197 protein-coding genes, 2 pseudogenes, 1 riboswitch and 1 other annotated feature (1 of these 201 cut by a window edge) are annotated in these 230686 nt (G+C 44.6%); of the genes and pseudogenes, 38 read left to right on the top strand and 161 right to left on the bottom strand.

Translation table 11 applies throughout. The features are described from left to right. The 5 genes from AC787_RS00995 to AC787_RS00975 all read right to left on the bottom strand — a co-directional run. Positions 1–41, bottom strand: the 5' end (the start) of a protein-coding gene (locus AC787_RS00995; RefSeq protein WP_054023082.1) for an NHL repeat-containing protein. Its footprint begins 1459 nt before the window's first position; only the first 41 of its 1500 coding nucleotides appear in the window; it begins with the start codon at positions 39–41; its stop codon lies off the left edge, out of view. A 13-nt stretch (positions 42–54) separates the two neighbouring features. Beyond that, positions 55–915, bottom strand: coding sequence for a carbohydrate ABC transporter permease (locus tag AC787_RS00990; protein ID WP_054023081.1), 861 nt, complete (start codon positions 913–915; stop codon positions 55–57). Between the two features lie 6 nt (positions 916–921). Then, the gene (locus tag AC787_RS00985) at positions 922–1881 is read right to left on the bottom strand and encodes a carbohydrate ABC transporter permease (RefSeq protein WP_054026827.1); all 960 of its coding nucleotides are present in this window, start codon (positions 1879–1881) and stop codon (positions 922–924) included. 2 nt (positions 1882–1883) lie between these two features. Beyond that, positions 1884–4889: an extracellular solute-binding protein gene (locus AC787_RS00980; RefSeq protein WP_054023080.1), complete on the bottom strand. Its 3006-nt coding sequence runs from the start codon at positions 4887–4889 to the stop codon at positions 1884–1886. Between the two features lie 158 nt (positions 4890–5047). Next, complete coding sequence (locus AC787_RS00975) at positions 5048–6469, bottom strand: ABC transporter substrate-binding protein (protein ID WP_054023079.1); 1422 nt, start codon at positions 6467–6469, stop codon at positions 5048–5050. A gap of 686 nt (positions 6470–7155) precedes the next feature. Between AC787_RS00975 and AC787_RS00970 the strand changes: the two genes are divergently transcribed. After that, entirely contained in the window at positions 7156–7653 is a 498-nt protein-coding gene (locus tag AC787_RS00970) for a DinB family protein (protein WP_054023078.1), read from the top strand. 138 nt (positions 7654–7791) lie between these two features. Here AC787_RS00970 and AC787_RS00965 read toward each other — a convergent pair whose 3' ends face one another. Both AC787_RS00965 and AC787_RS00960 read right to left on the bottom strand, forming a co-directional pair. Beyond that, on the bottom strand, positions 7792–7992 hold the full coding sequence (locus AC787_RS00965) for a copper ion binding protein (RefSeq protein WP_054023077.1): 201 nt from the start codon (positions 7990–7992) through the stop codon (positions 7792–7794). A gap of 20 nt (positions 7993–8012) precedes the next feature. Beyond that, positions 8013–8366, bottom strand: a complete 354-nt coding sequence (locus AC787_RS00960; RefSeq protein ID WP_054023076.1) for a metal-sensitive transcriptional regulator — start codon at positions 8364–8366, stop codon at positions 8013–8015. Positions 8367–8644: 278 nt separating this feature from the next. Between AC787_RS00960 and AC787_RS00955 the strand changes: the two genes are divergently transcribed. Together AC787_RS00955 and AC787_RS00950 are read left to right on the top strand one after the other, a co-directional pair. Beyond that, positions 8645–9391, top strand: a complete 747-nt coding sequence (locus AC787_RS00955; RefSeq protein ID WP_054023075.1) for a glycerophosphodiester phosphodiesterase — start codon at positions 8645–8647, stop codon at positions 9389–9391. Continuing rightward, the gene (locus AC787_RS00950; RefSeq protein ID WP_054023074.1) at positions 9388–10590 is read left to right on the top strand and encodes an SLC45 family MFS transporter; all 1203 of its coding nucleotides are present in this window, start codon (positions 9388–9390) and stop codon (positions 10588–10590) included. The genes AC787_RS00955 and AC787_RS00950 overlap by 4 nt, the downstream gene beginning before the upstream one ends. Before the next feature lie 61 nt (positions 10591–10651). Here the strand turns inward: AC787_RS00950 and AC787_RS00945 are convergent, their stop codons facing one another. The 4 genes from AC787_RS00945 to AC787_RS00930 all read right to left on the bottom strand — a co-directional run bounded on the left by AC787_RS00945 (position 10652) and on the right by AC787_RS00930 (position 15663). Beyond that, positions 10652–11518 (bottom strand): YitT family protein, encoded by an 867-nt coding sequence (locus AC787_RS00945; protein WP_054023073.1) that lies wholly within the window; start codon positions 11516–11518, stop codon positions 10652–10654. A 323-nt stretch (positions 11519–11841) separates the two neighbouring features. Continuing rightward, on the bottom strand, positions 11842–12120 hold the full coding sequence (locus AC787_RS00940) for a hypothetical protein (RefSeq protein WP_054023072.1): 279 nt from the start codon (positions 12118–12120) through the stop codon (positions 11842–11844). 72 nt (positions 12121–12192) lie between these two features. Then, positions 12193–13932, bottom strand: a complete 1740-nt coding sequence (locus AC787_RS00935; RefSeq protein ID WP_054023071.1) for an ABC transporter ATP-binding protein — start codon at positions 13930–13932, stop codon at positions 12193–12195. Positions 13933–13935: 3 nt separating this feature from the next. Beyond that, positions 13936–15663, bottom strand: a complete 1728-nt coding sequence (locus AC787_RS00930) for an ABC transporter ATP-binding protein (protein ID WP_054023070.1) — start codon at positions 15661–15663, stop codon at positions 13936–13938. A 190-nt stretch (positions 15664–15853) separates the two neighbouring features. Next, positions 15854–15932: riboswitch (ZMP/ZTP riboswitch) on the top strand. 64 nt (positions 15933–15996) lie between these two features. On the opposite strand from AC787_RS00930, the gene AC787_RS00925 reads away from it, so the two are divergent. Beyond that, complete coding sequence (locus AC787_RS00925) at positions 15997–16842, top strand: bifunctional 5,10-methylenetetrahydrofolate dehydrogenase/5,10-methenyltetrahydrofolate cyclohydrolase (RefSeq protein WP_054023069.1); 846 nt, start codon at positions 15997–15999, stop codon at positions 16840–16842. Between the two features lie 78 nt (positions 16843–16920). On the opposite strand, the gene AC787_RS00920 is transcribed toward AC787_RS00925, so the two are convergent. The 6 genes from AC787_RS00920 to AC787_RS00895 all read right to left on the bottom strand — a co-directional run bounded on the left by AC787_RS00920 (position 16921) and on the right by AC787_RS00895 (position 29518). Beyond that, positions 16921–17877 carry a sugar-binding transcriptional regulator gene (locus AC787_RS00920; RefSeq protein ID WP_235560870.1) on the bottom strand — a complete coding sequence of 319 codons (957 nt, stop codon included), beginning with the start codon at positions 17875–17877 and terminating at the stop codon, positions 16921–16923. Between the two features lie 170 nt (positions 17878–18047). Then, a complete protein-coding gene (locus AC787_RS00915) occupies positions 18048–23678 on the bottom strand; it encodes a 5'-nucleotidase C-terminal domain-containing protein (protein WP_054023068.1) in 5631 nt (1876 codons plus the stop codon). A gap of 891 nt (positions 23679–24569) precedes the next feature. Further along, positions 24570–26351 carry an ABC transporter ATP-binding protein gene (locus AC787_RS00910; RefSeq protein WP_054023067.1) on the bottom strand — a complete coding sequence of 594 codons (1782 nt, stop codon included), beginning with the start codon at positions 26349–26351 and terminating at the stop codon, positions 24570–24572. 12 nt (positions 26352–26363) lie between these two features. Further along, positions 26364–28106, bottom strand: coding sequence for an ABC transporter ATP-binding protein (locus tag AC787_RS00905; RefSeq protein ID WP_054023066.1), 1743 nt, complete (start codon positions 28104–28106; stop codon positions 26364–26366). Positions 28107–28123: 17 nt separating this feature from the next. After that, positions 28124–28699 carry a hypothetical protein gene (locus AC787_RS00900; RefSeq protein ID WP_054023065.1) on the bottom strand — a complete coding sequence of 192 codons (576 nt, stop codon included), beginning with the start codon at positions 28697–28699 and terminating at the stop codon, positions 28124–28126. A 6-nt stretch (positions 28700–28705) separates the two neighbouring features. Next, a complete protein-coding gene (locus tag AC787_RS00895; RefSeq protein ID WP_054023064.1) occupies positions 28706–29518 on the bottom strand; it encodes a hypothetical protein in 813 nt (270 codons plus the stop codon). A 152-nt stretch (positions 29519–29670) separates the two neighbouring features. On the opposite strand from AC787_RS00895, the gene AC787_RS00890 reads away from it, so the two are divergent. Further along, positions 29671–30723, top strand: coding sequence for a glycosyltransferase family 2 protein (locus AC787_RS00890; protein ID WP_063847469.1), 1053 nt, complete (start codon positions 29671–29673; stop codon positions 30721–30723). A gap of 108 nt (positions 30724–30831) precedes the next feature. Here AC787_RS00890 and AC787_RS00885 read toward each other — a convergent pair whose 3' ends face one another. Together AC787_RS00885 and AC787_RS00880 are read right to left on the bottom strand one after the other, a co-directional pair. Beyond that, the gene (locus AC787_RS00885) at positions 30832–31875 is read right to left on the bottom strand and encodes an anthranilate phosphoribosyltransferase (protein WP_414730961.1); all 1044 of its coding nucleotides are present in this window, start codon (positions 31873–31875) and stop codon (positions 30832–30834) included. Between the two features lie 15 nt (positions 31876–31890). Continuing rightward, a complete protein-coding gene (locus tag AC787_RS00880) occupies positions 31891–32508 on the bottom strand; it encodes an ANTAR domain-containing response regulator (protein ID WP_054023062.1) in 618 nt (205 codons plus the stop codon). Between the two features lie 321 nt (positions 32509–32829). Here AC787_RS00880 and nirB point away from each other — a divergent pair, with 321 nt between their 5' ends. From nirB to AC787_RS00860, 4 genes are all read left to right on the top strand, one after another. Beyond that, positions 32830–35271, top strand: a complete 2442-nt coding sequence (nirB, locus tag AC787_RS00875) for a nitrite reductase large subunit NirB (protein ID WP_054023061.1) — start codon at positions 32830–32832, stop codon at positions 35269–35271. A 59-nt stretch (positions 35272–35330) separates the two neighbouring features. Next, the gene (gene nirD, locus AC787_RS00870; RefSeq protein ID WP_054023060.1) at positions 35331–35645 is read left to right on the top strand and encodes a nitrite reductase small subunit NirD; all 315 of its coding nucleotides are present in this window, start codon (positions 35331–35333) and stop codon (positions 35643–35645) included. 78 nt (positions 35646–35723) lie between these two features. Beyond that, positions 35724–36488, top strand: coding sequence for a uroporphyrinogen-III C-methyltransferase (gene cobA, locus AC787_RS00865; protein ID WP_054026825.1), 765 nt, complete (start codon positions 35724–35726; stop codon positions 36486–36488). 111 nt (positions 36489–36599) lie between these two features. Continuing rightward, a complete protein-coding gene (locus AC787_RS00860) occupies positions 36600–37553 on the top strand; it encodes a TRM11 family SAM-dependent methyltransferase (protein WP_054023059.1) in 954 nt (317 codons plus the stop codon). Positions 37554–37566: 13 nt separating this feature from the next. Here AC787_RS00860 and AC787_RS00855 read toward each other — a convergent pair whose 3' ends face one another. The 18 genes from AC787_RS00855 to AC787_RS00770 all read right to left on the bottom strand — a co-directional run bounded on the left by AC787_RS00855 (position 37567) and on the right by AC787_RS00770 (position 57953). Next, entirely contained in the window at positions 37567–38340 is a 774-nt protein-coding gene (locus tag AC787_RS00855; protein ID WP_054026824.1) for an alpha/beta hydrolase, read from the bottom strand. Between the two features lie 179 nt (positions 38341–38519). Beyond that, a complete protein-coding gene (locus AC787_RS00850) occupies positions 38520–38984 on the bottom strand; it encodes a divergent PAP2 family protein (protein ID WP_054023058.1) in 465 nt (154 codons plus the stop codon). Positions 38985–39038: 54 nt separating this feature from the next. Then, positions 39039–39893: an MBL fold metallo-hydrolase gene (locus tag AC787_RS00845; protein ID WP_054023057.1), complete on the bottom strand. Its 855-nt coding sequence runs from the start codon at positions 39891–39893 to the stop codon at positions 39039–39041. Further along, positions 39890–40651: an ABC transporter permease gene (locus tag AC787_RS00840; protein WP_054023056.1), complete on the bottom strand. Its 762-nt coding sequence runs from the start codon at positions 40649–40651 to the stop codon at positions 39890–39892. The genes AC787_RS00845 and AC787_RS00840 overlap by 4 nt, the downstream gene beginning before the upstream one ends. Further along, on the bottom strand, positions 40639–41391 hold the full coding sequence (locus AC787_RS00835) for an ATP-binding cassette domain-containing protein (protein WP_054023055.1): 753 nt from the start codon (positions 41389–41391) through the stop codon (positions 40639–40641). Before AC787_RS00835 ends, AC787_RS00840 begins: the two co-directional genes overlap by 13 nt. Before the next feature lie 230 nt (positions 41392–41621). Continuing rightward, positions 41622–43040: a sulfatase gene (locus tag AC787_RS00830; RefSeq protein ID WP_054023054.1), complete on the bottom strand. Its 1419-nt coding sequence runs from the start codon at positions 43038–43040 to the stop codon at positions 41622–41624. Between the two features lie 127 nt (positions 43041–43167). Continuing rightward, positions 43168–44145, bottom strand: coding sequence for a formylglycine-generating enzyme family protein (locus AC787_RS00825; protein WP_082360575.1), 978 nt, complete (start codon positions 44143–44145; stop codon positions 43168–43170). Positions 44146–44319: 174 nt separating this feature from the next. Beyond that, positions 44320–45288 (bottom strand): siderophore ABC transporter substrate-binding protein, encoded by a 969-nt coding sequence (locus AC787_RS00820; protein ID WP_054023053.1) that lies wholly within the window; start codon positions 45286–45288, stop codon positions 44320–44322. A 68-nt stretch (positions 45289–45356) separates the two neighbouring features. Continuing rightward, entirely contained in the window at positions 45357–46115 is a 759-nt protein-coding gene (locus AC787_RS00815) for an ABC transporter ATP-binding protein (protein ID WP_054023052.1), read from the bottom strand. Next, positions 46112–47053: an iron chelate uptake ABC transporter family permease subunit gene (locus AC787_RS00810; RefSeq protein WP_054023051.1), complete on the bottom strand. Its 942-nt coding sequence runs from the start codon at positions 47051–47053 to the stop codon at positions 46112–46114. Before AC787_RS00810 ends, AC787_RS00815 begins: the two co-directional genes overlap by 4 nt. After that, positions 47043–47996 carry an ABC transporter permease gene (locus tag AC787_RS00805; RefSeq protein ID WP_054023050.1) on the bottom strand — a complete coding sequence of 318 codons (954 nt, stop codon included), beginning with the start codon at positions 47994–47996 and terminating at the stop codon, positions 47043–47045. Before AC787_RS00805 ends, AC787_RS00810 begins: the two co-directional genes overlap by 11 nt. A 317-nt stretch (positions 47997–48313) precedes the next feature. After that, entirely contained in the window at positions 48314–50023 is a 1710-nt protein-coding gene (locus AC787_RS00800) for an ABC transporter ATP-binding protein (RefSeq protein WP_054023049.1), read from the bottom strand. Further along, positions 50010–51872: an ABC transporter ATP-binding protein gene (locus tag AC787_RS00795; RefSeq protein ID WP_054023048.1), complete on the bottom strand. Its 1863-nt coding sequence runs from the start codon at positions 51870–51872 to the stop codon at positions 50010–50012. The genes AC787_RS00800 and AC787_RS00795 overlap by 14 nt, the downstream gene beginning before the upstream one ends. A gap of 223 nt (positions 51873–52095) precedes the next feature. Further along, positions 52096–53109, bottom strand: coding sequence for a zinc-binding alcohol dehydrogenase family protein (locus AC787_RS00790; RefSeq protein ID WP_054023047.1), 1014 nt, complete (start codon positions 53107–53109; stop codon positions 52096–52098). 14 nt (positions 53110–53123) lie between these two features. Further along, a complete protein-coding gene (locus AC787_RS00785; RefSeq protein WP_054023046.1) occupies positions 53124–54068 on the bottom strand; it encodes an aldo/keto reductase in 945 nt (314 codons plus the stop codon). 66 nt (positions 54069–54134) lie between these two features. Further along, positions 54135–55637 carry a UxaA family hydrolase gene (locus AC787_RS00780; RefSeq protein ID WP_054023045.1) on the bottom strand — a complete coding sequence of 501 codons (1503 nt, stop codon included), beginning with the start codon at positions 55635–55637 and terminating at the stop codon, positions 54135–54137. Next, positions 55630–57126, bottom strand: coding sequence for a tagaturonate reductase (locus AC787_RS00775; protein ID WP_054023044.1), 1497 nt, complete (start codon positions 57124–57126; stop codon positions 55630–55632). The genes AC787_RS00780 and AC787_RS00775 overlap by 8 nt, the downstream gene beginning before the upstream one ends. Beyond that, positions 57123–57953, bottom strand: a complete 831-nt coding sequence (locus AC787_RS00770; RefSeq protein WP_054023043.1) for an amidohydrolase family protein — start codon at positions 57951–57953, stop codon at positions 57123–57125. Before AC787_RS00770 ends, AC787_RS00775 begins: the two co-directional genes overlap by 4 nt. 174 nt (positions 57954–58127) lie before the next feature. Between AC787_RS00770 and AC787_RS00765 the strand changes: the two genes are divergently transcribed. Next, positions 58128–58988, top strand: coding sequence for an AraC family transcriptional regulator (locus tag AC787_RS00765; RefSeq protein ID WP_054023042.1), 861 nt, complete (start codon positions 58128–58130; stop codon positions 58986–58988). A gap of 101 nt (positions 58989–59089) precedes the next feature. Here the strand turns inward: AC787_RS00765 and AC787_RS00760 are convergent, their stop codons facing one another. The 11 genes from AC787_RS00760 to AC787_RS00710 all read right to left on the bottom strand — a co-directional run bounded on the left by AC787_RS00760 (position 59090) and on the right by AC787_RS00710 (position 70831). After that, positions 59090–59884, bottom strand: a complete 795-nt coding sequence (locus AC787_RS00760) for an ABC transporter permease (protein WP_054023041.1) — start codon at positions 59882–59884, stop codon at positions 59090–59092. Then, positions 59881–60846 carry an ABC transporter ATP-binding protein gene (locus AC787_RS00755; RefSeq protein ID WP_054023040.1) on the bottom strand — a complete coding sequence of 322 codons (966 nt, stop codon included), beginning with the start codon at positions 60844–60846 and terminating at the stop codon, positions 59881–59883. Before AC787_RS00755 ends, AC787_RS00760 begins: the two co-directional genes overlap by 4 nt. Positions 60847–60861: 15 nt before the next feature. Continuing rightward, positions 60862–61971 carry an ArsR/SmtB family transcription factor gene (locus tag AC787_RS00750; protein WP_152970558.1) on the bottom strand — a complete coding sequence of 370 codons (1110 nt, stop codon included), beginning with the start codon at positions 61969–61971 and terminating at the stop codon, positions 60862–60864. 172 nt (positions 61972–62143) lie between these two features. Beyond that, on the bottom strand, positions 62144–63088 hold the full coding sequence (locus AC787_RS00745) for an EamA family transporter (protein ID WP_054023038.1): 945 nt from the start codon (positions 63086–63088) through the stop codon (positions 62144–62146). A 137-nt stretch (positions 63089–63225) separates the two neighbouring features. Then, entirely contained in the window at positions 63226–64110 is an 885-nt protein-coding gene (bioC, locus tag AC787_RS00740; RefSeq protein WP_054023037.1) for a malonyl-ACP O-methyltransferase BioC, read from the bottom strand. Beyond that, positions 64070–64858 (bottom strand): alpha/beta fold hydrolase, encoded by a 789-nt coding sequence (locus tag AC787_RS00735; RefSeq protein ID WP_054023036.1) that lies wholly within the window; start codon positions 64856–64858, stop codon positions 64070–64072. The genes bioC and AC787_RS00735 overlap by 41 nt, the downstream gene beginning before the upstream one ends. Then, complete coding sequence (bioF, locus tag AC787_RS00730; protein ID WP_054023035.1) at positions 64855–66033, bottom strand: 8-amino-7-oxononanoate synthase; 1179 nt, start codon at positions 66031–66033, stop codon at positions 64855–64857. Before bioF ends, AC787_RS00735 begins: the two co-directional genes overlap by 4 nt. A 35-nt stretch (positions 66034–66068) precedes the next feature. Further along, entirely contained in the window at positions 66069–67067 is a 999-nt protein-coding gene (gene bioB / locus AC787_RS00725; RefSeq protein WP_054026822.1) for a biotin synthase BioB, read from the bottom strand. 8 nt (positions 67068–67075) lie between these two features. Next, entirely contained in the window at positions 67076–67807 is a 732-nt protein-coding gene (gene bioD / locus AC787_RS00720) for a dethiobiotin synthase (RefSeq protein WP_063847468.1), read from the bottom strand. Further along, a complete protein-coding gene (gene bioA / locus AC787_RS00715; protein WP_414730960.1) occupies positions 67804–69099 on the bottom strand; it encodes an adenosylmethionine--8-amino-7-oxononanoate transaminase in 1296 nt (431 codons plus the stop codon). The genes bioD and bioA overlap by 4 nt, the downstream gene beginning before the upstream one ends. 301 nt (positions 69100–69400) lie before the next feature. Beyond that, on the bottom strand, positions 69401–70831 hold the full coding sequence (locus tag AC787_RS00710) for a PLP-dependent aminotransferase family protein (RefSeq protein WP_054023033.1): 1431 nt from the start codon (positions 70829–70831) through the stop codon (positions 69401–69403). Between the two features lie 175 nt (positions 70832–71006). On the opposite strand from AC787_RS00710, the gene AC787_RS00705 reads away from it, so the two are divergent. Together AC787_RS00705 and AC787_RS00700 are read left to right on the top strand one after the other, a co-directional pair. Continuing rightward, positions 71007–71555 (top strand): pyridoxamine 5'-phosphate oxidase family protein, encoded by a 549-nt coding sequence (locus AC787_RS00705; protein ID WP_054023032.1) that lies wholly within the window; start codon positions 71007–71009, stop codon positions 71553–71555. A gap of 189 nt (positions 71556–71744) precedes the next feature. Continuing rightward, positions 71745–72929, top strand: a complete 1185-nt coding sequence (locus tag AC787_RS00700) for an acyltransferase (protein ID WP_054023031.1) — start codon at positions 71745–71747, stop codon at positions 72927–72929. A gap of 66 nt (positions 72930–72995) precedes the next feature. Here the strand turns inward: AC787_RS00700 and AC787_RS00695 are convergent, their stop codons facing one another. Further along, positions 72996–73613 carry a hypothetical protein gene (locus tag AC787_RS00695; RefSeq protein WP_054023030.1) on the bottom strand — a complete coding sequence of 206 codons (618 nt, stop codon included), beginning with the start codon at positions 73611–73613 and terminating at the stop codon, positions 72996–72998. Continuing rightward, positions 73613–74080, bottom strand: a complete 468-nt coding sequence (locus AC787_RS00690; protein ID WP_054023029.1) for a hypothetical protein — start codon at positions 74078–74080, stop codon at positions 73613–73615. The genes AC787_RS00695 and AC787_RS00690 overlap by 1 nt, the downstream gene beginning before the upstream one ends. A gap of 248 nt (positions 74081–74328) precedes the next feature. Between AC787_RS00690 and AC787_RS00685 the strand changes: the two genes are divergently transcribed. Continuing rightward, positions 74329–75201: a VOC family protein gene (locus tag AC787_RS00685; protein ID WP_054023028.1), complete on the top strand. Its 873-nt coding sequence runs from the start codon at positions 74329–74331 to the stop codon at positions 75199–75201. 109 nt (positions 75202–75310) lie between these two features. Here AC787_RS00685 and AC787_RS00680 read toward each other — a convergent pair whose 3' ends face one another. The 20 genes and pseudogenes from AC787_RS00680 to AC787_RS00585 all read right to left on the bottom strand — a co-directional run bounded on the left by AC787_RS00680 (position 75311) and on the right by AC787_RS00585 (position 94205). Further along, positions 75311–76075 carry a sugar phosphate isomerase/epimerase family protein gene (locus AC787_RS00680; RefSeq protein ID WP_054023027.1) on the bottom strand — a complete coding sequence of 255 codons (765 nt, stop codon included), beginning with the start codon at positions 76073–76075 and terminating at the stop codon, positions 75311–75313. Between the two features lie 2 nt (positions 76076–76077). Beyond that, the gene (locus tag AC787_RS00675; protein WP_161807501.1) at positions 76078–77139 is read right to left on the bottom strand and encodes a Gfo/Idh/MocA family protein; all 1062 of its coding nucleotides are present in this window, start codon (positions 77137–77139) and stop codon (positions 76078–76080) included. Positions 77140–77198: 59 nt separating this feature from the next. Next, on the bottom strand, positions 77199–78194 hold the full coding sequence (locus AC787_RS00670) for a LacI family DNA-binding transcriptional regulator (protein WP_054023025.1): 996 nt from the start codon (positions 78192–78194) through the stop codon (positions 77199–77201). 152 nt (positions 78195–78346) lie between these two features. Further along, a complete protein-coding gene (locus AC787_RS00665; RefSeq protein WP_054023024.1) occupies positions 78347–79909 on the bottom strand; it encodes a DUF3502 domain-containing protein in 1563 nt (520 codons plus the stop codon). A 69-nt stretch (positions 79910–79978) separates the two neighbouring features. Next, positions 79979–80878, bottom strand: a complete 900-nt coding sequence (locus AC787_RS00660; RefSeq protein ID WP_054023023.1) for a carbohydrate ABC transporter permease — start codon at positions 80876–80878, stop codon at positions 79979–79981. 17 nt (positions 80879–80895) lie between these two features. Further along, the gene (locus AC787_RS00655; protein WP_200930687.1) at positions 80896–81840 is read right to left on the bottom strand and encodes an ABC transporter permease; all 945 of its coding nucleotides are present in this window, start codon (positions 81838–81840) and stop codon (positions 80896–80898) included. A 574-nt stretch (positions 81841–82414) separates the two neighbouring features. Beyond that, entirely contained in the window at positions 82415–83461 is a 1047-nt protein-coding gene (locus tag AC787_RS00650; RefSeq protein ID WP_054023022.1) for a DUF4179 domain-containing protein, read from the bottom strand. After that, a complete protein-coding gene (locus AC787_RS00645) occupies positions 83427–83954 on the bottom strand; it encodes an RNA polymerase sigma factor (RefSeq protein ID WP_054023021.1) in 528 nt (175 codons plus the stop codon). The genes AC787_RS00650 and AC787_RS00645 overlap by 35 nt, the downstream gene beginning before the upstream one ends. A 402-nt stretch (positions 83955–84356) precedes the next feature. Continuing rightward, positions 84357–84479, bottom strand: a complete 123-nt coding sequence (gene rsgA / locus AC787_RS34615; protein WP_235561040.1) for a GTPase RsgA — start codon at positions 84477–84479, stop codon at positions 84357–84359. A 190-nt stretch (positions 84480–84669) separates the two neighbouring features. Next, positions 84670–85245, bottom strand: a complete 576-nt coding sequence (locus AC787_RS00640) for a dihydrofolate reductase family protein (RefSeq protein ID WP_054023020.1) — start codon at positions 85243–85245, stop codon at positions 84670–84672. 342 nt (positions 85246–85587) lie between these two features. Then, positions 85588–86217 (bottom strand): type 1 glutamine amidotransferase family protein, encoded by a 630-nt coding sequence (locus AC787_RS00635; protein WP_054023019.1) that lies wholly within the window; start codon positions 86215–86217, stop codon positions 85588–85590. An 82-nt stretch (positions 86218–86299) separates the two neighbouring features. Continuing rightward, a complete protein-coding gene (locus tag AC787_RS00630) occupies positions 86300–87262 on the bottom strand; it encodes a helix-turn-helix transcriptional regulator (RefSeq protein WP_054023018.1) in 963 nt (320 codons plus the stop codon). Between the two features lie 148 nt (positions 87263–87410). After that, positions 87411–88259: a TIGR02452 family protein gene (locus AC787_RS00625; protein ID WP_054023017.1), complete on the bottom strand. Its 849-nt coding sequence runs from the start codon at positions 88257–88259 to the stop codon at positions 87411–87413. A gap of 45 nt (positions 88260–88304) precedes the next feature. Then, positions 88305–88836, bottom strand: a pseudogene (locus AC787_RS00620) (NADAR family protein). Continuing rightward, positions 88833–89726, bottom strand: coding sequence for an NUDIX hydrolase (locus tag AC787_RS00615; RefSeq protein ID WP_054023016.1), 894 nt, complete (start codon positions 89724–89726; stop codon positions 88833–88835). Before AC787_RS00615 ends, AC787_RS00620 begins: the two are co-directional and overlap by 4 nt. Before the next feature lie 933 nt (positions 89727–90659). Beyond that, entirely contained in the window at positions 90660–91394 is a 735-nt protein-coding gene (locus AC787_RS00605) for an ABC transporter ATP-binding protein (protein WP_054023014.1), read from the bottom strand. Continuing rightward, positions 91394–92515 carry an ABC transporter permease gene (locus AC787_RS00600; RefSeq protein WP_054023013.1) on the bottom strand — a complete coding sequence of 374 codons (1122 nt, stop codon included), beginning with the start codon at positions 92513–92515 and terminating at the stop codon, positions 91394–91396. The genes AC787_RS00605 and AC787_RS00600 overlap by 1 nt, the downstream gene beginning before the upstream one ends. Before the next feature lie 124 nt (positions 92516–92639). Then, positions 92640–93206 carry a TetR/AcrR family transcriptional regulator gene (locus AC787_RS00595; protein ID WP_054023012.1) on the bottom strand — a complete coding sequence of 189 codons (567 nt, stop codon included), beginning with the start codon at positions 93204–93206 and terminating at the stop codon, positions 92640–92642. 533 nt (positions 93207–93739) lie between these two features. Beyond that, positions 93740–94024 carry a hypothetical protein gene (locus tag AC787_RS34610; RefSeq protein ID WP_235560869.1) on the bottom strand — a complete coding sequence of 95 codons (285 nt, stop codon included), beginning with the start codon at positions 94022–94024 and terminating at the stop codon, positions 93740–93742. Further along, complete coding sequence (locus tag AC787_RS00585) at positions 93990–94205, bottom strand: hypothetical protein (RefSeq protein WP_054023010.1); 216 nt, start codon at positions 94203–94205, stop codon at positions 93990–93992. Before AC787_RS00585 ends, AC787_RS34610 begins: the two co-directional genes overlap by 35 nt. Positions 94206–94586: 381 nt before the next feature. Here AC787_RS00585 and AC787_RS00580 point away from each other — a divergent pair, with 381 nt between their 5' ends. From AC787_RS00580 to AC787_RS00550, 6 genes are all read left to right on the top strand, one after another. Further along, positions 94587–96452, top strand: a complete 1866-nt coding sequence (locus tag AC787_RS00580; RefSeq protein WP_054023009.1) for an ABC transporter substrate-binding protein — start codon at positions 94587–94589, stop codon at positions 96450–96452. 141 nt (positions 96453–96593) lie between these two features. Further along, entirely contained in the window at positions 96594–97592 is a 999-nt protein-coding gene (locus AC787_RS00575; RefSeq protein WP_200930686.1) for an ABC transporter permease, read from the top strand. A 7-nt stretch (positions 97593–97599) separates the two neighbouring features. Continuing rightward, the gene (locus AC787_RS00570; RefSeq protein WP_054023008.1) at positions 97600–98451 is read left to right on the top strand and encodes an ABC transporter permease; all 852 of its coding nucleotides are present in this window, start codon (positions 97600–97602) and stop codon (positions 98449–98451) included. A 12-nt stretch (positions 98452–98463) separates the two neighbouring features. Beyond that, positions 98464–99447, top strand: a complete 984-nt coding sequence (locus tag AC787_RS00565) for an ABC transporter ATP-binding protein (RefSeq protein ID WP_054023007.1) — start codon at positions 98464–98466, stop codon at positions 99445–99447. Then, entirely contained in the window at positions 99444–100460 is a 1017-nt protein-coding gene (locus AC787_RS00560; RefSeq protein ID WP_200930685.1) for an ABC transporter ATP-binding protein, read from the top strand. The genes AC787_RS00565 and AC787_RS00560 overlap by 4 nt, the downstream gene beginning before the upstream one ends. A gap of 218 nt (positions 100461–100678) precedes the next feature. Beyond that, positions 100679–101413, top strand: a complete 735-nt coding sequence (locus tag AC787_RS00550) for a phytanoyl-CoA dioxygenase family protein (protein WP_152970557.1) — start codon at positions 100679–100681, stop codon at positions 101411–101413. Between the two features lie 66 nt (positions 101414–101479). On the opposite strand, the gene AC787_RS00545 is transcribed toward AC787_RS00550, so the two are convergent. The 3 genes from AC787_RS00545 to AC787_RS00535 form a co-directional block, all read right to left on the bottom strand. After that, positions 101480–102406, bottom strand: coding sequence for a phosphotransferase (locus tag AC787_RS00545; RefSeq protein ID WP_054023005.1), 927 nt, complete (start codon positions 102404–102406; stop codon positions 101480–101482). Positions 102407–102757: 351 nt separating this feature from the next. Continuing rightward, the gene (locus tag AC787_RS00540) at positions 102758–103090 is read right to left on the bottom strand and encodes a hypothetical protein (protein ID WP_054023004.1); all 333 of its coding nucleotides are present in this window, start codon (positions 103088–103090) and stop codon (positions 102758–102760) included. Positions 103091–103187: 97 nt separating this feature from the next. Further along, complete coding sequence (locus AC787_RS00535) at positions 103188–103697, bottom strand: GNAT family N-acetyltransferase (protein ID WP_054023003.1); 510 nt, start codon at positions 103695–103697, stop codon at positions 103188–103190. A gap of 242 nt (positions 103698–103939) precedes the next feature. On the opposite strand from AC787_RS00535, the gene AC787_RS33995 reads away from it, so the two are divergent. Next, positions 103940–104113: a hypothetical protein gene (locus AC787_RS33995; protein ID WP_161807500.1), complete on the top strand. Its 174-nt coding sequence runs from the start codon at positions 103940–103942 to the stop codon at positions 104111–104113. Positions 104114–104404: 291 nt separating this feature from the next. Here AC787_RS33995 and AC787_RS00525 read toward each other — a convergent pair whose 3' ends face one another. The 3 genes from AC787_RS00525 to AC787_RS00515 all read right to left on the bottom strand — a co-directional run bounded on the left by AC787_RS00525 (position 104405) and on the right by AC787_RS00515 (position 108037). Further along, positions 104405–105283: a carbohydrate ABC transporter permease gene (locus AC787_RS00525; RefSeq protein ID WP_321166092.1), complete on the bottom strand. Its 879-nt coding sequence runs from the start codon at positions 105281–105283 to the stop codon at positions 104405–104407. Between the two features lie 17 nt (positions 105284–105300). Beyond that, positions 105301–106200, bottom strand: a complete 900-nt coding sequence (locus AC787_RS00520) for an ABC transporter permease (RefSeq protein ID WP_054023000.1) — start codon at positions 106198–106200, stop codon at positions 105301–105303. 79 nt (positions 106201–106279) lie between these two features. After that, positions 106280–108037, bottom strand: coding sequence for an extracellular solute-binding protein (locus AC787_RS00515; protein ID WP_054022999.1), 1758 nt, complete (start codon positions 108035–108037; stop codon positions 106280–106282). Between the two features lie 365 nt (positions 108038–108402). Here AC787_RS00515 and AC787_RS00510 point away from each other — a divergent pair. Next, positions 108403–108768, top strand: a pseudogene (locus AC787_RS00510) (IS5/IS1182 family transposase); the annotation flags it as partial. Positions 108769–108942: 174 nt separating this feature from the next. Here AC787_RS00510 and AC787_RS00505 read toward each other — a convergent pair. Next, positions 108943–109803 (bottom strand): AraC family transcriptional regulator, encoded by an 861-nt coding sequence (locus tag AC787_RS00505; RefSeq protein WP_054022997.1) that lies wholly within the window; start codon positions 109801–109803, stop codon positions 108943–108945. After that, complete coding sequence (locus AC787_RS00500) at positions 109790–110404, bottom strand: formylglycine-generating enzyme family protein (protein WP_054022996.1); 615 nt, start codon at positions 110402–110404, stop codon at positions 109790–109792. Before AC787_RS00500 ends, AC787_RS00505 begins: the two co-directional genes overlap by 14 nt. A gap of 630 nt (positions 110405–111034) precedes the next feature. On the opposite strand from AC787_RS00500, the gene AC787_RS00495 reads away from it, so the two are divergent. Both AC787_RS00495 and AC787_RS00490 read left to right on the top strand, forming a co-directional pair. Then, positions 111035–111964 carry an ABC transporter ATP-binding protein gene (locus AC787_RS00495; RefSeq protein ID WP_054022995.1) on the top strand — a complete coding sequence of 310 codons (930 nt, stop codon included), beginning with the start codon at positions 111035–111037 and terminating at the stop codon, positions 111962–111964. After that, positions 111965–113086, top strand: a complete 1122-nt coding sequence (locus tag AC787_RS00490) for an ABC transporter permease (RefSeq protein WP_054022994.1) — start codon at positions 111965–111967, stop codon at positions 113084–113086. Between the two features lie 85 nt (positions 113087–113171). Here the strand turns inward: AC787_RS00490 and AC787_RS00485 are convergent, their stop codons facing one another. The 7 genes from AC787_RS00485 to AC787_RS00455 form a co-directional block, all read right to left on the bottom strand. After that, positions 113172–114248, bottom strand: coding sequence for a cation diffusion facilitator family transporter (locus tag AC787_RS00485; protein WP_082360572.1), 1077 nt, complete (start codon positions 114246–114248; stop codon positions 113172–113174). A gap of 220 nt (positions 114249–114468) precedes the next feature. Beyond that, positions 114469–116151, bottom strand: coding sequence for a glycerol-3-phosphate dehydrogenase/oxidase (locus AC787_RS00480; RefSeq protein WP_054022993.1), 1683 nt, complete (start codon positions 116149–116151; stop codon positions 114469–114471). 285 nt (positions 116152–116436) lie between these two features. Then, complete coding sequence (gene glpK, locus AC787_RS00475) at positions 116437–117927, bottom strand: glycerol kinase GlpK (protein WP_054022992.1); 1491 nt, start codon at positions 117925–117927, stop codon at positions 116437–116439. A gap of 31 nt (positions 117928–117958) precedes the next feature. Next, entirely contained in the window at positions 117959–118513 is a 555-nt protein-coding gene (locus AC787_RS00470; RefSeq protein WP_054026815.1) for a glycerol-3-phosphate responsive antiterminator, read from the bottom strand. A gap of 56 nt (positions 118514–118569) precedes the next feature. After that, positions 118570–119589 (bottom strand): LacI family DNA-binding transcriptional regulator, encoded by a 1020-nt coding sequence (locus AC787_RS00465; RefSeq protein ID WP_054022991.1) that lies wholly within the window; start codon positions 119587–119589, stop codon positions 118570–118572. Positions 119590–119728: 139 nt separating this feature from the next. Beyond that, a complete protein-coding gene (locus AC787_RS00460; protein WP_414730959.1) occupies positions 119729–120097 on the bottom strand; it encodes an ArsR/SmtB family transcription factor in 369 nt (122 codons plus the stop codon). 95 nt (positions 120098–120192) lie between these two features. Then, positions 120193–122853, bottom strand: coding sequence for a glycoside hydrolase family 78 protein (locus AC787_RS00455; protein WP_054022989.1), 2661 nt, complete (start codon positions 122851–122853; stop codon positions 120193–120195). Between the two features lie 213 nt (positions 122854–123066). On the opposite strand from AC787_RS00455, the gene AC787_RS00450 reads away from it, so the two are divergent. From AC787_RS00450 to AC787_RS00445, 3 genes are read left to right on the top strand one after another with little or no spacing between them, the layout of a single operon-like run. Beyond that, the gene (locus AC787_RS00450; RefSeq protein WP_054022988.1) at positions 123067–123933 is read left to right on the top strand and encodes an AraC family transcriptional regulator; all 867 of its coding nucleotides are present in this window, start codon (positions 123067–123069) and stop codon (positions 123931–123933) included. A gap of 42 nt (positions 123934–123975) precedes the next feature. After that, the gene (locus AC787_RS33990) at positions 123976–124137 is read left to right on the top strand and encodes a hypothetical protein (RefSeq protein ID WP_161807499.1); all 162 of its coding nucleotides are present in this window, start codon (positions 123976–123978) and stop codon (positions 124135–124137) included. A 48-nt stretch (positions 124138–124185) separates the two neighbouring features. Beyond that, complete coding sequence (locus tag AC787_RS00445; RefSeq protein ID WP_054022987.1) at positions 124186–124830, top strand: metal-dependent hydrolase; 645 nt, start codon at positions 124186–124188, stop codon at positions 124828–124830. Positions 124831–124957: 127 nt separating this feature from the next. Here the strand turns inward: AC787_RS00445 and AC787_RS00440 are convergent, their stop codons facing one another. The 14 genes from AC787_RS00440 to AC787_RS00375 form a co-directional block, all read right to left on the bottom strand. After that, positions 124958–125947, bottom strand: a complete 990-nt coding sequence (locus AC787_RS00440; protein ID WP_054022986.1) for an alpha/beta fold hydrolase — start codon at positions 125945–125947, stop codon at positions 124958–124960. A gap of 241 nt (positions 125948–126188) precedes the next feature. Then, the gene (locus AC787_RS00435; protein WP_054022985.1) at positions 126189–127556 is read right to left on the bottom strand and encodes a sensor histidine kinase; all 1368 of its coding nucleotides are present in this window, start codon (positions 127554–127556) and stop codon (positions 126189–126191) included. Then, positions 127553–128227: a response regulator transcription factor gene (locus AC787_RS00430; protein ID WP_054022984.1), complete on the bottom strand. Its 675-nt coding sequence runs from the start codon at positions 128225–128227 to the stop codon at positions 127553–127555. The genes AC787_RS00435 and AC787_RS00430 overlap by 4 nt, the downstream gene beginning before the upstream one ends. 156 nt (positions 128228–128383) lie before the next feature. Beyond that, positions 128384–129859, bottom strand: coding sequence for a protein adenylyltransferase SelO (locus AC787_RS00425; RefSeq protein WP_054022983.1), 1476 nt, complete (start codon positions 129857–129859; stop codon positions 128384–128386). Between the two features lie 290 nt (positions 129860–130149). Continuing rightward, positions 130150–132357, bottom strand: coding sequence for an S-layer homology domain-containing protein (locus AC787_RS00420; RefSeq protein ID WP_054022982.1), 2208 nt, complete (start codon positions 132355–132357; stop codon positions 130150–130152). A 423-nt stretch (positions 132358–132780) separates the two neighbouring features. Beyond that, entirely contained in the window at positions 132781–135069 is a 2289-nt protein-coding gene (metE, locus tag AC787_RS00415; RefSeq protein WP_054022981.1) for a 5-methyltetrahydropteroyltriglutamate--homocysteine S-methyltransferase, read from the bottom strand. A gap of 110 nt (positions 135070–135179) precedes the next feature. Continuing rightward, the gene (locus AC787_RS00410) at positions 135180–136082 is read right to left on the bottom strand and encodes a LysR family transcriptional regulator (protein WP_054022980.1); all 903 of its coding nucleotides are present in this window, start codon (positions 136080–136082) and stop codon (positions 135180–135182) included. Between the two features lie 69 nt (positions 136083–136151). Continuing rightward, entirely contained in the window at positions 136152–136391 is a 240-nt protein-coding gene (locus tag AC787_RS00405; RefSeq protein ID WP_152970666.1) for a helix-turn-helix domain-containing protein, read from the bottom strand. Between the two features lie 86 nt (positions 136392–136477). After that, positions 136478–137476, bottom strand: coding sequence for a phosphotransferase (locus AC787_RS00400; protein WP_054022978.1), 999 nt, complete (start codon positions 137474–137476; stop codon positions 136478–136480). A 56-nt stretch (positions 137477–137532) separates the two neighbouring features. Then, the gene (locus tag AC787_RS00395; RefSeq protein ID WP_054022977.1) at positions 137533–137856 is read right to left on the bottom strand and encodes a hypothetical protein; all 324 of its coding nucleotides are present in this window, start codon (positions 137854–137856) and stop codon (positions 137533–137535) included. Between the two features lie 169 nt (positions 137857–138025). Next, positions 138026–139111 carry an aspartate-semialdehyde dehydrogenase gene (gene asd, locus AC787_RS00390; RefSeq protein WP_082360570.1) on the bottom strand — a complete coding sequence of 362 codons (1086 nt, stop codon included), beginning with the start codon at positions 139109–139111 and terminating at the stop codon, positions 138026–138028. Positions 139112–139250: 139 nt separating this feature from the next. Further along, positions 139251–139513: a binding site (T-box leader), on the bottom strand. A gap of 140 nt (positions 139514–139653) precedes the next feature. Continuing rightward, entirely contained in the window at positions 139654–140268 is a 615-nt protein-coding gene (locus AC787_RS00385) for a hypothetical protein (RefSeq protein ID WP_054022976.1), read from the bottom strand. Between the two features lie 11 nt (positions 140269–140279). Continuing rightward, positions 140280–140516, bottom strand: coding sequence for a class I SAM-dependent methyltransferase (locus tag AC787_RS00380; protein WP_054022975.1), 237 nt, complete (start codon positions 140514–140516; stop codon positions 140280–140282). Positions 140517–140702: 186 nt separating this feature from the next. Next, on the bottom strand, positions 140703–141623 hold the full coding sequence (locus AC787_RS00375; RefSeq protein ID WP_054022974.1) for a beta-propeller fold lactonase family protein: 921 nt from the start codon (positions 141621–141623) through the stop codon (positions 140703–140705). A 359-nt stretch (positions 141624–141982) separates the two neighbouring features. Here AC787_RS00375 and AC787_RS00370 point away from each other — a divergent pair, with 359 nt between their 5' ends. Next, positions 141983–142870, top strand: coding sequence for a YheC/YheD family protein (locus tag AC787_RS00370; protein WP_161807498.1), 888 nt, complete (start codon positions 141983–141985; stop codon positions 142868–142870). A 241-nt stretch (positions 142871–143111) separates the two neighbouring features. Here the strand turns inward: AC787_RS00370 and AC787_RS00365 are convergent, their stop codons facing one another. The 9 genes from AC787_RS00365 to AC787_RS00325 form a co-directional block, all read right to left on the bottom strand. Beyond that, positions 143112–144866 carry a DUF5107 domain-containing protein gene (locus tag AC787_RS00365; protein WP_054022972.1) on the bottom strand — a complete coding sequence of 585 codons (1755 nt, stop codon included), beginning with the start codon at positions 144864–144866 and terminating at the stop codon, positions 143112–143114. A gap of 11 nt (positions 144867–144877) precedes the next feature. Beyond that, positions 144878–146533: a DUF4091 domain-containing protein gene (locus tag AC787_RS00360; RefSeq protein WP_054022971.1), complete on the bottom strand. Its 1656-nt coding sequence runs from the start codon at positions 146531–146533 to the stop codon at positions 144878–144880. 8 nt (positions 146534–146541) lie between these two features. After that, positions 146542–148125 (bottom strand): DUF4091 domain-containing protein, encoded by a 1584-nt coding sequence (locus AC787_RS00355; RefSeq protein WP_054022970.1) that lies wholly within the window; start codon positions 148123–148125, stop codon positions 146542–146544. A 100-nt stretch (positions 148126–148225) separates the two neighbouring features. Continuing rightward, a complete protein-coding gene (locus AC787_RS00350; RefSeq protein ID WP_054022969.1) occupies positions 148226–149860 on the bottom strand; it encodes an extracellular solute-binding protein in 1635 nt (544 codons plus the stop codon). 52 nt (positions 149861–149912) lie between these two features. Next, positions 149913–150809 (bottom strand): carbohydrate ABC transporter permease, encoded by an 897-nt coding sequence (locus tag AC787_RS00345; RefSeq protein WP_054022968.1) that lies wholly within the window; start codon positions 150807–150809, stop codon positions 149913–149915. An 18-nt stretch (positions 150810–150827) separates the two neighbouring features. After that, the gene (locus AC787_RS00340; protein ID WP_063847466.1) at positions 150828–151808 is read right to left on the bottom strand and encodes an ABC transporter permease; all 981 of its coding nucleotides are present in this window, start codon (positions 151806–151808) and stop codon (positions 150828–150830) included. Positions 151809–152059: 251 nt separating this feature from the next. Continuing rightward, positions 152060–154321: a helix-turn-helix domain-containing protein gene (locus AC787_RS00335; protein ID WP_054022967.1), complete on the bottom strand. Its 2262-nt coding sequence runs from the start codon at positions 154319–154321 to the stop codon at positions 152060–152062. 303 nt (positions 154322–154624) lie between these two features. Further along, complete coding sequence (locus tag AC787_RS35010) at positions 154625–157321, bottom strand: collagen-like protein (protein WP_054022966.1); 2697 nt, start codon at positions 157319–157321, stop codon at positions 154625–154627. 310 nt (positions 157322–157631) lie between these two features. After that, a complete protein-coding gene (locus AC787_RS00325; RefSeq protein ID WP_054022965.1) occupies positions 157632–158765 on the bottom strand; it encodes a hypothetical protein in 1134 nt (377 codons plus the stop codon). Between the two features lie 201 nt (positions 158766–158966). On the opposite strand from AC787_RS00325, the gene AC787_RS00320 reads away from it, so the two are divergent. Together AC787_RS00320 and AC787_RS00315 are read left to right on the top strand one after the other, a co-directional pair. Then, entirely contained in the window at positions 158967–159644 is a 678-nt protein-coding gene (locus AC787_RS00320; RefSeq protein WP_054022964.1) for a helix-turn-helix domain-containing protein, read from the top strand. Further along, complete coding sequence (locus AC787_RS00315) at positions 159602–160522, top strand: IS3 family transposase (protein ID WP_152970554.1); 921 nt, start codon at positions 159602–159604, stop codon at positions 160520–160522. The genes AC787_RS00320 and AC787_RS00315 overlap by 43 nt, the downstream gene beginning before the upstream one ends. Before the next feature lie 86 nt (positions 160523–160608). On the opposite strand, the gene AC787_RS00310 is transcribed toward AC787_RS00315, so the two are convergent. The 9 genes from AC787_RS00310 to AC787_RS00270 all read right to left on the bottom strand — a co-directional run bounded on the left by AC787_RS00310 (position 160609) and on the right by AC787_RS00270 (position 172960). Then, complete coding sequence (locus AC787_RS00310) at positions 160609–165549, bottom strand: S-layer homology domain-containing protein (protein ID WP_054022963.1); 4941 nt, start codon at positions 165547–165549, stop codon at positions 160609–160611. 350 nt (positions 165550–165899) lie between these two features. Further along, on the bottom strand, positions 165900–166430 hold the full coding sequence (locus AC787_RS00305; RefSeq protein ID WP_054022962.1) for a GNAT family N-acetyltransferase: 531 nt from the start codon (positions 166428–166430) through the stop codon (positions 165900–165902). A 160-nt stretch (positions 166431–166590) separates the two neighbouring features. Continuing rightward, on the bottom strand, positions 166591–166950 hold the full coding sequence (locus AC787_RS00300; RefSeq protein ID WP_054022961.1) for an MmcQ/YjbR family DNA-binding protein: 360 nt from the start codon (positions 166948–166950) through the stop codon (positions 166591–166593). Positions 166951–167421: 471 nt separating this feature from the next. After that, on the bottom strand, positions 167422–167979 hold the full coding sequence (locus tag AC787_RS00295) for a GNAT family N-acetyltransferase (RefSeq protein WP_054026811.1): 558 nt from the start codon (positions 167977–167979) through the stop codon (positions 167422–167424). Positions 167980–168073: 94 nt separating this feature from the next. Beyond that, positions 168074–168631: a hypothetical protein gene (locus AC787_RS00290; protein WP_054022960.1), complete on the bottom strand. Its 558-nt coding sequence runs from the start codon at positions 168629–168631 to the stop codon at positions 168074–168076. Positions 168632–168671: 40 nt separating this feature from the next. Then, positions 168672–169166, bottom strand: a complete 495-nt coding sequence (locus AC787_RS00285; RefSeq protein WP_054022959.1) for a hypothetical protein — start codon at positions 169164–169166, stop codon at positions 168672–168674. Positions 169167–169366: 200 nt separating this feature from the next. Next, entirely contained in the window at positions 169367–170203 is an 837-nt protein-coding gene (locus tag AC787_RS00280; RefSeq protein WP_063847465.1) for a sugar nucleotide-binding protein, read from the bottom strand. A gap of 164 nt (positions 170204–170367) precedes the next feature. Next, complete coding sequence (locus tag AC787_RS00275) at positions 170368–171804, bottom strand: amidase family protein (protein WP_054026810.1); 1437 nt, start codon at positions 171802–171804, stop codon at positions 170368–170370. A 187-nt stretch (positions 171805–171991) separates the two neighbouring features. Then, positions 171992–172960 (bottom strand): DMT family transporter, encoded by a 969-nt coding sequence (locus tag AC787_RS00270; RefSeq protein WP_054022957.1) that lies wholly within the window; start codon positions 172958–172960, stop codon positions 171992–171994. 116 nt (positions 172961–173076) lie between these two features. Here AC787_RS00270 and AC787_RS00265 point away from each other — a divergent pair, with 116 nt between their 5' ends. Continuing rightward, positions 173077–174429: a PLP-dependent aminotransferase family protein gene (locus AC787_RS00265; protein WP_054022956.1), complete on the top strand. Its 1353-nt coding sequence runs from the start codon at positions 173077–173079 to the stop codon at positions 174427–174429. A 3-nt stretch (positions 174430–174432) separates the two neighbouring features. Here AC787_RS00265 and pruA read toward each other — a convergent pair whose 3' ends face one another. The 3 genes from pruA to AC787_RS00250 are packed head-to-tail and all read right to left on the bottom strand — an operon-like array spanning position 174433 to position 178156. Beyond that, positions 174433–175980: an L-glutamate gamma-semialdehyde dehydrogenase gene (pruA, locus tag AC787_RS00260; RefSeq protein WP_054022955.1), complete on the bottom strand. Its 1548-nt coding sequence runs from the start codon at positions 175978–175980 to the stop codon at positions 174433–174435. A 56-nt stretch (positions 175981–176036) separates the two neighbouring features. Next, complete coding sequence (rocF, locus tag AC787_RS00255; RefSeq protein WP_054022954.1) at positions 176037–176939, bottom strand: arginase; 903 nt, start codon at positions 176937–176939, stop codon at positions 176037–176039. A gap of 5 nt (positions 176940–176944) precedes the next feature. Then, positions 176945–178156, bottom strand: a complete 1212-nt coding sequence (locus AC787_RS00250) for an ornithine--oxo-acid transaminase (RefSeq protein WP_054022953.1) — start codon at positions 178154–178156, stop codon at positions 176945–176947. A gap of 167 nt (positions 178157–178323) precedes the next feature. Here AC787_RS00250 and AC787_RS00245 point away from each other — a divergent pair, with 167 nt between their 5' ends. Next, positions 178324–178635, top strand: coding sequence for a hypothetical protein (locus tag AC787_RS00245; RefSeq protein ID WP_054022952.1), 312 nt, complete (start codon positions 178324–178326; stop codon positions 178633–178635). 4 nt (positions 178636–178639) lie between these two features. On the opposite strand, the gene AC787_RS00240 is transcribed toward AC787_RS00245, so the two are convergent. The 3 genes from AC787_RS00240 to AC787_RS00230 form a co-directional block, all read right to left on the bottom strand. Continuing rightward, positions 178640–178936, bottom strand: coding sequence for a DUF6509 family protein (locus AC787_RS00240; RefSeq protein WP_054022951.1), 297 nt, complete (start codon positions 178934–178936; stop codon positions 178640–178642). Between the two features lie 110 nt (positions 178937–179046). Next, positions 179047–179979 carry a manganese-dependent inorganic pyrophosphatase gene (locus tag AC787_RS00235; protein WP_054022950.1) on the bottom strand — a complete coding sequence of 311 codons (933 nt, stop codon included), beginning with the start codon at positions 179977–179979 and terminating at the stop codon, positions 179047–179049. 150 nt (positions 179980–180129) lie between these two features. Beyond that, positions 180130–180705 (bottom strand): GNAT family N-acetyltransferase, encoded by a 576-nt coding sequence (locus AC787_RS00230; protein WP_054022949.1) that lies wholly within the window; start codon positions 180703–180705, stop codon positions 180130–180132. 322 nt (positions 180706–181027) lie between these two features. Here AC787_RS00230 and AC787_RS00225 point away from each other — a divergent pair, with 322 nt between their 5' ends. The 4 genes from AC787_RS00225 to AC787_RS00210 all read left to right on the top strand — a co-directional run bounded on the left by AC787_RS00225 (position 181028) and on the right by AC787_RS00210 (position 183614). Next, positions 181028–181471 carry a hypothetical protein gene (locus AC787_RS00225; RefSeq protein WP_152970552.1) on the top strand — a complete coding sequence of 148 codons (444 nt, stop codon included), beginning with the start codon at positions 181028–181030 and terminating at the stop codon, positions 181469–181471. Between the two features lie 308 nt (positions 181472–181779). After that, a complete protein-coding gene (locus AC787_RS00220; protein WP_235560868.1) occupies positions 181780–182211 on the top strand; it encodes a MarR family winged helix-turn-helix transcriptional regulator in 432 nt (143 codons plus the stop codon). 91 nt (positions 182212–182302) lie between these two features. Continuing rightward, the gene (locus AC787_RS00215; protein ID WP_054022946.1) at positions 182303–183136 is read left to right on the top strand and encodes an NAD(P)H-binding protein; all 834 of its coding nucleotides are present in this window, start codon (positions 182303–182305) and stop codon (positions 183134–183136) included. Beyond that, the gene (locus AC787_RS00210; RefSeq protein WP_054022945.1) at positions 183129–183614 is read left to right on the top strand and encodes a DUF1772 domain-containing protein; all 486 of its coding nucleotides are present in this window, start codon (positions 183129–183131) and stop codon (positions 183612–183614) included. The genes AC787_RS00215 and AC787_RS00210 overlap by 8 nt, the downstream gene beginning before the upstream one ends. Before the next feature lie 9 nt (positions 183615–183623). Here AC787_RS00210 and AC787_RS00205 read toward each other — a convergent pair whose 3' ends face one another. The 4 genes from AC787_RS00205 to AC787_RS00190 all read right to left on the bottom strand — a co-directional run bounded on the left by AC787_RS00205 (position 183624) and on the right by AC787_RS00190 (position 187232). Further along, positions 183624–184079 (bottom strand): GNAT family N-acetyltransferase, encoded by a 456-nt coding sequence (locus AC787_RS00205; RefSeq protein ID WP_054022944.1) that lies wholly within the window; start codon positions 184077–184079, stop codon positions 183624–183626. Positions 184080–184406: 327 nt separating this feature from the next. Then, a complete protein-coding gene (locus tag AC787_RS00200) occupies positions 184407–185300 on the bottom strand; it encodes a sugar phosphate isomerase/epimerase family protein (RefSeq protein ID WP_054022943.1) in 894 nt (297 codons plus the stop codon). 19 nt (positions 185301–185319) lie between these two features. Next, positions 185320–186177, bottom strand: a complete 858-nt coding sequence (locus AC787_RS00195) for a sugar phosphate isomerase/epimerase family protein (RefSeq protein WP_054022942.1) — start codon at positions 186175–186177, stop codon at positions 185320–185322. Next, positions 186174–187232, bottom strand: coding sequence for a Gfo/Idh/MocA family protein (locus AC787_RS00190; protein ID WP_054022941.1), 1059 nt, complete (start codon positions 187230–187232; stop codon positions 186174–186176). The genes AC787_RS00195 and AC787_RS00190 overlap by 4 nt, the downstream gene beginning before the upstream one ends. Before the next feature lie 144 nt (positions 187233–187376). On the opposite strand from AC787_RS00190, the gene AC787_RS00185 reads away from it, so the two are divergent. Then, entirely contained in the window at positions 187377–188243 is an 867-nt protein-coding gene (locus tag AC787_RS00185) for an AraC family transcriptional regulator (RefSeq protein ID WP_414730922.1), read from the top strand. Positions 188244–188276: 33 nt separating this feature from the next. Here AC787_RS00185 and rnhA read toward each other — a convergent pair whose 3' ends face one another. The 8 genes from rnhA to AC787_RS00145 all read right to left on the bottom strand — a co-directional run bounded on the left by rnhA (position 188277) and on the right by AC787_RS00145 (position 196593). Next, on the bottom strand, positions 188277–188942 hold the full coding sequence (rnhA, locus tag AC787_RS00180) for a ribonuclease H (RefSeq protein ID WP_054022940.1): 666 nt from the start codon (positions 188940–188942) through the stop codon (positions 188277–188279). Positions 188943–189082: 140 nt separating this feature from the next. Continuing rightward, positions 189083–190315 (bottom strand): glycosyltransferase family 39 protein, encoded by a 1233-nt coding sequence (locus AC787_RS00175; protein WP_054022939.1) that lies wholly within the window; start codon positions 190313–190315, stop codon positions 189083–189085. A 201-nt stretch (positions 190316–190516) separates the two neighbouring features. Further along, positions 190517–191269, bottom strand: coding sequence for a methylenetetrahydrofolate reductase (locus AC787_RS00170; RefSeq protein ID WP_054022938.1), 753 nt, complete (start codon positions 191267–191269; stop codon positions 190517–190519). 166 nt (positions 191270–191435) lie between these two features. Then, positions 191436–191966 (bottom strand): orotate phosphoribosyltransferase, encoded by a 531-nt coding sequence (gene pyrE, locus AC787_RS00165; protein WP_054022937.1) that lies wholly within the window; start codon positions 191964–191966, stop codon positions 191436–191438. 213 nt (positions 191967–192179) lie between these two features. Next, entirely contained in the window at positions 192180–192851 is a 672-nt protein-coding gene (locus AC787_RS00160) for an HAD family hydrolase (RefSeq protein ID WP_054022936.1), read from the bottom strand. Further along, positions 192848–194179, bottom strand: a complete 1332-nt coding sequence (locus tag AC787_RS00155) for a serine hydrolase domain-containing protein (RefSeq protein ID WP_054022935.1) — start codon at positions 194177–194179, stop codon at positions 192848–192850. The genes AC787_RS00160 and AC787_RS00155 overlap by 4 nt, the downstream gene beginning before the upstream one ends. A 140-nt stretch (positions 194180–194319) precedes the next feature. After that, the gene (locus AC787_RS00150; RefSeq protein WP_235560867.1) at positions 194320–195681 is read right to left on the bottom strand and encodes a UDPGP type 1 family protein; all 1362 of its coding nucleotides are present in this window, start codon (positions 195679–195681) and stop codon (positions 194320–194322) included. A gap of 15 nt (positions 195682–195696) precedes the next feature. Continuing rightward, positions 195697–196593, bottom strand: coding sequence for a LysR family transcriptional regulator (locus tag AC787_RS00145; RefSeq protein WP_054022934.1), 897 nt, complete (start codon positions 196591–196593; stop codon positions 195697–195699). 121 nt (positions 196594–196714) lie between these two features. On the opposite strand from AC787_RS00145, the gene AC787_RS00140 reads away from it, so the two are divergent. After that, positions 196715–197797 (top strand): branched-chain amino acid aminotransferase, encoded by a 1083-nt coding sequence (locus tag AC787_RS00140; RefSeq protein WP_152970551.1) that lies wholly within the window; start codon positions 196715–196717, stop codon positions 197795–197797. 66 nt (positions 197798–197863) lie between these two features. Here AC787_RS00140 and AC787_RS00135 read toward each other — a convergent pair whose 3' ends face one another. The 20 genes from AC787_RS00135 to AC787_RS00040 form a co-directional block, all read right to left on the bottom strand. Next, complete coding sequence (locus AC787_RS00135; protein WP_054022932.1) at positions 197864–198265, bottom strand: VOC family protein; 402 nt, start codon at positions 198263–198265, stop codon at positions 197864–197866. A 99-nt stretch (positions 198266–198364) separates the two neighbouring features. Then, entirely contained in the window at positions 198365–199564 is a 1200-nt protein-coding gene (locus tag AC787_RS00130; RefSeq protein WP_054022931.1) for an MFS transporter, read from the bottom strand. Positions 199565–199674: 110 nt separating this feature from the next. Then, positions 199675–200199, bottom strand: a complete 525-nt coding sequence (locus AC787_RS00125; RefSeq protein WP_054022930.1) for a YfiT family bacillithiol transferase — start codon at positions 200197–200199, stop codon at positions 199675–199677. A gap of 117 nt (positions 200200–200316) precedes the next feature. Further along, on the bottom strand, positions 200317–201072 hold the full coding sequence (locus AC787_RS00120; RefSeq protein WP_054022929.1) for a class I SAM-dependent methyltransferase: 756 nt from the start codon (positions 201070–201072) through the stop codon (positions 200317–200319). Positions 201073–201426: 354 nt separating this feature from the next. Continuing rightward, positions 201427–203781, bottom strand: coding sequence for an S-layer homology domain-containing protein (locus AC787_RS00115; protein ID WP_054022928.1), 2355 nt, complete (start codon positions 203779–203781; stop codon positions 201427–201429). Between the two features lie 45 nt (positions 203782–203826). Next, complete coding sequence (locus AC787_RS00110) at positions 203827–205452, bottom strand: extracellular solute-binding protein (RefSeq protein WP_054022927.1); 1626 nt, start codon at positions 205450–205452, stop codon at positions 203827–203829. Positions 205453–205484: 32 nt separating this feature from the next. Continuing rightward, positions 205485–206375, bottom strand: a complete 891-nt coding sequence (locus AC787_RS00105) for a carbohydrate ABC transporter permease (RefSeq protein ID WP_054022926.1) — start codon at positions 206373–206375, stop codon at positions 205485–205487. Positions 206376–206407: 32 nt separating this feature from the next. Next, positions 206408–207334 carry an ABC transporter permease gene (locus AC787_RS00100; RefSeq protein ID WP_054022925.1) on the bottom strand — a complete coding sequence of 309 codons (927 nt, stop codon included), beginning with the start codon at positions 207332–207334 and terminating at the stop codon, positions 206408–206410. Continuing rightward, entirely contained in the window at positions 207331–208662 is a 1332-nt protein-coding gene (locus AC787_RS00095) for a 6-phospho-beta-glucosidase (protein WP_054022924.1), read from the bottom strand. The genes AC787_RS00100 and AC787_RS00095 overlap by 4 nt, the downstream gene beginning before the upstream one ends. A 13-nt stretch (positions 208663–208675) precedes the next feature. Then, positions 208676–209680 carry an N-acetylglucosamine kinase gene (locus tag AC787_RS00090; RefSeq protein WP_054022923.1) on the bottom strand — a complete coding sequence of 335 codons (1005 nt, stop codon included), beginning with the start codon at positions 209678–209680 and terminating at the stop codon, positions 208676–208678. Positions 209681–209708: 28 nt separating this feature from the next. Then, positions 209709–210809 carry a LacI family DNA-binding transcriptional regulator gene (locus tag AC787_RS00085; RefSeq protein WP_321166091.1) on the bottom strand — a complete coding sequence of 367 codons (1101 nt, stop codon included), beginning with the start codon at positions 210807–210809 and terminating at the stop codon, positions 209709–209711. Between the two features lie 25 nt (positions 210810–210834). After that, positions 210835–213060, bottom strand: a complete 2226-nt coding sequence (locus AC787_RS00080; protein ID WP_054022922.1) for a family 10 glycosylhydrolase — start codon at positions 213058–213060, stop codon at positions 210835–210837. Positions 213061–213585: 525 nt separating this feature from the next. Then, positions 213586–214293: a DNA alkylation repair protein gene (locus AC787_RS00075; RefSeq protein ID WP_054022921.1), complete on the bottom strand. Its 708-nt coding sequence runs from the start codon at positions 214291–214293 to the stop codon at positions 213586–213588. An 82-nt stretch (positions 214294–214375) separates the two neighbouring features. Next, positions 214376–215524, bottom strand: coding sequence for an ABC transporter permease (locus AC787_RS00070; RefSeq protein ID WP_054022920.1), 1149 nt, complete (start codon positions 215522–215524; stop codon positions 214376–214378). Between the two features lies 1 nt (position 215525). Further along, entirely contained in the window at positions 215526–216644 is a 1119-nt protein-coding gene (locus tag AC787_RS00065) for an ABC transporter permease (protein ID WP_054022919.1), read from the bottom strand. A 32-nt stretch (positions 216645–216676) separates the two neighbouring features. Continuing rightward, complete coding sequence (locus AC787_RS00060; protein WP_054022918.1) at positions 216677–217612, bottom strand: ATP-binding cassette domain-containing protein; 936 nt, start codon at positions 217610–217612, stop codon at positions 216677–216679. A gap of 125 nt (positions 217613–217737) precedes the next feature. Further along, positions 217738–218871, bottom strand: a complete 1134-nt coding sequence (locus AC787_RS00055; protein ID WP_054022917.1) for a histidine kinase — start codon at positions 218869–218871, stop codon at positions 217738–217740. Beyond that, the gene (locus AC787_RS00050; RefSeq protein WP_054022916.1) at positions 218872–219528 is read right to left on the bottom strand and encodes a response regulator transcription factor; all 657 of its coding nucleotides are present in this window, start codon (positions 219526–219528) and stop codon (positions 218872–218874) included. 344 nt (positions 219529–219872) lie between these two features. After that, positions 219873–220769, bottom strand: coding sequence for an RCC1 domain-containing protein (locus AC787_RS00045; protein ID WP_054022915.1), 897 nt, complete (start codon positions 220767–220769; stop codon positions 219873–219875). A gap of 185 nt (positions 220770–220954) precedes the next feature. Then, positions 220955–221797 carry a tyrosine-type recombinase/integrase gene (locus AC787_RS00040; RefSeq protein ID WP_054022914.1) on the bottom strand — a complete coding sequence of 281 codons (843 nt, stop codon included), beginning with the start codon at positions 221795–221797 and terminating at the stop codon, positions 220955–220957. Between the two features lie 492 nt (positions 221798–222289). On the opposite strand from AC787_RS00040, the gene AC787_RS00035 reads away from it, so the two are divergent. Beyond that, the gene (locus AC787_RS00035) at positions 222290–223936 is read left to right on the top strand and encodes an RNA polymerase sigma factor (RefSeq protein ID WP_054022913.1); all 1647 of its coding nucleotides are present in this window, start codon (positions 222290–222292) and stop codon (positions 223934–223936) included. Positions 223937–224322: 386 nt separating this feature from the next. On the opposite strand, the gene AC787_RS00030 is transcribed toward AC787_RS00035, so the two are convergent. From AC787_RS00030 to AC787_RS35250, 6 genes are all read right to left on the bottom strand, one after another. Beyond that, positions 224323–224763 carry a hypothetical protein gene (locus AC787_RS00030; protein WP_152970550.1) on the bottom strand — a complete coding sequence of 147 codons (441 nt, stop codon included), beginning with the start codon at positions 224761–224763 and terminating at the stop codon, positions 224323–224325. Positions 224764–224970: 207 nt separating this feature from the next. After that, positions 224971–225423: a hypothetical protein gene (locus AC787_RS00025; RefSeq protein WP_054022911.1), complete on the bottom strand. Its 453-nt coding sequence runs from the start codon at positions 225421–225423 to the stop codon at positions 224971–224973. Between the two features lie 456 nt (positions 225424–225879). Continuing rightward, positions 225880–228081 (bottom strand): hypothetical protein, encoded by a 2202-nt coding sequence (locus AC787_RS00020; RefSeq protein ID WP_054022910.1) that lies wholly within the window; start codon positions 228079–228081, stop codon positions 225880–225882. 4 nt (positions 228082–228085) lie between these two features. Beyond that, entirely contained in the window at positions 228086–228859 is a 774-nt protein-coding gene (locus AC787_RS00015; protein WP_054022909.1) for a hypothetical protein, read from the bottom strand. A 10-nt stretch (positions 228860–228869) separates the two neighbouring features. Further along, positions 228870–229700, bottom strand: coding sequence for a vWA domain-containing protein (locus tag AC787_RS00010; protein WP_054022908.1), 831 nt, complete (start codon positions 229698–229700; stop codon positions 228870–228872). A gap of 267 nt (positions 229701–229967) precedes the next feature. Next, entirely contained in the window at positions 229968–230465 is a 498-nt protein-coding gene (locus tag AC787_RS35250; protein ID WP_054022907.1) for an SMI1/KNR4 family protein, read from the bottom strand. Positions 230466–230686: the final 221 nt, after the last annotated feature.

Below are 230686 nucleotides of genomic sequence, written 5' to 3'. Positions count from 1 at the left end.
GCTGTACTGACAACGAATCGGAATATCGTAACCTGCTTCATCCCGGTTGTCCTCCTACTCTTTCAGACCTGAATGCGCCATCGTTTGCAGCACCAAGCGCTGCGTTACGATAAAGACGATTATCGTCGGCACAATCATCAATAAACTTGCCGCCGCGAGTGTGCCGACACGCGCGACGACCCCATATCCGCCGCTTAACGTCTGGATTGCCAGCGGCAGCGATTTCATATCCTGATCGGTCGTATAGACCATCGCAGGGTAGGGATCATTCCAGGCAGATATAAAGCTGAATAAGGCAAAAGTCGCGATGGCTGGCTTCAGCATTGGTATGACGACAACCCAGAACACCTTCCATTCGGAAGCGCCGTCCATGCGCGCTGCCTCAAGCAAGGCATCCGGGATTTGGCGCAAAAACTGCGTCATGAGAAACATCCCTATCGGAGCCGCCAAATAAGGTAAAATCATAGCCCAATACGTATTGATAAGACCGATTTTGCTAATGAGCAAATACTGTGGAATCTGCACAACCATCGGTGAGAACATGATGGCAAGCACGACCATGTTGAAAATTGCGCTGCGGAATGGCATATTGTGCTTCGCAAGCGGATAGGCAGCCATTGCCGATACGAGAATTCCAAAGCCAACAATACATGAGCTGATCAGCAAGCTGTTAAAAATAAACCTTGAGAACGGAACGCTTGTTGTTCCGGTTATGAGCAATAGATCGCGAAAATTGACTAACGTCGGATTGTTCACGAAAAATCGCGGCGGAAACAGGAACAGCTCACTTGTTGGTTTAAAGGCTGTAGATACCATATAAACCAGAGGGGCAAGCATCAAGAGACCGAACAACGTAAGAAATAGATAAAGGAAAAAGCCTCCCCAATCCTTCCTGCCTTTCACTGCGCCAGTCATATCGGTTCAGTCCTTTCCTAGCCATTTGAATATGAGACGGTTTAGCCCGATCATCATGACGAACAGCACGACTGCGATCGCCGCAGCGTAACCCATCTCAAACTTGATAAAGGCGTAATCGAATAAATGTGTCAAAATCGTATGACCTGCATAAAGCGGACTCGGCAGTCCAACGAGCTGCACACTGACATCAAACACGGTCAGTGAACTAACGACCTGAAGCACCGCGCCAAACAGCAATTGCGGTTTCACCGATGGAACCGTTATATAAATGAGCTGCTGCCATCTATACTTAATTCCGTCAATTTCCCCTGCCTCATAAAGATCCTTCGGTACGTTCTGAAGTCCAGCTAGGAAAGCCAAGAACCCTACCCCCATCGACATCCATAGCGAGACGATAATGATAACGGGCACGATCGAATTAATATTTTGCAAAAATAAATAAGGCTCGTCGATAATGCCCAGCTTCGAAGCAAAGTAGTTAAGCAAGCCTTTGCGGTCTCCCGCGAACAGGTAGAGCCATACGACTGACATTGCTGTTGCGCTCGTAATAGAAGGCGTATAATAACAAAGCGTATAGAAAAAGCGGTATTTTTGCGGAATTTGGCTAATTAGCCAGGCCAGCAAGAACGCCATAACATAGCCGACCGGCCCTGTAATGAACGCGAATTTCAACGTAATGCCAATCGCCTTAAGGAAGATGTCGTCATCGACAAACAAAAGCTTGTAATTGGAGAGGCCGATAAACTTTGGCGCTTCCAAGATGTTGTAATACGTAAAGCTAAGTACAACCGATGTTACGACCGGTACGATTGTGAACAAGGTGAACAGGATAAGAAACGGAGCGAGAAACAGGTATGAAACCCTGTTTCTCTTCATTTCATGCCACAGCAAGGACAGTTTACTCGGTTTGCGGAGGCGTTCCGCAGCCGGAGTAACTACGGTTGCCGCTGAATCTGCGTTCATTTTCACGGGCTGTCGCCTCCTTTGGTAGTTGTTTGTTTGGCAGATGCAGGTTCATCGTTTAAACCAAATTCCTCGCGCTTCTTGCGCAATTCCTTATCGATTTCCTTAACGCCTTCCTCCACCGCCTCACGCGGTATTTTGCCGTTCAATACGATTTGGTTCCAAATGTTCGCGATATGTCTGGTCGTGTAGTAACCGCCAATGACAACCTCGCGCTCCTTAAACCATTCCCACTGCTCGAGAATCGCGTTAATATCAGAGGATTGCCACGGCATACGCTTCAGCGCCTCGATATTAGCGGTATTCCATCTCGCTTCAACGCCAAGCAGCGCTTCAAGCTCGGAGCCGAATCTTTCCTGCGTATCCGCGCTCGTCCACCATTTCAGGAACTCCCATGATTGCTCTTTCATGTCAGTGTCTTTGAAGATCATGCCCGTTTGCGCGAGGCCCCCGGTTGAACGGTTAATTTGTCCGTCCTCTTGCTTGATGCCCGGCATCGGTTTCATCCCCCACCAGCCGGTAAGCTCCGGCGCTGCTGTTGATAGCAGCACGTAGGTCGAATAATCGGCTACGCCGATCGGCATTTCGCCGGAACGGAAACGGTTATAGAAATCAGCTTGTTTAGAAATTTTAAAATTCGTGAATAACCCTGTCCAAAGCTTAAAAGCCTTCATCGCTTCAGGCGAATCAAGATTCGAGTATTTACCGCCTTCACGGTAGAACTCGCTGTTTTGCTGGAACAGGAATGGTGCAAATTCATTAATGGCAAGCGCTGGATTATTCGGAGCATGCGGGTAGAAGAAGTCCATGCCGTTTTGCTGCAGGATTGGAATGAGATCCATCACTTCCTGCCACGTATCAGGAATTTGATCCTCCGTTATACCTAGCTGCTGCATAATATCCTTGCGATAGAACAGCATGTTGAAGTTCTGATTTTCCGGCAAAGCATAGCTGCCGTCGTTATATTTGTAAGGAATAAGTGCTCCTGGTCTGAAGCGAGCGGCTACTTCATCGTAATCGTCGTATTCCTCCAAGTTGACCAGTCCGCTCCGGACTGCATAATCGATTGGAATTTCACCCTCTACACCCAGCGCAACGTCTGGTGCTAGACCAGCCGTGCTGGCAAGCAAGAGCACCTGCATTTGCTGAGCCGGAATGACGTTGACGTTTACTTTGATGCCTGTTTCTGTCGTGAAATCCTCATCAATCATTTGCTTAATAATGTCGACCCAGTCGCGCCCTCTCGCTACCCAAACGTCCAGCACCTTCTCCTCTTCATACACGTTGCCGATACCGCCGTAATTTTTCGTGAAAGAGCTCGTAAAGTCGTAAAGCATCGTACCGGTTCTAGCCAGCCAGCCTGCATCAGGCTTCGGCCATGCTGTATCTGGCGATTTAATGATGAGATAGTCTAGCAGCAAGCTTTGCTTGCTCAGCCCGTTCACCCATGTGCCAAGTGATGCCTGCAAATCATTGAATTGCAGCATACGTCCTGGAATAGAGGTTGAATCGTTAGACATGCTGAGCAGCACGTCGCGCGCTTCGTATAGCGGACTTACTTCAGAGCTGCCTTCATCAACGCCAAGCGCATACAGCCCTTTGATCGTATCGTCGAAGCTCTTCGCCATAAGCTGCAGACGCGGCACGAGGTTCGCAATATTTTGCTCCAAACGCCAGTCGCCATTTGGATCGGGATTCGTACCCGTTACTTGAATAACCTCACGACCGAGCAGAGACATTTTGCGTGTCGTATCCGTTACGGTCTCGAGCATACGCCCAAGTGCGCCGACCTGAACTTCCATGCGAATCGTATGCTTGCCCTTCTCTAAATAATAGAGATAAGGCTCTTTACTCTCGTTGTCGCTGCCAAACTTCGCAACTTGGAACTCCGCTTTATAAGGAAAGGAAATTTCATTCATTTCTTTGAATGGCAGCTTGCCGTCAATCATTACCGTCCGCTGTGTCGGCATTCCGTTAAGAAACCATTGACCATAGCGTGCTCCGATTTCGTACAAACCGCTTTCAGGCACCTCAATTTCCCATTCCGCCCACTGTCCGCCCGTTCGCCAGCTAGCGCCGCCGAACGTATTAAGTACGATTGAATCTTTTTTGAACGGCTCGGTTAACGGCTCACGATCCTCGATACGCTTCAGTGTCGGATCGGACTTTAAGGTCGACAGCTCGGCCTGCGCCTTAATGAGCTGACCCGTTGTTTTCATGTAGCCTTTCTGTTCGTATGTGCTGGCAATCTCGGCATAAGTCGGTACCTTTGCCGGGGAGTAAATGTCAATTTTCCCGATTGCCGCAGGCTCCCTGACCGCTTGAAGACGCAATGTATGTTTGCCCTTCGTCAGATAGAAACGAAACGGCTCGTACGTTTTGCCTTCTGCATCACGAAATTCTCGGTATTGCCAACCGAATGTCTCTTCCCTGCGCGGATTGAATTCATTATTCTGATTATCAAACCAAGTTTTCCCCGCTTCCTTCCACATTCTTTGGAATTCCAGCTTCTTCGCTTGGAAAAAAGGATATTTCCCATCGATTTGCAAGCTGCGAACGACGGACGAGCGTTTGCCCTCCATCGCAAAATAGCTCATTCCCATTTGGTAATAACCAGCCTGCGGCACTTCAAAGGAATAATCCACCCAGCTATCCTCATCAATAAGCGCCAAAGCTTGACCAGCTTGGTCTCCTAAGCCCGAGACGATCCTTGTTCCTGACTCGCTGATTCCCGCATAATCAGTAGATGACAGCGTAACGCTGAAATCCGTCGTATCTGCCGCCCCCTGCTCACTCCAGCTGTCTACATATTTATTAAAAGACGGCTCCAGCTTGCTGCTGGCGTCTTCACCTTCCAAAATTGACGATTGATCGATTTCCGCATCCAACGCAATTCCAGCCATTGCATCATCGTTGTAGCCCCTTGAATTATTCCACCACAAAAAGAAGCAGACTAATGCGGCAATGACAACCAATGTTACCTTATACTTACTTAGCCAACGAATCACCAAGGAGCACCCCCTTGCCATACTAGCGTAAACGGCTTACGTCATCATAAGGCGGCGCAGCTATCGTTTCGCGATAATAGTTAAAATACTTGGTCGTGTTATCATGCCGAATCATCCTTCAGTGAAGGATGATTCGGTTTTGTGGGAAGTAAGCAGCGTTACTGTGCGAGCTCTTTCATCAATTTTTCCTTCTCAGCCTTTAGCTTGTTCTCCACATTTTCTTGTGTTTGCTGAATAGCTGTTTTTGAATCGATATTCTTATCAAGCGCGGCTAGTACGCCTTCAACCCATAAAGGCCAAGCTAAGCCGTCAAGACGGGTAAAACGTCTAATAGGAATGAGGCTGGCAAGTTCATTGTAAAACTTGTAATCCTCTTGGTCGCCGAGGTAAGGATTCGTATGAGATAAGTACCATTCTTGTCCTGTAATATGTTTGTAATCCGGTTGAACCGATTGTTCAATCCATAGCTTCCATGCTGCTTCGGACGTTGTAATAAATTCTACAAATGCCCATGCTGCATCCTTATTGCTGCTTTGCGAAGGAATAACGAATGTCGATCCGCCCATGCCTACGTTAAGACCAAAAGGCATCGTTGTTGCTCTCCATTTGCCTTTTTGATCCGGGAAGTTGATTTCCAGATCACGTGCGCCATAAGTTCCCGCAACGTACATTGGGGACTCGCCTTTTTTCACGCGTTGCTTGCCTTTATCACTGTAGATGCCGTCATGCGGAGCAATTTTCAATTGGTTAACTTGTTTCGAAATATCGAGGAATTTTACGAACTCATCCGTGTTGCGAACCCAGTTCATTTCGCTGTCATAGTATCCAAGTGAATCGCCTAACCAGTGAACCGGTGAATCACGCCATTCCATGGAGTACTTTCCGTTTGCTTTCAACGTTTGAGCTAGTGTGAAGAAGTTGTCTGGATCTTGAATATATTCGCCAAGCTCGGCTGGATCAGATGGCAAGCCTAGCTCTTCAAAAATGTCTGCACGGTAGTAAGTTACGGCAGGTGTAACATCCCACGGCATGCCTAGTAATTTGCTGCCGTCAATGGACGACCAACGGTTCCAGTTATACTCAGATACAAGGCTTTGATATTTGCCGGCATCATATTGCGGTTGAAGCAAATCCTCCAGCACGTTTCCTGTGCTATAGCGTGTGAATTGACCTTGCTCAACAAGCGCAACATCCGGAGCTCCTTTGCCAGCAGCCAAAGTCGTTTGCAGTTTATCATGCAGATCTCCGAACGGTACAAAAATCGTTTTCAACTTGATGTTCGGATAAACTTCGTTAAATGCCTTTTGAAGTGCAGCATCCTTCTCTTTATTGTCGAGGAACGTCCAGAACGTTACTTCACCAGCAATCGATGGATCAACAGAGGACTTAGCAGCCCCTCCATCAGGCTCAGAATCATTAGCAGCTGTCTCATTTGTAGACGCTTCCTTATTTCCTTCAGCATTCGTAGGCGTATTTTCTTTACCGTTATTAACGGTGTTTTTCCCCGCACCGCTGGAGCATGCAGTTACGAGCATAATAAGAGCCAACATAAAAATGAAAGTGCTTGCAAACTTTTTCATTTAAAAATTCCTCCTCCGCAATTTTGGATAAAGCGTTTACATTTAAATCCTTAAACGATATAGTCATTAGTACTCGCATGACTAGGTTCATGGATAAAAATATGTTTAACACATTTGTTAACCAGGAAGATTGTTTTGTATGCAGCAAGGATTATTTCTTTTTTTATTACTCATGCTGTTATGACTCCCTTTAATAATCAGCATTATGAAGAATACACCGTAAAGCGCGAATCCATATTAAGCACTAAAACACCCGAAAATTGACTCGGTTCACGCTTCACCTCCACAAGGAGTAACTATTTTATTAATCGATTAATAACTATATTACATGATTTAGTTTAACACGTATTTTTACGTTTTCAAGTACTAAAATCTAATTCAAGAAAAAATTTCCGTACAATTTTCTTCTAACCAAAACGACGTATATCGATATACTTCGTATAACGGTAGGTTTCTCAGCACCTTTTCCTATGCTTAAACACAAAAAAAACCACTCATTTCTGAGTGATTAGCATTTTTATAAATGTTTACTGTTCTTTGTTACTTTACTCAGCTTCAATACTACCAACAGACGACCAAGTATGCGTTTTAGCTGATCATAGAATATGGTAATAAATAGTACCAAGTCATAGTACCTTGTTATATGATAATGGATGTAATTACCATTCACTTAAGGAGGAGATCGTATGGATGACTTTGATGAACACTTATATACAACTAGGGAACGATTGTTAAATGAGATTTCATCCCTAAATGACGAAGAATTCAATCGTACAATTGAGATTACAAAGTGGAGTATAGCTCAGATTTGTCATCATTTATTGAAAACGGAGAATTTGTTCAGAAAAGCAATTCTATTGGGGCTTGATCAAAAGATTCTATCCAAAACGGAACGAAAACCTATTCAAATTGTGTTAGATAAGTCTGTGAAGTTTCAGGCACCTAAGATTTCAGAACCTAGTTCGGAACCTTTTCAAGTGCCACAGATCATTCAACTATTAAGCGACTCAAGAAATAAATTAATGGATGTTCTTGTTAAGATTGAGGATATATCTATTTTGAAGGAAATAGCCGTGAATCATCCTAGGTTTGGTAACTTGCCATTAGATCAATGGATCGAACTGCTATATTTACACGAACAGCGACATATCGAGCAAATAAAAGATCTAAAAGCACTTCGTTAATACGACTTTAGATTTATCGCCTTTCAATGGGCAATTTTCTTTTATTCAATAATTAACAATAACGATATCAGAGACCAAAAAAAAGAGGGGCTGCATTTAGCCCCTTACTTGCCATTGATTCATTGCCATCATTTTATTTTATACAATGTCGTAGCCTTGATCCTCGATTGCTGCTTTCACAGCTTCAATCGTTACTTTCGATTCGTCAAAATCGACCGTTACTTTCTTATTTGCCAAATCAACTTTGCCTACTGCTCCTACATTTGCAACTGCCTTCTCAACCGAACTGACACAATGTCCACATGTCATGCCCTCTACCTTCAATACTGCGTTTGCCATAGTTAAAATCCCCTCTCCATCTATTTCATTAACTTGTTAACGGTAATCAGCAATTCATCGATAACTTCACTCTCGCCTGCTTGAATACGTTCAATAACACAGCTTCTCATATGCCCCTCAAGGAGCAGCTTACCCACACTGTTTAGAGCGGATTGTGCAGCAGCAATCTGATTGAGCACGTCATCACAGTACGTATCCTTCTCAATCATCGCCTTTATGCCTCTAATTTGTCCTTCAATTCGATTCAGACGTTTTGTTAAATTGTCCTTCATCTGCGATGAATGATGACTCTTCCGCGGACCATTCGGATCACAGCAGTCATCCGGTGGATGGGAATGCTCATGACTCCCATCGAGTATTGTATCTTTATCCATTTCGCATACCTCCATGGGGTATCTCTTTATGAACTTAATATATCATACCCCTAAGGGGTATGTAAATATCCTTTTTAATAATGTGAATTTATCCCTTATCTCCAATTGGTGAGCTTGTGCTGCTAGTTCTATTTATGGATGCAGGCATTGAATCCGGATTGTTTCATATACATACATTCCAATCCAACAGCCCACAATCTTTTTTTGTTTGACACAGCCATAATATTACTTCTATATAGTTACTAAGAGACCATATCGTGCAGAAAGGATGAATCGTTATCAAAACCATTATTAATTTCGCCCATCGTGGAGCAAGCGGCTATTGTCCGGAAAATACGCTGGCTGCATTCAAGAAAGCAATAGAACTAGGTGCTACAGGCATCGAAATTGATGTTCAACTGACGAAGGACGGCCGAATCGTTATCATTCATGATGAATCACTAAAACGGACGACCGGCTTCAACAGGCTTGTAAAGGATATAGAGTACGAGGAGCTTGCGTCACTCGACGCCGGCAGCTGGTTCGACCCAGCCTTTCATTCCGAGCGAATTCCACTCTTGGAACAGCTGCTGGAGCTTTTGCGCCAAACAAATATCATTCTCAATATTGAACTCAAAAACGGTATCGTCCAATATCCCGGCATGGAGCAAAAAGTCATCGACATGGTTAAAGCTTACGATATGTCTGATCGCATCATCCTATCCAGCTTCAATCATTATTCACTCTTGCTCTGCAAACAGCTCGCGCCCGAAATTCGTACCGGCGTTTTGTACATGGAAGGTCTTTATCGTCCTTGGGATTATGCGGCTGCGCTTCAGGCAGATGCACTGCATCCCGTCAAATACGCTGTAACACCAGAGTGGACAGCTTCGGCCGCCGCTCATGGCATCGCTTACCATCCATTTACCGTTAATGAAACGGAAGAAATGGAGCGCCTTATTGACGCAGGCGTTGCCGGCATCATTACTGATTATCCCGATCGTTTGGCTGAGGTGCTGTTAAGGAGAGGAGCACAAGCGGAATGAAAAAGACATGGCTGCTCGGGTTCGGTTTTTTTAGCATCAGCATTACATGGGCGCTTTACAACGCATTCGTCCCTTTTTTCCTTGATAAGTTTTTGACGAGTACGGCGCTAATTGGATTCATGATGACGATCGATAATTACTTTGCTCTATTTTTGCAGCCATGGATCGGAAGCCGCAGCGATCGCACAAACACACGTCTTGGCAAAAGAATGCCCTATTTGCTCATCGGCATGCCGCTTGCAGCCTTATTCGGAGCACTCATCCCTTGGCATACGAGCTTGCTCACGCTCGTATTGTTCATGGTACTTATGAACCTGTCCATGAGCTTATACCGATCCCCGACCGTCGCGCTTATGCCCGACATCACTCATGACAACAAGCGGACAAAGGCAAATGGCGTTATTAACTTCATGGGCGGAATCGGCTCTATAATCGCCTTCGCGGGAGGCTCGTTTCTATATGAGAAACATTCCTCGCTCCCTTTTCTATCCGCATCCATATTGACCTTAATCTGTTTAGTTATTTTGTTGAATAACATAAAAGAAAAACGAGACGCCATCTCTTACTCGCCTGCTGAGGAGAAAATAAAAGTATCGTTCAAAGAACAATGGAACCGTCCTACGATCTTCCTGCTAGGAGCGATCTTCTTCTGGTTTCTATCCTATCAAGGCGTCGAAGCCTTTTTCACACTGTATGGTACGAAGCACTTACAGTTGACGGAAGGCCAGTCATCATTTTCGCTTGCTTTCTTTTCTCTGGCTTTTGTAGCAGCCGCCATTCCAAGCGGACTACTCGGCAACCGCTTTGGCAAAAAACTCATCATCTCTCTAGGTGTTATTGGCCTCATCGTGATTTTTGCAGCAATCTCATTCGCGGATGCGCTGCTGCCGCTTCGTACATTGCTTATTCTAGGCGGTATCTGCTGGGCGATGATTAACATCAACTCCTATCCCTTCATTGTTTCGCTTGGCAAAGAGCAAAGCATAGGTACACGGACAGGCATATATTACTTGATTTCTTCACTCGCTGCGATAGCATCACCGCCGCTCATGGGCGGCTTGATTGATCTTCTTGGTTACTCGGTACTTTTCTATTTCTCATCAGGAGGAATGGTTATCGCTCTTTTGTTCCTTCTTTGCGTGAAGGATAAGGGACTCGCTAGAGCCTCAAGCGATCCTGCTGTTACGACAAGCCTATAATCAAAAAAAAAACCGGCACAGCGTCTACTGACGCCGCTGCCGGATTTTTTTGGTTATATCATTAATGGATGCTGCCTTTGCTGAATCCGCCGCCCATGACGTCAGATACATGCTCAATAGCAATAAAGGCATTCTCATCAATGGATTGCACGATGGCTTTGAGCTTCGCTAGTTCTAGGCGGGATACGACACAATAGATCATTTGCGTCTCATCCTTCGAATAGCCGCCGCGTGCTTGAATCAAGGTCGTCGTACGTCCCAATCGATCAATAATCGCTTGCGATACCTCTTCATACTCTGAAGAAATAATCGTTACCGATTTTGATTCATCGAGACCTTCCACAACGATATCAATTATTTTAATCGCTATATAATATGTAAACATCGAGTACATGGCTGAATCCCATTCAAACACGAAACCCGCAATTACAAAAATGATAACGTTAAATATCATGATAATTTGTCCGACTGGCATACGCATCTTTTTCGAAATCAGGATTGATACAATTTCTACGCCATCGAGCGAGCCGCCAAACCGAATCGCAAGACCAACGCCTGCACCCAAAATAAGACCGCCGAACAAAACTGCTAACAGCTTCTCTTCGGTAAATGCTTCAACATGATGAAGCATTGATGTGGTAACCGACATGACGATAATGCCATAAAGGGTCGAGATCGCAAACGTTTTCCCAATCTGTTTATAACCAAGAATAAGGAAAGGTACGTTCACTACAAACAAGTACACGCCGAGTGGAAGTGACGTTAAATGCGCCAACATAATCGATATACCGGCAATGCCTCCATCGATAACATTATTCGGAACAAGAAACAATTCCAAAGCAACGCCCATTAAAATCGATCCAATCGTAATAAAAACAAACCTCTTAAAAATTTCTAAAGATGATAACCCCTTATGCGTTTTTGCCAACTGCCCAGCCTCCGTTTTCCCGATTTCATCCTATAACTTTAGCATAAAAAAGCATTTTTTTCAAAAATGCATGTACCTCGTTTAGATCATATGCTGCATACTCATGTCCTTATTCCCCTGTAATAACCATTTGTGCAACACGAATTAAACACGAAGTATCGGTATCACGTTTCGAATCCATTGGAGTATTCCCGTATTAATTGGGAGTATACACCTCAACCATTTCCATCCAGTGTTTACAAAAATATAATAAGCATTTCAACAGAAGAAGGACTGCTTAAGCCAACATGCGCTTGAAGCAGTCCTTATTAAAAACTCTCAGACTAGTCTACGTAACCTGCTAGGCCTTTGTCCATCAAGTAATCCATTTCAGCATCCAAAATCGATTCCACGATCAGCTCGTTAGACTTCACGTCAGGGCGGCTTAATACGTAATCTACCAGCTCGTCTCCGTCAATATCTACCTCGCCATTTTTATCTTCCTTCGCGTTGTTGATGAAAGCATGCTCATGCTTTAATACCAGCTTAATCAACTGCTCATCCGCGTTTGTTTCGTTTGCTATATACTGCAAAAGTTCTTGCTCGTTCAATTGTTCACTCATCGTTTGTCATCTCCTAATTGTATCGCTCATCTCATTGTACCACATTCATATCGACTTTATGAGAGAGCCTAACTATACTTCCTGTAAAAATTGGCTTCCATGCAGCTGATTGTACAATCCATTTTTAGCGAGCAATTCATCATGTGTACCGCGCTCAGCGATTTCACCATCCTTAATGAACAAAATGGTATCCGCATTCCGTATAGTGCTGAGACGGTGAGCAATAACAAAACTCGTTCTTCCACTTAGCAGCTTCTTCATCGCTTCTTGAATTTGGAGCTCAGCAAGCGTATCTACACTGCTCGTTGCTTCATCCAATATGAGCAGCGCAGGGTCTCCAAGAATTGCCCGGGCAATTGTGATAAGCTGGCGCTGCCCATGGCTGATGTTCCCGCCTTCCGCCGTCAGTTCGGTCTCGTATCCCAGCGGCAGCTTTGCAATGAAGCTATTTGCATTCGCTTGAACAGCTGCCTCCTCAACCTCTTCGTCTGTAGCATCCAGCTTACCGTAGCGGATATTCTCGCGAATTGTACCCGAGAACAAATGGGCGTCCTGCAGCACAATCCCAAGCTGTTTACGCAAACTGTTTTTGTCTATGGTGCGAATATCTTCGTCATCAATTAAAATTTGGCCGTCCTTGATCTCGTAGAAACGTCCAATCAGATTAATAATCGTCGTCTTGCCCGCTCCTGTTGGACCAACTAATGCAACGGTCTCTCCCGGCTTAGCAGTAAAGGAGATGTCATTAAGGGCTGCGGTTCCGTCCTTATATTCAAACCTCACATCACGAAACTCCACCTTGCCGCCAATCGATTCCATCTCTTTCACAGCCTCGGCTGCTTCATACTCTGACGGAATATCCATCATTTCGAACACCCGCTCCGCGCCTGCTACACCAGACTGAATCATATTATATTGATTCGCAACTTCATTTAATGGACCACTAAATTGTTTTGAATAGCCAAGAAAGCTTATGATAACGCCGACAGTCGCATGATCATGAATCGCCAGCCAGCCGCCAACTCCTGCAATGATCAAATAGCTGATATGACCAAACATATTCATGAATGGGCCCATCGTACCCGAATAAATTTGAGCTTTTGTTCCAACTTTCTTCAGCTTGGCATTTGCAGCGCTGAATTGCTCAGCCATTCGCTCCTCTTGATGAAACAGAGCCACGACCTTCTGCCCAGATACCGTCTCCTCAATAAATCCATTAAGCCCGCCCAGCTCCTGCTGTTGACCTTTGAACTGGCGCTGTGTAATCTTCGCTATCCGTTTCGTAACAAAAACGATGACCGGAATGATTATGAGTGCAACGAGCGTGAGCCACACGTTTAAGAAAAGCATCATCGCGAACGAGCCTATGAGCATTATGATACTCGATTTAATTTGAATCAAGCTTTGGTTCAGCGTATTGGTAACATTATCGATGTCATTCGTCGTACGGCTCATGAGCTCGCCGTGATTTTTACTCGCAAAAAACGGGATGGGCAGCTTTTGCAAATGATTAAATAATTCCTTGCGAAGACTCCATACGGTTCGCTGCGACACTTCAGCTAAGAAAATCGCTTGAAGCCAACTGACTACGCTGCCAGCCGCGTATATTCCAAGCATAAGCAAACAAATAGAAAGCAGTCCATCATATTGTTTGGCAATAATATTATCATCCAAAGCTTTGCCTAAAAAATAAGGACCTGCAAGCGTAAGTCCTGCTGCAGCTATCGTTAGTGCAATGACTGCAATAAGTCTAGCGCGACCATGAAGTAAATAAGTTCCGACTCTTTTTAATGTCGCTATTGTATGATTCATCTATCAAGCTCCTTGCTGGGAAAAGGCCATTTGCTGGTATAGCTTGCTTTGTTCTAGAAGCTCTTGATGCGTGCCAATCGCTGTCACTTGACCGTCCTCAAGCACGATAATCCGATTCGCCTGCTGTACGGACGCAATTCGCTGCCCGATAATAAAACAAGTACTGGTCTTCATAATCTCTTGCAGCGATTTGCGTATAAGTAAATCCGTTCTCAGATCGACCGCGCTTGTGCAGTCATCGAGAATGACAATTTTTGGTTTAAGCAATAAAGTCCGAGCAATAGACAATCGCTGCTTTTGACCGCCTGACAGGTTGACCCCCCGCTGACCAAGCAATGTATCATAACCATTCTCCAGCTTCATAATGAACGCATGTGCCTCAGCCGCTTTCGCTGCTGCCACTATTTCATCCTGACTCGCATCCGGTTTGCCGTAGCTGATATTGTCTCGAATAGTTCCACTGAACAAATGCGCTTGCTGAAGCACCATGCCGATTTGGCTATGCAGCTCGACTGCAGCAATCTCGTTAATGGGATGGGAATCTATACGAATCATCCCCTCAGTGACTTCATAGAACCTTGGAATGAGGCTGACCAGCGTTGATTTCCCTGAGCCGTTCACCCCTACGATCCCAATCGTCTCACCCGGCTCTATATCCAAATGAATGTCGCGAAGCACCGCCTTCTCTGAATCGCCTTCATAGTTAAAACTTACATGGTCAAAAGTAATTCTACCCGCTTGAATATGCTTTGACTGCTCGTTAGCTTTACCTTCAGCTGTCCATTTATCTGCTGGCACCTCCAATATCTCGTTGATGCGGTCAGCGGAAGCCTTGGCCCGAGAAATCGCAATCAATTGATTTCCTAGCCCTAATGTAGAGAATAGAAGCTGTGTAATATAAGTTAAAAATGCTGCAAGACTGCCCACCGACAGAGCGCCATACTCAGAGAGCATTCCTCCGTACCATAATGCAGCTACAATACTGAAATTAAGAATGATCGACACAAGCGGCGTATTAAGTGCGACGATCTTGGCCGCTTTAAGACTAGCATGCAGTAAATTTGAGTTCGTCTCATTAAAACGTTCTTCCTCGTAATCCGACCGAACAAAGGCCTTAACAACACGGATACCGGACAAATTTTCTTGCATAACGGTATTCACTTGATCAAGCCGCTGCTGCATCATCGCAAACAGAGGAACGGTAATCCGAGTTGTAATGATGAGGAATATAGCTAGTAAAGGTATCATTGCGAGCAAAATAATAGACAGGCGCGGGCTGATTACAAAGGCCATAATCAGGCTGCCAATAATAATGAATGAACTGCGTGCGAATACTCGGAGCAGCAGCAACACTAAGTTCTGAATTTGTGTAACATCACCCGTCAGTCTCGTCACAATGGAGCCCGAACCAAAGCGGTCAAGCGATCGCAGCGACAGCGACTGTATTTTTTGAAACAGCTCCTGCCTTAGATCAGCCCCAAAGTTTTGCGAAGCTATCGTTGAGAACACCGTGCAGCCTACACCTGCAATTAGTCCGATCAACGCAGCGATCAGCATTTTGGGCGCGGTACTCGCGATAGCTGTTAGATCACCCGCAATAATGCCATCATTCACAATGCTGGCCATGAATCGCGGCTGCAGCAAGTCCATGAACACCTCTAGCAGCATAAACAGCGGCGCCAGCAAAGCGGACAGCCAATATTTTTTCAAAAATCTAGTGAGCTTTAACAACTTACCACCTCAATCTCCCATCATTTTGCGTAAATTGCAAATTAAGAGGGCAGCGCGGCTCGCTCCCTCTTGTTAAAGCAATTATAGCATTCATCACCTGCGTTTCCACACCTATATACCCATAAAATAACGAAGATTAAAATCCGCTCGCTTTTGCACCATCCAACTGTTAAAATCAACATACCATTAAAAAGCTGTGCGTGACTGGCGGAACATGGGCAACCATGAGGGAGCGCGCAGATCATTAGCCGTACGCCTGGGCAAAGGTAAGGGGACATACCCCTTGCCTTTTTATGTTTTTTGACATCTATTCATAAGGGGCTGAGGTAGAAGATGACGGAGAAACTGATTTTGGACGGAGCAATTGTGGCGAATGCGATTAAAGAGCAGTTGAAGGCAAGAGTTGAAACGTTAGTCAAACGGGGGATCATCCCATGTTTAGCGACGATATTGGTGGGAGATGACCCTGCCTCTGAAACGTATGTTCGAATGAAAGGCAATGCATGCAAGAAGCTAGGCATCGATTCCAAACGTATTCATTTGAACAAAAGCATTTCAACGGACGATTTGATTGACGTTATTTTGCAGCTTAACGAAGACCCTCTTATTCACGGTATCCTCTTGCAGCACCCCGTACCGCATCAGATTGATGAGCGTGCGGCATTTGAAGCGATTAGTATTCATAAGGATGTAGATGGTGTAACTGCGCTATCTTTCGCCCAAAATGCATTTGGTTACGCTCAGTATCCATCGTGTACCCCTGCTGCTATTATGGCTATTCTTGATTATTATGACATCAAGGTTGAAGGCAAACATGCTGTCGTAGTTGGACGGAGCCCTATTCTAGGCAAGCCTGTTTCGCAGATGCTGCTGAATCGCAATGCAACCGTTACAACCTGTCATTCCAAAACAGAAAATTTAGCGGATATGCTGCGCCATGCCGATATCGTCGTTGCTGCAGTCGGCAAGCCAAACTTTATTCAAGGAGAATGGATCCAGGGTGGCGCTGTCGTGCTTGATGCAGGGTACAATGAAGGGAATATTGGGGACGTTGATTACGAGGCTTGTTTAGCAAAAGCCAGCGCCATCACCCCCGTACCTGCAGGCGTAGGCCCTGTCACGATTGCCACGCTTCTGAAGCATACGGTTGACTCGGCTGAGCGATTTGCGCTTCATTAAGATATACGGGAAGTAGAACGCGGGGATCTTATTTGCTGTCTGGCAGCTAAGATCCCCTCGTTTGTTCCATAAGCTGATCTACACATTCCGTTCCAATAAATACCTTGCTGTAAACTGGTCAGTTATGAGCACATTGGTGTAGCCGCCGCGCAGCGCGCCATAAATGCCGTCCACCTTCTTCGCACCGCCTGCCACAAGAATCGACTGATCCTTGCGCTTCAGCTCATCGAGACTAATGCCGATCGTGCGCTGATTCATCTCTGTTGAACAAATATCACCTGCGATATCAATATAGCGTGAGCATATATCGCCTGCTGCCTTCTCGCGAATGATGTCTAGATCTGCATCTGTAAAATAGTTCGCTCTAATTAATACGGAGTCATCTGTTGGAGCACCTACAGTTACAACGGCGATATTAGACAGCTTTCCCAGCTCCAAAATATTTCGAATATGGCGGTCCGATTCAATCGTTCGTTTCACTACCTCGTGGTCAACAAGCGCCGGCAGCGGAATAAAGTAGGGTATCGTATGAAAAGCCTTGCCGAATAAATGAACAATTTCATAGGCGTATGTATTGGTCTCCGAGTGGCTGACCCCGCCGTTAAGCTGCACGACCTTAACATCTCGAACCGGCTTATCCTTCAACTGAGAAGCCATTTGAAAGAGCGTCGTTCCCCAAGTCGTCGCAATGATGTCGCCATCTTTTACCGTATCATATAAATAGTTCGCTGCTGCTTCGCCAATATACCTTTTCACGATGCTGTCCTCGTACTGCGGCACAGAAACGATAACTGCTTTTTTCAGACCAAACTTTGCTTCTAGACGGTTTGCTAGAACAAAATTGTTTTCATTAGGGTGCACGATTTTAATTTGAACGTAACCCTCATCCTTCGCCTGCTGTAGAAACCTTGATATCGTGGGGCGCGATACACCCAGTTTCTGTGCGATTTCCTCCTGATTATAATCTAGTTCATAATATAATCTTGCTACATCAATCATTTTACTGAGCTTATCGTCCATTCGATCATCAGCCATCCAAGTTTCACTCTTTCTATTTATGTCTAGAAACACAAACGGTATCTACTCCCTCTAATTTAACATAGGTTACAAATGAAGTGTCGCCTTCTTTAGATGAAAACAACAAATCTCAGCAAAAAAACGTCCCACCCCACTCATTGCAAGTGGAATGGGACGCCTTTACTTCATTAAATCCCTTGTTTTCCCTCATACTCTAGTGCCGCCAAGATCAGTGTAACCACATCTGCTCTTGTTGCATTTTTCTTAGGAGCAAATCGATTGCCACCCATTCCTTCAACTAGTCCTTCTGTTTGAGCCGCCGCGATATAAGGACGTGCCCATACCGGTATGTCACTTACATCAGCGAACGTTGGCTTCGCATTCGGATCAATCTTAATGCCAAGTGCCCTAACGAGAATAACGGTCATTTCCGTTCTTGTTAATTCACTTGATGGTCTAAGCGTATTATCCTCGTAACCCGCTATGATCTTATCCTCGATAAGCTGTGCAAAGAAGGAGCGTGCCCATGCAGGAACTTGACCCGCATCTGCAAAGTCCAGATTGCTCGTCGACGATTCAAGCTTCAGCGCTCTGCCTACCATCGTAACAAACTGTGCTCTTGTAGCCGTGTTTCCAGGACGGAACGTACCGTCTCCATACCCGTTAACAAAACCGATTTCCACTGCCTCTGCAATAGCCTCTGCCGCCCAATGGCTTCCTACATCACTAAATTTAATTGCAGGACCTTCTGGTGTCGGCGTCGGTGTTACCGGTGGTGTCGTTGGTGTCGGCGTTGGTGTTGGCGTCGTTACCGGCGGTGTTGTTGGTGTCGGCGTTGGTGTTACCACGCTAACATCTACAATCCGACCCTCAACAGCAGATGTTGCCGCCGTAATTGTTCCAATCTGCTGAATGTAGTTCGTAAACACTTCATAATCCGGCAAATACAATAAGTTTACGCGACCTTCCTTATAGGCCTTCTCAAGTGAAGTATAGAAATCTCCGCCTTTGGCCGTAAAAGCATTTGTCGCAACTTCATATTTTGCTTTCAAATCAATCGGAACGTAGCTATTTCCGTCTTTCACTTGAATGCGTACTACTCGCTCGTTCACTGGTTTAGTCGAGTCATAGTCGAAACGCATTCCAGCGATATGCGGGAAGCGACCGTCCTTAGTCGTTGTAATCGTAGACACGCCGTTTTCCATTGCGTCCTTGATTTCTTGTCCCGTTAAAGTGATCGTAACCAAATCATTATTGAATGGTAGTACGCCCAGTACTCCTCCTTGGTTGATTGCTCCCGCACTAATCGATGCACGGATACCCCCACCATTTTGCAAAGCAATCACAGCATTTGTCCCTGCTGCTTTCGCCGCTGCCAACATACCGTCAGCGATCAAATTGCCAAGGTTTGTTTCTTTCGAGCGCACATCAGCACGAAGCCCGTTTAACTCAACGTTCGTATTGCCGACTACCGTCTGTGACATCTCTAGAACGCCCGGCTTGTATTTCGTTTCAAAGATTATTTTTGCCTCGGCGTCCTCAGCAAAGTTAAAGGCTGTACCCGTCTTCCCATCGATAGATATCAGTTTACCGTTCCAATTAGTCAAAACGCCTGCTTTGTTAAAGCTGACTTCCAATTTACCTAGGAACTGTCCTTTTTCACCTGTTTGTACAATGAGCTTTGGTGCGTTCGCATCCGTATTGTCCACAACCGCTGTATCCAATTGTGTATGGCTATGACCGCCAACTATAATATCGATACCTTGCACTGCTTTAGCTAGCTCCAAATCCGCTTCATAGCCAATGTGTGATAGGACAATAATTTTGTTAATGCCTTTTGCTTGCAACGTGGCAACAGTCTCTTTGGCCTTTACAACAGCATTGTCGAATGTTACATCACCCGGTGAAGCGATATTCGCGGTATCTTCCGTTGTGAGTCCAATCAACCCAACCCTTGTACCATCTATCACTTTGACAAGTGCTGGATAAATGGACGCACTATTACCACCATATCCGATTTCATTATTGAATAATTTATTTAAAACATCATCTTTCGAGAAATTCACGTTTGACGATACAAATGGAAACTCTGCTTTGTTAATAAAATCAGCAAGCACATTTGAATTTTTGTCAAATTCATGATTACCAAAAGTCATCGCATCATATATAACCAGATTCATAAATTCAAGGTCCGCTTGTCCCAAGTATTTATTAAAATACAGCGTGCCTGAGAACACATCTCCTGCGTCGACCAGAATCGGATTTTTCGAACTTTTTTTCGTTTCCTTAATCGCCGTTACACGGCGTAGAACATTGTTTGGTGCGTTGGTCGTATCCAAATTCGCATGCGTATCATTCGTATGCAAAATCGTCATATCTAATTCCTTATCGTTCACAGATAAATCCAATTGCGCGAGAAGCGGATCATGATCGCTTACTCTGCCCTGTTCTGTTGAGAAATCAGCATTGACATGAACCACGTCGATTTGTGCATTTGTCCCATTTGCTTTATCAACAAGAATGTGATCAAGCGTTTGCGAGTTACCGTCATAGATATACGAGTAACGCTCTGAAACCGGCAGCGTATCTACAAGGTTCGTCAATTCATTGCCTTTAATCTTGTTCAGCGTGCCGGAGAATTGGAAGTCGTTAAAATCGCCCAGCACAACTACGCTTGCTTCAGTGTCTTTTGTTGTCAGTTCCTTCACGAAGCTGTTAACGGCTTCGGCTTGCTTCGCGCGCTGCACCTCGCTGCTGCGAACTACCGGCTGAACTTCACCCCAAGGCTTACCGTCTCCACCCTTCGAATTCAGATGGTTCGCAATCGCAACAACACGTTTTCCTTGGAACATAAATTCTGCTACAAGCGGTTTACGAGATGACGCAAATGTCGAAGCATCATCAGAGCCAATGCGACCAGGATTTTGCGTCAAGCCGCCCATTTCATCTACCTTAATCGACGTATTGAAGTCGCCTTTCGTTCCTTCCGCAAGAGTTACCCGATCAGGATTGTACAAGAAACCGACACGGATATTACCTCCAGGAGCGCCGCCATCTTTATTTTTCTCAGGAGCGATGTCGGCATAAGCATACGTAGGTCCACCTTTTGCTTTAATCGCATCAATCAACGTTTGGAAGCTTTGGGAAGCATCCGTATTATCTGTATCCTTCTCTCCATCGTTGTCTTGCACTTCCATTAAACCGATAATATCCGGCTGCTTCATATTCGTCACGATAATCGAAGCGATTTTCGCAGCTTTTGCTGTTTGTGCTGCGCTGAAGTTTTCAACATTAAATGTTGCAATAGTCAGCTTGTCTGCCTTCGGTTCAATAGTCGTTACCTTCTGAACATTTGCACTGCGTACAATTGCTGGCAAAGCTTCTGTCGGCATGAGTTTAAATAGATCGCCTGCGTATTGAATAACGCCAATGATATTGCCGTTAAAAGCATCGCCTGTTTTAATCTCTTCACTAGTTGGCTTTGAGCCGCCTACATACAGCTTCTGTGGATTCAAGCTGCTATCAATAGCCGATAAACCATTTCCTTGAAGTACAATTCCGCCCACAGCGGTTTTTACTGGATTGTTAGCACCGTTATCAAAGGTAATTGGAGTTACCGTATTGGCGTAAGGTCCTGTAATCGTTGGGTTTTTCACTTCAACGAGCATACTCTCCAAACTCTCGAAGAAGTCAATGGCATCGATCTCTGGGTTGAACTTGCTAAAGCTATCCGAATCGATCAAGTTTGGAATAATCCGGCCGCCTGTTCCCAGCAATGTTGCCTTAGGAAGCTGATTGTTGCTCGATACTTTATTAATTGTTGTTGCATTGATTTGAGTTACAGTCAAAGATGGACTGTTCCCAAATTCCTGTACAGTGCCTGACACCGTTACTTCATCCTTAACTGCTGAGCCATGTGCCTTCTTGTAAACCTGAATGGCTTCAGAAGTATTCGGATTGTTGTCCTGTTGATCATCAGTTGCCTGCATGAAGAAGGAATCCGTGCTTACGGAAGTAATAATGCCCTTTACATTTGAAACCTGTACATTATTATAGAGCGATTTATGCGTTTCACCTTGAATTGTATGGATGGCAATACCGTCCGTATTCTCTAACACTTTATACGTAAACGTCGATACATCGCTTGTCACTCCACCAGCTGTGACAACTGCTTTAATGACCATATCTGCATTTACGACAATAGCTTTAGTATATTGTGTTCCAGCCGATGCTGTCGGAATAGATCCGTCAGTCGTGTAATGGATAACACCGCCCGCAGCAAGTGTACTTAATGAAACCGAACCTCCTGCGTTAATACCGCCTGATGGAATGCTCGCTTGAACAGCCAACCGCTTCTCAACAATGTCGAGCGTATTGCGCGGCAGTAATTCCAAACCTACACTGGAATGAAAAGTCATGACGCCAGTAACCAGCTCAAAGGTTTTTCCAGCCACAAATGAAGCATCCGACGAATAAATAATCACTTTGCCACCATTCACAGCATCCTCAGCTGTAACAACGCCGCTGGCAACACTTTCAATGGTTATGTTATTCACCTGTACGAGACGACCCTCGGATTTATTCCGATTTTCAGTCGTTTTGCCAAAGCTTGTTGAATCTACGATAATCGGCTCTGGAACAGGAACAGAACCCGTCACCTTCGTATTTTCTACAGTAGCCTCCAATTGAAGCAATCCCGAAAATTCAGTCAGCTTGCCGTAAGCCTCAATCATGTCTCCCGGCTGTGCGGAGACACTGTTTGGAACTCTAACAATTATGCCGCTATTTTGATCCTGAACGAAAAGATTTACAAAAGCGCCTGAATCCGCTCGATGCGTTACAACACCGCTAAGCGTTACGCTTGTACCAAGAGCAGCCGTGCGTGCTTGTGCGATTGTCACTAGACTCGAAATCGTATAAGAATATTCACGCAAAGCACTATTTGGAAATCCTTCTTTTTTTGCATAAGCATGAACCGTTGTAGGCGCATTGATCTTGATTTCTGTTACATTCGGTTGATACCATGTAAAGTCCTCTGGAGCGACTTGCGGCTCTTCTGCTCCGTAGACGCTATAGTAAACGCTGGCGCCAACCGTTGGCGTCGAGAGCTTAATGATCGTACCAGGAAGTACAGATCCTTCGTTTAAATCTGCCGATACAGCTTCAACGCCGTCTGCAACAACGACGTAAGAGGAGTTGCGCGGATCAGGTGTAACTACGACAAAATCTTCGAAGTTATTGTCTATATCTTTACCGCGACTATCAGATGGTGCTCCCTCAGCTGCTTTTCGAATCGCAGCTTTCGAGCTGGATAAGCTAGCTGTGGGCATCTGTGCTTCAGATTCATTCGCCCCTGGTCCGTAACCAACTAAGTCGATTCTCACTGAACCTTTAAGCAGTTCCACTTTACCTTCGGAGCCACCCATTGCCAACGTTCCCACGGCATCTGGTAATGGAAGGCTTGCCCCCACATCAGCATTAGAAACTTGCTGAATTAGAAAGTAGCCTTTCGATTTGATGGTGCCAGATAAAACTGTGGAAATTTTATCTTCGAAAGTTCCCTTGCTGCTGGTATAACGCACCTTCCAACCAGACAAGCTCACATCTTCATCAGTCGGATTGTACAATTCGATGAAATCATTTTTTAATGTCGCTCCGCTGTTCCCTCCACCGCCATACACTTGTGAAATAACGATATTATCACCCGCAGGCGATGCCTGAACCGGCGCGCCTAAGCTGCCCAGCGTGCCTCCAGCAAATAGAAGAGCCGCTAACAGCATGCAAGCTTTTCTCTGTATTCGTATGACTAATTTGTGCATCCTACATTTTCCCCTCTCCATAACCAATAATGAATAAAATAGTTTACCCAACAATTAGATTAACTAAAAAATGTAATCACAATATCAAAATGAAATTAAGTTCTAGTAAACATGCACATTTGTTCATAGACGGCAATAAAAATCCCCTTACTCCAAAAACATGCATAACATCCGTGAGCAGACTATTTGCATTGATGAAGGAAGGGGAATTCAGCTTCGGGCCCAAAGCTAATGAGCCATCTACTATTAATGTAACGTAAACTAACACCAAACTTATTGAAGAGTATACTTTGGAACATATTCCCTGTCAATTGGTAGAAAAGATTATTTTAAATGGTCTCAAATCTATGATTCAAGTACCATACACTTAACTTATCACGTTACTTTTTTGTCGTTTAATCTGTCTGTTTATTAATTTATGAAGCAATTGCTACTTGCAAGAGGAATAAGGCGGACACCAGAGACCTTATTCACCTCGATTCCACCCTTTTGCAATTCTAACGGACCTATAGGCCCTTATTTGGCTTCAATTGTTGTGATTAGGCCGCAATTCACCTCCATAACGTATTTTATGTCCGTTAGAATCCATTTTGGAGCTCATCTTGGTGAATAGCTGATTCTAGGTCCGTTAGGGTCAAACCCGAGTCCGTCGAGCACTGATTTTGACGTTAAATCCAGAAATCATAGGTGATCTCAAGTGGATGAGTTTCTAATCCAGCCGCAGACGCAGACGCAGAAGTGATACGAGGATATTTTATTCAGGTGCTTTTAGGTGAATCAGCATTCGAAATGAAATAAACGATTCCATAAATCTAGCCAAACAGCAGCAGCGGCAGCCAAGTTAGGCTGCCGCTGCTTTTCCCTTTATCATCCAATGCGTTAAATAGCTTTTTATCGTCCTTGAGCTTCCGTCGTTACACCAGCCGGCTCAGACGAAACTTTCTCGCCCTTCTGCAGCTGATACATTTTATAATACCTGCCTCGGTGCGCCATTAGTGTATCATGATTGCCGCGCTCGACGATTTCACCGCGGTGCAATACGAGAATTTGATCGGCATCACGAATAGTGGACAACCGATGTGCGATAATTAGCGTCGTCCGGCCTTCACTGACCACTTTCAACGCTTGCTGAATTAGCCCCTCTGTCTCACTGTCTATGCTCGCTGTCGCCTCATCCAATATAAGAATAGATGGATCAAAGGCTAAAGCTCTTGCGAAGGAGATGAGCTGCCGCTGACCAGAAGATAGCGTACTGCCTCGCTCGACCACTTGCTCATCATAACCGCCAGGAAGCTGCTCGATAAAGCTTGCCGCCCCAACATCCTTTAGCACGCTTTTCACTCGATCAATTGTGATGTCCTTGTTATACAGGCTGACGTTGAATTTAATGTCACCTGCAAACAAGTATGGATCTTGAAGCACAATGCCCATATGCTTACGCAGCTCTTGCTTCGAATATGTCGCTATATTCCGTCCATCAATCGTAATCGTCCCTTGATTCGGCTCATAAAAGCCAAGCAGCAGGTTCATGATTGAGCTTTTGCCCGAACCGGTATGACCGACTAAAGCAACCGTCTCTCCTCTGCGCGCTTCAAAAGAGATTTGCTTTAGGACATTCTCTCCTTCTTTATACGCAAACGTTATGTTATCGAATTTCACGACACCATCCGGACGTTTCACCTGAGCAACCTCTTCGACCGCCATGCCTTCCATGTCCAATATTGCAAACACCTTCTCAGCGGATACGAAAGCACGCTGCGCATTCGTCAACTGGTCGAAGATACCGATAATTGGCATAAAGATACGCCCCAAATAATCAATAAACGCATAGAACACACCGTAAAGAATAACCGTCTCAAGCGAGGCTTTCCCGAAATACCAAATGACCATCGCGGTTACCAAGCTGCCAATAGTACCCACAATGTTTCTTGAGGACAAGGAGAATACTCTAAACTGCTTAATTTGGTTGATGTATCTATCCTCATTCAATGCCTCAAACTCTTCAAGCGTTACCTTCTCCCGGCGAAAGGCTTGAATGATCGGCATTACGACAATCGATTCATTAATCATGGCATTCATGTCGCTAAGCCGCGCGCGCATAATCGTAATATATTTCTTCGAATATTTTAAGTGAATGACCATAATGATCGCGAAGAGCGGCGGCAAGAGCAAGCAAAACATCGCGAGCCGCACGTCCAAGATGAACAGCGCTGTAAAAATACCGATTAGCTGCACGAAGCTGACAACAAAGGTCGCCATGAAACTCATGAACAAATCCCTTATAGCCTCTGTGTCGTTCGCAATTCTGGATACAATTTGCCCGATCGGCGTATTGTCGAAGTAGCGCAGCGGAATTCGCTGAATGTGGCTCATTAAATCCATACGCATGTTTTTTATAATGCGGAGCGCCGTCGTCTGCAAAATATAGGATTGCGAGAAATTGCTAATACTTGCGACGAGCAGCAGTCCCATATAAAGTGCTAGCAGCCCGAGAACCGGCATTAAATCATTCCCGCCGACCGATAAATGCTTATCAATTATCGTTTTTATTATAAAAGGTCCGCCGAGCTCTGCGCCTACTGCGCAGCACAGAATAAGCAGGGCGCCGATAATTCTAAACTTATAGACGAGAGCATATGCGAATAGTCTTCTCGCCGTTGATTGTTTTGGCATTCTACAGCCTCCTTATTCTTCCAAACTAGCTTCCATTTGCTGTCGTTCCCATTGTTCCTTGTACCAGCCCCCGAACAGCATTAGCTCCTCATGGGTGCCTTCTTCAATGATTCGTCCCTCACTCAGCACAAGTATCCAGTCCGCATGACTAACTGCAGAGAGACGATGAGTCGTAATAAAAGTCGTCTTCCCTTCGCGCTCCAAGCGAATATGGTGAAGAATTCGACTTTCCGTCCGCGCATCAACAGCCGAAAGCGAATCATCCAGAAGCAATATTTCGGAATCAACGAGCAGTGCCCGTGCAATCGCCAAACGCTGCTTTTGTCCGCCTGAGAGCATAACGCCGTTTTCACCGACGACCGTTTCAAGCCCTTCGGGCATTTGCGCTATATCCTCTGTAAAAGAAGCCATCTGTACAGCTCGCGCTATTTCTTCAGACGTAGCGTTCGGCTTGCCTAGCGCGATATTCTCTCGGATCGTTTTGGAGAGAAGCAGATGCTCCTGAGGAACATAGGCAATCCAGCGCCTCATTTGGTCTATCGTAATTTGCTCGACTGGAACTCCCGCTATCATTAAGCGATCCTTATCAAGCGGATATTGACGCAGCAGCTGCTTAAGCAGCGTACTCTTTCCACTCCCCGTTTTGCCTACAATTCCAAGCGTCTGACCTCGTTCAAGCTGGAAGGATACATTGTCCAGACTAGGCTGACTAGCCGTAGGATAAGTAAAGGTGAGCTGCTTCATCTCAATGCGCGAAGGCACCTTAACGGCAACGGGCTTATCCGAATCTTGAAGATCCGGATTCTGCGTTAATGCCGAGTCCAATCGGTCAGCCGAGGCACTGCCACGTTGCAAAACATTAATAAACTCACCAAAGGAGATCATCGGCCAAATGAGCATACCCAAATAAATATTAAATGAGATGAGCTGTCCGAGTGAAATCTCATCTTGGAACACGAGATAAGAGCCGTAACCAATTCCGATGGAATAACTGACTCCAACAATAAGTGAGATAATAGGCTGGAACATCGCATTCAGAATCGAAACTCGTTTGTTTTTGAGCATAACCTCAGAGGTCACATGATCAAATGCAACAAGATCATTGTTTTCTTGTACATAGGAACGAATAACGCGTATGCCCGAAATGGATTCCAGTGCATGTTCATTCATTTTCCCAAAGGATGCCTGCGCGTCCAGAAAGCGAGTTCTTACTTTGTTGCCAAGCTTGCTAATCACAACTGCCAGCAATGGCAGCGGAATAAGTGCCGCAATCATTAATTTGTAACTGACTAATGAAATCATCATTATGATGACTACCGATGCGCCTACTAACGTGTTGACGAGTGTCATTACACCGTATCCAGCTGTCTGACCGATCGCGAGTACATCATTGGTAGCAAGTGCCATAAGTTGTCCCGTGCTGTTGCGCTGAAAGAAAGCAGGAGTCATCCTCGTTAAATTCGCGAGCAGCTTCCCTCTCAGCACCTTCTCTATTAGCGCCGAATTGCCAAACAATGTCGTAATCCATATGTAGACCATGACATAAAGAAATAGCGCAAGTAGAGCAAGTGTCAGCACAGTCTGCGTTAAACCATCTGAGGTCAGCTGACCATCGCGGATGTTGTCAACCGTTCGCCCAATGAGATTGGGCGGTATCGTAGAGAGCAAGCTAACTAACGTCATGATGCCTATGGCAAGCACGTAGCTGCCCCATCTATCCTTAAAAAACCATCGCAACCGTTTTACAAAAGACATGAGATCCCCCTTTTCCGCTAATTCAACGACCGCTTCTCTCTAGCATTTGAGAATCGAAAGGGCAGTCGAATGAATAGCAGCTCCATTATAAATAACAATATTCCAAATACGATTAATAACATACTCCAGCTCTCTTCAACATTCAATAAGAACGGATAAAATATAACCATTGAAATGTTGAACACCAAATATGTATTTCTGCGGCTTATAGCAGCATCCAATAACTGAATATTCCCCTCCTTCTTTAGCATCCCGATAAGCCCGTTAAAAATCCAATACGCCATCAAAATATGAAGCACAAACAGCAATTGTGAATAGAGATGGACAGTGAGTGGTATCGACGAAAATTTCGTTATCGTTACATTCGTTTGGATAAACAAAACCGGAATAGTAAAGATGATCAAAACAATAGCAATGTACTTCGCTTTTTTGAATACCGCATGCAAGGAGCTCAGATGTTGCAGTGATGACACAATCATCATGTAACCTATGATGTCAGGCAGCAAATCAAAAAATCCAACCCTTATATCAATCATTGCAATAACAAGGCCCCAGCCAAGTCTTCTTAGGTCGCGTCTTAAAGGGATATTCAATGAATGTCACCTCCTCAAGCGGACTAAACTCTTCAACTGCCGATCACTAATGTAAAGATTGTGATTGATGGGGATGTCCTCGATGATTTTCCGTCCATCTTCCAATAAGAAGTGAAGAATGATTTTGGATTTATACATGTTAAATGCTTCCGGCTCATTATCCGGAATAGACCATTGATAAGCAAATGCCAATGAGTCTTCTTGCAACAGCTTCATAGGGAAATCGAGCGACTCGATCGGTTTCCCAGACAGATCAAGCTTGAACCATGGCTTCACTTTATTGCTGAACGTATATTCAACCTTCTCTAAAACAGCCGCTTTCGTTACATAAACCTTATAACTTCCGGAGCCGTTTGATGATGAGCTGCCTGTAGCAAAGTCCAGTATGCTTTCTCGTTTATTCCATACGACATGGATCTCGCCAATCGGAACTTTCCTAGACTGCCCTTTCTCGTAATACACCGTAATATCTCTTATGGTGAACGGCTTTTTCCTATCATCGTTGATAAGATCTGGCCTTAATTCTGCAGAAGCTTGCATCTTAACTTGATGGGTATACGTGTTGCTTTCATAAATTTGAAATCGGAGCTCCGGCAGTTCCTCTATTTGAATGCTCCTTACTTTGTTAGCCGCTTGTTTATTTTCAAAAAATATAAAATCAAGTATTTCACCAGTGTTTCCATTTATGGTGCTGTCATGCTTTAGAAACAGCGCCTCCTTCAGCTGCATGTTCTGAAAATACCAAATGTTACCGGCCCAGCTTCCCAAAATGAGAAGCACAACGACAGACCATGTCATTTTAATTTTCAGTCCTGTCACCCCTTTCCTCATCTGTTCATATTACCACTTATTTGTGCTAGAGATAATAATTGGTTGAAAATAAGTTGTTGTTCTTTATAACGAATATGATATGATTATTTTGAACATTGCTTGTGGAGCTTAAACGATTGAACACATCAGAGGTGTAGCCTATGAATTACGCAATAAGTGCGATTGTACCTATATTTAATGCTGAAAAATGGTTGCGCCCCTGCTTAAAAAGTATTCTAAATCAGCCTTTTCAAAATATTGAGCTGCTGCTTGTCAATGACGGATCTACTGATCTCAGCGGTACGATTTGCGAAGAGTTCGCTATAGCGGACGACAGAATTAAAGTGATTCACAAGCCAAACGGCGGTACGAGCAGCGCCAAAAATGCCGGATTACGGGCAGCCAGAGGTAAATATATCGCCTTTCTGGACGCTGACGACGAGATCGATCCGCTTTTTTTCGTAAAGCTATACGCCACGGCAGAAGAGCAAGCTTGTGAAGTGTTGATTGGAGGTTATGCGATAATTCCAACCAATCAAAACGTATCGCCTTGCTTCAGGCTGCATACCGTTATGAACGGCAAGGATTTAATTCTAAGCGCAGCATCTGTCCATTCCAATAATGATTTGTGTTTCTCTTGGCGATGTCTATTTCTTCGTACATCGCTAGAAACAAACAAAATTCAATTCAATGAGGGATTAACGGTCGGGGAAGATACGATTTTTCATTTGGAAGCCTTGCTGACCGCAAACCGTGTCTACGCCATTCCAGATCCTCTGTACATTCATAACACCATAAACAATTTGAACAGTCTCATACGCTCCCCCTATAAGCAGTACCTTGAAGATAGCTTAGTGCTGCAGTATCAACTACGGAGAAGCATATCCGAAAAATTCGGTTTATTAGCCCATGATCATTATAGAAAAGACATGGCGTCTTATCACATCCAAACCATCCTTGCGATACTGCTTAATAATTTCAGGAACAGTCCTGTGCCCGCTGAAAAAAAAGATGTAGCTAGACTTCTTAATCTTAAAATGATGACAGACAGTACAAAAGAGCTCGGTTTCCTGCACAAAAGCGGCAACATGAAATCATACCTTTATTACTTGGCGCTTAAATTCAAGCTTGGGGCATGGCTCTTTCACTTTGAATTCAGCTCACCGCGTCAATCCCCTTTCCTATTTTTAAAATTTTTTGGTAGAAGCAATTAGCTGGAGCTTTTCCCGATCCGTTGCGCATAACAGAAGAAAGCAAAAGGAATAAGTAAAAAAAATAGGAGATGTCCCTGAAGGTCTATGACCTTTCGAGACATCTCCTATTCAGAGGCGATAAGGCAAAGCTGGTTCACTTCGCATTGCATTTTGCCATTTGCGATAAAGCTCCCAAGGTGCGCCATTATCGAGCAAATCCTTGCAAATGTATAGCCCTTCCTCTACCGAATCAACCTTCTCCGCCAATTTCAACCTTACAGCTGCGTTAAGCAGCACTTGATTGACGAAAGCGATATGGCCGCGTCCTTGCAGAACGGATTCCGATACTCTCAGCTGCTCCGCTGGTGTCCATTCGATTTCCGGCACGGGCGTCTCTAAGCCATAGCTGTCCGGATCGATAACATGCAAATGCGACTCTCCGTTTTCTACGTAATAGGTACGGGTTGGCCTCTCAATGAATAAATCCTCAGAGCCCTCCATCCCCTGTACGATGAGTGCTTTCTTATATTGCAAATTGTTTGCTAATTTCGCAATGCGTTCAAATACAGTATTATGATAGACCCCAAATATTAAATAAGGGGAGTGTGCGTAATCAATAAGCTTCTCTGCAGTGTTAAGGACCGTCCGCATCCCCAGCTCGACACGAATGGAACGCAGTGCCTTAAGGGGCGGGCACCAATCCTCGGCTGGAACGTACAGCACGCCCGTATTTGAAGCGGCTTGAACAATTTGGTCTCGGGATAAGCGTTCAGCTTCAATCCCTGTTTCTTTAAGCAAATCCTGCAGCGTAATACCCCATTTAGGGGGCAAGGACGCCGTTCCATGGAGCGTAATCGGCAGCCCTGCGGATGCAAGTAGAAAAGAGGTAGGAAAGGTAGCGAAGAAGGATTTTTTCCGGCCATCATAAGGTCCAGCGCAGTCGAGTCCCTCTTGGATGGGCGCACGGTACGCATGCTTACGGCAAACCGTTACAAATGCTTCAATTTCTTCGACACTCTCCATTTTTATGCGCTCAGCAATGAAAAAAGCTCCGATTTGCGCCGGGGTCGCCTTTAATTCCAGGATCGCATTTGCCGCGAGCAGTGCTTCATCACTGCTTAGGTCTCGCGCTCCCCTTTTTCCCCGGCCTACTTCCTTTAACAGGTTGATCATCATTGCCAATCCCCCTTATTTCTGATCCTGAAGTATTTGGTACACCTTTACGATTGATGTGGCCACATCAACCATCCGTTTGCGTTCATTCATCGCCTGCTTCCGCAGCACGTCGTAGGCTTCCGCTTCGGTAATATTTTTGATTTTACACAAAATCCCCTTAGCCATATCGATCCACTTGCGCTCCTCAAGCCGCCCCTCCAGCTGCTTGCGCTCGTTCATCCATTGCAGTCTCTCGAAGCATTGCTTAGCGCCGAAATGAAGAGCCCAGTGCAGCTCTTGTTCGCTCATCGAAGGCGTTAGAATGCCATCTATAGGCACGTCATCCTCGCAAAATCCAGCCGATAAAGATGCGGAAGCCGAACTGCACCACCATAACATCGGGACGGACTTTTGCTTCAGCAGCTTCAATCCCCATTGCTTTACTTCATTGAGAGGCAGATGAAGAATGACTGCATCCGTGCTGCTCATTTGCAACGTTACCTTCTTCTCGTCTCCCGCTCGAAGAACTTGATACCCATACATCTCAAGTAAATATTTTGGCGTTTGTTTCTTGGAAAGCTGATCCGATTGAGGGCCCGCCTTTGCTGCCTCGTTTGCCGCATGATGATCGACTACTAACAAAGAACGCATGTAGAAGCGCCCCCTCCTATTCGACTTCTTTGTAAAATGAGCACAAGTCGATACCTTTGTAACTATATATAACATATAACATGCATTTTTGTCACTAATCAAGTTTTTCGCCTCTTTTTATGTCATGTATATTGACATGAGTTCTAGCCTCATTGTATATTTACGTTAACATTCATATATCATTCACGAATACAACGGTGTATTCGTTTGAAGCGGCAAAGAAGCCTGCTTTCGTTTACCGGGGAGACGTACGTTTTCCCCTGGAACGAGGCGGGCTTTTATGATTTTCGCTTAGACAGAGATTGAGAGGAGAGAAATACAATGACTGCAATTAAAAAGAAATTAGTACTTATCGGTAACGGCATGGCGGGGGTTCGAGCGATTGAGCATTTATTAAAGCTTTCTCCTGAATGCTACGACATAACAATCTTCGGCGCTGAGCCGCATCCAAACTATAATCGGATTATGTTATCCTCCGTCTTAGCTGGCGGAGCCGATATGCAAGAGATCGTGATCAACGATTGGGACTGGTATAAAGAAAATAACATAACGTTGCATACAGGCCATAAGGTAACGAAAATCGATACGGAGTGCAAAAAGATTACCTCCCATTTAGGCGTTGAAGTGGATTACGATACAATCATTATCGCGACCGGCTCTAATCCATTTATGCTGCCTCTTCCCGGCGCTGACAAAGAAGGTGTAATTGCTTTCCGTGATATTCATGATTGTGAGGTCATGATCGACGCCTCCAAAAAATATAAAAAAGCTGTCGTAATCGGCGGCGGCTTGCTCGGCCTAGAAGCGGCTAGAGGCCTTTTGCATCTCGGGATGGAAGTAAACGTCGTGCATATCCATAACTATTTAATGGAACGGCAATTAGATGAAGCGGCATCGAGAATGCTGCAGCGTGAGCTGGAAGCACAAGGCATGCAGTTCTTATTGAAAAAGAGCACAGCCTCCATTAAAGGCAAACGTCGCGCTGCTGGGCTAGCCTTCGCTGACGGCACCGAGGTAGATGGTGATCTGGTTGTAATGGCCGTTGGCATTAAACCTAACGTAGAGCTCGCCAAAGCAATCGGTATCGAAGTAAATCGCGGAATCGTCATAGACGACTTCATGCGAACGAGCATCCCCGGTATTTACGCTGTCGGCGAATGCGCAGAGCATCGCGGCATTGCTTACGGCTTGGTTGCTCCGCTTTATGAGCAAGGCGCAGTGCTCGCCAAGCATTTAGCAGGCGTTGAAACGGCAGGTTATGCAGGCTCGGTTACTTCAACCAAGCTTAAAGTATCTGGCGTTGACGTGTTCTCAGCTGGTCGCTTCGTTGATGCACCAGGCACTCGTGCACTCAAGATCCAAGACGATATCGCAGGCACCTATAAGAAGATTGTAATTCAAGACGGAAAGCTAATTGGCGCGGTGTTATTTGGTGACACATCAGACGGCGCTGAATTATTCGCTTCCATTAAGAAAGGTGAATCGATAGCGGGACGCGAGAAGGAAATATTGCTCGGCATTTCATCCGATCTGCTCGGCCAATCCTCCAGCGGCAGCAGACTTGAGGCGATGGCCGCTGACGAAATCATTTGTGGTTGTAACGGGGTGTCGAAAGGAACCATTGCCGATGCGATTACGAACAAGGGCTGCAACACGGTTGGTGCAATCAAATCCTGCACGAAGGCTTCCGCATCCTGTGGCGGCTGTAAGCCGCTAGTCGAAGGACTGCTTCAAATTTACGCTGGTGATGCGGTAGGCGAGCCCGTTAAAGAAGGTATTTGCGGCTGCACAACGTTGAACAGGGATGAGATCGTGTCAGAAATAAAGCGAATGAATCTAAGCACTACAAGCGAGGTCATGAATGTACTCGGCTGGCATAATTCTGAGGGCTGCTCGAAATGCCGTCCTGCGCTTAACTACTACCTCGGCATGATCAATCCGGAGGAATATGTAGATGAGAAAGAATCACGGATCACGAATGAGCGCTACCATGCAAATATTCAGAAGGATGGTACATTCTCCGTCGTTCCGCGTATTTACGGCGGCGTAACAACCCCTTCTGATTTAAAGAAAATTGCGGAAGTCGCCGAGAAGTACGACGTTCCAATGGTTAAATTCACAGGTGGACAGCGGCTTGATTTGCTCGGAATCAAGAAAGAAGATCTACCAAATATTTGGGAAGATCTCGATATGCCATCTGGGCATGCCTACGGAAAGACGCTTAGAACGGTAAAAACATGTGTAGGCTCAACCTTCTGTCGTTTCGGTACGCAGGATGCGATCGGCATGGGCATCAAGCTTGAGAAAAAGTTCGAGCGTCTGAACACGCCATCCAAGGTGAAGCTAGCTGTATCCGGTTGTCCGCGGAATTGTGCGGAAGCTACAATAAAGGATTTTGGCGTAGTCGCCATCGATGGAGGCTGGGAGCTTCATATCGGCGGCAACGGCGGTGTGAAGGTTCGTGCTACAGACCTGCTCTGTATCGTCAAAACAGAAGATGAGGTTATGGAATGGTCCTCCGCCTTTTTACAACTATACCGCGAACAGGCGCAGTGGAATGAACGGACGGCTCAATGGATCGAGCGCGTTGGACTCGATTATGTAAAGAACGCGCTCCAAAAACCTGAAGAGCGGCTTGCTCTTAAGTCACGCATTGAGAAAACGCTCAGCTTGACGACCGATCCGTGGAAGGAAATTGTCGAAACGGGTGAATTGCGTAAAAATTTCGAACAGCTGTCTGCCGCTCAGCCGGTAGAGCTATAGAACATATTCTTACGAAGCAAGCTTTGCTGCATCATACCCTGAAGGAGGAATACACATCTATGACAACAAAACTGCTAGTAGCTAACCTATCCGATATTGATGTAAAGGGATCACGGCGAATTAAAATAAAAGATATCGAAATTGCTGTATTTCGGTTAACCGACGGCAGCGTGCTTGCTGTAGAGAATAAATGCCCGCATAAGGGAGGACTGCTTTCAGAAGGGATGGTGTGCGGAACAGCCGTACACTGCCCGCTCCATGATTGGAAAATCGATTTGCGCAGCGGAAATGTCCATGAGCCTGACGAAGGCTGCATCAACACATTCGAGACCGAAGTTGATCATGAGAACGGATCTATTTATGTAACCGTCTAAAGGAAATGAGCATGCCGTAAATTCATCAGTTCAGAAGTTGGTTTAACCAGCCGAAAGGAGCAGCTTATGAGAAAATCAATGACCGGAAAAGTGTATATTGTCGGCGCAGGACCAGGCGACCCCGAGCTTATTACGGTTAAAGCCATGCACCGGATTCAACAGGCAGACGTGATTCTGTACGATCGGCTCATAAGCAAGCAATTGCTAGGTTATGCCCGCTCCATCGCTGAGCTCATTTACGTCGGTAAAGCTCCAGGGTCACATGCCATGCCGCAGCATCTAATTAATGAAGCACTCGTCAACTATGCACGGGAAGGAAAAGTGGTCGTCCGCCTAAAAGGGGGCGATCCGCTCATCTTCGGCAGAGGTGCGGAGGAAGCGCAGGCGCTCGCCTCATGGGGAATCCCCTTCGAGATTGTGCCTGGCGTAACCTCAGCAATCGGCGCCGCCGCCGCTGCAGGTATCCCGCTTACCCACCGTGAATATGCCGCTTCCTTCGCCTGTGTAACCGGCAGTCGCTGTCATGGCGACAAATCGCCAATACGCTGGGATTTACTTGCGCATAGCGTCGACACGCTGGCAATCTATATGGGCGTCAGCGAGCTTCCTTTTATTCGAGATGAACTGCTGAAGTACGGCAAGAGTCCATCAACTCCAGCTGCATTAATTGAGAGGGGAACGACTACGCTCCAGCGCACCATCGTTGGGTCACTGTCGGATATCCATACGCTGGCCATAGCAATGAAGCTTGCCAATCCGGCTCTAATCATTATTGGAGAAGTTGTCCGTGTGCGCGAGCACCTGCAGCTTGCCGAGCAGCATGCTGCTGTATTAATTGGATGAGCTTGAACTCAACCGCTGTACAGCATTCTTCCGAATACCAAAATCACAGTTGACTATCCATTTGGAGTATAATAGAAGCTTCAAGTCATTTATACAAAGGATGCGACTAAACTGGAAAACATAAACAATGCACCACTTTTCGTATATACCTATGGCTATCGCATTGAAGAAGCAGACATATGCCGCTTGGAAATGCGCTCTTTATTTGGTAAACAATCGGAGGCAGATGTTCTATTTAGTAACATAGATGTTCACCCCGATCGCAGTCCGTTTATGAGAGATCGAATCGAGGTTTTGTATCAAGGTGAGTGCCTTGAAGATATTTTGGAGCAGGTACAGCAAATCCAACTGGGTGATGCTACTTTTAAGGTGATTTTTTCGAAAATGAATGACCTGAAGCCGGAGAATAAAATCGATTTCGACGGTCAACGTGCAATTGAACGCGAAATTGGCGAATATATTGAAGGCGAGGCTGATGTACGCAAGCCTGATTGCGTTTTTGGCATTTTAACATGGGGTGGACGCTGGTACTTTGGCAATTATATAAAAAGCAAAGCTGTATGGCTCGCTCACATGAAAAAGCCGCGCAGCTATTCCATTGCACTCAGCACACGAATTGCGCGCGCAATAGCCAATATCGCAATTCCGAATCCAAATGGGATAAAAGCGATCGATCCTTGCTGCGGCATTGGGACGGTACTGGTAGAAGCGCTATCGATGGGAATGAACATCGTTGGTAGAGACATCAATCATTTTATCATTCAAGGCACACGTGAAAATCTAGCGCATTTCGAGTATGTAACGGATGCCGTATGCGGTGATATTGCCGATATCTCTGACCATTACGATGTTGCCATTGTAGATATGCCTTATAATCACTTCTCTAGTACGACGCCAGAGGCACAGTTTTCATTGCTTCAGCATACTCGTCGTATCGCGAGCAAAGCCGTTATCGTTACGGCTGATCCTATGGATGAGCTGATTACAAATGCCGGTTTTACTATTTCAGATCGCTGCACGACTCGAAAAGGCAGCTTCGTCAGACAAATAATCGTTTGCGAGTAGCAAGTTAAAGCTATTATTTGTAACCATTAAATGCTAACCATGATGCGCAAGCAGCTGTCCATTCCGTCGTATGCTCCTCATCCTCGGCTAAGCCAAGCCCATGACGTCCTTTTGTGTACACGTGAAGATCAAAGGGAACTTGGTGCTTGCTCAGCGCGGATGCGAACATAAGACTGTTCTCAACAGGAACCGCTGCATCGTCTGCTGTATGCCATAAAAAAGTCGGTGGCGTATCCGAAGTCACCTGCGCTTCATTGCTGAGCTGTTCAATTTTATCCAGCTTCGCTTCTTTGCCCAACAGGTTTTCTCTTGATCCCACATGCGTGAAAGGATCTTTGAGCGTGATGACGGGATAACATAAGACGAGCAAATCTGGACGGCAAGACTCTCGTTCAATGACATCCTCAGCATTTTTATTCCCTTGGTCATAGCTTGTCCCCACATTCGATACTAAATGCCCGCCCGCTGAAAATCCAAAAACGCCTATTTTTTTAGGATTAATCCGAAACATTTCTGCTTTGAAACGGACGGTACGTATGGCCCGTTGAATATCGAGCAGTGCGCAGGGATATTGATACGGCGCCACCCGGTAACGCAGTACGAACGCAGAAATGCCTAAGCTGTTCAGCCACTGTGCGATTGGCTCGCCTTCATGAGGGGCTCTTGCGCCGTAAGCACCGCCTGGACATACGATAACCGCAGGACGCTCCTCGCCATCAACAAGATAAGGCGTTATGGCTGGACAATCCTCATCTGCATTTCCCAGTGCATACGGCGCTCCGTGCATCCACAATAATTGCTCTGTCACCTGTATATCCCCCTTAAGTGCATAATAATTGAAATCTTTTACCATTATATAACTAACCATTCGACCCAGTCATCTGCAAATGCATGAATCCAAATAAAAACAAGCTTAAGCCAAAAAGAGCCTAAACCTGTCTGCTAATTTTACGATTGCTATATGGCTCATTTCTTAGAAATGGCTAAAGCTCCAACGAAACCGATTAATACTCCGAGCAGAGAGCCAGCTACAACTTCACGAGGCTGATGGCCCAGACTTTCTTTAAGACGTTCGCGCCTGCGCTTATGATACATGCCTGGGTGTTCGCCAGCCAGCTTCTCAACATCCTCATCCAAATCATTAACCTGCACCGCAATTTCGCCTGCATGTCTGCGAATATTCATTGCATCATACATCACAATAATGCCAAGCATAGCAGAAATGGCGAATTCCGGCGTCTTCACACCGTATTTAGTCGCCGTATAGGCGGCAAGTGCAGAAACGCCGCTTGAGTGTGAGCTCGGCATGCCTCCTGAACCCATTATTTTACGAACATCCCACATGCCAGTTCTCGCATAATGTATAGGCAGCTTAAGCAATTGGGCTGCCCCAACAGCCGTTAACGCTGTCACAAGTCCTCTGTTTGACATATCCGTCAACCTCCAGTCCTTATTCCTAACTCATTTTGCCCTGCTGAGCGCAAATTATTTCATATAAATAAATCGCTCGCCGGGAGCGAACATATGAAACTTTTGGGCTGGATAATGGCGCTGAATATAATCGACGAAATAAGCCGGGTTCTCATCGTTGTGTGGAAATAAGCCATAATGCATCGGAACTAATAAATCAGCATTTATTTGCACCGCAATCTCAACGGCTTCGCGATAATTGCAATTTCCGACGATGCCCTGCTCATTGCGAACAAAATCTCTTCCGTTGATCGGCATCAAAGCAATATCGATCTGCCTGCTTTGCAGCCACGTTACCAGCTCCGGAAAACCGATCGTATCGCCAGCATGATAGAGATGTATACCTTTAAAATTCGCAACATAACCTAGAAATTTATGCTCGCCTGCTTCGTCCTGTTCAAACTGCTCATGCTTGGCAGCGAATGCATCCAACCTTATGCCGCCACCCAGCTCGAGCGACTGTCCATGAGAGATGCCGATTAGCTGTTCATCGCGGAATCCCCATTCCTTCATGAGCGGCAGATGAGCCTTCGGCACAACAAATCGTGTTTTGGTTGATTGCCCAATGGCTTGCAGCGTCAGCTTGTCCATATGATCCTCATGGTGGTGGGAGCATACGACATAATCGACATCGAGGCAATCGGAAGGCTGCAGCGGTGATTCGAACGCTCGTGACCACGGCGGACCAGCCAGCTCATACACCCAGTTAGTCAAATACGGATCAAACAGTATCGTTTTCTTGTCCCATTTGACGAGAAAGCCCTCCTGTCCCAAGGCCCATAACGCCAATGCATGTTCAGATAGTTCAGTGTCCGCTATTTGCTTTACCAATGCCGTTCCGCTGTTGTATACGTTCACGATGGTATTCACCCTTTTTGCTCCATATTTTGAATGCGCAGGTCTTTCGTAAACCATAACTTATAGCTTAATAAACTTAAAATGATGCTCGTAACCGCTGCTGAGCTAGCGAATGCAAACACAATTAAAATTTGATACCGTACCGCTTCGATTGGATTCGCACCAGCGATAATCATCCCTGTCATCATACCTGGAAGCTGAACGAGACCTACCGTCTTCATCCCGTCTATCGTTGGAATCATGCTCGATTTAACCGATCGTTTCATCACGTCTTGAATAGCTTGTCTCGCTGTCGCTCCGAGTGAGAGCAGCGTCTCCATCTCGCCTCTGGAGGATTCGACCTCTCTTCTCATTTGATTCAGCAGCAAGCCGGAAACGACCATCGCGTTGCCGATCGTCATGCCGCTAATCGGAATGATATATTGCGGTGTCGCTTCAATGATTCGAAAGCCTAGCAGCAGTCCCATCATAAGCAGCTCCGTCGATGTGATCGCGATCGCAATTTTCCAGATGATCCCCCGCAGCCCAGCACCCCTTTTACCCGAATGATAGGACGCAATACTAATCATGAGTACGAGGATGATTGTAATAAACAGCGGATTGCTCGTATTAAAAATAAATTGCAGCACATAACCAACGAGCAGCAGTTGCACGGCAGAACGAATTGTGCCTATCGCGATATCTCTTTCGAGCCCAAGCTTCTGCCACACGGAAATTAGCATCGTAATCATCACGAATAACAATGTAAAGCTAAGTGCTAGGATAGACATGGCTGCTCCTTTTGTATCGGCGCTTTTATATAATTTTGTGCGAGCTCGGTTGTCGGCTGTTCAAAAAAAGCAGCTGTTTCGCTGTTCTCAAGCAACGTCCCTTCACCCATGAACCATACGGAACTGCTCATTTGCTGCGCCTGCTCCAAATCATGTGTGACCCAAAGCATCGTTGCGCCTTCTTGATGATGCCATTCTCGCAGCACTTCCTCAACCATTTCCTTGCTGCCTCGGTCAAGCGACGCCGTGATTTCATCGAGAAGAAGCACAGTAGGATGCAGAAGCAAAGAACGAAGGAGAGATATACGCTGTTTCTCTCCTCCCGACAGCAATTCCGCACTTTTGCTGACATCAAGATGATCCAGTCCAAGCCTAGGCAGCATGTGTCGTACGAGCTTCTCATCATATGGCATGCGGTGCAGCATACTGACCGTCTTCAAATTTTGCTCGATGCTCCCTTGCAGCATGACCGATTGCTGTGCAACATAGCATACTTTCATTCTCCATAACCTTGGATCTATATCTCTCTGCGAAATATTATGTAATCGGATATCTCCCTCATCTGCCTTATCTAAACCAGCAAGCAGACGAAGCAGCGTACTCTTGCCTTGACCGGATACACCTAGAATGGAAATAATAATCGGGTCGGCAATCGTTGCAGTTACATTCGAGAATAGGGGGTCGCCTTCTGCACCATTGCGATTTTTCCTTACACCTTGCAGTTCTAAAACATGCTCCACAAATGCTCCCCTTTCTACTTTCCTTACATTATAGCTCTAAAGCTGCGTTCGAAAAAGGCATTACAAAATCGAGCAAGCTTTTATACAAATAGGCTGATGATCCGCCGCCGCCACTGAAAAAGTTTGAAGAAAATGATTAAAAAAAACGAATTTTCATTCAAAGTTGAATGGAAATTCGCCTTTATTTATGTTCATTTCACAATCAATATCATATCGTTTTCATTGCCTCATTAAATAAGCTCTCTTGTGGCCGAACGGACGATAACCCGGTCTACGACCCAGCGTCCATTGTACCAGGTACAGGGGTGGATCTCGTCATTCAGCTTGGCCATCTTGTCGCTTAACATGCTGCGGTATTTTTCCATCAGTCCGGTGAATGCCGAGTCTGCCGCGAGATTCTTCATCTGATACGGGTCGTTCTGATGATCGTATAGAAACTCTTTTCCATCGATTAACCGGGCATAGGTGTACTGTTTGTCGCGCAGCGCACGCCACTCGTCTCCGTCTGCCCATTGGTATGTGTGCCCCAATCCTTGCAGGAAGGCTGCTTCGGGCTCAGGCCCAGCTTCGCCAAGTATCTGCTGTTTAACCGACTGGCCCTCGACCGATGCCGGTATCGGCAACTGCAGCAAATCGAGCAGCGTTGGCATAATATCCGGCGTGTTCAGACACACATCCGTTTGCGATGCTTCCTCAATATGAGACGGCCATCTCATCAGAAACGGCACCCGAGCCGCCTCGTCGTAAAATATTTTTTTGGCGATTCGCTCGTGAGCTCCCCACATCTCACCGTGATCTGATGTAAACACAACGATCGTATCATCCGAGAGCCCGAGCCGTTCCAATGCGGCCATCAGTCTGCCGAAGTTGGCGTCCAAGTTGGCCACCATTGAATAGTACACCTGTTTAAACGAGTTTCGCTGCGGGATCCAGTTCTCCTTAACCCATTCCTTGCTAAATTGCTCATTCCAAAATACATCTGCTGAAGCTTCTCCAGTAAAATTCGGCGGATCATCGAACTGTACATCACGATACATATCCGCAAAATCATCCGGTGCATTATCTGAGGTCCAAGGATCATGAGGGGTTCCATAGGACAAGAACATGGCAAACGGCTTCTCTCGATCCACGCTCTCCAAATAGTCAACGGCTAGATCGGTTTGCGTATCAGGCTCATAACCTTCAATGTCATGACGGACAAAGTCGTCTTTGAAATAAAACCCTTGTTTATACATATGATTGAACCCGTACGAAGCCCAATATCCGTCAAAGCCTAGTCGGTACGGGCCGGGAGGTACGTAGTGGCTGGTCATGTCGCTGTGGTCAACGCTTTGATTGTATAGATGCCATTTGCCTATGTATCCAGTCTGGAATCCGTTATTGGTAAGCACATGGCCGATCGCATCAGGATCAGGCATGCTGCGGATTTCGTTAATGACCATTCCTGTGCTCGATGGATATTTGCCAGTGAACAAGCTAGCTCGGTGCGGCGCACACACTGGATATACCGTTACCGCGTTTTTGAAATCCATAGACTGAGAGGCAAAGCGGTCGATGTTTGGTGTATGCGCTTTCAAATCGCCGGCATACCCAAGTACATCGGACCTTAGCTGATCGGCAAAAACATATACAAGATTCGGCTGCTTCATTAGCGTCACTCTCCTATTTTCAGTTGTTAATCATTTAAATATAGTACAATTATCCAACTGAAAACATAGAAAAAAGACGACAATAGATGAGGAATATAACAATAAATCTAGCTGCTGCCTGCTTTACTTATTCGATAGTGATATCCGCTGCTACCCGAAAACCGCAATTTCCAGTAGAACTGTCTGGTGTGTTGCCGCTCCTCGCAGCTACCCTATAACGATTACAATAAGAACGGTGGCATAGATATGACCCGCCACGCATTGACCGCCGCTCTGTCGGCTCTTTGAACAATGGGTTACTAAGAGTAGTCTGCTTGTGATACCCGGGGCTGAACCAGTCCGCACACCATTCCCATACATTTCCGGAAAGGTTGTACAGCCCGTATCCATTAGGTTCGTAGGCGTTTACTGGCGCTGTACCCACATAACCGTCACTTGCGTTGTTCTTGACCGGAAATTTGCCTTGCCAAATGTTGCACATATGTTTGCCGTCTTGTTTGAGAAGATCACCCCACGGATAGGTTTTGCCTTGTAAACCGCCCCTCGCTGCATATTCCCATTCCGCCTCACTCGGCAGCCGCGTACCAGACCATGCGCAGTATTCTTCGGCATCATTCCACGAAACATGCACAACAGGGTGGTTCAACCGTTCATCAACCGTCGAATCAGGCCCTTCCGGCTTCGCCCAATAGGCACCTTCTACAACCAGCCACCATGGCGCCTGCTGCGGGACGTCCTTCACGCGAGCGCGCGTTTCTTCCGAGGCCAGCAAATGGAAGACATAAGACCAACCGAAGCGCTCCGCTTCCGTGACATAACCCGTATCGTCCACGAAAGCACGGAAATCCGCATTTGTGACGGCATAGGGTGATATTAAGAACGAATCGAGGCGAACCTCCCGGACTGGTCCTTCTCCGTCTGAGGGAAATCCGTCGGTGGCATCCGTTCCCATCCGAAACATGCCACCTTCAATACGAATTAAGTTGCTCCGCATTTGCTTGCGAATGGAATGATCTATCTGCACGGACGACAGCGACTGCACCTGAGTCCCTCCTTGCTTAGCTTGATCTCTGCGGACCGCACAGCACGGTTTGTTTGATTCCATTTCTTTTACTCCTTTCAGGGCATTTGCTATGAATCATATAAGAGATAATAGTTTAAAACCCATTATATCAACTTATTACCCAAATGAATGTAAACAAAAATAAATCCATAATAAAAGGCGAATTCTCATTCAAAGTTGAATGAAAATTCGCCTATCATTACTATGCTTGCTTTATTATTTTACCGCCGCATCGATTTCTTTAACCATTTCTGCTACAGAAATAAGTCCGCCGCCGGAAAGGTACCAGAACTCCGGATTAAGATAAACGATGTTGCCTTCTTTGTACGCTTTCGTATTTTTCACTAGAGCATTCTCAACAGAAGCATGTGCATCGCCTGAACCATCTGTCACCGCATTACGGTCAATAACGAATAGGTAATCAGCATCTTTTTCCGCTACATATTCGTAAGTTACAGGGTCACCGTGTGTTGATACTTTAATGTTCTCATCCACAGCAGGTATACCAAACACATCATGCAGAATGCCGAAACGCGATTGTTTGCCATAAGCGCTAATTGCGCCTTCGTTTGCCAAAATGATCAGACCGTTTTTAGCAGATGCCGTTGCTTTTTCATTCAAAGCTTTAATCGAGTCATTGATCGTTGCAAGTTCTGTTTCTGCTTCAGCTTCTTTGCCAAAAATTTGAGCAAGTGTTTTCACGTTAGTCGTGAACGACTCCATGAAGTTTTTTGTATCCACGCCCATAAAAATAGTTGGTGCGATTTTGCTGAGCTCTTCATATGCGTCCGATTGACGACCTGAGATAATGATCAAATCAGGATCAGTCTCATTGATTTTCTCAAAGTCAGGCTCTTTCAAGCTGCCCGCGTTTATGTATTTTGCATCTTTATATTTTTCAAGGTAAGTAGGAACGCCAGCCTGCGGCAATGATGCAACCTCTACGCCTAGTTTATCCAATGTATCTAGTGTACCGTAGTCAAATACAACAACCTTAGCAGGATTAACTGGAACAACCGTTTCACCAAGCTGATGCTTAACTGTAATTTCTGTTGCTGGAGCATCTGTTGCAGGTGTGTCAGTTGCACTGTTCGCACCTTTATTACCATTTTTATTACCGCCGCATGCCGCAAGCACCAAACTTAGAATTACTAAAATAGCCAATACAGGTATAGATTTTTTCATAACAATCACCCCTAAATTAATTTTTTTATATTGAAAAACTTGAATAACCATAGGTAGACCTTACATGACTACTTAAAATAGACGCCGATACGATTCCCGTTAATGAGCTCAATCGGTATGTCCATATCGTAGATGTCATTAAGCACGGCGCTGTCGATGATCGTCTCGGTTGAACCTTCCTTGACGACCTTTCCATCCTTCAACGCCACGATATAATCGGAGTAACAAGAAGCGAAATTAATATCATGAATGACGAGCACGACCGTTTTGCCAAGCTCCTCGACGAGTCGCCGCAGCACTTTCATAATTTGAACGGAATGCTTCATATCCAAGTTATTAAGCGGTTCGTCCAGCAATATGTATTCGGTGTTCTGAGCGATAACCATCGCAATAAACGCACGCTGGTTTTGTCCTCCGCTGAGTTCATCAAGATACTTGCCTTGCAGATCAACCAGATCCATATAGGCAATCGCTTCATCTACCTGCTGCCAATCTTCTGTGGTCAGCTTCCCTTGCGAATACGGGAATCTGCCGAAGCTGACGAGCTCTCGTACGGTCAGACGAAGATTAATATGATTCGACTGCTTTAGAATCGATATCTTTTTGGCAAGATCAGCACTTTTCCAGTCACTGACTTCCTTCCCCTCAATTAACACCTGACCGCTGTCCTTCGCCAGCAACCGGCTAATCATGGAGAGAAGCGTACTCTTGCCTGCACCGTTCGGCCCGATAAACGAAGTGACCTTTCCCTTCGAAATACGGATCGATACATCTTCGATAACCGGCTTGCCGCCATATGCTTTGGAAACATTTTTTACCTCTATCATGCTTTCTTCTCCCTTAGCAGCAAATATAAAAAGTACGCTCCGCCGATGAAGTTAATAATGACGCTAATCGTAGTCTCAAACGTGAACACATGCTCTACGACCAGTTGTCCGCCAACCAGTGCGATGATGCTGATCAGTATAGCCCCCGGAATAAGGTAGCTATGCCGATAGGTTTTCATGAACTGGTAGGCTACGTTGACGACGAGCAGTCCTAAGAAGGTAATCGGTCCAACTAATGCGGTGGATACAGCGATCAGAATGGCGACGATGACCAGTACTCTTTTGACAACATAATCATAGGGAATGCCTAAATTGACTGCATGCTCCTTGCCTAGTGACAACACGTCGAAATATTTGCCAAGCCGCATGCCATAAAGGGCTACAAGAGCGACTATGATCATCGAGATGATAAGCAAATCCGTGTTTACATTATTGAAGCTGGCGAACATTTTTCCCTGTACGATTAGAAATTCATTCGGATCAATAAGGACCTGCATAAACGTCGACATGCTGCCGAACAATGTGCCCATAACTAATCCGATTAATAGAAGGAAATAAAGATTTCTGCCTTCCCTTTTGAACAGCAACTTATATAGCAGCAAAGCGAATGCAATCATTGCCACTATCGTAATAAAAAAATTAAGATGCTTGTTCGTGCTTGGTAGACTCATAGAACCAAAGGAAAAAATGACGAAGGTTTGAATCAGCATATAAAGGGAATCAAGCCCGATAATGCTCGGCGTCAAAATACGGTTGTTCGTAATGGTTTGAAAAATCATAGTGGAGTAAGCAATAGCGCCCCCGGTTACGATAATCGCCAGCACCTTCTTCAATCTTCTTGGCAGTGCATAATCCCAATTGGTTCCAAGATCGATGAATAAAAACACGGCAATTAATGCGACGCCCAGCACCGCAAGCAAACTTAGTTTAAGCTTCATATGCCTTTCTCCTCATCAACAAGTAAAGAAAAATGATACTTCCGACGACGCCAATAGTGAGTCCAATTGGAATTTCATACGGAAAAATAATAAGGCGGCCAAGCACGTCGCACACCAGTACGAATATGGCTCCAAGCACCGCCGTATGCGACAGGTTTTTCTTCAAATTGTCGCCCATATACAGCGTCACGATATTCGGAATAATGAGGCCAAGGAAAGGCAGCGTACCGACAGTCAAAATGACGATAACCGATACGAGTGCTACAATCACAAGTCCAATGTTAACGACAAGCTTATGATTCATTCCCAAATTGGTCGAAAACTCTTCGCCAAGACCTGCAATCGTAAACTTATTCGCATAAAGATACGCCAGCACGAGCAGCGGCAAGCTCACGTATAGCAGCTCATAACGTCCGCTCATGACAAGCGAGAAGCTGCCTTGCAGCCAGGACGAGATATTTTGGATAAGATCATTTTTATAGGCAAAAAAAGTAGTAACTGAGCTTATAACGTTACCGAACATCAAACCTACGAGTGGAATAAATATCGTGTCTTTAAATTTCAGACGATCGAGAATTTTCATGAACAGATAGGTACCTGCGAGTGCGAAAGCAAACGCGACCAGCATTTTCTCAAGCGTGCTTGCAGACGGGAATACCATTAAGGCAACGAGTATGCCGAGTCTAGCAGAATCGTCCGTTCCTCCAGTTGTAGGCGATACGAATTTGTTGCGGCTTAGCTGCTGCATGATCAGACCCGTAATGCTCATGCCGACACCGGCTATAATAATACTGATAAGCCTAGGAATACGGCTAATGGTGAGAACCTGAAGCTGCTCATCCGTCAGACTGAACAAATCCAGCGGCGAGATGTCTTTTACCCCGATAAATAAAGAAATAATCGATAAAACAATAAGCACGACAAAAAGATACCATAGCTTCATATTCAATCCTCAAATCATCACGAATATTATCAGAGATAATCATTCTCATTAATTATCAAAAAAATACATTGCTACGGTTATCAATGATAACCATTATCAGCAACATTCCCTATGTTACACGATTTTCAAATGATCGGAATGGACTTTCCTGTTTGGGAGGATGGACTTTTCTATTCATTAGAGAGGTGTGACGGGTTAGTGAACGCGGATAGGCTTAGCTTGGGGAAAAGCGGGAGCTGATCAGAAATAGATCTAGAATCTAGATCTATTTCCATGAATATTGCTCTACTTCGCTATCTTCTTTATTTCTAATGTCCTTAATGCTGCGCCATCAGCAGCTGCTGATACACCTTACCGGTGACGAGCAGCTCTTCGTGTGTGCCTGTCTCAGCTAATGATCCCTGATCCATGACAAAAATCACGTCGGCATTCTCGATTGTTGACAGTCGGTGAGCGATCATAATTGTAGTCAGCCCCTTCCGTCTTGCCTCTAAACCAGCCAGCAGCTGACGCTCTGTCTCCAGATCGAGCGCTGATGTCGCTTCATCCAGCACCAAAATTTCCGGATCACTGACAATTGCCCGCGCAATGGCAATACGTTGACGTTGTCCGCCGGATAGCTTGATGCCCCGCTCTCCAATATTTGTATTATAGCCATCAGGCAGCCCCATAATAAAATCATGAATTTGCGCGATTCGGCATGCTTCCTCCACGTCGGTCTCCGTTACCTCGTCTCTGCCTAACATCAAGTTTTCACGAATCGTATCCGAGAACATGTAAGGATCTTGAAAAACAATCGACACCTTATTCGCCCACTGCTCGCGGTTGTAGACATCCGCATCCATACCGTTCAGCTTGAGCGTCCCTTTCGGCGTATCGAAGAAACGAACCAACAGCTGGGCAATAGTCGACTTGCCTCCGCCGCTCGTCCCTACAAAAGCAATCTTGCTTCCGATCGGCAGATCAGCCGTAAAACCGCGAATAACCTCCGGCAAATCGGGTGAATAACGAAAGCTTGTATCCTTAAAAGACAGCTGCTCGATTTGTTTCTCTATGCTCTTCTGTCCCATGTCATGCTGTTCGAGCTCCAAAATACGTTGTACCCTATCCACGTTAGCAAGCTGTGACGACATGCCCATAATAAATTGAAATAAATTATAGAAGGAATCCGACATTTGCGTAGAAAACTGAAACAATATTACGAACGTTCCAATCGACATTTGTTCATGAATAAGCTGCATGCCGCAGTAGCCCAGCACGAGAATACCTATGCCCCATTTCATCGGGTCGCTGTAGCGAATTTGCCGATTCACGAGTTTTCCTTCAGCCATCACCTGCTCAAAGTATTCCGCAAACATTTTATTGTAAAGCTTCATTTCCCACTTCAAGCGGTGATAAGCAACTACTTCTCGTGTAGACGCTACCCCCTCTTCAATCTGAATCAGCAGCGCGGTGCGTTTCTCCGCTACCTGTCTTGCCTGCGCCTTCAGCTTGGGCGTAAAGTAAAAGCCAATGAGCACATATATAGTACAAAGCCCCACGATCATTAGTAGTAAAATGGGGCTAGCGATGCCAATGATCGTCATCAGTATGCATAAGTTTAACGTCTCCTGTATGCCGCGCGGAATCTGCCAGCCCATAACGCTCGCCGATACGTACAGATCCTGTGTGAACGAATAAACGTATTTGCCGGTTCGTTCATTTTGAAACCGTTCAACAGGAACACCTTCAAGGCGCTTCAGCATACGGGAGAGCAAGGAGCGGCTTACTGCAAATTCATTGCGAACAAGACTCCGGCTCGTCATCGTGAACATTAGCGAGTAGACGAGGCCTGCAAGCGCGAATATGCAGATGACAATCGGCATTAGCTCATACTTTCCTTCCGTAAACACGTCATCGATTAATATTTTTTGAACATAAACAATCGTGTAGTTTGACACCGATTCAAGCGCAAGATAGAGCAGCACAATGAGATAAGTGCCTTTGAGCATAACCGAGTTCGACCAAAATATTTTAAGATACTTCATGTGCCACCCTCTCTTCCGCTGCTTCTGATTGCCCGATTTCCAGCTCATACAGCAGCCCTTTACTTGCAATCAGTTCCTCATAGCTTCCTGCCTCAGCGACACGGCCCTCGTGAATGACAACAATTTTGTCAAAATGCTTCACGGTCGACAGCCTGTGTGCAATCGCAATCGTCGTCCGGTTCACCAACACCTCATCAAGTGCACGCTGCACCTCATACTCACTTACATTATCAAGCGACGAGGTTGCCTCATCGAGCAAAATAATAGCTGGCTGCTTCACGAACATCCGCGCAATCGAAACACGCTGCTTCTGTCCGCCAGACAGCTTCATTCCACGCTCGCCTACGAGCGTATCGTAGCCTTCCGGCAGCTGCATAATGAAATCATGCGCATAAGCAGCTTTCGCAGCAGCGACAACCTCTTCATCGCTTGCCTCGGGTTTGCCGAAACGAATGTTCTCTTTGACCGATGACCCAAACAGATACGTCTCTTGAAACACATAACCGATCGACTCGCGCAGACGTTCAAGCGTCATTTGCTGTATAGGTACACCATCGAGCTTAATCGTGCCCACAGTGGGGTCGTAAAACCTCCCGATCATTTTGAACATCGTTGTCTTGCCATTGCCGCTTGCCCCTACAAATGCGACCTTCTCGCCTGGCTTGATGGTCAGTGAGAAGCCATTAATAACAGGAGGCTGCTCCGGATACTGAAAGTAAACATCCTCGAACGTAAGCCCGCCGTGCACCTCATCAAGGGTGATGGGATCAGCTGGATCATCAATTTCAATCTCTTTGTGCATGAATCTAAATAGCGGAATTGTCTGGTGGATGATGAGCTTCTGCTCAGTAAGCTGCGTGACGAGCAGCGTGAGGCGGAACATCGTCGTCATATACAAGAGGGTGAAGGCGATAAAACCGCCTAACGTAATCCAATTATTTTGAAGTGAGTAGTAGCCCGTAATAAATAAAGCAATTGCACCCAAATAAAATGTAAAGCGCCGAAAGCTGCCCCGCCCGAAGCTATAAGTAGCAGCGAGCAGGTAAACACGCGACCACTCTTTATGTTTCCCGAGCGTTCGTCCATGGTACCAAGGCTGCGAACCAAAAGCACGGAATTCGCGCAAGCCGGATATGCTTTCATAAACCGACTGATTATAAGCAATACGTGATTGACCGGATTCTCTGCCGTAAAGAGAAGCTTTTCGTTCAAAATAAGGACCGAATAAATAATAAAGCCCGAACGTTGGCAGCATGATCAGACATAACCAACCGCTGATGCTGAGCAGTAAACAAATGGCCACCGATATGAAAAGTAAATTTTCGATAACACTCGGAAGGACATTTCGGTATATTTTCTGAACGGATGCTACCTCGGAGTTGAACATCGACAGCGTCTCCCCAGCTGGGTGCCGTTCGTAGTGAGCGAAGCCGAGCTTGCGCAAATGCTTGAAAATAGCGGTTTGCATATCGCGAGAGGCAAGCTCTCCTATCGTCCGCTGCAGTAGATTACGATAATTTTTGGCGATAAGCATTAGCAAATTGATAGCTGTGAGTGCTGCTAAAATAAGTATAAAAAGCGAGGTATCCTTGTTGACTACGACATGATCGATAACATATTGGATCATTTTGGGCGTTAATGTTTCACCGAGCACCGCCATCGTACCGCAGGCCGCAAGAGCCGCTATTTGCTTCTTATAAGGCATCAGAAACTTTAGCGCCCAAATATAGGATCTTTTTGATTCATTCAGCTCAGCCTTTTGTTTTCCTTTATCCGCTTGCTTGCGAGCCCGCTCGCTCGTTTGCTGTGAAAGCCTGCCCGTTTCCGCAGCTTTTTCTGTTTTCAGCATCGTTGTCCCCCCCTATTTCTATTTGTTAAACCCCTTCAAACAACCTATTTTTTGGCAGTTGGCTACCTATCATAATTCCGGGTGAAAATTTTGTCAACGTACTAAATGAGTATAAATGTTCATTACCAGACAGCGTTGTATACGTTCATAAATAAGTAAAAAGCCCGGCTCAAGGCACCAGCGCCTTTTGACCGGACTTTCTATCATAGTCGTGATACCTTGGCTATAATTCCACAATCGCTTTAATGACCTTCGATTCTCGCTTCAGCCAGCTATCGAAGTGGTTGATCATTTCTCCAAACGGTACACGATGTGTAATGAAACTAGCCACGTCGATTCCGCCGCTTCTAACAGCCTCTTGAACCGCTGCAAAGTCCTCAATGGTCGCATTGCGACTGCCCATTAACGTCATCTCTCGCTTGTGAAACTCTGGATCATTAAACGAAAGATCCGCTTTGACGAGGCCAACGTATACAAGCTTGCCTCCGTGTGCAACAAAACTAAATGCATCGCTCATCGACCTTGCATTACCGGTAGCGTCGAATACGACCGTTGGAAACTCTCCATTTGTTAATTCTGAAATTTTTGCCTCAGCGTCTTCCCGAGCATTGACCGTTTCATCCACCTTCGCCCATTGCTTACAAAAGGCTAGGCGATCCTCCTGAATATCCATTGCGATCACCCGCGCACCGCGATGTTTGGCAAACGCCATGACACCAAGCCCGATTGGGCCAGAGCCAATAACGAGTACCGTCTCTCCTGCCCGAAGCTCAGCACGGCGAACCGCATGCGCTCCAATGCTCAGCGGCTCCAGCACCGCTGATTGATCAAGCGTCAGGTCGTTCGTCACGAGCAAATGCGTGGTCGGTACGACAACCAGCTCGCGCATGCCTCCGTCAATATGAACGCCAAGCACCTTCATATCAGTGCAGCAGTTCGTTTTGCCATGCCGGCAAGCGATGCATTCCCCGCAGTGCAAATAAGGGATGATGCTCACTTGGTCACCGATCTTGATTGTACTCTGCGGATCATCTATTTGTTCAACGATTCCTGCCAGCTCATGGCCCAGCACACGCGGGTAAGTAAAGAAGGGTTGATTCCCTTTATAAGCATGCAGGTCGGTACCGCAGATACCGATTCTTCGAATACGAACGATAGCTGTACCCGTCTGCAAGACAGGCTCCTCTTGCTCCACAAGCCTTAGCTGGTCGATTTGTTCACACACGATTGCTCTCACCTTGCAGCACTCCCTTATACGTCGATACTCAAATTGTATTCTTCTCTTCCGCTACTCCAGCTAAGATTGTGAATCGGCTCCAATATCGCAAGAACCTCTCGCAGCAGCTCTTCATTAATCGGCTCGTCCGTCCATTCAATATTTTTGCGTATGTTAGCCGGATTAGCCGTACTCACCAGCGTCGTTGTCACTCGCTCATTTGCCGTAGCGAATTGTACTGCCAGCTTGGCGATCTCTTCGCCTTGAGCAGCGCAATGCTCAGCTGCTTGTTGACATAGAGCACGTATTGGCTCCCCTGCAGGATGCCAACTTACAACCGGTCGGTTGCTGAGCAAGCCCATCGAGAGCGGAGACGCGCTGATCAAGCCGACCTGCTTCTGCTCCAGCAGGGGCAATATATCTAGCAAGGTTGTATCATTTAGCGAATAATGGCAATAAGAAAGTATGGCATCGAGCTCGGTATAGGCCAGCGATTTCTCAAACACGGCTAGCGGAAGCCCCGATACGCCCGAGTATCGGATTTTCCCTTGCCGCTTTAGCTTATCGAGCGCAAGGAAAGCACCCTCTGCAACCTGCTCGAAGGGTACAAATTCAATATCATGCAAAAACAATATATCGATATAGTCCGTCTGAAGCCTAGTCAAACTCTCATCCACACTTCGGATTATACGTTCCTCCGAGAAGTCGAACTGATCCTCGCCATATCTTCCAGCCTTCGTTGTCAAAATAAACCGATCTCTCTCGATCTGTTTTATCGCCTTCCCGAGCACAGTCTCAGCTTTCGTTAAGCCATAATACGGAGACACGTCGATCAGATTAATGCCCATATCCACCGCAGCATGCACAGTACGCAGGCTTTCCGATTCATCCGTCTCTCTAAATACAGAACCTAGCGATGATGCGCCAAAGCTAAGTGCGGACACCTCTAGTCCCGTCTTGCCAAGCTTGCGATATTTCATCTATATCCACTCCTGATTTTGAGGATTAATCCATTGTTTATCAGCTATTATCGGTCGACGCAGCTGCTACAAAATAACGCCGTCTTTAAAAATCGCAATTTCTTTGAATCCATTGCGTTCATTGTGCGTTTGCAGCTCGCCTGATGCTAGGCTGATCAGCTGCTCCCACAGCTCATCGGTCAGCGTCTCCATACTTTTGTTCTCAAGCAGCTGGCCTGCATTGAAGTCGATCCAGTTTTTCTTGCGACTGGCAAGCTCGCTATTCGTCGCAATCTTCACCGTTGGAACCGGTCCGCCAAACGGCGTTCCCCTTCCTGTCGTGAACAGCACGATATGCGCCCCTCCCGCAGACAACGCCGTCACCGACACAAGATCATTGCCCGGCGCCTCTAATAAATTAAGACCGCTGCTCGTAATACGCTGTCCGTAAGGCACAACATCCTGTACAATGGCGTGTCCACCCTTTTGGGTGCAGCCGAGTGATTTTTCCTCTAACGTACTAATGCCTCCAGTCTTATTGCCGGGCGATGGATTCTCATAAATTTCCTGATTATGTTTAATAAAATATTGCTTGAAATCGTTAATTAAATGAACAATTTTGTGAAAGACCTGTTCGTTTGCTGCACGGTTCATCAGAATCGTCTCCGCGCCAAACATCTCCGGCACCTCGGTCAATATGGCTGTACCGCCCGCTTCGATCAAGCGATCCGATACTGCTCCTACTAGCGGATTCGCCGTTATGCCGGACAAGCCGTCCGATCCGCCGCATTTCAGGCCAAGCTTCAGCTTCGATACGGGAACCGGCTCACGCTTGAATCGTTCTGCATATCTGACAAGCTCCTCGACCAGCCCAAGCGCGTCCTCGATCTCATCCTCCGCCTCCTGCGACTTCAAGAACTTTACCCGCTCCGCGCTATGCTCGCCAATTGCCTGCTTGAAAGCATCAATCTGATTATTCTCGCAGCCAAGGCCGATAACGAGTACGCCTGCTGCGTTCGGATGATTTACGAGTGATGCAAGCAGCTTCTGTGTATGCACAAGGTCGTCGCCAAGCTGCGAGCAGCCGAACGGATGTGCGAAGTGGTGCACGCCATCCACCCGTCCAGCATAGAGAGCATCTGCTTTTCTAGCTACTATCTCACAGGTTTTATTAATGCAGCCAACCGTATTAATAATCCAAATTTCATTCCGAATGCCGACGTCTCCATTTTCGCGAACGAAGCCTTGGAACATGCGGCCAGCATCACGAGATATTGCTTTCACATCCTCATGCAAAGTAGTCTGCTTATAGGAATAATCGAGAAAGCCCTTTAAGCCAGTCCCCATGTTATGGGTATGAATCCAGCTTCCTGACTCAATATCTTCCTTCGCAACCCCAATCGAATAACCGAACTTGAGTACATGCTCCCCCGTGCGGACAGCGCGCGTCAGCACCTTATGCCCCTTCGGCACCTCTTCCAGCAGCTCAAGAACCAGCCCCGTTTCAAGCGTTAGCTTATCCCCCTTAGCAAATGACTGCAGCGCAATAACGACATGATCATCCTCATGTAGTCTGATCCAGCTATTCATTTGCATCTCGCTCCATTTCCGCTATACTCGCGCTTATCGCAATCGCTAGTTCAGGCCATAAAGCTGCCAAATCACAACCCCATACGCTCTCCAAGTGCAGCAGCCTTGAAATTGTCTGCTCCTGCGGCCATTGCCGCTCTTTTGCTTCCGCCCATACAGACGCAATCGTCGCAAGCAAGCCGGCATCATCCCGCACCAAGTACGACGCGCCGCTTAACGTTTTCCCTTCGTAGCCCGTCTCGCCTAGTATTACTTTGTAATACCGAAGTAAGCCAGCAAACCCTTGTATAAGCCCGCTTGGCAACGGCTTACCGCCTTCCGCATAATAAAGTAAAGAAGGCAGCAGCCGCACCTTGAATTTACTTAAACTGTTCATCGCAATATCTGCAAGTCGATGACGAATAAACGGATTAAGAAAACGTTCATAAACATCCTGTGCATAGGCGTTCAGTTCCTCTTCTGCCATGGCGAGTGAAGGAATAATTTCCGTCTCTACCGTTGCTCTCACCAGAGAACCAAGCCTTGTATGCTCCATCGCTTCTCGCACCTGCTCCATGTCATGCAGCAAGCCGAGCGGCGTCATTAATGTGTGTGCACCGTTCAAAATACGCACCTTTCTCAGTTGGAAGGGCTTCAAATCCTCGACATAATGTACATTCAGACCCGCCTTGCGCAGCGGAAGCAGCTCTTCCAGCCCCGGCCCTGTCTCAATCGCCCATAAATGATACGGTTCTGCTGTGCTCAGCATAGAATCCGAGTAACCCCATTCACTAAACCAAGCTTCAGCCTGTGCTTCATCTGGATAACCCGTAACAATTCGATCCACAAGCGAGTTCAAAAAACGGTTATGCCGAGCGACCCAATGTTTGAACGCTTCGGAATAACCCCAATCATCGCTATAGCGCAAAATACAGCTGCGAAGCTCATCGCCATTCCGTTCCAGCAGCTCGCAAGGCAAGCATACTAAGCCGCGTTCAGGGTCACCGTTAAAGTAATTAAATCTACGGTAAAGCAGCTGCGTCAGCTTGCCGGGAAACGATTGAATCGGCTGTCCCTCGATGAGCTCCTCAGGTCGATAGACAAGTCCCGCTTCCGTCGTGTTGGATACGACGACCTGCAGATCTGGACTTTCTGCTAAAGCAAGATATTCATCCCATTTGGAATAAGGATCAAACACTTTGCTGAATACGGAAACAATCTCTGCCCGCTCCACGCTAGCGCCATTCTCTAAACCGCGAAAAACTAAAGTATAAAGTCCGTCCTGTTCAGCGAGCGCATCGATCTTTGGCTTGCCGCCGGGACGCGGCTGCGTCACCGCAATGCTTCCCTCGTATAAGCCTTGTTTCTTGCAAGCATGAATCATCCAGTCAAAAAAACCGCGCAGAAAGTTGCCTTCGCCAATTTGCAGAACCGTAATCTTCGCCAGCTTCGTTGCCTCATATAGACTTGCCTGTTCCTCATTTAATTGATTTGAATTTAGTGTAGTCATATTCGATAAAACTCCTTTGCATTACGTCCAAATAACCGCTCTCGCTCTAACTCCGTCCATGTCTGCGGCAGCGCCTGCTCAAGCACAGCCACAACCTCGTCATAGCTTGCCGCAAGCAAGCTGACCGGCCAATCGCTGCCGAACATGACCCGCCTGTCTCCGAATGCTTCCAGCACATGCGTGATATATGGCATGAAATCAGCTGGTTTCCAGTTCGTATGATCTGCCTCGGTTACCATGCCTGAAAGCTTGCAGAATAGATTAGGATGAGCAGCGATTTGGCTAATCTGGCTTTTCCAAGGCTCAAGCTCACCGGCTTTAATGCGCGGCTTCGCGATATGGTCAATGACCGCATGAAGGCCAGGCACTTTATCGAGCAGTTCTACTAGAGGTGCAAGTTGATGCGACACGACTAACAAATCTATGGGTACACCCTTATCCGCAAAATATGTGAACGCTTCCAAATAGCTAGGCGCAAGAATCGCATTTGCGTCAGACATTTCCTGGATCATGACACGGAAGCCGACAAATTTCGGATGCTGCGCAAAGCGCTCATAATGATTGCGATAATCTGGATCCGCAAGATCCAGCCACGCGACAACGCCTACTATCGTATCCGATGATTCGCTTAAAGCCAGCAAATAATCCGTTTCTGCAAGTGTCGCTGCCGCCTGAACAACGATCGAACCATCCAGCTTATGTTCATTTAAGTGAGGCTCCAAATGCTGCGGCAAAAAATCTCGATAAAGAACCGGAATTTCCGGTGTAATCCATCCGTAATCCCCTCGCTCGATCATCCAATAATGTTGATGCGCATCTATTCTCATCTCTTCGCCCTCTTTTCAAAGAAAGTAGCTTCCTCTTCATTATAAAAAACAATATTGATAGCTGAAATAATCAATTCATGCATATTTGTACTCTTTTTTGATATTTGTTACAATCAGGCTGACCCAAGAAACAACAAGAGTTAACGATTCATACATGAGAGTGAGGTGAAACCTATGAATCCGTATCGTAAAAGATTCGATGCCAATACACCGTTTCCGTTTGAATGTGTCTATCGGGATACCAAAAGCGCACAGAACGAATTGCCTGACCATATTCACGATTGGTATGAACTGGTTTATATTTATAGCGGCAAAGGTACCTTCTTTATAGATCAGACGTTTTATGATGCCGTTCCCGGTGACATCTTCCTCATTCCCGGAAACACGATTCATCGCTCCTTTCCTGATACGAATGACCCGAAAACATCAACTGCTCTATTCTTCAATGCTTCGCTCGTACATAGCCCGCCTCTTGGAGATCCTTTCTCCTATTTGCGCTGCTTCGAGCAGGCCAAGCGCCGAAAGGCGTACAAGCTGTCATCGGCAACAACCGAAGAGAAACAACAAATAGTCGATTTAATAGATCGCATTCATACAGAGGAATCAGACAAGCTGTCAGGATATCGCCTTGCTATTCTACTTCACCTCCAGCACACTTTGCTGCTCCTCGGACGCACCCTCGCTTCGTCAGAAGAAGGTCAACCGGTATCATCCTCAGCTCCAAGCTGGATGACTGCTGTATTAACCTACATCGATGAGCATCCGGGCAGCCCTCTTGGCCTGTCGATGCTTGCTAAACGTGCATCCGTTACGCCAGCCCATTTTTCTCGTGTCTTCAAAAAACTGACCAGCATGAATGTTACGGAATATGTCACGACCAAACGGATTATTCGCGCCAAAGAGCTCTTAATGGAGAGCGATGCCAATATCGCCGAAATTGCCGAGTTATGCGGCTTTGAAAGTCTTCCGCATTTTCACCGTATGTTCAAAAAACGAACAGGCATGACTCCCTCGCATTACAAGCGGAACGAATAATTGTTAGATTTGGAGTTTAAAGAATAAGGGCTGCCCCGAGAGGTTTTTCAACCTGTTGGAGCAGACCTTATCGCTTTATCTTTGCATGTTGTCGTTACATGTTATACCCGCCAGCTGACAAGCCGATTAACAATGACCACCGTAATAACGGTATAGAGGAGCATCATGAGGCAATCCAGCATGACCGCATGTGTCCAGCCTTGAAGCAAAACAATACGCATCGCATCAGCTGCATAGGTTGTTGGAAAAATGTAGGAGATCACTTGCAGCGCCTTAGGCAGCTGATTGAGCTCCACCATGACAGGTGACAGGAAGGTTACAACCATCATAAGCAGCTGTGCAAGCATATTGGTCAACTGCTGATTCGGCGACCAGAAGCCTATACATACACCAAGCCCTACCACACTCGTAAGCGACAGCAGCATAACGATAGGAAGCCCCCATGATAAATGAAGATCCACACCGTAAACAAAGTAACCGATGACACCTAGCAATACAAAGGATGGAATCGTACTCATAAGACCTCGGAGCAAATTAGCCGCTACGAAATTTATTTTTTGGATAGGAAGCGATGCATAAAACGTAAAATGCCCTTGATGCTTTTGCATAGATATTTCTTGCCCAAGACTGTTTAAGCCCATAATAATGACACCAAATATCATATTGCCCGCAATGATCTGAACCATCATCTCAGGTGTTGGATCAGCAATAAAGAACCTCATAAATAAAATCGTCGTCAGTGGAAACATGGTTGCTACAAGCACGACGATTACCCAGCTGTCGCGAATAAGCGCAAATTGAATCCGGAATAAAATTTCCAGCTCTGTCCACAATCGCCTCGGTCCGGATAGTTGAATCGACTGCATATGCCGCAGCGGCATTGGTGTTCCATTCATGATACGGATGCCTCCTTCCGAGCCAAATCGTCAATATGGAAATATACGTCCTCCAAGCTAGGGGGAACGACGGCATATTCAACAATCGGCAGCCCAGTATGCTCGATAATATGCTCTAGTACCCTGCCTGCTAAACTCTTCTCGACCAGCAGCAGCAATCGGTTCTCACTGCTCTCCTGCACGATACCGAAATGATGAAGGGCAGCAGCGGCTTCGGCACGACGCCCGTTCTCTGTCGTAAGCTCAAACTTCAACCGCTGATCAACCTTCTGCTTTAGCGTAGCCACATGATCAATTGCCAGCAGCCTGCCATGGTTGATGACAGCCGCTCTATCCACGACTTGCTCAGCCTCCAGCACATTATGCGTAACCAAAATAATCGTTGCGCCTTCTCGATTGCGCTCTTGAATTAAATTCCAAACGAGCCGTCGTTTTTTGGGATCAAGCTCATTCGTAGGCTCATCAAAGATAAGCACTGGTGAACGGCCAATAAGAGCTGTGCCGATTCCGATTAATCGTTTCTGTCCACCAGACAGCTGCTTCAGCAGCTTATTGCCCAAAGCCTCCATATCAAATTGCTCCAATAGCTCCTTCGCCTGCTTCTCCGCATCTGATGCTGACATCCCTCTCAGCCTACCTGTAAATGAAAGGGCCTCGTGGACTTTAAGCGCTGAGAGAACATGGGGCTCCTGCGCGTAATATGCCACCATGCTGGATACGTGGCGCGTATGCTTCATAACATCCTCGCCGCAAAAAAGAACCTGCCCTTTGGTTGGTTTTAATTGGCCGACCATTTGTTTAATTAGCGTCGATTTACCCGCTCCGTTCGGACCGAGCACGCCCAAAATTTCTCCTTCACGAATGGTAAGCGAAATGTCATCATTGGCTGTGACCATCGTTTTTCCTTTTTTGTAAACCTGACTAACACCCTTTAGCTCGTATACATACTCACCCAATCGCATTCACTCCTCTATGCATTACGGCAGCAATATCCGCCTCGTTTGCTCCCAGTAATAACCGATTTTTTCTTTGTCGAGCTCATAATAGATACGATTATCAACCCTAATCAGCTGAATGAGATTAAGATCAAACAACATATTCGTATGATAGCTTATGGCTGCAGGCGTTAAGCCCATTTCCTGGGCAAGCTCGTTGCCATAATAATTTTTGTGGTGGAGCAGCTCAATCAATTCCATCCTGCGCCTATCGGCAATGACTTTCAAAAAACGCTCAATCGTCTCCTGATCCTCGCGCCTCCATGCAAACACGTCATTGTTGATTCCCAGCACCACCAAATGTGAATGACCTTCCCGATCATCACGATGAATACCTACACGCACCTGAGAAAAATAACTCACATGAACGGCCGTCTCTTTATCGATCAAATCAACATCCATCTTCGTAATATCGCGGATTGCCCGCTCGGGCTGCTCTTCAAACAAAGCTCGGTATTTTGCAGCTCCAGCTTCACCAAGCTCCTTCAAGCGATCACGTATTGGCAAATAGGCATAACGATGAAATTGCTCCATAATGAACAGAGTCCGCTGTTTGTATTCCTCAGGAAATCGAATATGATCTAGTAGTGAGGTATGCTCAGCTTGATCCGATAGCTCACATCCCGCAACCAGCTCGTAAAGCAATCCCACATCATTCGCAATGGTTCCCCAGTCATTCCCTTTCGTCCATTCCATCTTCTCGTCATTATATTTCGCTGCTGCCAAATGAAAGAGGAGCTCGCTTGCTGGCTTATCACGGTAACACGCCAGAAAATCTTCAGAACTATTCAGCTTCTCCCGATCCTCTACAAACAGCACAGCCATTACATAGTCAAGCCGTTCTTTAAACATATTGTCACCGATAAGGGCAGCTATCTCAGCTTTCACATGATTGCTCAAGCTCGCATTCGCAGTCTCCACCATGCGGATCATTTCGGCATCCAATGTAAAATGAATCTCTCTCGCAAAAGCCTTCATATGCTCGATTTGGGCAACAAATTTCATAGTGGTTAAAAATTCAATAGGCTCGTGATAAGAAAACTGCAATCGTTTAGCCGCTATTCCCCAGTCTAAAATAATTAACGCCTCCACACTTAGTTAAGTCAACGTTTAATGTTATCCGCTATTTTTGTAATAATCATTTAACACTTGTTAAACACAAATTTAAATGAACATTACTAAATTGTCAATATAATCCACAAAAAAAGCTCTGCACAGGCTCAACTCCTTAGCCCATGCAAAGCTTTTTTCTACCTATTATTTCTTACGATCCAAATAATCGCATCAGCAATATACCGGCGAAAGCAAGTGAAATGCCGATAATCTCTATCTTCGTAAACTTCTCCTTCACGAAGAACCGCGTATAGAGCAGCACAATCAGCACATTGAGCGCCGTGACTGCGGATACTAACCCCGCTTTGCCGAGATCAAATGCGGTTACGATAAGCATCATGCCGACAGCGTTAGTTGTGCCGACGGCCAAACCAATAAGAAACGTTTTTTTGCCGCTCCAAGCTGATGGCTTATGGGATAAGTTAGCACTGGACGTATGCTGTGACACATGCACCTCACCACCGACAATGCCCGCACTCTGAAGCGACAACACCCGTCTGGCCCGCTCAGTTTGCAAATCTCGCAGCCACCACATACCAAAACACGATGCTCCCGTCACAAACATAAAAAACATCGTTGGAAACAAATCTGCTTCCATAATCGTCGACCATTTGCCTGACAAATCATTTGCAGCAAACAGCAGCATTGCCAGCAGCCCCCATTGCGCTCCTTGCAAATTGCGCAACGAAATGTCATTCGATAGGCGAACAAGAAGCACACCGCCAATAATAACGACAAATGCGATTAATTGCATCGCATGGAGTTTTTCCCCCCACAGTCCAAATGCAACGATTACAACAACAACAGAAGGCAATGCCGTTAATATAGCTACAAGTGAAGCCTTTCCGACTGCAAACCCCTTGAACATGCTTGCATTCGCACCGAATGAAAACAAGCCCATTTGAATGCCTATTAACGCCGCGAGCGTCCAGTTCGATGAGAAGACTAGCGCGCAAATCCCATTAATGAGCGCTCCCATGGTGAACGTACCGCATAGCAATAAATTACGGTTAAGCGGCTTCTGACTCGTCCAATGATACAAAATACCTCGCAAGCCAAAACATAGGGCAGCGAACACTGAATAAGTAAGCCACATGAGTGCAAAAAGCCCCTTTCCTAAATCAAACCTATAAGAAAGATATACAAAAAGGAAGCGGTTGTCTACACCGCTCCCTTAATCTATACGAACGTTATACGTTAAGCTATGGTTTTAATGACTTAGAATGGCAAGTATTACGGGAAAACTTTCACTTTTGAGTCACACACTGATTGAATGATTAGAAAATCATAAGTGGCAGCAATCCCACCCTGTATTCTGAATTTCGCCTCGTATTCTTTGTACATGTTGGTGAACAAACGTCGCAAACTGTGCCCAGATACAGTAACTGCTTCTGAAGTGCTAGCTCCCATTGCTTTAACCGAATGAAGAAAATCACTTACACTAGCATACTTTTCAATATGAATAGAACGTTTATAATTGAAACTTGAATATCCTGATTCCTCAAGCATGTATTTCCATTCGAGAGGCGAATGAAACGACAGTCCGTGACGTTGTGGCTCTATTCCAAGCGCTAGATATACTTCATTAAATGACCTATGCATCTCGCAAAATGTATCCGGCCCGAATGTGGTAAATATCAGCACGCCTCCGGAACGGAGCATTCGCTGAAGGTGTCCTAACGTTTCTTTGGGATAGCTTAACCATTGGAAACAAGCATTGGAGACGATGATATCGAACGAGGAAGCTGGAGCATCAGCCGCCCACTTTTCGATATCCGCAAGAATAAAACGTATACGATCCGAAATACGATTTCGGGTGCCCAGATGATCATCTTCTGATTGCACACGTTTCACAGCTGCTTTAATCATCTCAGGTGCAATATCAAGTGCAGTAATGCTCGCACTAGGCCATTCGTTTGCTACCATTTGGGTTAGAGTCCCGGTGCCACAACCGATCTCAAGAATCTTAGGTTCATCTATAAACTCTTTGTTTTTCCATTCTATTATCGATTCTGTAAGCTGATCAGCCATTGTACGCTGAACATGGGCATGAGTATCATATGAAATGGAATTCCGATTAAATTGACGTTGAATAGCAATCTTTCTGCTGCTGGTCATCCCACCATCTCCTCAATTCTCCAGCTATGTGTACTTCCCTTCCCAAAAAAGGCACATGCCCGCAGGCGGGTAATGGAACTAACTTTGCTTGAGGCAACTGACTCTTTAGCTCTAAAACACCATTGTAAGAACAAATTTGATCCTCAGTCCCATGGATAATAAGAACCGGACAAGCAATATCGGGCAATCGAGACAAACAATCCTCGGTTCGTAAAATCTGCAGGCCTGAAATTAGCGCTTCGGCTGTCCAGCTGCCAGTTGGAGGAAGGCTTGCAGCAAGACCTCCCTCCCATTCTGCATCCGTAAACATGGACTTTCTGAAATTCGTCTCAACAACTGTCCGATCCTTTGAGATTCCTCTGATCATGTGCCGAACGTAGGCATCTGCCCAGCCGAGGACACTTCCTTCCTTGGAACGAGTGAAACGAGCCGTTGCTCCAAACAGTACAAGCCCATCAGCGTAACCATTAGCTGCTAATCTCAGTGCTAATAAGCTCCCTAGCGACCAACCTGCGATCAGTATCGGACCGTGAACACGCCTAGTGCTGCAATCAGTCCCATCCTCAAACAGAATCTTCCTCGCTGCTGTTTCCGTGATATCTATCATGTTCTCTGGAGAATCCGTTCCATAGTAATCAACAGAAACATGAGTATATTCCGGCAGCAACTCACGAAGTCGATCAAAAACAGTATCCGGCAGGCTCCATCCCGTTAGCCACAAGATTACACCGCTCGACTCCGCATTCAATGACGTATCACCTCTAACTCTTGTCCGATTGTGCAGATTATCGCGACCGCATCTATCAATTCCTTTTCTGTATGAGCAGCAGATAAAGAAAAGCGAATCCGCGCTGTGCCATCAGGAACTGTGGGCGGACGAATAGCCACCGCTTCAATCCCTTTACATTCAAGAGCTTTACTGAAACGAAGGGCTACTTCATTATCACCAATAATCACCGGTACAATAGGAGAATTTCCCTTACCGACATTAAAACCAGCGTGAAGGAGCGAGGATCGAAACATCGCGCTTAACGAGAAGAGTCGTTCGCGGCGCCAATGATCAGATTGGACTAAGGCGAGCGACGTTGAAATACCTGTTACCAAAGAAGGCGGTAATGCCGTCGAATACATGAGCGGTCTTGACTTGTTAATTAGCCAGCGAATTAACGTCCGGCTGCCGCAGACATATGCACCATATACACCAAATGATTTACTGAATGTTCCCATATGTATATCCACTTCATGCTGCAGACCGAGCTCATAGCATAGTCCCTGACCGCGTTCCCCATAAATCCCCCCGCTGTGCGCTTCGTCTACCATCAGCATTGTTCCGTACTCGCGTTTGAGCGCAGCCAGCTTACCTAAGGGAGCTGCATCGCCGTCCATTGAAAAGACAGCATCCGTAACGATCAGCTTGCGTCTTTTATCACGATGCTTGCTCAGCAAAACCTCTAAATGTTCCATATCGTTATGTCGGTACCGAGCATGCTCCGCGCGGCTCAATACGATACCGTCCACTATACTCGCATGGTTTAATTGGTCGCTGAAAACCACATCGTTACGACCCACAAGTGCACTAATAACACCGGAATTAGCCATATACCCATTTGCAAAAACAAGTGCCGCTTCACTCTTCTGCCAATCAGACAACTCTTCTTCAAGATCTCCATAAGGCAATCGATTGCCTGTCACAAGACGTGACGCTCCTGAGCCGCTTCCTTCGATAAGCAGCGTTTCGCGCATTTTTTCAATAATAGCAGGATGTTGTGCTAGTCCAAGGTAGTCATTAGAGGCCAGATTGAGCAGCAAGCGTTCTTCTCTCACCGTATAACCAGGATATTGCGGTGCTGGGGCACTGTTACGTAAGAAGCGCTCTAGTGAAGCATCATGTAATACCTCAAGTTCTTTTTCCATCCAATTCATGATCCGTACCACCTTAAAAGGCATTCATTTGAATATTAAAGAGCATTTAACTCAATCTCAAAATCCAAATCTTCAATCATTTGATGATCAGCCGATATATCTTGACCTGCAGTCGTTAAATAATCACCTACAAAGAGTGAGTTGGCAGCGTATAGCGACAATGGTTGCAACGTACGGAGGCTGACTTCGCGACCGCCCGCAACACGAATCTCTTTAGAAGGACAGATAAACCGAAACAATGCCAGTACCTTAAGCCCTTTCATAGCGGAGGTGCGCCCAGCATCTTCCAAAGGGGTTCCAGGAATGGCATTTAAGAAATTAATCGGAATTGAGTCCGCATCGAGCTCACGGAGCGCATAAGCCATCTCAACAATTTCCTGATTACTTTCACCCATACCAATAATTACACCGGAACAAGGGGACATGCCATGAGCTTTTACCTTCTCCACAGTTTCAACACGCTGTTCATAGGTATGCGTAGTCGTAATAGACGAGTAATTATCTTTGCTTGTGTTCAAGTTGTGGTTGTAACGATGTACGCCTGCTTCTACTAACCGTTCAGCTTGGCCGTCCTTCAATATCCCCAGACATGCACAAATTTTGAGCGGCATCGTTGAACGTATTTCTTTAACCGCATTTACAACTTGGTCCAGTTCCTTTTCCGTCGGGCCTTTCCCCGAAGCCACTATGCAATAGGTACCTGCTTTGCGCACCATAGCCTCACGTGCTCCTGCAAGAAGTGTATCTTTATCGAGCAGGGTGTATTTTTGAACGGGTGCCGTCGATACGATGGACTGTGAACAGTAACCACAATCTTCGGGACAATGTCCACTTTTAGCGTTAATGATCATGTTCAGTTTCACTTTTTTTCCAAAAAAGTGTTGTCTGACCTGAAAAGCAGCTTGCATCAAGGACAGTATGTCATCGTTATCTGATTCAAGTACAGCAAGCCCTTCTTCAACCGTTAAACATTCACCCATTAGTGCTTTCTCGGCAAGTAACGACCACTCTATTTTCGATTTAATTGTTGTCATCTCCAACTTCACTCTCCATTCATTTGATTTGTTAGTGCCTGTACGATCGATTCCAATTGAATCTGTTCTCGAACCGCCTGGATCAGCGATATTGTATTTATCTCGTCCTTCAAATAGGGGAAATGTCCGAGAAACTTGATACCGCTATAACGTTCAATTAATGCTGCATTGGTTGTCGCACTTGGGTCGTCATACCTGTCCAATGATTCTCCGTCATTGCAAATGAAACCTATAATCGGAACCCCATTTTGCCGTAGATAGGAAATCGTCAGGAGCGTGTGATTAATCGTTCCGAGACCCGAACGAGCGACGATCAGAGCCGGAATTCGAAGTTCCGAAATCAAATCCACCATGAGAGAATTATCGGTCAGTGGAACAGCTACACCACCGGCTCCTTCGATGAGCAACATTTCGTAACGGTGTAATAGATCTTCACCAGCGGCTGTTAGCTCCTGTAATGTTAAGGTCACTCCAGCTTCTTTGGCTGCGAGCAGCGGTGTAAGCGGGGCTTCGAATGTGAATGTCGCTACCTTATCCGGCTGCTCATTTAGTCCGGTGTATTGTAGTAGACGCTCAGCATCGGTAGCTCCGCTACCAAGTAACTCACCTGACTGAACAGGCTTCCAAATTCCTACATTCATATTTACAGAGCGAAGTGCTGCGGTAAGCGCCGCTGTTACAATGGTTTTGCCGACGCCAGTGTCCGTACCGACCACAAATAATCCACGCATCAACTTCATAGGATGTTTTCTTCTTCCGTGACGCTGAGAATGGCCTCCACCAAAATATCTGTCATAACCTCAAGCTCGGCCTCTGTACTAACAAGTGGGGGGATGAATACGATAACATTGCCAAGCGGTCTCGTAAGCATTCCAAGCTCTCTGGCCTTTTGAGTTACACGAACTCCGATTTTTTCGGACCAAGCATACGGTTCACGTGTAACCTTATTGCGTACGAGCTCAATTCCAATCATCAACCCCATCTGCCTAATATCACCGACATGCTGTGAATCGTTTAGTATGGAGAGCTTACGCTCCACGAATGATGCTTTTGATCGTACTCCTTCGATTATGTTGCGCTCTTCAAACAGCTTTAAGCTGGCCAAAGCAACGGCACAACCGAGCGGGTTACCTGTGAAGGAATGACCGTGGAAGAATGTTTTCTGCTCTTCGTAATCCCCATAAAATGCGTTGTACACCTCATCTGTCGTAAGTGTCGCTGCCACAGGCAAATAACCGCCTGTAAGGCCCTTTCCGATTACCATCAAATCAGGTGATACATCTTCAAGATCACAAGCAAACATTTCACCTGTTCGCCCAAAACCTGTCGCCACCTCATCCGCAATGAACAGTACACCATACTTACGGCAAAGTGCTGCCATCTCTTGTAAACAGCCTTTTGGCATAATAATGATGCCGCTGGCCCCTTGTACAATCGGCTCCACAATGAGAGCTGCGATTTCATTTGCGCTAGTCTCGAGTAAATGACGCAACGCAATAAGTGTAGCTTCTTTTGCTTCCTGTTCACCGCCATCATGACGGTAAGCATATGGATATGGAATCACGTATGAAGGAAACAGCATGGGGCGAAATACGTCATGATACAGTGGAATCGCACCTACGCTAACCGCTCCAATTGTATCTCCGTGATACGCTTGATTCATCGTAATAAACTTCGTTTTACCTTCCTGTCCTTGGTTTTTCCAATATTGAAACGCCATTTTGACCGCAATTTCAACACCCGTTGCACCGGAATCTGAGTAAAACACTTTTTTTAATCCTTTGGGGGAGATCCCTACCAATTTCTCTGCAAGCTCAATGGCAGGCACATTAGCCATACCGAGAAGGGTAGAATGCGCAATACGTCCTAACTGATCCGTGATCGCTTGATTTAGCTCAGGTACATTATGTCCATGGACATTAAGCCATACCGAGGAAAACCCGTCATAGTAAGCACGCCCATTGACGTCATATAATTTGATGCCTTCGCCGCGTTCGATAATTAGAGGATCGGAGTTATTGTAGTCTTTCATTTGAGTAAATGGATGCCATAAATAGTCCTTATTCGTAGCAGAAAGTCGTTCATAATGTATTGTCAAAAGATATAACCACCTTTAACTTGATTCATTTAATTGTTAACCTAATTTAATTTATTTTGGTTAACAATAGAATGTTGCAATTCTATCAGACAAAAATTTTCCTGTAAAGAGAGACATTTCAGAATTTGATTTTTCCCAATCCTTACAATAGTAGGACTATACCAAAACAATAAAAAAAACCACTTGCGAAAGTGGTTTTAGTTACTGTTTTATTGGAGTCTATGTAGATATTAACCTACAAGATTAACTCCGCTAGACGATGAATCCCCTGCTCTATCGCTGCTTCATCTACTTTCGCAAACCCCAACACCCAACCCTTTCGTTTGCTTTCCAAACAATAGGGCCCAAGAGGGTACACACGTATTCCCTTTTGAAGGGCTAACTTCGTCACGGCTTCTTCATCGTATGACTCTTCAGCTTCAAGTAACATATGCAATCCTGTTTCTACTCCACTTAATGTGAAACGTTTCCCTAAACCACTAGCCATAATAGCCTTTGTCATGGCTTCGTGTCTTCGTCGGTACACATTTCTGACTCTTCTCATATGGCGCATAAAATGCCCATTCTTGATGAAGTGGGTTAGTGTTAGCTGGTCCATAATCGGAAGATGACGGTAAGTCAGCTCCTGCACCCTGGCTAGTTGAGCAATGGCTTCGACAGAGCCAACGATTGCTGAAATACGAATGCCTGGAGCAATCATTTTAGAAAAACTCATGAGGTACAAGGTATTATTAGGTTCCTGACTAATCAGTGTTGGAAGCGGCTCCCCACGATATCGAAACTCACTATCATAATCGTCCTCAATAATCCAAGATTGTTCTTGAACGGCCTTATGCAGCAATTGTTGCCTTCGCGGCTCCGACATAACGATCCCTGTCGCGCATTGGTGCGAAGGGGTGACAAAGATCAGTTTGGATTGTGGATGAATTCGCTCAACTGCAAGACCATATTCGTCAACGGGAACTGGCACCACATTCATACGTCGATATTTCATCGCCATCCATGCAGCTGGAAAACCAGGATCTTCTACAGAGACAGTGTCCCCATCTGATAAAAGCGATTGTGCGATTAAATCAATGCTGTGCTGAGCTCCTGAGGTCAACAGAATCTGATTTGTTTGGACATGGATACCTCGTTCAAGTGATAAATAACGCTGAATTTCCTCACGTAATGGTGTAAAACCATAGGGATTACCGTAAGCCCAGCTTGATAAATCCATAGCAGTGGACGCTTGGAGAAACGATTGTCGCCAGTTTTTTTGAAAATGGTCATCCAAATAGGGTTCATGGGGACTAAAATCTATTTCCACTTCCCGTTGTTCTTTGCCTCTGAACCAATCATGTAATTGATCGACCGCTGAGTTCAATAAAGGAAGCGCGGGGGGAATAGGGCCATATGTTATTATTTCCTTCGTCGAACCCGTGACTTGATTCCATTTACTAACTCGCGTTCCTCCTCGTCGAGATGTAACCGTATAACCTCGACTTAACAATTCCTCATAGACAATCTGTATCGTTGAGCGAGAGACACCTAGCAGATGAGCGAGTTCACGGGAAGGAATCAGCAATTCTCCCGGGGGCCAAATTCCGCTTTTAATATTATGAATCGCTTGATCAAGCAATTGCATCCAGATCGGTCTTTTATCATTACGACTTACTTTCATCATTGTGCACACCTCCAAATAGATGCTCCAACCCTATAAAATTGATTATGGATTGTTCATAACCTTGATGTTTGGATGTGTAAACACACTCCATTCACTGATATACTACCTCAATAATGCTGGTATGTTCAACAAAGTCGTTGCCTATATCTTAGGAGTGAAAAGGAGAGATTTTGAAATGGATACGGTTCGTTACAAGATCAGGGAATGCAAGGATCAGGAGAAAATCGAAAGTTTCCTTCACCAAGCGAGAATTGGTTATCTTGGGTTGGTTGATGGGAACCTGCCCTATGTTGTACCGCTTAATTATGTATGGACGGACGGGAAGCTCTATTTTCACGGGGCTGGAGATGGAAGACGTAATCTGGTCATGAGTGAAAATCCAGAAGTTTGTTTTACGGTATGTGAGGAATACGGAACCATTACGGATCCGGTACCTGCCAAAACGGATACGGCTTATATGAGCGTAATGATATTTGGACAAGCAGAGCCGATCACAGATTTGGATGAAGCTACCCATGTACTTCAGGGAATGATCAATAAATATGTACCTGGCTACTATAACCGGCCTTTGCCCAAGCAGCATGTGGAAAAGTATAGATCGGCTGTATTCGGCGGGCCGGTTCAAGTTTGCCGGGTGATTCCACACCACTTGACGGCAAAAGAAAGTCCGCTTGAAGCAGAAAAAATGTATAGAACGGGCATGAATGTCAAACGAGAAATCTAACGACAAAATATCGTTTCCAACGAAATCAGAAAGAGCCTCTTTATCGTAAAAAGGAGGCTCTCTCTGCTATATTCATTTATAAAAATAAAAGTATTGGCTGAAACTGGGACTAACCTTATAATAACGAATAGAGGCTTCCTCATAGCCGCTCAACACAAGCTAATATCATATAAAAATAAGGGGATTTTAATGGCACAATCTGCAAAAAGACCATATTTACCTGCGCTGGACGTTTTTAGAGCATTCGGTATTTTAGCGGTCATCATGATTCACGCAACATCAGCGATCGTAGCTAACTACGACCACAGCGCTACGCTATATCCTCTCTACGTCTTTCTAAACACATTTACCAAATTCGCAGTACCTGTCTTTATCTTTCTAAGCGGCTTCGTCCTTTTTTACAACTATTACGACAAACCCTTCACAACAAGAGCAATCGGACAATTTTACAAAAAAAGAATGTCCAAAGTTTTGATTCCTTTTATATTATTCTCGTTCTTGTATTTTGCTTTTACGAGGCTGGCTCAATTCGGATTTAGCGATATTCAGACGTTTATCGGTTACTTTACGACGACTAAATTTCTCAAGATGCTTATCTTTGGCAAAACCTATACCCATCTTTATTTTGTCGTTATTATTATTCAATTTTATGCGCTTGCTCCGCTTATGCTTTACGCTGTCAATCGCTTTCCAAAGCTTAGCAAGCATATCGTTTGGATCGGATTGTTGATACAATGGTTATTTATTTATAAGATCAGTCGGGAATATCATCTTATCAGCCCCGGCAGCTATGCCTTTACGTATATGTTTTATTTTACGGCAGGAGCCTTTATTGGAATCTATTATGTAAAGCTTGCTGATTGGATCAATTTAACGAGAAATAACGCAACGGTACAAAAAATAGTAGCAACGGTTGCCCTATGGGTGCTTTTCTTATCATCAAGTATGATCATGGTCTACTTTTATTACGAGAAACGGTTAACTGGATTATCCATTATTAACACAAGTCTGCTGGAGCTGGTGGACGAGGTACGGTGCGTAACGGCTGCTATTGTGTTGCTTCAAGTTTCCTTCTGGATTTATACAGCTTGGAACAAAATGGTCGTTAAAGCGCTCATACATATCGGTGCCACATCATTTGGCATTTATTTGGTTCACCCTATAATCCTCTATTTATACCGCCAGACAAACGCCAGTGGCTCTCCTATTCTGTTCCATGTATGGGTGGCCGGCGGCTTCTTGCTCGCACTGATTATTCCTTGGGCCATCATGGCACTCAGTGCACCGTTCAAATGGCATTGGCTGCTGTTCGGTCCGCTTCCAACTAAGAAGAAACAACCTGCTTCACCAATACAGCCAAGTATTCAAGGATAATACAAAGAGCCGTCCGATCGCTTCAAAAAAAAGCGCGGACGGCTCTTCTATTACGTTGCTTCACTATTAACTCTCTGTTTTCGCATCTGCTCTAATTTCTCGTTGCTCATCATTTAGCTCATATAATATTTGACTTTTTTCATCATAAGCAATCAGCTTATTCATCTTGGAATTTGACTGCTCATGATTAGAGTTACGAATGGAACGCGTCGCTAGATATACACCGTCTTTAATAAGCGCATCTTGCTCATAACCATCCCACCACTCGATATGCACTCTACTAACATTAGGATCATTCAGTTGACCAACCGCATAATAATGGACATACTTTCCAAAAGTCGAATAACCCCATTGAAAGCTGAGTATGATTTGCGGGTCCAGCTTCATCCCAGCCCCCCCGCCACGGTAACTCCAAAAAAGTCCAAGCGTGCGTTTTACGAACAATTGATGATGGATCCCATTTTTGCGATCAACAATTTGAAGCAGCTCGTAGCCCTGGCCAGTCTTAGATTTTATGGAAATAGGAGCATAAGGCAGCTCCATCATATTCAGAGCATACTGTACGACCTTTTCCAATCGAACAGAGCTTTGTGAGAAAAGCGATGCATAAACAATTAAGCAAGCCAGAAGGATAAAAAACCAACGGATGAAGTGACCGAGAATTGTTTTTGTAGATGCCTGCATCAGTCTACCTTCCCCTCTTCAAGTGGAATAGAAAAGGAAAAGGACTCGCCGTAAGCTTCATTGAATACGGTAACACTTTTCATATCAGGCGGCACGTTACTAAATGAAAATTCACCGTATGATCGATATAGACGCATGTGTTTAGCTGAGCTGTTATTCTCAAAAACCTCATTGGTATCTGTTTTTAATTGAATGGAATTAGGCAATAGCGGCACCGATAATAATTCCCGTGAGGACAAATAAACGACTAGCTTCCCTTCACCGTAAACAATGCCGTCAATGTTTACCTCTTTGTTAAAATAGGTTTGCTTGTCAGCTTCCACCTTATAATAAATGCCCTTCTTCTTAGCCTCGCTCAGCTCAGCATGATGACCAAATAAGTCAATAGAAGGAAGCCCCAGAAGCAGTGCCATTCCTCCAATGACAACGAGCAGCACCCATTCCACCCTGCGTAATGTTTTTCTCATATCACCCTCCTGTTGACAAAAATTCGAAAAGTTGATTACTTTTAATAAGTTACTTTAACTTTTACTATGCATATGTTATCCTAAACCTACTTATAAGAAATAAGCATATCGAAGCCTAACTGCATAATGAGCAATGATTGTTACTTTTTCCAATATTGTACATGATATAGACGTAAAGGACTATGCTTTAGGTGCAGTGTATTCAAAGCAACGATGTCTCACACCATATATTTCAAGGAGGAATTGCCATGTCGACATTTTTGGATCAGCATATTTCACTGGGCGAAGTGAAGCTTAAGGTTAGTCAGCTCAGTCGTTCCATACTTTTTTATGAGGAAGTCGTTGGGTTAAAGGTTTTGCAGCACGATGAAGTAAATCGAGTTGCATCTTTCACTGCTGATGGGAAGCACACGCTGCTAGTTCTGGAGGAAGTGCCGAATGCCGTGGTTCCGCAAAAACGTTCGCATGCCGGTTTGTACCATTTTGCAATATTGCTGCCTGATCGTCGTTCGTTATCGCTTGCGCTCCGCAACTTGATCAAAAGCGGCATACCTATCGGGCAGGCCGACCACTTGGTTAGCGAGGCGCTCTATATTTCTGATCCGGATCATAACGGCATCGAAATTTACGCGGATCGTCCGCGTGAAGAGTGGAAGCAAGATGCTGGCGGCAATTATGTGATGGCGACTGACCCGCTTGATTGGGAAAACCTGCTTGCCGAGAGTGACGGTCTAGAATGGAGCGGTCTCCCACAAGGCACTGTTATTGGACATATCCATCTTCACGTTGGCGACCTGCGGAATTCGCGCGCTTTCTATGAAGGTAAGCTAGGCTTCGATGTCGTTGGTGACTATGCTCAAATGGCAGCTGTATTCGTCTCTGCTGGCGGGTACCATCACCATATCGGCATGAACATTTGGGCAGGTGCAGGTGCCACTTTACCGCCAGCTAACACAGTTGGCTTATCCTACTATACGATTGTTTTCCCAACTTCGGCCTCTCGTGAAACTTGGCTGGAGCATCTGCGCAGCGAAGGTGTTGAAGTTGCGGCGCAAGGAAACGCGTTCGTTGTTCACGACGCTTCCGGCATCGCTATTCAAGCGACTGTAAAATCGGATTAATACTGTATTCTATTGCCTCAGTAGTTACGGTATATTTTTAACAAAAAGGAGCCGATCATTTTGATCGACTCCTTTTATGTTCTAGATATTATGATCGTGCAGCGACAAATTAAAGCAATCCCTTTTCTTTTAAGTTCAGATAGCTGACAGTCGCAGTCTCGAAACCTGTAAGATTGCGGAGCTGATCCTGCTCGACAGTCATCCATTCAACTCCGATTTCCTTTGCCGCATGAATGGATTCCTTAATTTTCACTTCACCCGTACCGACCGCAGTCCATTTTCCGATCTCGTCAGTGCCGTATATGTCTTTCAAATGGATGGCCGGTACACGGCCCGCCATCTTGTGAAGGATGTGTGCCGGATCGGCGCCGCCAATCGTAATCCAGGCGACATCCAGACGGAAATAGAGATTTTGGGGATCCGTGTGCTCTGCTAAAATATCCAATGAATAAACGCCGTTGAAAGTTGTTTGGAACTCATGAGCATGGTTGTGGTAGCAAAATCTTAGCCCCTCAGCTGTAAAACGAGCGCCTGCTGCATTGTACAATTCAGCATCGCGAAGCAGCTGCTCCCGTGTATCTACAACATCCCACCAGAAGGTGACATCCCTCGTTTGTAACGCATGGGCCTCTCTAATCACTTTATCTAGTTCCTTCTCGTCGCGCAGCTGTTCCTTGTTGACGCTGTGCGTCGCAACTTGGAGTCCCAATCCGTGGAACCGCGCTACATTAGCCTTTACATCTCCTGCGAGCAGCTCAGCTCCACCTTCGATTCCCTCATAACCGATCTCAGCTACGCGCTGCATGGTACCCCAGAAGTCCTGCTTCGCTTCTTCGTGAACAATTCCGATTAAACCAAGTTTAGGTCTCGACATAGTTAGATTCGCGCTCCTTTATTAGTAAATTGGCCGTTCTCAAGCATAGTGATAAATGGGCTGTCTGTTACATTGGTAAGCGGCAGCTCCACGCGTGCATTTCGGCGTACCGACTCATATACAGCAAAAATAATTTCCGAGGCGCGAAGTGCCTTTTGATGCGAAACCTCAGGTTCTACGCCTGTCTCTAAACAGTCGATCACATGGCGAACATAGCCCTTCATCTGGTCGGACATCGAGGATAATTCCATCTCAGGCTTCCAAGACGAATCCTCGTAGTTGACTCCCCTTACAATTTGCCCGTCCCACATTACTTCGATAAACCCCTCGGTGCCGATCACTCGAACTCCGGCCCAAATCTTCGTCATATCCTGAGTCGGTTCCCATGTATCGATGGAGCCGGAATAGAGACTCGCTTGGACGCCGTTAGCGAATACGATATGTCCTGACGCCCCGCATTCTGATGATACGTTAAACCAGTTATATATTTCGGTGGTATCGACCGCTCCAAGCACCCATTTTACTGAGGTTTCATCAAGATAGCTTATTGCCTGATCAAAAGTGTGGATGCCGCAATCCAGTAAATTTGGCGGGGAATATAGATCCATTCGAAGCACTTGTCCGATTTTCCCTTCCTTTATTAAGCGCCGTACGGTTTGATTTCCCTTTGCAAAACGGCGTTGAAGGGAGAAGGTCAGTTGGCAGCCCTTCTCTTCGGCGATGCGGCCCATCTCTTGGCATTCTCCCCAGGTCGCGGACATCGGCTTCTCACACAGCACTGCTTTGACGCCGGCTTCTGCACAATCACGAAATACCGGTAAATGAAGAGGAGTCCATAGACAGATTAGAACCACGTCAGGCTTCTCCTTCGCAAGCATTTCCTTGTGGTCAGTGTAGATGTTTGCTTGAAATCCAAATTCGGCATTCAGCATTTCAGCCGATGCAGTTGAGATATCGGACAATGCGACAACCTCACACCTGCTGTCGACTTGTATGCCGATCGCATGTTCATGCGCACGTTTGCCACAGCCGATAAAAGCTACTCGATAGGATTGTGTGTTCACTTCGAAATCCTCTCCTTCAATTTCGTTTGAATGGTTTGAAAACATCGATTCATAAATTCTTATTCCTCTCTTTTTTGCACAGAATCGCGTATCACCAATTGTGTTGGGAATTTATAAAGCTGATCAACCTCTTTACCTTCAAAAATCTGAAATAACACATGGGCGGCCAATGCGCCGCGTTCATATTTAGGCTGCATGACTGTCGTGAGAGAAGGCCGGACATACTGTGCCAATTCAATATCGTCAAAACCAATGACCGAGACATCAGCCGGCACTTTGATGCCATGCTCCTTGAACGCTTTCATACCGCCGATTGCCATTTCGTCGTTGGCATACATAATGCCGGTTGGCAATCTTCCTTGCGCGATAAGCATTTTGGTCATACTATAGCCGTTATCCCGGTTAAAAACCCCAAATTGGTGTAGTTGTCCATTCCAATCCAATCCATGTTTGCGCAATGCGCTTTCATATCCGTTAACCCGCATCGCATGAAGACGGTCTAACGCTTTACCGCCTATATAAGCAAGATCCCGGTGGCCTTGTTCGATTAAATATTCCGCCGCCATGTAACAGCCTTCTTCGTTATCGACTTCGATGCTGACAACGAATTCGTTATCTACTCTCCGATCAAGCAGAATGATTGGAAATTCTTTTCTGGCTGATTGCATAATAATATCTTCGCTAATATTGTAGGCCAATACGATGGCGCCATCGACCCTCTTCTCCGTCAAAAATTTGACTGCCGTGGACGATTCCTCTCCCATCGAGCTGCAAACCAGTAAGTCATATCCTTTGGACAATGTAACTTCTTGAATGCCTTTCATCAATTCCGAATAATACGGGCCAGCCAAATCCGTCACGATAAGCACAATCGTTCGCGTGCTGCTTCTTTTCAAATCAGAAGCGATTCCGTTTTTCTGATAATTTAATTCACGCGCGGCTTCTAAAATTTTTTGTTTCGTATGTTTGCTTACTTTTGAGTTATTATTCAAGGCGTACGAGACCGTCGATATCGATACACCTGCCATTTTAGCGACATCTTTTATCGTAGCCATTTCTGTCTTGTCACCCCACACTTCCGAATCAGGGGAATCCCTCATCCGAAACCAATGTTTTCTTTGTTAAGCGCGAGCGGCTGCCGCCGGATTTTTGAACTCATGGATAAGGGAGCTATGAACATAGCTCCCTTACGGCCTCTCAATATTCGTCAGTTTCCAGATTCAAAACTGGTAAGCTGTGCTTGCACTTCTGCAATGACCTTGTCAACCCCCGCTGCTTGCAGCTGTTTTCTGTACTCAGCTACCGCTTCTTTCGGATCTTTGCTTGTTTTGCCGAGCATTAGCTGCATGCCCAGTTGTGAGTTCACGTTAGAAATAGCTGCAATCTCCGTCGTCACATTCTTTGAATCGAAGCTGAATCCCATGTACGGATCGTTGATGGAGAAGGTATCCCATTCCGCGTACAAGTCGTTACGAACCGGGTTTTCCGTATCCATGCGCAAATTATATTTATCATTCCGTAAGGACCATGTAGCAAAACCTCCGCCGTCAACTTTATCATCAAAACCGGCCGGCGTTTTCTTAACGCCGTCTTCAATGATGTACTGACGTCCTTCGATGCCATATTGTATCAAATTGTAATATTCCGGATCAGTCATGAACTTTTCAATTGCCATCAGTGCACGTTCCGGATTTGCTGAATTCGAGCTGATAACAGTGGAGTTCTCTACGCCCATTTTCCGTTTAATCTTCTTGCCTGCTTCAGCGAATGTATAGAAATAAGGATCCGATTCCGGCTGTGCTTTCATGTCCGTTCCATACTTACCAATCCAGTCCTGTGCATGAGTAAGGTAACCAGCTGAGTTAGCCGCTCTAAAGTTAGTCCCGGCATCGACTTGCGAGGACAGGATGTCCTTTGGCCAGTAACCTTTATCCGACCACTCGCGCATTTTCACAGCCCAATCTTCAAACTCTTGGGTGAAGGCCGGGTGGAATACGTTTTTATAATCTTTCGGACTTTTCGTAACAAGATTAAGCTCCGTTAGAGATATACCAGGCGCGTTCTGCCACTCACCCGTCGTATCGACCAGCATTCTAAACATGTTAAAGGCGTCGTTTGCATTGCCGTTGATTGGCGAATAGGACTCGTTCGCCAATACATTGTCCATGTATTTCTCCATGTCTTCAATGGTGCTGATTTTCTCCATGCCATACTTCTTCAGCAGATCGGAGCGGTAGCCAAAACCAGCGGGCGTGTACTCACTGTACAAAGAAGGCACGCCGTAAATTTTGCCGTCGAACTTAGAACCTGCCCAGGTTTCTTCAGGTATAGCTGCCTTCAGAGTTGGGGCAACCTTATCCAGCATGTCCGTGATATCTACGAGCGCATCCTGTCCGGCCAGTGAATAATAGGACACTGCGGCACCAGGTGACGCATGAGACATATCAAACTTCTCGCCAGAGGCGAACAGCAATGGATACTTAGTAGCAATATCTGGCCAGTCAATATACTTGACCTCCAGTGTCGCATTGATATCGCGTTTTAGCAATTTGTTGATCTCTGCCAAAATGTCCTTATTGGCAATGCCTTCAGAACCCCATAAATAATAAACAAGCTTAACCTCTTTAGAAATGTCTACACCGCTCGAGTTAGTAGACGCTCCCGGCTCTGTGGATGGCGTGTTCTTTTCCTTTGAAGATGTGCAGCCAGCGAGTAGGCTGGTCAGCATTATAACAGCCAGTATCAAAATCGAAAATGGTTTACCTTTCATGTTATTGCCCCCTTTTTTAGTTACGAATCTTACTTCTATAATAGATACACCCTTAGTAAGGGGTATTTATTAACCTTTAACCGCACCAATGGTAAGACCCGATACAAAATAGCGCTGTGCGAATGGATATAACAGGATAATCGGACCCGTTGCCAATACGGCAGTAGCCATCTTAATGGATTGTGTCGGTAACTCCGCCGTATTGATGACCACGCCCTGATTAATAAGTGCTTGGATATTGGTCTGGTTGATCATGCGCTGCAAAAAGTATTGCAAAGGAAATTTGTCAGGCGACTGGATGTAAAGCATGCCGTTATACCATTCGTTCCAAAACCCGAGCGCCGCGAAAAGGCCAACGGTAGCGAGTGACGGAATCGCAAGAGGGATAAATATTTGCCAATAGATGCGAAAATCGCCCGCGCCGTCAATTGTAGCTGACTCATACAAGGAATCAGGGATCGCTTTCATGAAATTCCGCATAAGGAAAATCGACCATGCGCCGACTACACCGGGCAAAATCATAGCGAATAAGCTATCCTTCAGATGCAAATATTTGACCATCAGGATATAACTTGGAATTAAACCGCCGGCAAACAGTGTCGTAAAGTAGATCATAAAGGAGAAGAAATTACGATACTTAAAATCCTTCCGGTTAAGAACAAAACCTGCCATTGACATCATAAACAATCCTAAAGCGGTGCCGACAACCGTAATAAATATCGTTACGCCATAAGCTTTCGATAACGCTGTCGAGTTATTGATCAGCATTTCGTAAGCCTTGATGGAAACATCGCTCGGAATCAGTTTGTACCCTTCGTGAATGATTTCCTGCTCATTCATAAAGGAAGAGGAGATCATCAGGACAAAAGGAAACAGGCAAGCCAAGGCGAAGCAGGTGATACACAAATAGCTGATTACTTTTATAAATATACTGCCGAAATCTTCTTTTTCTTTGTTTTTATTTCCCACATTATCCACCTCCCATTTTAAAACAAGGCGCTGTCCGGTTCGATTTTACGAACGATCAGATTAACCGTTAACACTAGGATTAAACCGAATAAGGATTGATAGAAGCCCACTGCTGCGCCCATGGAGAAGTTGAACTGCCCCACCAGACTGCGGAAGACATACGTATCAATGATGTCTGTTTGAGGATAGAGCACCGAGTTTGTACCAATCAGATTATAGAACAGGTCAAACGAGCCCTTGAGAATTCCGCCAAGACCAAACAGCAGCAGCAAAATAAACGTTGGTTTAAGCATAGGCAAGGTCATGTAGCGAATTCTTTGCCATCTGCTGGCCCCATCCATATAAGCCGCTTCATAAAGATCATTGCTGATGCCTGTAATTGTCGCTAGGTAGACGATCATGCCATAGCCGGTTGCGCTCCATATTTTAAAAGCAACAATGATGTACTTCCAAATATCAGGATCAGAATAAAACTCGTAGCGCTCCAGGCCAAATGAGGTAATCATCGTATTAATAAAGCCGGAGTTAAAATTGAACATATTGTAGGCGAACACACCGACAATAACCATGGAAATGAAATGCGGCAGCAAAAGTACGGATTGAGAAATCTTTTTGAACCAATTACCGGAAATTTCTGAAAGCATAATGGCAAAAACAATTTGGATGATGTTCCCCAGAGCGAGAAAAGCAAAATTGTAAAGCAGCGTATTTTTTGTGATATTCCAAAGATCACCCGTTTTAATTAAAAATTCGAAATTTTCTAAACCTAGAAATTTGCTTCCAAAAATACCTTTGCTGATATTGAAATCAACAAACGCTACGTATGCCCCTGGCATGACTAGATAGTGAAAGATAATAAAATATAAGATGACGGGTGACAGCATAAAAAACAGAATCTTGTTCTTCAAAATCTCCCGCAACACATTTCCACCATGAAGCTTAAGTCTTGTTATGACATACATTTAGCCCATCTCCTGTTATGGTTCTTCTTAATAGAATCACTTCTTTTGAATGCGCTTTCATTCTTTTGAAATTTAACCGCCCCCACAGTGGTGAGATATATGATGCTTATTTTTGGTAACGTTTCGATTTTGAAATAAACATAATGATATTTTCGCGGAAAACAATGAATATGAACAACACTCACGATCCAAACCTTATGCTAACGCTTACATTTACATAATTGGATGTCGAAACGTTTCTCTTAAAACGAATAATACAACATGATCGCATCGAAATCAATCCTTTTTTTAAAAAATGTATCCGTTTACATTTCATACTTATTCGAACGTAAAAGTTACCAAGAGGCCTCAGTTTCCCCTGTGTGAAGCATGAACAAGTGATCTTATCTATTCTTTATCTGTAATGGATGCACAAACTCGAACCGTTTCGAACTTTTCGTCCTTTCGTCAACCTTTTGTAATGAATTCAACTAACTTCTTACCTAGCCCTCTTCCTCTGTATCCTGTCCATAACATCAACAAAGAAAAGAGGAACTGCATACCTGCAGCTCCTCGTTTTCGCACAACTATAAAATTAGTCCATCGGAATGACAGTATCAAAAAATTCGACTGATTTTATTTCTTTATCATTTATAATGGGGGTAAATGGTTTCACGATCGTTATGGTGTTAGTTATCAGATCTCCTGAGGACATCCCCTTAAAAACAGCCGTTGTCTCCGATGTTCCATCTTTGTAATGTATGGTGATCGGATAATGATCCGCATACTCGTTTAGCCCTATTTCCCGCGAGGAGCGGCTGGCCGCCTCAGAAATCTCTTTGGTATGCGCACTGTCTACTTTTATTGTAACGGAAATCGGCGAAATGGAAATGGATGATAGTGTTGCTTCGTAGTTATATAATGATATGCCCTGATCTATCTGATACGTTGTTGAAATATCCTTATAGTCCAAATTGAATTTGATTTTCCATGAACCTGCATTTATTTTTTCAAATATATCGGGATAAACATCTGCCGCCTCTAAACCACTAAGCATCAAAGTAACAGGACTTCCTGCGATTGTTCTATTCTCCGTTAGATAATTCATCATTAGACTGATTTTATTATCGTTAGGATTCTCATCGTCCAATAAGGTGTAACCGGTTGAGGAGCTGTTTGAACTCATATTATCAAAACTTAAAAGTGTCTCAAAACGATACCGTTTCGCATCTAGAACTGTACCTTCCGGCGCTGTGAAGTCCATTAAGATGTAAATCAAATTGCTGTCGCCGATAATTTGCTTAACTTCTAGCGTTCCATTCTCGTTTACCGCCTGCTTGTTCACCACATGAGCGCCGTTTTCCAAATACACCACTTGCTCGCTATTCGCTGGGTTTAGAAAGTTCAAAAATTTCATATCCAGTCCCATATAGCTGGCTGCAAAAGCAGTTGTCGTTAGCAAACAGATCATGACCGCTGCTGCCAGCATCGCGGATCTTACATGTCTCCAGGATGTAGGCATTCTTTTCTCCACGGTTTCGGATTCAATTTTTACAATCATGTCATGTAATAGTTTGTCCTTATGTTCCTTATTAGGCTTTATGGTTTCAAATATTCCCTTGAACTGGTTTTCCGTCAACATGTATCCCTCCCAAATCAGCCTTCAGGCGTGTGCGCCCTTTTGATAATTGCGTTTGCAACGTACTCTCTTTTCGATCTAACAGTTTCGATATTTCTTTTACGGAATAATCCTCAACATAATAAAGGTACAAAACCGTTCTGTATTTTTCGGGAAGCCGAAGCAATTTCTCGAGTACATCCCTCTGCTGCTCATCGTTATCCCAGTATGTTTTTTCCGGCAAAACGTCTATATCGACCCGGCGAGATCTCCACCAGCTTTTTAATACATCTTTACAGGTATTTTTGGTCGTTACAATAAGCCATGCTTTTTCATGATCACGGTCATGAAAGGCTTTATTATGCTTGAATAGCTTCAAAAATATAGATTGAACAGCATCATCCGCATCCGTCGTATTTTTCAAAAGGATGAAACATAATCTGTAAACCATATCAATATTCCGCTGATAAATTTCAGCAAATTCACTATTTGTGCGCGTTAAAGATTGGTTGTCCATTTATTCACCTCCTATATATAACACGAACGATAACTTGAAAATATCTCATAAAAAAAGAAATTTCTGAATTGTAAAATCGTTAACTTATTTTTGATGTCACATCAGTCTAAGACTTTATTATCTTTTAACATATGGATACAGTAAATAAGAGTGGCCACACGCAATTTGCGTAGGCTACTCTTATTTTTGAATACATATTATATTAAATTTCACTGGCGTTGCATAAATCCTGTCGCCGCTCATCTTCCGTCAGTGGAAGTGAGAGGCGACAGGATGATCCGATAAAGACAAAGGTCTTTCCAAGTTCCATATACTCCTTGACAGCAAGGAAGCCATCTTCGGATAACCCTGTTGTTGTAAGCACATCTACGCCTATGGTAACCGTGGATACTTCATCGAGTCTTATTGGAGATCATCACACAAATCCGATTTAGTGAGAACAACAACCGGTGTTGCTTCACTGTCCCATGCAATCGACAAATACCGATCAAGTCTACGCAGATTAAAATCGTTATTGAGTGCCATACAGATAAAGACGGTATCGATGTTTCGGAATAGGGTCCGTTGCAACGTACCCCGTCAGGAAGACGCTCCCTGGCCGGTTTCTGCCTTGCGCAAATACGCCCCCGTTATCGAATGCTCGGGAGCAGCAAGCTGGACAGGAGTGACTTCGAATACATTTCGGCCACCCCGGCGGCCGCCCTCGGGACCCATGTCAATAATCCAATCCGCGCTCTTGATCACCATCCAAATGATAAATTAGTTGTACCACGCCTGAGGAGAACGTTCTTGTATTAACCATTTTTAAATTCAACCTCTGTTTTATATCCACAAACAGCGGTTTCCCTTCTCCCAAAACAACAGGGTGAACAGATAATCTAAATTCATCAACAAGTCCTAAATTGATAAAAGTTGTAATAAGACTTGCTCCACCATATAGCCAGATGTCTTTACCAGGCTTATTCTTTAATTTATTTACTTCTTCAAGAATACTATCATTTATGAATATTGCTTTATTATCAGTCCCCTTTTGCGTCCTGGAAAACACATATTTCTCTTTACTATGAACCAAATCCCAAAATTCTTTTTCAGAATCCGTATGTTCAATTTCCGGAGTAAATTGTCCCCATAATTCATAGCTTTTTCTTCCATATAAAATTGTATCAATTTGATTTAAAAAATTAATAAACCCCATCTCAGAGTCCATAATGCACCAATCAACTTCACCATTTTTCCCTTCAATAAAACCATCTAAAGTAACCGCTAAATCTAAAATTATTCTTCGTTTCATGATTTGTTACTCCTTTCGTTAATCTACCACCCATTATAGACCTCAAATACGTCACCTTATGTCATATTAATAAAAGTTAGGATATCTTTTTAACAATGCTGTCCGTCAGAGCGTAATGACCATGCCAGGTTACCCGAAGGCAGCCGTTTGGAGTTATGATGTAATTCTGGATGTGACAGGTGATAACAATCTCTGGAACTAATTTGGTCGATTTTACTAGTGTTACTGCGGCACGTAATAAACACAAAAAAGAATGTGTAGAACCGCCAAAAATCCCCTTATAAAGAAAGTAGGAAACCACTTTAATAGGGGACTATCCATTGTATTTTGGTTTACTATCAGCTATTTGATAGAGTCCATTAACTCGAAGAAGTATTTGGGATCATGAGTCTGATAAAGATTGAACCATGAATGTAATGTTTCTGGTGCAAATACATCTAGCACCTTCAATACATGTTTCGCAAATTCCAATGGAGCTGTTCCTGATGCAGTAACTAAATTCCCATCAGTTACTGCTGGTTCCGTTTCATAATATTTTTCTCCAATATAATTAGGACAAATCATCTTCATATATTCTAGATTGTTGCTTGTATGCCTTCTTGAGTCTAGCAATCCCATCTTTGCAAGTCCCAGTGTTGCTCCACAAATCGCCGCAACAACAGCACCTTCTTTTAAAGATTTAGAAACTTTTTTCAATATAGGTTCGTGAATTGCTTCTATCCAAGTATTTCCGCCTGGAAGAACTACAACATCAGTACTTTCCAAAATACACTCATCAATAGAAATACTAGGTAGTATTTTCAATCCTCCCATTGTAGTAACAGGATTTTTATCAACGCCTACTGCAACCACCTCTAAAGGCGCTAATTCTTTTTTAAAATACCTTCCCGAGTTTAGTTCAGCAATTAAATAACCTACCTCCCAGTCTGCCATCGTATCAAATACATAAAGATACACTTTTTTTGTATGCATAATACACACTCCTTTTGTAATTAATTAATCGATATACCCTATTATAAAAAAACTTTACTGACATCTTCCGTCAGTAAAGTTTTTAAACTTGATAATAATTAATTAACTCATAAAGAACTTCAATAAGTTTTTGCTTCAAACTCGTTGGTTCAATGACTTGAATAGATTTGCCATAGGATAAAAGTAAATACGGTACATACGTATGAATTGCTTCTTCTTCTAGTAGAAATATCACTTTATTTGAAGTCCGTTCTTTGAAATGATGTCCTAAAAACCAATGCTGGCATAAGTTATCCAACGCACTTGTCTTACCACTAACAACTAAAGGGATAAGTGCTTGCTTATCTTTCACTTCGGGAAGTAGGCTTTTCATAAAAAATTCACTTGCCGAAAAAACCTTTGGACGATCGAAGGTAATTTCGGTTTGAACAATACTGATAATTCGCCCCACTCTAAAACTTCGGATTTCATTCCTTAGATGACAAAATGCAATGACATACCAGTTATTATTCCAATAAATAATTCCATATGGATCAACAATCCTATGTGTGGTCTGCTCTTCATGACTTGTATGGTATTCAATTTCTACAGATGATTTGCTTACTATACCTTGCTCCAATTTCTTCAATATCGGCTCCATAGATGATTTTCCAATTGGACTTATTACTTCAAGCCCTTCTAAATGTTGCTTGATCATTCTTTCCTGCTCTTGGTTTGAATACATTTTTAGCTTTGATGTTGCTCTGTTTAATGCCTCCCCGAAAAAATATCCAGCTTCTTTTGCAAAAACAGCAGCATGAAGTAATGCCGTTTGCTCATCAACATCAAAAAGAAGCGGACTTTCAATAAAATTATTCAACAGGGTATATCCCCCATTATGACCTGTGTCAGATATAATCGGCACACCACTGGCAGAAAGTGCATCAATATAACGGTAAACAGTCCTTATATTGATCTCTAACTTTTCAGATATTTGTTTTGCAGTAATTTTCCTTCCTGAATTCAACATCCATAGAATCGCCATCATATTGTCAATTTTAGATATAAGATTTCACCTCATTATTCCACTCTATCGAACGTGTTCAATAGCAATAAATTCATTAACAATTTCAATGTTGATAGTGTACTTTAACATATTTAGTAAAAATGATACGGTTCACCGTATCATTTTTAGAGCGAATTAAAATGAGCACCTAATCGGCCATTATGTTGCTGTGCCCATTGAACTTCTTTTCAAAAGCATGAATGCACTTACCCTCTTTGGAAGTGTCCAATACCGCAAAACGAATTTCCGAAAACAGTAATCCCAAGCCTTCATCCTCCAGAAGCTCGTGCCACCATCCTGCCACCTTCATCGGTTCGTTTCGGAAAACGCCACAGCCGTATGCACCCAAGATGAGGTTGATGTCGCCTTTTTTTGCGAATATCGCCAGGGCCAGTCGCATCCGGTCTTTCATCATCCATTCCGCCTTCCGGGGGTCCTCTCCCTTAAGCAGAACCTGCCCATAATTCACGGCAGGCAGAGTCAATACTGAAGCTGTCACCGGCCGCTCTATAAGGTCGAACCGCTGGTCACGGAAAAACACTACGTCCGGCGAATAGATGGCGTGATTAGTATACATCATCGATTTCCAGGCTCGATTAGCCTTATAGTAGCTTTCATTGCGCATCTGCGTTTCATATAATCCGCTGGAGACCGCCAGGCTTTCTTCCTGAGCCATCGCCCCGTTTAAAAATCCTCCCCCGGGATTTTTCGCACTAGCGAAGTTTAACACGCCGACGCGCCCTTTCCCTGTCTCCGCAAAATCCAAAATCGCCTTTACTGTGGGCTCGTTGGTGACAAAACAAGCGGCGCCTTGCGGCAGCCTAGGTAGCCCGGCAATTCCCCGCACCAGTGATTCTCCATGTTCCGGCGTAATCAACTCGCTATTCTCCTCCGAATGCTTTTGCGCAGTGGCGAATTCTACCCGCCGCCCCTTATATACATAGAAGCCTTGCCGCTGTATCCGTAATGTTTCCTCGGCAATTTCTTTTCGTTTCATTTCATTCATTCCCCCTTCTTTCATTAAACACAATTCCGGTAGAAGTTAATCCCGCAGCAATTCGTCCCTCGCTTCGGTCAACACGAATCCGAGTAGGTTCCTCCCCCGCCATTTTACGGGATTATCCGCGTCCGGATTGGACTGGCCCATGCCGATCCCCCAAATGCTATCCTGTGGGCTGGCTTCGACGAGAATACGGTTTTTCGTTGACTTGAGATATTCGCCAATTAGCCAAATTGCCTCTTTTAACGATGCCATAGCATTCTTTGTCCCAAGTGTCCTTGTCGAAGTTTCTGACTGCACGCCCGTAAGCTTTCATCTCCTTGGGATGCTTAGCTTTACGGATCACGTCCAACATTTCGTCATCTCCAAACAGTCTTGCTTTCTCGGACATCATAAACTGCTCGACACAGGAATACTCGATCCCCTCTACCACGAAAGGGCTCATCCACCATTGGCTGAAGCAGCTTTTGTCGACGCCGTCGTCCTTTGGCGGTGTATGGCCCCAGAAGAACACAAACTTAAACGTTTTGCCAGCGGTGTATGCTTTTCTTAACTGCTCGATATTGTATATCATCGATATTCCTCCAAATTTCTCCGATACAAGCGGGAAGGACGGTGTCCTGCATTTTCAGTATAATGATCGGTCTCCGCCACGAGATCCGCAACTTTACGCCGGAAGGCGGCTTTCAGCAGCTCTTTGTCCAAGATCACCTCGTAAACCTGCTGCAGCTCCGTCAAAGTAAAGAGTTGCGGCATCAAGTGTAGCGCAATATCGGTATAATTCACTTTTCCCCGCAGTCGCTCAATAGCGCAAGCGATAATCTTCGCATGATCGAAAGCCAATCCGTCATTCGATACGATGGAGTACACGGTTGAAGTCGAGGCCGGCTTTGACGTCATCGTCCGATCCACAACTGCCGTAAGTTCTTCCTCTTCGCTGCTTAGCTTGAGCTCGTATTCCATCGTTTTCACATACCCATCATCAATAAGCTCTTTCCGCTCGCGCAGAAGCCGATAGGTTACCTTGAACCAGGCAGCGCCGACAGCGTCATCCCCTGCTTTCAGCTGTACCTGATCGCTGTTAATTAAGGCCATGTAGCTGCAGCTCATCACCCAGGTGCGAGGGTCCCTTCCAACATCGCTGAAGGTATACAACTGCTCCAAATATACGCCATCCACACCGGTCTCCTCACGCAGCTCCCTCACCGCCGCCTGCTCCGTCGTCTCTTCCGGCCGGACGAAGCCGCCCGGAAGCGCCCAATTGCCCAGGAACGGGTGACCTCCCCGGCGAATGAGCAGAATTCGCAGCTCTTTTTCCGGAAGCTTGCGGTAGCTGTCCGCCTCCGTATTCGTTACGGTAAAAATGACCATGTCCGCCGCCACCGAAGGCCGCTCGTAATCCCCGGCACGGTACTGCTCGAAAAATTCACGTTCCGTAAGCCCATCGCGATCCAACAAATTCAAGCGTCCTTACCTCCTTGGTTCTTTATTCTAGCCGTACAGCTCTTCGAAATAGTTCCGGTAGGTCTCAAACTTCACCAAGACCTCGTTTACTTTGCGCATTCGTTCCTTGAGGCCTCCCCGCATGACCTCTACAAACAAACCGTTGATATAAGCCAAGTACGCGTAACCGACCGTATTGTACTTCCGAGAACATAACTCATCAGGGTTCCTTTCACCGTAAGCACCACACATAGCACCCCGGTGATAGAGACCGTAAAACCGACAGCAATCGAAGTAAACAAAACTAGCCAGACGATTTCAATCAGATTCCAGCCGCCCCATGTTTTATCCACTTTCATTTAATTTCTATACCTTCACCATTCGGTATATAGTTAGTAACTTTTTGATAATAACAATTTATTACTATCAAATATAGCAAATAAGAAAGGAAGATGCAAGTAAAAACGTGGAGATGCTTCCCCATAAATCTGGCCCCGACCCATTGACCTTTGATGGTGTTCACCATAGCAAAAAGCACCCCTTATCGTCTTCATCGGCCTAAGCATTAAGGTTGTCCAATGTTGACTATAGGGGGTGCACTTCAAATGACCGATGATCTCTAAATTCAATGATCTCTTTCATGAATGATCCTAAGGATTGGATATCTCTACACTCTCTACTGCATCTCGTTTTCGATCCACTTCATGAACACTTCAGTGACACTGTAGCCGCTGTTTGAGATATCAATTGTTAACCGTTGCCTCGAATAATCCGGCTACATGGTGTCAGCAAAAAACTTGCGTCACTTGTGATACGGTTCACCGTAACATCTAAAGAGCGAAATTTGGGTATACCCCCCAGCAATATTTCTCCCAACTTGTGATATGTTTGTCTGTACCATCTGTAGGGCGACATACTATTTTTTTTACGGATGCAACTTCATAAGTTATAAGTTCACTTCCGAGAATAGGAGATTTCTTTTGCGGAGCTTCTGTACCTGTTTCTTGACGTTTCAGCCAACGATAATTTCCCATCTTCCATTCGGTATACCTTGTCGCAATATTCAAGCATACGCTCATCATGGGTAACCATAATCGCCGCTTTCTGGCGTGACTTCACCTCATGCGCAATTAGACTGACCACTTCATGGGCGCGCTTGGTATCCAAACTTGCTGTCGGCTCATCCGCCAAGATGATGTTGGGATTATTAATTAAAGCACGAGCAATCGCTGTCCGTTGCTTCTCACCACCTGATAGCTCTTCCGGGAGGCTTTTTAACTTCGAGCCCAGACCCAGCTCTTCCAGCAACTTAGTGGCGTATTCCTTATCCTCCCTTTTAACCTTTCCCGACATCCTTTTTACTATTAGCAATTGATCAAGAACATTTAAATAAGGAACCAAATTCGATGATTGCATAATAAATCCGATTTCTCGTAACCTTATATTAGATAGTTCCTTCGCAGTAAGCGTAGAGATATTATACCCATTCAGCTTAACATCTCCTTCGGAGGCCTTAAGCAGCGCTCCAGCAATGGATAAGAACGTACTTTTACCAGACCCGGACGGTCCAACTACAGCAACAAACTCACCCGGCTCCACTGAAATTGACACATGATCGAGTGCCGCGATCCGATTGCTTCCTTCGGCATAATACTTTGTGACTTCACTCATTTGCAATCCCTTAGTCATTATTCAACCCTCCCGAGCGCTTTGAGTGGATCAATCTTTGTAATCTTGCGAACAGATACGACCGAACTTAAAATAGCGATAATTAGCAAGATAACAGAATATGTGACGACAAGACTAGTTTCCAGCTTGAATGGCATACCCTCCGGCATAATGGCAGCTGTTCCATAAGTCAGTAAAATTCCAACTACAATACTAATCAGCGAAAGCACAAACACTTGTGATACAATAGCTTTGCCCAAAAATCTGTTACTAGCACCAATAGCTTTCATAATGCCGAACTGGTTGGTCTTCTGCATCGTAATTACATAAAAGAACACCCCAAGCACGAATGCGGAGATAGCTAGCAGAAATGCAAGCATCATTAAAATAGTACCGTTCTCTTCTTTGTACCCTGGCATTCCTTGAACGGCTGCCGCTCGGGTAACCGTATCCGTATTTGATAGCTTACTATTAATTAAATCTGGATCAATATCCTTGCCTTGTAACATAATCGCATTAACGGGCCCTGCGACTCCTTTATCCTTACCCGGAGCCGCGAAGGTAATCTTCCGCCATTCAGCCATTGGAGTAAATACTGATGCAACGTGGTTATAGGTCTGATTCTCGACATATCCGATAATCGTCAATGATTCCGTCGTTCCATCTAACTGAAAAGTGTCACCAATGTTATATCCCTCATCCTTCATCGTTGAATTCACCACGACACCTGTAGGGTTCCCGGAAGATAGGCTTTCCCCTTCTACGATAGCCGGTTCCAAGAAGCTTCCTGGGTTAATTCCTATAATCGCGATGTCCACCTTATCTTCATTCTTGGTGCTTTGCTCCTTTAGCGCTGTAGCCATCGTTGTTCCCATGGGTGCGGCAGCACTCACATTTGGTAGCAGCTCCACTTCCGTCATTAATTGATCAGACAGTAACGACTTGCTCATTGAAGACTGTGAACCTTCTTCAAAGACGACATAATCAGCCTTCATTGTCTTGAATGTTGACGCAGCTAGCGTAGATAATCCATTCCCCAAACCTGATAAAATGAATACCAACCAAGCTATTAGTACAAAAATAATGACGATCATTAAAAATCTCATTTTACTATTCATCAATTCCTTCATAGCTAAAAACATTTTCTTTTCAACTCCTTATCTTTGTTTTTTCGACACTAGTGTCAAATTTATATCACTGTTACACTTGACTCACTAATTAAACATTATAAATGACACTTGTGTCAAATTAATTCCAAGACTGAGGCTAGCTCTTAGCTCCCCCAATCCACATTTGAAACAACAGCTTTCCCCAATCAGGTATAGGGAAATTCAGCATATTAGGCGTATTAATTAAGTTAAAAAAAACACCAATAAATACAGGTAATGGGATATCTTGCCGCAGGCTTTTATCCTGTTGTGCTCGTTCAAACAAGCGTGATAATTGAATTTTAAGGGTCATATGTGCTTCCTCAATAAATTCAAGATCTCTCGCTGCTGCAGAAGAATTAGTAGTATTAATTTTACTAGCATCTCCTAGAAGTTGATGGAGCGTAGATTCTTCTACGTAAATGAGAAGTAACTGCTCGAGGGCGTCCATAGGATCAGTCTCATCAATTGCTGATGAATTTTCTAATACCGTTGCTATTACGCGCTTCATACAAGCAGCAACTATCTCTTCTTTATTAGAGTAATATTGATAAATAGTGCTCCGGGCTCCGGATAGATGCTGTGAGAGCAGCTTGAGATGAAAACCGTCGTAGCCATGCTCAAGCACTAATTTTTTTGTCGTATCCAGCAGCTCTGTCTCAGTAAAAGATTGTTTTCTTCCCACTGAATCTCTTCCTTTTCTTCATATAAGAATTTGTGTTAGAAGTGAGAGCATAAAATATTTTGTGTAAATAGATAAATAGAAAAAGGAAGACCCTTTTTTGTAGAATTGAGTTACCACACAACTTCGCTACACGTTGTCCTGTTGGCTTTGATCAAGCACTTGCTGAACTCCAAGCCATGTTCACCACCATGTACTAACGCAATCTTCTACAAGAGAAGTTTTTTCATTTATACAAAATTATTGACGCTACCTAAAAGTTATCTTCAAGTAATAGATTATTATCGTAAATTTAAAAGAATCCTACCTCTAATTTTATTTATTATCAGTATAGCATATGTCTATAGGCATTGCCGAAACAAGACCACCGATCTCAATAAATGGAGGTGATTCATTCAAAAAACGACCTTGAGCGTGAATCCAGCCAATCAGTTCAGTATCCAATTCTGCTACGTAAATAACATAATTGGTAGGATCCGTAATATCCTAAAGTCTCACTAACGATAAGAATAAACCACATTCACTAAAATAAACCATCAAAAATAGCAAAGGCGGGTAAGCAAGCATAGATTAAAAAATAGACCTAGCTTCATCCGAGCCGGTGTTCCTTTCACACTCAAGAATAAGGAAATCGTTTCCTCCACTTGATCCAGATGTCTTTCGAATTCCAAATAATCGGCTAGAGCAGCCCGCGCATCGGTCGACAAACATTCAGTTCCTTCCGTTTTTCCCTTCCCGCGTATCCGAACAATCTTGGCGCTGCGGGCTGCACGCAGCTGCGCAGGATCACTGGGTTCGACTTGATCCAAAATCAGGTTCACCAGCTCCTCCCGTCGCTTCCTCGATCATCTTGCCGATCGCATCGCACCCGCTCGATTCATTCGGCCGCCAAGCGATTGTAATCGTCTCTTTGGAATCGTTCTTCCCATTGATGCTGCCGCCGTTCTTAGGACCGGAGTCATTCCCTCCGTTACCTGCGTTCGAGCATGCCGAGAGCAGCAAGAATAAGACTCGCGAATAACATTCGCCGTTTCATGGAATCACCTGTTCCTTCTTTTTTTCGTGATTGGAATCGTGCCAGCGTGCCGATCCGGCCGTCCAGAACGGATAACCTTGCCGTTTAACTCCAAATTTTAAGGTTGTATTGCAAGGTCATAATCAAAGTGCAACTTAAGATCATGTAATAATACCGGCTGCCGCCAACCTCGGATAGGATGTATGGAGCATGGCGTAAGAATGCAAAAACAGGACCTTAATATACAAAGACGATCATTACTTTAATTGTTTATAATAATAATAGGGATAGTAAGCGCTTACATTCCCAAAAGTGATTAAAATGAACTGAATTAACAGATTTTTGATATAAAAATAGGAGGACTGCTGATGCGATTCCGGAAATTGAAGCTCGTATTGCTTCCATTTGTAATGGTTGTCACCTTACTTTTGAATGGATGTACGGAAGATAACTCTAAAGTGTTCCGCGATTTAGGTGGATGGCCGAAACCGCCGTTGTTTCAAGGCAACCCATTCGCTTCCGGCGGCATAGGACAGGCTTGGCAGTATACGTTTGAGGGACTATTCCAGATCGTTCGCTCAACGGATAAAATTTATAACCGTCTGGCCGAATCGGTGGAGCATGAGGGAAACAATACCGTAATCAAAATAAGATCAGGTGTAACTTGGCAGGACGGCAAGCCATTTACAAGCAAGGATGTTTGGAGCTATTACATGCTCAATAACGGCGTCGAAATCATGAAACATCTCACCGGCATTGAGATCGCCGACGATACAACAATTATATTTAAGTGGCAAGAACCCTCCCCGTTTACGGAAATGAAAAACTTGTTCCTTGCGCAGGATTATCAGGCCACAATTCCTTATCATCTCTATGGTAAGTATATAGATAAAGTGGACGAATTGTTAAAGCAAGCCAAAACTACAAACGATCCAGATAAGAAGGGACCTCTCGGCTTGGAGATTTCAGACAAGCTGCGTAAAGAGATCGATACAAACTGGCAGGATTTCTTGAAAGCTGGACCTAAGATGCCTGTAGGTACAGGTCCGTTTATCGTGAAGAAAGTAACCGCTTCGGATATGATTCTGGAGAAAAATGAGAAGTATTGGAAGGTTGAGAATATTAATTTCGACCGGATCTTTATTAAAAACCCAGGATCTGACTCATCCGGCCTAGCTTTACTGAAATCGGGCAAGATCGATACATATCCCGGCACGCCACCTAAAGATATTCTTGAAAATATGCTGGCTACCAACAAGGATCTCGTTCATTACCGCATGTTCGACCCCGCGACGATCGGGATGGTATTCAATTTGGATAAACCGCCGTTCGATAATCCGAAATTCCGTCAGGCCGTCGTATATGCGCTGGACCGAACGAAGATTCGTGAGGTTGGCAACTACTATGGTCAAGAAGCAGACGTCTCGATGACCGGGATGCCGCAATCCGAGCTTGCCAAATGGATCACTCCGGAAAACCGCGAGAAAATGACGAAATTCTCGTATAACCCTGACAAAGGCGGAGAGCTGTTAACCGAGCTGGGCTGGAAGAAGGGTGCTGACGGCAACTGGGCGGACCCGAACGGCAAGACGCCGGAATTTATTATCGGGGTGAGCGGAGGTTGGCTGCAAGCGGTAAACTCCGCCCAGATCGCCGCAGAGCAGATGACCAAATTCGGCCTTCCGACCAAATTGCTGGCCGTCGATGGCAGCGTGTATTACAACAATGCTACCAAGGACAAAGGCGCTTATCATATGTCTGTCGATTGGGTAGACGTTTCCTGGGGCTTCATGTTCCCATGGAATTCACTAAGGAATTTCTACTGGGGCGGTATCGGAAATATGGCTCACCTGCCCAAATTTAAGGATGGTCCGGATAAAGGGAAGCTGGATATGCGACTGCCAGCTCCCGACGGGCAGGTCGTTGACATTGAAAAAACGTTAAAGGGAATGCCCTATCTGCATAAAGAAGAAGAGCGCAAGGACGCCATTTTCAAGCTGGCATGGATTACGAATGAAAACGCCTATGGAGTAGGCTTCTTCCAAAATACGACCGGTTATTTCGAGAATGTCAAGACGGTCAAGGGCTGGCCGAGAGAAGATGAATTCGAAAAGTACAATCGCAGTCTGCCGGTACCGATCGAACCTGAAGACATCGATGCGGTTTCTGAAATCAACTTTGGATTCGGGGGAATAACGTACTTCGTGGAAGGAAGATTATCGCCTAGAGAGTAGTCCTGATTTCGATGTTACTAACGTACATTCTCCATTATTGAAACCATGCTCGGGCTTCACAGCGTTCCTCTCGTATCCTGTGTACGTATCCATCGTTGTGAAGCCCGCAACCTACCCCATTTCTTGAAGGAGGATCTGGATTTGACACCCGTTATTGTGCTAAAGAGAATTGGGATGGCTCTCGTTACCGTATGTTTAGCCACAGTGATGACCTTTGTATTGCTCCGTTTAACACCAGGTAACGCCATTGATGCATGGGCCCGCGATTACGCGACCCAGTTCGGGATTACATTGGAAGAAGCGTACCGGCGAATTGCAGCGATGATTAATTACAATCCGAACGAACCGCTGCATGAACAGTTTGTTCGTTATATTTCTGGTCTCCTGCAAGGAAACCTTGGCGTTTCAATGGTTTACCAGCAAATTACGGTAAATTCCATTATTGCAAACGCAATGCCTTGGACCATTTTCGTTGTAACCATTTCTCTTTTCATCAGTTTTGTAATCGGGATGCTTCTGGGCGTGAGAATGGCTTGGAAAAGAAACTCTGTTTTAGAGCCTTCAGTTTCCTTATTTACCGTTATTACATCAGCCATACCAGATTTTATTTTTGCGATCCTATTGTTGGTTGTTTTCGCATACGGGTTAAACTGGTTTCCCGTTAACGGCGCATACGATCCCTTTGTGACTCCTGGCTTCAACCTCGACTTTATTGTAAGCGTGCTCTACTATGCCGCTATGCCGATCCTGACCTTTGTCATAACGAATATCGGCGGATGGGCGCTTATGATGAAAGGCAATGCCGTAAGCGTACTTGGTGAGGACTATATTATTGCAGCGAAGGCGCGAGGTATTTCCGAATCGGTTATCATGAACCGGTACGTCATGAAGAATGCGATGCTGCCGATGATCACGATGCTGGCCATCACCTTCGGCAGCATGCTTGGCGGAGCGACGCTGATCGAGAATATCTTCCAGTACCCTGGTATCGGATACTTTTTGGGAGAAGCGACGAGAACAAGAGATTATACGGTTATGCAGGGCATCATGCTGTTTCTCAGTGTCACGATGATCGTTGCCAATCTCATTGCGGATTTGGTTTATTCGAAGCTTGATCCGAGAATCAAGGTAGAGGGGTAATCATACCATGCGAGGAATGATCGATTTTTTCAGAATCATTTGCCATAACAAAAGATCGCTAATCGGTCTAATCATTTTGGTCTTTTTCATTTTGATGGCAACGGCAGGACCTTTTATTTTTAAACTCAATATGACCGTCGCTTATGACAACCGTTACCTGTCGCCATCGTTAGAGCATTGGCTTGGAACCGATTTTGCCGGGAGAGATACGTTTATTCAATTGGTGCATGGGTCCAAGGAAGTCCTTCTTGTCGGCTTGCTTGCTGCCTTCTTCACCTTGTTTGTCGGCGCGCTTCTCGGGACACTCTCCGGACTTGTCGGCGGAAGACTTGATGCGGGTATTATGCTGATTACCAATTTGTTTCTTACGATCCCGAGCTTTCCGATTCTGATTATTATGGCGGCTATATTCTCGATCCAGGATCCTATTTCCTTCGCCCTTGTGTTAAGCGCCTGGAGCTGGCCTGGACTAACGCGCGCTGTCCGCTCGCAAATTATATCGCTGAAGGAACGGGATTTTATCGTCATCTGCAAGGTTATGGGCATGAGCAAGCCGCATATTATTTTCAAAGAGCTTATGCCGAGCATCACCTCCTTCTTATCCATCAGTTTTATTATGACGATGCGCGGTGCCATTACAGGCAGCGTAGGCATTATGATGCTGGGTCTTGCCCCTTATTCACCGACCAATTGGGGGCAAATGCTTAATCTTGCCGTTTCTCAAACAGGGGGTATCTTCAATCCGCTGGGCTTTATTTATCTGTTCTCGCCGATTCTTTGTCTTGCATTATTTCAACTGGGTTCGATCTTCTTTGCCAATGGCATCGATGAAGCGCTAAATCCTAGGCTTAGAGGATAGAAGGGAGAATCCATGAACGAGAACAATCTGATTGAGATTAGAGATTTATCCATCGAATTCAAACTTCGCTCGGGAACGATTCGGGCTGTCGATCATGTCTCATTTGATATTCCGAGGGGACAAGTGACCGCATTGGTCGGAGAAAGCGGCAGCGGCAAATCGACGCTGGCTTCGGCTATTCTTAATATCGTTTCGGCGCCGGGAACCATCAAGAACGGAAGCATCTTTATCAATGGCCAGGATATGCTGCGCTACAATGCCAATCGATTGCGTCAGCATCGTTGGGCGGACGTATCGATGGTATTTCAAGCCGCTCAGAACGCATTGAACCCTGTCATGCGCATAGGTGATCAGATGATTGAAACCGTCCTTGCTCATCAGAAAATGAGTAAAGACGAGATCATCAAGAAGGCATCGCAACTGCTCGATTATGTCCGGCTTGAGCCAGACCGCATACTGAAAGCTTATCCGCACGAATTGAGCGGCGGCATGAAGCAGCGTGTCATGATCGCCTTCAGCCTGCTGCTCGACCCGCAGCTGGTCATTCTGGATGAACCGACAACTGCGCTCGATGTCATCACGCAGGATTACATCTTTGATATTCTGTTAAAGGTTCATAAGGAAATGAACATTACGATGCTTCTTTTATCGCACGATATTTCTGTTGTAGCCAGAGTGGCCGACCGCATTGGCGTCATGTATGCCGGCAAGATTGTGGAAGTCGGGGAAACGTTCGAGATGTTCGAGAATGCCAAGCATCCATACACGGCGGGACTCATTCAAGCGGCTCCTTCCATATTGGATGATGTCAACGACAATAGATCCATCAAAGGCTCTTCGCCGAATCTGTTGAACTTGCCGCCGGGCTGCGCGTTTCACCCAAGATGCGAGTTTGCAACGGATCTCTGCATGCAGGAGGAGCCTCGGGCGATTTCAGTAGGCAGTTTCCGTATATCCGCATGTCATTTGAATGAGAAGGGAGAGATGCTGGCTTGAGCAGCTTGCTGGAACTTCGCAACATAAGCATGATTTTTGAGCAAAAATCGGGAATGCTTGGAAAACCGACCCCCATCCCCGCCATGACCGATGTCCAGTTATCTTTCGAGCCTGGAGAGATTCTGGCTCTTGTAGGGGAAAGTGGCTGCGGCAAGACAACGCTTGGCAAGGTCGTCACGGGTCTGCACAAGCCGTCCAAAGGGCAGCTTCTTTTTCAAGGAAAAGACGTATGGAATATGAATAAAGCGGAATTTTCCGAGTACCGTCAGAGCGTGCAGCTTGTCCAGCAGGATTCGTACGCGGCATTGAATCCGATGCGAACCATCTTCCAATCTCTATCCGATCCCATCCTTCAGCATAAATTCGTTCGCAGCCGCAAAGAGGCCTATGAGCGGGTTTGCGAGCTGCTGAATACGGTTGGATTGACGCCGCCTGAGCAGTACATCGAGAAGTATCCCCATCAAATGAGCGGCGGTCAAAGACAGCGGGTATTGCTTGCAAGAGCGATCTCCTTGAAACCGAAGCTCATCGTCGCGGACGAACCTGTGTCCATGATTGATGTCTCGTTACGAATGGCGATCCTGCGGTTAATGTCCACCCTTAATAAGAATCTCGGCATTGCCTTTATCTATATTACGCATGATTTGGCGACCGCACGCTATATTGCACAGCATGGCCGAATGGCCGTCATGTACTTGGGGAAGATCGTCGAGCAAGGAAGCGTGCATGATGTGCTTGCCGCTCCGCAGCATCCTTATCTGCAGGCGCTGTTATCCGCCGTTCCGGTGCCGAATCCAAGGATTGCGAAAGTGAAGAGGGAATTGCCGCTGAAAAGCTTGGATATGCCAAGTATTACGAATCCGCCATCCGGCTGCTCCTTTCATCCGAGATGCTTGTACGCAAGCCAAACATGCGAGCAAACAGCACCATCTCTGATGCCCTCCGGCAAGACGATTGTGTCATGTCATCATGTAGAGAAGGTGCCGAAATGGACCATAGCTACCGTAAAGTAATATTTAAGGTAAGTGTCTTTTTCATTGTACTGATCGTTTTCTTACTTTTTATTGTAAAAAAGGACTCCGCCGAATACGTTATTCTAGTCTTATCGCTCAGTGTTAATCTTTTGCTGTCCCTCGCCATCCTATTATTGGGATGGATGGATCGAAATCGCAGCTCTCAGAAGCGCTAGGGTGACGCGGAAGCTAATCTTTTTGAAAAGGTGTGAGACACAATGATAGAGCCAATGGACCGCATTTCCCCACTGAATAAAGAGCAAATCTCGTTTTTCGCCAAAAACGGCTATCTTCTTCTCCGTCAGGCCTGCAGCAACGATTTACTCGATATTTATAACCAGCATATATACAACCTTGCCAAGAATGAGATACCGGATCAACCGGATTCGGTGGAAAAAGCTACTTTCTCTTTCCGGGTTTTTAATCCCCATCTGAAGGACAGCTTCTCCTTGCAAATGCTGAAGCTTCCTATTATAAGAGGGGCATTGGCCCAATTGATGGGCGATGAAGCGGTTGGCGTGCAGAGCATGTACTTCTTCAAGGAACCCGGCTCAAAAGGTCAGGCAGCTCATCAAGACTATGAATATATCCATCATGAGCCGAACACCATGATTGCTACGTCCCTCGCGATGGAGAGTAATGATGAAGACAACGGATGCCTTCGCGTTATTCCAGGCAGTCACAAGCTGGGGCCTCTGCGCCATGGAAAGGTGAAAGATCTGTTGGAGCATGCGGATTGGACCACGGAAACGGAAGGCGTGGATTTGACGGCTGAAATACCCGTTGTGATGGAGAAAGGGGATCTTCTGTTCTTTCACAGTCTGCTTGTCCATTCCTCCACCCGTAACAAAACGAAGGACAGATTCCGCAGATCCTATGTTTGCCATTATATTCGGAATGATTCCAAGATTACACTTCGGGAAGATTTGAAGCGGATAATCGATCTGTTCTGAGGCAGACAATCATTTGAGAGACCCCTAAGGGTCTCTTTTTTCTTACGTTCCGAATTGAATCCAAACTCAGAGTTTAGAAGTCTTACGATCCCAATACATCACTAAGCCAGCATGTACGTGATGTTCTCCTTGAATGACTCTCATAAAATGACGTTTGGCTGCTTCCAAAGAACGCATCATTTGAAAGACAGGAATCAATTCCAGTTCAATTCCCGACAGAGTGATAACGGACTGGTACCCGTTCAGAAACCAGGATGACATGGACTCTTCATATCGCTCATCTTCCTGCAAAGCTAGCAAAAAGGAGGATAAATCATGTACTCTCGGCTCCCGGCGACTGCACTCGAAATCGATAATTCCGACTACTTTATCCTGGAGCGCTAATAGATTAGCGGGCGCATAATCACCGTGGCACGAAAGATGAGGTAATGAAAGATACGGTTCCTCGTTCAATTGCTTCCCGAGCTTGTTCATTCTAAACAATAGGTTCTCTACTGCATTCCAAAATTCAGGGTACTCGGATACCGATTGTTCATGAATACTGTTCCTTAACGCTTCCATGTCGACCCTATCGAAATTGAATGACTCAAATGTCGTCTTCCAAGGGAATTTGCCCTCATACCCTGCAACAGAGGCATGATACTCAGCTAAAGCCTTGCCAGCACTAAACACCAGCTGCTCATTACGCAGATCAAACTTAGAGTCAGCATCAATGAATGGAAATACACTTACATGTGTACCATTCGGCAGTGTATCCAGATAAAGAAGAGGAACAATCGTATTATTTTCTTCTGATGACCATTTCAAAATCATTTGTTCTGCTGCCAGTTGCTCTAACTGAATGGAATACTGCGGCACTCTAATTCTGTATTTGCCCCGGCTTGTTGTGAGTAAATAATTATCATTGCTAAATCCGCTCGACATTCTTGTAAGTGTATCGAGACTTCCTAAATGGATTTCTAATGATACCAGATCGGTTAGACATATTTCCATGGATGCCACCTGCACATTCCCCCACAAAATTATTATTGCCTATCAATCATCCTTCAGATTATATGACCACCTAAGTCGTCGTTTGGTTACGCTTCCCAATAGCGCTATAATCCCATTATTATAGATCAACACAGATGAAGTAGCGAATGGAATAGGTGTATACATCAGGGCTCAGAAGAAATTAACGTAATGAAGCTGCCCAAAAGACTTCTGTGATACTTTTCATGTAAACCGCCTCTTTTCAATATAATGGATCAATTATATCAAATAGATCTAAGTGTCTCTTGTACATAAATATCATAAATAAGCACCTTCCAAGCGAATGGAGATGCTTTAACTTTGTAATTAACACTAAAACTTAATCCAAATTGAGAGTATTATAAAATGGATCGTAACAATCATGCTTATAGCAAGCAGGAACTCGCCAATCATTTTACTGACGACTGCTCCAAAATCATTGATATGCCTTTTCGAAACCAATACTGTCGCTAACCAAAACGGTATTGAAGCTAAAAAGGGATAGTTGAAACCATCTGTACCATTTGAATATTTATCTAGTCCGATTATATTGAAGAGATAATGAGTTACAATAAAACCATTCCCAAATTTATAATTTATTAAAAACCCCGAAAGTAGAAAAATGATAGAAAGTGATCCATAACCAAACGGTTTTTTAATTGCCAAAATAGATCAACTCCTCCACAGAATGATATCCATATTGTACCATTAAGTCCTTTATGAGGATATAGATTCTGGAGGGCTGCCCTATCAAGCATGTCATTTAATTCAACTTCTTGTAATAGAAGACCGTTGCATCTAATTGGCCGTTTGCAGATTGTGCATAATCAGGAATTCGTCCTGCTTCAATGAAACCTAACGAAGTATACAGGTTATTCGAAGGATCACCATCCCTTGTATCGAGAACTAATAATGTTCTACCTTCGTCCCTTGCTCGCCTCTCCGCCTTTTGCATGAGTGAACGACCAATCCCTCTAAGTCGATAGTTTGGATGGGTCATTAATTTTGCGATTTCCACTCTATGTCCACCATTTTGCTTCATACATAGATGCAGCTGCACGCTCCCAACGATATGATTATCGATTTTGGCAATGAATAAAATCACTTCTGGGCTTAACACATCCTCCCAGTACATTGCAGCTTCAGATTGCTTCATTGGAGGTAGAAAGCCAATTGACGCACCATCTTCTACGACTTGCACCAACAGATCCGACAGCCCATTAATATGTTCTCCAATTGATCGTATCTGTTCAATAATCATATCACTAGCCATTAAAATCTCCTCCAAAACACGTTATAGTTTAATAGTAATAAACTAAATATAATTTGTATAACGAATTTAATTAATCATAATCATTAATATTTCAAATCAATCCGTTACGATGCACTTGATCGCCCTAATGTTACTAAACATTTCCTATTTGAGGACGAGATTATACTTGTTTCATTAGCGTTATGTATCAAGATGGGACTATTGAATCTTTTGATAAGAATGGAAATCGGGTAGCACCAAAATTGAAAGATAAGCCTGAGGCAAATAGTTTAATAGCCAAGGAACTTGTGACACGTATTAACAAATATATCGAAAAGGGACTTATTGTACCTCAAGAATATATTGATGCTCTTCCGCAAAAAGATTTGGATGCGATAAACAAGACTCACGGTTTAAAACTTAAAAAGTCAAAATAAGAGAACCAAAAATACTATTATTAGCCTTAGTTCAGTCCACTGTTCTAAGGTCTTTTTATTGGACAAGATTCTATATAAAATAATTACTTGGTCACTAACATCGTACCATTGAAAAATGCTTAAAAAAAGTCACTCATCTGAGTGACTTTTTCATTCAAAACGTGGTTAACCAATAAATTCTTGATCCCATTCTCCCGACTTGGCTGCTAAAGATGCTTTGCTAGCGATTATGTTCAAGCCATTCAAACTTGCCCAATATACACTTGGTGGGGGGGTGTTCGAACATAAGAGCTATTCTTTCACGGAACCGATCATCATGCCGGAAATAAAGTATTTTTGCAGGAACGGATAGACACACAGAATCGGCAAAGTCGCGATAAATACCTGCGCCGCTTTGATCGTCCGGTCGGACACACTGTTCATCAGCTTGGCGTATGCCTGCGTCATGACCTGTGTATTGGGCTTGACCATGATCGTCTGCAAATACGATTGCAATGGATAGTTTTTCTGGTCATTCATATAGATCAATCCGTCGAACCAGGCGTTCCAGTGTCCTACCGCGCTAAACACGGTTAACGTCGCCAGAATCGGCAAGGACAGCGCCAAGTAAAGCCGCATCAGAATTCTAAAATGCCCCGCCCCGTCCATAAAGGCCGACTCTTCGATTTCCTTAGGGATATTGCGAAAAAAGTTCGATAGCAGCAATACGTTAAATACCGATACCGCTCCCGGCAAAACAAGCGACCAGACGGAGTCGAGTATGCCCGTATATTTCACAATCATAAAGACGGGAATCAATCCGCCGGAAAATAACATTGTAATGACAAGGTACCATGCGAAGAATGGCTGATGCTTGAACGATTCTTTGCTTTTGGATAACGGGTAGGCCATCAGAGTCGTCAGCATCAAGCTGACTAACGTGCCTAACACGACCCTGATCACAGATACCCACATCGCGCGCCAGTATTCGGCCGCTTGCAGAATATAGTCGTACGACTTCCACGTAAAGTCTACCGGCCATAGCAATACTTCACCAGCCGTAACCGCGCTGCTCGCGCTTAACGAAACGGCAAGCACGTGAAGCATCGGGACGACGCAACTGAGAGAAAATAAAATAAAGAACAATCCGTTGATATTCGATAACACGCGACTCCCAAAGGAACTTCTCACCACGATGACCTCCTTCCCTAGAAAATGCGATGATCCGATATTTTACGAGCGATAAAATAAGAAGCCGAAATCAATATTAGACTAACTACGGATCTGAACAGTCCGATTGCCGAAGCCAACGAATATTGCGACTGTTGAAGCCCCATTCTGTATACCCAGGTATCGATAACATCCCCTGTCGAATACACGAGAGGGCTGTAAAGCATAATGACCTGCTCGAAGCCGGCGTTGAGAATATACCCAAGGCTCAGCGTCACCATGAGGATAATGGTCGACTTCATTCCCGGAATCGTAATATGGATAATCTGTTTGAATCGGCTGGCGCCGTCCATTACCGCCGCTTCGTACAACGTTGGATTGATCGCCGTAATGGCAGCAAGATATACGATCGTTCCAAATCCGGTAACCTGCCACAGTTCCGTTCCCACGAGCAAATAAGGGAACAAGGACGACTCCGAAAGAAAGACGATCGGATGTATGCCCAGTTTGCCGAGCAGCACGTTAATCAGGCCTTCCCGAGAGAGCATATCCCTCATGATTCCCCCCAGTATGACCCAAGACAAGAAGTACGGAAAATAGATAATCGTTTGTACCATCCGCTTGAACACTTTGGAAATAATCTCGTTCAGCAGGATCGCGATGAGAATGGCGGCAATCGTTTCGACAACGATTTTCATCGAGGCAATATATAGCGTATTAAGCACGACTTGTTTCACGTCGGGAATTAAAAATAGTCGATGAAAATTCGCCAGCCCGACCCATTCCGAACGAAAGAAGCCAAGCGTTGGCTCGAATCGTTGAAAGGCCATGACTACGCCGAACATCGGAAGATACGAATAGATGAAAATAACGACAACCGGCAGGATCAACATGATGTAGAGAGGGAGTTGCTTTCGCGGAATCGTGAACAATTTCATATCTTCGCCCCTATGAATCGTAATTAGCCTTGTTATAATACGGACTGCGGATGCGTTTCACATCCGCAGTCTGACTTATTTATTTGCTCTCGAACCATTTTTGGATGCTGTCTTTGTTTTTCGCTTCGAACCATTTGTTGATGCCCGAATAGACCGCGGATGCATACAAGCCATCATATTGTTTAAGGAACTCGTCGTACAGGCTAATATCGCCGCCTTTAACTACGTTCAGGAACATTACATCGTAAGCTTTTTTGATAATCGGAGCGTTGTCGAGCATTTCCTGAGTCGGCATTGCCGTATACTCATTCATTTGGAACGCTTTGTTCTGGATGTAGCTGTCAACAACCGCTAAGCTGCCTTTGTCCGTGTAGGACAAGTAGGCTGGGAAGCCCGCTTTATCATTCGAATCGGCATAAGCCTTCGCTTGGTTGAAGAAGAGTTTGTTCGCTTCCGACAATCCGTCGGCATTGCCTGTATTCATTGCATTGCTAACGGCTTTAAGGGCCTCGTAATTGAACGACGGATTGTAAATCGACATCGGGTATGCTAGGAAAATGCCGGCGTTATCGACTGGATCGGTGTTATATTTACCGAATTGCATCGTGTCCGGATTGTTGTTTAGGTCATGGAACAGATTTTGCATTTTCACGAGTGCTTCCGGATGCGCTACACCTTTTCTTGCAACGCTGATGCCAAGAACGGTAGCAGCCGTAACGGAAGATTTCGCTTTCTCTCCGTCGGCGGAAGGAATAGCCACCGGCAACCAATTTCTATTCGGATCTTTGTCTAATGTTAAATTGAGAGGCCACCATGCATCCCATAGACCGCCAAACACGATGCTGGATTGGCTGTTCACAAGCATTTCGTTGTATTTCGCATCATCGAACGTCGCGAAATCTGGATGGATGTACCCTTTTTGGTAGTAATCATGTAGTTTGAGCAACGCTTTGCGCGTGTTCTCCCTGTGCTCAGGACCGAACATGCCGTCTTCCAGCCCGCCCTTGCTGTCCATGACCCAAATATTCGGGTAGGAATGGAACATGTTAAAGAATGAGTCTCCTATTCCCCAAGAGGTCGAGCCAATATTGGCATCTGCAAGCGGGATCGGGTACTTGTCTCCGCCCGTGCCATCATAGTCGTTCTTCTTAAACGCTTCCAGTATTTTATCGAGCTCGTCGACCGTTTTCGGAATCGCTAAACCCGCCTTCTCGACATTGTCAGAGCGCATCCAGAGCATAAATCCGGAATCGTGATAGGTCTGACCGTTAGGGATTCCGTAAACTTTTCCGTTTTTCGTTACGCCCTCCAGCAAACCGGAATAATCGCCCGTAAGATACTTTTTAGTATACTTCGTGCCGTAGTCCGTCAAAGCTTGCGTAAGGTCCTCTAGTTGGCCAGCAGCGGCAAGCCGTTCGAACTGTGACGGGGATACATAGAAGAAATCGGGCAAATCGCCGCTCGCGATCGTCAAGTTCATCTTCTCTTCGGCCTGTCCGCCAGCCGATGTCCAATTAAACTTCATATTAATGCCGAGTTTCTCGGACCATGTGCGCGTGTAAATATTACTTTCAATCGTATCCCCGTTTTTCAGGTTGCTGGCCACCTCATTGGCTAGGTGTACGGTCGTTATCTCAATTGGAGGGTCAAATTTTCCGAAAGGATCTTTCACTGGATCCGCGTTCGGATCGAGCGCCTGCGGCTTCGATGATTCGGACGTTTTGGTAGCGTTTTCATTTCCGGAATCTTCATTACCTTTACTGCATGCAGCCATCGTTAAAGAAAGCGATAAACATAATGCAAGCGAAAGCGGCTTAACTATACTCTTCGACTTCATAAAGTTGCCCCCCTGTGCAAGCCTTTCCGACCCGCACTTCTTCTTTTTTGAAAACGCTTACGAACAGGCGAAGCATTTATCGACTGATCTTCGCTCAGCCCTTCTTTTAATTGCTATCGCCTTTACATGACTGCATTATAGTTCACGTTTTATTCTTGCGTATTGTATGAAAATAGCATCATTTGTAAAATTGTAAGAAAAATAAACCCCTTCACGTCGAGGGCACTGAAAAAGCCCTCACGCTACCCATATGACGTGCTTGAAGTTGAAATCGCCTACTATCCAAAACTTATCGCCGTGCTTGAAGCAGAAGGCGGAATTTGCGAGCTTCCAAAAATCAAAGAACCGCTCAATCTGTTGAAAGAAACGGTAAACAACTGCGGACGTTGATCGAAAAAAGCAAGGCAACCGGTATCAAAACGGTAATCGGAGACACCGCCTATTCGGAAAGAGATAATTTTAAGTACAGCAACGATAATGACATTGTATTGGTGGCTAAACTCAACACAGTAATTACACAAGGGAATCGCAAGAAGGAAGATAAATTCCTGTTTAATAAAGATGCCGGCATGTATGTGTGCAAAGCCAGCCATATGGCGGTCCGTAACGAACTCAAACACAGACACGGGTATGACGTAGCGTCATCTTCGGGTCTTGTTGGCATGGAGTTACAAGGCGCGAAGGCGATCTTTACCGTAAATCTAAAGAGAATATTGAAGCTGATGAAGTAAGAAGCCATTCAAGCCGACCTGCTTTGACAGCGAAAAGACGACCAATAACCCATAAATTGGGATATCAGTCGTCTTTTTGTTTCGTACCTTCTAGCTGCTCCGACAAAATCACAAGTTCTTCAGTGGCCTCTTCAAGTCAGGGGTTTATTGTTATTTTATCCATATTTACGAGAATTAGGATTGATCGAAATGCATATGCACGTAAGAATGTTGTTCGCGATACTCCTGCGGCGTCACCTTCTCGCTCTGTTTGAAAGCTTTGGAGAAATGCGCCCCGTCGTAAAACGCGCTTAATATCGCGATTTCGGTAATCGACACCGAGGTCGTTTCAAGCAAGCGTTTCGCGCCATCGATCCGAATAGAAAGGATGTACTTTCCGAGCGTCGATCCCGTCACCGATTTGAATATTTGGTTTAAGTACCGTTCGTTCAGCGAATGGCGGACGGCCAAGTCCGGCAACAGTATTTTGCCGCCGGCATCAAGCCTCTCGTGGATATCTTCAATGACGAGTTTCACGATTTGCTCTTGTTTGTTGCGGTATCCGGCGCTCTCCGTCTGGTCCATGTATATCTTCACGAATATATGTAGGAAATATTGTTTGGCCATGACCGATATTTGTCGATCCATGCGGAGCTCGGTGATCAGCGCGCGAAAGTCCGCTTGCAGCGTCGGCATCTGCAACGAGGTTGCCCAGAATTCCAATTGATCGAACAGCTGGCGCATCCGCTCGTTCAATTCCGGACGATCGAATTGGAACAACAAGTAATACAAGTCGAACGAACCATCGTCACAGTAACTATGTCGGACATTGTTCGGCACGAAGAGGAGATCACCTTGCCTGACGTTCAACGTGAGCTTGTCTTGAATGACCGTATTTTCTCCCCGCGTGTAGTAGTTCAACTCGAATCCGGCCCCCGCGCCATCCCAGCCTCTGTTTCTCCACAAACCGAATGAAGGAAAAGAAACCTGGTGCCATTCCCGATCGAACAATTCGATAAGCGCTTTCAAATGAGAAGCCGGATTATTCCGTTTCATCGGACTCCTCCCACATTTTTATTACAATAGAATCTCCACCACTCCCGATCAACCAAAGACGCCATTCTTCATTAGACCTGAAGAACTTATTTGCAACAGTGTCTCCACATCGGCAATCATGTAGATCTAATGAATCTCCCCAAGGGCCTTCCGGTCCTCTAGCTGTATACTCCCATTCAGCTTCATATGGCAGTCTTACTCCCGCCCAATCACAATATGCCACTGCATCTTCCCAAGAAGCCGAACTTAGAGGAAGATTCTCTGTTCCTACAACGGGTTTCCCATCATGCCAAGCACTGTTCAGTCGACTGTGAATCGTATTATCAACCGGTGCAGGGTGTCCAGTGTCTTGCATAAAAAGATAATTTTGTCCAATCGTTATTAAATCACGATAAACCCAAAACCCATTGATTTCAACTTCATGACAAAATAACTCCCCAACCCAATCCTTGCCTCCAACTTGAGCATTAAACCACTCTTCATGCCATTCATTCTTTGTCCAAAGTTGCCGAACTTCAAATTCATTGCTTCCCATCATGAATGTTCCAGATGGTACCCAAATAAGAGTTGCTCCATCTCTTGGATTACTATGAGTATTCAAACATTTTAACCTCCAATTCAGGTCAGTTTTTATAAGTACTTATTTAGTCGCAAAATTGTCTTTAGAAAAGTGATGAGAGCTGCACCCACGGCGAAATGGTTCGCGGACTCTTCAAAACTCGTTGCCAGGTTTGAACAAGAAACCAAGAAGGCTTCGAACGAATCTACATTGAGTTTGACAAAGAGGTAAACCGCTTTGCAAGCTTTATTTCTACTTTTTGACCAAGAGATCTCTCCATGACGATGTGGCCGGTTTATTCAAGCATAGATTCTCGCAATTACCAATAAATCTCATGATCTGCATAAGTCATGTAAGTCAACATGTATATCCAAAATATTTCACAATACTTCTGAGTTACCCTGCGCTATCAATATGCACCTGAGGTCAACTGCTCTTATGTCATCGAACTGATCGTTCTCAAAAACTCCGCACCCACACTCTCCGCCTTAAGACGGAGTCCGAAGCATGCTTAAGACGGTACTCTCATAAAATGGATACGGTTAAAATTATTGTAACAGATCAATCCCAACGGAACCCTTGTATCACAAAACTAAGCATATGCTTTCGAAGTGAGTTTTGCTTCACAAAACAAGCGTATGCTTTCTTCACAAAACTTAAGGAGGTTACATAATGCCCGTATTAGAGGTGCGCAATTTGCAAAAGAGCTTTGGATCAGTCAGCGCTGTAGCCGGTATTAGCTTCACCGTCGAGGCTGGAGAAGTGTTTACCATCATCGGTCCAAACGGCGCAGGAAAAACGACTACTCTTGAAATGATTGAGGGGCTGCAAAATCCTGATGCCGGCCAAATCGAGTTTGGCCCTTTAAATTGGACGAAAAACAGTGAACAAATTAAGGTGTCCATCGGCGTTCAGCCTCAATCTAGCGCTTTGTTCGATTTGCTGACGGTGGAAGAAAACTTAGATTTGTTCGCTACCTTTTACCCAAAGTCCCGGCCAGCAGCAGATGTGCTCGAAATGATTAATCTCACTGATCAGCGCAGCAAGCAGGTCAGGAAACTTTCCGGCGGACAGAAACAACGGCTTGCTATCGGACTCGCAATGATCAATGATCCTATGATTATTTTTCTCGATGAGCCTACAACAGGACTTGATCCACAAGCAAGACGGAATATATGGGACATCATCCTCAAGCTGAAGGAGCTTGGCAAAACAACCATCCTTACTACCCATTATATGGAGGAGGCCGAAAAGCTAAGTGACCGCGTATGTATTGTCGATCAAGGAAAAATCGTCACGTTAGATACGCCAGCTGCTCTTATTGATCGGCTCACGAATGAACGCGAGGTCAGACTTACCTTTGTTGACGGTGCTGATGCGGCTATTGAGACAGAGAAAGTTGCCATTCTCCATTCCGCAGTCGTCCGAACAAATCGTGAAGGAGCTTCTCTCCAGCTATGGACGACCCAGCCTGAAGAAACGTTATATGAGTTGTTCGGATTTACAAAAGACCGTGGTTTTCGCGTCGAGCAAATCTCTATTCGTGAAATGAGTCTGGAAGATGTATTCATTGCCTTCACCGGCAAGGAATGGAGGGATTAAATGAACAGCACCAAGCAATTTTCCAAAATGTTTAGCGCCCAAATCAAAATGATGTTTCGTGAAAAACAAGTATGGTTTTGGAACATCTTTTTTCCGATTATTTTAATGGTATTGTTTATGGTTATTTTTGGAGGAGGCTCATCCGATAGCTTTAAAGCTACGATTGCTGTTGTCGATTCGCAGCCGAATGCAAATTCGAGCATGCTGCTCGAACAGCTGCGCCAGATTCCTGTATTCGAGTTCAAAGAAGAGCAGCCTATCACCAAGGAAGCTGGCAACACGCTCATTGAGAAACAAGATATTGACGCGCTCATTATTTTACCTGAATCGGATAGCTCCACCACGATGCAGCTTGTTGTAAACAAAGCAAATGAGCAAGGCGCAACAACGCAAGCTATTGCCGGCATTTTGGACCAATTTATTCAGCAGACGAATTGGACTGTTGCCAACGCAACGCCAACATTCAGCTTAGCTAGAGAAAGTATTTCACAGGGCTCAGAAGATTTAAATTATGCAGACTTCCTGCTTACAGGCATGATCGGTTTAACCCTTGCGCAAGGCGGACTGTTCGGCATGGTCAGTCTTGTCGAGATGCGCAGGAAGGGACTCATGAAACGGCTTCGCATGACCCCTGCCAAAATGGGCCTTTACGGACTTGCAGGCGTAGTTGTAAAACTCATACTCGGAGTGTTTCAAATTGTTATCTTAACTTTGATTGGTGTATTCGGTTTTGGCGCGAATCTTCATATTAATGTATTCAGCTTGGTCATTGCTTTCTTTGCGGGTGCTTTAGTATTTAATGCGATGGGCTATTTATTCTCTTCATTCAGCAAATCCATAGAGGCTTATATGGGCATGTCCAACATTGCCAGCATGCTCATGATGTTTCTAAGTGGTGTGTTTATCCCACTCGAAGTTATGCCGAACTGGCTGCAGCCTGTTGCACAAATCTTGCCGCTCACTTACTTCGTAGAGGGCATGCGGGATGGTCTCATTTACAATTCAGGTATTATTTCAACCTCATTCTGGATCGGTATCGGTATTATGGTCATGTGGGGGGTCGTATCCTTCTTAATTGGCTTACAAGTGTACAAAACGAAATCGGCTATTGAAGCAGTCTAGTCGTAAATCATCAACCTAAAAATAGGGCTGTCACCAAAGTAGATCATCCTACTGAAGTGACAGCCCTATTTTACGATAACCGTATCTATACCTTACAAGCAGGGTGCTTCAATTGCGATTTCTCGATTTGAATCGTCGAATGTTCAATTTGGAACCTGTCAGCCAGATGTTGAATCGCCTCCTGAAGAATTACTTGGCAATCCTTCGCATCCTCAACAACAAGATGGCAGCTTAAGGCGTCTATTCCTGAAGTAATCGTCCAAATATGAAGATCGTGAACGTCTTTGACACCTTGAATGTCTAGCAGTGCTTCTTTAACCTGCTCAGCATTCACATGAGCTGGCGTCCCCTCCATTAGAATATGAACGGTTGATTTAATCACTCCCCATGCGCTTCGCAAAATAAGAAGGGCAACCACTACGCTAATGATCGGATCAGCGATATACCACGAGAATAAATACATCAGAATGCCGGCAACGATCGCGCCTACTGAACCAATGGCATCTCCGATGACATGCAGATACGCACTGCGAACATTTAGATTGTCCTTCACATCCGCCTTCCGCATAAGAAACCATGCACTTGCTACATTAGCCAGCAATCCAATGCCAGCTATAATCATCATCGAGCCACTCGCGACGGTCGGCGGTTCACCGAACCGCTTGATTGCCTCCGCAATGATAAACGCGGCGATAACGAACAGTGTAATGCCATTAAACAAGGCTGCCAATATTTCAAAACGATGAAATCCATAAGTGCGATTAGAAGAAGCTGGACGCACGGCAATCCACATTGCTGCCAAGCTTAACGCCAGTGCCGCTGTGTCGCTTAGCATATGCCCTGAATCAGACAATAGCGCCAACGAGTTGGTTACAAGTCCCCCTACAAACTCCAGAACCATAATACCTGCTGTAATAATAAGTGCGATCAGCAGTCCCGCTTTATTGTTCGGAGCATGAGAATGTCCATGATGACCATGACCATGCGAGTGACCATGGTGGTGACCGTGATGGCTGTGATTCCCATGAGAATGCTTAGGTGCGTTCTCTTCATGGTTATGGTTATGGTCGCATGCTCCATCTCCATGATCATGTTGATGGTTTTCCGCAATGGCTGCTGTTTTTAATGATTTCCCTAGTTTCTCGTCCTGTGATCCGTTCATAATTCTCTCCCCCAATCCATTCCAACAGACTTTATTAGTCTGCGTCTCAACCAACTATTTCATGAATGCAATCGAATTTCCATAACATATGAATACATGCTCATATGTTATTAAATTTATTATATGTAATTTATGCTAATGTTGCAACACCTTTTGCATACAAAAAAAGAGACGCATTTCTGCACCTCCATTTCTATCAGATAATCTATTCGGTTTCCATTTAGCTGCGCAGCGGCTCGACTGCTTCCACCAACTTTTCTTCCAGTTCTGCTGTGTAAGCAGCGCGCTGTTCATCACTCCACTTCAGACGATTCGCCATCGCGGCTATAACCTGTGTTTTCCATTGCTGTACATATCCGATTCGGAAAAACAGATCACCAGTCCGCCGAATAAAGAAATCTGTCGGCTTCACTGTCATTTCCGCCTCTATGGCGTAACGAAGCTGTACCGCTAGTATGAGCGGCAGCTCATATGATTCGGCCCAAGCGCCTGTGCTTTGCGCCAGAGAGAACAGCTGATCCACGTTTGAGCCGTAACGCTGCGCCAGAAAGGCTGACTCTTCCTTGTTAAAACCGTAATGCGCGCCCTCTGCCGTCTTTTTCTGAACAAATGGCTCAAAACCTTTTGACCCGCCTAAGTCTCCGCCCGACATCGTGATGGTCTTTGTTTCACTTTTGGTAAAATGATTGCCGCTGCCCTCTTGTCCGAGCAGCTCTACTACTTTATCTACCACGGTTTCAGCCATCTTGCGATAACCTGTCAGCTTACCCCCTGCAATCGAAATCAGTCCGGATTCCGATACAAAAATTTCATCACGACGCGATATTTCCGAAGGTGACTTCCCTTCTTGCTGAATCAGTGGACGAAGACCAGCCCAGCTTGATTCCACATCCGCTTCGACAAGCTTCAGATCCGGGAACATAAAGTTAACGGCTTTCAGTAAATAAGTGCGATCCTCCAGTGTCATAACGGGGTTAACGGTATTGCCCTTATAGTTGGTATCTGTCGTACCGAAATATGTTTTTCCAGCGCGTGGAATCGCAAACACCATGCGGCCATCCGGCGTATCGAAGTAGACCGCTTGACGCAAAGGGAAACGACTCTGGTCGAACACCACATGAACACCTTTCGTCAGACGGAGGGTTTTGCCCTTCTTCGATCCGTCAATTTCACGAATATCATCGACCCAAGGCCCGGTAGCATTAATGACTTTAGTCGCCTTCAGCTCGTATTCAGCGCCGCTAATCATATCTTTAACCAACGTACCTGTTATTTTACCGTCTTTGCCATAACGAAGCGTCTCTACCTTGGCATAGTTGACCGACAAAGCGCCGGTTTCTACCGCTTTCTTCATCACTTCTATCGTAAGCCGCGCGTCATCCGTACGGTATTCCACATAATATCCGCTGCCCTTTAGGCCATCCCGCTTCAAAAGCGGTTCCTTAAACAGCGTATCCTCTACGTTCAGCATCATGCGACGCTCTTTTCTTTTGACGCCAGCAAGAAAATCGTAAACGCGCAAACCAATTGATGTCGAGAACTTACCGAAGGTGCCGCCCTTATAAAGCGGAAGCAGCATCCATTCCGGTGTCGTGACATGCGGCCCGTTCTCGTATACGATAGCCCGCTCCTTGCCGACCTCTGCTACGACACCTATCTCTAACTGTTTCAAATAACGCAAACCGCCGTGAACCAGCTTAGTCGAACGACTCGATGTCCCCGCTGCAAAATCCTGCATCTCCACAAGGGCTACTTTCATTCCGCGCGCAGCAGCGTCAAGGGCGATACCCGCACCGGTAATTCCTCCGCCAATGACGAGTACATCCAGCTGTGATTGCTGCATTTGCTTCAGTACTTGCTCACGATTTTGGGCGGCAAATATTTCTTTATTATCATTTGTCATCATTATTTCCTCCCGATTCTCTATTTATTAGTGTTCTGCCATTTGCAGCTCACTACTCATGAATTAATTTAAACCAAGCAAAAACGCCTTCGGCGTCCTCTGGATGCTGAAGCAGCTTTGACGGAGAAATATAAGCCCTTTATAAGCTAACAAACTTATAAATTCTTATATTTAAACAAAAAAACCACTCAAACCGCTTCCCAATCCCTATAAAGGATGTGGAAGCGGTCTTCGTGGTTTCTCCTGATCTCCAACCGTTATTAACTTGCCATCAGTATAACATAATTATTGCGTGAAAGCCATGGCCGCTCTGACCGCACGATGCCAGCCGCTGTATAAATCAGCACGTTTCTCCTCTTCCATAGCTGGCTTAAATACTTTATCTACCTGTCTCAGATTTGCAAGTTCCTCGCGGTTTTCCCAGAAGCCCACCGCAAGTCCGGCCAAATAAGCGGCTCCAAGCGCCGTTGATTCATTTACAACTGGACGCTCCACCGGAACGCCGAGCAGATCACTTTGGAATTGCATCAGCATATTGTTGGCAACTGCTCCGCCGTCAACACAAAGCGACTCCAGCGGCAAACCAGATTCCTCCTCCATGACGGAGAGTACATCCTTTGTCTGATAAGCCAGCGACTCTAATACTGCACGGACAAAATGAGCCTTCGACGTTCCCCGCGTGAGTCCAAATACCGCACCTCTAACATCGCTATTCCAGTAGGGCGTACCGAGTCCAACGAATGCCGGCACGACATACACGCCGTCCGAGGATTCCACCTGCTCCGCAAGACCTTCCGTCTCGGAAGCGGATTCAATCAGCTCTAGACCATCTCTAAGCCACTGAATTGCCGCACCTGCGACAAACACACTGCCTTCCAGCGCATACTCCAGCTTGCCATCAACCTCCCACGCAATCGTTGTGAGCAGCCCCTTCTCGGAGACGATTGCTTTGGAGCCTGTATTCATTAACATGAAGCAGCCCGTACCATACGTATTTTTAGTATTTCCCTCTGCATAAGCATTTTGACCAAACAAGGCTGCTTGCTGATCACCAGCTGCACCAGCTACAGGGATTTTGCGTCCGACAATTTCATCAACAACATATCCGTATACTTCAGAAGAAGAGCGTACCTCCGGAAGCATGGCTTTAGGAATGTTCAAAATGTGCAGCAGCTCATCGTCCCAGCTCCGTTCATGAATATTGAACATTAGCGTTCTTGATGCATTCGAAACATCCGTTACATGTACCTGCCCACCGGTTAGATTCCATATGAGCCAAGTATCAATCGTGCCAAATAACAGCTCGCCTTTCTCAGCACGCTCGCGCGCGCCTTCAACATGCTCAAGAAGCCAGTTCACCTTTGTACCCGAAAAATAAGCATCAATAAGCAGTCCAGTCTTCTCATGAAACACTTGCCCATAACCGCTTTGCTTAAGCCCGTCGCTAATGCCCGCCGTTTGACGGGATTGCCATACGATCGCGTTATGAATCGGCTGCCCAGTCGTTTTGTCCCAGACAACTGTCGTTTCCCGTTGATTCGTAATTCCGATTCCAGCAATTTGCTCAGCAGTTATGCCCGTTTTGGCCAATAATTCTGCCATTACCTTCTTCGTTGACTGCCATATAAACATAGCATCTGCTTCTACCCATCCTGCATGCGGGTAATGCAGCGGAAGCTCTTCTCTCACCATATCTACAATCGTACCGCTGCGATCAACGAGCAATGCGCGCGTGCTGGTCGTGCCTTGATCTAGCGATAACATATAGGTCTCCACTTAAACCCCTCCTTCACTTTTCAGCTTCAGCCTACTTCACTGACTTCCACAGATCTTTCCGTGATGTCGTTATCGCCGAAGCTCCCGCTTCAAGCGCCTGACTGACATGCTCAACCGTTCGGATTAGCCCTCCCGCTATGATCGGAATGCCGCTCCTCTGCTTCACTTCACTTATAATATCCGGTATAACACCCGGCAGCACCTCAATGAAATCAGGACGGTTTTTGTCCAGTACCGTGTAGCTTCTCTCCAGTGCATCCGAATCAATAAGAAACAACCGCTGAATCGCAATCAATCCATTCTGCTTCGTACGACCGATAACGCTGGAGCGCGTCGAGATAATACCTGCGGGTCGAATCGACTGACATAGAAACTCTGCCGCGTATTCATCGTTTTTCAAGCCATCGATCAGGTCGGCATGCAGCAGCACCTTTTTGTTATGCTGGCTCGCCAGATCAACGATATGTTTTAACTGTCCCAAATGTCCTCCAAGCAGCACCATGTATGAAAAAGGAGAGGCAAGCACCGCCTCCACATCCTTCAGCTTATGCACTGCCGGCAATACGTTTTGCCCGTTTAGCAACATTGACATATTGGCCACCTCCGCTCGAGTGCTGCGATTGTTATTTCACAGGTGCTGATTTAGCGCTTCACTAATTTAATGCTGCTCTCACGCTCTTGCAGCCTTGTCGGCAGTACAATCTTCTTTGCAATATCCCGCTTCGAAGTCATACGATCTGCGAGCAGCTCAACTGCCGTCTCGCCCATATACTCCATATGCACCTTTACCGTCGTGAGAGGCGGCTGTAAAAAGGCAGAAATAGCGATGTCGTTGTAGCCGACAATTGAAATATCTTCTGGAACCCGAAGTTTCGCTTCATGCAGCGCTCGGAGCGCACCGACTGCCATGGAATCATTTTCGATAAAAAATGCCGTTGGCAGCTTGTTCTCGTCTATCGCTTGCTTCATTAGCTTATAGCCGTCCTCGGAATACAAATGTTCCCCCGTATAAACGAGTTCCGCATCAAACAGCCCTTTAGCAGTCATTCGTTCTATAAATACATGCTCACGTTCATCACGCACACGCTTATTATTTACGAAGTTATGCCCGCCAATATAACCGATTTCTGTATGGCCGAGGCGAATGAGGTAATCGATCACTTCTGAAACCGACTTTCCTATATCAATAACAACGGAATCGTACCGATTGTCATCTGGAGACGAATCAACAAATACGATAGGGTCTAAACCCTGAGGAAAACGATCCAGATCCTCTTTCTCGAAGCGCCCGATCGCAATCATGCCATCGAATGACTCACAAGGCCAATCTATTCCATCCGAATGAACTTGCATAAACAATTTTACCAAATCCATATTTCGATGGAAGCACTCGCGCTCAATACCAAGCCGAATAGCCAAATAATATGGATCAAGCATTTCCTCCTGATCGGAATACCAGTTCACGAGTCCAATGCGATAACGCTCTTTAAGCCCGGTGCCATTGCGCTGACGCAGCGTCTTATAGTTCAATTGCTGTGCAATTTCAAATATACGTTTACGAGTTTCGTCCGCAACCGATATGCCTGGATCATAATTCAGTACCCGCGACACGGTGGCAATCGAAACTTTTGCTTGCTGTGCTATATCTTTAATTGTAGCCATACTACCGTTCCTTCCTGCTAGCCCGTGGCGATAAGTAAAATTATACTTCAATTTTACTAAAAATCAATAAAATTAACATCGATAAAACAAAAGCTACCCTTATGGTTATTAACCATGAAGAGTAGCTTTGTTGGATATATTATTCATGCTTCAAATGCTGAAGCGTAAGCATAAAAATTTGTTCTACATGATCGTCGTCCAGCGAATAGAAGACGGTTTTCCCGACTTTCCTGCGCTTGACGATACGCATGTTTCGCAGCAGCCGCAGCTGATGAGAGACTGCCGATTGCCCCATCGAGAGCACCTCAGTCAAATCATGAACGCAAAGCTCAGACTGCACCAGAGCATGGATAATCTTCACTCGCGTTGGATCACCAAGCGCCTTGAACAGATCAGCCAGCTGAGCAGCTGTTGTGTCTGCAATCATTTTGCTTCTAACACTCTCTATGTTTACCTCCGAGCCTGCGCACGAATCATCGCATGCTGCGACAACTTGATTATCCATCATCATCCCACCAACTCTATTCATCTAAAACACATTATAACATGTTTCAGTTGATGGGGTGAATCTGAAATACCCGCTTGCAGCATGCATGCACATATCTACCAAGCAAATCGATAGCTGCCAGACCCTGCTTGTATCGTAACGCCTGCTTCGGTTCCAGCTACCGATGTTATCCCCTCAGTACCGATTAACGACTCACCGCTCTCGGTCACCTTCGTCCCAGCAGCCGCACCCGGCAAACGAATCTCCGCAGAAGCATTCGGAGGAATCGTTACATCGAGCGTGAAGAGTCCCTCTTCCGATTTGGACCATTTTGAGCTTACCGCGCCATATAACGTCTCTATTTTCCCTTCCGCCCAAGTCAGCCCTTCGCCTGGAAGCGGTGCGACGACGATTCGCTTATACCCAGGAGCATCCTCCACCGTTTGAATCCCAGCTACCGTCCGGTACATCCAGTCGCCAATTGCTCCATAGGCATAATGGTTAAATGAGTTCATATTCTTGGCCCAGAAGCTTCCGTCTTCCTTAATGCCGTCCCAATGTTCCCAAATCGTCGTAGCGCCTTTGGTCACGGGATACAGCCATGATGGATAGGTTTGCTGGAGAAGCAGCTTATACGCCACATCGTTTTTGCCAAAAGCACTAAGTACATGGTTCAAATAGGGGGTCCCGACAAAACCTGTCGTTAGGTGATCTTTACTTTGCTCAATCAGCTCAGTCAGCTTGGCAATAGCCCGCTTCTCTGCCGCATCATCCAGCAGACCAAACATCAAGGCAAGCACTTGGGCCGTTTGCGTCGGAACAGCCAACCGTCCAGCTGCCGTTACAAACTCATCTCTAAGCGCCGTTATAATATTTTCGTACAGTCCCGAATATTTCTCAGCATCCGCATCCTTGTTGAGCACGACTGCCGTCTTCTGAACGATGGATACCGAATAGGCATAAAAGGCGGTCGCGATAAAATCACGATCCGTTGCCCCTACATAATCGCCCGACTTGGCATCGAGCCCGAGCCAGTCTCCGAAGTGAAAGCCTGTATTCCATAAAAACTCGTTTTCCCCTTGACGCTGAATATACGATACCCACGCCTGCATGCTGTCATATTGCTCTTCTAATATCCGTTTGTCTCCGTAACAAATATATAACGTCCAAGGACAAATTACTGCCGCATCCCCCCATGCTGCCGAGGACATATCATTCTCGCCCAGCACTTGTGGAACCACGAACGGAACACCGCCGTCCTCTGCTTGATCAGACTCAACATCCCGCAGCCATTTCGTAAAAAAGGGAGCTACGTTTGTTAAGTAGGAAGCCGTCTGAATGAACATTTGCGCATCCCCTGTCCAGCCGAGTCGCTCATCCCGCTGCGGACAGTCCGTCGGCACATCGAGGAAATTACCCTTTAAACCCCATTTGATATTGTGCTGAAGTTGATTCACAAGCGGTTCAGAGCATTGAAACTCACCGGTTTCCTCCATATCCGAATGCAGCACGACACCTGTAAAATCTTCAAGCTCTATGTTCTCAGGAAATCCAATCAGCTGCACATAGCGAAAGCCCTGAAAAGTAAAGCGCGGCTCATACGTTTCGGTCTCTCCGCCCTTCAGAACATATCGAATCAATTGTTTCGCCGCACGTAAGTTTTCCGTGTAGAAATTGCCTTCCTGATCAAGTACCTCTGCATGCAGCAGCGTTACTTCGGAACCCGACGCTCCCTTTACTGCAAACTGTACCCAGCCGACCATATTTTGGCCAAAATCAAGCACCGTTTCCCCTTTTGGTGTCGTGATCACAGCAATCGGCTTTATTCGTTCCTGCTTGCGAACAGGCTCATTCACCTGCGGTCTCAGCATATGCTTCTCATGCTGAATCACCTCGACCGTCTGCCACTCCTTCGCACTGTCATCATAAGCTGCTGTACTCCAGCCCTCTCGTTCGAGGCGCGCATCATACGTTTCTCCATGATAAATCTCCGAAAATTGAATCGGACTAACAGAGGCCTTCCACTTATCATCGGACATGATGATCTCTTCTCGTCCATCCTCATAAACAATACGCATTTGCAGCAGCAACGCCAGACGATCACCGTATACGCAGCGCTGATTGCTCCATGCCAAATTTCCTTTATACCAGCCGTTACCAAGGCAAGCGCCAATCGCATTTTTGCCCTGTTTCAGCAATGCCGTCACATCATAAGTTTGCGTCTGCAGCGTATGATTGTAGCTCGTCCAGCCCGGTGTAAAATAACTGTCGCCAACTCGCTGGCCATTCAGCTCAAGCTCGTATATTCCTAGCGCAGTCGCATACAGACGTGCCTCCTTCACTTTGCCATTAAGCTCAAAGCTTCTCCTGATTAGCGGACTAGGCTCAGCCTCAATTGGCAGCATCTCCAGCGGCGCAGCGATCCAGTTGCCAAGCCACTCCTCTGGACTAAGCAGTCCCATTTCCCAGAAGGCTGATGCTGACCAAGCCGTTTCATCGCCCTTTTGATTCCAAGCCCGAACACGATAATAATAACGCTTACAGGATTCAGCGACAAAAGAGTCCAGCTCAACATGTGCCGACTGCTCGCTATTCACGCGTCCTGATTGCCAAAGTAGAGATACAAAGTCCGATTCTGCTGCAATCTCAATCTCGTAAGCCGATTGAATGACCGCCCGCTCATCTGAAAGTAATTTCCATCCTACACGAGGTTTTGTCACTCCAATTCCAATCGGGTTTTGCTGATATTCACAGTGTACTTCGCTAATTTCGAACACATGTATTCCTCCTTAGGTCGTTTAAACCGATAATTGCCCTAGCTAAATGTAGAGTTGGCGTCCTTTTTTTGAGTGTTCGCCTTCCTTGCCACAGCGCTTTACACTATAATTATAAAAAAGCACGTTTGAAAAGTGGTAGGTAAAATGGACAATATCATGCGGCAATCCGGACATTTTTATAAAATGTAGAACTATTCGCTGGGAGAGCTCACGATGAATCATCCCGTAGAAACATTCCGTGGAGAGTATTTTTTTCAAAACAACCAGCTGCTTTATGTTAATCGTGCTAGCGAAAGCATCACGAGTCCCTATCATGATCATGATTTTCTCGAATGCGTATATATTGCAGAAGGCGCCGGCTATCATCATATCGGAGATCAAGTGCATAAGGTGCGGAAAGGACAGGTTTTTTTCATCCCAATCGGCATTTCACATGTGTTTCGTCCGATTTCCTCCGACAAAGCGCGCAACCCGTTGAGCGTATTCAACTGCGTCTTTTCTCCGCTATTGCTGCATAAGCTTAGTGCATTCGCATCCGATTATCGCAGCGTGCAGTTTATTAATGATATGGAAAGCGGACATTTTCCCTATTATTCTTGTATGGATACGAATAGTCAGTTTGAGAAGCTGTTTCTATCCATGCATAGAGAATTTGAACTGCAACAGAGCGGCTCGTCCGATTACTTGCATACGCTGCTGCTCCAGCTGATCATCGCACTACAACGCTCTGTTGCTAACGCCTCCCCAGCCAAGGCTCGGGCTCCGCAGCAACCAGAATTTATAAAGCTGTTAAACGAGCTCGATCAGCGTTTCCAGCAGGAGCTGACCCTTGCCAAACTGGCCGAGACAAGCGGCTGGAGCGAGCGGCATCTGCAACGGCTCTTTCAGCAATATACAAAGCAAAGCTTTCACCGCTACCTGCAAAATTTGCGCATCCAAAAAAGCCAAGAGCTGCTTCGCGGCTCTCAGCTCAAAATCAGTACGATTGCCGAAATGGTCGGCTATCGAGATATTCATTCTTTTAACACATTGTTCAAAAGGTGCACCGGCATGACGCCAAGCGTCTATCGGAGAGGATAAATCGGCTGGTATGCCCTGGCAGACAGGAGGTTCAATGCCGTCATGTTTACTTTAAAAGAAAAGCTCTACTTGCTTCAGCTGCTCAAGCAACAAAAACGGAAACGTTTATTTGGCCTTGGCAAAAAAGACCCGGTGCATGATCAGCTGGTAGAGAAGCTAGAGCAAATGGTTCGAAACGAGCAGGTTAACCGGGAACAACTATAATAGACTGCCATACTTCATGCATACGCATAGTCAGTCACAGGAGGAATTATGACAGGAAAGACCCATCTTGCAATCGGAGCAGCTGTTGGTGCAGCCGCTTCTGTTTATTATCCCTTTACTATCGAGCATGCCGCTCTGTACATTGCAGTAGCAGGATTTTCTGCGTTAAGCGCCGATCTTGACGGACCGAGCATGCTCAGTACTAAGCTCAGCAAGCTATCAAAGCTCATTCGCGAGCTTACGCTTTGGTCTGGATGCCTGCTTGCCGGAATCGTAGCCTATTATTTTTTCACAGATCAATCTCCATCACCGGTGTACATAGGCGTCGCAGCCGCTATTTTCCTGCTAGGCCTTGTCGCTAAACAAGGCGTTATCCGAAATGTTCTCGCCAGCGTAGTTGGCTGTATGGTCATGTACGCAGGCTACTACTATCAGATGAATTGGCTCATCGGCTTTGGGCTGTTTTCTGCTTGGGTGCCTTGGCTGAAACACCGCGGCATGACGCATACAATATGGGCCGTTCCGATTTGGGGATATATCGGCCTTGGACTCGAAAACCAGCTCCAAGTCGAGGGTATCGCGATCGTCGCCATGCTCGGTTATTTATCTCATCTCGTAGCAGACACGCTTACGCCAAGCGGCGTTAAGTGGCTTTATCCGCTAACGAAAAAATCATTTAAAATGAAGTTATAGACTCTTGTATAGACTAATCCGGTCAAAATAAAAGCGGCAAGCCTTGGACGAGTAAATCGTCCGAGACTGCCGCTTTTTTATTTAGCCCAATACCTTCTTGATTAGGATCTGATTTTTAAATAATCATCTACTTGTCTTGTTTTACTTGCTCCATAAACGCCCGGAAGTTCTCAGCAATTTCTTTTGATTTGGTATGGTGCAAATAATGACCTCCTTCAAATGTCATCACTTTACCATGCACAGAATCTTTTATTTGCCCTTCATGCAGCGGTATCCATCCTTTTACGCCTGTATTATTCGCTTGAATAAAGAAAATAAGGGGAAGTTCTTTTGGGAATGATAAACTTCTAGCTGCAACAAAATTAGGATAAAGATTTTCCAATTCATTCAAGCTGGTGTTATTAAACATGTTTTTGTTCGAAAGCATAATCATTTGTTTTTTTGTTTCATCATCATATGGCAGCCCAGCATACGGGTCCTTGCCAAACTTCATCATCAATCTTCCAAAACCTGATTGTTTGAGCAGTTTAAAGTTTCCTAATGGCAATTTAGCATCCATACCGCCTTGCGTTGGAACACTGGTATCGATCCCGACAAATGCACTCACTTCGTTTGGATATTTGTTCACATAATCGAGTCCGTAAATGCCTGTAATGGAGTGACCCATTAGAATAAAACGGTCAATATTAAGGCTCTGCAGCGCTTCATGAATTTCACTTACAATATTATCTGTGGTTCGTTCTTTGTTGGTTCTATCACTTAATCCATAACCAAAAGGCTCAACCACGACAACTTTGTAAAATGGTGACAGCTCATCAATTAACGGCTTAAAATCAAGCACTGGTGTCGCTGTTCCTTGACCAGGCAAGAGTACGATTGTTTCTTCTCCTTGTCCCTGTATCAAAACATTCATATTTTTCCCATCTACCTTTACAGACTGACCATAAGGTTTTATTTTTCCTTCCTCTGATTTGCTGCTGATCTTATTAACGACAAAAACCGTAGCAACAAAAAGGACGATTGCTATAACTAATACTGCTAATACTTTAAGTAAAATGAACAATATTTTTTTCATTTTACTAACTGGTTGTTTTCCTGTTGCTGTGTTCAAGTCCATTTTCTTTACCTCTCGTATGTTCACTTACATCTTCTCCTATCATTATCTCTATATTGGGCTTCCTTAACGGGCCGCTAAAGAAAGCTTATACGACGAAGATGTACTCCGCGTGACGTCAATATGAACTGAATATGAACAGCAAAAAAAAGCTGCAGCATCACATGCAAAGAGTTTGCACAGATTTCCGCAGCATAGAGTATGTATACGAGCTAAGTCGACTTCTAATACAGTATAAATCAAATTACTCTGTCGGTGTTATGATTGGCAAGGTGACAATGAAGGTCGTTCCTCGGCCGGGCTCACTTTCCACTCGGATGTCACCTTGATGAAGCGATACAATCTGTTTAACGATGGCAAGTCCCATACCGCTGCCTTCATATTTACGGCTGTGGGAGCGATCTGCCTTAAAAAAACGCTCGAAGATACGCTTCTGATCCTCTAGCGCAATGCCTATGCCGCTGTCGGATATTCGGACGGTCACGTTTTTGATATCTTGTTTGATACTCACTTCAATGATGCCGCCATCCTTGGAAAATTTGATGCTATTGCCGAGTATATTGGTCCATACCTGATTTAACAGGTCATGATCAGCCGAAAGAATAACGGTAGGCAATTGGAGCTCGAATCGGATATTGCGTGTCGACCACTGCGGCTGAATCGCGACGATAATTCGTCTTATCTGTTCATCAAGTCTAAGCGCGGTCGGCCGCATCTGTTGTGACTGTGATTCAAGCAAACTCAACTTTAGCAGACTATCACTCATCTTGGACATCCGTTCGGCTTCAGCGATGATAATATCTAGGTAGCGATTTCGATCGTTATCTGCAATATTTACTTGCTTGAGCGCTATAGCATAGCCGGATATCGAGGTGAGCGGCGACTGAACTTCGTGCGAGACGTTCGTTACGAATTCTCTGCGCATCTGCTCCAATTGCTGCAGGTCATGCATCATTTCTTCGAAGCTTCGAGCTAGCGTCCCCAGCTCACCTGTTTGCTTAATATTCAGCTCGACATTGAAATCTCCAGATGCTATCCGCCTAGTCGCTTTTGTTAGCTTCTTAATTGGTCTTATTAGAAATATGGAGGCAATTAAAATAAATAAGCTTCCTGTAACCAAAGCATAAGCCACAAAAGATAATCCCCATTTGAATATAGTAGAGGCAGATGGTGGGGAGAGTGCTTCCACAAACATCGCTTTCATGCCCATGTCTGTTTTGAGCGGCAATCCTATGAAAGTAACAGTAACCCCCTTCATACGAACCTGAACCATTTCTCCATCTAGTACCTTCAATACGTGTTCCTCCGCTATAGCAGCAGGCTTATGTCCGTGCAGCGCTCCGAAAGACTGGACCCGATCCATCGTTTCATAAATTCGAACATGATAGGAATTGAGCTGCTTCATTCCACTTACGAGTTTGTCCGCTTCACGTGAGGGGATGGCCTCATAAATTCGGGTAATATCCTGTCCAAAATTACGCATCAAAATTTGCGAGTTTTCACTCAATTTCTCTTGAAATGCCCATGTTGCCACAAAAAAAGCAATGATCGTGCCCCCGATCACGGATACTAGAAAGATTAACACTACGCGTGTATATAAAGATTTAATCATTCGTGCACCTCAAGCCGGTAGCCAAGTCCGCGCACCGTCTCGATATGAAAATCGGTTGTCGTCGCGAATCGTTCGCGCAGGCGTTTAACATGTACGTCTATCGTTCGATCATCGCCTGCGTAATCGATCCCCCAAATTTGATCGATCAACTGCTCACGCGTATAGATTTGGCCAGGTGTTCCAGCGAGCTTATATAGGAGTTCAAACTCCTTGAGCGGCAACGCAAGTGATTCCGTTCCTCTCATTACCTTATAGGTCTGCCGGTCAAGAATGATGTTGCCGAGCTGTATCGTCTGCGTAGAGCCAATTCGGTATCTTTTCAGCAGAGCCCCAACACGAGCCGTCAGCTCCAGTGGATCAAAAGGCTTCGTCAAATAATCATCCGTCCCGAGCTGGAAACCTTTCACTTTCTCCCATGTCTCGCCTCTTGCAGTCAGCATAAGTAACGGAAGATCAGGATTGCTTCTTCGGAGCTCCTTGCATAACGTCCAACCATCCATAATCGGCATCATAATATCGAGTACGACAAGATCAATATGCATCGAGGCATAGACGGCTAGTGCTTCCTTGCCGTCTCCCGCTTCGGCTGTTTCGAATCCATCGTTGCGTAGAAATAAACAAACGAGTTCGCGAATGTTCGCATCGTCGTCAGCAACCAGTATAGTAGGCATTCGTTCCCTCTTTCCCTGTTCTGCATCCCATATAATAGTAATCATTATACTATAAATCGATTTGAATCATAAACTAACGTGGATAAACACAACAGAATACAAAAGGCAGCTGACCATTTAGGTGAGCTGCCTTTTTTGCTTTTATATCCTTTTATATCAGGTACCGCAAAAGGTTTGGTAAGGACAGGTTGATACCGCAGGAAGTGTGTAATGTTCAGGCCGATCGCGGGAGTGGTCGTAAGGGCTCGAAAGAATATCAAGAAGCTGCTTCATCACACTGTTGTCTCCTTGTTTCACCGAGGCTTCTAGTGCCTCTTCTACTCGAAGGTTGCGCGGGATTACCGCGGGATTACTGCTGCCCATCAACTGATGAGACAAGGCTTTCGATTCCGGCTGCCTGCCGAGTCTCTCCTGCCACAGCTCATACCATTGTGCAAACCCCTCGCTGCCAAAAAGGATCGTATCTTCAGGCTTATCAAAAGTTAACGCGCAGAACGTATTGGTGTAGTCTGCTCGTTGCTCTTGCATCATGCGAAGCAGATCTGTAATTAAGGCTTCATCTTCTGCTTCTTCTTTAAAAATTCCGAGCTTTGCTCTCATTCCTGCAAGCCAGTTATGGTGGTACAACTCTGCAAAACCTGATAACGCATCCTCTGCCAGTTTGACAGCCTGCTCTTCGTTGTCATGCAGCAGCGGCAACAGAGTTTCAGCAAATCTCGCAAGATTCCACGCCGCTATTCGCGGTTGATTGCCATATGCATAACGGCCATGAACGTCAATGGAACTGAATACCGTTTCTGGATCATACGCATCCATAAAGGCACAAGGACCATAATCAATCGTCTCTCCGCTTATGGCCATGTTGTCGGTGTTCATCACCCCGTGAATAAAACCAACGAGCTGCCATTTGGCAATCAGCTCTGCCTGACGCTTAATCACTTCTTGAAGCAGGCGAAGATAGCGGTTCTCGTCATCACCCACCTCTGGGTAATGTCTTTGCAATGTGTAATCAGCAAGCTCTCTGAGCTCTTCAGCCGTACCCCATTGAGCGACGTATTGAAAGGTGCCGACGCGCAGATGGCTGGAAGCCACACGAGTCAGTATTGCACCTGGCAGCTCCGTTTCGCGGTATACAGGCTCACCGGTTGTGACCACCGCAAGGCTGCGAGTTGTCGCAATACCAAGCGCGTGCATAGCCTCACTGATGATATATTCACGCAGCATCGGTCCAAGTGACGCCCGACCATCGCCTCCGCGGGAGTATGGCGTTCTGCCGGAGCCTTTTAGCTGAATATCAAACCTCTCACCTGTGGGTGTGATCTGTTCGCCCAGCAATAGGGCACGGCCATCCCCTAATCTGTTAAAATGACCGAATTGATGCCCTGCGTAAGCTTGAGCAAGCGGCAAAGCGCCTTCGGGAATCTCGTTGCCAGCAAGCATAGCTGCACCATCATCGCTTAGCAGCGCTTGAACATTTAATCCCAGAGATATCGCCAGTGGTTCATTTAAGACATTCAACTGCGGTGAGTGCACAGGAGGTGGGCTCATTCTTGTAAAAAAGGATTGCGGCAGACGAGCATAACTGTTGTCAAAGTTCCATCCTGTTTCGTTTAATTCTGTTTCCTCAGTCATCGTAGCTCCTTTATTCTTAAGTCATTTATCTTCTTTATTGCATGATCATCTAACAGTAACAGTAAAAATAAACATAATTCCCATTTCTCACATAGATGGTTCCCATTTATGTGCAAAGCAATTCGGAATATAGATTGATTATAACACCATTTTCCCCATCGCTTCCCCTCTTTGAACCTGAGCATCGGTAGAGTACATGCTTGTCGACAGTATGACTGGTCAAATGCTGAGAATAGCAGACTTTGAAATAGGAAAATGATTTCATACCAATTGAGCGCAATGCTGAATCTTCAATCTAAGTACTTCTCGGGATAGAGCAACCGCTGCAGCCTCAAAAGAATCGCCGCCGCTTGCTCTCGGATCAGCGTCTGCTGCGGATTGAACTTGCCGTCACTGCCGATCATCACCTTATACTCGTTGACGGCTTGGATAGCGTAGAGACTCGTCGAGGATAGACCCTTAATGTCAACGAACGCCATTCGAGACTCGCTGCCAAAGGTCGCTAAACGACCAGCATTTGCGGACATGATCGCTGCCTCTTCGCGGGTAATCGTACGCTCTGGCTCGAACCGACCTGATGTACGGTCAGTAAGGCCGAGCTTTGCAGCTCTTGCTATCTCGTCGCTGTACCATTTCCCCACAGGAACATCATTGAAGGGAGGGCTGCCAACAGGCTGATCCGTGACGCCGTGTACCAAGCGGAGCAGCATGGCTACGAATTCAGCGCGAGACAACGTCTTTTTCGGAGCCAGCACATTATCTTTCACGCTTACGCCCTGGATGTAGCCTTCATAAAGTGCATGCGCCATATTTTCACTTGCCCACTCGGCAACTTGATTAGCATCCTTAAAGTCAGCCAACGAAGGAGCAGAGACCGATAAATAGAAAATACTTTTGGCCACAGCAGGCGCAGCATCATTCCGATACCCAGTAAGAGTGACGACATGCACGCCGGAGGGCATTCCCGCAAAAGCCACTTTCCCTTTCGCATCGGTCACCTTCGTCTTCCCACCTACTGTCACCGTTATATTCGGTGCCGGCAGTTGACCCGATTTACGATTCGCTTTCTTAACGAACAGCTCGAAAGGCGAATTTGCTGAAGGCCGTCCCTCTGTTAGTTGGCCGTTCGCATTTGAGCCATTAACAACGACCAAGTCGATAACCTCGGTTGTATCCGAACCATAATAGAGAAGCAATCGACTTCTATCACTAAGAACATTCCCGCTGCTAGCGTTTTCTGGGAACATCCAACTGCCATATCTACTGTACTCAGCGAACATCCAACCATTCTTTCCGCCGTATTGCAGAGCGTCGATGCCTTTAATCGAGGTGATTACCTTCTCCCCGGAAGAAGCTGTCTTCGTTTCGTAAGCAATTCCTTCTTGCTTAAGGAAAGCAAGAGCCGTATCTATCGCCTTACCGCCACTTGGAACGCGTCCTTGTGCGATTGTGCCTTTAGGCCCCTCGATCTGAATAATCGCGCTGCCCGCGGCCAAATTCAAATCGTCGATCAGCCGTTCTTTACCGTTCACATACAGCTTATAAGCGGTCAACGCCAAATAAGCGTGAAGCGTCGCCGTCATATCCAAAACGCCATCGCTGCGCTCCGAGAATCCACCTTCATCCAATCGACGAGACATCAGAAAATCGAGCGGCTGAGCGCCTCCCTGCAGCGCGAACGCAGCAGCGTCCATTCGTTGCGATGACAGAGCAATGATAACCTGAGCTGTCGCTGCTGTGCTGAAGTCGAAGCCACCATCGACCGACTGTTGCGTACGCAGCCACTCCAGTGCTTGCTGCTCTGACTCCGTCAGCTCCCGATCTAGCGTTCTCGACATGAGTGACAATCCTGTCAACGCTATGGCTGTCGCCATGGTACTCCCCTTCCCGTTGTCGGACTCGGACCAGCTTCCATCTTTCAACTGCTGATTCATGATGATGTGAGAAAATGCACCAGGATACCAGAAAGGGATTGTATTAGGAGAGTAAGGAGTGGAACTATTCGCCACTACATAAGCGGGTACGAGTTCATATATCCCCATCTTCTCTAGGTCAGGATTGTTCAAAACTGCTGAGAAAAAATCAAGACCAGCGATATTGTTAATGTTGCTGCCGCCAGCAGCAGCATAAGCGATCACCGTTCTTGTCATATCTATATACTTATCAAATCTTCCGCCATTGTTTAATATGACATCCGCTTTCTCCTTCAGAAAGCCTTTCGGAACTGCCCGGCCGTTCTTTGCAAAGCCCAATGCCGCCCAATCCGAAAATGGCTTCTGATCATAAAGCAATTGCTCCGCTTCCTCCAGCGCTTCCTGCATGTCTGCTGTGAAGGTCAGCGAATTATCGACCTTGCTGCTCGCATTAACGCTGCGGCCAGCCGCCAGCTTCTCCGGCGTATTGGCTGACGCGACGCCAATAAGCAGCTGCAACATTAGACATACAGCCAGAAAGACACGCCCCATCCTTGTCGTTATTTTCATTCCGGTTTTTTTCATTCGTATTTCTCCCCCTCCTGCGAGTCAACGTGAATAGCTTTAATGGTAAAATTTACACTAATTGTTAGACGGTACAAAACCTTATTTGTTTCGGATAATCTGAATAAATAGAAAAGGCGATAGACTGAGACGTCATAATAAAGTCCTAGTCTGTCGCCATATCGTTAAAAATAGCAGGCTGCCTCAATCCCATATTTGATCCAATTGGTCTGAATAAAAAAGGATAGCTCTCTTGTACGACTGAATTCCCTCGTCAGCGCTCGTCTCAGCTAATTGCTTTAATAAAATTTCCATTGCCTTGTCATATGCACATTCCAATTATAGTATCATATTTGAGAAATCAGCCGGATTCTAGTATGAAAATAAAAAGAGCAGGCTGCCTACTGCAGCCTGCTCTACCATATTAGTTAACGATTCCTAAGCTTATACCTGTAAAGAATGCTTCGCACGAGCGATCTGTGTCGCTTCAACCATATTGCGCAAGGAATCGACGGTTTCTTCGAATCCGCGTGTTTTTAGTCCACAGTCTGGGTTAATCCAGAAAAGCTTCGGATCTAGTACACGCAAAGCGCGTTCGATCATACTCGTCATTTCCTCCACTCGCGGAATACGCGGACTGTGGATGTCGTATACGCCTAAACCAATACCCAGCTTGTAAGTATTCAGCTCAAAGCTATGAATCAATTCACCATGACTGCGTGAAGTCTCGATTGAGATGACATCCGCATCCATCGCTTCAATGGAATCAATCATATCATGGAACTCGCAATAACACATATGTGTGTGAATTTGCGTTGTATCCTGAACCGTGCATGTGGTTACGCGGAACGCTTTGACAGCCCATTCTAAATAATTGGCTTGATCTTCTTCCTTAAGCGGCAGTCCTTCGCGAACCGCAGGTTCATCAACCTGAATCATGCCAATGCCCGCTTGCTCAAGCGCCTCTACCTCTTGTCTAAGCGCATAGGCAAGCTGGTAAGCGATTTGTTCGCGCGTAATGTCATCACGGACGAACGACCAGTTCATGATTGTAATTGGTCCGGTCAGCATCCCTTTAACGGGACGTTCAGTCTTCGACTGAGCATACTTCGTTTCCTCGACAGTCATCGCTTCCTCGAATGCTACATCCCCAAATATAATTGGCGGTTTCACGCAGCGGGAACCATACGACTGCACCCATCCAAACTGGGTGAACGCGAAACCCGCAAGCTTCTCACCGAAAAATTCAACCATATCCGTGCGTTCAAACTCGCCATGAACGAGAACATCCAGACCAATCTCTTCCTGCAGCTTAATCCAAATATCGATCTGCTCACGGATGTAATTAGCGTACTGCTCATTGTTCCAATCACCTTTGCGCCATTGTTGACGGGCTTTGCGCACCTCTGCGGATTGCGGGAAGCTGCCAATTGTCGTCGTTGGAAAAATCGGCAATTGCCACTTTTTCTGTTGTGCAATATGACGCTCAGAGAAAGGCAGATTGCGTTTTGGATTCTGCTCACTAATAGCAGCAACGGCTTGCTGAATGTCGTTGCGATTGCGTTCGCCTGACTGCTTAAGCGCCTGAAGAGCAGTATCGCATTTTTCCAGTTCAGCTGTGATTAAAGCATCTCCAGCGGTGACTGCTTTCGCAAGAAGAACAAGCTCATCCAGCTTCTCATCCGCAAATGCAAGAGCACCTTTTAGTTCAGGTAATAGCTTAGCCTCATTTTTCACTGTGACCGGAACATGAAGCAGGCTGCAAGATGACTGCACAATTAGCTGATCAGCCGTTACGATTTCTGCCAACTCGTTCAACAATGCCAATTTATCGCGAAGCGATGCCTTCCAGATGCCGCGACCATCGATAACGCCTGCACCTAGAACCTTGTCCTTAGGAAAACCGAATTGTTTAATCGACGATAAGTTTCCAGACAAACCGTGTACGAAGTCCAGTCCTAATCCTTTGACAGGCAACGTTACGATATCACTATAGTTTTCTACGGATTCGAAATAGGTTTGCAGCATGATATTCAGACTAGTAACTGAAGCAGCAAGCGTCTCGTAGATGCTCTTAAGCCGCTTGCGATCATCCTCACTTAATTTCGTGACAAGAATCGGTTCGTCAATTTGTACCCATTGAACCCCTTCACGCTCAAGCTCTTGCAGGATCTGTACATAAAGCGGCAGCAAACGATCCAGCCATGTGTCAGTCTCTGATTGACTATATCCTTTGGACAGCTTCAGGAAAGTTAGAGGACCCACAATAACGGGTTTTCCCTCGATACCGAGCTTTTCCTTCGCTTCCAAGTATGCGATAAGCGGCTTATTCTCTGTAAGTACCGGTGTTGCTCCGTCCAGTTCAGGTACGATGTAGTGATAGTTAGTGTTAAACCACTTGGTCATTTCGCTTGCCGTAGCATCCTTCGTCCCACGGGCAACGCCATAATATATAGACAATGGTACAGTGCCGCCTTCGTAAGCAAATCGCTTCGGAATAATCCCGAACATAGCAGCTGTATCAAGAATATGATCGTAATAGCTGAAGTCATTAACCGAGATGAGATCGATGCCCTTCTCCTGCTGCTTACGCAAATGATTCAGACGGATTTCCTGCAGCTTACCGTGAAACTCTGATTCTTCAAGCTTGCCTGACCAAAACGCCTCGAGCGCTTTCTTCCATTCCCGATCCGCACCAATACGTGGATATCCCAAAACACTGCTTTTCACCATCTCGTAACACTCCTATACAAATTGTTACAAGAAAGATAACACGTATCCGCAGTTATAGTGTAACTGGATTAAACTATATCTAGTCATAGCTTTTAGCTATACCGAATTTTTTATTTGCCTATCACTTGTTTGAGCGCCTCTATATAGGCCGATCCGAGCTTGGATAACGAAGCATTTCGATGAGAAATCCAACCTACATTGATGGTCTCCTCACAATCAAGCGGTACAGGAATAATTTCATTGCCGTTTAAATCTGCACTGAGAACACCAGTCGAAATCGTATATCCGTTTAATCCGATCAATAGATTGAACAGCGTCGCCCGGTCATTTACGCGGATGCTCTTCTTATGCGTCATCGTACTGAGAATTTCTTCTGAAAAGTGAAAAGAATTATATTCGCCTTGATCAAAAGACAAATACGGATAATTCTGAAGCTGGTCAATCGTCACGATGGATTGATTGGCTAACGGATTGTTAATGCTGATGAAAATATGCGGCTTAGCCGTAAACAAGCTAATGAATTGCAAATTCGCTGTTTTGAGCAGCTTATTGATCACTTTCCCATTAAACTCATTAAGATATAAGATCCCAATCTCGCTGCGCAAGCTTTTGACATCTTCAATAATTTCGTAGGTTTTGGTCTCACGCAAAGTTAATTCATACTCATCCTGACCGTACTCTCGAACCAAACTCACAAATGCATTCACTGCAAAAGCATAATGCTGAGTAGAAACCGAAAAATGCTGTGGCGAAGGCTTGGCATTAAGGTAACGGCTTTCCAACAATTCCGCTTGCTCGACTACCTGCCTGGCATAACTTAAAAATTCAACACCCTCTTTAGAAAGTGAGATTCCTTTATTAGACCTCTCGAAAATCTCTAACTGCATTTCTTCTTCTAGATCCTTAATTGCATTGGAAAGGCTAGGCTGAGAAATAAATAATCGCTTGGCAGCCTCATTAATGGAGCCTCGATTAGCGACTTCAATTACGTATTTTAATTGTTGTAGAGTCAATGAAATACTCCCTTCTAACATTCCGTTAGACTCACCAGCAGGTGATTTACTTAAATGTTCTTCCTTACATTATACATATAAAATAAGCCAATCACGGTATCGTTTATTAGACAAAACATCTGTTAGCTTTGATTCAGTACCTTTTTGATGGAAATCCGTGTTCTCTAGCGCGCCACACTGAGGCATCGTTTCTCCCCGCTCCCAATTGCTCACCGCTTGGTAACTGATATGAAGTCTGTCAGCTAAATCCATTTGTGTAATTCCGATTTTCTTCCTTAACTTCGAAATATTCCTGCCTACTTTCAACATATCAAACACTGTCATCACCCCTTCGTTCAAGATATTTCCAGTGTATATTTGACTCTCTATTTTGTATATCAAGCGATGCTTGAGTATCAAATCAAGTAAGATTCGAGTAATTTTTGCAAAGTTAAACGATGTTCGTTTAGCCAGTTATTTCTTGTGCGAAATTGATTAAGTATATAGTTGAAGTTATCTTCAATGGGTTTTCCTGAGTAATGTTGACCTATATAAATATGGAGAACTGCAATATGGTAAATCTGTGTCATGAGCTGCAAATGATTAATTTCTTGTATTGTCGCCTTGCGAAAAACTGCATAGCCCTTAATAAATGCTTCAGTCATTTCCAAAGAACCATTAGATATTTGCAAAATATGATTAAGGCTAATGACAAACTCCATAAAACTAATTTCTATAGAAGTAAAATCAAAATCAAGTACACCGCAAATTTTGTTTTCTTGGGACAATAGGTTGAATATCAACAAGTCATGATGAACGAGCTGCCTAGGCAAATGATTTAGCTGATGAACAGACTCCTCAACTGACCAAATCATTTCTTTATAAAAGTTTAGGTGGGATACTGGTATGTAAAACGGTGGTTCTTCCATAAAAGAAGTTACATCATTACGAAGGGCGAGTGGGTGAAGATCATAAAAGTCTGAAAAGGTTTTTCCGGGGTAACTTTGTAGACCCGTTTCGTATTTGCTCAGTGCGGAAGAGATTTCTCCCACAACCAGACCAAATTCGGTGGCATGCTGTGTCTCTGATATTTCTGGTACATTCCCTTCAAGAAAAGAAACTACGACACCTAAAGTCCCGTCTGATAATCGTATGTATTCTTCCCCGCTCAGCGTCCTTAGAAATACAGGCACTTGGAATGTTAGGTCGCTGCTACTCAAAAATGAAGTTATTTTTGATTCAAGTTCTATGCTCTGTACACTTTTCGTATGACGATCATAGATGCGGACTACATACATTTGACCATTGATTCTAACTATTTTCGTGAGGTTTGTCAGACCAAAAGGAACTGATTCAATTTCATAGCTTGGATTAATAAAATAATGTTGAATTAACTCACCGATTGATGTCTCCATTATATCCCCCTATGCTCATAACTCAACAAGGTCTGGGTATCAACTATCGTTTCTCGCTAGCTGAATACTCTTAAAGGAATTTCTCCATTAGAATAGTACCGAATTACCTTACCCTTTTCTTCAGCATATTGGATCTCTCTTTTTGTACTGTTCCCTATGTAACCATCAACGTCAATTACGAATATTTCATCCGAAATATCAATCTTTCTAAAATGCAGGTTTCCTAGTAATTCAGCTTGTTCTTCTGTTATTTCAAAACCATCGCTTTGCTCAAAGAAAGCAACGCTAATAACGATGTTACCTTGAAGTGTAAGAAAAGCGTTTGCATGTTCAAATTGTTCTTTGAACTTTGTAGAACCGCATAAAGTAATGACTCGCATATTCATTCCCTTTCAGATTTACTCATTTATATATTCTTTCATCCAATTGAATTTCCTTCCAGATCATTAACCAACCACTGATATAACGCATTTTTGAAAAACAGCAAGCCCCTGAAAATATCAGAATGCTTGCTGTTTAGTATAGCTATTCGATTGAAAGTGTGTGCTTCTATTTCGCCTGAATGTACCCTTCCGCTTTAAGCAGTTCGGCGATTAGAACAGCACCACCCGCTGCTCCACGTAAAGTATTATGAGATAGTCCTACAAATTTATAATCGTATATTGAATCCGCACGCAATCTGCCCGCCGAAACTCCCATACCGCGTTCAATATCACGATCAAGTCTCGTCTGCGGCCTGTTCTCTTCTTCAAAATAAGTTATAAACTGTTTTGGTGCGCTTGGCAGGCCAAGTTCCTGAGGCCGCCCTTTGAATTGCAGCCAGCGCTCGAGAATTTCTTCTTTCGATGGTTTTTTCTCGAACGATACAAATACTGTAGCCAAATGTCCGTCCAATACTGGAACGCGAATACACTGCGTTGTAATTAATGGTGCACTTGCTTTAATTATTTCATTATTTTCAATACTACCCCATATACGCAGTGGCTCTTGCTCGCTTTTTTCTTCTTCGCCACCTATATATGGGATAACATTATCCAACATTTCAGGCCAATCGGTAAAGTTTTTGCCGGCTCCAGATATCGCCTGATACGTTGATGCCACCACTTTTGTTGGTTTGTAATCCAGCAGTGCATGAAGTGCTGGCACGTAGCTCTGTATGGAACAGTTAGGCTTAACGGCAATAAATCCGGTCGAGGTTCCAAGTCGCTTTCTCTGTGCAGCAATCACTTCCATATGGCCTGGGTTAATCTCCGGAATGACCATTGGTACGTCAGGTGTCCAGCGGTGAGCCGAATTATTGGAAACAACAGGCGTGCCCGTCTTTGCATATGCCTCTTCCAACGCTTGAATTTCATTTTTTTTCATATCCACTGCACAAAATATAAAATCGACCTGATTGGCAAATTGTTCTACTTTCGAAGCATCCTGAATGACGATATTTTTCACATCTTCAGGAATTGGGCTAGACAACTTCCATCTGCTTTGTACAGATTCTTCATACGTTTTACCTGCCGAACTGGCACTAGCTGCAATCGCCGTTACTTTAAACCAGGGATGCTGATCCAGCAACTGAACAAATCGCTGCCCCACCATGCCCGTTCCTCCAACAATACCAACCTTCAATTTTTCTGTCATAAAATATTCAATTCCTTTCAATATGGCTTAAACGTCTGTAACTATTCAAAATCTCTGATTTGGTGTACCTTATATTGAATGTAAGCAGTATTTCCTTTGCGACAATAAAAAAAATCCCACCCCCAAGACTTTGGACAGTCTTAGGGACGAGATTTGTATACTCGTGGTACCACCCCAGATTCGCTAATATGTCGCCATATTAGCCTCTTCAAGTACGGCATTACCAAGTAATGCTTATACTTTAGCTCTGTAACAGGAGCTCCTGGCAAACCATCCCCTATATGTTGGGTTCCGATCTGCTGCTCTGAGCCTTTTTTCAATAAGGAACCCTTACTCCTTTTCAGCAAACGGAGCTCTCTGTGAAAGAATTCATTTATTTACTCTTCTCTTCATCGCATTTGAATGTTGCGATTATAATATCAAATAACCCTTGTCAGGTAAACATTAATTTTGAAAATTTGAAAACATTACATATTTGAACATATCCAACCCAATCGTTCAATATCAACAGACAGTCTCTCTCGGTAACCCAATATGTACTATTAGTTAATCACTATTAAATCGAATGATGATGGTGGACGAAGGACTGTGAAATAATAATCCTCAGCCGAGTCCCATCGAAGATGCCATTCCACATCGTCAGTACCCTCTCTAATATTATGCCTATTGCGGCGAAGTTCGGGTAATACATCCACGAGAACTGTAAGATCGACAACATCGGATAGTTCAGGGAGCGAGCTATAAATTCCCTCAAGAATAATTACCTCTGAAGGTTCCTTCGTCACTAAGGACGATGCCAAACCATTCCCAGTAGAAAAGGAAAAAGGGTGATATTGTGCATTTTCACCTCTAATCATTGGTAACAATGCCTCCGTTCGCATACGCTGCCAGTTGATACAATGACGACATTTTTGCTCCGATGTATAGGAGTCCCATTCTTCGTTAGTGATCGTCGCATCGAAGAAGTCATCGTACTGGATGACTGCTGCACCCACATGCGAAGCCACCTCAGCAGCCAACGTAGATTTACCTGCCCCGCTCCCTCCATCCAATGACACAACCAGCGGACTGGTTCGTCCAACCAAACGCTCATGAATAGCAGAAATAATGGATTGAACGGCTTCCTGTGATTTATGTGATAAATAGTTCTCTTCCACGTCTACCACTCCTACACTGTCATCGATATTTTAAGCATAACTGCCCTGGGCCAGACAATGAGCAAAGTAATCAGTCCGTTCAAAGTGTTTGAAGTCCATAAAAGCTGTCCACCTGGTTTCATTATACGATAGAATTCACGAAAGGTGGGGACCCAATCATCGATATAATGCAGGGTTAATGAGCTTATAATAAGGTTGAATATCTCGTTTTTAAATGGAAGGGGTTCATCCAGCAACGACTTTTCCATTTGAATAGTCACTTTAAGTTAGTAACTTATGTGCAATTCAAACCTTGGTATGCCCTACACTAAATAACGAATAGACCATCCATAAAACTCCATCTCATGGATGGTCTATTCGTTATGTTTAATAATAGTAAATCGTTCGCAGCGGTATATGAGTCTAAATAATCACGTCTCGCTTATTGTACTTTGTTACCTAACCGGAATTCTTGCCATAAGAATGCTAAAGGGTACATTGCCTACCGGAATACGTCTAGGGAGTTCCACATTCCTTACAGTGTCAACGATGGATACCGTGTTCTCTCCCTGGTTTGTCACGTACGCTCGTGTGCCATCCGGAGTAAATGCAAGCGTAAATGGCCTGACACCCACTGGAATGCGAGGGAGAATTTCCGAATTTGTCGCTGTATTGATGACAGATAAATTGTTATTCTGTGAGTTCGTTACATAGGCTCTTTCTCCATTAGACATGAATATCGCGACAATTGGGTTAGTTCCGACTGGAATACGAGGGAGGATTTCAGTATTTGTGTTCGTATTGATAACCGATAGATTGTTACTTTGCACATTTGTTACATATACCCGTGGAAGCCTAGGGTTTATGGTCGCTGCTGCAGGGGTATTCCCGACTGGGATACGCGTGATTTCACTGTTCGTCGTTAAATTGAGCACTGACACCGTATTTTCGCCCGAATTTGCGACATAACCTCTTGTACCATCTTGCGATATGAGAATACTCGTAGGATTTGTCCCAACCGGAATTGGTTGACCAATCTGGGTATTGGTAGCTACATCAATGACGGTTATTGTATTTCCTCCCGAATTGGCCGTATACAAACGTTCACCATCCGGCGAGGCAAACATACCTGCCGACATGATATTAATACGTGGGAGGATCTCGGCGTTCGTTAGGGTGTCAATTACGGAGATCGTGCCGTCACCGCTGTTGGCCACATACAATCTTCTCTGGTTAGGAGTCAGAGCTAAACCCGTTGGTTCCGTTCCGACGTTTATTCGAAGTATTTCCGTGTCAGTTCTCGTATCTATCACCGAAACTGTATTTTCTCCTTGATTGGTAACATAAGCAAATACCGTTACAGGGAAAACTCCCAATCCAAACACCTCTCTTCATAATTTTAAGTCTGTTGCCTAATATTCATTGTATTTCCATACTATTTAAACCGTGAGGTCAAATGACTCTTGGAAAATAACCTATTTTCATAGACATACAAATATGTCCCACACACTTAGCGTCTCGTCCGCGTAATCTGTTAAAAAGTTTACTATGACATATGTGGGTGATTAGAAGCATGAAGAAGATCCCTTTGATAGGAATTATGGTATCGAAAGGCAAAGATCTCAAACCGATTCTTCAAACCTATGAACGCTATAAAGGGAGACTTCCCGTCCGGCTCTTCACCTTTACTTCCCAAGACATTCATTGGAAAAAACGAACCATTCGAGGCTTATGCTTGGAAAATAAAACGTGGCTAAAAAAAATATTTCGCTTTCCCGATGCCGTCTATAACCGTTGTTATCAAAAGGAGACACCAATGATTCAGCGTTTGGAAACCTATCTTGGACCACATAAGTGCTTTAATCGTGTAACCCAAATAGATAAATGGCAGTTATACCTAGAGCTAAGAAACAGTGATCTTGGGCAATATGTGCCGGAGACATCGCTCTATCATCCGGATCAGCTTCGAGAATTACTCAAAGAAGAGAAGCCTTTAATACTTAAACCCTGCTATGGGAATCAGGGAAAGAAAGTCTATATGGTTGAAAAGACAGAACATCACCTATTCAAGATTTATGAAGATACGTTTACCCCCCTGTACACGTCCTATAACGTGAACGGCTTTTTCAAAGAAATCGGTCAACTTGTTGCTAACAAAAAGTTCCTCATTCAACAAATGATTTTCTTTGCGAGAGTAGATGATAAGGTTGTTGATTTTAGAATACTCGTGCAAAAAGAAGCGACGGGCTGTTGGAAGATTACAAAAGGGATAAGCCGAATAGCTCCCTATCACTTTTATATTACAAATCGCACTGAGAACATCCATGAGATGGATGAAGTACTCGAAGTCTTGTCACGTCACTCTTCGGACAAAGAGTCCCTATATCAAAAGATTAGCTTATTAAGTATAAGGATCGCTCAGTTATTAGACGAAAGGATGGGTTTATTGGGGGAAATCGGCCTTGACTTAGCCATTGATAAGGATGGAGATATATGGATCATTGAAGTCAATGGCAAGCCACAAAAATCCATTTATCGTAAGTTGAAGAGGAAACAACGCGGCGGGATTGGTTCCGTGTATAAATTCCCTTTGGAGTATGCTTATTATTTATCACAGACTTGATCTCATTCCGCGAATTTAAGTTTCACGTCTACACCTTTCGTTCGACAAGCGTTATCTTATTCCTTGCTCAGCTATCTTGCCCGTTCGCTTAACAAATTTGTGCCACGAAAATCGAATGAGGGGAAATACTTTTCTTGTTTATGAACACAAAAAAGCCCTGAAAGGTAAAAAGGCACGACCAAATAAATAAGGTTATACTCTAATCTACCTCAGGGCATATTTTATTAGTTATGAATAATCGTCATTGCTCAACAGCGAGTGACTCGGTCACTCTATAGGCGCCGTAAGTCTCCAGATCATCTTCACCTAGATTATCGGGAACCTTAGTCTCCGTACTTTGCATGGATTGCACAATGAGCTGCCACAACTCAGAACGCTTGTATCGTTGATGCACCTTCTCAAACGGATGCTGTTCCAATATTGCTTTTGCTTCGAGTAGCGCGCCTTTGTCAAAAAGGAACCATGCTTTCCTTTCCATTAGTCCGTCATCTAGAAGCGAATCGACTTGTTCAAACCATTGCTCCCTTTCCTCAAGGGTAGACGGACCAATATGAGACAGTGTGATATCTCTTTCGATGAATACTTGAGGGTGAAGAGCCCAAGCGGGAGAATCCATCTTGCGGTAAGCTTCCAGTGAAGCCGCATAATCTTGCTTGCTTACCCGCAACAGCCTCCCCAGAAAAGCGCAGCTCCAATCGGTCTCGACCGAGTTCAGAAGCTCAAGGCATTCATCTATGTCTCCGCGCCCTGCCAACCATACTCCTAAATAATACGTCCACTGAGCACGCTTATCTTCATCAGCATACTGAGATGCCCACTCCATTGCTTCCCCCAGATGTTCCATACCTGAAGGCGGCCACACGCATTCCTCAGCCCCTGGCGGATTCGGAATCAGATCCGATTTCCCAAGCCGATAAGCTTCGACAAGTCTGCTCCACGGTGCTGTCATCGTATGTGGAGCCCAGTCAAATAACGGGATAAGTTCCGCCTCCATTAATTGAGGCTCGGGAAGTTGCAACTCGCGAATGTCGAGCGGCTTGGAGCTAGGTATCCAATATTGCGTATGCAAGTGGCGTTCACCTGGTTTAAGCTTGTCATTATCCGATTGCTCTACTAATGGGCCTGCCTGAATCTCAACATAGCTCTCTCTTCGGGCAACTGACAATTCAGCCCACTCTTCATGTGGTCCATTTCCATATATCCACAGCTTGATGCCGGGTGTTTCCACTGGATCGGCAATGTGGTACAAACCGGTGCCGAGACTTGGCGTATATACCCCGAATGCATGGCAATCGGTGGTTCTCCAGAAGAAACCTTGCATCCTGTCATAATCAGCGAGCAGGTATTCACGGTTCTTCTCCCACTCGATCTCTTCAAGAACATCTGCGTGACGCAATACTTGCCCAGACGGGAAATGAAATTGCGAATCAGACCGTGCCGGCAAAGCTGCATTGGACCAAGACATCCAGGAGTGCGCTTGTGAGGTCGGATTATGGAATAACGTTCTCTGAGTCAAATAGCGATCATCTGACCCAAGCGAATATTCAACGGTCCATTGCATACCGTAACGGATCTCCTGCTCTCCGCACCATATGTAAAGCCGATCTCCTATTTGCTTCACGCAGGCGTGAATGGTCTCAATCTGTACTGGTGTATGGGCGATAGGAAAGCTGACTTCGATACCACCGCTTATAAAAGCCATTCGAGGCAATATTCTGACTGGACGAATCGATCCCGAATGAAACAAGATCTCCTTGCCACTCGATTTATCGATCAACGAATGAACCTTTCCGCCAAGATCGGGACAGACTGTGACCTTGATCCATTCATTCTCGATAGCCATCATCCGGAACCTGCAAAGGTCTGGTCTCTTAGCGGTTTCACAATAGCTCACATACGGATATATGCCTTCCTCATCTTCGACAGTAGGCACCGGACCGCAAGGCTGCACCCTATGATAGAGCATCGTCTCATGCCATTCCGAGATATTCAGCACAAAATAACCCCCTATATACGATCTTTGATCAATCGATTGATGCGTTCACGCATGTTTATAATCCACATCGAACGCTTCTCGTAGCGTCTAAAAGTAAGCGGCTCTTGCAAGTCTTCTTCCAAGCACTTCATCGTTTCTTGCTTGCCGATCAGCCCTTCCAACAGCTTGAGTGCTCTTACATCCTGCATGGCTTCACGCATCACAGCCAAGCGGATAGAGCTGATAGGCCCGCTTTTACCCGGATACACGAGAAACGCATCCCCCGACGGGAATCCATGATCCGCATCCGTTACTTTAAAGGGGTCGATTGGCTGGATCACCGACTTCTGCGAGTACCAGTGGTTATAGCCCCAATGCAAAAAACCTTGAATATCATACTTATACAGTTGCGCCCCAATGATGCGCGTACGTTCCGAGGGCATATTGAAAAAACGGTTGGAGAGGCCATCTTTATACTCGCAGCAACAATAATAGGCCCACAGATTACTCGCATGATTTTCGGTAAAGGTATCTATATGTTCTGTAGACACGACAGGATGCGATAATAGGCCTGACGCATAAAATTGGTAATCTGATAACGCATCGATAATGGGAAAATCTCCTATTAAAGTGCGCAACAGAGTACTGGCATCCTGATAGAATGGCATATCCCCGATCCACGGTTCGTCCGATACGTGGAAGTAAGCTTGATGTTCCAGCCTGCGCGCACTGATCAGCTTCAACAGTTCAGGAATAAACTGAGTCAAAAAACTACGGTATTCTTCACCAGCAGCATTCGTTTCCCAGCCAAATATTCGCTCTTCGTTACCACCCGTCTCGGCTATAATTTTCGGCGCATGTTTCGCTCCCCATTGCGTGAACAAGTGAGAAAATTCAAAGTATTGGATCCCCTTGCTTAAGCACAACTCCATCCATTTCTCCAAACGTGAAAAATCAAAGGTGTACCGCTCTCCTTCTCTCGTCACTCCGATTAATTGATTCGTCGGACGTTCCTCTCCGACATGCATCTCTAGCGGAGGAGTGAACAACGGGGTCAGAATCATATTCATGCCGTATTCGACATAATTAGTTAGGTAAGCATCAATGATTTTCCAATGGGAATCCGAGAACGCAACTACCTTATACTCGGTGGCCAGGCAATCCAAGTAGAACCATTCGGTATGAATCAGTTCCTGCTCTGGCAATGAAGCGGCAATAACTTCGAGTTGAAATTGTTCCTCACCTAACTGTTCGCCCGATTCTTTCGTGAACCGAATGCTAATCGGATGGATGCCGGGTGCAACTTTCTCCGTAACTCGAACAGTTATCCAGACGGATCGCCATTGGTTTGGAAGGGATCTCACGATATTCCCTTCTAAATCGTACAGTGGATCGGGATACAAGCCAGGCTTCGTTCGAAGCAAATAATCGTCATGATCTTCATAACTTGGCAGTTCAGAAGGCACTAAGCCTACGCTTCTGAGCGTTATATCATGAGTAAGCGGTGAATCGATGGTCACAACAATGTTTCTGAAGAACGAAGCTGATCGATACGCGACTTGAAAGGAATAATATTCTCCGATCAGTGAAGACCCCTGGGTAAAGGCTGGCTCTTTCAAGTCTTCGTCAGCAAATATTTTTACTAGAGAATGGAGACATCTTGTCTCAAGGATTACATTCTGCTCCATGGATTACCCTAAGTATACTTGGAGACAGCCTGCAGCAATCGGCGGTGCGCGTCAGCAAAGTGTACAAGATCCTCGTTGACTTCGTTAAAGCTGATCAAGCAAGAAGCTGTGATTTCATCAGCTAGTTCCTTGTCTTTAGCAGCTAAAATTCTTAACAGCTCGTAATCTTCAGCGCCTGCTCTCATCGCTTCAAAACGCATGCTGGAGAGCGGACCGTTCATGCCAGGGTATACGATATGAGTGTCGCCTGGCGGGAAGAAGATATCGGTATGATTGAATGGATCTTTATCATCTGGACACCAATTTAGCCCCCAGTGTAAATATCCTTCCATATCATACTTATAATTCCCCCAATGCAAAAATCTGCTCCGCAGCAAAGGCATATCCCATAGGCGATTTAAATAGCTGCCTCCAGGGTAGCAGCAGGTATAGTACCACAGCTTGTCTCCGAGTGCCCGCAATCGTTCAAATTCCTCGCGATGCTCCTGATAATAAGAGTTTTTCGGAATCCATATATCCACTGCTCCTGACAAATCAGAGGTTTCCACCGCCTCAAGCAGTGGCACTCCCGGCATAAACTTTCTCACGATGCCGGATAGAATCCGATATTCTTCCTTGCTGTTTTCCGTAGGCTCATCCGCTACATGCTGGATGAGGATGTCCAGCCAACCATTCTTCTGTAAGAACTCTCTCCAAGCAGGCAAGAATTGAGATAGGAAAGCGTATCCTTCGTAAGATATCGCTTTAATAGGCTCGCCGTTATTCCAAGTGTTCCATATGACAAATTCCGATCCCATGAATTCTTGCCGTCCGGCAAGCAATCCGCCTTCTATACCAGAAAATCCAAGATCAAGATAGAGACGAATGAGACGCTCGGCTTTATCGAAGTTAAAGCGATATTGGTTCTCACCGACCAGTTCCTTATCGATCGCATCCAGCGGTACCCAGAAATGGGTTTGACGTGCTCGCCTCATCACTTCGCCATAGCGACGGATCATAGCCCAGTGATCTTCGGACCACTGCTCCAGATTATATCGTTTGGCCATGTTCCCCAGGATAAACCAATTGATGATGGACAGCGTTTCCTTCTCAGGCACGACAGCAGAGAACACTTCCAATTGATAGGGAATGCTGCAGGTTTGTTCCCCGATCTTAACGACCAATTGTCCTTTGTACAGTCCAGGCTCGATGTCCATTGGAATCTTCCAGGCTATGTACAAAGCCTCCGTGTGCGAAAGTGTGCGAACATCCGCTGTCAGCGGATTTAATGCTTCGTATACGCGGAATGGCGCTTGACGTGTCGTATACCCTTTCGCTGACTCTCCCTCTTGAACGCAGAACCCGATTGGTCCCGTGTTCTTCTCTACATAGATATCGAGCAGTTGATACATTTCCGGGTTCTGTATTCTGTTGTCACTGCCGCCAGTACATTCACAATCGATAGACGATTCCACATCAACGTCATTGAACAGAATCTGGCAAGCGGCATAGCTGCCTCTGGCCACCGGTATATCAATACTTTTACAGCCTTCCTTGTCTACTAGACTATCAGGATACAACCATTCGTTGGCATTGAATACTTGATATTTCATAGTGTTTTCCTCCTTATAACGACAGGGTAGACACCAAGTTTTTCACCGTTAAGCTCCAAACCCGCCATCTACCCCGCGTCTTTAAATGGAGCGTGAACTACTAAAGTCTGTTATAGGCGTCCACAGCTTCCTGATATATCGCAATTAGTTTCGAGAGACCCATCTTCTCAAGATCTTTTTGGAAGCGATCCCAATCCGCTTCAATATCACCTTCACCAGTCACCCAACGTGCAAACCTTTCGTCGGTTGCTTTCTGGATGTCTGTTTGAATTGTAGAAACTTCATTTTGTTGTTCAGGCGTTAGCCAGATCGGAGGAAAAGGATTTTTTGTAAGAAAAGGAGCATAGGCTTCAGCAAGCGTATACAGCTTGTAGTTTTCCCCTGCTACAGCATTCGGCCCCATATATACTCCTTCTGTCTTTTTACTTAAATCAAAAGGCCAATAATTAGGAAAACCTGTTATTTTGGCATACTCAGCTTGATCTTCTGATACTGCCAGTGCTTTAAATTTTCCGTCCTCTGTCTTTATCCATCCTTCGCCTTCCTTGCCATACAGCGTTTCATTTAAACCCTCTTCTGTAATAGCCGGAAACAATTGATCCAACCATCTGAGAATCGCAGCAGGCTGTTCTGCAGCTGAAGTAATTGCAAATTGTGCTCTATACACATCTGGGTCCGGTTGCGGCCACTCGGCTTGCTCAACATTTGGCGCAGTTACTGGAAGCAATATCCCATACTGCTTAAAGTTCTCTTCACCAAGCGACTCAACGCCATCCCAATCAGAGGTTACACCGTAGATTGGTGGATTTTGCCGCCCTTTAGCTTTCCATTGATCTGTATCATGAGTAAACACTTCAAGGTCAAGCAAACCCTCATTCCACAGCTTATTAAACCATTTAACGGCTTCCTTCCATTCTGGTTGAACTGCCGTGTATAATACCTTCCCATCCTCAACTGCAAGATGATTAGGCGTATCTACTCTGCCGAAAAATCCAAAGAAACCAAATTGATTATTGTTAGGACCGTTTATTTCAAAGGATAAAGGAACTTCATCTTTTTTATTATTACCATTAGGATCATTGTTTTTGAATGCTTTCAACACCTCATAAAGTTCATCTGTTGTTGTTGGCATGTCCAAGCTTAATTTATCCAGCCACTGCTTGTTAATGTGCAAAACTGCTTTCGTATTCGCTTGCTGTTGTACAAGTGGTATCGTGTAAATATGACCATCTGGCGTTGTTACAGCTTTGCGCGCTTCCGGAACATCCTCAAACATTTTCTTTATATTTATAGTGTACTTATCAATTAGATCCTCTAAAGGAATAAATACTCCCTTTGGGCCATACTTCATAATTTCTGTTTCCTGAAGCACCCAGCTTGCGATAACATCTGCATAATCACCGCTCGAGAACATCAGATTTTTCTTTTCGTTAACCGATGCCCACGGTTGCATGTCCCACTGAACATCTACATTAGTTGCTTCTTCTATTTTTAGATAAGCTTCCTTTTCATCCAGACTTGTATCACCAGGCATAAAAATACTAAAAGAATATTTATCTTTTACTATCGGAAGACCAGTAAGGTATACATTGCCCTCCATTGGTCTGCCGTCTTGACCCTGTTCCGGTGTCGCTGCTTCTGAAACAGGCTTCTTCTCCGAACTGCTGCAGCCTGCTACAGTAGACATAGCTAATGTCAAAATAGAACCGTAAATTAACCCTTTTTTCATCTTCATACGATAACCCCCCTTTGGAATTGTAAATCATATTTTCTTGTATAGACTTTGCTTATCCCTTAATCGAGCCAATCATGATACCTTTAACGAAGTATTTTTGAAGAAAGGGATATAAAATGAGAACCGGCGCGCTCGCAACAATGATGACAGCGTATTTGACTAACATAGCAAGCTGCTGCTGCTGATCTACTAATGCTTGATCTTTAATCAAGGAAAATGAAACTGTATTCTGCACCAAAATCTCACGCAATACCAGCTGCAGCGGGAACAATGCATGCTCTTTCAAATAGATCATTGCGTTAAAATAGGAATTCCAGTAGCTCACACATGAGAACAGAATCATAACTGCAATCAGCGGTGTCGTCAAAGGAATGACAATCGATATGAAGAAGCGCTTATTACTGCATCCATCAACTTTGGCCGCTTCAAGCAGTTCATTAGGAATCGTGGACTGAAAGAAGGTGCGCGACATAATAATATTCCATACACTCACTGACCCCGGAATAATAATCGACCAAATCGTATTAAGCATACCTAAGTCTTTCACCAACAAATAGGATGGAATAAGACCGCCGCTAAAAAACATCGTGAATACCAGGAAAAATGTAAATATATTTCTACCTTTTAAATCTCTCCTTGATAACGAATATGCTGCTGGCAGCGTTAATACAAGGCTGAATACCGTACCGATTACGGCATAGAATAAAGAATTTCGAAAGCCCACCATAAGCTGGTTATTGGAGAATACTGCCTTGTATCCTTCTATAGTTAATCCTTTAGGCCACAACCATACTTTTCCTAAACTCACTTGCATCGGATCGCTGATGGATGCAATGACGATAAAATATAGTGGATAAAGCACTAGCATCATAACCGTCGTAAGAATAATATAATTCAGTAGATCAAACAGCTTGTCCACTTTAGATTTATGAATGAACGCTGCTTTCATCCGTTTCTCCTCTTTTCTCTACCATAAGCTGTTATCAGATATTTTCCGAGCAACTGCGTTGACAATAATAAGCAGCACAAAATTAATAACATTGTTAAAAAGTCCAACCGCGGTTGAAAAGCTGAAATCTCCACCCTGCAAACCTACCTTATAGACATAGGTTGATATAATTTCGGAAGAAGTAATATTCAAATCATTTTGCATCAAATAGATCTTTTCAAACCCTAAGCTCATTACTCCGCCTAGAGCTAGGATCAACAGAATGACAACTGTTGGCATAATGCCAGGCAGATCAATATGCCATACTCTCTTAAGTTTGTTAGCTCCATCAATCATTGCGGCTTCATGCAGCTCTGGACTAATACCGCTTAATGCAGCCAAATAAATAATGGCTCCCCAACCACATGTTTGCCAAACATCAGACAATACATAAATTGAACTAAATAGTTTAGAGCTTCCCATGAAATTGATCGGGTCACCACCAAACATGGCGATAACAGAATTAATAATACCCGCAGATGGGGAAAGAAAGATTAACAGCATCCCCACTATAACAACAAAAGATATAAAATTAGGTGCGTAAGTGATCGTCTGCACGATGCTTTTAAACCTTTTGTTCGGTATTTGATTAAGCAGCAAAGCAAGTATCAATGGAGCAGGAAAACCAATTGCAAGCGCATACAAACTAATGAACAGTGTATTTTTAATAATATCCCAAGCATATGTGGAATTAAAAAAACGGGTGAAATGATCTAATCCTACCCAACTGCTCCCTAATATCCCTTCCGTTGGAGAAAAGTCTTTAAATGCAATTTGTACCCCATACAACGGATAATAGTGGAACACTGCAAAATATATGAGTACAGGAAGCACAAATAAATAAAGATCAAGATTTCTCTTCATGTAATCAAGAGTGACATTAGCCTTTTTCTTTCTTACCGAACTAGTATGACTCAAGTCTTCTTGAGCAGATATTTGGTTCACACCGATCTGCTTCATAGCTCATACTCCTTTCTCAGCCCTCTGAATTTGGGAAAGCCAGTCACAATTACATCTCTTTCATCCCCAATCAAATTGTGTGATTAAATCTAACTACAGCATAGTCTACAGATCCTTCATTGTTAATCAGTCAAACGCTGATTGTATATGCAAATTACGAACTAAAGTGCCATAATATGCTGAATCTTAACAACAATATGCGATTAATGACACAAAAAAAGTCCCCATTTGAGGACTTTTCCAACTACTGCTCACTTCTGTTTTTTCCTGTACTCTCCCGGAGTAAGGCCTGTCATTCCTTTAAACTTTCTAATGAAGCTGGACACATCATAATATCCAACTTTATTAACAACAATTTGCAATGAATCATTGTTGGTTTGCAGCAGTTCCTTAGCCAGATCCATCCTGAGCACATTGACATAGTCTGTTACCGATTGCCCCGTTTGCTCTTTGAAATAGCGGCTAATATAGGACGATGAAACGCCGATGTCCTCTGACATGTTTTGAACCGAGAAGTTAGGCTCACAATAATTGTTCTGCATATAAGCTAATATCCTTGATTTGATATCCGTACTTGAGCTCTTATTGTTCTTTTCGATCGCACTTAGTAGATCCTGGCATATCCTGTTTACTTCCGCTTCCAATTGTTCAACCGTTTCAAACTTAAGTAATGAGATAACATCAGGGTACTTATCCTTATTGATAAAATAGTTGGCTTTCATGCTTAGCATCGTTCGGATAATTGTATTGACGACGTCATAACAAATACTTCTCGCCATTAAAATAGAGATGTTATGATCTTTAATATATTGGGTGATCTTACCCATGCTATCAATTACTGCAGCGGTATCCTCTCGTTTAAGTGCCAATTCGAATTGTTCAAAGTCATTCTTAGGGTAATCATTGATATCGTAGATATTTTCCGGTATATCATTGAAGCAAATAATTTTGTTATTTCCCCAAATCAGCCTATAGTTTATAGCCGTCATTGCTTCCATATACGATTTTCCAATCAGATGCGACTCTTCATACTGATTCCCGATCCCTACTGTAACAGGAAACTCCCACGTATCATAAATTTCTTTTTTTATTACGGCAACATGATCTTGTACATAATTTACTCCCCGTTGATCCGATGCTAATATAACAAGCACTGAATTGTTATCAATCGTTTCATTGACATATCCTTCGAACGCGCTAGACTTTATTTTATCTTCTACATAACTAATTAAACGATCTTTTTGTGAACCATTATCGTGATCGAACCAAAACACCGCCACCGAAAAATATCGCTTTGAGAATGTAAGCTGTATTTCTCGTCCAGCCGCATTAAATTCTTCAATATCTAATATTTGTCCCTTCATAAGCTTAAAGAGCAACAGATTCCGTAATGCCGATTTACTACTCTGCACTTGATCCGACAGTACTTGATTCTTATCCGATAAATGATCTACTACCAGTTGGATAAAATCAAATTCATTACGTGTATTATATTTCTTACCATATCTCGCTTCTGCGGTTTCAATCAGATGCTTGATCGGATTATATTGTTTAATGGATAGATAATATACTATAGCGCTCCCTACTAACAAAACAATTAAAATTAAAGTCATCGCAATATATTTGAATTTAGTTATTTCCTTCATCACTTCACTCGTCGGAATAAGCGTAATATAGGACCAGTTCGAAGTATCAGATGTAACAACAGATCTCAAATACTCATTATGATAGAGGTTTACTTTATCAGAACCTGCTCCAGCTTGAAAAGCTTGAATTTCCTCTTTATATTTTGATTCGTGCATGTACTCTTCATCATACAGCGAAGTTATCATTTGCCCGGTTTCATCTAGTATGATAGTATTTCCAGAGTAATTATCCTGAATTCCACGCATAAGCTCCTTCAGCTTTTTTTCTCTAATTTGAAACATTACAGTCGCGTATGGAGATGGCTCGTATACGGGTATAGGAACGATATAAGTTAGCAAGTTGTCAACTCGCCCACCTTCAATTTGTAGGACAACTTCCTCTGCAGGCCTTAGTATAGGTCTTTCTGCATGATTGATTGTATTTAAGAACTCTTCCAGATTCCAATGTCTATATGTGTATTTATTTTTCAACAAACGAGAAGGCGTGTACGTACTAACAGGTGAATATAATAGATTGTCATCCCGAAAATATAAATAAAGCTCCTCAATAAAACTATTCGAAATACTGTAGCTTTGTAACGAACTTACTGCTTGAATGCCCCCATAACCATTCTTCCTGACCATGTAAGGAGTCAAACTCTCATCTACTGCAATCTGATAAGCAATGTTTCTCATTTCCTGCATTTCATTATCCACAATAGTTTGAACTCGTTTCAGCATCTCCTGATTGTTCTGGATGACATCTTCCTCTAAATAGGTAGAAAAGTAATTAAATACTACGAAACTAATAATCATCAACGGAATCAACAAGACACCTAGATAAGATATGAAGTATTTCAAAAGAAGCTTAGAATTTAATAGTTTCATACATCCTCCCCCTAAAAGTAAGCGCATTCAAAATACAGCTATTACGTAATAGAGTATTGCATTCCATTTATGAATTCATATACAACAATAATAAATAGATTTTATACTCTAGTAGACTCTTAAGCAATCGACAACATTGCTGTTCCAGACAATTTTATTAATAATCCGTCCCCCTTACTTGTCCATTCATCAACATCGGGAGAAGCTAATCACGGAGTTCTGAAAGGTTTTTATTTTCGATTTCGTTAAAAGAAACAGGCTGCGCTCAACAGAGCGCAGCCTTCCCTTCATACATCCTCGTGTCTAATTAACTGCAGGATCTATATTAACTGATCCTGGGAAAAGAAAGGTGACAACAGCATCTGGATTAAATGCAGCTGTTACAATACCATAGTTTTTTATCTCAATAGCGATAGGCGAAGAAATCGAAGGACTTATCCCGTTGATAAGCGTCGTATTAATTAACCGAAGCACACCAGGTGGCTCAGGGCTCATCGCAATCACAGCTGTGTTCGGATCCTGACAGCGATAGAGGCCTTTGAACGTATAGTTCGCAGAGTTAGCACCCGGTAGGTTAACGATATTAATGACTTCCGCCCCAGCCTCCGCTTCGTCTGTATACAATTGAACGAATCCGGTGCTGGAAGTTCTCAGCGCATTGTTTGTTGTGCGAATAAAGTTAATATCTGCAATCAAATTTCCGTCATTGGCAACAATAATGCCTGTTCCAGTAGCAAGCCCGGTGTCATTTCCGATAATGCTGCCATTTACTCTTAATATCCCGGAATTTACAATGATGGCTGCAGCATCAGTCAGGGTTACGCCGCCCACGACTAATAACCTGTCGAAGAACAAGTCTGAGGCCAAGTTAGAGTTATACAGCATACAGATCCCGCCGACTCTGATTTCGTTGATGTCTGCCACAACAAAAGCCGTATCCTGAACAGCAATTCCCGTATAATCTGCCCCACCTTGAATAAGATCACCAACGATTCGGGCATTCGTATTTCCCTCTAGCAAGACAATCGTCCGTTCTGTACTAGGTTGAAAGACTGCTATCTCATTAAATGTAAGAGTGACATTGCCTGCACTCGCCTCTAATGCGCGTGTTCCTAATTGCATTCTGCCAATAGTGCCATTGAAATTTCCACCGGTAACTGCAACACCGATTGAAGAATCCGGAAGGGTGTTGAGCATAAACTCTCCTTGTATATCCATATTACCATTTGTTAAGGAAATCATCTGCAGGGAGGCGCCAGCATCCATGCGATTGAATTCAATATTCGAGTTTCCTGCTTCTTGAAAAATGAGGCTAGTGCCTGGAATACCGAAGACTGAGCTGGAGAAAGAGTTCACGTAACAACGGATGTTGGGATTGATCCCTCCCGGCGTTAAATGAATACAGCTGCCAAAGGCCGAGATCGCATTTACATTCGCTTCAACTTGCCCATCATTAATAAGAAGAGCTGTCTTGAAACCGGTGCCGCTGTCGAAAGTGGAGATGCGCTCTCCAAGCATGTTTAAACTCCCTCCACTTTCTACCGAAATGAGTCCGTTAACAGATCCGGTAATCTCTTGAAAATTCATAAATAAGATGCTGTTATTAGCCACGCGAACCGCAGGAACCGTCGTTCCGTTTGTCGACATCTGCATCACAGTTAAATTATGGTGACCTCCAGTTACGTGATAACAGCCTGTTGAACCTGAAATAAGATCTACCTGTAATCTGCTTTGCCCACCTTGAAGATCAATAGTCGTGTTTACCGTCTGGAAGGAATTCATTACATTGGCATGGATAATTGCTTCTCCATTCTGCATTAGAACACATCTGTCTTGACTAAATACCCTATCGAACTCACCCGTAAAAATAGTATTTCCATTAATTACGAGTGCAGGAGATGGTGAATTAATTACGACTAATATATACGAGTTCAAACTAACCATACTGCCGCTGCCACCTTGAACCGATACTCCTTGTGAAATACCGACCAAGGCTATTGAGTAACTAATAAAAGATCCCATAAAAAGAGGAGAGATATCAAAGATGAAACCTGAATTTGTTTGAATCGTTCTGGATCGCAGGGTGATAATCGACGTCTGGGGCGAGGCGCTATTTGTAACAAAAATCGCTCTGCCACCGCTAGTGATCATCGTTACTTCTAGGTTTATACTAAGTGATCCTGACCCATTAAATAGAATAAGATCTTCCGTACCATTGGTATCATTCGAAATTGCAAAAGCATTCATAAACAGTGTACCGTTCGATATCACAACGGCAGAACCTCCGACGAAACTGTTCGTGACACTCTCTCTCACGTTTATGGTATAATTCCCTCCGCCGAGGAGATTGATCGTATTGCCTACGGTATCGCTCATCGATTCACATTCAAAGTGGATTATGCTAGCTCCTGTGCTCTGAAGAATGGAACTGCCTGCAGCTGTCGCTCCATTGGTTAGAAATTGTCCTTCACCTAGCACGTCAAAGGCGATTGCAGCTCCCAAATCATTGAATAGACTATTTACTGCCGTCACGATTGCTCCCTTTTCAAAGACCCAACTAATTCCATCCTTAGCCAAATTCGTCTCCGTATATGATCCGGGACGTACGACAATTCTCGTTCCGGAGGGGGCTGCGGCAACTGCTGCAGCCCCAGTCCGCCAAGGTTTTGTCTCGTTATCAAGCATTGCTGTAGCATTATTACCATACACTGGATCTACAAATGCGGTTTGATTCACTAATACCTGAGAAGGGCCCGGAGGACCGATCATACCTTGCGGACCTGCCGGACCTTGTATACCGCGAACTCCCCTCCGACCCTGTGAACCAGTTAGACCTTGTATACCACGAGCTCCCTTTTGACCTTGTAATCCGGCTGGACCTTGTATTCCTTGAGGTCCCCTTCGAGCTTTGCAAGCTGGAAAACAGATTTTTATCGGTAACAATCTACAGTTTCCGCTAATCATAGGCTTCTTTGAAAACTTACAATTATTATTAGCCAATCACTCAAACCTCCTAATATTCGATAAACTATTTTTTGAAAAACAAATAATTATACATCCTATGTAGTTGAAGAGAACTTTGAAAAGGCTTATAACTACGGGTGATTTTTAAATATAAAAGAGGTGAGATTAATAGGAGCTTTCATTCGGCGCAGCATGATCTATCGCCATAAATAAAAAAAAGGACCGGTCGCAAACGATGCGAACACGGTCCTTTTTTTTACGATTGTTCCACGGACGGAAAATCAGCGCTCACATCGCAGCAAGATACCCTTACTTTAGTTTTTGTTTGTATGCGGAATCGTATGTATTATATTATTTGACTTCTAAGGTTCCAAGACTCTTCTGCCAATTCAAGCAGTGCCTGAGTGACTAACAACAGATGACTTGATTTTTCTTTCTGGTTTATTCTATCGTCTTCTTCTAAGTTACTAAGCATCTTATCAATAACCATGATAAACCTAAGCGATGCACTCGCAGTAAAACCAAAACGAGCAAGTTTGAAATTCCCATCCCACCCCACATCTCTAAGCCCTTGCAAATAATTTAGAAATAACTCCTCCTTATATTCTGCTACCTTGTTAACTGGGACTTTCTTTTTTAATAACGCATATCCAAACATTCGACCAAGCTCTTCTCCTACACCTGAGATACTTGCAAACTGCCAATCAATCGCTATTAATGAATCGTTGCCATTCAATTGCTCTATAAAAATGTTATCCCAGTGTACGTCTTGATGGGCAAATACACGAGGCAGTAATTCTAATGTCTCTAGCAAGCTGTTTACTCGGTCTCTATTGTTATGATAAAGCTCCCACATAGAGCTCTTACCATTAAAATCATTCAAGCAAGAATCCCAAATAACTTTTTGCTCCTCAATGGGTTTAGCATAAGCAGCACAAACCTCTACCCAAGAACGCATCCAAGTGTGGCATAAAAAAGATTCAGTCGGGAGAGGAGTTCCTTTTATGTAAGCGCCATTGTATTTTCCAAGTAAGTAGGATATTTTACACATGTGCGTGAATGACCAGTCACTTTGGATAGATTCAATAGCTATATCCTCGAGCCAGATCCATACATTTTCATCAGGATGCTCTTCTACTGTATGGAATAAGGGCGCCCTTATACCAAGCGGCAATTGATTCAGTATCCCTGAATGATAGACCAAAGCTTCGCGTTTCCAGTAGTAGTAGTGATCGACTTGATTTCGCATAGAATCGGGTTTTAATATTTTGAGAATCATTGTATAATTTTGCTTTCTATTGTTGTCTAGAACTGTACAAGATATCCTATAGACCGAACTTTCTTCCTTGTTTTTTCCAAGAGGACTACAATTCCACAATAATAACTGTAAACACTTAGAAGGTACAATTCGCCGTAATAGTGACTGTAAGTAATCAGTGTCAATTTTAATTTCTTTTTCCGTTTTTGCGGTTATCATCATTATTAGACCTCTGTTTCTACAAAATATGTATTCATTTAAAATACGTAAAAAGGTACAAGATAGCACTTTCTTCAACCAACAGTTAGACAGCATCAATGAGAACGTTCTAGAAAAATAAGAGCAGATCCACTAATATGATATGCTCCCCCTACGGTAGACAGGTTAAAAAATAAAACCTGTAACTGTAAGGGGAGCTTTTTCATGGTCGGAGGGAAATATAATGCGCTAGAAAAACTCAATATCATTGAAGAAGTTTCTAGTGGAGAGATTGGTTTTCTAGCTGCTGCTAAGAAATATAAGATTAACAATACAACATTGATGAAATGGCAACGTCGCTATAAGCTGTACGGTTATGAAGGGCTGGAGCGCCATACACATAACCGAAGTTATAGTGCTGAACTCAAGCTTCAAGCAGTGAAAGATTACCTTGAGGGGAAATTGTCTAAGTACCAGATCATCGATAAATACAAGATCTCCAGCACAACACAGCTCTCCGAATGGATAAAGAAGTATAATGGTCATAGCAGCTTAAAAACCTACAAAGGGGAAGCAAAAGCTATGACAAAAGGTCGCTCTACAACATGGCAGGAACGGATAGAGATCGTCCAGTATTGCCTAACRAATCAGCATGACTACCAAAAGACAGCGGGACAATTTCAGGTCTCTTACCAGCAAGTATATCAATGGGTGAAGAAGTTTGAAGATGGTGATCAGGAAGCATTAAAAGATGGCCGTGGGAGAAAGAAAGCTCTAGAAGAGTTAACGGAGGCCGATCAACAGAAACTCAAGATGAAGCAAATGGAGCACGAAATTGAACGCCTTCGGGCCGAAAATGCATTCTTAAAAAAGTTAGAGGAACTCGAAAGAAGGCGACGCTAGGACATATTCGACAGGAAACGGTCTATCTCGCCATTCAAGCGCTTCATAAGGATGAGTCATTAAGTATACAGCTTCTCTGTGAAATTGCGGGAATTGCACGCTCGAGCTATTACAAATGGCTAAATCGCAAACCCAGCGCTTGCGAGCTGGAGAATGAGCAGTTGACACAGGTAATGCTATCCATCTACGAGAAAGTGGAGCGTACCTTCGGATACCGCCAATTGACTCTGCATATGCGCAAGCAAACCGGAAAAACGATCAACCATAAACGTGTATACCGGTTGATGAAGCTAAGGGGTATTCAGTCTGTAATTCGCAGGAAGAGAGCGAAATATGTGCGCTCCACTCCGCAGCAAGTGGCGGAGAATATGTTAAACCGTAAGTTTGAGGCTACAGCACCAAATGAGAAGTGGGTCACGGATGTGACCGAATTCAAATATGGACATGGTCAAAAAGCGTATTTAAGCGCTATTCTAGATCTCCATGATAAATCCATCGTCTCCTATGTTCTGGGACATTCCAATAACAATCCGTTAGTATTTCAGACGTTGAAGCAAGCCTTGCAAGCAGCTCCAGGAAGCAAACCAATGCTTCACAGTGATCGTGGATTTCAATACACATCGTTGGACTTCAAAAAGCTCTTGGACAAAAATGAGCTGTTTCAGAGCATGTCTCGAGTTGGTCGATGCATCGATAACGGCCCAATGGAATCCTTCTGGGGGACTCTAAAATGTGAGAAGTACTATTTACACAAGTACGAAACCTTTCAGGATCTCAAGAAGGACGTCGAGAACTACATCCATTTTTACAATAACGAACGATTACAAGCAAAATTAAACGGCCTTAGTCCAATGGAATTTAGGAACAAGGCCGCTTAACTGATTTTTATTATTTGTACTGTCTACTTGACGGGGTGCAGTTCAATAAGGATCTGCTCTTTCTATGTTTTTTCTGTAATTAAGTCCTAATCGCCGAAGAACTGATTTTTATCTTTTCCAGTAATGGATAACGTTATATCTGCAGAGTTTGAGACAAGTTTGAATTGATTCTCGTTTACTTTTTCTGCTGTGGCGGACACTGATGCTAACTTTAGTTGATCATTTAGATCACTAACCAAGTCAGCCATGTCGGTATACCGCCGTTTTAATAAAATTGTTGCTATTTTCACACCATCACTAATGATAAAAGTACGGTTCTTGGTGTGATCGTCCGTCCCGGTGTAATAGCTATTTTGAAAGAAGAATGACCAATCCTTCCCACCTAATGTAATAGAAGCAGCTGACCCGGTTTTGAAGGTAGATATAAAGAATGTGTCTCCAAATCCGACTCCATTTACTGTCCGTTTCCCTAGGTCGATTCCATGTGCATTACAGTAGTCTTGAATAAAACTATCTACCGCCGAGCCCACCACCTGTCCAGTAGTAAATCCATTCAACGGAATATTCCAGGTCAGATCAACGGGTATTGTAACAGTCCCATCACTTATAGTGAAATGCTTAGGGTTACTTTTGAAATCTGTTGAGGTTATAATTTTGCTTTCTTCTCTGGCTTGTGTAGCACCTACGGTTGAGAAGTCAAAAGTTGTTATGGCTTTACTTGTAATAGTCTCAGGTTCACTATTCTCAGATTTAACATTAATTGTAAACTCTCTCGTATCAGAAATGGTTCCTGAGGTAATTGTCGCTATGAGCACTATGTCAGTATTAGCTGTTAATCCTGCACGTTTAATACTCCCATTCGAAACATCTACAATCGATGATTGCGTTGAATCTTTTAATATCCAAGTAACAGCGGCGCCATCTTGAATGATTGGCAATATGACTTTATCATCGATTCCATTGTACGATACATTTAAATTCCCTTTAGCTATTGCTACTTCTACCAAATCAATAGCTGCCTCCGCATCTGTCAACTTAGTGATATCCCCTACCAACGTCTTCTGGGCATCGGTTAAAGCTTCATAATCCGTACGGGCTTTAGTTACAGCTGCTTTGTTCACTAGCGTTATATCCGCTTTTGCGGGCAAGGCTGCAATTTCGGCTTTCACCGGGTTTGCTGCTGCTAGATCTGCTGCTGCTAGAGCCTCCAGCTCAACGATAGCTGCCTCCGCATCTGTCAACTTCGTGATATCCCCTACCAACGTCTTCTGGGCAGCGGTTAAAGCTTCATAATCCGTACGGGCTTTAGTTACAGCTGCTTTGTTCACTAGCGTTATATCCGCTTTTGCGGGCAAGGCTGCGATTTCGGCTTTCACCGGGTTTGCTGCTGCTTGATCTGCTGCTGCTTGAGCCTCCAGTTCAACAATGGCTGCCTCCGCATCTATCAACTTCGTGATATCCCCTACCAACGTCTGCTGGACAGCGGTTAAAGCTTCATAATCCGTACGGGCTTTAGTTACAGCTGCTTTGTTCACTAGCGTTATATCCGCTTTTGCAGGCAAGGCTGCGATTTCAGCTTTCACCGAATTTGCTGCTGCTTGATCTGCTGCTGCTTGAGCCTCCAACTCAACAATAGCTGCCTCCGCATCCGTCAACTTAGTGATATCCCCTACCAACGTCTGCTGGACAACGGTTAAAGCATCAAAATCCGTACGTGCTTTAGTTACAGCTGCTTTGTTCATTAGCGTTATATCCGCTTTTGCAGGCAAGGCTGCAATTTCGACTTTCACCGAGTTTGCTGCTGCTAGATCTGCTGCTGCTTGAGTCTCCAATTCAACAATGGCTGCCTCCGCATCGGTCAACTTCGTAATATCCCCTACCAACGTCTTCTGGGCAGCGGTTAAAGCTTCATAATCCGTACGCGCCTTAGTTACAGCTGCTTTGTTCACTAGCGTTATATCCGCTTTTGCAGGCAAGGCTACAATTTCGGCTTTCACCGGGTTTGCTGCTTCTTGATCTGCTGCTGCTTGAGTCTCCAATTCAACAATGGCTGCCTCCGCATCTGTCAACTTCGTGATATCCCCTACCAACGTCTTCTGGGCAGCGGTTAAAGCTTCATAATCGGTACGTGCTTTAGTTACAGCTGCTTTGTTCACTAGAGTTATATCCGCTTTTGCGGGCAAGGCTGCAATTTCGGCTTTCACCGGGTTTGCTGCTGCTAGATCTGCCGCTGCTTGAGCCCCCAATTCAACAATGGCTGCCTCCGCATCTGTCAACTTAGTGATATCCCCTACCAACGTCTGCTGGACAGCGGTTAAAGCATCAAAATCCGTACGTGCTTTAGTTACAGCTGCTTTGTTCACTAGCGTTATATCCGCTTTTGCAGGCAAGGCTGCGATTTCGGCTTTCACCGGGGTTGCTGCTGCTAGATCTGCTGCTGCTTGAGCCTCCAGTTCAACAATAGCTACCTCCGCATCTATCAACTTAGTAATATCCCCTACCAACGTCTTTTGGACAGCGGTTAAAGCTTCATAATCCGTACGGGCTTTAGTTACGGCTGCTTTGTTCACTAGCGTTATATCCGCTTTTGCGGGCAAGGCTGCGATTTCGGCTTTCACCAGGTTTGCGGCTGCTTGATCTGCTGCTGCTTGAGCCTCCAGTTCAACAATAGCTGCCTCCGCATCTATCAACTTTGTGATATCCCCTACCAACGTCTTTTGGACAGCGGTTAAAGCATCAAAATCCGTACGTGCTTTAGTTACAGCTGCTTTGTTGACTAAAGTTATATCCGCTTTTGCGGGCAAGGCTGCGATTTCGGCTTTCACCAGGTTTGCGGCTGCTTGATCTGCTGCTGCTTGAGCCTCCAGTTCAACAATAGCTGCCTCCGCATCTATCAACTTTGTGATATCCCCTACCAACGTCTGCTGGACAGCGGTTAAAGCATCAAAATCCGTACGTGCTTTAGTTACAGCTGCTTTGTTCACTAGAGTTATATCCGCTTTTGCAGGCAGGGCTGCGATTTCGGCTTTCACCAAATTTGCTGCTGCTTGATCTGCTGCTGCTTGAGCCTCCAATTCAACAATAGCTGCCTCCGCATCTATCAACTTTGTGATATCCCCTACCAACGTCTGCTGGACAGCGGTTAAAGCATCAAAATCCGTACGTGCTTTAGTTACAGCTGCTTTGTTCACTAGAGTTATATCCGCTTTTGCAGGCAGGGCTGCGATTTCGGCTTTCACCAAATTTGCTGCTGCTTGATCTGCTGCTGCTTGAGCCTCCAATTCAACAATAGCTGCCTCCGCATCTATCAACTTTGTGATATCCCCTACCAACGTCTGCTGGACAGCGGTTAAAGCATCAAAATCCGTACGTGCTTTAGTTACAGCTGCTTTGTTCACCAGAGTTATATCCGCTTTTGCGGGCAAGGCTGCGATTTCGGCTTTCACCGGGTTTGCTGCTGCTTGATCTGCTGCTGCTTGAGCCTCCAATTCAACAATGGCTGCCTCCGCATCTGTCAACTTCGTGATATCCCCTACCAACGTCTTCTGGACAGCGGTTAAAGCATCATAATCCGTACGTGCTTTAGTTACGGCTGCTTTGTTCACTAACGTTATATCCGCTTTTGCAGGCAAGGCTGCGATTTCGGCTTTCACCGGGTTTGCTGCTTCTTGATCTGCTGCTGCTTGAGCCTCCAATTCAACAATAGCTGCCTCCGCATCTATCAACTTCGTGATATCCCCTACCAACGTCTTCTGGTCAGCGGTTAAAGCATCATAATCCGTACGTGCTTTAGTTACGGCTGCTTTGTTCACTAGCGTTATATCCGCTTTTGCAGGCAAGGCTGCGATTTCGGCTTTCACCGGGTTTGCTGCTTCTTGATCTGCTGCTGCTTGAGCCTCCAATTCAACAATAGCTGCCTCCGCATCTATCAACTTCGTGATATCCCCTACCAACGTCTTCTGGTCAGCGGTTAAAGCATCATAATCCGTACGTGCTTTAGTTACGGCTGCTTTGTTCACTAGCGTTATATCCGCTTTTGCAGGCAAGGCTGCGATTTCGGCTTTCACCGGGTTTGCTGCTTCTTGATCTGCTGCTGCTTGAGCCTCCAATTCAACAATAGCTGCCTCCGCATCTATCAACTTTGTGATATCCCCTACCAACGTTTTCTGGGCAGCGGTTAAAGCATCAAAATCCGTACGTGCTTTAGTTACAGCTGCTTTGTTCACTAGAGTTATATCCAATTTTACGGGCAAGGCTGCAATTTCGGCTTTCACCGGGTTTGCTGCTTCTTGATCTGCTGTATTTTCAGGAATCCCTCCACCGCCTGGTGTAGGAGTTGGTGTCGGAACTGGTGTTGGCGTTGGTGTCACAGGTGGCTTGGATTCTTGTTCATCGACCTTAGTCTTTTCGGCCAAAAACTTAGAAGCGACCAAAGCTACATCTTGACGACTTGCTTGATTAGCTGGGCCGAAAGTGCCATCGGGATTTCCCTTCATAAGTCCGAATTCAACAGCAGCACCAACTGCGTCTTTGGCCCAGCTGGCGATTGAACTAGCATCAGAAAATTTTAAATTTTGACCTTTTCCAGCGCTGTTAACACCTAGTGCCTTCACGAAAATTACAGCCATTTGCTCACGGGTGATGTTTTGATTGATGCCAAAAGTTCCATCACCCATGCCTTTAAACAGGCCCGCTTTAACAACGGCTTCTACAGCAGCAAAGGCATAATTGCTTTTTTGGACATCTTTGAATGTAGCTAATTGTGGAGGATTGCTAAGGTCCAGTTTGAGAGCCCTCGCCAGTATAATAGCAAAGTCCTGCCGCTGGATATTACTTGTCGGGTTGAATTTACCGTCACCAGTACCATTGATAATTCCTTTCTCTACTAGCTCAATAATGGCATCTTTGGCATAGCTGTTTGAAATATCGGTCAAGGATACCTCTGCGGATGCATGTGGAATCAGCGCGCTGAGTAAAGCAGCTGTAGATAGGATAGATAATGATTTAGCTTTAAAATTCTTCTTCATATTTATCTCCTTAAATGATTTAATTTCAGGTGATTAATGTTTTCTAGTAGGTGGATATAAATTCTCTTGAACTACTGTATTTATCGGCTAATCATCTAAGTTAAATGATACTAATAGAATAAATAAACAACATCACTTTTTCTCATAAAAAAAGCCCTTAGATATGTATTTCGTTATCGTGCTGGTTAGATGAACAGGCCGCCGAATTATCGACAGCCTGTTGTCATTATATTCCCTTAGTTAGATGTGACGAAGGAATGATAGGGCTCCACCCGCTCCTCCATGTCTTCTTCTCTCATACTTACCATAGGGTGAAATCCTGCGAATTCATGAGTCTAAGTGAGGAAAATTCAATCTGATATTAATTTTGAATAGATATTGAGATCGTTAAACTTTCCGTCTACTCTTTCATATTGTCTTAGTGTTCCTTCAAACGTAAAGTTTAGCTTTTGTAAAAGTTTTATTGAATTCACGTTTTCGGGTTCAACTTTTGCTTCGATTCGATTCATCTTTAAAGATGAGAATGCGTAATCTAACAAAGAAGAGATAGCTTCTGAAGCATATCCTCTTCCCCAAAATGATTTAGCAATGTCATATCCAATTTCTGCTTTTGCATTTTCAATATCCAAGGAATTATAACCACAAGAACCTATGATTTCATTGGATTCTATTTTAATGATGGAGAAACGAATAGCTTTGCCGTCTTGAGAAAGGTCATCAAGGAGAGTAATCATTTCTTTTGCTTGATTTTCATTAGTAAAACAACTAACATTCATAAATTTAGTAACATCTGGATCAGACCAAATTTTAAACAAGCTAGACGAATCCGATACCTTCATTTTTCTCAAATATAAACGTTCAGTGTGTAACTCTGTAATCAATACTTTTACCTCCATTATATTTTAATAGTTAGGTTGAAAATATTGACATCTGCGCATAGTTCAGTCCCTTCATTTTTGAAGATAGTTTCATTATACAAGAGGTTATAGGCTTTAACTACGTCCATTTACCGTTCCGGTCAGTTGTTACGCCATTGATCAGTTAGTTCATTTCCAGTATAGATTCTCGGAGGCTCTTAGGAAGATTTTTGAAAACCAATTCGTAAGAATGATCAATCATTTCAAAAACATCCGATTCTGGCAAGGAGCCATCGATCGTAATTGAATTCCAGTTCTTTTTGTTCATGTGGTACCCTGGTCGAACGGTCTCATGTTGCTCTCTTAAGTTTTCCGCAATCACCGGGTCACATTTTAGGTTTAAGCGAAAATAATCCCCTTTGTCCTCAAAAATAAGCGCGAACATTTTATCGGCAACTTTGATCACCAATGGAGTGAATCCGAAGGGATAATCTTTAGTCGCTCCTTTCTTCTTTAAACAGTATTCGATGATACTATTCTCCAAATTAGCACCTCTCCTTCGCCGATAACAACACATTCATTATGGCTTGTATATCATTATTATAACTTAATGTAGCCCAACCATTACTGCCCGTTAACTTTCATCTCCATCCCAATTGTTAAGCCACCAGAAGAACGAGCATATATTTCGGTAGTCCATAAACATAGGAATTTGCTGTAACCAGTAATTATCGAGGGCATTGTGCTTAAAATATCCTGTTAGGAAATCATTCAGAAAGCGCCTTGAGAATTCATTTTAGATTTCCGATCATCTGATGGAGATCCCCACCAGTTCGCATGGAAATTTATAGACTTATCTTTTTCGCTCGATTAAGCTAATAATGAAGTGCAAGGTTATTTTCCTAATGTTGATAATTATACTTAAACATTAAAAAGCTACCATTCGATAAATGGTAGCTTTTATTTCTATTTTTTATAGACGCTGCCCCATCAACTCCAAATTTTATGCTTTGTGTTACTCAAACATCAAATACCAATATATCGCGATTTCATTGCTTTGTTTATCTATGCCTTTATAAACTTGAAGATCAAACCCGCCTATTACAAAACCACAGCTTTCGTAGAATTTGCATGCCCTAACGTTGTTGCTTTGCGTCTCGAGCATGATCCCAGGCAGTCCACTAGCCATTGCCCAGCTCTTGGCCTGTTCAATAAGTTTTCGGCCTACCCCATATCTTCTGTAATTTGTGTCTACTTTTATGTCCTCAATATAGGCGTATTTGTTCCAGTTTCTTTTCAATATGATTTGACCTACTACTTGGTCCCCCACGAATGCCAAATATATGATTTGATCCGGGTTATCGATGTACCTTGAGTTATCTGTGTCCGTTTCTTCTTCAAGATGTTCGTCGTCGGAGTAATTTTTCTTATAGCTTGGTATCTCTTTCACCATGTATTCGATTCGCGGACCTATCAAGGACAGGACAAGGGTGCTATCAACGGTAAAGCTGCCATCCAAGTCAATCTGCATGTCTTGCTCCCCGGCCATCATTTCCCTGATAAAGATATACATACTCATTTAATCGCTTCCTTACACAAATGATTTACAGGTTATTTCAACTATTATAAACCGTTAGCTGCCAATTGTTATTGCATCGTATCCATAGTTAATTTAGGTTAATTTCCTTTTTACCATCTTTTGAATCAAAAATCACTTTCTTTTCATTTAGCCAGTTAGGATGATCAAAACCTAATGCTTTCTTTGCATTTGGATAACTTTCATGATCACGAACCATAATTGCTAGATCCGGTGCAGCTATTTTATTAATTAGAAGACCATGGAAGCACTTTTGATAAAATTCAAAAAAATAATTACTTTCTCCTAATGTTGCCACTCGGTGTTTTATAATTAAAGTTTCCGCCCCTTTAGGGGAGTCTAAATATTCGTAATCCCAATTCATAAATAAAAATCCAATATGAAATATAATTAAAAAAATGGTCAATATCGTTATGGGTATGAAAAGAACCCTTTTTTTAGTTGCAAAACACATTAGCATTAAGTAAAAGATGTTAAATAGAATAGGAATACTCCATACCGATGAATTAAAATAAACCAAATAATATTGATTGATGCTCAATATAATTAATACTGCATCGAATAGTAGTAATAACATTAGGAAAATCAAAATAATCTTCTTATTTGTTTTTGTACCTCCTCGCTGCATACATACTCAACTCCTTAGTCGAATCATTCATTATCCTCTCTTATTGCGTCCATTCCATGATGTGCATTCGTTTCTTTTCTAAATTAAAAACGGTTATAACGTAGCTGCCGTCATCTTTCTTTTTGTAGAAATATAAATCATCTACTCCGTACTCAGTTGGATGATCTCGATATAAACCTTCATATTTCTCTTTCTGATCTGGATAAATTTCTATAACAGACTCTTTGAAGCGTGACACTAGCCCATCAATGACATTAACGTATTCTTCGTTTATTGGCTGCCAAAATTGTTCTTTTTCCATTTTTTTCATTTGTTTTTCGGTGTATGCCAAAATAAAGTACCCTTCCCCATCTCCGTTAAAACTTGGCTGACTTTCAAAAACAACTTTTATTTCATCAGGTTTCGAGATAGTTATTCCCCATTTATTTTCCCATGCAGCATAGTATGTACCATATTTTTCATACGCGAGATATCCTGTTCCGATAACTATTATGAGAATGACAACACTGCATATCGCTATTGTTTTTATTTTCATTGTTTATTGTCCTCCTGTCCCTGCATTTGGGCTATGCTTTACACTCTCCTCTACTCTGTCTTTAATCAAATGATAAAGGTGAAAAATCTTTTAAAAAAGAGAAAGTATTCTGCTCAAAATTTCCTATTATTGGATTCTGTTGAGTCTGCCCATTAAAAAAAGGGCTACCCTACGGCAGCCCTATCATTTTCAAACTATAGTTACTCGTTAGTTGAATAATTACCCAATAAGAAAGATATAATCTCATCATTCGTATATTGCAGAGCGCCTGCCAGATCATCGCGATTTGAACTCAGTTGAAAATAATATGTAGCATCATGATCCTGATATAAATGATCTCGCAATAGGCTCTTTTCACTTCCTAATTCACTTAAAATCTGTTCATAAAATTGTCCCTGAGTCATCAAGTCCGCTGAGCCTAAATGAAATATTCCTTTTAGCTCTTTTTCAATAATGAAGCGCAGCTGCTTCGCTAATGAAACATCCAAAAGATGGTTGCAGACTAGATTGCCGTAAACATCTATCTCTTTATTATTTTCAATACTATCTTTTATCGTGTTCCATCTCGGAGAATTCTTACCCCATATCGCGGGTATTCTGACAATCATCACTCGTTCATTCAAAATTTCTCTGAGCATGTTTTCACATTCAATTTTGAATTTCCCATAATCTGATTCGGAAATAGGTATATCTGTCTCAAAATGGGGTCTTGAAAAATCACCATCAAATACATTAGTGGTTGAAAAATAATACATTCGGCTATTATTATGTGCTAATTCCATAGCCAATTCTTTATGGAATGTATACTGTTGATCAAATTCTCCTCTTAAGCAAGAAATCACAATATCGGGTTTAATCGAACGTATCATTTCCTTCAGTTCATCGATTTGCTGAACATCTAATTTATACTGCTTATCGTTAGAAAGACTAGTAAACGAAGAAGAATATGTCCCATATAGATCAAACCCATTTTTAAACTCATCGATTAAAGCTTTCCCAACAAGACCACTTGCACCTAGTATAAGTACCTTTTGCAATATAAATCCCCTCCTCTAAAACTCCTTTATTAGAAAACGATCCATAACTTAAAAAAGATACGTAGTATCTAAAATTAAGCATTCAACACCTTATTTCCCTCCAACAAAACAAGCGCAAACCAACGGATTATACCCGCTGCTTGCGCCTTTTTATTTCAAATGATTCAATTAAAAGCAGACGGAGATACGCGATGTTTGGTCGCCTGTTCAAAGCCGTAAGCTAGTTTAATTAAGGTAGGCTCACTGAAGGCCTTACCTATAAAGGTGACGCCCTGCGGTCCCTTGGTCGTATAGCCGCCTTCTGCTATGACCCCCTTCTCCGCATAGCCGCCTGGCACTGTAATGACGGGATAGCCCGCTCTTGCGGCAAGATCATCGCCATCCTCATTGCCGAGGAACAACAGAGCATCCAGTTGGTGCTCTTCTAAAGCGAAGTCAATTCCGCGTTTGCCGGCCAGCTCTTTATTTTTCAACATACTATCCCTATATTCCTGCTCGGTCAGCGTTCCGCTTGTTTCCTCCGCTGACAGCAGCGTATCTTGCCCATATTTCAAAGCAGTTTCCGCATGCCTTTCATTATAAGCAATGAGCTCCTTCAGGGAATGAACCGGAACGGATTCATCAAGCTTTCCTAGATAGTCATTGATATATTTTTTGAACTCATACCGCAATACATGCCAATCCCACTCGACCTGCTCGCATGGCAGCTCAACCGGATCGATAATCGTCGCTCCTGCTTGCTTCAAGACCGCAATAGCCGACTCGATAATAGCAAGTCTGTCTTCATCCAAATCTTTATAATAAAAGCGCGGAATTCCGATCCGTGCTTGCTTTAAATAACTAGCATCAAGGAATGGCGTGTAGTCTGGATGAGCATGTTTTGCCCAATTTACCGTAACCTCATCTCGCTCATCAGCGCCTGCCATTGCCCCGAGTAGAATGGCCGCATCTGTTACTGTTCTAGTCATTGGGCCAGCTGTATCTTGACTATTCGTAATTGGTATAATGCCCGATCGGCTTACTAATCCTATCGTGGGTTTTATTCCTACCAAGCTCGTTTGGCTTGCAGGACTAATGATGGAGCCCGAAGTTTCCGTTCCAATCGCAGCTGCCCCCAAATTGGCGGCAACCGCTGCGCCTGATCCCGAGCTTGAACCGCCAATGAACAACTCTCCCGGACCATACGGGTTGAGCACCAGTCCACCTCTTGAGCTGTATCCCGCCCACATCGAGCTTGACATGAAATTGGCCCACTCCGTCATGTTCGCTTTACCGAGCAGAACAGCTCCTGCTGCACGTAATTGCGAAGCAACGAAGGAATCTTCCGCAGCATAAGAGTTCGCTAGTGCCACCGAACCCGCGCTTGTATGCATATTGTCGTGCGTATCGATATTGTCCTTGAGCAAAATCGGGATACCGTGAAGGTTGCCTCGACTCCCTTTTTCGCTTCTTTCCCGATCTAATGCTTTGGCGATTTCAATAACATCCGGGTTGATTTCCAAAATAGATCGAAGGATCGGATCATACTTGCTAATTCGCTCCATATATAACTGGACCAGCTCTTCTGAGCTTATCCATCCCGCTTCCATAGCCGATTGCATGCTTTTAATATCCGCTTCAATAATCCATGTTTCCTTATTCTCAATCACTTGATCATCCCCTTAACGCCTGCTTCTAATCCTTTATAAACCTAATCATATCCATTATTAGAGCAGCTGTCAGCGTAGAGAATAAGTATAACCAAGCTTTCCGGCAGCTGTACGATTCAGATTGAATCGCCACTTTCTATTACCGTTCTACCTTTTGTGAAACACTTATTGACGAAGCACCCTTTCTTTTACCAAACGCCCCCATATTCGTACCCAGCACTCCAACGACGATAACAGCAGCTCCAATTAGGTGATAATAAGCCAGCTTCTCTCCGAGAAATACAAAACCTCCGATAACGGAGACCAACGTAGCGAGATGATTAAATACGCTCACTTTGGAAGCTTCAAGCTTCGATAAGGCGTAATTGCTGAGCAGGCTGGAAATGAGCGAGGAGAGCACACCCAAATATAAAATCGACAAGAGGAAGACTGGACTGGCAAACGGTTCAAAATAATGAGAAATCGTTCCTTTTGCGACATGTTGACCTATCGCGATGATGTTAAAGACAAGGAAACTGATAGCCGTCATCATATAAGTCATCGTCATCACCTTCATGCGCCCTGAGAGCCTCCTTGCAAGCACGCTGTAACCGGCCAATGAAAGTGCTGATAAGAGTATGAGCAATGTGCCTTTGACATTAGAAATGTCGATTGACGTACCCTTCATGACAAAGATAAAGATGACTCCAGCTACGGAGAGCAGGGTTGAAAGCTTCTGTACCTTTGTCGTCCTCTCCTTTAAGAAATACGCTGCCGCAATCATCGTGAAGATGGGCACCGTTGCATGAATAATGCCTGCTTCCGCGGAGGATGTAAACTGCAAACCATAGGCTTGGAAAGCAAAAAACATCGACGGATAAAAGACCGCTAGCGGAAGAATCGTTAACATGTCCCGCGCTTTAAGCTGCAGCTTGATCCAGCCAAATAATACAGGTATTGTAGCCGCAAAAAAAGATATGGTAAAGCGATGGGCAAGACTGTCTAGCGGACTAGTAATCGTTAAGGCTAATTTTCCGAAAAGAAAAGAAAGCCCTACGATAATCGAATAAACAATGATTGCTGTATAAGCAAGCCGTTTCGATTTTAAATTATTCTGTGTTGTCGTCATGTTATACCTCCTAGTAAAGTTCGCTTTATACAGGTATCGTATCTTCAAAGCCACACATGCTACAATATAGAAAAAAGCCATCTGTATCGGTACAGATGGCAGGAGGAGCTTTGGTTATGTACATTTATTTGAAGCTCATGAATGAGCTGGAGGAGCTCATTTCGAAGCAGCCCTATAAAGATGGACAGAAACTCCCTTCCATTCGGACGCTAGCCGAGCAGTTCGGCTGCAGCAAGAGCACCATTATTAAAGCTTTGGATGAGCTGGAGAAACGCCATCTCATTTATGCGATGCCAAAGAGCGGTTATTTTGTTGTAAAAGGAATGAATTCCGCTCAAAGCGAAGCAACCAGCTTGCTCAACTTTGCAGCAACGGCACCCGATCCCGCGCTATTTCCCTATTTGGATTTTCAGCATTGCATCAATAAAGCAATCGATACTTACCAGAAGGACTTATTTGTTTATGGCACCGCCAAGGGAATGGATTCTCTTATCGATATTGTTCGCAAACAATTAATGAGCTATCAAGTGTTTACGCAGGAGAGCAATATATTTGTTGTATCCGGGGTTCAGCAGGCGCTGTCCCTGCTTGCGGCTATGCCTTTTCCGAGCGGTAAGCAGAAAGTCTTGATTGAGCAGCCTGGTTATCATCTGTTTATCGAGTATTTAGAAACACGCCGCGTACCTGTAATTGGCATCGAACGTCGTTTCTCCGGCATTGATTTCAACAGGCTGGAGGAGATCTTTCGTACAGAGGATATTAAGTTTTTTTATACTATGCCGCGTTTCCACAACCCGCTTGGCTGCTCCTATTCGAGGAAAGAGAAGCAGCTGCTTGCTAAGCTAGCCGCCAAATACGATGTGTATATCGTTGAGGACGACTTTCTGGCTGATTTTGAGCAAGACAGCAAAGCCGATCCGATATATGCTTATGACGACTCGTCCCATGTCATTTATTTGAAGAGCTATTCAAAAATTATATTTCCCGGCCTGCGAATCGGCATAGCGGTCATGCCTGATTTACTTGCAGAAGTGTTTCGACTATACAAAAAACAAGACGACATCGACAGCTCCATGCTGTCGCAAGCCGCTCTTGAAATCTATTTGCGCAGCGGCATGTTCGAGCGTCATCGCGCCAAAATCCGCGATAAATACTCGGCAAGAGCGATGCTGCTCGATACGGCGCTTGCGAAGGAAGCTTCCCGCTGCGGAGGCACCTTCACCTATGATCGATCCAAACACCCGACCATTCATACCCATATTTTGCTCCACGAAACGATCTCTGTCCCGCTCCTAATCAGCCGTTTGCGCAAGGAAGAGATTCTTGTTGATGCAATGGATCGCGACTACTTGTCTACTTTTCACAGAGAAAATCTATTGAAACTAAATGTAACCAATGTGAACGAGGAGAACATTGAGAGAGGCATTGAACGGATCGGCAGCCTGATAGCCCAATCCGCTCGCCTTTAACGATTAGAATTTTTCTGATATAACCTTCGCCTGCGTGAAGAGCAGCAAATAATCTCGCCCGCCGGCCTTCGAATCTGTGCCTGACATATTAAAGCCGCCAAAAGGATGGACGCCGACTAAAGCACCTGTACACTTGCGGTTAAAATATAGATTACCTACATGAAACTGCTCGCGGGCCTGCTCTAATCTGCTGCGGTTCCGCGAGATGACGGCACCCGTTAGTCCGTAATCGGTGTTGTTCGCGATATCAAGCGCTGCGTCGAAGCTGTCGGCTTTAATAAACGCGAGTACTGGCCCGAATATTTCCTCTTGAGAGATGCGGGCATGCGGAGCGACATCTTTAATAATCGTAGGTTCAATGAAATAACCGCTGCTATCTCCAATTTTCCCACCCTGCACGATGATTCCTTCGCTGCGTCCAACCTCGATATATTTTAGAATACTCATGTAGGCTCGCTCGTCAATGACTGGGCCAACAAAAGTGAGCTGCTCGTTCGCTTTCCCAAGCTTCAGCCGTTTCGTCCGTTCAACGACCTTATCGATAACCTCGTCATAGACGAGTTCATGCACAACAGCACGTGAGCAAGCAGAGCATTTCTGGCCTGCATAACCGAAAGCGGATGCTGTTATCGCATCGGCTGCCAGTTCAAGATCCGCATCCGCATCGACAATAATCGTATCCTTGCCGCCCATCTCTGCAACGACACGTTTCATCCATTTCTGATCCTGCTGACTGATCGAGGCTTTCTCATTAATGCGCAAGCCAATCTCTCTTGACCCCGTAAAGCAAATAAAGCGGGTTAACGGATGCTCCACCAAAAAATCACCCACTTCGTTTCCTGCTCCAGGCAAAAAGTTAACAACACCGTCAGGCAGCCCCGCCGCCTCTAGCAGCTCAACGAATTTCGCTGCGATAACTGCCGTCGCGCTTGCCGGCTTTAATACCACTGTATTACCGGCAACGACCGCCGCCATTGTCATGCCCGCCATAATCGCAAGCGGAAAATTCCATGGCGGAATAATAACCCCTACACCAAGCGGAATATAGATAATCTCATTATCCTCGCCAGCTATAGCAACAATAGGCTGACGCTCCGCAAGCCGCTCCATCTCTCGTCCATAATACTCCAAAAAATCGATAGCCTCCGCCGTATCACCATCAGCCTCCGCCCAGCTTTTACCCGCCTCGTAAACTAGCCATGCAGAGAATTCGTGCTTGCGCCTTCGCAGTAATGCCGCTGCTTTATACAATACTCTCGCTCTCGCTGAAGGCTTCACTTTCTTCCAATCCTCGAATGCCTCTGCTGCTGCGAGTATGGCTTTATGTGCAAGCCCTGAATCCGCCTGCGAGACGATTCCCACAAGCTGCCCAACGTCAGAGGGATTGATTGATTTACGCTTTTGAATTGTCTCGATGCGGTCGGGACCAATCTTCAGCAAATGCTCTTGGCCCAGCTCCAGCTCTACCTTGCGCAGCGCCTCCTGAAAATCATTAATATGGTCGATTACCGAAAAATCGGTAAATGGCTCGTTCTGAAATGGCTCCCGCATAGATCAGTTCCTCCTGCTCATTCGAATCATTGCTAGACGCTTATGCCTATGTTACTTCACAATATCTGTTCGCCAAGAAGCGAGCCAATCAGCTCCACCGCAAGTTTAGCTGTCTGGTCATTATGGTCGAGGCTTGGGTTTACTTCGACGATTTCCGCTGATGTGACCACATTCGATTGATAAAGAAGCTCAAGCGCAAGATGCGCTTCGCGGTAACTGAGGCCGCCCCTTACAGGCGTGCCCGTACCCGGTGCTTCAAGTGGATCAAGACTATCGATGTCAAAGCTGACGTGGACGCCATCGGTCGTTTGCTTAAGCTGCTGAATCACCTTCTCCATCACGCGTGCAATACCGAGCCGATCGATATCATGCATCGTATAACAAGCGATGCCTAAAGAGCGGATATAGGCTTTCTCCCCGGAATCAAGCGATCTGGCTCCGACAATGGCGACATGCTCTGGCTTTATTTTGGGCGAGAATCCCCTTAAACTCGTTAACAGCGGGATACCTCTTCCCAGACTGATGCCAAGCGACATCCCATGAATATTGCCCGATGGACTTGTATCCTCCGTATTTAGATCCGAATGCGCATCGAACCAAATGACCCCAAGATCCTCATAATGCTCAGCAAGGCCAGCAATCGTCCCAATCGAAATGCTATGATCTCCGCCCAGCACTAAAGGAAATTCCCCAGCTACAACAATTTCTGATACGCGCTCAGACAAACGATTGCTAACGTCATGCACCTCAGACAAATGCTTGGCATTAGCTGACTGAAGCGGCGGCAATGGGGCGTTCACACCGATTTCTCCTGTTAGTCGATATGGAATATGAAGCTCCGTCAGCTTGCGACCAAGCCCTGCCGCCTGCAAAATATGCGCCGGACCAAGTTCTGCTCCGGGATTTCCAGCCCCTTTCCCGAAGGGAACAGCAACAATTGCCACCTGAAAGGTACTCATCGCCGTCACTCTCCTGCCAGCATACTATTTGCGAAGACAGCCCCAATCTGTTCAAAAGCAAAGTCGAGTTCCTCCTCTGTTATGATGAGCGGCGGTGCCAGCCGAATGACATGTTCATGCGTTTCCTTGCACAGAAGCCCCTTCTCCATTAGTCTCTCGCAATAAGGCCTCGCGGGAGTCGAAAGCGCAATAGCAATGAACAATCCGCGGCCTCTGATCTCTGTAATGTCCGGATGCTGCAGCGTGGCGAGCTTGGTCATCAAATACTGCCCTAACAGCTGTGAGCGTTCAGCCAGCCGCTCATCTTCGGTTACTTCAAGCGCTGCAATCGCAACAGCACAGCTTAGCGGATTGCCCCCGAAAGTAGAACCGTGAGAGCCGGGCTCGAATACATCTATAATACTGCTGTTCGCGGCAATAGCCGATACAGGCATGACCCCTCCGCCCAGCGCCTTCCCCATGATATAAATATCAGGAATGACGTCTTCCCAGTCGCAAGCGAATTTCCGTCCTGTACGCCCGAAACCGGTTTGAATCTCATCTGCCACAAGCAGCATCTGATGCTCCGCACATAGCTTAGCAACAGCAGCAAGAAATCCATCTGGAGGAATCCGAATGCCAGCTTCGCCTTGAATCGGCTCAATCAGAACCGCAGCGGTATTCGGTTGAATCACCGCCTTCACCGCCTCTAGGTCCCCATATGGAACAATACAAAATCCAGGTGTAAAAGGGCCAAACCCTTGCTTATACGCCTCCGTTGAGGAGAAAGAGGTTAGCGTCAGCGTCCTTCCATGGAAATTACCTTCAAAAGCGATTATTTCAGCTTGATCAATCGGTATTTGCTTGACGCTGTAAGCCCAGCGACGTACAGCCTTTATCGCCGTCTCAACAGCCTCTGCCCCAGTATTCATAGGAAGAATTCGTTCTTTTCCGGTATATGCCGAAAGCTTCGCGCAAAAAGTACCCAGTACCTCGTTATGAAACGCGCGTGACGTAATCGTCACTTTATCCGCCTGCTCCTTTAACGCTCCAATAATCCGAGGATGTCGATGCCCTTGATTCAATGCGGAATAAGCGCTCAACATATCCATGTAGCGCGCACCTTCTGAATCCTTCACCCATACGCCCTCTGCGCTGCTAATCACAATCGGCAGGGGATGATAATTATGGGCGCCAAATTGCTCTGCCAGCTCGATATCCTTATTTGCCCTGTTCATCACCTGCTCCTCTCTGCATGCACCGCAAAAAATAGCTGTTTTTGAATTTTATGCGGTTAAGGGGTGACAAATAACAAAGGGAGCTGAGGATAGGTAGAAAGTAATAATTTCTCTTGTACAAATAAGCGGGGCTTGCTTTAATATTAGTCGGGGGGGGATTAATAAAAATGAAAAACAAAAAAGTGTTTCTTACGATGCTTATTAGTCAAATCCTGTTCGGACTATTCACGATCATTTGGCTTTTTGTCGCGTTAATGTCCGTGATGATGTTCGATAACCCAGATTCGGAAAAGCTGTTTTGGCCCGTGCTGATATTCATCGTCATTTGGCTATATCCGGTAGCGCTTATTGTGTCCATTATCGTGAGCTGGGTGCTTTATCGTTTCAATAAAATGAAAACAGCGGTTACCATTGCAATGGTACCGCTGTTCTGGGTGCTGCCTCTTTTCGGTTTTTTGATCTATGCAAACGTCAGCTAATAAGTTATTCCTCTGACTTATCAAAATGCTCCTGACAAAATGTTAGCACCATTTTCTCTTCATCCTCTTCAAGCTCAAAATCAATATACTTATTTGAGGATGTTGTTAGAAATTCATACTTTGCGATGCGGGCTGCATCCTCTTCGATCACATAAATGACACGGAGCGTTACGCCCTCATCATGATAAAGCTCATCATCATCCGCAACATCCAGATCGAGAATGAATTCATACCTCTTCCCTGACAAAATGCCAAACGGGTCCTTCATTAATTCAGCGCTATATTCTGTTACAGTAAACATGTCATCCGCTCCTTCTCCTCTAGTATAGCAAAACAAAAGCAGCCTGAAACTTGAAATCCAAGCTTCAGACTGCTATTTTTTTGGGCAAACGGCTGTTGCCTCGTCGTTTCTTACAGATTGCTTAGTGTTTCTGTAAGAACAGGTACGATTTGCGATTTACGGGAAACTACGCCCTTCAATACCGCTTTATTATCCGTCAACGTTACATTGTAAGCTTTCTCTACCGCTTGAGCTTGAGCACCAAGTGCTAGCGCCACGGAATCGTTGTTCAAAATATCCGTTACAACAAGAACAAACAGGTCAAGACCCTTTGTAGCGATAATGTCGTTAAGAGCTGCTTCCAGCTCAGCTTGGCGAGAAATAACATCGTTTGTGTCAACCGCATTTACTTGCGCGATTTCTACTTTGTAGCTGCCCATTGCAAATTCTTTTGCATCGAGGGTGATCAGCTGTGCAATCGTTTTGTCGCTAAGATCCGCGCCTGCTTTAAGCATGTCCAGACCATAGCTTTCTGCGTTAACGCCTGCGATTTCAGCAAGCTCGCGAGCTGCTGTTACGTCTTGCTCTGTGCAAGTTGGCGATTTGAACAGCAAGGAATCAGAAATGATTGCAGACAGCATAAGGCCAGCAATTTCTTTGCGGATTTCAACGCCGTTTTCTTTGTACAATTTATTCAAAATCGTCGCTGTGCAGCCTACAGGCTCAGCGCGGAAATAAACCGGGTGGCTTGTCTCGAAATTAGCGATACGGTGGTGATCGATAACTTCAAGTACACGTACGCGATCGATATCGTTCGCGGATTGTTGGCGCTCGTTATGGTCGACCAAAATAACAGTGTCTGTCTCGTCAGCAACATTCTCGATAAGACGAGGAGCTGCAATGCCGAAATAATCAAGTGCGTATTGTGTTTCGCCGTTAACGTCTCCAAGGCGAATCGCCTCAACGTCAGCACCTAGCTTTGTTTTTAGCTCAGCGTACGCAATCGCTGATGTAATCGTGTCGGTATCCGGGTTTTTGTGCCCGAAAATAAGCGTTTTAGTCATTTGGAGTACTCCTTAAAAGTTATTTTTCGGCTAGGCCAAACAGCCAGTAACGGCCCATGTCCTTTTGTAAATGATATACTAAAAACCATTATAGCTTTAAGTGCTCTTTATTCCTATACCTTTACACCGAATTAAATCATAAAATTTGTGTTATCTCGATCTAAGCTTGTAATAATTGTATTTCCTATTTTCAATATCGATACTGTTTTGAAATTCAAAACCACATTTTTGGATCACTTTATTCGATGGAACGTTGCGTATCTGAGCTATAGCAACAAGCTCTTCGACATTCGTATTTTCGAACAAATACTTAATTAATCCGATTGCAGCTTGAGTCGTGTAACCTTTATTCCTGTGATCGTTTGAGATCCCATAAAAAATCTCTCGATTTGGCGGCGATACTTTATCCAATATTCCAGTACCGCAAACACCAATAAACTCACCCGTATATCTGGATATTATACCCAGTCGCAGCCGCAGTTCTCCAACATCTCCATCTTTGGATACAGCATTTAAAAAACGTTTGTTATCGGGTATTTCATAATTGTTGAACCAGTCTTCCCTTTGTTCCTTAGCTACATTCCAATCTATTAAAAATTCATGAAAGTGAGGCTGCCAGGTGATGTTGTGTAGATCGTCCAAATCCTCAACCTGATACTCCCTCAAAATAATATCTCTACACTCTATAGTAAAAATGTTTTTGCTCCTATTTTGTGAATGACTCATTGATATCCTCCTAAAGTATAGAAGGAATACAAAGCAGTATATAAAGAAGCGATACATATCACAAAAAATGCAGCAAACCACAAGGATTCGCCGCATGATGTGATGTATAAACACACTATGCTTTGTTTCCTTGTAATAGTGAAAAATGAAATGTTATCAAACTATTACAAAGTTGCTGGCATAGAGTTGATTCCCCTTCCAAATATAACCTGAAGGAATTGTAGCAAATTTCAAGATCAAAGACAATAAAATTCACACAATCTATCTGCCCGCAAGTCATATGTTTAACCTATATACTAGTGCCCATATGAACAGAAATTATATGAGTTTAATCATCTACATGACCGTCCTTATCGGTTTAAGTATCCTCTTAATGGTTTCACCTATTTTTCTTCGAGATAAACAAAGCAAGCTTATTCATTTGCAATATACTGCGCGAATCGGACGAAAGCTCTTCTTGCGAAAGCTTACTGCTGCGATGATTTCTACACTCCTTATCGTCACCGTACAGCTTGGCGTCTTCTTCCTCATGTATAGCAGGCTGGGAACAGGATTATTTCTGGACTCAGGCATCAACTCGATATTTAGTATAGGTTACTTTTGGTATGATCTCACATTCGGACAATTCATTGGTCTGACTGTAGCAGCTATATACGCACTCAGTCTAATCACCGCGGTGTTTGCAGCATGGATCTCGAGTATGGCACCCAATTACATGGTCATCATTGGACTCCAAATCCCTTATGCTTTTCTGATGTTTGGATGACTGGAAAATTTATTAATTGGTAGACTTGCCGATATTTTATACGCGCAGTATGTGCAGCCGCTAACTTATTTGCTTCTTGCCGCAGGCGCAGTTCTACTGTTTGTTCTTCGCTGGCGGAGTGAGCGACGAGCAGATTTGCTCGTGTAACACGTATGATCAAACAAACTGTTAGCTAAAATGCTGAGGCAGCCTAGAATTGAAAAGAAATATTTAGGCTGCCTCAGCCATAAAAAAATAGGCTTTACAACAAAATGGAAATACATTATATTTGTATGCACAAACAACTTTTATGTAAAAATGAGGTAACGATGATGCTGGATACGTATTTAAAAGAATGCCTGTACTTCACTGCAAACCGATTGGGCAGAATTATCACGAAGATGGCAGAAGATGAATTTGCCGTTAGCGGCATGTCACCCACGGCTGCTTTTTTATTAATGGCTGTGTATGAGAAGGATGGCATCTCACAGAAGGAGTTAGGCGAGATTCTCCATCTCCAGCCCTCAACAGTGACCCGTCTAATTGAGAAACTTGTTATCAAAGGGCTGCTCACCAGCCGAGTGGATGGGCGTTTATCGCTTATTTCCGCCACTGAGAAAGGCAAAGCATTAAATGACACGATTAATGAGTGCTGGATGAATTTGCGTAAACGTTACGCCCTATTGCTCGGGGAAAAAGAAAGCGATGAGCTATCCTTTCAACTATGTGCGGTAAGTGATCAATTAGAAAATAAAGAATGACGATATCTTCTTTATTTAAGAAAACATTTGCTTGTGCAAACAAGTAATTCTGTTTTTTTGAATATAAATAAAAATGCAAAGGAGAGATTTTATGAAAAACAAACCTATTTTAATCATTGGAGGTACTGGAAAAACTGGCCGCCGCGTAGCAGAAAGATTGACCGCTCGTGGACTGCCCGTACGAAGCGGCTCACGCTCAAGTGATCCTTCGTTCGATTGGGAAAATTCCTCAACATGGGCAGCGTCACTGCGAGGCGCAGAGTCTGTGTATATAACGTACTACCCAGACTTAGCGCTTCCCGGTGCTGCCGCATCGATCGGTGCTTTCGCTGAGCTTGCAGTGAAACAAGGAATCAAGCGCTTGGTACTATTGTCCGGCCGAGGTGAAGAAGAAGCTCAGCTTAGTGAGAAAGCACTGCGTGACTCTGGCGCTGACTGGACCATTTTGCGAGCGAGCTGGTTTTGTCAAAATTTCAGTGAAAGCTTCCTGCTTGATTCCGTACTCAGCGGAAGTGTTATACTCCCTGCCGCGGACGTAGCTGAGCCATTCATCGACGCTGATGACATTGCAGATGTCGCAGTCGCAGCGCTGACTGAGGATGGCCATATCGGTAAGCTTTATGAGCTGACTGGCCCGCGCGCGCTCACCTTTAAGGAAGCTACCGAAGAAATTGCGAAAGCCAGCGGCAGAGATGTCCGCTACGTGCAGGTATCCTCCGAGCAGTTTATCACTGCGCTTGCGCAGCAGGATATGCCTGATTATGTTCTCACGTTATTGACTGAGCTATTTACTAAAGTGTTGGATGGCCGCAATTCACACCTGACAAATGGCGTTCAGCTCGCTCTGAACCGTGAGCCTCGGGATTTTGCCGACTACGCTCGAGACACCGCGGCTGCAGGTATATGGGGGGTTCCAAATGCTTGATCGCTCCATCATTGTCTTAACCTTTTTCTCAGCTCTTGGCTCAGGTTTGATGGCAGGATTGTTTTTTGCCTTTTCGACGTTTATGATGACCGCTCTCTCGCGTCTTCCTGCAGCGCAAAGTATTGCCGCAATGCAGTCCATCAACGTCGTTATACTGAACCCGTTGTTTGGTCTAGTGTTTTCTGGAACGGCGTTAGCAAGCATCTTGCTTGCGATCACCTCTTTTTTCCGATTAGGTGAACCAGCTGCAAACTATTTGCTTGCCGGCAGCCTTTTCTATCTCATTGGCTCCGTTCTAATAACGATTGTATTTAACGTACCTTTAAATGAAATGCTTGCCTCAGCAGACCCAAGTGTAGCAGGCTCCGAATTATGGACGCGGTATGTTGCCAGCTGGATGCCATGGAATCATGTACGAACCATTTCCACCCTTGCGTCGTTAGTTTGTTTTATTATAGCGTTCCGACATTCGGGCTAACAGTTGTACTTATAGTCTCTTCTCAAAACAAAGACTAGAATCACAGGCGACATATTCACCGTATCTATCAATTTCATAATAATCATGCTTTTTATAAAAATGAAGCGCTTCTGGTTGTGGTGCGCCTGCTTCCAAACGGATAAATTGATAATTCATATCTTTTGCTCTGGTTTCTAAATGATTCAATATTTGTGCGGCTATGCCATTCCTTCTATACGCGGGGCTGACATAAAATCGTTTTAATTCAATATACTCATGATCCAGCGGTTTTATGGCTCCACATCCAACTGGTTTTCCTTGCTCGTATGCGACCATAAATATAATTTGCTCAATCCCTAGATCGTTAAAATCTACTGTAAAAACTTCCTCTGCCGTGTATCTTTGCGCTAAATCCTCATCCAGCTTATGGATAAGCATGTGTAAATCAGTATCCGTATGCGCTACTTGAACAATCTCTGCTGCCATTTCTACACGTCCTCTAGTATGAGTAGTTTATCGAATTATAAATCGATGTTACTCGTCTTTTATTATTTTACTGAATTTGATTCACCCTTGCCAGTCGGAATGCTAACAACAATAAGTCAAAAAAAAAGCTCTCATGGCATAATGCCTAGAGAGCTTTTTTGGGCGGTTTAATGAGATTGTCGCTTAAATCTACATCCTCCATTCATCTCAAACGGATGACTAACATCTAATTTGCCGCCTTGCAGCCTGACGGTTTGCCTTCCAGTAAGGCTGCTCGCAGCCTTCGATTCACCTGTAGAGAATGAATAAGGATGCTCCATTCATCTTTTATTGTCCTTTAAAAGCTTTCAAAAACTGAACTGCATTGCTAATATCCGCTTCCGGATTCGTACCAACCTCACGCTCGATCGTCAAATAGCCTGTATACCCGATTTCCTGAAGCGCTCGCAAGTATGCAGGCCAGTCCACGCTGCCCTCACCAAGCGGCACTTCGCGGAAAGCTGAGCCGGTTTCTACCATATTGGCAATTTTCTCATGGTCAAGTGAAACCTCGTAGCCATAGTCGCCATAAACGTCACGCGGATCGACATGCCCCAGCTTCACGCCGTCCTTCGCATGCGTATGAACGATATAATCCTTAAGCGTGTAAACGCCTTGGACAGGATCATCTCCTGTAACCATAACCATATTAGCCGGGTCAAAGTTAACAGCTACTCCTTTGGTACCGAGGCCATCCAGAAACAACTTCAAATGCGCGGACGTCTCTGGCCCTGTCTCAATCGCAAAGTAAGCATTCATGTTATTTGCGAATCTGGCTAGTTCTTCACACGCCGTATGCATGGTCTCATACACACGACTGTTTTTATCGCTCGGAACGATACCGATATGTGTCGTAATAATGTTCGTTCCAAGCTCCATGCCAAGCTCCATAATCCGTTTGGATTTATCGATTTTCGCGCGGTTTTCCGCAGCGTCCTGAAAGCCATGGCCGCCCAAATCACCAACTAGAGCGGAAATATCAAGGCCTAGTCCATCAATGTAGGATTTCCATTCTTTCCTTGCAGCTGCTGAAAGGTTAGCAGGATCCAGTTCGCCATGCACCGCATACATCTGTACGCCATCCGCGCCAACCTGCTTTGCTTTGAGCAAACCTTCCTTTACACCAACCTTAAAGCTATCCACGATAACGCCGATTTTATTCGTAATAATTGGCAATGTCATCTTCGAGTCACTCCTTCGTTTAAATTTCGTTCCAAACACGTTTTACAAATTCAAAGCCGAGTCTCGTTCCAAAACGGCAATCTTCCAAGCCTTCAAACTCGATGGAAATATAATCATCGTAGCCGCTTTCTTTCACTGCACGCAGTACTTGCGGCATTGCGATGTCACCATGTCCAACAATTGCGCCGCGCAGCCAATTGCCGCCTTTGGATTTAAACCAACCTTCTCCCGGATTTTCGGTTGATGGACGATAGTAGAAATCTTTAATATGGACCATAGAAGCCAAGCTGATATTGTTTGAAACCGCAGCAAGAGGATTCTCATCCACACAAAGGAAGTTTCCTACATCAAGCGTTGTCTTGAAGTTTGGACGATCTACAACCTCAACGAGCGCCTGCACCCGGTCACTATGCTGAATATAATAACCGTGGTTTTCTACGCTTGTCGTAATGCCGAATTTGGCTGCATAATCCGCGACAGCTTGACAAGCCTTCGCTAGCTTTGGCAGCTCTAACAAGAAATTGGAAATCGATAAGTTCTGCGACGATGCCACGTCATGACGCATCTTCTTCATGCCGAGCGCTGCCGCGATATCCACCTCACGCTTCAAGCGCTCAAGCTCCTGCTCGAATTGTTCTTCGTTTAAGCCGGAGAAGTTCGCGCCTACCGCATAATTCGATAGCTCGATCCCGCTTTCCTGCGCTTGCTTCTTAATGACTTCAATTAGTTCAGGATTTTCGGTAAGGTTAAAGCCAAGCGGTACAATTTCAACATGTTCTCCGCCAATGGATGCTATATACACGATAACATCCTGTATCGTCATTTCGCCCGTTCTCAGAGCATTATATAAGCTGTACGTGCTGATTCCTAGTTTCATAGACGCACTTCCGCTCCTTTTGCTGCGGATTCATAAATGCCGACTAATATTTTCATAATTTCCACGCCATCCGCCACTGGGCTGATCGGCTGTTTTCCGTTTGCAACACAATCTACGAAGTGGTTGATCTCATTTTGGAAAGCGCCAACAAAATCAAAGCCCTTGTTGTCGGTCTGCGGATATACGTTTAAGATCGTGTCATTTTGCTCCGTTACAATAACGGTCTCCGGGTCGATCTCAAATCCGCCTTTCTCCCCATAAAGCTTAACAGTATTTTCATTAGACTTGGCATGCAGCGTAAAGCTGACATCTACGAGCAGGGATGCGCCATTCTCGAAGCGAATAAGTGCATTCGCCAAATCCTCAACCGTGTTTTTCTCTGCATCGTAGTCAGCCGCTTGGTAGAAGCTTAAGTTTTTTACATTCGCACGATTGCCGAGTTTGCGATACGTATTGGCACTGACGGATACCGGCTTTGGCCGTCCCATCAAATACCAGCAAAGATCGATAACATGCACGCCAATATCAATAAGCGGCCCGCCGCCAGAGCGCTCAATGTCAGAGAACCAACCGCCTGGATTTCCAAGACGTCTGAGCGTTGATGCTTTGGCAAAATAAATTTCACCGAACTCACCTCTGTCAGCCATCGAACGAATCAACTGTGCACTCGTATCGTACCGGCGGACGAATCCGACTTGAAGGAGCTTGCCGGATTGCTCTACCGCCTCTTGTACTAGAAGCGCGTCCTCAACTGTACGGCAAAGCGGCTTCTCTACGAGCACATGCTTGCCTGCTTTAAGAGCGGCAATGCTGATTTCAGCATGCGTATTGTTCCAAGTACAAATGCTGACTGCTTCGATAACCGGATCAGCCAGCAGCTCGTGATAATCCGTGTAAATTTTCTCAGCGCCATATTTCTCAGCTGCTGCTTTCACACGCTCTTCATTTAAATCGCAAACCGCGTAAATGTTCGCATTAGGATTTTTCTTATAGGAATCTAGATGAGATGATGAGATAGAGCCTGTTCCAATAACCGCGATTTGTATCGGTTTCATTGCTAATCTCTCCTTATGAAATCTTATAGTTAGGTTTTGCATGTCTACACTTTCGTATTATAATGGTTTCATCCTGCAACTCCATGTAAAGCTGTGCGGTTTGTTTGTACAATTGTGCTATCCTACCTGAGGAGGTCGTTCAAGTTGGAAAAATTCGAAGAACTGCGCGAGCCCATGGACATGCCAGACCCTCATTTTCCGATAAAACTGCATCACAACTACTTTGACAAGCAGGGAATGGTCATTTTCCCCCATCATTTTCACGAACATCTTGAATTCCTATATATTGTGAGGGGAAAAGCTTTGATAGAGTGCGGTTCTACTACGATTACGGCCTCCGTTGGAGATCTCATCGTCGTAAACAGCAATGAGCTGCATTACGGAATCAGTCTGTCATCGGATTTGTACTACTATGCGCTCATTGCCGATATTTCCTTGCTGCACAGCCAGTCGGTGGATGCTGCTGAGACTAAATTTATTACACCGATCACACAGAAACGTCTGCTGCTGCAAAACTATGTTGGCGATGACAGCAAAGTATCGTCCTGCATGCTTGCCATAATCCATGAGCTGGAGCAGCGCGAGTTCGGTTATGAGCTTGCTATTAAGTCCGAGCTCTATCGCCTGCTGACGCTGCTGCTTCGCGGCCATGTTGCTACCGTGCTCACTAAAGATGAATACGCGGAGCGCATGAAGAACATTGAGCGTTTCACACCTGTCTTCAAGCACATTGAGGACAGCTACAAGGATGAACTGTCGGTGGATCAGCTAGCAAGCATGGCGAACCTCAGCCGCTACCACTTTAGCCGATTATTCAAAGAGCTGAGCGGCCATACCGTTACGGAATACATTACGATGACTCGGCTTGGCAAAGCGGATTACTTGCTGCGTCACAGTCCGCTGACGGTGTCGGAGGTTGCAGCAGCGACGGGCTTCAACGACATCTATTACTTTAGCCGAACGTTCAAAAAACACAAAAAAGTTTCCCCGTCCTCGCTTCGGGGAAACTAATTTTGTTTGAGGCTTAGATAAGGCAGCGCGCCTTTATTTGCGGCCAAAATCCGCCTTGATTTCGCCCCACTCCTCCGTATTCCATTTCAATACCTTATTCGTATAGGTATGCGTTTGAAGCCACTTCACAGCTTCATCCGTCAGCTCCCAAATTTTCGAAGTCGAAGCATCCCTTTTTAAGGTCGAGGCTACTTTTTTATTACGAAGCCAGCTTAGCGCCGTTCTCGAATCACTGTAAATCGTCCTTGTGCTGCCTTTCTCCTTCAAGTAGGAAAGAGCATGTACAATAGCAATAAACTCGCCTAGATTATTGGTGCCGTTCGGTATCGGTCCGACATAAAATAAAATTTCATCCGTTTGTGTGTCTACGCCTTTGTACTCCACAGGGCCTGGGTTTCCTCGTGTTCCTACGTCAACAGAAATACTATCATAGTCAATAGAAGCAGCATCTTCCTGTATCAACGCAGGCTGCTTTACGCTGCTCCCTGTTTTCGTGCTCGCAGCGGAAGCTTTGCTTGAACCTGTACCCCAATGATTGCGCCAGCCGTCTTGGAAAGCTTTATCCGCCTGCTGCTTCGTTTCGAAAGACTTAAACTTCGCATCCTGTACACCGCTAACCTGCGATTGGCACTCGGGCCATGTGGAGAATACCCCTGTCTTCTTGCCAACCCAGACTACATAATATTTCCCTTTTGCCATATTTAAAAATACCACCTTTATTAAAGTCCTTATTCAGGTTTACTATCCCACTACTAACGAATGCAGCTAGAATCGGATGAAAATCCAACATGATTTTATTGAAGTTCTTTCTATTATAGAACGTTCATGCCTTAAAGCAACTATGCTCTAAAACCTTCGTTTTTATTTGGTCTGCCCTTAAACGTAGCGATGCATGAAAGCAAATATCCCAGTCCCAAAAAGCAAAGCGGAATCGTCGGATAAAAATATCTTGGAGTAGGCGAGAATGGAAGATAAAGCAGTATACTAAACACTGCGAGCAGCGCAATCATCATGTAACTGGCATTTCTTCTTTCATGGATGATGATCTTCACCAGTCCGCCCAAACCAATCACCATAACAATCAAATGCAAAATGGTTATCATCTTTGACAAAAGCTTATTTGCTGTCATATATCCTAAACCCGGAAAAATTTCACTAATATAAATCATCATTTTGCCCCAACTGTACCAGCTAAGGTAGGTAAAAAATTCATTGCGAAAGCCATCGATGATTCGCTGATAAGCTATTCTCCCCATTTCCGCGGGATCTTGGTTAATGTCAACGCTGGGACGGCGTTCAAAAGGATAAGAGCCCCATAACAACGGGTTTCCCGTCTGCTCCGCCAGCAATAGTACCTTATCTAATGTAATCCAATTACGAATCCACCATGGCAGCATAACAACAACAAAGCCGATAATGATAGTAGAAATAGCCTTTAGCACAGCTGCCATTTCATGCTTTCTGCCATATACAGCTACACCAGCCAGTAGAATGACAATAAAGGGGACGATAGTTGGACGTATCAGAATGCAAATACCGAATACGACTCCTAGTAAAAGAAACCATCGAAGCTTCGTCACCTGTGTACATCTTACTAATAGATAAATAAATAGTAGAAAAAATAAGCCGTATAACGTCTCCGTTAAAAGATACAATGGCGATAAAATAAACGTTGGATGAAATAAATAACAAGCCATGATAAACAGACTGATGCCGGTATGTGCAAACATCCGTCTCGCGATCATATACATGATAACTGCACATATTAGCTGAATCAATATTTGCAGCGCCTGAATTTGAACGACTGGTGGATGATTCCCGGCATAGCCAAACACGATATAGCAGCCGGCTAGAAAAAGTGGATATCCTGGCGTTGTGAATGCATTTGGTTTTTCCGAATAAACATATGGCGTATATCCGTAAACGCCTTCGTGAAGCAATTGCAGCACCATTTTATTGTAGCCGACCTCATCTCCCGTCAGCTTTTTATCCCAATCCGTATAATAGCAGCGCAGCAGCAAGCCTAGTACAATCAATATTGTAAAAATGATTGTTTTGGTTTTGAAAGCCAATATCGTCATCATCCCTTTTTTCATTTATTGCAAAACACAATTAATTCCTTACATTTCCAAATGATGACACTTGAACGATTGTAACATTTTCCGAAAATTGCAGCCAATGAAGTTTTTTTCATAAAAACACAAAAAAGACTGCTCCTCAAGGTATGTTGCCTTTGGAGACAGCCTTAGTTTGTTATGGAATAGAGTTTTCCTTTAAACGAGTACTTTACTGAAAATCCCTTCAAAATAAGCCTGTAAGTCTACTTTTATCGGCATAAAATAAATGCTGCTGTTCGTCTGCTTCGTAAATGCTAATGCTTGCTTGGCAAAGGCAATATTCCAATCTAGCGTCGGCTGAAAATCATTAGGGAAAACAACATGATTTCTTGTCTCCCAATATTTTTGGGATTTGTCCGATACGACCGGCGATACGCCCCAGAAAATTTCCGAGCCCTTCACTCTATTCGAATACTGCTCCATTAAGCTCAGATCAAAAAACGGCTGCGTAAAGAAACCGTCTGCTCCAGCTTCAAGCTTTCTTTGCACATACTCATATTCCTTATCCATGCTGCCACGATAAGGATCAATTGCTGAATAGACCTTGATATGGGGGTGATCCTTTTTGATTTTGGCAATCAAGTCTATACAGGTTGTCGGATAAACGACCTTCCCGCTATTTTTTGGAGCATCTCCTGTTACGACGAGCACCTCCGTAATTTGATGCTTGTCCAAGCGATCGATGAATCGCAGCGGTTCCACGCAGTCGAAGTCCATTGCCCTTATATGGGGAATACAAGACTCGTATTGTGATTTGGAGATGCAGGATGCCTCCCAGCTGCGAAGCTCGAACCTCGTCAAATCAGGAATATTAATGGTATTTATAGCAGGAAACTGTGTTTTGATTAAGTGCAGCTCTGCTCTCAGCTGGGCCTCATCTCTAGGAACCAACTCTAACGAAATTCTCACCTCATAAGCCCCTTACTCAATATAGAATGAATAGAATTCATACTTGTCGTTTTTTGTATATTAATACATAATACCGAATTTTAATTCAATTTGCCAATCAATTTAATAGCAGCTTGCTATCATTTTCTCTTATAAATGGTACTTGTTCGTCAGGCATTATGCAATTTTACTTGGTTGAAGCTTGCAGAAGCTCATCGATATGAAATAAAGAAATGTAGGTTAATCCCGCTTCTTCAAGATTCATTCTGCCTTGCGGCTCTCTTTCAATAACCGACATGACGGCCTTGATTTCTGCCCCATATTTCTTCAGATCACCCGTGCTTATTAGAATTTGTCCTCCTGTTGTAACCACATCTTCAATGACACAAACCTTTTTCCCTGCTATATCCACTCCTTCAGCGAGCTTGCAGGTGCCGTATTTCTTTGCTTCTTTTCTAACAAATGCGGCAGGTATGCCTGTTTTCAGTGAAAGGGCTGTTGCAATCGGAATACCGCCCATTTCGAGCCCAGCCAATACTTCCGTATCCTTAGGCACTAATGGAGCCAGTTTCTCTGCAATTTCCGCGAGGAGCTTGGGATTTGACTCAAACAAGTATTTATCAAAATAGTGATCTGATGTTTGACCTGAACGAAGCATAAAGGTTCCCTCTAAATATGCTGCTTCAAAGATTGCTTTCGCCAATTGTTCTTTCCTCATTTGTAAAACACTCCTTCACGTTTTTAAGTATAAAAAAAAACACTAAAGCAACAAGCACTTTAGTGTTTTTTATAAGAATGGAAATATAAAATTGAAAATCGAGGTCTTTCGCAAAGCTCCTCCATATTCGCCTTCATACTCCCACCCCTTCCAGTCATTCCTATTATTGTATATGCGTCTTCACCAATTTACAACTTATTTTTCCATCTTTCTTTACCCCCGTGATTTCCATTGTTCAAGTATATGTCCAATTTCTATTAAGTCTTTCACTTTCGCGTCATACTCAAAAGACTCTGTATAATAAGTGTCTTCCTTCCATATTCCCCTCATGCCTGTCGCTTTGCTCGCGGTGATATCATTAACCGGATGGTCGCCAACATAAACGCATGCCGCAGGCTCTACATTCAGTTTCTCCGTTGCTCTCAAGAATATAGCCGGATCAGGCTTGCGCAAGCCCTCCCGCTCCGAAATGAGAATTTCATCAAAATAGCGAGCTATTTTCAGTGCATGAATATTGCTGGCTTGAAAGTCACCGAATCCGTTCGTAATCATGGCAAGCTTGTAGCCTTTGTCCTTAAGGCTAACCAACAGTTCAATCATATTAGGAAATGAAACAGCATGATTTGAGAAACCTTTCTTATAATCGTCAAGCAGCATATTCCAATCCAGTCTAAGCTCAAACTCTCGTATGAGCTCCTGATATACGATGTCCTTCCAGACATAACCACGGCTATCTAATGCAACGAATCGGCTAATATAACTGTCTTTATCCACCTCGTTGTTCGGTTTAATCAATCGCTCGAATTGCTCGTCCACGAACTGCAATAAGGAGCGGTCACGATCTAGCAGCGTACCATCTAAATCAAACATTACAGCTTGAATCATAGGTTAACGCTCTTTACCGCTTTTTTGACGCCTCCAAAGAGCTCTGCAGTTAGCTCTGCTCGAGAACCAGTTTCCGAATAGGTGATCTTTCCTTCCATTCCATTCAAGAAAAACAGCAGTTCTCCCACTTGAGCGGAATAAGGGCATAACTCAAATTTAAACCACTTATTTTGAGTGAGATAAAACTTCTCTTGCTCTTGTGTAATGATGAATGAAGAGCCAGGCTCCCCTTCCACCTCATAGCTGCCAACGAGATCCGTATACTGATTGAAGTCCAGTTGTATAGGCGTGTGCGATAACGGAAGCTTCATCTCCTCACCAAAAGCAATCCGCGCCAGCTGCTGACTAATATGCCCTACCTGCGTCGTTACTAGATTAGATAAGACAATTATCGTTAAATCTTCGTTCTTATAATGCCTCATTTCGGTTAAGAAACCATTGATACCTCCGCCATGGCCTATTACTTTCCTGAGGCTGCCCATAATATCTTCTTCATATATAAATAAACCGTAGCCATATGTATCTTTGAATGGAGTCGTCATGCTCCCATAAGCTTTCTCGCTAATTTGCCGCTGTGAATGCAGTGATAGACCCCAAATATAAAGATCTTCAATGGTCGAATACATTCCTCCAGCGCCGGATGGAATGGTCATTTCCAAAAATTCTGCATTCACTACATCACCCCAAACCTCGTAGCCCGATGCACGGTTCTTCAATATTTTCTTAGCGTTATCATAGCCGGTATTTATCATCCCGAGCGGCTTCGATATAGCATGGTGGATATAATCCTCGTAGGTACGGCCGGATATTTGCTCGATAATAGCAGTAAGAAGCACATACCCTGAATTGCTGTAATCAAACTTCTCACCCGGTTCAAACAGCAAGGGCTTGTCTGCAAATCTGGCAATGATGTCCTCTGTTGAAGAAACAAGTCTCATCTTCGGCACAAAATCCTCTAAGCTTGTATAGTTTGGAATACCTGATGTATGCGTTAATAAGTGATGTATCGTGATTTTGTCGCCATTTGGATAGCTGGGGAGGTACATGGAGATCGGATCTTCTACATTCAAAAGCTTCAGTTCATGCATGATAACGATAGCTGCCGCCGTAAATTGTTTCGTAATCGAACCGATACGGAATATCGTCTGCGGGGTATTCGGAACATCATGCTCAAAGCTTGCCATTCCGTAGCCCTTGCTTAGGATGATTCGTCCTTCGGAAGCAACCAATACACAACCATTAAGATAACCTAGTTGAGCCAGAGAATTGCAATGGTCATTTAACTTTTGTTGCAATTGCTCTGTTGACTTTACGTTTTCTGCATTCATCAGATCATCTCCCTCTAGAAAGAAGTCTTTTCCCATTAGCTATTAAAAAATGAATAATTAGCTACCCCAATAATACCGTACATACGTTCGTCATGTAAACATTTTCCTTGTTGCTGCAACAATAGCGGATTTGGTATCCGTTAGAATTTAGAATTCCAGTCTTTCAGCCCTTCGCCGTCATACGAAATCAACGGTGAAATTTCAATATCACGCCCATGCAGCTGTTCCTCAGGCACACCCGCAGCTCGCAGCCAATTTCGATGAAGCGATAGAACGAGCTTGCGCGCACTATGCGGGCTGTCTTCACCCGTTTTATTTTTGACAGGGGCGAACTCCTCTTCACGTGTTCCCCGCAGGATAGTCAATTGATCAGCAAGTGGGAAAAAATCAAAAATAAAACGTTCAAGCTTATAGGCGTTAGGCTCCGTTGGCGAAATCATGTTTCCCTCAGCGTCCATGTATTTCATCTTTTTTGAGGCAGCATGAAAAGGGATGTCCGCATCAGCATGGTCTTCTATGAAATCGAACTTAAATACATGGATAGAAATATGCCCCAAGTTATAAAACAATTTTCCGTCCTTTGTCCTTTTATCCTTGATAGCAGCCGGAATTTCGTTATACTCCAAAACAGCCGGGCGCTCGTTTTTCAAACATAAAATGCCGATCTTCTCGTCAACATCCGTTTTCTCAATGACCTTCGTTGCAACCATGTGATTGCGCGCGGCAGCCACGCCAATAAATGCAGGGTCCGCGACCTTTATGAGCGCATTGTCTACATTGTAATAAAACAACCATTCTAAACCTCTTCGCTTCATATCGGCGATAGCTCCTGATCGTTTTAATGAGGCAAAACATTCTCCATTGCCGCTCGGAGCCAGCATGAGGGTTCCATCCTCCGTTAAAAGCAGCTTGCCGTCATGACCCAGCGCAGGCATCGTATTTTGCTGGAAGAAAAAAAAATCCTCCGCCGGATAACCAAAGTAATCCAAAGAATGAAAAAAAGCCGTCGTTTCTTCATGGTTGTCTGGACTAGTCATGATATACCAAGGAATAGACTTGCCGGCTTTCCTGGATAAATAAAGCAGCCTTTCTGCTTGAAGCTGAAATAAAGACTTTTGGGATGGAAGTCCAATATCAAGCGTGCCCTTAGGTCCTTCATGACCTAAACGGCTGCCTTGCCCCCCAGCAACGACGATAACGCCAACTTTCCCAGCACGCAGCAGCTCCCAGCCCCGTTCGGTATAAGCTGCTTTTGCTCCCTGCTCGAAATCTTCCCAGTCTTCAAAGGGGATCGCTGATATCGTATCTATCGTATCGTTGATCACCTCTTTCGGTTGGTTATGCTCTGCTAAAGCCTTGTTCAGCCGCACGAAATCGACTTCCATAATTTGCGCCGCCAGTATATTTTTCTCCTGATCCGGCAATCTCGCAAGTATCTTCAGAACATGCTCCTGCTCATACATACGAAGCTTGGCTTCCGCTAATCTTATATGATGATTCAAGTGTTTACCCCCTTCTTAAATTTCTGTACGAAAGCTTTCAATAAACTGTTGTGCGCGCTTAGACAAATAATGATCTTTCAGCCAGAGAATGCCGACATCGGACTGAAAGTCCGCATCCTCAATGTCGAGCATTTTGACGACGGTGCTTGGAAAAGAAGACATAACCGACTTCGGAAAAACGGTCGCTCCGATCCCGCAAGCTATCAGAGACATAATAATCGCGACGCTTGAGCATTCGCATATAATATTAGGTACGAAACCATGACGTTTGCACTCGTTCACGACCTGCTCATGCATGCGCGTCGTTCGGTCCGTCTTCAAAGTAAGGAACGGAAATTGGGCAAGTTCCTTCATGCAAAGCGATTCTTTTCCTTCATATTCGGGCCACGAGCTTGGAATGACGGCTACAAACGGATCTGATGGAAGCGGCATAATGGAGTATTGCTGCGGATGTTTCTGCGCCTCAAACGGGAGCCTAGCGATAACTAAATCAATCGCGCGTTTCTCCAGCTGTTCACCAAGGTAGAAGTGATCACCCTCCGAAATTTTAAATGTAACTTGAGGGTATTTGTCTCTGAATAACTCGATATTTTGGGGCAATAAGGAAATGCAGGATACAACAGACCCGATCGACAGGACGCCGCGAACCCCTTCCTCCATCCCCTTTACTTCTCTGAGGGATTCATCGAATTGCAGGAGCAGCGATTCCGCCTTCTGCTTGAGCAGTTCACCTGAATCGGTTAGTATTAGTCCTTTGCCGTTTCGCTCAAACAACTTGACGCCAAGCTCCTCCTCCATTTGCTTTAATTGTCTGCTAAGAGGCGGCTGTTCCATATTAAGCAGCTTTGCAGCGCGCGTAACCTGTCCCTCTTGTGCTATAGTTAAGAAGTATTTAAGCTGCCGCATGTCCAATTCGTTCGCTCCGTTCTTCCATACTTTAAAGGTATGGACATTCAATAAAATAGATATTTTAAATATATCGCATGAAGTGATAGCATTCAATTAACGATCATAATTAAGGGAGATGGCCCATTTGCTACAATCATTGGAAATCGAGTTAACCAAAAACAAGAAACAACAACCAGAAGTCGACCAGCTTGGATTCGGCAATCATTTTACGGACCATATGTTTATTATGGATTATTCGACGGACAACGGCTGGCACAAGCCGCGTATTCTGCCTTACCAACCGATCGTATTAGACCCTGCAGCTAAAGTTTTTCATTATGGACAAACGATCTTTGAAGGCTTGAAAGCGTATAAAACCGATGATGGTCGCGTATTGCTGTTTAGACCTCAAAAAAACATACAAAGAATGAATCGCTCTAACGAGCGTCTTAGCGTACCTGAGCTGGATATTGATTCAACGATTGAAGCTCTGAAGCAGCTTATTTCGGTTGATAAGGATTGGATTCCAACAGCACCTAGCACGTCGCTGTATATTCGTCCCTTCGTCATTGCGACTCAGCCGCAGCTTGGTGTAGCACCATCTACAGAGTATAAATTCATCATCATCATGTCGCCAGTAGGCGCTTACTACACAGAAGGCGTGAACCCGGTTAAAATCTTCGTTGAATCCGAATATGTTCGCTCCGTGAAGGGCGGCGTGGGCGAAGCGAAGACTGCCGGCAACTATGCTGCTGGTCTGAAAGCGCAGGAACTTGCTAAAGATAAAGGTTATTCTCAAGTGTTATGGCTTGATGGCGTACATCGCAAATATATTGAAGAAGTTGGCAGCATGAACGTCTTCTTCAAAATCAACGGCGTTGTTCATACACCTGCTTTAAACGGCAGTATTCTTGATGGAGTGACTCGCAATTCCATCATTCACATGCTCCGTCATTGGAACATTGAAGTTGTTGAACGTCCGATTACAATTGAGGAGCTTTACGAAGCTGGCCGCAGTGGCGCGCTTGAGGAAGCTTTCGGTACAGGTACAGCAGCTGTCATCTCTCCAATTGGTGAGTTGAACTGGCAGGACGATGTACTCGTCATCAATGAAGGCCAAACAGGCGAGATCTCCAAGAAGCTATATGATACGCTAACTGGCATTCAAATGGGCAAGATTGAAGATCCATTTGGTTGGATGGTAGAAGCTAGTCCTGTGAGCGTCTAGCATATTTTAAAAAAGGCTGCCGAAGGAATTATCGGCAGCCTTTTTTCTATACGTTGAGCTAAATTTCTAGTTACCCTCAATGCCATCCGTTCCGCCAAACGCAAAATGGTAGCCATCAGGGTCCTCAATTACAAATTCCTTCCAAGGACCCCCATCTGCATAGATGGTTGGCTCCACGGAAATAATAACATTCTTACTGCGGAACTCATCATACAAGGCATCTAATTGTGCCCATGTTTCAGTGTAAACCTGCACATCGACGGCATAACCGCCGCCAGCAGGACGCTGATTTGGCCTTACGTCAGAAGGATCGGCTGCTTGGAACAACTTGAGTGCAACGCCCTGCAAGCCGCCCCGCTCTGCCCACCAATCCGTGACGGTAAACCCAAGCGCATCGCGATAGAAGTTTTGAGACTTTGCTAAATGGGATACCATTAACACGGTCAGAGAGCTAAGTTTATTAGACATTTTCGCTTCTACTCCTTTGATAGCATCGTAATCATTACTTTTATTCGCTTATTTGTCTAAATTTCCCTTTTTTCTCTAATGAGAAAAAGGAGCAGCTTCTCAACTAGATATCTCTACTTTTTGGACCTCTACTATTTTAGGACGAAACCCAAAACCAAGCAGCGCGAAAACGAGGAAGGCCGCACCTAAGAATAGAAAAATGCTGTGTACAGATACATAACGAATACCATAACCGCCAAGCGTCGGACCCATGATACTTCCAATGCTGAAGTGAATCGAAGCGATAACATTCGCCGCAGGCAGTATAGCCCTTGGTAAAATATCCGCTGCATATGCAAGGCCCAATGAGTAAAATGATCCGACGACTCCGCCAGCAATAGCAAATAATACAAAGAGCAGCGCGATATTGTCTCCAGCAACAGGTATTGCGAAGAATGCCAGAGCGCCTACTACTCCGCATCCAATCAACACCGGTTTCCTGCCAATCCGGTCACTCCAAATGCCAAGCGGCAGTTGAAGAATTAGAGCCCCTACCCCAAATGCCATAAGCAGAAGAGATATCCAATGCTGACTCAGATTGATGCGCAAACCATATAATGGGAAGTTACTATTCATAGAAGCTTCCATCAGTCCATATAAGAAGCCAGGTATAAGCACGAACCACGCGAGGCGATAGGTTTTCACGAACCGATTCTCAGACGCGCTGCCCCGTGCAACCCGCTCCGGCATTTCGTTCTTCATACGCAGCACGAGCATCAGTACAGTGACAAAGAACACACTGGACACTAAGAACGGAACCGCCCTTCCAAGTGGAAGAAGATTAATGCCAAGTGGCCCTAAGCTGAAGCCCAGTCCATATGCCATGCCGTACAAGGAAATAAATTTCCCCCGTCGATCCGCTGGACTTGAGCTTACAATCCATAGCTGAGTTGCATAATGGAGCGAGCTGTCCCCAACACCCACTAGCAAACGCAAGACGAACCATATAGCCAATGACTCCGTGAATGGAAATAGCAGGTTAGCGAGTGTAACTAATGTAATACCAACTAATATGACTTTTTTGTACCCAAAACGCATGACCGGCTTCTCAACGAAAAACATCGTGCAAAAAATTCCGATATACATCGCAGCTGAATTAATCCCGTTCATATCTGACGAGACGCCTGAATCCTCCAGCATAATCGAAAGCAGTGGCAGCAGTAGACCTTGACTCATACCCGCTACTACGACAACTAAAAGCAATGTGGTTAAACGAACACGGAAAGAAGGCGAAGCTGAAGCTAAAACACTTGATGACAAACCTGTTGCACTCCCTTTAATATAACTAATTCTGATTTTCTCCTTACACATTGTATACCTGGCAGCAAAACCTGACAACCGCTCTTTCATTGGAAGCTCTGCGTTAACTGCTAGAGATAACGATCTTTTTGGAATATGGAAGTGATCTGTGCGATATGATGCCGACCATGCCAAGAAAATCTTTGAAGCGCGGCATCAAGACTCATTAGGCCGTGAGTAGGACTTGTAAATGATCGTTGAAAATCTGATGGATGTAATGTACGTAGGATGGCTGTAAATCGATCATGAATAGCTTCGAGGAGAACTAGCGAAGTCTCAACAGGTGTCTCATAATCGCTTAGTTCTGCCCACAAATCTTCTCGATACGAGCTAGCCGTTGGATTATCCTCCGTTAGCGCTCTCTTGAAACGGATAAAGGCATTCATATCGTTGTCGGCCATATGGTGGACAACCTGCCTAACGGTCCAACTGCCCGGACGATATTGTAAAAGCAGCTGCTCAGTGGATAAGTTTTGCACCGTTTGCCGAAGAATGGGGGATATTCGCGAGACATCCTCAATCCAGCTATTGCGAAGCTCTAACGTCTCATGCTGCATGAGTTCAAATTGTCCGATCGGATAACGAAGATCATTCATACCCTCACCCTCTCATCTTTAATTGTATTTGCAATGCTGCCAGCTAGCAAAGCAAAAAAGGCCGCCATTAAAAAATGTCGGCAGCCTTCTGTGTCTAATTCCAAGCGTAGTCTAGACTTACTTTCTTGCTCTAAAAATCATAAAATTCTGGTCGTCATTCAATGGTTGAAAATGATAACCGCCATAAATAGAAATGTCTTTGAATCCAAATTTCTCGAGCATCATCATGAATTCATACTTGTAATACCATCGCAGCTTCATTGTATAAAACTTCGTTTCAATTAACTCATGATCTCGAATAATTTCATAACGCTCTACCTTCGTTTGCAATTGTTCAAGATAATTTATGGTTGATGTTGAACTCACCATAACTTCTGAACCATCATTTCGTTTACCTGAGGCGCCAACAGTCCATTCTTTCTTTTCTGCATCTTTGGGAATAAACAAAGGGATTACCACTTGCCCGCCTTCTTCAAGAAGCAAGTATAGTTTGCTTAAAACGCTCATAGCTTCTTCTCTTTCTGCCACGAGCATAAAGGAAGCAAGCGGAATAAATATAGTCTTGTACTTTCGGGGTAAATCCAGCTCTTGCATGTACTGCTGATACAAAACAGGAGAAAGATCCTTTTCTTTAGCTTTGAGTCTGCAAGTATCCAGCATATCTTCTGAGCAATCAACGCCTTCAACCTCAAACCCAGCACTTAAGTACGGTAATAATAATCTTCCTGTTCCACAACCAATCTCCAGAGCCAGTCCTGGCACTTCATTCATTAGCTTCTCGTAAAATTGCGTATCAAAAAATATGTCGCCATGCCACCAAATATCATAGGTTTCTGCTACAATGCCTTGATAGGAACCATTAGTATAAAACATTTATTTTTCCCTCCATGTTGTGGACTTTCTCCTACACGGAAGGCTAAAGCATGTCGCTATCCCTTCCGCGCCTCTGAATTATTAGGGTTATCAGCAAATTTGTTTTTGTTCATCTTAATCACTCGCCTTCCAATTATATACACCAACTATAACGCTGTTATGTAAAAAATGTCCAATATAATCTTGTTCCTATTAAGTATAGGAGGTCTCGAAAATAAAGTCTTATAATGCCTCTGCTTTCTTGAACTAAAATATAACTGGAGATACTGCCCTTTAGCGTATCAAAGGGCTACACGACTGGTAGCCCTCTTGATACTGAACGATCGTTATTCGTTAGTTTAATATCGTTTCTTTTTAGCTTTCGTCAGCTGCAATAATCTGAACATTAGTGAACACTGCCTGATTATCACTTGTACTGGCTGGATTGCTTAGTGCTAAGCCTATATAGACATTTTCACTCATAACAGCTTCAAAACTGCTGACTACCGTCCAGTCCTCTCCATTATCAGAGATTGAACCGGTAAATACATTGCCGCTGCGATTCAGCTTAAGCCACACTGGCGGACTCCCAGCCATCGTCTGATCGACAGTGCCTTCTCCCGTATTCTCCCGATATTGAAAGGTGACTCCATTGGCGGGGGTAACCATCATATCTACATGCTTAGCGTCCACATTCAGCGTCTCGCGAATCATCAAGCCCGCTTTGGCCCACTCACTCATTTCTTCCATTACAGCCACTTGCGTTATAATCGCCCCATCCCCTTGCAATGGCTGATAAATATAATTCAATAGATCGTTATTTCCCCAAATATCGGTTGAGCTGCCTGTCAACTTGAATGCCCCGTCCACCGTATTATAGGAAGCATCGCCTGACTTCAACCCGATATTTCTAGCTTGCCAAGGCTGAGGCAGATCGGCTTCATAATCCTGTTCCACAGGAGGCTCCCAGCCTGCCGTTGGCCATGATCTTCTCTCATCGATTGCCTTAAGCACATTCCAGTCCCATGCGCCATAATTAAAGTAGGAGAGATGCGTAACAGCAGGGAAATTCTCTCTAATCCCTCCATAAACGGCTTGATATTCGTCATCCGTCCAATTGTCATCCAGCGTTGGCACAATCGCTACACCAGGACCAACAAGAGACGATGTATCAGATAAAATCCCATTCTCGTCAAAGACCCATTCCTCATTGAAGCCCCAATCATCGAAATAAGCCATCGGTGCGACAAAATCAACTGCATCCTTGAACTTCGAAGCGTTCTGCCCAACTTCTACGAATTCCGGCGGCAAAATGAAAACGCCCAGCTCCATGCCCGCTTTAATCTCGTCGATATCCTCACGAACATTCTGCACATAACCGCCTATTTGATTCGTTCTCCATTCATTCCATTCATCTCTGCGGGCAGAATCTTCATCAAAGTTAATATCGAGTGGAGAATACCCGTATTTACTCTCATATAAGTTAACTGTATAGCTGCTTACATCCATGTTGTAATTGTCGAATCTCAACCAATCCAATACGACTCCATCGATATCATAGTTGCTTACAACCTCTTCAATAATCGAGCGTTGATAGGCTTGAACATCCGGATGGATCGGGTTGACAAAATATTCACTGCTATTCGAACCTGTATAAGGCACTACAATACCGTCAACTAAAGCGTGCATCTGCCAGCTAGGATCCACATGAAAGGCTGCCTGATCGTGAAACTGAGGAATCCATGCGCGAACCTCGATACCATTCTGATGCGCCTGCGTGATCACATGCTGAAGCGCATCGAAGCTCTCATAGCCATTGGCAATCGGGGCAATCGCACTGTCATAGAATACATGACCGGAAGGCACCTCATCGTCTTCATCCTGCTTGACACTCATATTAATAATATCCACATTGTACTTAACGGCTTGCTCAACAAAGTCCGCTACATCATTTGCATTTCGAAATTGGTTAACCGTCCGTACCGTAATCTCGGTCATGAAAGGCGTGTTCTCTTCTTCAACTGGCGTGGTTACACCACCGTTATTGCCATTTCCGTTATTTCCGTTTCCACTGACATTCCCATTTCCTGGTTCTTTAGGAGATTGGCTTAATTTAACTTGCAGCGAGCGGTTCAAGATAACCACCATCTCCGCACGTGTCAAAGGATTTAGCGGGCTAAAAATATTTTCAGAATTATATCCGCGCATGATTCCGTGAGTGACTACATTGCCAATAGCTTCCTTGGCCCATTCGGCAAATTGTTCACTATCTGCAAATTCCATAATCGCTGCAGGTTCTTCCGCTTGCAATTGAAGCAAACGATTTATGACGACAGCAGCTTGCTGCCTTGTAATGGAATCTCGCGGCGCGAACTGCTTTGCACTCTTGCCGTTGATATAGCCCGCTGCGACAGCCCTGGCAACATCTTGATAAAACCAACTATTCACAGGTACATCCTGAAAGGTCACCTCAGATTCATTCGTGAATTGAAAGGATCGATTGACTAAAGCCACAAATTCAGCTCTCGTTAAAAGCTGGTCCGGCTGAATTGAACCATCCCCGTAGCCTTTCAACCACCCCTTATCCATCCATTCTGTTAATTCCTTATTAGCACTATGATCGGCAGTATCCAATTCCGATTTTGCCTCCGCTGCAAAGCTAAATGAAGTGAAGAGCATACTAAAAATTAGCGTTAATATGATTATCCTATATGATTTTAAATGACTCATTCTCCGGCCCCCCTATTGTAGATTTGGGTTACACCTTGCTGCCACTCAATAATCAGCATTAATTTTTTTAACATTCGCCTGCCATCTCTCAGTTTTAAATTCCAACAGCCGCTCCAGTCCTGCTTTTTCTGCATCTTTAGCTGTTTTCTCTATAATGGATACGACCTCATCATCGGATTTAGCAAACACCATATTCGCGAAGGCTACTGTGTAAATATCAGAGATTTGCTGTGAGATAATGCCGAGCTCTGAGTCAGGCAGCGGATCCACATTGACGAATTCGGTAATATCCTTCGCTGTCTTCCAAGTGACCGTGCTTTGTGCAATCGTCTCCCATGATCTTAGCTCTTCTGACAAGGCCATCTCCAAGTTTACCTTGGCTTTATCAATAAAGGTCGTATTGCCGGCCCAGTTGAAATCTTCGAATTTCCTCATCGTTTCAGATCGCTTATTGACGTCTCCAGTTGAATAGTTTTCATTCGGAATTGGCGATCCATCCTCATTTTGCTCATCCCAATACAGACCTTGTGGTCCGAAAAATAAGACCTTCTGTCCTTCTGGTCCTGTAATCCAGTCATAATAAGCGAAGATTGCTTCCGGATCCTTGGCTTCGGTCGTAATAACGTTGACATTCCATCCTAAGCTTTCGAATCCGCTCACAAATATATTATTTTTGTCCAATCCAGCTTTATGAACCGGCCATAAAATTTCATAACCACCGTCTGGTTTAACCTTAGTCACTTCACGATGCCCTTCCGCTCCGTAAGTAGTAATATTTGATTCGACCATGACAGCCACACGGCCTGTGTTTACTTTTTCTTTGACTGCATCCTGAGTTTGTGTAATTGCATCTTGGGTAATCAGCCTCTCTCTGAATAGCTTGCTAATATACTTCATCGTTTCCTGGAACGCAGAGTCCTCGTAAATCGAGACTAGCTTGTCGCCTTCCGGATAACCCCGCAATCCAATGAAATTACTAGTTACACCTTCTTTGAAGCCTCCGTACATCATTTCCAAACCGGCACCCTTCTCGCCAACTTCAAGCGGAACAACATCTGGGTACGTGTCTCTGACTTTAATTAAGTAATTATATAGATCATCGTATGTTTCCAGCTTCGGTCTGCCGAGTTCATTATAAATTTCTATGTTTATCATCCATCCGCCGTTCCCAAAGGTTCCAGACGTATACCAATTTGGAATTTGATAGATTTTCCCATCCTCGGATCGAAGCAGATTCAGCGTGGATTCCTTCACATATTTTTTAAAATTGGGATACTTCTCGTAATACTCATCAAGTGCCACAAGCTTTCCTGCTTGAACCAAGCGATCGACGGTCTCTCCTCGATCAGTAAATATGACATCTGGCAGATCGTTAGAGACAATCATCGTGTTTAGCTTCTCCACAGATGCGCCGCCGGCTTGAATCGGTTTAACAGTAACTTTCTTGTTGTCCAAAATCCATTTGGTCGCCTCGTTATCAGCCCATGGCGCCGTAGTTAACCAATCATAATGGCCATAAAATGAAAACGTTACCGACTTCGAACCCTCATTTCCTTCCGAATTATTCGGGTTGTTCGATGCTTTCGGCTCATTATTATTGTTTGAACAAGCAGCCAGAAAAACCATTAGGACAACAATAAACAACGATACCCATCTTAATCTTGTAATCATTTTTTCCCCTACCTTCTTTTTTTTTATTGGGACTATCCCTTTATCGAACCGATCAATACCCCTTTGACAAAGTATTTCTGCAGAAAAGGGTATGTCAGAATTATGGGAATAGTAGCAACCATCATCGTAGCCATCAGGAGAGATTTTGTCGTTATACTTCGGTTTCTGTTGATATGCTCCATGGCGATTGCATTGCCGGATGACATTTCTGTCATGATATTCGAGTTCATAATTTGCCTTAATAAGGTCTGAATCGGCAATAGCTCATCCTTGGAAATATAAATGGCTCCGGTAAACCAATCATTCCAATGACCAACTGCCGTAAATAATCCGATCGTAGCTATGATTGGTCCCGAGATAGGCACAACAATTCGAAAGAAGATTCCGTAATTGCTGCAGCCATCAATCTTCGCCGATTCTTCCAGACCATCGGGAAGTGAGGAGAAGAAGGTACGAAAGATTATCATATGATAAACACTGATTAATCCCGGAATAATCATGACCCAGAACGTGTTCATCAATCCAAGATTTCGCACTAGCAGGAAGGTCGGAATTAACCCGCCACTGAAAAACATCGTCACAATGAAGAAAACCATATAGTTGTTCCTTAGCAGCAGTTCTTTCTTAGACATCCCGTATGCCAGCAGCGACGTAACGAATACGGACATAATCGTACCGATTACAGTACGCATCACCGAGATCCAGAAGGAGTTCAACAACCGAGTATCCTTGAATACAACATTATAATTTTCAAGTGTAAATACCCTCGGCCAGATCGTGACTCCGCCCAGTGACGTATCTCTTCCTTCATTAAAGGATATAACCAGAGAGTTCCAGAAAGGATAGAACATCACTATTCCCAAAATGATCAGGCTTACATATATAAAAGTCTGAAACACCTTATCACCCGTGCTAAGCCTCATGCTTGCATCCCCCCTTTATATTGCAGTATGAATTACCACAGACTAACTCCCGCCTTGCGTGCCAATCTATTCGCTATTAACAATAAAGCAACACTAATAATGGACTTGAACAAACCAACAGCTGTCGCGTAAGAGAACCGTGAATTTTGAATGCCTACACGATAAACATAGGTATCTATGACATCTGAATATTCTCTGAGGATGGGATTGGTGGCTAGCAACAGAATATCTTCGAATCCCGCACTAAGTATCCCGCCAATCGCCAATATCATGAAGATGATAATAACCGGGGTTATACATGGCAGTGTGACTAAATAAATTTGCTTAAATCGGCTTGCTCCGTCTATAGATGCTGCTTCATACAGCGTTGGATCCACTCCAGCAATGGCCGCTAGGTAGACAATACTTGCAAACCCAACCTCCTTCCATACGTTGACGCTTACTAGAATCGTCCAGAAGTACTCAGGTATGGATAGAAAATTTATGGGATTCTCTATGAGATTCATTTTTTCAAGAAGAATGTTGGCTGTACCGTTATCAACCGATAGTAATGAGACGACGAAGCCGGATACAATGACCCAGGATAGAAAATAAGGCAGGTAACTGACCGTTTGAATGATACGTTTAAAAGCCATATTTCCAATCTCATTGAGCATGAGAGCCAAAATGATCGGTGCCGGGAAAGAAATGAGCAGCTTCAACAAACTAATGGCAATTGTGTTGCGCAGCACATTGGAAAATTCCGGAGCATTGAAAAATAGACGGAAATTAGTCCAGCCGACCCAACGACTATCCCAAATCCCAGCGAAAATGTCATATTGCTGAAAGGCCATTAACACTCCATACATCGGAATATAACTGAATACAAATACGAAAATGACTCCGGGTATTACCATGGATTGAAGATCCCATTGTTTCATAAATAAGCTGCGTCTAGATGGCTTTGCGTTGATTTTCATCCGCCTTTCACTCCTTTGCCAGGATTAGATGAATGAAATAAAGGTAAGTAGGCTTGGTTGCATTGCATCATTTCGTCTAACAGCTGTTCTGCGATATGTACCGATGGAACCAACGGGTGATGAACCATGGCTTGCAAAGCTAGACCATGATCACCATGTACTGCGGCCTCGATGGTCAAGCTTTCACACTGTTTAACGGCGGCAAGCACTCCCTTAATGGATTCGGGAATCTTGGACAGGGGCAGCGGAATGGGACCTTGCTTGGTCACCACACAATTCACTTCGATCGAAGCGTCCTCCGGCAAGAAATCTATGATCCTGCCATTCCTCACATTCAAGGTTTGAATATCTCTTGTATCGTTGTGTAATGACTTCATCAGCAGCACCGCAGCTTCTGAATAGTACGCTCCTCCTCTTTGCTCCAATTGCTTCGGTTTTTCGGCCAACTCGGGGTCACGATAGAGCTCGAACAACTCATTCTCCAAACGCTGAACAACCTCCGCCCGCGAACCGCTAGTTCGACCCGCCTCTCTCTGCTCCTGCAGCAGCTCATCCGTCCTATAGTAATAGCTCAAATAATAGGATGGAATCGCTTTCAAAGAACTGAGAAATCGATGACTCCAATCCTGATAAGGAACATTGCTGGCATGATACGTTTGCGGATAATCGATTAATTGCTGAATGCGGCTCACTCCATCAACGAATACGTCAGATACCCAGTGCAAATGGTTGATCCCCACGAATTCCGAATATATGCGTTCGGAGGGAAGCTCGAAAAATTCTGCCAGCCATTTCTGGAAGCCAATCGGCGAATTACATAGCCCCACACTCTTCACGTTGGAGTGCTTCAGCACCGCTTCTGTCACCATACCGGCAGGGTTAGTGAAATTCAACAGCCAAGCGTCTGGGGCAAGCTCCTCCATATCTCTGCATATGTCGAGAATGACAGGAATGGTTCGCAAGCCATTCATCAGGCCGCCAGGCCCCGTAGTTTCTTGACCAATCACTTCATATTTCAGCGGGATTTGTTCATCCCATTTCCGCGCCTCCAACATGCCAACTCGAATTTGCGTACATACAAAATCTGCTCCTGCAATCGCTTTTCTGCGGTCCGTGGTGGCATGGATTTCAATGAGAAGTTTGGATTTCTCAACCATTCTCTTGCTCAATTCTGTGATGATCTGCAGCTTTGCAGCCCCTGCTTCAATATCCACCAGCCAAATCTCTCCGATAGGCAGCTGTCCATGGTGCTGTATAACACCCTCGATCAATTCCGGGGTATAGGACGATCCGCCGCCAATGACAACCAGCTTCAAATTTCCTTTCATACTGATCATTCCTTTAATTAGTATTTTGAATATTTCGAATATTTCGAATACTATTTATCTTAAGTTTGGTCAAATTATTCATGATATCGGGTGATACCTCTTCACCACTGCTCTCCATGGCTAGAATAAGAGCACCGACCGCCGGCTCCGTATTTAATAGGGTAATCGAACAATGAGGTGCCGCTTGCTTAGCCTTTCTTTCAATGATACTTCGCAGCAGCCCGAACTGATCGCCGCGTGTCAATATACTGCCTGCCAAGACGATATCAAATGTCTCCTCGTTCATTGCCAATCGATTTATGGTTGCTGCGGCCGCTAATCCTAATTCTTCTCCCTGCTTCATCAGGATTCGTCTGGCCACTTCATCTCCTTGCTGCACGGCATCGAACAACAATCTTGCGATTTCGACAGGCAAATGTTTGGAGTGATCAAGGAAATTATCCCTTAACACCTCGACGCTTTCATAACCTAATTTATTAATCAGCAAATTCGATAAGCGCGTTTCTTCCTCTCTGCCCTCCCAGGCACGTATCACGCTGCGAAACACCTCTATACTCAAATCTTGTCCTCCGCCAAAATCACCGAACATATAGCCGAATCCACCGCATTGAAAGGATTCGCCTTTCCTGTTTATTCCCGAGCAATTTACCCCAGTTCCACATATGAGAACAACACCATAAGGCTGATTCGTTCCTGCTCGAAGCGCTATTGACGTATCACATGAAATATCTGTATTCGGAAGATTCATCTTCTGAATGATTGGCCTTAAGATGCGATAGTCGCTTTCCCTGTCTGCACCAGCAAGCCCAAACCATGCAAATTCGATCTGATCAGCGGTTAATTGGGCATGCCTTAGTGCATGTGAGACTGCACTCTGCAGGCTTTCTTCCGCTTGATCACGATTGTTTTGGTGATTGCCGTTTCCTCCTCTCCCCATACCCAGAATGGTTCCCTCGGAATTAGTGATGAGGGCATAGGTTTTACTTCCCCCTGCATCAATACCCATATAATATTTCAAGCAAATAGTCACTCCTATTTAAATTGATTTATTTTTTTCTCAAGTAAGCTGTAGATTCTCTAATCAATAATTGGGGATTAAGCTTGGTGACTGTCGTTTCCTGAATCGTACCGTTAATATGCTTCAGGAGCAGATCAACACCGAGAGTGCCTAATTGTGCTTCAGGTTGTCTGACGGTCGTTAATCTCGGGAAAAATCCAGCAGCAAGCACCTGATCATCATAACCTACAACTGAAATATCATGAGGTACACTTAGCCCTTCTTCGCTTAGAGCATGGATAACACCAAGTGCAATGAAGTCATCTGCTGCGAATATGGCCGTCGGCAGGCTCTCATCTCTTATCCATTTCTTAGCTACCTTATAACCATCACTTACAGTAAACTGACTATACTCAATAGCAAACGGAGTTAGCCCTGCTTCGGATAAGGCTTGCAAGTATCCCCTTCTTCGCTCCTTCACACTCAAGAACAGTGTCGGTCCTCCAATATGGGCGATCTCCGTGTGACCTAGATCTATCAAGTGCTTCGTCGCTTCATATCCACCTTGATAATTATCTACAACCACACTCGATACATCATCATGCTCTTCTTGATTATCCAGTAATACAAATGGAATATTCTTTCTTTTTAATTCGGCAATATAACTTTCTTCTTCAATAGGGGACAGCACAATAATGCCATCCACCCTGTCCTTCTGAAATAAGAAATTGCTGGTGTCCCCATCTCCCTCACTTTCCGATATAGACAAGGCTAGAAAGTATCCTTGATCAGCTAATTTCCGATTGGCAGCCTTAATCACTCTATCGTAAAATGAATCATTAAGATTCGTAATGGTCATGCCAATAATTCCGGTCTTTCCTCGAATCAGACTTTGGGCAGCGGAGTTGGGTTGATAATTCATTTCTTCCATAGCCTTTAATACCTTCACCCTGTTCTTTTCACGAACAGAGGGTGCATTATTGATTACTCGAGAAACCGTTACAACAGATAAGCCGGATTTTTTTGCCACATCATGTATATTCACTGTAATGTTGTTCTCCTTTTGGCGTGTATTAAAGTTAAATCCTTTTAATTCCAATGTGATGCTAGCATCCATCCAGCATTGTGTCAATCCTGGATGGATGTTCAACGTTGTGTATCCTATAATCAGCAGCTTATCTCACAATTTGGACCTGATTGAACAAAACCTGATTGGTGGTAGAACTGCCTGGATTGCTAAGAGCGAGCCCAATGTAAGCTCCGCTATTCATGGTCAATGTGCGTCTGCCAACCTCTGTCCAGCTCACCCCGTTCGAGGAGATATAGCCTATGAATTGATTATTTATTCGCTCCAGCTTAACCCAGCGCGGCAAGGATACGGCAGTAACGGTGTCCATTGTAATGCCTCCAGTGGCCTGCCTGTATTGAAACGATGCTCCATTGCTAGGTGTGATAAGCATGTCGACGTGTTTCGCATTGGCTCCCAAAGTCTCACGAATCATGACACCCGCTTTTGCCCATCCGTTCATATTTGTCATATTGGAAACCTTAGCTATAATCGAACCATTACCGGTCAACGGAAGATAGGCATATCGCATTTTGTCTGTGGCACCCCATATATCTGAGTCCCTGCTCGATAAGGTATAGGTCCCTGACTGGTAAAGGGCAGCTCCTGTAGTCGAATTAATATCCGTGGTTTTCCACAGTACAGGCAAGTCGCCGCTAAGCGAGACATGATCGATTATCGCTTGACTATTGGTCGCGCTGCCCGAATTGCTCAGTGCCAAGCCTATATACACATTACTGCCCATTGCGATTGAGGCGCTGCTCACAGCCGTCCAATTCTCCCCATCCGTGGATATCGAGCCTGTGAACAGATTGCCGCTGCGCTCCAGCATTAACCACGATGGAGGAGTCTCAACTATGGTATGATCAACCGTATTCCCTTGATTAGCTGCTCGGTATTGAAATGCAGCTCCATTCGCAGGAGTTACTATCATGTCCGCATGTTTAGCATCCACAGCAAGCGACTCACGGATCATAACGCCTGCTTTAGCCCAACCATCCATATTGTTCATTCCAGTGACCCGAGCAACAATCGATCCATCCCCTTGCAGAGATTGATAGATATAGTTTAATTGATCTTCATTACCCCATATATCTGAATTGGTGCCTGACAATGTGAAGGCCCCTCCGCTATAGTTAGCACTTCCTGGCTTTAATCCGATATTTCTTGCCTTCCATTCAGTCGGAATATTCGCTTCATAGTCTTGTGCAGCAGGCCAGGTCCTTCGTGTATTAATATCACTTAGCACGGTCTCATCCCATGCTCCATAGGAGAAGAAGGAGAGATGAGTCACTTGAGGAAAGTGATTTCTAATGCCGCCATATACCTCCTGATACTCATTCGCTGTCCAATCGTTATCCAGCGTTGGCACGATTGTTACTCCAGGACCAGCAAGAGACGATGTATCGGATAAAATCCCATTGGCACCATAGACCCACTCCGTATCAAATTCCCAATCATCAAAATAAGCCATCGGGGCAACAAAATCAATGGCATCCTTGAACTTCGCAACATTCTGACCAACCTCTGTGAATTCCGGCGGCAAAATATAAACACCTAGCTCCATACCCGCTTTAATCTGGTCGATGTCATCGCGAACATCCTGCACATAACCGCCTATTTGATCCGTTCTCCATTCGTTCCATTCATTCCTGCGTGTAGAATCTGCAGCAAAGTCAATATCGAGCGGGGAATATCCGTATATACTCTCGTATAGGTTAACCGTGTAGCTGCTTACATCCATGTTGTAATTGTCAAATCTCAACCAATCGAGTACAACACCATCGATATCATAGTTGCTTACGACCTCTTCAATAATCGAGCGTTGATAAGCTTGAACATCCGGATGGATCGGGTTGACGAAATATTCATTGCCATTCGAGCCTGTAAAGGGTACTACAATGCCGTCAACTAAAGCATGCATTTGCCAGCTCGGATCCTCAAGAAATGCTGCCTGATCATGGAACTGGGGTATCCATGCGCGAACCTCGATACCATTCTGATGCGCCTGCGTGATCACATGCTGAAGCGCATCGAAGTTCTCATATCCGGCGGCAATCGGGGCAATCGCACTGTCATAGAATACATGACCCGAAGGCACTTCATCGTCTTCATCCTGCTTCACATTCATACTGATAATATCCACATTGTACTGAACAGCCTTTTGAATGAATGCGGTTACATCAGTGATATTTCTAAATTGGTTAACCGTCCGCACAATAATCTCGGTTCCAAATGGTGCTTGGCTTGCCTGAACCCCCGATGAATGAGTAGGAAATAGGATACCGAAAAAAAGCACAATCACCAGCAATTGCAAACCTTTTGTTTTAATCATCCTAATATCTCCACCTATCTCAGCAAAAGTATAAAGCATTTAACTTTCAGGCCAAAAAAATATTAAAACCTTGAGGTAACACATTGAGCCATTAATCATTTTTTGATAAAGTCCGACAAATGGTTTGTTTTTTCAAGCCGTTGTCAAATCAATTACAAATGCGTATAAAGTTTAAAGGATTTAACTTTAGGTAGATATTATCATTCAATTGGAAATACGTCAATAACTGGAATAAAAATTTCGTTCTTCTGAGAGAATATCACTTTCGGTCAGGAGACTATTACATTGAGCAGAGAAGAAATGAAGAAGATACTTGTGGTGGAGAAAGTCATTAATGGACATATGACAAATATTGAGGGAGCTACGGCGCTGGGAATTTCCGTCCGGCAAATCATTCGGCTAAGAGCACGAGGGAACGTTAGGGTCCGGCAACACCAGTTCTTATACTGGTGTTGCCGGTTTCTATATTTTTCTTTCAGCAAATGGCTCGCACAACTATCAGGTGCCCCACTTGCATCAGATAGTTTAACACCTTACATATTTACGTTTGAAACCAATTTGCCCTTTATCTACTGCCTTTTGAATAGTTTCGGAAGCGAGTAGAAACTTGCTTTTTGTCTTGTCCCGTTTGACTTCTACTGGGCCAACTGCCTTCGCGGTCTCGACCGCCTTATCATGGAGAGGCAAATAGGATACCCCCACTGTGTAAAGATAACTATTCATAGCATATTTTGTTCGTTCGGGAGAATCGTGAATCGTATTTTTCACAATTTCAAGCATATTGGCAAGTTTACTTTCGGAAAATTCAAAGTCTGGTCGATTACCCAAAAGCCAGCAGTAACAACTCCAGCCCGCTGACATTTTCAACTCTTCGCCGCTTTCGATCCATTTATCAGCAACCTCTTGTGCAATATCTGTTTCTGCCAAGGTTACTGCCACTACATAATCGGAAATCATATAAAAATAAGCCGAATCTATCCAATGGTTAAAATCAGCTTCAGTCATTGCTTTTGGGTCTGCAATTACGCCGGCAAAGTACATGGCGTCGTAATTCCCCGTTTTGTAAAGTTGCTCAGCCAGAAGTTGGTTTTTTTTAATTTTCTTGGCGATGGGCTTCATTGCGCCTGTAGCCACACCAAAAAGCGGTTCATGCGCGCCATTGGACACGTATATTTTCTTGGTTCGTTCCTTGCCGAGAGCTTCAAGTTCCTGCATAACCAATTCGAAATTCATTGTTTAACACTTCCTTATTTTTGAAGGATTTCATCCATTTTATCATAACCACATACTGGACTGCGATAGCGGGAATAGCTTCTTAAATATAGCTTCGAGTATCATTGTTCCTGCCAAACTTATAGACGGCTATTAAAGATAAGGCCACGGAAAAAGCAATCAAAATGATCAGGTTCAAGGATAATGCCCCCATGGATACTCCTTGTTGTAGGTTGCTAAAGGTATCCAGAAGCCAATATTGTGGAAGAAAATGCGCGAGCTGCTGCATGGTTGTCGGCATTAATGCAAGCGGGAACATACATCCAGATAGCAAGCTGCTAGGAATAAGGATCATATTCTGCATGCCGCTGGCTGCTGAAGAGCTGCTTGAGAATGCCACGATTACAAGCGATAAACCTATTGCCACTAGTGCAAATAACACAAGAATTAGGAACATGCTCCAAAAAGGAATACCCGGATCAACATGAAAAATATTGATCATGATCAACAGTGTCACCGCAATCTGAAGCATCATCATAGTCAAATTAACGACGATATTAGATAAGACATAGGTTCTAGGATTGATCGGTGAGGATAAAAGGCGATAATAGGTTCTATTCTCTCTTTCCTTAATAAGAATTCCAGATAAATTCGAAGCGGACACCAGCATGAGGACGAGCAAGTAACCTATTGATTGATTGGTTTTGTTGTAATTTACGGATTGATCCTGTACTTTCTCAGCTGATAATCTGAAGTCTGTTTTTTGAAATCCCTCATAAAGGGTATCAAACTTAGCCTTATCTCCTTTAACCACCTTGCCGATCGAAACCATATTGTTAATATGTTGATCCAAGGATGCTTTCACATGTCCGGTAACCTGCGCCCCCTTAATGGATACGATCTTAACATTTGCGGGCTTGCCGTCAATCAAGCTCTGTGCGAAACCTGCGGGAAGGATAATTGCTGCATCCAGCTCGCCAGCAGCAACCAGCTCTTTTATCTCATTCTCCTTAATCTCACTTACAAGCATGGAATCCTGTCTGCCCACCGAATCGATAACACCCTGTGTTATCGTCTGACCTCCATCATGATTAACAATGCCCATTCTCAAATCGGTTACTCCCGAGCCTCCTTGGACTAGTGTCGCGAGCAAAATTCCCATAACAGGAAAGACGAAGTATATAAATAGATTCAAATAGTTCTTAAAGGTAGAAATAAATGTCTTCCGGATAAGCCATAACGTGTCTCTCATTTTACAATCCCTCCTTTCTGCGCATCATCGTTAATGCGATACCAAGCAAGACGACCGCGAAGCCGATATTTAACAGCATGGCGTTAACCGTTGCTGACAGACTACCTGCGTATATCATTTCTATAAGTGCTGCATTGGACCATTGCAGCGGAGAAAGAGAAGAGAGGGTTGCCATGATTCCCGTAGCCTTATCGACCGGGAAGTATGAACCGCCGAGAAAAGCAGCCAATTGGATAATAATCATAACAACAGTGCCTGATGCGTTACCTTTGATAATATAACTGAACCCGAGTCCCAAGCTCACAGCGAAAATGATTTCAGTAAAGAGCGTTAGAAACACTAGACCCAAATTTTCTCCCCAATAGGCATTAAACATGTATTTACTGATGAGCACTACGACAATTGTGAGTATTAAATTCAGCACGACAAGCCCCGCTAATTTACCCGCGAAAATTTCGATTTTCGTCACCGGTGAAGCAAGTAATCGAACAGCTGTGTTCCTTTTGCGTTCACCGTCTATTAATTGTGCGGCCGTCAAGGCGCTGTATAAAATAATCATTGTCGTAATCACTATAGCGAAATAGTCCATAGCTCCAGGTTTCCTTGTGGCATTCAGCGACTCCTCGACCACATAGCTTTCACCGCCGCTTCCGGTCATGATCGCATCCGCTTGCTCCGAGTCTGTACCTACTACTTCAGCCGCCAATCGGTAACGATCTGTAAAAGCTGTAAGCACACTCTTAGCAATATCGCTTTCAATCAAGCTTTGACTACTGCTGTAATACTTCAGCCCACTGTCCGAAATCTCGACGTAACCCGCATAGCGGTTGTTCTTCACTTCTATCTTCCCATCCGTCTTCTCGTCTGCCTTCTCGAGTTTAATGCCGGCTTGACGCATCTGCCCCGCGAAGTCATTCCAATATTTGGATAACTCACTCGATGAGCTATTATTCTTATAAAGTACGTTGATCTCTCCAACCGTTAAACTGCCATTAAAAGCATTCGTAAGCGCCGTTCCCAAAATAAGCATGGTTAATAGCGGAGAAACCACCAAGAACAAAAGCATTTTGGGATCGCGCATAACCTTTAACTCTTTGAGCATTATTCTGAATACATTCATTTCCCCTTCGCCTCCTTATCCCTTCTTTCTTATCAGTCCCGCAGGCTTCTTCCAGTCAATGTCAAGAACACTGTCTCCAAACTAGGCTCATTCTCTTCCACTGAACGTATTTCAATATCGTCCGCCATCAACTGCTGGATGATCCGGTTCAAATTATTGACCTCGGAATCAGAGGTGATCTTAACGATTCGGTCCTCCACTTCCACCCGGTTAACGCCAGCAATTCCCTCCAGTTTGTTCTTATCCAGATTTTCCGCCGAGCGGACCTCGATACCTATATTTTTCTGATTCGTAATGATGGCCTTTAATTGACCTTTCGTACCTTCCGCGATGATCTTGCCGTGGTCGATAATGGCGATTCTTGTACAAATCTCCTCGACCTCCTCCATGTAATGGCTGGTGTAGATGATCGTACAGCCCAATTCATTCAGTTTCTTCACGGAACCAAGAATATAGTTGCGAGATTGCGGATCAATCCCCACCGTTGGCTCATCCATGATAAGCAGCTTTGGCCGATGGGCGATTGCACAGGCTATGTTCAATCTTCGCTTCATGCCGCCTGAGAAATTTTTGGGATAGCTTTTGTGCTTGTCGCCAAGTCCTACGAATGCTAGAGCTTCGATCACACGCTGCTTTAGCTCGGCCCCTCTAAGTCCGTATAATCCGGCGAAAAAATGAACGTTCTCGTAAGCTGTCATATCCTCATAAATAGCCATTTCCTGCGGCACAATCCCTATGTTCATCTTCGCGAATTTGCTATGCTTAGCGATACTCTTGCCAAGAACTTCGATTTCACCCTTGGTAACCCGAAGCAGAGAGGCGATCATGTTAATGGCCGTACTCTTACCTGCTCCATTCGCACCCAGAAATCCGAATATCTCGCCTTCCTTCACAGACATCGTGATATTGTCCACAGCAATAAAATCCCCAAATTTCTTCGTAAGCTGCTTAATTTCAAGTACATTCATCCGTAACACTCCCGTTTCGTCTTTAGGATAATGTAATTGTAATAAAAAAGGATGCCCCTGTGACAGTGCACAAGTTCATCCTTAACCCCTGAGAATCTTCCTATCTAATCATCGTAAATCTCATCTTATCCGTGAGGAATTAATGTAGTGACACTGAAGCCTCTTGAGCCATCGAAAATAATCGTACCATTTACGCTTGCTGCGCGTTCTTCCATGCCGATTATTCCTAAGCCTTTTATCACCTTCTGCGCTCCTTTGCCGTTGTCCGATACTTCGACCTTAATCAAGGTTCTCAGGACCTCAATATGGATGGAGATGAAAGTAGCGTTTGAATATTTCATGGCATTGGTCAACGCTTCCTGGGTGTTCTCCTGAATGACCTTCCACTGGATTGGAGTAATGATGTCGACATTACCTTCATGGGTGAGAGAGGTCCTGACCGTATGTTTCGCTGAAAATTCATCAATGAATAATTTCATTCGATTCATTCCGAGTTGCTCTGTCGGCGGCTTCATATTCTTAAGCACAAGGCGGATACTCTCGATCCCATCCTTGGAGATATGGATTGCATTCTGCAGCAACTCCGCCGATTTGTTCGGATCGGAGGTGAACAAGCGCTTCGAGGCTTCCATCTGGATCAAAGCACCCGTCATCGAATGTCCGATTTTATCATGAATTTCCTGGGACAGTCGGTTACGTTCCTCCAGCTTAATCGTATAATCGGACTGTCTAATATATTCTTTATTCTCATTTAGACTCTTAGTCAACAGCTGGATATGTTCGTTTCTATTTTCTATGTCCTCTTTGAGGTCTGCAATTTTGCTTATGTAGGTGTTTAGCAAGAGGTAGTAGAGGAAACTTAGCATCGCAACGAGACCATATGTAACCGATATGGCTTGAGATTCTTGAGACAGCAACAATAGTGGAACCAGCATGAGAAATAGAATAATTCCGCGTTTACGCAGGTATATAGTGAATAGCTCGTATATGTTCAGAGGCAACAGGAGTAAAAATAAGGGTTGGATGTATGACGAGGACGCTGCGATAACCAGCATGGACAGCAAAAGCACGATCGTCGTAATACTAACCTTTTTAGCGATATGAATGGAAATATTCAAACACAGGTAGAGGAGGATGAACAACATATACCATGGTGAAATCGAACCTACAGATACATAGGATTGAATGACCACATAGCTTAAGAAAATCGCTTTTATGCCCATTGTCCAGAGTTCTAAAGGGGTTCCCCTCTCCGTCATTTAATTCACTTCCCCGGTCAGAAAATAAATCGCGATTTGTGTACGATGCGTAAGACCCTTCTTGCCTAGAATAGAAGTAATGTGGTTGGCAATGGTGCCCTCTGAGATGAACAGCTTCTTCGAGATTTCACGATTAGAAAGCCCCTTTGCGATGAGGGACATAATGTCGTGCTCTCTATCCGTGAATAAACTTCTATCGATCTTACTCCCTCTATCTTCTTTCTTATCTTTATCCTTGTCCGGTAGCAAACTAGATTTCAGCTTATCCAGCACAGCATCCTGCAACACATTATGTCCGTTGTATACCGTTATAATGGCATCCCGAATCCGCTCCGGTTCGTTATTCTTGAGCAGATATCCCTTCGCCCCGTTGCGGAATGTATCGAGAATAAACGCCTCGTCATCGAACGTGGTCAGGATTAGTGATTTGGTTCTTGTCTGCTCGGAGATCAGTTTGGTCGCTTCCACACCATTCATATTGGGCATCTGCACATCGAGCAGTGCCACGTCTACTTCATTCTCCCGGCAGAAATCCACGGCTTCTTGACCATCCTGAACCGTCGCCAATATCTCGAACTCATCGAAGGTGGCCAGTATGATCTTCATGCCTTCGCGGATAAAGGGATTGTCATCTGCAATAATGACCTTTATTTTCAACGCTTCTCACTCTCCGTTCACCGCTATTTATCAACATCCATCACCCTTAGCTTGAGCTAGAGCATATATGAAGGTAGAGCTATCATGATATCTTTGGGACGGTACGGTTCGGTTCTTTGTCATATTCATTTATTAGTATAGCATTTTCCTTTTTGTTCTAATAAATAAATATTGATAAGCTAATAGATGGAATAGTTCAACAAGGCTGCCGTTTCATACCGGCTGTCTCGTCCTGATGATTGTTACACTATCGTTGCCCGTTAGTTTAATACCTTCTCGTAACATTCCCGTATTCACGACGCCCCACCGACTTAAGGCTTTATATGTATTATTAATATTGAAAACTAATTGCCGGGCAGTTGGATGCCACGCCAGCCGCTTACATCGCATTGGCCATATCCATTATCACCCACAGCAACCACCGTGCCGTCCGATTTAAGGCCGAGAGTATGAGCGCAACCCGCCGCAACCGCCACAATATCGCGCCAGCCACTTACATTGCATTGGCCATGCTCATTCCTACCCACAGCCGCCACCGTTCCGTCAGATTTAAGCCCGATTGTATGATTACTACCCGCTGCTATCGCCACAATACCGCGCCAGCCGCTTACATCGCATTGGTCATGCTTATTCCAACCCACAGCCGCCACCGTGCCGTCAGATTTAAGCACGACGGTATGAAGGTAACCCGCCACTGCCGCCACTATGTCGCGCCAGTCGCTTACATTACATTGGCCATACCGATTATTACCCACAATCGTCACCGTGCCGTCCGATTTAAGCCCGACGGTATGCCAGTCACCCGCCGCTACCGCCACCATATCACGCCAGTCGCTTACATTGCATTGGCCTTCATTATTTCGACCTACAGCCACCACCGTGCCATCCGATTTAAGCCCGACGGTACGACGCCAACCCGCCGCAATCGCTACAATATCGCGCCAGTCGTTTACATCACATTGGTCATGCTTATTCCAACCAACAGCCGTCACCGTGCCGTCAGATGTAAGACCGATTGTATGAGCATTACCCGTGTTCGTCGCCATATGAACATTACCAGCCGCAACCGCCACAATATCGCGCCAGCCGCTTACATCACATTGGCCATATTTATTATCACCCACAGCCGTCACCGTTCCGTCCGATTTAAGACCAACGGTATGACGACGACCCGCCGCTATGGTATCTTTAGGCCATCGTTTCACCTTTAACGCCGCTTCAATCGGTGAAGTGTAATCCATGTTTTACCTCCTTGAAAACTAGACCTATTTTATTATCAGGTCATGCTCCTTGCGAACTTCGCAAACACCTCAACATTTTAAATATTTCGCGCATCCATTAAACTATCCTGCCCTTTAGTTGAGTAACTGCCGCTAATATTCTGAATAAAGTACCGTTAATTAATGGGTCAACAAGGTACTATATGCTAAAAGAAACGGCGATATAGCTCACGTCTCCGCTCTCCACGTAGCTGAGCATATATCTGAGTGGTTGATGCTTTCTCATGACCTAGCATGCCTTGGATGAAATCCAAAGGCGCTCCGTTATCCAGCAGTTGACAAGCATAGGTGTGGCGAAATCGATGCGGATATACATTAGCTTCAATCTCTCCTCGAACTGCAAGCCGCTTTAATGACCACCTGATAGTGGGGATAGCCATACGACGGGTAGGATAAGACTCCGTCACAAACAACGCCTTACAGGAGTCCTCTCGACTGACTAGATACTTCTTCAACCAAACCTTGAACTTGGTGGTGAAGTAAACTTCCCTCTGTTTCGAACCCTTACCATTGACAATCGCAGAGCAATTGTCCCAATTTAGGTCTTCAATATTTATCTTCTGAACCTCACCAACCCGGCAGCCGGTAGTGTGCAGGAACTCAAGGAGAGCTCGTTCCCGCAGGGATAGACAAGAGATCTTTAAATGAATCACATCTTCCTCGATTAAAAACTTTGGAATACGCTTATCCATTTTTGGTTCTCTTAACTTTAGAGAAGGGTTTGAAGCAAGATATGCTTCTTCGTATGCGAAGCGAAAAAGAGAGCGAACATAGCGAATACGATGGCCCAAGCTGCTTGGTTTTAAGCGGCCGGATTGCTTCGCCAAGTATTCCTTTAGCAACTGTAGAGTAACCTCTGTAATATCAAGATCGCCAAATTCAGAAACCAACATCTTTAGCTGCAAGGCGTATGCTTTTAGTGTGTTTGGACTAAATCCCTGAATCTGCTTATCGGCTACATACAGTCTCCACAATTCAACTAAAATCATAATAAAACCTCCCATTAGACCTAATAAATTTAGGTTTGCTTCTAATGAGAGGTTTTAATCTATTGTATTGAACTAGAGTTCCCCGTTAGTTTAATGAACCTCTATTATGCATTTGAATAATTAATCGAGACCACTCCTGGTTTACCTACGGAACGAAGGAGTACCCCAAGTACCCGAAGAAGAACTTCGGCTCGTGCTCCTAATTTGTATCCTCCCTTAGTTGAACGGAAAAAAGTATCATTATATACTAAAAGTGAGACCTTTACATCTAAAGTAATCTTCAGCTTGTTTAATTCTTTTCCAATATACTCAACAAAAAGTTCATAACGTCTCTTTAACCATTCAAATGACCTACTCATGATGTTTGTAATTATACATGTATGAGTGATCCGGTAGGACGTCCAAATTTTTTTTGAAAATATCCCAACCTTTATTTCGCCTGGCACACTATTTGATTGTCAGGAATTACAGATACAACTACGGAGGAAAAAGATGGATTCAATCGGGAAGAACGGAAAAGAAGCGGCGGAAGCCATTCGGAATTATGTCAAGCCGATTTTCGGTTTTGCGTTGAACCGGGTCAAGCAGCGGGCGGAGGCGGAGGATCTGGCTCAGGAGATTATGCTGCAGTTGTTGAAATCCTTCTCCGGGGTGCGGGACATTAGATGCCTTGAGGCTTACGTCTGGACGGTTGCCCGATACACTTGGGTGAATTGGTTGAAAAAGCGTGCGCACGCTCCCCAAGCGATCGAAATCAACGGCATGTCCGAACTGTCGGCCGCCCCTTCCCGGGAGCCGCTTGACCGGCTGCTGGTAACCGAAGCTTACCGCGAGCTGCGCCGGGAAGTCGCGTTTCTGTCCGACATCCATCGCCGGATCGTGGTCATGCATTACTACGACGAGCTTAAAATCGGCGATGTCGCGATTGCTCTGAACATTCCTGTCAACACGGTGAAGTGGCATTTGAGCGAGGCCAAAAAGGAGTTAAGAAAAGGGATGAAACGTATGCGTGCAACAGGAACTTTAAGTGTCAATCCGGTCAGCATGGGGGAAATGGGCCATTCCGGTTCGGCCGGCAGACTGGGCGAAACCAACGATTTTCTTGGACGCGCCTTGGCGCAAAATATCGTTTACGCGGCTTATCACAAGGCGCGTACCGTACATCAAATCGCGGAGGAGCTCGGAATGCCGCCGTCTTTGCTGGAAGGCGAAGTCCGGCACCTGGCCGATTACAATTTTCTCATCCAAACCTCTCCCGGCAAATATCAAAGCAATACCATCGTCTGGGACCTCTTCGAGTTGGTCGTAGCCGGTCATCGATTCTGGCAAGATTGCGCCGCCGAAGTGGCCGATGTTCATTTCGACGCATTAATGGAAGTTCGCCGGCAAGTCGAGGATAGCGGAGTGTACGTTCCGGACGGCGACTATAACTTCCTGCTCTGGACCTTGCTGCCCAAGAACGTCGAGGAGCAATCTTGGCGGAGCATGCCGGCGGGCGACAACTTCGATGCGGTCGCACCAATGCGAAAGGACGGAGGGCAGTATATTGCCTATGCGGCGTTGAACCGGAGCCGCAATGCCGATCCGGGTTTTGATTTGAGTAGTTACGTCACCTTCGGTCCGTCGCTCCGCTACGTCGAAGACACTCCCTTATACTTGTGGCAATTCAATACGTACTGGAGCGACCGCCAGGTGGATTGGCGTTTCCTGGAATACCGGAATGTCGAGATTTGTCATGCGTTCCAACAAGGGGAACTGCCCGACAACGAAGAGAACAGCGAGCAATATTCGTTCCTGCTGGAGAAGGGGTACATCCGCAAGACGGAGGAGGGGTACAAATTCAATGCGGTTTGGATCGACTCTCCGCAAACGTTGGATCGGTTGAACAAGGCAATGCCGGATTTGTCCGCTCTGTATGCGCCTGCTGTCGGCAAGCTCTACGATAAAATGCTCAAGCTGTTCCTGCAAAATCAGCCGAAGCATTTGGAGCCGCAGCTTGCTTACATGGTGAGAGGCAATACCGGCGGAGGCCGGCTGGTCGCTTATATTTTGAAGCATTTGATCGATAACGGGAAGTTGAAACCGCCGTTGCCGCACCAGCAGAAGACGATTTCAACCTGGATGGGGCCGGTCAAGTAAGTCGGTTCGGAAATGTATACGAAGAATGGCCGTTCCCGGGTGGTGGCCATTTTTACACAAAACTCTGTCTGTCCAACGAAGTGATTAGGACATCGCTATTGCACCACGGCCCCCTCCTGAACGTATGAAAATGATTAAAAACCACCCATGACGCATGTGCGTCATGGGTAGTTTTTAATCGCAATCGTATCTGCCGGATTTCTCCTTTACCTGACGATTTTTAATCTTTCTTGTCCGCAACCAACCGTGAGAGGCCAGATGCTCCACATACTCAGCAGATCTATTCAGCAAAACTGCCCGTTAGCTTAACCGAAGAAAGGAGCAGCTGCCGCAGCAAACTGCTCCATTTTTGTTCAACTATTGTATCCCGTTAGTTTAACAAAAAATTATTTTATTTCTTTTATATCATTGCCGTTGGCTGGTCTATTAGTAAAAGCAAACCAAACCTTATCTTTAGGATTAATCTGTACTAATTTTGCATATTCCCCTTGAACAGAAATGCCTTGGACATTCTCATTAGGTTTAACAACAGCAGTTATGTAAAATGGAAGCCTCATTTCAGCTGTTGCTATATAACCACCTTCTTGAAGGTCAATAGAACCACTGCCAGTTATCCATTCCCATTTACTTTGATTATTTTTTATAAATCCTACGTTTAATGTTTGCTCTTTTTCATAAAAAATGATTACTACATTATCTTTAACTTCAAAATGCCACACAGAGTCAAAAGTAATGTTGTTTTCAACCATAATTTTCTTAAATTGCTCTTCTAATGTTGGTGTTTTTTTGGGTGAACACGCTGTTGAAATACTTACTAATAAAAACATTGCAAAAAATAATATTTTGATCTTGTTCAGAATACTACCCCCTCATTTTCTAGAGTGAATTTTTATTAAAATATAGCATAATTATCAAGAACATTCGTGATGTTTCTATTTAAACTAAACTGCCCGTTAGCTCAACGAGGCTGACGTTTTATGCCGGCAGCCTCGTCTTAGTGTTTATGGAGCTAACGTTCCCCGTTAGCTCAATGATTAATTAGAATTATCGTCCGTAAGGCCATAAGTATTGTTAATTGCCGTGGAATAATTATCCCAATTAAAGTAGAAAGGGCCTATGTCTATTTTTTTATTCTCACCTTCTAATATAAAATCTCTCCWGATGACAATATCCCCCTCTTTATCAATCTTAACTGAAATAAATCCACATTCCTCATCTCCACATAAAGGACAAACTAAAATGGGATACCTGTAGTACAAATATTCGTGGGGTTGCCTTAAAAGAAAATAATCAATCATTTGCCGTTGATTATCACTTGTGCCCCAGCCTAATGCGGGGACCATGTCATATTTCCTGAGCCTATTGTATATCGATTTGCCATCAACAATAATGTCAGCAAATTGAGTATTCTTATTCCCATCTTGATTTGAGTCAAGCTCCTCATATCGGCTTGATAGTTTAGTGTCTAAGTGATTTATTATTATCATTTTACCCCCCACTTACTGGACAAACTAATATTTCCGTCCAAAATTATAACACTCTTTTTTGACCTGGTGCTTTATCGTATCCTGCCCGTTAGCTCAACGAGACGCCGATTTATGTTGGCAGCCTCGTCCTGGTGATTGTTAAGCTATAGTTTCTCGTTAGTTCAACGACTTTAGATTCTTGAAATTATTCTCAATTAAACTTCTCATAACTTTTAATAATAAGAATCGGTCTTTTTTGTTGGCTAATTGTACCTTCTGGTATAAATGCAAGTCGGTCATTATGTGTAGCGATTTGTTTTTCAGTCATTTTTTTTTGCACATCATTAGGTACTGATCTAATCCATCCATCTACCAGCCTCTTTCGTTTGCTTATCTTATTCGTCGTTTATTTTGGCGGCGACCTAACAATCCCCTCCCGGCTACCGGAAGGGGATGCTATCTTAGGATGATGGTAGTTTACCCTCGAAACAGGAATACTTGCTTTACGTACCTTACAAAATGAACATCCATGTACGATTCCATTCGTTTGTTTAGATCGCGATATTCCTCGAGTTTGTCTGAATGGCGTTTGCTTCGTTCATCGATCTGCATATCAAAGTGATGAAGCTCGTTCTCAAGCCGGATTCTGGCAGCCTCCACTTCCTTCGTTAAGGAATCCAGCTCAGGATGGTGGGCCTGCTTGATCACATTTAACCTTTCCTGTGCTACGGTTTTATACGTTTGTTCCGCATCGGTTAATTTCGACTTCCGATCCTTATACTTTAACGCTATGGCGGAGATTTCACTGCGAGGAAGGACTGCAGGAACTTTAGTTCGATACCTGCGTTCGATTTTTCTTTTCCAGTCGACCAGCGCCTTCGCTTGAGATCGGCTCATGCCTACATGAACCGAACCGCCGTTTTTTAAAATCAAATATGCCCTATCGATTTGTTTGCGGCCATAGGACTGATTGATCGTAATGTCCATAAAATCGGCCGGCGTACGAATGCCGTTCGTTCTTAAACGGCGTTTCATCTCATCGTCGATATCTGGAATTTTATCCTGGCTAATCTTATGTTTGATTATTTGCTCTTCCAGCCATGTTTTTTGGAACGAGGCCAGTTTGCTGGACAGCTCCGTTTTTTCCTCTTGGTCAATGGTCCGTCTTTCGCCAACTAACCCGCTTAAATGAATATGAAGCTCCTTCTCCACCGCTTCCGTTGCATGCCCTTCCCGAGAAACCGCTTCTTCGAGCCTTTGTACGCAATCGTATATCGATTCCTCTTCAATTTGACTAAAATTTTGTTTGATATCGTTCAATTCGTTCAGTTCGCTTCTCAATTCGGATAGGGCAAGCTCCAGCCTCTTTATGTTTTCGTACGTGGCTCTCTTTTCCTGGACGGCGGGAACCTTCCCATAACGCCAGCTTAAAAAGGCCATTTCCGTTCCAAAACCTATAATCGAACAGAAGAGTAGCGCTGCGACCGGGGCACTGCTGTACAAAGTAGCCGCGGCTGACGCTGCTGCGAGTAAAATCAGGTAGGAAACGAAGCTTTCCTGCAAGAACAAATACGTTGATCGCTTCTTGTGCGGCGTCGCTTCCAACGTAATATGGTCCAAGACCCACGACGCTCCACCAGAATACAAAGTTTCTGGCGGCGATATGGCGACAGCCTTCCGCGGATTCCGCTTTAAGAGCCGATCATACAAGACGGTTAGTGAAGTTCTAAATGCCGTATTTTTAGAGAAGGCCGAGATATGGAGGCTTGAAGGCTGCATAGCCTTCTCCTCCGAATCGGGATCGGGGAGTCTAGGCACCTCCGGCACTTCCACTGTCGCGAATGCGCGAAGGGAGTTTGCTGCCTTTCGTACCGCTTCTTCTTCAACAAGCGCCAGCAATTCGAACGCCCGTGATGCATCTGGACTAACAAAGTCATTCCGTCGAAAAAGAAGGCTTTCCTCCGGCTCTCCCTCTTCAAGCGAATGCCATAATGAGGGATCGGCACAAACAGCTGCGATCGATATCCAAACTACCCATGCCGAAAAGTGATCGATATAGGGGCCGAAATGCCCTTCATTCCTTCCCGGGTGTTGATAGTTTCGATGACCGAGCTCGTTGCTTGGCATGCCGTTTAAAGCGGGGACATACATCCCGTCGTAGTCGATCAGAATGATTTCATTCTTCTTGATCAATATATTTCCATGCTGCAAGTCGCCATGCCCAATATTGGCCGAGCACAGCTCGCGGGTCATTATTATCCATTTATCGGAGAGTTCTTGCAGCAGGTCGGCACGATGCAAATTCCGCCCCATGTAATCGAGCAGCGACTCTCCTTCCACCCACTGCATTTTCACGATCGGAAACCACTGACCGTTAATGTTGATGCCTTCGGAAAGATATTCGAATGGGACGAGATAAGGAAGAGGATTGGAGCGTAAATGCAAGCTGATGGCATCGTAACGGATCTTCTGATCCTTTACATTGTTAGTGAAGCACCTGACCGCCCACTCTTGCTCACCGCACTTCAGTTTGTATACGCTGGCGAAGCTTCCCGATATCGGACGGGGCAGGCCGAGCTTATCCAATTCAGGGTGGCCGGCCTGCAGATCCTGGTCCTTGAAACAGATACGCGGATTTTGGATTACTTCCCTATAATCCTGCGGAGTGGGCCAGAACATCGCCTCACGTCCCTTTAACCAGTTTTAGACGAATGAACGTAACGTCATCGTTCCTTAGATAGAAATAGCCTTCACGGTGAGGCCGCCGTCTTTCTTCATGCACGAGATGGTTAAAGTCACGCTCGCCGGCTAGCTTATGTATTAGCCTTATCACGCTGCGATCTTCCTTGTAACGAGTCAATAGCCAACAGGCTAGGGCATCGGTCATCAACCAGAACGCGTCTCCCGCTTCGGCGGTACCGCTCCATTTGTGAACAAACGCTTTAATCTGGACGTTATTGGCCGCGTTACTCGAGATGAGAACCGGTCGACGTTGAAAATCATCGGCTGTGCTTAAAGGAAATGAGGCGATCATCGTATCCCCTCGAACATGAAAAATACAGCTGTCGCCGACCGCGATCGCGTCAAATGCCGCGGATTCGGCATCCATCGCAAATCGAAACGTGATCCCCGCTAATGTGGAAAACGCCCCGCTGCTGAGCTTCTCTTGCGCATACCAGGGGAGACTTTTGCCGTTGGTTTTTTTCTGCCAGGCTTTCGATAATGGGGAGACTGATCTATGGATCTGCATACCGCCGAATCTGCCAAAGCAATAACCGCTTGCGAGCAAATTCGCCCACAGGTCAGCATATGAGGACTCACTAGCCCCATCGGCTATGGCGAATCTACAAATTGTCGTCTCCTTGTGAACATGTGTGCTGTTATGGGAGGCATCTTCGTATTCATCGCTGCGATTTCCTCCCTTCGGCAATAAAAAACATTCGCTTTCGATTCGCATAACTAAAGCCCTACCGCAGATTGGCCGGACGCGTTCCGATATCAAGCGCCTGGATTACGAGAGTTAAATCCGCATTGAGCACAAAACCTCTCGCTCCATCAGAAAGATTCAAGTCGTATTCCTGATTGGAGACTCGGATCATAAAAGACGTCAGCGGACTTGAGCCTTCGTAAAGCACCCTGGAATACGCGTCGGGCAGTGCATCCGCTGTTTCCGGAAAGCGGAGCTCCACCGCGCTCGGACTATCGGAAATGTGCAGGTTGAATAGCAGTACATTTCCGTCATCCGTCGATAGCGCTCTTAGCTGTTCCATTTCAAGTGTCGGATCGCCGTCGGTCGATTCCCCGTCCGTGATATGAATGACAACCGGCGGAAAACAATGCGTGTACTCACTGATCCAATGAGTCAAAACGGTATGAGCCGTTCTCATCGCTTCGCACATCGGCGTGCCCCCGTTTGCTACGGGCTCAAACCAGACCGGAAACTTGACGAGTTGATCAACCAGCCCTCCTGCCCCATCCGGCACTTTTTTCAAACGCTTATCCAGCTTTGATGGGTTATCGGCAATTTCGCTAATCGGCACCACTTCTTTCCCCGCTAAAACACCTCCGAACGCCGGACCGACACCGGCGCCATAGCCAATTACGCCAACATGATAGTAATCACGTATCCCTTCCGACTTCGCGCACTTGATAACGAGATTTTGCAATAACCGGTTGATGGCGTCCGAAACGCTCTCGGACTTAGTGCTTGCCCCGAACGGATCAGACATCGATCCGGATTGGTCGATAATAAACAAGATACACGACGGATTCGAACGGCTAATTTCTGCTGAATACATGCGCTCACCCCTCACAATAGGTACATGTTTATTCCTATTCGAAAGGAGACAAAGAATTGACAATTAAAAAGCAGCTGGCGCAAAAGAACTGCGACAGCTGCTTAATTTATGGATTTTACCGCTCCCGGTTACGCGATTGGTTTATGTCTCAATAAAATAAGGATATGTTAAATCCCAATGTTGATTTATGACTAATAAAAAAGGCGGTTTATTGTACTATCGTTCCTCACTAGCTCAAAATCTAAAGAGTATTTATTTTAGAATTTCTCAATTGGAGATATGCTGTTTTAATCTCCCATAATAATGATATGGTTTCTCGTTTGAACCCCAAGCCCAGAATAAATCCCCATTGTACATCAGAAATCTTTCGAGCCATCTTTCGAAATTCAAACCAATCTCCTTAGCACTATCAACAAACAACTTGTTACTCCAAAGTAAGTAGTTGTTTTCTGCTTGTTCATTCGAATACACGTTAGAATTGATAAAAAGCATATCTCCGTTTTCACTTCCGATTGGAAACCATCCTCTCGGTATTAGCTCCTTATAGTTGTACTCGATATAATGCTGATATATCTCATTTAATCCAAAAATGTCAAACCCATCTCCATATTTAGGATGGCAGAATAGCTGAACCCCGTTATGTAGCATAAGAAACAACTTAAAGTCTTTAGGAAGTATGATTCCATGTTCATATTGAAAACTCTCTATATCTTTAATATCCGCAGGAGGGAAGAAATAACTGACTAAATTTTCGGTGTACCCCATTCACGCTGTACTAGTAACATGTTATCTTCGCTTAGCCTCTTTAGATATGTTTCCACTCGACGAACTCTATTGTACTACATATTGGAATTGTACTGCCCTAGCCGGTTGCAGTCGTGATATTCCAAACTAACGTTCCCCGTTAGCTCAATGATTAATTAGAATTATCGTCCGTAAGGCCATAAGTATTGTTAATTGCCGTGGAATAATTATCCCAATTAAAG

Origin of the sequence: Bacillus sp. FJAT-28004, from assembly GCF_001280845.1 — a bacterium.
GTDB lineage: Bacteria > Bacillota > Bacilli > Paenibacillales > Paenibacillaceae > Pristimantibacillus.
This window is presented reverse-complemented; position numbering and strand designations above follow the sequence as displayed.

Coding starts and splice junctions, on each gene's coding strand:
- metE (WP_054022981.1), bottom strand. CDS start 135,069: ATGGTGAAAAGCAGTGTTTTGGGATATCCACGTATTGGTGCGGATCGG.
- pruA (WP_054022955.1), bottom strand. CDS start 175,980: ATGCGGGAGCCATTTCAGAACGAGCCATTTACCGATTTTTCGGTAATC.
- AC787_RS00815 (WP_054023052.1), bottom strand. CDS start 46,115: ATGATAGAGGTAAAAAATGTTTCCAAAGCATATGGCGGCAAGCCGGTT.
- AC787_RS00515 (WP_054022999.1), bottom strand. CDS start 108,037: ATGAAGTCGAAGAGTATAGTTAAGCCGCTTTCGCTTGCATTATGTTTA.
- AC787_RS00935 (WP_054023071.1), bottom strand. CDS start 13,932: ATGAATCATACAATAGCGACATTAAAAAGAGTCGGAACTTATTTACTT.
- AC787_RS00275 (WP_054026810.1), bottom strand. CDS start 171,804: ATGCAATCGGCTATGGAAGCGGGATGGATAAGCTCAGAAGAGCTGGTC.
- bioA (WP_414730960.1), bottom strand. CDS start 69,099: ATGAAAGACTACAATAACTCCGATCCTCTAATTATCGAACGCGGCGAA.
- AC787_RS00120 (WP_054022929.1), bottom strand. CDS start 201,072: ATGTTTTATACTAATGGTTCCTATCAAGGCATTGTAGCAGAAACCTAT.
- AC787_RS00480 (WP_054022993.1), bottom strand. CDS start 116,151: ATGACAAATGATAATAAAGAAATATTTGCCGCCCAAAATCGTGAGCAA.
- AC787_RS35250 (WP_054022907.1), bottom strand. CDS start 230,465: ATGGGGTACACCGAAAATTTAGTCAGTTATTTCTTCCCTCCTGCGGAT.
- AC787_RS00785 (WP_054023046.1), bottom strand. CDS start 54,068: ATGAAATATCGCAAGCTTGGCAAGACGGGACTAGAGGTGTCCGCACTT.
- AC787_RS00520 (WP_054023000.1), bottom strand. CDS start 106,200: ATGAAATTGTTCACGATTCCGCGAAAGCAACTCCCTCTCTACATCATG.
- nirD (WP_054023060.1), top strand. CDS start 35,331: ATGACAACAAAACTGCTAGTAGCTAACCTATCCGATATTGATGTAAAG.
- AC787_RS00850 (WP_054023058.1), bottom strand. CDS start 38,984: ATGTCAAACAGAGGACTTGTGACAGCGTTAACGGCTGTTGGGGCAGCC.
- AC787_RS00070 (WP_054022920.1), bottom strand. CDS start 215,524: ATGAGAGACACGTTATGGCTTATCCGGAAGACATTTATTTCTACCTTT.
- AC787_RS00805 (WP_054023050.1), bottom strand. CDS start 47,996: ATGAAGCTATGGTATCTTTTTGTCGTGCTTATTGTTTTATCGATTATT.
- AC787_RS00245 (WP_054022952.1), top strand. CDS start 178,324: ATGAAAAACAAAAAAGTGTTTCTTACGATGCTTATTAGTCAAATCCTG.
- AC787_RS00160 (WP_054022936.1), bottom strand. CDS start 192,851: ATGATTCAAGCTGTAATGTTTGATTTAGATGGTACGCTGCTAGATCGT.
- AC787_RS00435 (WP_054022985.1), bottom strand. CDS start 127,556: ATGATTAAATCTTTATATACACGCGTAGTGTTAATCTTTCTAGTATCC.
- AC787_RS00880 (WP_054023062.1), bottom strand. CDS start 32,508: ATGCGTTCTTTGTTAGTAGTCGATCATCATGCGGCAAACGAGGCAGCA.
- AC787_RS00970 (WP_054023078.1), top strand. CDS start 7,156: ATGGATGACTTTGATGAACACTTATATACAACTAGGGAACGATTGTTA.
- AC787_RS00950 (WP_054023074.1), top strand. CDS start 9,388: ATGAAAAAGACATGGCTGCTCGGGTTCGGTTTTTTTAGCATCAGCATT.
- AC787_RS00405 (WP_152970666.1), bottom strand. CDS start 136,391: ATGTTGAAAGTAGGCAGGAATATTTCGAAGTTAAGGAAGAAAATCGGA.
- AC787_RS00670 (WP_054023025.1), bottom strand. CDS start 78,194: ATGGCTACGATAAAAGATGTCGCTAAAATGGCAGGTGTATCGATATCG.
- bioC (WP_054023037.1), bottom strand. CDS start 64,110: ATGACCAGCAGCAGAAAGATTGCTATTCAACGTCAATTTAATCGGAAT.
- AC787_RS00360 (WP_054022971.1), bottom strand. CDS start 146,533: ATGGAGCAGAATGTAATCCTTGAGACAAGATGTCTCCATTCTCTAGTA.
- AC787_RS00345 (WP_054022968.1), bottom strand. CDS start 150,809: ATGAAAGCAGCGTTCATTCATAAATCTAAAGTGGACAAGCTGTTTGAT.
- asd (WP_082360570.1), bottom strand. CDS start 139,111: ATGACAGAAAAATTGAAGGTTGGTATTGTTGGAGGAACGGGCATGGTG.
- AC787_RS00250 (WP_054022953.1), bottom strand. CDS start 178,156: ATGAACAGGGCAAATAAGGATATCGAGCTGGCAGAGCAATTTGGCGCC.
- AC787_RS00235 (WP_054022950.1), bottom strand. CDS start 179,979: ATGACTAAAACGCTTATTTTCGGGCACAAAAACCCGGATACCGACACG.
- AC787_RS00910 (WP_054023067.1), bottom strand. CDS start 26,351: ATGCCAAAACAATCAACGGCGAGAAGACTATTCGCATATGCTCTCGTC.
- AC787_RS00550 (WP_152970557.1), top strand. CDS start 100,679: ATGATAGAGCCAATGGACCGCATTTCCCCACTGAATAAAGAGCAAATC.
- AC787_RS00055 (WP_054022917.1), bottom strand. CDS start 218,871: ATGACGGAGAGGGGAACCCCTTTAGAACTCTGGACAATGGGCATAAAA.
- rsgA (WP_235561040.1), bottom strand. CDS start 84,479: ATGGCACTCAATAACGATTTTAATCTGCGTAGACTTGATCGGTATTTG.
- rocF (WP_054022954.1), bottom strand. CDS start 176,939: ATGAGTACCTTTCAGGTGGCAATTGTTGCTGTTCCCTTCGGGAAAGGG.
- AC787_RS00290 (WP_054022960.1), bottom strand. CDS start 168,631: ATGCAGCGAGGAGGTACAAAAACAAATAAGAAGATTATTTTGATTTTC.
- AC787_RS00640 (WP_054023020.1), bottom strand. CDS start 85,245: ATGAAACGAAGAATAATTTTAGATTTAGCGGTTACTTTAGATGGTTTT.
- AC787_RS00925 (WP_054023069.1), top strand. CDS start 15,997: ATGACGGAGAAACTGATTTTGGACGGAGCAATTGTGGCGAATGCGATT.
- AC787_RS00075 (WP_054022921.1), bottom strand. CDS start 214,293: ATGAATTTCGAATTGGTTATGCAGGAACTTGAAGCTCTCGGCAAGGAA.
- AC787_RS00890 (WP_063847469.1), top strand. CDS start 29,671: ATGAATTACGCAATAAGTGCGATTGTACCTATATTTAATGCTGAAAAA.
- AC787_RS00220 (WP_235560868.1), top strand. CDS start 181,780: ATGATGCTGGATACGTATTTAAAAGAATGCCTGTACTTCACTGCAAAC.
- AC787_RS00155 (WP_054022935.1), bottom strand. CDS start 194,179: ATGAATGCAGAAAACGTAAAGTCAACAGAGCAATTGCAACAAAAGTTA.
- AC787_RS00080 (WP_054022922.1), bottom strand. CDS start 213,060: ATGATTAAAACAAAAGGTTTGCAATTGCTGGTGATTGTGCTTTTTTTC.
- AC787_RS00110 (WP_054022927.1), bottom strand. CDS start 205,452: ATGATTACAAGATTAAGATGGGTATCGTTGTTTATTGTTGTCCTAATG.
- bioB (WP_054026822.1), bottom strand. CDS start 67,067: ATGACAACAATTAAATCGAAAATAGAGTGGTCGTTACTTGCCGAGAAA.
- AC787_RS00705 (WP_054023032.1), top strand. CDS start 71,007: ATGGATACGGTTCGTTACAAGATCAGGGAATGCAAGGATCAGGAGAAA.
- AC787_RS00215 (WP_054022946.1), top strand. CDS start 182,303: ATGAAAAACAAACCTATTTTAATCATTGGAGGTACTGGAAAAACTGGC.
- AC787_RS00450 (WP_054022988.1), top strand. CDS start 123,067: ATGAATCATCCCGTAGAAACATTCCGTGGAGAGTATTTTTTTCAAAAC.
- AC787_RS00060 (WP_054022918.1), bottom strand. CDS start 217,612: ATGAATGTACTTGAAATTAAGCAGCTTACGAAGAAATTTGGGGATTTT.
- AC787_RS00445 (WP_054022987.1), top strand. CDS start 124,186: ATGACAGGAAAGACCCATCTTGCAATCGGAGCAGCTGTTGGTGCAGCC.
- AC787_RS00960 (WP_054023076.1), bottom strand. CDS start 8,366: ATGGATAAAGATACAATACTCGATGGGAGTCATGAGCATTCCCATCCA.
- pyrE (WP_054022937.1), bottom strand. CDS start 191,966: ATGAGGAAAGAACAATTGGCGAAAGCAATCTTTGAAGCAGCATATTTA.
- AC787_RS00940 (WP_054023072.1), bottom strand. CDS start 12,120: ATGAGTGAACAATTGAACGAGCAAGAACTTTTGCAGTATATAGCAAAC.
- rnhA (WP_054022940.1), bottom strand. CDS start 188,942: ATGGCAAAAGGGAAATATTATGTAGTCTGGGTTGGCAAGAAGACAGGG.
- AC787_RS00820 (WP_054023053.1), bottom strand. CDS start 45,288: ATGAAAAAATCTATACCTGTATTGGCTATTTTAGTAATTCTAAGTTTG.
- AC787_RS00985 (WP_054026827.1), bottom strand. CDS start 1,881: ATGAACGCAGATTCAGCGGCAACCGTAGTTACTCCGGCTGCGGAACGC.
- AC787_RS00270 (WP_054022957.1), bottom strand. CDS start 172,960: ATGACGACAACACAGAATAATTTAAAATCGAAACGGCTTGCTTATACA.
- AC787_RS00700 (WP_054023031.1), top strand. CDS start 71,745: ATGGCACAATCTGCAAAAAGACCATATTTACCTGCGCTGGACGTTTTT.
- AC787_RS00485 (WP_082360572.1), bottom strand. CDS start 114,248: ATGAACGGATCACAGGACGAGAAACTAGGGAAATCATTAAAAACAGCA.
- AC787_RS00340 (WP_063847466.1), bottom strand. CDS start 151,808: ATGAAGCAGATCGGTGTGAACCAAATATCTGCTCAAGAAGACTTGAGT.
- AC787_RS00105 (WP_054022926.1), bottom strand. CDS start 206,375: ATGAGGCTTAGCACGGGTGATAAGGTGTTTCAGACTTTTATATATGTA.
- AC787_RS00915 (WP_054023068.1), bottom strand. CDS start 23,678: ATGCACAAATTAGTCATACGAATACAGAGAAAAGCTTGCATGCTGTTA.
- AC787_RS00335 (WP_054022967.1), bottom strand. CDS start 154,321: ATGAAACTATTAAATTCTAAGCTTCTTTTGAAATACTTCATATCTTAT.
- AC787_RS00420 (WP_054022982.1), bottom strand. CDS start 132,357: ATGAAAAAAACCGGAATGAAAATAACGACAAGGATGGGGCGTGTCTTT.
- AC787_RS00745 (WP_054023038.1), bottom strand. CDS start 63,088: ATGTGGCTTACTTATTCAGTGTTCGCTGCCCTATGTTTTGGCTTGCGA.
- AC787_RS00430 (WP_054022984.1), bottom strand. CDS start 128,227: ATGCCTACTATACTGGTTGCTGACGACGATGCGAACATTCGCGAACTC.
- AC787_RS00425 (WP_054022983.1), bottom strand. CDS start 129,859: ATGACTGAGGAAACAGAATTAAACGAAACAGGATGGAACTTTGACAAC.
- cobA (WP_054026825.1), top strand. CDS start 35,724: ATGACCGGAAAAGTGTATATTGTCGGCGCAGGACCAGGCGACCCCGAG.
- AC787_RS00205 (WP_054022944.1), bottom strand. CDS start 184,079: ATGGCAGCAGAGATTGTTCAAGTAGCGCATACGGATACTGATTTACAC.
- AC787_RS00885 (WP_414730961.1), bottom strand. CDS start 31,875: ATGATCAACCTGTTAAAGGAAGTAGGCCGGGGAAAAAGGGGAGCGCGA.
- AC787_RS00470 (WP_054026815.1), bottom strand. CDS start 118,513: ATGTTGCTAAACGGGCAAAACGTATTGCCGGCAGTGCATAAGCTGAAG.
- AC787_RS00635 (WP_054023019.1), bottom strand. CDS start 86,217: ATGCATACAAAAAAAGTGTATCTTTATGTATTTGATACGATGGCAGAC.
- AC787_RS00965 (WP_054023077.1), bottom strand. CDS start 7,992: ATGGCAAACGCAGTATTGAAGGTAGAGGGCATGACATGTGGACATTGT.
- AC787_RS00825 (WP_082360575.1), bottom strand. CDS start 44,145: ATGGAATCAAACAAACCGTGCTGTGCGGTCCGCAGAGATCAAGCTAAG.
- AC787_RS00325 (WP_054022965.1), bottom strand. CDS start 158,765: ATGATGATAACCGCAAAAACGGAAAAAGAAATTAAAATTGACACTGAT.
- AC787_RS00710 (WP_054023033.1), bottom strand. CDS start 70,831: ATGATGAAAGTAAGTCGTAATGATAAAAGACCGATCTGGATGCAATTG.
- AC787_RS00690 (WP_054023029.1), bottom strand. CDS start 74,080: ATGAGAAAAACATTACGCAGGGTGGAATGGGTGCTGCTCGTTGTCATT.
- AC787_RS00505 (WP_054022997.1), bottom strand. CDS start 109,803: ATGAAACGGAATAATCCGGCTTCTCATTTGAAAGCGCTTATCGAATTG.
- AC787_RS00115 (WP_054022928.1), bottom strand. CDS start 203,781: ATGAGTCATTTAAAATCATATAGGATAATCATATTAACGCTAATTTTT.
- AC787_RS00380 (WP_054022975.1), bottom strand. CDS start 140,516: ATGGAAAAGTCGTTGCTGGATGAACCCCTTCCATTTAAAAACGAGATA.
- AC787_RS00490 (WP_054022994.1), top strand. CDS start 111,965: ATGAACAGCACCAAGCAATTTTCCAAAATGTTTAGCGCCCAAATCAAA.
- AC787_RS00200 (WP_054022943.1), bottom strand. CDS start 185,300: ATGACATTGCCAATTATTACGAATAAAATCGGCGTTATCGTGGATAGC.
- AC787_RS00495 (WP_054022995.1), top strand. CDS start 111,035: ATGCCCGTATTAGAGGTGCGCAATTTGCAAAAGAGCTTTGGATCAGTC.
- AC787_RS00465 (WP_054022991.1), bottom strand. CDS start 119,589: ATGGCTACAATTAAAGATATAGCACAGCAAGCAAAAGTTTCGATTGCC.
- AC787_RS00460 (WP_414730959.1), bottom strand. CDS start 120,097: ATGATGGATAATCAAGTTGTCGCAGCATGCGATGATTCGTGCGCAGGC.
- AC787_RS00040 (WP_054022914.1), bottom strand. CDS start 221,797: ATGATTTTAGTTGAATTGTGGAGACTGTATGTAGCCGATAAGCAGATT.
- AC787_RS00265 (WP_054022956.1), top strand. CDS start 173,077: ATGTACATTTATTTGAAGCTCATGAATGAGCTGGAGGAGCTCATTTCG.
- AC787_RS00655 (WP_200930687.1), bottom strand. CDS start 81,840: ATGTATGTCATAACAAGACTTAAGCTTCATGGTGGAAATGTGTTGCGG.
- AC787_RS00535 (WP_054023003.1), bottom strand. CDS start 103,697: ATGGCTAGTGATATGATTATTGAACAGATACGATCAATTGGAGAACAT.
- AC787_RS00580 (WP_054023009.1), top strand. CDS start 94,587: ATGCGATTCCGGAAATTGAAGCTCGTATTGCTTCCATTTGTAATGGTT.
- AC787_RS00350 (WP_054022969.1), bottom strand. CDS start 149,860: ATGAAGATGAAAAAAGGGTTAATTTACGGTTCTATTTTGACATTAGCT.
- AC787_RS00440 (WP_054022986.1), bottom strand. CDS start 125,947: ATGGACTTGAACACAGCAACAGGAAAACAACCAGTTAGTAAAATGAAA.
- AC787_RS00695 (WP_054023030.1), bottom strand. CDS start 73,613: ATGCAGGCATCTACAAAAACAATTCTCGGTCACTTCATCCGTTGGTTT.
- AC787_RS00545 (WP_054023005.1), bottom strand. CDS start 102,406: ATGGAAATATGTCTAACCGATCTGGTATCATTAGAAATCCATTTAGGA.
- AC787_RS00565 (WP_054023007.1), top strand. CDS start 98,464: ATGAACGAGAACAATCTGATTGAGATTAGAGATTTATCCATCGAATTC.
- AC787_RS00795 (WP_054023048.1), bottom strand. CDS start 51,872: ATGCTGAAAACAGAAAAAGCTGCGGAAACGGGCAGGCTTTCACAGCAA.
- AC787_RS00760 (WP_054023041.1), bottom strand. CDS start 59,884: ATGAATGGAACACCAATGCCGCTGCGGCATATGCAGTCGATTCAACTA.
- AC787_RS00225 (WP_152970552.1), top strand. CDS start 181,028: ATGAGTTTAATCATCTACATGACCGTCCTTATCGGTTTAAGTATCCTC.
- AC787_RS00855 (WP_054026824.1), bottom strand. CDS start 38,340: ATGCACGGAGCGCCGTATGCACTGGGAAATGCAGATGAGGATTGTCCA.
- AC787_RS00800 (WP_054023049.1), bottom strand. CDS start 50,023: ATGAAGTATCTTAAAATATTTTGGTCGAACTCGGTTATGCTCAAAGGC.
- AC787_RS00780 (WP_054023045.1), bottom strand. CDS start 55,637: ATGAATAGCTGGATCAGACTACATGAGGATGATCATGTCGTTATTGCG.
- bioD (WP_063847468.1), bottom strand. CDS start 67,807: ATGAAGTTGATGCGTGGATTATTTGTGGTCGGTACGGACACTGGCGTC.
- AC787_RS00295 (WP_054026811.1), bottom strand. CDS start 167,979: ATGTATATCTTTATCAGGGAAATGATGGCCGGGGAGCAAGACATGCAG.
- AC787_RS00285 (WP_054022959.1), bottom strand. CDS start 169,166: ATGAAAATAAAAACAATAGCGATATGCAGTGTTGTCATTCTCATAATA.
- bioF (WP_054023035.1), bottom strand. CDS start 66,033: ATGAATTGGATGGAAAAAGAACTTGAGGTATTACATGATGCTTCACTA.
- AC787_RS00125 (WP_054022930.1), bottom strand. CDS start 200,199: ATGAATGATCTTCGTTATCCGATCGGACAATTTGAACTCATGCAGCAT.
- AC787_RS00400 (WP_054022978.1), bottom strand. CDS start 137,476: ATGGAGACATCAATCGGTGAGTTAATTCAACATTATTTTATTAATCCA.
- AC787_RS00755 (WP_054023040.1), bottom strand. CDS start 60,846: ATGCGATTGGGTGAGTATGTATACGAGCTAAAGGGTGTTAGTCAGGTT.
- AC787_RS00990 (WP_054023081.1), bottom strand. CDS start 915: ATGACTGGCGCAGTGAAAGGCAGGAAGGATTGGGGAGGCTTTTTCCTT.
- AC787_RS00065 (WP_054022919.1), bottom strand. CDS start 216,644: ATGAATGTATTCAGAATAATGCTCAAAGAGTTAAAGGTTATGCGCGAT.
- AC787_RS00605 (WP_054023014.1), bottom strand. CDS start 91,394: ATGACTAAGGGATTGCAAATGAGTGAAGTCACAAAGTATTATGCCGAA.
- AC787_RS00905 (WP_054023066.1), bottom strand. CDS start 28,106: ATGTCTTTTGTAAAACGGTTGCGATGGTTTTTTAAGGATAGATGGGGC.
- AC787_RS33990 (WP_161807499.1), top strand. CDS start 123,976: ATGTTTACTTTAAAAGAAAAGCTCTACTTGCTTCAGCTGCTCAAGCAA.
- AC787_RS00095 (WP_054022924.1), bottom strand. CDS start 208,662: ATGAAAGGAAATTTGAAGCTGGTTGTCATTGGCGGCGGATCGTCCTAT.
- AC787_RS00665 (WP_054023024.1), bottom strand. CDS start 79,909: ATGAAAGGTAAACCATTTTCGATTTTGATACTGGCTGTTATAATGCTG.
- nirB (WP_054023061.1), top strand. CDS start 32,830: ATGACTGCAATTAAAAAGAAATTAGTACTTATCGGTAACGGCATGGCG.
- AC787_RS00625 (WP_054023017.1), bottom strand. CDS start 88,259: ATGAAACGAAAAGAAATTGCCGAGGAAACATTACGGATACAGCGGCAA.
- AC787_RS00775 (WP_054023044.1), bottom strand. CDS start 57,126: ATGACTACACTAAATTCAAATCAATTAAATGAGGAACAGGCAAGTCTA.
- AC787_RS00395 (WP_054022977.1), bottom strand. CDS start 137,856: ATGCGAGTCATTACTTTATGCGGTTCTACAAAGTTCAAAGAACAATTT.
- AC787_RS00770 (WP_054023043.1), bottom strand. CDS start 57,953: ATGAGAATAGATGCGCATCAACATTATTGGATGATCGAGCGAGGGGAT.
- AC787_RS00210 (WP_054022945.1), top strand. CDS start 183,129: ATGCTTGATCGCTCCATCATTGTCTTAACCTTTTTCTCAGCTCTTGGC.
- AC787_RS00645 (WP_054023021.1), bottom strand. CDS start 83,954: ATGGACAACCAATCTTTAACGCGCACAAATAGTGAATTTGCTGAAATT.
- AC787_RS00190 (WP_054022941.1), bottom strand. CDS start 187,232: ATGAAACCGATACAAATCGCGGTTATTGGAACAGGCTCTATCTCATCA.
- AC787_RS00310 (WP_054022963.1), bottom strand. CDS start 165,549: ATGAAGAAGAATTTTAAAGCTAAATCATTATCTATCCTATCTACAGCT.
- AC787_RS00010 (WP_054022908.1), bottom strand. CDS start 229,700: ATGTATTCAGCAGAAATTAGCCGTTCGAATCCGTCGTGTATCTTGTTT.
- AC787_RS00975 (WP_054023079.1), bottom strand. CDS start 6,469: ATGAAAAAGTTTGCAAGCACTTTCATTTTTATGTTGGCTCTTATTATG.
- AC787_RS00650 (WP_054023022.1), bottom strand. CDS start 83,461: ATGTTGACGGAAAACCAGTTCAAGGGAATATTTGAAACCATAAAGCCT.
- AC787_RS00680 (WP_054023027.1), bottom strand. CDS start 76,075: ATGTCGAGACCTAAACTTGGTTTAATCGGAATTGTTCACGAAGAAGCG.
- AC787_RS00240 (WP_054022951.1), bottom strand. CDS start 178,936: ATGTTTACTGTAACAGAATATAGCGCTGAATTAATGAAGGACCCGTTT.
- AC787_RS00045 (WP_054022915.1), bottom strand. CDS start 220,769: ATGGATTACACTTCACCGATTGAAGCGGCGTTAAAGGTGAAACGATGG.
- AC787_RS00570 (WP_054023008.1), top strand. CDS start 97,600: ATGCGAGGAATGATCGATTTTTTCAGAATCATTTGCCATAACAAAAGA.
- AC787_RS00195 (WP_054022942.1), bottom strand. CDS start 186,177: ATGAAACTAGGAATCAGCACGTACAGCTTATATAATGCTCTGAGAACG.
- AC787_RS00685 (WP_054023028.1), top strand. CDS start 74,329: ATGTCGACATTTTTGGATCAGCATATTTCACTGGGCGAAGTGAAGCTT.
- AC787_RS00100 (WP_054022925.1), bottom strand. CDS start 207,334: ATGAAAATCAACGCAAAGCCATCTAGACGCAGCTTATTTATGAAACAA.
- AC787_RS00600 (WP_054023013.1), bottom strand. CDS start 92,515: ATGTTTTTAGCTATGAAGGAATTGATGAATAGTAAAATGAGATTTTTA.
- AC787_RS00920 (WP_235560870.1), bottom strand. CDS start 17,877: ATGGCTGATGATCGAATGGACGATAAGCTCAGTAAAATGATTGATGTA.
- AC787_RS00830 (WP_054023054.1), bottom strand. CDS start 43,040: ATGAAGCAGCCGAATCTTGTATATGTTTTTGCCGATCAGCTAAGGTCC.
- AC787_RS00135 (WP_054022932.1), bottom strand. CDS start 198,265: ATGTCTAATAAACTTAGCTCTCTGACCGTGTTAATGGTATCCCATTTA.
- AC787_RS00020 (WP_054022910.1), bottom strand. CDS start 228,081: ATGTTCTGGCCCACTCCGCAGGATTATAGGGAAGTAATCCAAAATCCG.
- AC787_RS00230 (WP_054022949.1), bottom strand. CDS start 180,705: ATGAGTCATTCACAAAATAGGAGCAAAAACATTTTTACTATAGAGTGT.
- AC787_RS00840 (WP_054023056.1), bottom strand. CDS start 40,651: ATGTCTATCCTAGCACTTAGCTTTACATTGTTATTCGTGATGATTACG.
- AC787_RS00765 (WP_054023042.1), top strand. CDS start 58,128: ATGAATCCGTATCGTAAAAGATTCGATGCCAATACACCGTTTCCGTTT.
- AC787_RS00035 (WP_054022913.1), top strand. CDS start 222,290: ATGGATTCAATCGGGAAGAACGGAAAAGAAGCGGCGGAAGCCATTCGG.
- AC787_RS00355 (WP_054022970.1), bottom strand. CDS start 148,125: ATGAAATATCAAGTATTCAATGCCAACGAATGGTTGTATCCTGATAGT.
- AC787_RS00015 (WP_054022909.1), bottom strand. CDS start 228,859: ATGCGAATCGAAAGCGAATGTTTTTTATTGCCGAAGGGAGGAAATCGC.
- AC787_RS00030 (WP_152970550.1), bottom strand. CDS start 224,763: ATGTTTTTATTAGTAAGTATTTCAACAGCGTGTTCACCCAAAAAAACA.
- AC787_RS00810 (WP_054023051.1), bottom strand. CDS start 47,053: ATGAAGCTTAAACTAAGTTTGCTTGCGGTGCTGGGCGTCGCATTAATT.